This window comes from Candidatus Sphingomonas phytovorans, assembly GCA_029202385.1.
GTDB lineage: Bacteria > Pseudomonadota > Alphaproteobacteria > Sphingomonadales > Sphingomonadaceae > Sphingomonas > Sphingomonas phytovorans.
This window is the reverse complement of record CP119314.1, coordinates 117843-345874: the sequence shown is the minus strand read 5'-3', so window position 1 is coordinate 345874 and position 228032 is coordinate 117843. Positions and strand designations below refer to the sequence as shown.

General features: G+C 64.2%; 228 protein-coding genes, 3 tRNA genes, 3 pseudogenes and 2 riboswitches (2 of these 236 cut by a window edge). Of the genes and pseudogenes, 112 read left to right on the top strand and 122 right to left on the bottom strand.

The window, feature by feature from the left end; all coding sequences use genetic code 11:
* A protein-coding gene (gene glmU / locus P0Y59_01655; protein WEK00429.1) for a bifunctional UDP-N-acetylglucosamine diphosphorylase/glucosamine-1-phosphate N-acetyltransferase GlmU crosses the window boundary here: on the bottom strand, positions 1-126 show its start. 1233 nt of this gene lie to the left of the window's left edge; the window shows 126 of its 1359 coding nt (coding positions 1-126); the start codon lies at positions 124-126; its stop codon lies beyond the left edge, outside the window.
* 118 nt (positions 127-244) lie between these two features.
* On the opposite strand from glmU, the gene P0Y59_01650 reads away from it, so the two are divergent.
* Together P0Y59_01650 and P0Y59_01645 are read left to right on the top strand one after the other, a co-directional pair.
* Positions 245-919, top strand: a complete 675-nt coding sequence (locus P0Y59_01650; protein ID WEK00428.1) for an HAD-IA family hydrolase — start codon at positions 245-247, stop codon at positions 917-919.
* Positions 916-1269, top strand: a complete 354-nt coding sequence (locus P0Y59_01645) for a hypothetical protein (protein ID WEK00427.1) — start codon at positions 916-918, stop codon at positions 1267-1269. The genes P0Y59_01650 and P0Y59_01645 overlap by 4 nt, the downstream gene beginning before the upstream one ends.
* A gap of 30 nt (positions 1270-1299) precedes the next feature.
* Here the strand turns inward: P0Y59_01645 and P0Y59_01640 are convergent, their stop codons facing one another.
* From P0Y59_01640 to P0Y59_01620, 5 genes are all read right to left on the bottom strand, one after another.
* Complete coding sequence (locus P0Y59_01640; GenBank protein WEK00426.1) at positions 1300-1707, bottom strand: DUF4019 domain-containing protein; 408 nt, start codon at positions 1705-1707, stop codon at positions 1300-1302.
* Between the two features lie 97 nt (positions 1708-1804).
* Positions 1805-2815: a nucleotidyltransferase family protein gene (locus P0Y59_01635; protein WEK00425.1), complete on the bottom strand. Its 1011-nt coding sequence runs from the start codon at positions 2813-2815 to the stop codon at positions 1805-1807.
* The gene (locus P0Y59_01630; protein ID WEK00424.1) at positions 2800-3660 is read right to left on the bottom strand and encodes an HprK-related kinase A; all 861 of its coding nucleotides are present in this window, start codon (positions 3658-3660) and stop codon (positions 2800-2802) included. The genes P0Y59_01635 and P0Y59_01630 overlap by 16 nt, the downstream gene beginning before the upstream one ends.
* Complete coding sequence (locus tag P0Y59_01625) at positions 3657-3932, bottom strand: HPr-rel-A system PqqD family peptide chaperone (protein ID WEK00423.1); 276 nt, start codon at positions 3930-3932, stop codon at positions 3657-3659. Before P0Y59_01625 ends, P0Y59_01630 begins: the two co-directional genes overlap by 4 nt.
* 4 nt (positions 3933-3936) lie before the next feature.
* A complete protein-coding gene (locus tag P0Y59_01620) occupies positions 3937-4338 on the bottom strand; it encodes a hypothetical protein (protein WEK00422.1) in 402 nt (133 codons plus the stop codon).
* A gap of 94 nt (positions 4339-4432) precedes the next feature.
* On the opposite strand from P0Y59_01620, the gene P0Y59_01615 reads away from it, so the two are divergent.
* The 10 genes from P0Y59_01615 to P0Y59_01570 all read left to right on the top strand — a co-directional run bounded on the left by P0Y59_01615 (position 4433) and on the right by P0Y59_01570 (position 14104).
* The gene (locus P0Y59_01615; GenBank protein WEK00421.1) at positions 4433-5659 is read left to right on the top strand and encodes an ATP-binding protein; all 1227 of its coding nucleotides are present in this window, start codon (positions 4433-4435) and stop codon (positions 5657-5659) included.
* Between the two features lie 72 nt (positions 5660-5731).
* Positions 5732-6781, top strand: a complete 1050-nt coding sequence (locus tag P0Y59_01610) for a substrate-binding domain-containing protein (GenBank protein WEK00420.1) — start codon at positions 5732-5734, stop codon at positions 6779-6781.
* Between the two features lies 1 nt (position 6782).
* Entirely contained in the window at positions 6783-8159 is a 1377-nt protein-coding gene (gene pstC, locus P0Y59_01605) for a phosphate ABC transporter permease subunit PstC (protein ID WEK00419.1), read from the top strand.
* Positions 8156-9421, top strand: a complete 1266-nt coding sequence (gene pstA / locus P0Y59_01600; GenBank protein WEK00418.1) for a phosphate ABC transporter permease PstA — start codon at positions 8156-8158, stop codon at positions 9419-9421. Before pstC ends, pstA begins: the two co-directional genes overlap by 4 nt.
* Positions 9421-10185: a phosphate ABC transporter ATP-binding protein gene (locus tag P0Y59_01595; GenBank protein WEK00417.1), complete on the top strand. Its 765-nt coding sequence runs from the start codon at positions 9421-9423 to the stop codon at positions 10183-10185. Before pstA ends, P0Y59_01595 begins: the two co-directional genes overlap by 1 nt.
* Positions 10186-10202: 17 nt before the next feature.
* Complete coding sequence (locus tag P0Y59_01590; GenBank protein WEK00416.1) at positions 10203-10889, top strand: phosphate uptake regulator PhoU; 687 nt, start codon at positions 10203-10205, stop codon at positions 10887-10889.
* Positions 10890-10902: 13 nt separating this feature from the next.
* On the top strand, positions 10903-11595 hold the full coding sequence (phoB, locus tag P0Y59_01585) for a phosphate regulon transcriptional regulator PhoB (protein ID WEK00415.1): 693 nt from the start codon (positions 10903-10905) through the stop codon (positions 11593-11595).
* 126 nt (positions 11596-11721) lie between these two features.
* Positions 11722-12000, top strand: a complete 279-nt coding sequence (locus P0Y59_01580) for a hypothetical protein (protein ID WEK00414.1) — start codon at positions 11722-11724, stop codon at positions 11998-12000.
* Positions 12001-12106: 106 nt separating this feature from the next.
* Positions 12107-13006, top strand: coding sequence for an SDR family NAD(P)-dependent oxidoreductase (locus tag P0Y59_01575; GenBank protein ID WEK00413.1), 900 nt, complete (start codon positions 12107-12109; stop codon positions 13004-13006).
* 66 nt (positions 13007-13072) lie between these two features.
* Entirely contained in the window at positions 13073-14104 is a 1032-nt protein-coding gene (locus tag P0Y59_01570; GenBank protein WEK00412.1) for a hypothetical protein, read from the top strand.
* Positions 14105-14182: 78 nt separating this feature from the next.
* On the opposite strand, the gene P0Y59_01565 is transcribed toward P0Y59_01570, so the two are convergent.
* Both P0Y59_01565 and P0Y59_01560 read right to left on the bottom strand, forming a co-directional pair.
* A complete protein-coding gene (locus P0Y59_01565) occupies positions 14183-14527 on the bottom strand; it encodes a DUF2794 domain-containing protein (GenBank protein ID WEK00411.1) in 345 nt (114 codons plus the stop codon).
* A 21-nt stretch (positions 14528-14548) separates the two neighbouring features.
* Positions 14549-15241 (bottom strand): serine O-acetyltransferase, encoded by a 693-nt coding sequence (locus P0Y59_01560; protein ID WEK00410.1) that lies wholly within the window; start codon positions 15239-15241, stop codon positions 14549-14551.
* A 157-nt stretch (positions 15242-15398) separates the two neighbouring features.
* On the opposite strand from P0Y59_01560, the gene P0Y59_01555 reads away from it, so the two are divergent.
* Complete coding sequence (locus P0Y59_01555) at positions 15399-16169, top strand: sulfite exporter TauE/SafE family protein (protein WEK00409.1); 771 nt, start codon at positions 15399-15401, stop codon at positions 16167-16169.
* Between the two features lie 48 nt (positions 16170-16217).
* On the opposite strand, the gene P0Y59_01550 is transcribed toward P0Y59_01555, so the two are convergent.
* Positions 16218-16739 (bottom strand): carboxymuconolactone decarboxylase family protein, encoded by a 522-nt coding sequence (locus P0Y59_01550; protein WEK00408.1) that lies wholly within the window; start codon positions 16737-16739, stop codon positions 16218-16220.
* A gap of 142 nt (positions 16740-16881) precedes the next feature.
* The gene (locus tag P0Y59_01545) at positions 16882-17424 is read right to left on the bottom strand and encodes a peroxiredoxin (GenBank protein ID WEK00407.1); all 543 of its coding nucleotides are present in this window, start codon (positions 17422-17424) and stop codon (positions 16882-16884) included.
* Between the two features lie 144 nt (positions 17425-17568).
* Here P0Y59_01545 and P0Y59_01540 point away from each other — a divergent pair, with 144 nt between their 5' ends.
* Positions 17569-18468, top strand: a complete 900-nt coding sequence (locus tag P0Y59_01540) for a hydrogen peroxide-inducible genes activator (protein ID WEK00406.1) — start codon at positions 17569-17571, stop codon at positions 18466-18468.
* 100 nt (positions 18469-18568) lie between these two features.
* A complete protein-coding gene (locus tag P0Y59_01535) occupies positions 18569-19174 on the top strand; it encodes a fasciclin domain-containing protein (GenBank protein WEK00405.1) in 606 nt (201 codons plus the stop codon).
* Here P0Y59_01535 and P0Y59_01530 read toward each other — a convergent pair.
* The 3 genes from P0Y59_01530 to pgsA are packed head-to-tail and all read right to left on the bottom strand — an operon-like array spanning position 19171 to position 20428.
* Positions 19171-19614 carry a molybdenum cofactor biosynthesis protein MoaE gene (locus P0Y59_01530; protein ID WEK00404.1) on the bottom strand — a complete coding sequence of 148 codons (444 nt, stop codon included), beginning with the start codon at positions 19612-19614 and terminating at the stop codon, positions 19171-19173. The two genes, P0Y59_01535 and P0Y59_01530, sit on opposite strands and share 4 nt — an antisense overlap.
* Positions 19611-19868: a molybdopterin converting factor subunit 1 gene (gene moaD, locus P0Y59_01525; protein WEK00403.1), complete on the bottom strand. Its 258-nt coding sequence runs from the start codon at positions 19866-19868 to the stop codon at positions 19611-19613. Before moaD ends, P0Y59_01530 begins: the two co-directional genes overlap by 4 nt.
* An 8-nt stretch (positions 19869-19876) precedes the next feature.
* Positions 19877-20428 carry a CDP-diacylglycerol--glycerol-3-phosphate 3-phosphatidyltransferase gene (pgsA, locus tag P0Y59_01520; protein ID WEK02464.1) on the bottom strand — a complete coding sequence of 184 codons (552 nt, stop codon included), beginning with the start codon at positions 20426-20428 and terminating at the stop codon, positions 19877-19879.
* Between the two features lie 169 nt (positions 20429-20597).
* Here pgsA and P0Y59_01515 point away from each other — a divergent pair, with 169 nt between their 5' ends.
* A complete protein-coding gene (locus tag P0Y59_01515; GenBank protein ID WEK02463.1) occupies positions 20598-21887 on the top strand; it encodes an MFS transporter in 1290 nt (429 codons plus the stop codon).
* A gap of 32 nt (positions 21888-21919) precedes the next feature.
* Here P0Y59_01515 and P0Y59_01510 read toward each other — a convergent pair whose 3' ends face one another.
* Positions 21920-22093 (bottom strand): hypothetical protein, encoded by a 174-nt coding sequence (locus P0Y59_01510; GenBank protein ID WEK00402.1) that lies wholly within the window; start codon positions 22091-22093, stop codon positions 21920-21922.
* Positions 22094-22356: 263 nt separating this feature from the next.
* Between P0Y59_01510 and P0Y59_01505 the strand changes: the two genes are divergently transcribed.
* The gene (locus P0Y59_01505; GenBank protein WEK00401.1) at positions 22357-23229 is read left to right on the top strand and encodes an oxygenase MpaB family protein; all 873 of its coding nucleotides are present in this window, start codon (positions 22357-22359) and stop codon (positions 23227-23229) included.
* Positions 23230-23435: 206 nt separating this feature from the next.
* Positions 23436-23669, top strand: coding sequence for a hypothetical protein (locus P0Y59_01500; protein WEK00400.1), 234 nt, complete (start codon positions 23436-23438; stop codon positions 23667-23669).
* Between the two features lie 284 nt (positions 23670-23953).
* On the opposite strand, the gene P0Y59_01495 is transcribed toward P0Y59_01500, so the two are convergent.
* The 4 genes from P0Y59_01495 to P0Y59_01480 all read right to left on the bottom strand — a co-directional run bounded on the left by P0Y59_01495 (position 23954) and on the right by P0Y59_01480 (position 31044).
* Positions 23954-25747 (bottom strand): ABC transporter ATP-binding protein, encoded by a 1794-nt coding sequence (locus P0Y59_01495; GenBank protein ID WEK00399.1) that lies wholly within the window; start codon positions 25745-25747, stop codon positions 23954-23956.
* A 431-nt stretch (positions 25748-26178) separates the two neighbouring features.
* On the bottom strand, positions 26179-27600 hold the full coding sequence (locus tag P0Y59_01490) for an amidase family protein (protein ID WEK00398.1): 1422 nt from the start codon (positions 27598-27600) through the stop codon (positions 26179-26181).
* 155 nt (positions 27601-27755) lie between these two features.
* Positions 27756-28634 (bottom strand): alpha/beta hydrolase-fold protein, encoded by an 879-nt coding sequence (locus tag P0Y59_01485; protein WEK00397.1) that lies wholly within the window; start codon positions 28632-28634, stop codon positions 27756-27758.
* A gap of 103 nt (positions 28635-28737) precedes the next feature.
* A complete protein-coding gene (locus P0Y59_01480) occupies positions 28738-31044 on the bottom strand; it encodes a TonB-dependent receptor (GenBank protein WEK00396.1) in 2307 nt (768 codons plus the stop codon).
* Between the two features lie 182 nt (positions 31045-31226).
* Here P0Y59_01480 and P0Y59_01475 point away from each other — a divergent pair, with 182 nt between their 5' ends.
* Complete coding sequence (locus tag P0Y59_01475) at positions 31227-31919, top strand: TetR/AcrR family transcriptional regulator (GenBank protein WEK00395.1); 693 nt, start codon at positions 31227-31229, stop codon at positions 31917-31919.
* 362 nt (positions 31920-32281) lie between these two features.
* Here P0Y59_01475 and P0Y59_01470 read toward each other — a convergent pair whose 3' ends face one another.
* Positions 32282-32545 carry a hypothetical protein gene (locus tag P0Y59_01470; protein WEK00394.1) on the bottom strand — a complete coding sequence of 88 codons (264 nt, stop codon included), beginning with the start codon at positions 32543-32545 and terminating at the stop codon, positions 32282-32284.
* Positions 32546-32633: 88 nt separating this feature from the next.
* Between P0Y59_01470 and P0Y59_01465 the strand changes: the two genes are divergently transcribed.
* The 4 genes from P0Y59_01465 (at position 32634) to P0Y59_01450 (ending at position 37041) form a co-directional block, all read left to right on the top strand.
* Positions 32634-34457, top strand: coding sequence for an asparagine synthase-related protein (locus P0Y59_01465; GenBank protein WEK00393.1), 1824 nt, complete (start codon positions 32634-32636; stop codon positions 34455-34457).
* A gap of 23 nt (positions 34458-34480) precedes the next feature.
* Positions 34481-35368, top strand: a complete 888-nt coding sequence (locus P0Y59_01460; protein ID WEK00392.1) for a hypothetical protein — start codon at positions 34481-34483, stop codon at positions 35366-35368.
* 115 nt (positions 35369-35483) lie between these two features.
* A complete protein-coding gene (locus tag P0Y59_01455; GenBank protein WEK00391.1) occupies positions 35484-35780 on the top strand; it encodes a PqqD family protein in 297 nt (98 codons plus the stop codon).
* A gap of 25 nt (positions 35781-35805) precedes the next feature.
* Positions 35806-37041, top strand: coding sequence for a nucleotidyltransferase family protein (locus P0Y59_01450; GenBank protein WEK00390.1), 1236 nt, complete (start codon positions 35806-35808; stop codon positions 37039-37041).
* A gap of 69 nt (positions 37042-37110) precedes the next feature.
* Here P0Y59_01450 and P0Y59_01445 read toward each other — a convergent pair.
* Both P0Y59_01445 and P0Y59_01440 read right to left on the bottom strand, forming a co-directional pair.
* Positions 37111-37186, bottom strand: a tRNA-Ala gene (locus P0Y59_01445).
* 149 nt (positions 37187-37335) lie between these two features.
* Positions 37336-37656 carry an FYDLN acid domain-containing protein gene (locus tag P0Y59_01440; protein ID WEK00389.1) on the bottom strand — a complete coding sequence of 107 codons (321 nt, stop codon included), beginning with the start codon at positions 37654-37656 and terminating at the stop codon, positions 37336-37338.
* 100 nt (positions 37657-37756) lie between these two features.
* Between P0Y59_01440 and aroA the strand changes: the two genes are divergently transcribed.
* From aroA to P0Y59_01415, 5 genes are all read left to right on the top strand, one after another.
* Entirely contained in the window at positions 37757-39103 is a 1347-nt protein-coding gene (gene aroA / locus P0Y59_01435) for a 3-phosphoshikimate 1-carboxyvinyltransferase (GenBank protein ID WEK00388.1), read from the top strand.
* Positions 39100-39738, top strand: a complete 639-nt coding sequence (gene cmk, locus P0Y59_01430) for a (d)CMP kinase (protein ID WEK00387.1) — start codon at positions 39100-39102, stop codon at positions 39736-39738. The genes aroA and cmk overlap by 4 nt, the downstream gene beginning before the upstream one ends.
* A 211-nt stretch (positions 39739-39949) precedes the next feature.
* Positions 39950-41677, top strand: coding sequence for a 30S ribosomal protein S1 (gene rpsA / locus P0Y59_01425; GenBank protein WEK00386.1), 1728 nt, complete (start codon positions 39950-39952; stop codon positions 41675-41677).
* Between the two features lie 221 nt (positions 41678-41898).
* The gene (locus tag P0Y59_01420; GenBank protein ID WEK00385.1) at positions 41899-42177 is read left to right on the top strand and encodes an integration host factor subunit beta; all 279 of its coding nucleotides are present in this window, start codon (positions 41899-41901) and stop codon (positions 42175-42177) included.
* A 625-nt stretch (positions 42178-42802) separates the two neighbouring features.
* Positions 42803-44380 (top strand): EAL domain-containing protein, encoded by a 1578-nt coding sequence (locus tag P0Y59_01415; protein ID WEK00384.1) that lies wholly within the window; start codon positions 42803-42805, stop codon positions 44378-44380.
* Between the two features lie 45 nt (positions 44381-44425).
* Here the strand turns inward: P0Y59_01415 and P0Y59_01410 are convergent, their stop codons facing one another.
* Genes P0Y59_01410 through P0Y59_01395 form a run of 4 tightly spaced genes read right to left on the bottom strand, consistent with a single transcriptional unit; the run spans position 44426 to position 48305 of the window.
* Positions 44426-44743: a hypothetical protein gene (locus P0Y59_01410; GenBank protein WEK00383.1), complete on the bottom strand. Its 318-nt coding sequence runs from the start codon at positions 44741-44743 to the stop codon at positions 44426-44428.
* A gap of 9 nt (positions 44744-44752) precedes the next feature.
* Positions 44753-46165, bottom strand: a complete 1413-nt coding sequence (locus P0Y59_01405) for an MBOAT family protein (protein WEK00382.1) — start codon at positions 46163-46165, stop codon at positions 44753-44755.
* Between the two features lie 2 nt (positions 46166-46167).
* Positions 46168-47403, bottom strand: a complete 1236-nt coding sequence (locus tag P0Y59_01400) for a GDSL-type esterase/lipase family protein (GenBank protein WEK00381.1) — start codon at positions 47401-47403, stop codon at positions 46168-46170.
* Positions 47400-48305 (bottom strand): GDSL-type esterase/lipase family protein, encoded by a 906-nt coding sequence (locus tag P0Y59_01395; GenBank protein ID WEK00380.1) that lies wholly within the window; start codon positions 48303-48305, stop codon positions 47400-47402. Before P0Y59_01395 ends, P0Y59_01400 begins: the two co-directional genes overlap by 4 nt.
* A gap of 890 nt (positions 48306-49195) precedes the next feature.
* On the opposite strand from P0Y59_01395, the gene P0Y59_01390 reads away from it, so the two are divergent.
* On the top strand, positions 49196-50647 hold the full coding sequence (locus tag P0Y59_01390) for an ABC transporter substrate-binding protein (protein ID WEK00379.1): 1452 nt from the start codon (positions 49196-49198) through the stop codon (positions 50645-50647).
* Between the two features lie 27 nt (positions 50648-50674).
* Positions 50675-51085: a DUF4112 domain-containing protein gene (locus P0Y59_01385; protein ID WEK00378.1), complete on the top strand. Its 411-nt coding sequence runs from the start codon at positions 50675-50677 to the stop codon at positions 51083-51085.
* A gap of 219 nt (positions 51086-51304) precedes the next feature.
* Here the strand turns inward: P0Y59_01385 and P0Y59_01380 are convergent, their stop codons facing one another.
* The 12 genes from P0Y59_01380 to P0Y59_01325 form a co-directional block, all read right to left on the bottom strand.
* Positions 51305-52018, bottom strand: a complete 714-nt coding sequence (locus P0Y59_01380; GenBank protein WEK00377.1) for a ribonuclease T — start codon at positions 52016-52018, stop codon at positions 51305-51307.
* Positions 52015-52431: a hypothetical protein gene (locus tag P0Y59_01375; GenBank protein ID WEK00376.1), complete on the bottom strand. Its 417-nt coding sequence runs from the start codon at positions 52429-52431 to the stop codon at positions 52015-52017. Before P0Y59_01375 ends, P0Y59_01380 begins: the two co-directional genes overlap by 4 nt.
* Before the next feature lie 54 nt (positions 52432-52485).
* Positions 52486-52644, bottom strand: coding sequence for a hypothetical protein (locus tag P0Y59_01370; protein WEK00375.1), 159 nt, complete (start codon positions 52642-52644; stop codon positions 52486-52488).
* Positions 52645-52705: 61 nt separating this feature from the next.
* Positions 52706-53590, bottom strand: a complete 885-nt coding sequence (nadC, locus tag P0Y59_01365; GenBank protein ID WEK00374.1) for a carboxylating nicotinate-nucleotide diphosphorylase — start codon at positions 53588-53590, stop codon at positions 52706-52708.
* A gap of 357 nt (positions 53591-53947) precedes the next feature.
* The gene (locus tag P0Y59_01360; protein ID WEK00373.1) at positions 53948-55477 is read right to left on the bottom strand and encodes a methyl-accepting chemotaxis protein; all 1530 of its coding nucleotides are present in this window, start codon (positions 55475-55477) and stop codon (positions 53948-53950) included.
* Positions 55474-55707 carry a hypothetical protein gene (locus P0Y59_01355; GenBank protein WEK00372.1) on the bottom strand — a complete coding sequence of 78 codons (234 nt, stop codon included), beginning with the start codon at positions 55705-55707 and terminating at the stop codon, positions 55474-55476. Before P0Y59_01355 ends, P0Y59_01360 begins: the two co-directional genes overlap by 4 nt.
* Positions 55708-55875: 168 nt before the next feature.
* A complete protein-coding gene (locus P0Y59_01350) occupies positions 55876-56394 on the bottom strand; it encodes a cupin domain-containing protein (GenBank protein WEK00371.1) in 519 nt (172 codons plus the stop codon).
* 30 nt (positions 56395-56424) lie between these two features.
* Positions 56425-57435 carry a quinolinate synthase NadA gene (nadA, locus tag P0Y59_01345; GenBank protein WEK00370.1) on the bottom strand — a complete coding sequence of 337 codons (1011 nt, stop codon included), beginning with the start codon at positions 57433-57435 and terminating at the stop codon, positions 56425-56427.
* A 2-nt stretch (positions 57436-57437) separates the two neighbouring features.
* A complete protein-coding gene (locus P0Y59_01340) occupies positions 57438-58121 on the bottom strand; it encodes a DUF4230 domain-containing protein (protein WEK00369.1) in 684 nt (227 codons plus the stop codon).
* Complete coding sequence (locus P0Y59_01335) at positions 58118-58975, bottom strand: MBL fold metallo-hydrolase (GenBank protein WEK00368.1); 858 nt, start codon at positions 58973-58975, stop codon at positions 58118-58120. The genes P0Y59_01340 and P0Y59_01335 overlap by 4 nt, the downstream gene beginning before the upstream one ends.
* Positions 58976-59158: 183 nt before the next feature.
* Positions 59159-60802 carry a M56 family metallopeptidase gene (locus P0Y59_01330; protein WEK00367.1) on the bottom strand — a complete coding sequence of 548 codons (1644 nt, stop codon included), beginning with the start codon at positions 60800-60802 and terminating at the stop codon, positions 59159-59161.
* The gene (locus P0Y59_01325) at positions 60799-61167 is read right to left on the bottom strand and encodes a BlaI/MecI/CopY family transcriptional regulator (protein WEK00366.1); all 369 of its coding nucleotides are present in this window, start codon (positions 61165-61167) and stop codon (positions 60799-60801) included. The genes P0Y59_01330 and P0Y59_01325 overlap by 4 nt, the downstream gene beginning before the upstream one ends.
* A 139-nt stretch (positions 61168-61306) precedes the next feature.
* Here P0Y59_01325 and P0Y59_01320 point away from each other — a divergent pair, with 139 nt between their 5' ends.
* From P0Y59_01320 to P0Y59_01290, 7 genes are all read left to right on the top strand, one after another.
* A complete protein-coding gene (locus P0Y59_01320; GenBank protein WEK00365.1) occupies positions 61307-62221 on the top strand; it encodes an SMP-30/gluconolactonase/LRE family protein in 915 nt (304 codons plus the stop codon).
* Between the two features lie 132 nt (positions 62222-62353).
* Positions 62354-63061 carry a CoA transferase subunit A gene (locus tag P0Y59_01315; GenBank protein WEK00364.1) on the top strand — a complete coding sequence of 236 codons (708 nt, stop codon included), beginning with the start codon at positions 62354-62356 and terminating at the stop codon, positions 63059-63061.
* Positions 63062-63321: 260 nt separating this feature from the next.
* Positions 63322-64083 carry an HAD family acid phosphatase gene (locus P0Y59_01310; GenBank protein ID WEK00363.1) on the top strand — a complete coding sequence of 254 codons (762 nt, stop codon included), beginning with the start codon at positions 63322-63324 and terminating at the stop codon, positions 64081-64083.
* A 2-nt stretch (positions 64084-64085) separates the two neighbouring features.
* On the top strand, positions 64086-64721 hold the full coding sequence (locus P0Y59_01305; GenBank protein WEK00362.1) for a CoA transferase subunit B: 636 nt from the start codon (positions 64086-64088) through the stop codon (positions 64719-64721).
* Complete coding sequence (locus P0Y59_01300) at positions 64721-65404, top strand: glutathione S-transferase family protein (protein ID WEK00361.1); 684 nt, start codon at positions 64721-64723, stop codon at positions 65402-65404. The genes P0Y59_01305 and P0Y59_01300 overlap by 1 nt, the downstream gene beginning before the upstream one ends.
* A gap of 53 nt (positions 65405-65457) precedes the next feature.
* Positions 65458-66312: an alpha/beta hydrolase gene (locus P0Y59_01295; GenBank protein WEK02462.1), complete on the top strand. Its 855-nt coding sequence runs from the start codon at positions 65458-65460 to the stop codon at positions 66310-66312.
* 113 nt (positions 66313-66425) lie between these two features.
* Entirely contained in the window at positions 66426-67388 is a 963-nt protein-coding gene (locus P0Y59_01290; GenBank protein WEK00360.1) for an NAD(P)-dependent oxidoreductase, read from the top strand.
* Between the two features lie 16 nt (positions 67389-67404).
* On the opposite strand, the gene P0Y59_01285 is transcribed toward P0Y59_01290, so the two are convergent.
* From P0Y59_01285 to P0Y59_01270, 4 genes are all read right to left on the bottom strand, one after another.
* Positions 67405-68874 carry a PepSY domain-containing protein gene (locus tag P0Y59_01285; GenBank protein ID WEK00359.1) on the bottom strand — a complete coding sequence of 490 codons (1470 nt, stop codon included), beginning with the start codon at positions 68872-68874 and terminating at the stop codon, positions 67405-67407.
* A 7-nt stretch (positions 68875-68881) separates the two neighbouring features.
* Positions 68882-70870: a TonB-dependent receptor gene (locus P0Y59_01280; GenBank protein WEK00358.1), complete on the bottom strand. Its 1989-nt coding sequence runs from the start codon at positions 70868-70870 to the stop codon at positions 68882-68884.
* A gap of 176 nt (positions 70871-71046) precedes the next feature.
* Positions 71047-71282: riboswitch (cobalamin riboswitch) on the bottom strand.
* 164 nt (positions 71283-71446) lie between these two features.
* Entirely contained in the window at positions 71447-72172 is a 726-nt protein-coding gene (locus P0Y59_01275; protein ID WEK00357.1) for a CbtA family protein, read from the bottom strand.
* Between the two features lie 9 nt (positions 72173-72181).
* Positions 72182-72409 (bottom strand): CbtB-domain containing protein, encoded by a 228-nt coding sequence (locus P0Y59_01270; protein ID WEK00356.1) that lies wholly within the window; start codon positions 72407-72409, stop codon positions 72182-72184.
* Between the two features lie 31 nt (positions 72410-72440).
* A riboswitch (cobalamin riboswitch) is annotated at positions 72441-72584 on the bottom strand.
* 32 nt (positions 72585-72616) lie between these two features.
* On the opposite strand from P0Y59_01270, the gene P0Y59_01265 reads away from it, so the two are divergent.
* Positions 72617-73189, top strand: a complete 573-nt coding sequence (locus tag P0Y59_01265) for a histidine phosphatase family protein (GenBank protein ID WEK02461.1) — start codon at positions 72617-72619, stop codon at positions 73187-73189.
* 5 nt (positions 73190-73194) lie between these two features.
* On the opposite strand, the gene P0Y59_01260 is transcribed toward P0Y59_01265, so the two are convergent.
* Positions 73195-74091 (bottom strand): SDR family oxidoreductase, encoded by an 897-nt coding sequence (locus P0Y59_01260; GenBank protein ID WEK00355.1) that lies wholly within the window; start codon positions 74089-74091, stop codon positions 73195-73197.
* 76 nt (positions 74092-74167) lie between these two features.
* Here P0Y59_01260 and P0Y59_01255 point away from each other — a divergent pair, with 76 nt between their 5' ends.
* The 8 genes from P0Y59_01255 (at position 74168) to P0Y59_01220 (ending at position 81530) form a co-directional block, all read left to right on the top strand.
* Positions 74168-75115 (top strand): helix-turn-helix transcriptional regulator, encoded by a 948-nt coding sequence (locus tag P0Y59_01255; GenBank protein ID WEK00354.1) that lies wholly within the window; start codon positions 74168-74170, stop codon positions 75113-75115.
* Between the two features lie 48 nt (positions 75116-75163).
* The gene (leuC, locus tag P0Y59_01250; protein ID WEK00353.1) at positions 75164-76606 is read left to right on the top strand and encodes a 3-isopropylmalate dehydratase large subunit; all 1443 of its coding nucleotides are present in this window, start codon (positions 75164-75166) and stop codon (positions 76604-76606) included.
* A gap of 106 nt (positions 76607-76712) precedes the next feature.
* The gene (gene leuD, locus P0Y59_01245) at positions 76713-77342 is read left to right on the top strand and encodes a 3-isopropylmalate dehydratase small subunit (protein WEK00352.1); all 630 of its coding nucleotides are present in this window, start codon (positions 76713-76715) and stop codon (positions 77340-77342) included.
* Positions 77305-78306, top strand: a complete 1002-nt coding sequence (locus P0Y59_01240) for an NADPH:quinone oxidoreductase family protein (GenBank protein ID WEK00351.1) — start codon at positions 77305-77307, stop codon at positions 78304-78306. The genes leuD and P0Y59_01240 overlap by 38 nt, the downstream gene beginning before the upstream one ends.
* Positions 78307-78442: 136 nt before the next feature.
* Positions 78443-78766 carry a DUF1476 domain-containing protein gene (locus P0Y59_01235; GenBank protein WEK00350.1) on the top strand — a complete coding sequence of 108 codons (324 nt, stop codon included), beginning with the start codon at positions 78443-78445 and terminating at the stop codon, positions 78764-78766.
* A 5-nt stretch (positions 78767-78771) separates the two neighbouring features.
* Positions 78772-79005 (top strand): BolA family transcriptional regulator, encoded by a 234-nt coding sequence (locus P0Y59_01230; protein ID WEK00349.1) that lies wholly within the window; start codon positions 78772-78774, stop codon positions 79003-79005.
* A 14-nt stretch (positions 79006-79019) separates the two neighbouring features.
* Positions 79020-79352: a Grx4 family monothiol glutaredoxin gene (grxD, locus tag P0Y59_01225; GenBank protein WEK00348.1), complete on the top strand. Its 333-nt coding sequence runs from the start codon at positions 79020-79022 to the stop codon at positions 79350-79352.
* A 534-nt stretch (positions 79353-79886) separates the two neighbouring features.
* Complete coding sequence (locus P0Y59_01220) at positions 79887-81530, top strand: thiamine pyrophosphate-binding protein (protein WEK00347.1); 1644 nt, start codon at positions 79887-79889, stop codon at positions 81528-81530.
* Positions 81531-81613: 83 nt separating this feature from the next.
* Here the strand turns inward: P0Y59_01220 and P0Y59_01215 are convergent, their stop codons facing one another.
* A complete protein-coding gene (locus tag P0Y59_01215) occupies positions 81614-81784 on the bottom strand; it encodes a CsbD family protein (GenBank protein ID WEK00346.1) in 171 nt (56 codons plus the stop codon).
* A gap of 143 nt (positions 81785-81927) precedes the next feature.
* Here P0Y59_01215 and P0Y59_01210 point away from each other — a divergent pair, with 143 nt between their 5' ends.
* Positions 81928-82521 carry a class I SAM-dependent methyltransferase gene (locus tag P0Y59_01210; GenBank protein ID WEK00345.1) on the top strand — a complete coding sequence of 198 codons (594 nt, stop codon included), beginning with the start codon at positions 81928-81930 and terminating at the stop codon, positions 82519-82521.
* On the opposite strand, the gene P0Y59_01205 is transcribed toward P0Y59_01210, so the two are convergent.
* Positions 82518-83291 (bottom strand): alpha/beta hydrolase, encoded by a 774-nt coding sequence (locus P0Y59_01205; protein ID WEK00344.1) that lies wholly within the window; start codon positions 83289-83291, stop codon positions 82518-82520. The genes P0Y59_01210 and P0Y59_01205 overlap by 4 nt on opposite strands.
* Positions 83291-84289 carry a sulfur carrier protein ThiS gene (gene thiS, locus P0Y59_01200; GenBank protein ID WEK00343.1) on the bottom strand — a complete coding sequence of 333 codons (999 nt, stop codon included), beginning with the start codon at positions 84287-84289 and terminating at the stop codon, positions 83291-83293. The genes P0Y59_01205 and thiS overlap by 1 nt, the downstream gene beginning before the upstream one ends.
* 139 nt (positions 84290-84428) lie before the next feature.
* Between thiS and aroQ the strand changes: the two genes are divergently transcribed.
* The 3 genes from aroQ to accC are packed head-to-tail and all read left to right on the top strand — an operon-like array spanning position 84429 to position 86748.
* Positions 84429-84863: a type II 3-dehydroquinate dehydratase gene (aroQ, locus tag P0Y59_01195; GenBank protein WEK00342.1), complete on the top strand. Its 435-nt coding sequence runs from the start codon at positions 84429-84431 to the stop codon at positions 84861-84863.
* Positions 84864-84915: 52 nt separating this feature from the next.
* Positions 84916-85389 carry an acetyl-CoA carboxylase biotin carboxyl carrier protein gene (gene accB / locus P0Y59_01190; protein WEK00341.1) on the top strand — a complete coding sequence of 158 codons (474 nt, stop codon included), beginning with the start codon at positions 84916-84918 and terminating at the stop codon, positions 85387-85389.
* Positions 85390-85395: 6 nt separating this feature from the next.
* On the top strand, positions 85396-86748 hold the full coding sequence (gene accC, locus P0Y59_01185) for an acetyl-CoA carboxylase biotin carboxylase subunit (GenBank protein WEK00340.1): 1353 nt from the start codon (positions 85396-85398) through the stop codon (positions 86746-86748).
* Positions 86749-87015: 267 nt separating this feature from the next.
* Here the strand turns inward: accC and P0Y59_01180 are convergent, their stop codons facing one another.
* On the bottom strand, positions 87016-88329 hold the full coding sequence (locus P0Y59_01180) for a M56 family metallopeptidase (protein WEK00339.1): 1314 nt from the start codon (positions 88327-88329) through the stop codon (positions 87016-87018).
* Positions 88330-88331: 2 nt separating this feature from the next.
* Entirely contained in the window at positions 88332-88763 is a 432-nt protein-coding gene (locus P0Y59_01175; protein ID WEK00338.1) for a BlaI/MecI/CopY family transcriptional regulator, read from the bottom strand.
* Between the two features lie 175 nt (positions 88764-88938).
* Here P0Y59_01175 and P0Y59_01170 point away from each other — a divergent pair, with 175 nt between their 5' ends.
* The 4 genes from P0Y59_01170 to arsC all read left to right on the top strand — a co-directional run bounded on the left by P0Y59_01170 (position 88939) and on the right by arsC (position 91485).
* Positions 88939-89403, top strand: coding sequence for a nuclear transport factor 2 family protein (locus P0Y59_01170; protein ID WEK00337.1), 465 nt, complete (start codon positions 88939-88941; stop codon positions 89401-89403).
* 138 nt (positions 89404-89541) lie between these two features.
* Positions 89542-90318, top strand: coding sequence for a hypothetical protein (locus P0Y59_01165; protein WEK00336.1), 777 nt, complete (start codon positions 89542-89544; stop codon positions 90316-90318).
* Between the two features lie 161 nt (positions 90319-90479).
* Positions 90480-91142 carry a hypothetical protein gene (locus tag P0Y59_01160; protein WEK00335.1) on the top strand — a complete coding sequence of 221 codons (663 nt, stop codon included), beginning with the start codon at positions 90480-90482 and terminating at the stop codon, positions 91140-91142.
* A 4-nt stretch (positions 91143-91146) separates the two neighbouring features.
* A complete protein-coding gene (gene arsC, locus P0Y59_01155) occupies positions 91147-91485 on the top strand; it encodes an arsenate reductase (glutaredoxin) (protein WEK00334.1) in 339 nt (112 codons plus the stop codon).
* Between the two features lie 47 nt (positions 91486-91532).
* On the opposite strand, the gene P0Y59_01150 is transcribed toward arsC, so the two are convergent.
* Entirely contained in the window at positions 91533-92789 is a 1257-nt protein-coding gene (locus P0Y59_01150) for a bifunctional diguanylate cyclase/phosphodiesterase (GenBank protein WEK02460.1), read from the bottom strand.
* Here P0Y59_01150 and P0Y59_01145 point away from each other — a divergent pair.
* Positions 92673-93281 (top strand): hypothetical protein, encoded by a 609-nt coding sequence (locus tag P0Y59_01145; protein WEK02684.1) that lies wholly within the window; start codon positions 92673-92675, stop codon positions 93279-93281. The genes P0Y59_01150 and P0Y59_01145 overlap by 117 nt on opposite strands.
* 188 nt (positions 93282-93469) lie before the next feature.
* Here the strand turns inward: P0Y59_01145 and P0Y59_01140 are convergent, their stop codons facing one another.
* From P0Y59_01140 to P0Y59_01130, 3 genes are all read right to left on the bottom strand, one after another.
* On the bottom strand, positions 93470-93898 hold the full coding sequence (locus P0Y59_01140) for an MHYT domain-containing protein (GenBank protein ID WEK00333.1): 429 nt from the start codon (positions 93896-93898) through the stop codon (positions 93470-93472).
* A gap of 323 nt (positions 93899-94221) precedes the next feature.
* Positions 94222-94896, bottom strand: a complete 675-nt coding sequence (locus tag P0Y59_01135; GenBank protein ID WEK00332.1) for a Crp/Fnr family transcriptional regulator — start codon at positions 94894-94896, stop codon at positions 94222-94224.
* 229 nt (positions 94897-95125) lie between these two features.
* Complete coding sequence (locus P0Y59_01130; protein WEK00331.1) at positions 95126-95257, bottom strand: hypothetical protein; 132 nt, start codon at positions 95255-95257, stop codon at positions 95126-95128.
* A gap of 115 nt (positions 95258-95372) precedes the next feature.
* Here P0Y59_01130 and P0Y59_01125 point away from each other — a divergent pair, with 115 nt between their 5' ends.
* On the top strand, positions 95373-96185 hold the full coding sequence (locus P0Y59_01125; protein ID WEK00330.1) for a sterol desaturase family protein: 813 nt from the start codon (positions 95373-95375) through the stop codon (positions 96183-96185).
* A 30-nt stretch (positions 96186-96215) separates the two neighbouring features.
* Here P0Y59_01125 and P0Y59_01120 read toward each other — a convergent pair whose 3' ends face one another.
* The gene (locus tag P0Y59_01120; GenBank protein WEK00329.1) at positions 96216-98210 is read right to left on the bottom strand and encodes a GMC family oxidoreductase N-terminal domain-containing protein; all 1995 of its coding nucleotides are present in this window, start codon (positions 98208-98210) and stop codon (positions 96216-96218) included.
* Between the two features lie 863 nt (positions 98211-99073).
* Between P0Y59_01120 and P0Y59_01115 the strand changes: the two genes are divergently transcribed.
* Both P0Y59_01115 and P0Y59_01110 read left to right on the top strand, forming a co-directional pair.
* Complete coding sequence (locus P0Y59_01115) at positions 99074-99397, top strand: hypothetical protein (protein ID WEK00328.1); 324 nt, start codon at positions 99074-99076, stop codon at positions 99395-99397.
* Between the two features lie 281 nt (positions 99398-99678).
* Positions 99679-100212 carry a hypothetical protein gene (locus P0Y59_01110; GenBank protein ID WEK00327.1) on the top strand — a complete coding sequence of 178 codons (534 nt, stop codon included), beginning with the start codon at positions 99679-99681 and terminating at the stop codon, positions 100210-100212.
* A 108-nt stretch (positions 100213-100320) separates the two neighbouring features.
* On the opposite strand, the gene P0Y59_01105 is transcribed toward P0Y59_01110, so the two are convergent.
* Complete coding sequence (locus tag P0Y59_01105; GenBank protein ID WEK00326.1) at positions 100321-100890, bottom strand: hypothetical protein; 570 nt, start codon at positions 100888-100890, stop codon at positions 100321-100323.
* Positions 100891-101172: 282 nt separating this feature from the next.
* On the opposite strand from P0Y59_01105, the gene purL reads away from it, so the two are divergent.
* From purL to bfr, 6 genes are all read left to right on the top strand, one after another.
* Complete coding sequence (purL, locus tag P0Y59_01100) at positions 101173-103389, top strand: phosphoribosylformylglycinamidine synthase subunit PurL (GenBank protein ID WEK00325.1); 2217 nt, start codon at positions 101173-101175, stop codon at positions 103387-103389.
* Positions 103390-103524: 135 nt separating this feature from the next.
* Positions 103525-103680, top strand: a complete 156-nt coding sequence (locus tag P0Y59_01095) for a hypothetical protein (GenBank protein WEK00324.1) — start codon at positions 103525-103527, stop codon at positions 103678-103680.
* 129 nt (positions 103681-103809) lie between these two features.
* Positions 103810-105264, top strand: a complete 1455-nt coding sequence (locus P0Y59_01090; GenBank protein ID WEK00323.1) for a hypothetical protein — start codon at positions 103810-103812, stop codon at positions 105262-105264.
* Between the two features lie 73 nt (positions 105265-105337).
* The gene (locus tag P0Y59_01085; GenBank protein ID WEK00322.1) at positions 105338-106612 is read left to right on the top strand and encodes a DUF418 domain-containing protein; all 1275 of its coding nucleotides are present in this window, start codon (positions 105338-105340) and stop codon (positions 106610-106612) included.
* A gap of 80 nt (positions 106613-106692) precedes the next feature.
* Positions 106693-106863 carry a (2Fe-2S)-binding protein gene (locus P0Y59_01080; protein WEK00321.1) on the top strand — a complete coding sequence of 57 codons (171 nt, stop codon included), beginning with the start codon at positions 106693-106695 and terminating at the stop codon, positions 106861-106863.
* Between the two features lie 98 nt (positions 106864-106961).
* Complete coding sequence (bfr, locus tag P0Y59_01075) at positions 106962-107447, top strand: bacterioferritin (GenBank protein WEK00320.1); 486 nt, start codon at positions 106962-106964, stop codon at positions 107445-107447.
* Between the two features lie 45 nt (positions 107448-107492).
* Here bfr and P0Y59_01070 read toward each other — a convergent pair whose 3' ends face one another.
* The 24 genes from P0Y59_01070 to P0Y59_00955 form a co-directional block, all read right to left on the bottom strand.
* The gene (locus tag P0Y59_01070; GenBank protein WEK00319.1) at positions 107493-107777 is read right to left on the bottom strand and encodes a DUF1467 family protein; all 285 of its coding nucleotides are present in this window, start codon (positions 107775-107777) and stop codon (positions 107493-107495) included.
* 3 nt (positions 107778-107780) lie between these two features.
* On the bottom strand, positions 107781-109418 hold the full coding sequence (locus tag P0Y59_01065) for a ribonuclease J (protein ID WEK00318.1): 1638 nt from the start codon (positions 109416-109418) through the stop codon (positions 107781-107783).
* Between the two features lie 127 nt (positions 109419-109545).
* Complete coding sequence (locus P0Y59_01060) at positions 109546-110328, bottom strand: type III pantothenate kinase (protein ID WEK00317.1); 783 nt, start codon at positions 110326-110328, stop codon at positions 109546-109548.
* 102 nt (positions 110329-110430) lie between these two features.
* Positions 110431-111144 (bottom strand): biotin--[acetyl-CoA-carboxylase] ligase, encoded by a 714-nt coding sequence (locus tag P0Y59_01055; GenBank protein ID WEK02459.1) that lies wholly within the window; start codon positions 111142-111144, stop codon positions 110431-110433.
* Positions 111145-111191: 47 nt separating this feature from the next.
* Positions 111192-112631, bottom strand: coding sequence for an NADH-quinone oxidoreductase subunit NuoN (gene nuoN, locus P0Y59_01050; protein ID WEK00316.1), 1440 nt, complete (start codon positions 112629-112631; stop codon positions 111192-111194).
* Entirely contained in the window at positions 112631-114187 is a 1557-nt protein-coding gene (locus tag P0Y59_01045; GenBank protein ID WEK00315.1) for an NADH-quinone oxidoreductase subunit M, read from the bottom strand. Before P0Y59_01045 ends, nuoN begins: the two co-directional genes overlap by 1 nt.
* Positions 114184-116250 carry an NADH-quinone oxidoreductase subunit L gene (nuoL, locus tag P0Y59_01040; protein ID WEK00314.1) on the bottom strand — a complete coding sequence of 689 codons (2067 nt, stop codon included), beginning with the start codon at positions 116248-116250 and terminating at the stop codon, positions 114184-114186. Before nuoL ends, P0Y59_01045 begins: the two co-directional genes overlap by 4 nt.
* Positions 116251-116254: 4 nt before the next feature.
* The gene (nuoK, locus tag P0Y59_01035) at positions 116255-116560 is read right to left on the bottom strand and encodes an NADH-quinone oxidoreductase subunit NuoK (GenBank protein ID WEK00313.1); all 306 of its coding nucleotides are present in this window, start codon (positions 116558-116560) and stop codon (positions 116255-116257) included.
* Positions 116557-117168: an NADH-quinone oxidoreductase subunit J gene (locus P0Y59_01030; GenBank protein WEK00312.1), complete on the bottom strand. Its 612-nt coding sequence runs from the start codon at positions 117166-117168 to the stop codon at positions 116557-116559. Before P0Y59_01030 ends, nuoK begins: the two co-directional genes overlap by 4 nt.
* A 33-nt stretch (positions 117169-117201) precedes the next feature.
* A complete protein-coding gene (nuoI, locus tag P0Y59_01025) occupies positions 117202-117687 on the bottom strand; it encodes an NADH-quinone oxidoreductase subunit NuoI (GenBank protein ID WEK00311.1) in 486 nt (161 codons plus the stop codon).
* Positions 117684-118754 (bottom strand): NADH-quinone oxidoreductase subunit NuoH, encoded by a 1071-nt coding sequence (gene nuoH / locus P0Y59_01020; protein ID WEK00310.1) that lies wholly within the window; start codon positions 118752-118754, stop codon positions 117684-117686. The genes nuoI and nuoH overlap by 4 nt, the downstream gene beginning before the upstream one ends.
* Positions 118751-120751: an NADH-quinone oxidoreductase subunit NuoG gene (gene nuoG, locus P0Y59_01015; GenBank protein WEK00309.1), complete on the bottom strand. Its 2001-nt coding sequence runs from the start codon at positions 120749-120751 to the stop codon at positions 118751-118753. The genes nuoH and nuoG overlap by 4 nt, the downstream gene beginning before the upstream one ends.
* Positions 120752-120765: 14 nt before the next feature.
* Positions 120766-121431 carry a hypothetical protein gene (locus P0Y59_01010; protein ID WEK00308.1) on the bottom strand — a complete coding sequence of 222 codons (666 nt, stop codon included), beginning with the start codon at positions 121429-121431 and terminating at the stop codon, positions 120766-120768.
* Positions 121428-122729 carry an NADH-quinone oxidoreductase subunit NuoF gene (gene nuoF, locus P0Y59_01005; protein ID WEK00307.1) on the bottom strand — a complete coding sequence of 434 codons (1302 nt, stop codon included), beginning with the start codon at positions 122727-122729 and terminating at the stop codon, positions 121428-121430. The genes P0Y59_01010 and nuoF overlap by 4 nt, the downstream gene beginning before the upstream one ends.
* Positions 122730-122891 (bottom strand): hypothetical protein, encoded by a 162-nt coding sequence (locus P0Y59_01000; protein WEK00306.1) that lies wholly within the window; start codon positions 122889-122891, stop codon positions 122730-122732.
* Positions 122888-123556 carry an NAD(P)H-dependent oxidoreductase subunit E gene (locus P0Y59_00995; GenBank protein WEK00305.1) on the bottom strand — a complete coding sequence of 223 codons (669 nt, stop codon included), beginning with the start codon at positions 123554-123556 and terminating at the stop codon, positions 122888-122890. The genes P0Y59_01000 and P0Y59_00995 overlap by 4 nt, the downstream gene beginning before the upstream one ends.
* 30 nt (positions 123557-123586) lie before the next feature.
* Entirely contained in the window at positions 123587-124822 is a 1236-nt protein-coding gene (locus P0Y59_00990; GenBank protein WEK00304.1) for an NADH-quinone oxidoreductase subunit D, read from the bottom strand.
* 144 nt (positions 124823-124966) lie between these two features.
* A complete protein-coding gene (locus tag P0Y59_00985; protein ID WEK00303.1) occupies positions 124967-125851 on the bottom strand; it encodes an NADH-quinone oxidoreductase subunit C in 885 nt (294 codons plus the stop codon).
* The gene (locus tag P0Y59_00980; GenBank protein ID WEK00302.1) at positions 125848-126393 is read right to left on the bottom strand and encodes an NADH-quinone oxidoreductase subunit B; all 546 of its coding nucleotides are present in this window, start codon (positions 126391-126393) and stop codon (positions 125848-125850) included. Before P0Y59_00980 ends, P0Y59_00985 begins: the two co-directional genes overlap by 4 nt.
* Positions 126384-126758 (bottom strand): NADH-quinone oxidoreductase subunit A, encoded by a 375-nt coding sequence (gene ndhC / locus P0Y59_00975; protein WEK00301.1) that lies wholly within the window; start codon positions 126756-126758, stop codon positions 126384-126386. Before ndhC ends, P0Y59_00980 begins: the two co-directional genes overlap by 10 nt.
* Before the next feature lie 128 nt (positions 126759-126886).
* Positions 126887-127699 (bottom strand): inositol monophosphatase family protein, encoded by an 813-nt coding sequence (locus P0Y59_00970; GenBank protein WEK00300.1) that lies wholly within the window; start codon positions 127697-127699, stop codon positions 126887-126889.
* A gap of 130 nt (positions 127700-127829) precedes the next feature.
* Positions 127830-128393, bottom strand: coding sequence for an elongation factor P (gene efp / locus P0Y59_00965; protein ID WEK00299.1), 564 nt, complete (start codon positions 128391-128393; stop codon positions 127830-127832).
* Positions 128394-128430: 37 nt separating this feature from the next.
* Positions 128431-129051, bottom strand: coding sequence for a M23 family metallopeptidase (locus P0Y59_00960; GenBank protein WEK00298.1), 621 nt, complete (start codon positions 129049-129051; stop codon positions 128431-128433).
* A 4-nt stretch (positions 129052-129055) separates the two neighbouring features.
* On the bottom strand, positions 129056-129973 hold the full coding sequence (locus P0Y59_00955; protein WEK00297.1) for a L,D-transpeptidase: 918 nt from the start codon (positions 129971-129973) through the stop codon (positions 129056-129058).
* Between the two features lie 122 nt (positions 129974-130095).
* Between P0Y59_00955 and P0Y59_00950 the strand changes: the two genes are divergently transcribed.
* Positions 130096-130695 (top strand): DUF882 domain-containing protein, encoded by a 600-nt coding sequence (locus P0Y59_00950; GenBank protein WEK00296.1) that lies wholly within the window; start codon positions 130096-130098, stop codon positions 130693-130695.
* Between the two features lie 173 nt (positions 130696-130868).
* Positions 130869-131558 carry a hypothetical protein gene (locus tag P0Y59_00945; GenBank protein ID WEK00295.1) on the top strand — a complete coding sequence of 230 codons (690 nt, stop codon included), beginning with the start codon at positions 130869-130871 and terminating at the stop codon, positions 131556-131558.
* A 26-nt stretch (positions 131559-131584) separates the two neighbouring features.
* On the opposite strand, the gene thiE is transcribed toward P0Y59_00945, so the two are convergent.
* From thiE to P0Y59_00920, 5 genes are read right to left on the bottom strand one after another with little or no spacing between them, the layout of a single operon-like run.
* Positions 131585-132286 carry a thiamine phosphate synthase gene (gene thiE / locus P0Y59_00940; GenBank protein ID WEK00294.1) on the bottom strand — a complete coding sequence of 234 codons (702 nt, stop codon included), beginning with the start codon at positions 132284-132286 and terminating at the stop codon, positions 131585-131587.
* Positions 132279-132755, bottom strand: a complete 477-nt coding sequence (locus P0Y59_00935) for a hypothetical protein (protein ID WEK00293.1) — start codon at positions 132753-132755, stop codon at positions 132279-132281. The genes thiE and P0Y59_00935 overlap by 8 nt, the downstream gene beginning before the upstream one ends.
* Entirely contained in the window at positions 132752-133426 is a 675-nt protein-coding gene (locus tag P0Y59_00930) for an O-methyltransferase (GenBank protein ID WEK00292.1), read from the bottom strand. The genes P0Y59_00935 and P0Y59_00930 overlap by 4 nt, the downstream gene beginning before the upstream one ends.
* On the bottom strand, positions 133423-133644 hold the full coding sequence (locus P0Y59_00925) for a hypothetical protein (GenBank protein ID WEK00291.1): 222 nt from the start codon (positions 133642-133644) through the stop codon (positions 133423-133425). The genes P0Y59_00930 and P0Y59_00925 overlap by 4 nt, the downstream gene beginning before the upstream one ends.
* A complete protein-coding gene (locus tag P0Y59_00920) occupies positions 133641-134549 on the bottom strand; it encodes a class I fructose-bisphosphate aldolase (GenBank protein ID WEK00290.1) in 909 nt (302 codons plus the stop codon). The genes P0Y59_00925 and P0Y59_00920 overlap by 4 nt, the downstream gene beginning before the upstream one ends.
* A 399-nt stretch (positions 134550-134948) precedes the next feature.
* On the opposite strand from P0Y59_00920, the gene P0Y59_00915 reads away from it, so the two are divergent.
* Complete coding sequence (locus P0Y59_00915; protein ID WEK00289.1) at positions 134949-135470, top strand: redoxin domain-containing protein; 522 nt, start codon at positions 134949-134951, stop codon at positions 135468-135470.
* A gap of 49 nt (positions 135471-135519) precedes the next feature.
* Here P0Y59_00915 and P0Y59_00910 read toward each other — a convergent pair whose 3' ends face one another.
* Positions 135520-137064: an FAD-dependent monooxygenase gene (locus P0Y59_00910; protein ID WEK00288.1), complete on the bottom strand. Its 1545-nt coding sequence runs from the start codon at positions 137062-137064 to the stop codon at positions 135520-135522.
* Between the two features lie 26 nt (positions 137065-137090).
* On the opposite strand from P0Y59_00910, the gene P0Y59_00905 reads away from it, so the two are divergent.
* The gene (locus P0Y59_00905; GenBank protein ID WEK00287.1) at positions 137091-138035 is read left to right on the top strand and encodes a helix-turn-helix transcriptional regulator; all 945 of its coding nucleotides are present in this window, start codon (positions 137091-137093) and stop codon (positions 138033-138035) included.
* Positions 138036-138073: 38 nt separating this feature from the next.
* Here P0Y59_00905 and P0Y59_00900 read toward each other — a convergent pair whose 3' ends face one another.
* The 3 genes from P0Y59_00900 to gap form a co-directional block, all read right to left on the bottom strand.
* Positions 138074-138757, bottom strand: coding sequence for a DUF2490 domain-containing protein (locus P0Y59_00900; GenBank protein ID WEK00286.1), 684 nt, complete (start codon positions 138755-138757; stop codon positions 138074-138076).
* A gap of 71 nt (positions 138758-138828) precedes the next feature.
* Positions 138829-140031 (bottom strand): phosphoglycerate kinase, encoded by a 1203-nt coding sequence (locus P0Y59_00895; protein WEK00285.1) that lies wholly within the window; start codon positions 140029-140031, stop codon positions 138829-138831.
* A 167-nt stretch (positions 140032-140198) separates the two neighbouring features.
* On the bottom strand, positions 140199-141209 hold the full coding sequence (gene gap / locus P0Y59_00890; GenBank protein WEK00284.1) for a type I glyceraldehyde-3-phosphate dehydrogenase: 1011 nt from the start codon (positions 141207-141209) through the stop codon (positions 140199-140201).
* Between the two features lie 166 nt (positions 141210-141375).
* Here gap and P0Y59_00885 point away from each other — a divergent pair, with 166 nt between their 5' ends.
* The 4 genes from P0Y59_00885 (at position 141376) to P0Y59_00870 (ending at position 142958) form a co-directional block, all read left to right on the top strand.
* Positions 141376-141576 (top strand): hypothetical protein, encoded by a 201-nt coding sequence (locus P0Y59_00885; GenBank protein ID WEK00283.1) that lies wholly within the window; start codon positions 141376-141378, stop codon positions 141574-141576.
* Entirely contained in the window at positions 141576-141878 is a 303-nt protein-coding gene (locus tag P0Y59_00880; GenBank protein ID WEK00282.1) for a cell division protein ZapA, read from the top strand. Before P0Y59_00885 ends, P0Y59_00880 begins: the two co-directional genes overlap by 1 nt.
* Positions 141879-142200: 322 nt before the next feature.
* Positions 142201-142749: a 5-formyltetrahydrofolate cyclo-ligase gene (locus P0Y59_00875; GenBank protein WEK00281.1), complete on the top strand. Its 549-nt coding sequence runs from the start codon at positions 142201-142203 to the stop codon at positions 142747-142749.
* On the top strand, positions 142746-142958 hold the full coding sequence (locus P0Y59_00870) for a DUF2842 domain-containing protein (GenBank protein WEK00280.1): 213 nt from the start codon (positions 142746-142748) through the stop codon (positions 142956-142958). Before P0Y59_00875 ends, P0Y59_00870 begins: the two co-directional genes overlap by 4 nt.
* 34 nt (positions 142959-142992) lie before the next feature.
* Here P0Y59_00870 and P0Y59_00865 read toward each other — a convergent pair.
* A tRNA-Asp gene (locus P0Y59_00865) sits at positions 142993-143069 on the bottom strand.
* A 459-nt stretch (positions 143070-143528) separates the two neighbouring features.
* Between P0Y59_00865 and P0Y59_00860 the strand changes: the two genes are divergently transcribed.
* Both P0Y59_00860 and P0Y59_00855 read left to right on the top strand, forming a co-directional pair.
* Positions 143529-144371: a metal-dependent hydrolase gene (locus P0Y59_00860; protein WEK00279.1), complete on the top strand. Its 843-nt coding sequence runs from the start codon at positions 143529-143531 to the stop codon at positions 144369-144371.
* Positions 144368-144808 carry a DUF2147 domain-containing protein gene (locus P0Y59_00855; GenBank protein ID WEK00278.1) on the top strand — a complete coding sequence of 147 codons (441 nt, stop codon included), beginning with the start codon at positions 144368-144370 and terminating at the stop codon, positions 144806-144808. Before P0Y59_00860 ends, P0Y59_00855 begins: the two co-directional genes overlap by 4 nt.
* Positions 144809-144893: 85 nt before the next feature.
* On the opposite strand, the gene P0Y59_00850 is transcribed toward P0Y59_00855, so the two are convergent.
* Together P0Y59_00850 and P0Y59_00845 are read right to left on the bottom strand one after the other, a co-directional pair.
* On the bottom strand, positions 144894-145535 hold the full coding sequence (locus P0Y59_00850; protein ID WEK00277.1) for a TetR/AcrR family transcriptional regulator: 642 nt from the start codon (positions 145533-145535) through the stop codon (positions 144894-144896).
* A gap of 92 nt (positions 145536-145627) precedes the next feature.
* A complete protein-coding gene (locus P0Y59_00845; GenBank protein WEK02458.1) occupies positions 145628-146821 on the bottom strand; it encodes an AI-2E family transporter in 1194 nt (397 codons plus the stop codon).
* 157 nt (positions 146822-146978) lie between these two features.
* On the opposite strand from P0Y59_00845, the gene glpK reads away from it, so the two are divergent.
* A complete protein-coding gene (gene glpK, locus P0Y59_00840) occupies positions 146979-148445 on the top strand; it encodes a glycerol kinase GlpK (GenBank protein ID WEK00276.1) in 1467 nt (488 codons plus the stop codon).
* Positions 148446-148468: 23 nt separating this feature from the next.
* A complete protein-coding gene (locus P0Y59_00835; GenBank protein WEK00275.1) occupies positions 148469-149188 on the top strand; it encodes an SIMPL domain-containing protein in 720 nt (239 codons plus the stop codon).
* 12 nt (positions 149189-149200) lie between these two features.
* On the opposite strand, the gene P0Y59_00830 is transcribed toward P0Y59_00835, so the two are convergent.
* Positions 149201-150022 (bottom strand): methyltransferase, encoded by an 822-nt coding sequence (locus P0Y59_00830; GenBank protein ID WEK00274.1) that lies wholly within the window; start codon positions 150020-150022, stop codon positions 149201-149203.
* Between the two features lie 157 nt (positions 150023-150179).
* Between P0Y59_00830 and P0Y59_00825 the strand changes: the two genes are divergently transcribed.
* Positions 150180-150695, top strand: a complete 516-nt coding sequence (locus P0Y59_00825) for a YcxB family protein (protein WEK00273.1) — start codon at positions 150180-150182, stop codon at positions 150693-150695.
* A gap of 32 nt (positions 150696-150727) precedes the next feature.
* On the opposite strand, the gene P0Y59_00820 is transcribed toward P0Y59_00825, so the two are convergent.
* Positions 150728-152434, bottom strand: coding sequence for an AMP-binding protein (locus tag P0Y59_00820; GenBank protein WEK02457.1), 1707 nt, complete (start codon positions 152432-152434; stop codon positions 150728-150730).
* Between the two features lie 202 nt (positions 152435-152636).
* On the opposite strand from P0Y59_00820, the gene P0Y59_00815 reads away from it, so the two are divergent.
* From P0Y59_00815 to P0Y59_00790, 6 genes are all read left to right on the top strand, one after another.
* Positions 152637-153872: a serine hydrolase gene (locus P0Y59_00815; protein WEK00272.1), complete on the top strand. Its 1236-nt coding sequence runs from the start codon at positions 152637-152639 to the stop codon at positions 153870-153872.
* 60 nt (positions 153873-153932) lie between these two features.
* Complete coding sequence (locus tag P0Y59_00810) at positions 153933-155963, top strand: 3-hydroxyacyl-CoA dehydrogenase NAD-binding domain-containing protein (GenBank protein WEK00271.1); 2031 nt, start codon at positions 153933-153935, stop codon at positions 155961-155963.
* An 88-nt stretch (positions 155964-156051) separates the two neighbouring features.
* Complete coding sequence (locus tag P0Y59_00805) at positions 156052-157371, top strand: amidase family protein (protein WEK00270.1); 1320 nt, start codon at positions 156052-156054, stop codon at positions 157369-157371.
* The gene (locus P0Y59_00800) at positions 157368-158555 is read left to right on the top strand and encodes an acyl-CoA dehydrogenase family protein (GenBank protein WEK00269.1); all 1188 of its coding nucleotides are present in this window, start codon (positions 157368-157370) and stop codon (positions 158553-158555) included. Before P0Y59_00805 ends, P0Y59_00800 begins: the two co-directional genes overlap by 4 nt.
* A 129-nt stretch (positions 158556-158684) precedes the next feature.
* A complete protein-coding gene (locus P0Y59_00795) occupies positions 158685-159812 on the top strand; it encodes an acyl-CoA dehydrogenase (GenBank protein WEK00268.1) in 1128 nt (375 codons plus the stop codon).
* Positions 159812-160702 (top strand): acyl-CoA thioesterase II, encoded by an 891-nt coding sequence (locus P0Y59_00790; GenBank protein WEK00267.1) that lies wholly within the window; start codon positions 159812-159814, stop codon positions 160700-160702. The genes P0Y59_00795 and P0Y59_00790 overlap by 1 nt, the downstream gene beginning before the upstream one ends.
* 114 nt (positions 160703-160816) lie before the next feature.
* Here the strand turns inward: P0Y59_00790 and P0Y59_00785 are convergent, their stop codons facing one another.
* Positions 160817-161056 carry a hypothetical protein gene (locus tag P0Y59_00785; protein WEK00266.1) on the bottom strand — a complete coding sequence of 80 codons (240 nt, stop codon included), beginning with the start codon at positions 161054-161056 and terminating at the stop codon, positions 160817-160819.
* 62 nt (positions 161057-161118) lie between these two features.
* Positions 161119-161376: a hypothetical protein gene (locus tag P0Y59_00780; GenBank protein WEK00265.1), complete on the bottom strand. Its 258-nt coding sequence runs from the start codon at positions 161374-161376 to the stop codon at positions 161119-161121.
* Positions 161377-161445: 69 nt separating this feature from the next.
* Between P0Y59_00780 and P0Y59_00775 the strand changes: the two genes are divergently transcribed.
* Positions 161446-161862, top strand: coding sequence for a helix-turn-helix transcriptional regulator (locus P0Y59_00775; GenBank protein ID WEK00264.1), 417 nt, complete (start codon positions 161446-161448; stop codon positions 161860-161862).
* A gap of 22 nt (positions 161863-161884) precedes the next feature.
* On the opposite strand, the gene P0Y59_00770 is transcribed toward P0Y59_00775, so the two are convergent.
* The 5 genes from P0Y59_00770 to P0Y59_00750 all read right to left on the bottom strand — a co-directional run bounded on the left by P0Y59_00770 (position 161885) and on the right by P0Y59_00750 (position 167000).
* Entirely contained in the window at positions 161885-162685 is an 801-nt protein-coding gene (locus tag P0Y59_00770; protein WEK00263.1) for an SDR family NAD(P)-dependent oxidoreductase, read from the bottom strand.
* Positions 162686-162695: 10 nt separating this feature from the next.
* Positions 162696-163460 (bottom strand): SDR family oxidoreductase, encoded by a 765-nt coding sequence (locus P0Y59_00765; protein ID WEK00262.1) that lies wholly within the window; start codon positions 163458-163460, stop codon positions 162696-162698.
* A 9-nt stretch (positions 163461-163469) separates the two neighbouring features.
* Positions 163470-164450 carry a phosphotransferase family protein gene (locus P0Y59_00760; protein WEK02456.1) on the bottom strand — a complete coding sequence of 327 codons (981 nt, stop codon included), beginning with the start codon at positions 164448-164450 and terminating at the stop codon, positions 163470-163472.
* 89 nt (positions 164451-164539) lie between these two features.
* Entirely contained in the window at positions 164540-165622 is a 1083-nt protein-coding gene (locus P0Y59_00755) for a Zn-dependent alcohol dehydrogenase (protein WEK00261.1), read from the bottom strand.
* A gap of 100 nt (positions 165623-165722) precedes the next feature.
* On the bottom strand, positions 165723-167000 hold the full coding sequence (locus P0Y59_00750) for an acyl-CoA dehydrogenase family protein (GenBank protein ID WEK00260.1): 1278 nt from the start codon (positions 166998-167000) through the stop codon (positions 165723-165725).
* Positions 167001-167141: 141 nt separating this feature from the next.
* Here P0Y59_00750 and P0Y59_00745 point away from each other — a divergent pair, with 141 nt between their 5' ends.
* From P0Y59_00745 to P0Y59_00725, 5 genes are all read left to right on the top strand, one after another.
* On the top strand, positions 167142-168386 hold the full coding sequence (locus P0Y59_00745; GenBank protein WEK00259.1) for a TetR/AcrR family transcriptional regulator: 1245 nt from the start codon (positions 167142-167144) through the stop codon (positions 168384-168386).
* A 164-nt stretch (positions 168387-168550) separates the two neighbouring features.
* A complete protein-coding gene (locus P0Y59_00740; protein ID WEK00258.1) occupies positions 168551-169735 on the top strand; it encodes an acyl-CoA dehydrogenase in 1185 nt (394 codons plus the stop codon).
* Positions 169736-169799: 64 nt separating this feature from the next.
* Positions 169800-170936 (top strand): CaiB/BaiF CoA-transferase family protein, encoded by a 1137-nt coding sequence (locus P0Y59_00735; protein WEK00257.1) that lies wholly within the window; start codon positions 169800-169802, stop codon positions 170934-170936.
* Positions 170933-172072: a CaiB/BaiF CoA-transferase family protein gene (locus tag P0Y59_00730; protein ID WEK00256.1), complete on the top strand. Its 1140-nt coding sequence runs from the start codon at positions 170933-170935 to the stop codon at positions 172070-172072. The genes P0Y59_00735 and P0Y59_00730 overlap by 4 nt, the downstream gene beginning before the upstream one ends.
* Before the next feature lie 73 nt (positions 172073-172145).
* Entirely contained in the window at positions 172146-172907 is a 762-nt protein-coding gene (locus P0Y59_00725) for a class II aldolase/adducin family protein (GenBank protein ID WEK00255.1), read from the top strand.
* A 34-nt stretch (positions 172908-172941) separates the two neighbouring features.
* On the opposite strand, the gene P0Y59_00720 is transcribed toward P0Y59_00725, so the two are convergent.
* Positions 172942-173742, bottom strand: coding sequence for a class III extradiol ring-cleavage dioxygenase (locus P0Y59_00720; GenBank protein ID WEK00254.1), 801 nt, complete (start codon positions 173740-173742; stop codon positions 172942-172944).
* Positions 173743-173834: 92 nt separating this feature from the next.
* Here P0Y59_00720 and P0Y59_00715 point away from each other — a divergent pair, with 92 nt between their 5' ends.
* From P0Y59_00715 to P0Y59_00690, 6 genes are all read left to right on the top strand, one after another.
* Positions 173835-174386, top strand: a complete 552-nt coding sequence (locus tag P0Y59_00715) for a (2Fe-2S)-binding protein (GenBank protein ID WEK00253.1) — start codon at positions 173835-173837, stop codon at positions 174384-174386.
* 107 nt (positions 174387-174493) lie between these two features.
* Positions 174494-175480, top strand: a complete 987-nt coding sequence (locus P0Y59_00710; protein ID WEK00252.1) for an RcnB family protein — start codon at positions 174494-174496, stop codon at positions 175478-175480.
* Positions 175481-175576: 96 nt separating this feature from the next.
* Positions 175577-176275, top strand: coding sequence for a 2OG-Fe(II) oxygenase (locus P0Y59_00705; GenBank protein ID WEK00251.1), 699 nt, complete (start codon positions 175577-175579; stop codon positions 176273-176275).
* A gap of 31 nt (positions 176276-176306) precedes the next feature.
* On the top strand, positions 176307-177590 hold the full coding sequence (locus P0Y59_00700; protein WEK00250.1) for a glycosyltransferase: 1284 nt from the start codon (positions 176307-176309) through the stop codon (positions 177588-177590).
* An 82-nt stretch (positions 177591-177672) separates the two neighbouring features.
* The gene (recJ, locus tag P0Y59_00695; protein WEK00249.1) at positions 177673-179436 is read left to right on the top strand and encodes a single-stranded-DNA-specific exonuclease RecJ; all 1764 of its coding nucleotides are present in this window, start codon (positions 177673-177675) and stop codon (positions 179434-179436) included.
* A gap of 179 nt (positions 179437-179615) precedes the next feature.
* Positions 179616-179691: transfer RNA gene (locus tag P0Y59_00690), tRNA-Glu, on the top strand.
* 310 nt (positions 179692-180001) lie between these two features.
* Here the strand turns inward: P0Y59_00690 and P0Y59_00685 are convergent.
* Positions 180002-180127, bottom strand: a pseudogene (locus P0Y59_00685) (transposase).
* Positions 180128-180231: 104 nt separating this feature from the next.
* Complete coding sequence (locus tag P0Y59_00680) at positions 180232-181224, bottom strand: dipeptide epimerase (protein ID WEK00248.1); 993 nt, start codon at positions 181222-181224, stop codon at positions 180232-180234.
* Positions 181225-181378: 154 nt separating this feature from the next.
* Between P0Y59_00680 and P0Y59_00675 the strand changes: the two genes are divergently transcribed.
* Together P0Y59_00675 and P0Y59_00670 are read left to right on the top strand one after the other, a co-directional pair.
* Positions 181379-181993, top strand: coding sequence for an FMN-binding negative transcriptional regulator (locus tag P0Y59_00675; protein WEK00247.1), 615 nt, complete (start codon positions 181379-181381; stop codon positions 181991-181993).
* Positions 181990-183429, top strand: coding sequence for a D-aminoacylase (locus tag P0Y59_00670; GenBank protein WEK00246.1), 1440 nt, complete (start codon positions 181990-181992; stop codon positions 183427-183429). The genes P0Y59_00675 and P0Y59_00670 overlap by 4 nt, the downstream gene beginning before the upstream one ends.
* A 48-nt stretch (positions 183430-183477) precedes the next feature.
* Here the strand turns inward: P0Y59_00670 and P0Y59_00665 are convergent, their stop codons facing one another.
* From P0Y59_00665 to P0Y59_00655, 3 genes are read right to left on the bottom strand one after another with little or no spacing between them, the layout of a single operon-like run.
* Complete coding sequence (locus tag P0Y59_00665) at positions 183478-184752, bottom strand: MFS transporter (GenBank protein WEK00245.1); 1275 nt, start codon at positions 184750-184752, stop codon at positions 183478-183480.
* A complete protein-coding gene (locus P0Y59_00660; GenBank protein WEK00244.1) occupies positions 184742-185863 on the bottom strand; it encodes an AraC family transcriptional regulator in 1122 nt (373 codons plus the stop codon). The genes P0Y59_00665 and P0Y59_00660 overlap by 11 nt, the downstream gene beginning before the upstream one ends.
* 11 nt (positions 185864-185874) lie before the next feature.
* Positions 185875-187251, bottom strand: coding sequence for an amidase family protein (locus P0Y59_00655; GenBank protein WEK00243.1), 1377 nt, complete (start codon positions 187249-187251; stop codon positions 185875-185877).
* 247 nt (positions 187252-187498) lie between these two features.
* Between P0Y59_00655 and P0Y59_00650 the strand changes: the two genes are divergently transcribed.
* Positions 187499-188491: a DUF1611 domain-containing protein gene (locus tag P0Y59_00650; protein WEK00242.1), complete on the top strand. Its 993-nt coding sequence runs from the start codon at positions 187499-187501 to the stop codon at positions 188489-188491.
* Between the two features lie 31 nt (positions 188492-188522).
* Here the strand turns inward: P0Y59_00650 and P0Y59_00645 are convergent, their stop codons facing one another.
* From P0Y59_00645 to P0Y59_00610, 8 genes are all read right to left on the bottom strand, one after another.
* Positions 188523-190055 (bottom strand): hypothetical protein, encoded by a 1533-nt coding sequence (locus P0Y59_00645; protein ID WEK00241.1) that lies wholly within the window; start codon positions 190053-190055, stop codon positions 188523-188525.
* Positions 190056-190073: 18 nt separating this feature from the next.
* Positions 190074-192200, bottom strand: a complete 2127-nt coding sequence (locus P0Y59_00640; protein ID WEK00240.1) for a TonB-dependent receptor — start codon at positions 192198-192200, stop codon at positions 190074-190076.
* Positions 192201-192337: 137 nt separating this feature from the next.
* Positions 192338-193861, bottom strand: a complete 1524-nt coding sequence (locus P0Y59_00635) for an aldehyde dehydrogenase family protein (protein WEK00239.1) — start codon at positions 193859-193861, stop codon at positions 192338-192340.
* A gap of 103 nt (positions 193862-193964) precedes the next feature.
* A complete protein-coding gene (gene astD / locus P0Y59_00630; GenBank protein ID WEK00238.1) occupies positions 193965-195365 on the bottom strand; it encodes a succinylglutamate-semialdehyde dehydrogenase in 1401 nt (466 codons plus the stop codon).
* A 1-nt stretch (position 195366) separates the two neighbouring features.
* Complete coding sequence (locus P0Y59_00625; GenBank protein ID WEK00237.1) at positions 195367-196371, bottom strand: arginine N-succinyltransferase; 1005 nt, start codon at positions 196369-196371, stop codon at positions 195367-195369.
* Positions 196371-197567: an aspartate aminotransferase family protein gene (locus P0Y59_00620; protein WEK00236.1), complete on the bottom strand. Its 1197-nt coding sequence runs from the start codon at positions 197565-197567 to the stop codon at positions 196371-196373. The genes P0Y59_00625 and P0Y59_00620 overlap by 1 nt, the downstream gene beginning before the upstream one ends.
* Positions 197564-199000, bottom strand: a complete 1437-nt coding sequence (locus P0Y59_00615) for an FAD-binding oxidoreductase (GenBank protein ID WEK00235.1) — start codon at positions 198998-199000, stop codon at positions 197564-197566. Before P0Y59_00615 ends, P0Y59_00620 begins: the two co-directional genes overlap by 4 nt.
* Entirely contained in the window at positions 198997-200028 is a 1032-nt protein-coding gene (locus tag P0Y59_00610) for a DUF1338 family protein (protein WEK00234.1), read from the bottom strand. The genes P0Y59_00615 and P0Y59_00610 overlap by 4 nt, the downstream gene beginning before the upstream one ends.
* 94 nt (positions 200029-200122) lie before the next feature.
* Here P0Y59_00610 and P0Y59_00605 point away from each other — a divergent pair, with 94 nt between their 5' ends.
* Positions 200123-201034, top strand: coding sequence for a LysR substrate-binding domain-containing protein (locus P0Y59_00605; protein ID WEK00233.1), 912 nt, complete (start codon positions 200123-200125; stop codon positions 201032-201034).
* Positions 201035-201052: 18 nt separating this feature from the next.
* Here P0Y59_00605 and P0Y59_00600 read toward each other — a convergent pair.
* Positions 201053-201172, bottom strand: a pseudogene (locus tag P0Y59_00600) (IS3 family transposase).
* A gap of 269 nt (positions 201173-201441) precedes the next feature.
* Between P0Y59_00600 and P0Y59_00595 the strand changes: the two are divergent.
* The 10 genes from P0Y59_00595 to P0Y59_00550 all read left to right on the top strand — a co-directional run bounded on the left by P0Y59_00595 (position 201442) and on the right by P0Y59_00550 (position 213763).
* Complete coding sequence (locus P0Y59_00595) at positions 201442-202860, top strand: aldehyde dehydrogenase (GenBank protein ID WEK00232.1); 1419 nt, start codon at positions 201442-201444, stop codon at positions 202858-202860.
* Positions 202861-202971: 111 nt separating this feature from the next.
* The gene (locus tag P0Y59_00590) at positions 202972-204372 is read left to right on the top strand and encodes a CapA family protein (protein WEK00231.1); all 1401 of its coding nucleotides are present in this window, start codon (positions 202972-202974) and stop codon (positions 204370-204372) included.
* Between the two features lie 102 nt (positions 204373-204474).
* On the top strand, positions 204475-205074 hold the full coding sequence (locus P0Y59_00585; protein ID WEK00230.1) for an RNA polymerase sigma factor: 600 nt from the start codon (positions 204475-204477) through the stop codon (positions 205072-205074).
* Positions 205071-206096 (top strand): FecR domain-containing protein, encoded by a 1026-nt coding sequence (locus P0Y59_00580; GenBank protein ID WEK00229.1) that lies wholly within the window; start codon positions 205071-205073, stop codon positions 206094-206096. The genes P0Y59_00585 and P0Y59_00580 overlap by 4 nt, the downstream gene beginning before the upstream one ends.
* Before the next feature lie 119 nt (positions 206097-206215).
* Positions 206216-206563 (top strand): STN domain-containing protein, encoded by a 348-nt coding sequence (locus P0Y59_00575; protein ID WEK00228.1) that lies wholly within the window; start codon positions 206216-206218, stop codon positions 206561-206563.
* Between the two features lie 40 nt (positions 206564-206603).
* Positions 206604-208676 carry a TonB-dependent receptor gene (locus P0Y59_00570; protein WEK00227.1) on the top strand — a complete coding sequence of 691 codons (2073 nt, stop codon included), beginning with the start codon at positions 206604-206606 and terminating at the stop codon, positions 208674-208676.
* A gap of 28 nt (positions 208677-208704) precedes the next feature.
* Positions 208705-210294, top strand: a complete 1590-nt coding sequence (locus P0Y59_00565; protein WEK00226.1) for a hypothetical protein — start codon at positions 208705-208707, stop codon at positions 210292-210294.
* A gap of 20 nt (positions 210295-210314) precedes the next feature.
* Positions 210315-210728, top strand: coding sequence for a Rid family detoxifying hydrolase (locus P0Y59_00560; protein WEK00225.1), 414 nt, complete (start codon positions 210315-210317; stop codon positions 210726-210728).
* A gap of 48 nt (positions 210729-210776) precedes the next feature.
* Positions 210777-212684: an FAD-dependent oxidoreductase gene (locus P0Y59_00555; protein WEK00224.1), complete on the top strand. Its 1908-nt coding sequence runs from the start codon at positions 210777-210779 to the stop codon at positions 212682-212684.
* An 8-nt stretch (positions 212685-212692) separates the two neighbouring features.
* Positions 212693-213763 carry a beta-eliminating lyase-related protein gene (locus tag P0Y59_00550; protein WEK00223.1) on the top strand — a complete coding sequence of 357 codons (1071 nt, stop codon included), beginning with the start codon at positions 212693-212695 and terminating at the stop codon, positions 213761-213763.
* Between the two features lie 113 nt (positions 213764-213876).
* On the opposite strand, the gene P0Y59_00545 is transcribed toward P0Y59_00550, so the two are convergent.
* The 3 genes from P0Y59_00545 to P0Y59_00535 are packed head-to-tail and all read right to left on the bottom strand — an operon-like array spanning position 213877 to position 218511.
* A complete protein-coding gene (locus P0Y59_00545) occupies positions 213877-215439 on the bottom strand; it encodes a peptidase S10 (GenBank protein WEK00222.1) in 1563 nt (520 codons plus the stop codon).
* 54 nt (positions 215440-215493) lie between these two features.
* Complete coding sequence (locus P0Y59_00540; protein ID WEK00221.1) at positions 215494-216300, bottom strand: hypothetical protein; 807 nt, start codon at positions 216298-216300, stop codon at positions 215494-215496.
* Between the two features lie 9 nt (positions 216301-216309).
* Positions 216310-218511, bottom strand: a complete 2202-nt coding sequence (locus tag P0Y59_00535) for a TonB-dependent receptor (protein ID WEK00220.1) — start codon at positions 218509-218511, stop codon at positions 216310-216312.
* Between the two features lie 180 nt (positions 218512-218691).
* On the opposite strand from P0Y59_00535, the pseudogene P0Y59_00530 reads away from it, so the two are divergent.
* Positions 218692-218973 (top strand): annotated as a pseudogene (locus tag P0Y59_00530) (hypothetical protein).
* A 6-nt stretch (positions 218974-218979) separates the two neighbouring features.
* Here P0Y59_00530 and P0Y59_00525 read toward each other — a convergent pair.
* Entirely contained in the window at positions 218980-219621 is a 642-nt protein-coding gene (locus P0Y59_00525; GenBank protein ID WEK00219.1) for a PepSY-associated TM helix domain-containing protein, read from the bottom strand.
* Here P0Y59_00525 and P0Y59_00520 point away from each other — a divergent pair.
* Positions 219603-220151, top strand: coding sequence for a TetR/AcrR family transcriptional regulator (locus P0Y59_00520; GenBank protein ID WEK02455.1), 549 nt, complete (start codon positions 219603-219605; stop codon positions 220149-220151). The genes P0Y59_00525 and P0Y59_00520 overlap by 19 nt on opposite strands.
* A 78-nt stretch (positions 220152-220229) precedes the next feature.
* Here the strand turns inward: P0Y59_00520 and P0Y59_00515 are convergent, their stop codons facing one another.
* From P0Y59_00515 to P0Y59_00505, 3 genes are read right to left on the bottom strand one after another with little or no spacing between them, the layout of a single operon-like run.
* The gene (locus tag P0Y59_00515; GenBank protein WEK00218.1) at positions 220230-221771 is read right to left on the bottom strand and encodes a DHA2 family efflux MFS transporter permease subunit; all 1542 of its coding nucleotides are present in this window, start codon (positions 221769-221771) and stop codon (positions 220230-220232) included.
* A gap of 38 nt (positions 221772-221809) precedes the next feature.
* The gene (locus tag P0Y59_00510; GenBank protein WEK00217.1) at positions 221810-222865 is read right to left on the bottom strand and encodes an HlyD family secretion protein; all 1056 of its coding nucleotides are present in this window, start codon (positions 222863-222865) and stop codon (positions 221810-221812) included.
* 52 nt (positions 222866-222917) lie between these two features.
* Complete coding sequence (locus P0Y59_00505) at positions 222918-224420, bottom strand: TolC family protein (protein ID WEK00216.1); 1503 nt, start codon at positions 224418-224420, stop codon at positions 222918-222920.
* Between the two features lie 84 nt (positions 224421-224504).
* On the opposite strand from P0Y59_00505, the gene P0Y59_00500 reads away from it, so the two are divergent.
* A complete protein-coding gene (locus P0Y59_00500; protein WEK00215.1) occupies positions 224505-225293 on the top strand; it encodes a helix-turn-helix transcriptional regulator in 789 nt (262 codons plus the stop codon).
* A 99-nt stretch (positions 225294-225392) separates the two neighbouring features.
* On the opposite strand, the gene P0Y59_00495 is transcribed toward P0Y59_00500, so the two are convergent.
* Together P0Y59_00495 and P0Y59_00490 are read right to left on the bottom strand one after the other, a co-directional pair.
* Positions 225393-226130 (bottom strand): 2OG-Fe dioxygenase family protein, encoded by a 738-nt coding sequence (locus tag P0Y59_00495; protein WEK00214.1) that lies wholly within the window; start codon positions 226128-226130, stop codon positions 225393-225395.
* Between the two features lie 199 nt (positions 226131-226329).
* Positions 226330-228032 carry the 3' portion of an oleate hydratase gene (locus tag P0Y59_00490; GenBank protein ID WEK00213.1) on the bottom strand. 73 nt of this gene lie beyond the right edge of the window, so 1703 of the gene's 1776 nt are visible here — the last part of the coding sequence; its start codon lies off the right edge, out of view — the gene reads right to left on this strand; it ends in the stop codon at positions 226330-226332.

The window sequence follows — 228032 nt, the reverse complement described above, 5'->3', positions numbered from 1 at the left end:
ACTGTCGATCAGGTGAAGCAGCATGGGCCGCCCCGCGATCGGGTGAAGCACCTTGTGCAGGTCGGATTTCATGCGCGTGCCCTTGCCGGCGGCAAGGATGATCGCGGCGACAGGTCGATTGGTCACGGTGCCTGAAACCTACTCCGATCGCGCCGGGGACTAGCGGAAAAAACGTCCCGATACGGAAAGCCAGTGCCATGATTGTCTTGCCAATTCCATAGCCCGGCTGGCAGGCGAACATGCCATGACGACATTTTCATTCGATATTGTCGGTTTCGACCTGGACGGGACCTTTCTCGACACGATCGGGGACCTTAGCGCGGCGGTGAACCACACGCTGGCCGAGGCCGGACGAGAGCTGCTGACGATCGAGCAGGTCAAGCCGATGGTCGGCGCAGGCGCCAAGGTGATGCTGGAGCGAACCCTGGCGGCGACCGGCGGCTGCAGCGACGAGGAATTCCGGCGGCTCTACAAGCTGCTGCTCGGCTATTACGAGGCGCATATCGCAGTGGAGAGCCGCCCCTTTCCCGGCGCGGTAGCGGCGGTCGAAGGGCTCAGAGCAATGGGCGTGAAGACGGCGGTCGTGACCAACAAGTTCGAAGCGCTGGCGGAAAAGCTGCTGGGCGAGCTGGGCCTGCGCGACCGGTTCGACACGCTGATCGGCGGCGACACCATGGGCAAGGGCTTCGCCAAGCCGCATCGTGCGCCGATCGACGAGATGATCCGGCGGCTCGGCGGCGGCCGCGCTGCCTTTGTCGGCGATTCGATCTATGACGTCATGGCGGCGAAGAATGCCGGCGTGCCGAGCATCGCTGTCAGCTTCGGTTTCCTGTTGCAGCCAGTCGAGGAGCTAGGCGCGGACCGGATAATCGATCACTATGATTCGCTGATTCCTACTCTCGAAGGCATGTCCGTTTGACCTATCGCACGCTGGCGGCCAGGACCGCCTTCTGGGCCGCTCTACTGTTCGCGGTCGTCATGGCGGTCCTGCCCCATCCCCCGCACACCCCGATCGACCAGTTCGGCGACAAGTTCGAACATATGCTGGCGTTCGGCGTGCTCGCCGCGCTTGCCGCCATCGGCTACGCAAAGGTTCCGCTGCTACGCATCGCCGAGCGGCTGTCCTTCCTCGGCGCGCTGATCGAAGTGGCGCAGTCGATTCCCTCGCTGCACCGCGACTGCGACATCATGGACTGGGTAGCCGACACGGCCAGCGTCATCGTGGTGCTGTTGGTGGTCGCGCTGGTCCGTCGCATCTTCCGGCGATAGCGGTCGAGCGCCGCGACTATCGGTTCGTTGTCAGTTGATCATCATCGCGGCAGAATTGATGTTGTACCCGGCCAGCCTCGCCTGCCCATCGGCAATCTTGTAGACAAAGGTCTCGATCGCCTCACCCCGCATATAGCTCGTGGCATAGTTCAAGGTGATGAAATGGCCGCCGGTATTTACCTGGTCGTTCCAGCCCTTCCGTTCCGCCTTCTTCACCGTGCCGAGCTTGCGGTGGACGGCCTCAAGCAACGCCGTCAGCTTGGGTTCGGTAGCAGCCGCCTTCATTTCGGCGGCGGAAGCCTGATAAATCTGGGCGTTCTGGCCATTGTCTAGCATTGCGTGAAACCGACCCACTGCTTTTTCGGCAACGGGAATATCCTCGCCAGCGGAGCACCCGGCCAGACCAAGCAGCAAAGCCGCAACGGTGATTCTCTTCATGCGAGCCCCTCTTTTTCCGAACCCGATGCTGACGTATCGCCCGCGAGGAAACAATCGGTTTTTCCGTTACTTCAATCCACGAAGAATGAACTGCGGCCTAAATGCCTCCCGTCCGATGCCCCGCGCGCCATTTGGTCCACAGGTGCCGCGCCAGCATCGTGGGCGGCATGCGCAACCAGTGAGAGCGAATATAGAAGGCGAGCCGCGTGACAGGGCGCGTCGCCCTGCCCCAGCCATCGCGCGCAGTCAGGCGGCGGAGATAGAGACGGTCGGCCGGTTTGAGCCTTGCGCCGTCACCGTAAAGCGCCGCCGCTAGCCGTATAGCGCGCGACACCTCTCGAGCCAGCCCATGATGCGCGGCGCGCTCGGCCAGCCCTGCGGTACCGAGTTCCTCGACCAGGCAATGCACATCCCAGAGATTACGCATGCCGCCCGCGAGATCGCCGTCGGCGAACAGATGGGCGGCCGCATGGACCAGCATGTCGTTCGGCGAGAGAGCATGCAGCCCGGGCGCGACCTCGATGCTCTTCGCCAGCAGACCCGCGGCATCAGGCGTGATACGCGCGGTGAGCGGCAGGACGGTGTGGTGCACGTCGATCATCCGGTCGCGCTCGCGGTGGATCAGCGGGGGCAGTTCGTGCATCCAGCGGCGATAATAGGCATCGTCATAGGGGTCGGGCTTGACCCATTCCCAGCCCGCCGCGAGCAGCGCCGCCTCGACCGGGTCGATTGAGTCGCGCGGCACGAGGATGTCGAGATCGCCGATCGACCGCCCCTGCCCCGCTTTCAACTCCGCCGCGACGAAGGCGGTGCCCTTGAGCAGCACGACCGGCAGGCCGAGCCGCGCCAGCGCTCGCCGGGCTGCCTCCGCCTCCCACAATGCGGCGATGCATCCCTGCGCGGCAGAGGCGCGGGCGTCGGCAAGGAGGCGCGAGACCGCGCCCGGCACCGCCAGCCCTTCGAGCCGATGCGCCAGCGTCCCGATCATCTGCTCGGCACGCGCGGTCGCGATCAGCGCGGTCCAGCCCTCGGCATCAAGCGCTAGCGTACTGCCAGGAACACGCAACGCCCGGGCAAGCAGCCAGCCGTCGGTCACAGTGCCGCCCATAGCGCCTCGACCTGCGCGATGGCGCTGTCGGTATCGGGATAGTCGATCGCCCGCGCCGGGACGGTGGTGACGATCCGAGTCAAGGCGTCGAAGCCGCGTTCCCCCATCGCGACATAGTTGGTCGATGCCTGGGTCAGCCGGACGAACACCTCGCTCGGGGCGACGTGACGGTCAGCCGCCTCGAAGCCGAAGCGCGGAAACAGGACAAGCGCCGGGACCGCAGGACTATCCATATTCCCCAATGCAGCAGCGTTCGGGACGAGATGCCGGATGTCGCCCTTGGGCGTTCCCGCAAGCAACGTACCGAACGTGTCGGAGGGGGCCGCCTGCTCGACCACGCCAATCGCCGCGTTCTTCAGGCTGATCAGGCGCGGAAAGGCGTGGATCAGCCCGGTCCGGGGATCGACCAGCGCGAACTCGTCGCCCATCAGCCGCCAGCCGCGCAGACCGAGCAGGGCCGCCAGGGTCGATTTCCCCGCGCCGGAAATGCCGGTCATCACCAGCGCTCGTCCGTCGCGTTCGACCACCGAGGCGTGGAGCAGCAGATAGCGCCGCTGGCCGAGCGCCATCTGGAGGTTCATGCCCATCTCGGCCGCAAGCAGCCCCTGCGCCAAAGGCAGCGGCGCAGCCTCGGGCAGGACGAAATCGCCGCCGATCATCACCGCCGGACGGACGACGCGCCGCCATGGCCGTGCCGCGAACAGGCGCACATTGAAGTCCGGCACACCGTCATATGGCTTGGGATAATCCGCATAGAGCGATTCCATCTGCGCGATCGGCGCGCGCCAGTCGGAACCGATCCGGAATCCTACCGGCCCGATCCTGACGGAGAAGACATGCCTCATGCCGCCGAGACCAGTCCGGCCGCGACCAGTTCCTCAAGCCGTGCGGCCAGCGCTGCCGAATCCGTATCCCCGAGATCATAATCCTCCGCGAGCCGGTCGGCCAACGCAGCCAGGGTCATGCCCGCCTCGCCCAGGGTCGCGAGGATCTCGGGCGCGGGCGCGGTGATCAGATGCGTGATGCCGGAAGTTCGGTGATAGACGGCGACGAACGTGTCGAGATGGACGATGCGCAGGCTCTCCGCCCGCGCCATCCGGTACAATGGCTCCGACAAGTCCTCAGCCGCGAGGCATCTGCAACGAGGCGAAGCAGGTAAAGCCGCTCGTTCCCGATTGCAGGCGGCGGATGTAGTTGGTGTAGGCCCGGCTCTGCTCATAGCTCGTGCCGGGCAATTGCCCGCCGTTGAGCGCCGCCTTTACTGCCTGCCCCTTGAACGGCTTGCCTGGCGGCGCGAACGCGCCCGGCGTGCGGGCCGGCACCAGCGTTCCGTCCGCGGCGATATAGCTGCCGGCGCGGCCGGGATCTGGCACGGGAATCTCGCAGGTTATGACCGACGCCGCGGTCTGCGCCAAAGCGGGACGGATCGAGACGATCGCGCTCGCCCCGACCGCGCCGAGCATCAACGCCCGGCGCCGGTTCACGCCGTCCTGCGGAAGAATATCCTGGCTTTCATCACTCATTGTCAGGCCCTTTACCTTCTTAGCCCTTTCACATTCGCAAATGACTGGCAAGCAAGGCTGGCCCGGTTAAGGACGAATGGCTAGAGCGACGGCAATGCTTCAAGGGTTCCGCCACCGTACGTTTACCGCCATCGTCATCGCCGTCGTCGCGGCGGTCGCGGTGTTCCTGATTTCGTACGACCTGCCCTCGACCCTCATCGCCCTGGTCGGCGGGATTGCCGCGGCACTGCTCGCGGCGGGCTCAGGCGACGAACCGACCGAGGTCGCGACGAGCACTGCCGACCTGACGGCACCCAAGGCCCCGGAAATCGCGGAGGTGATCGAAGCGATTGTCGAGCCAGTACTGATCGTGACCGAAGGCCGAGTCACCCATGCCAATGCAGCCGCGCGCGCGCTGCTTGGCGGGCATATCGTCGGCGAGGACGTGCGGCTCGCAATCCGCCACCCGGCGGCGGCCGAGCGGCTGGCCAGTCCGCTTGCCGGGGTTCCGCAAGGACCGATCGACCTGGTCGGGCTGGGCACGCTCGACCAGCGCTGGGAAATGCATGTCGGCCGCGCCGCGGGCGGCCAGCGCATCGTCCACCTGATCGACCAGACCGGCAATTATGCCGCGGAGCGCATGCGGGTCGACTTCGTCGCCAATGCCAGCCACGAACTGCGCACGCCGCTTGCGTCGATCCTCGGCTATATCGAGACGCTCGAAGAGGAGGCCGGCGCCGACAAGGCGGTGCGCAGCCGCTTCCTCAAGATCATGTTCGACGAATCGCGGCGAATGCAGAGGCTCGTCGAGGATCTGATCTCGCTCAGCCGGATCGAGGCCGAAAAATACCGCCTGCCCGAAAATGCAGTCGACCTGGGTCATCTGATCGGCGAGGTGCGGACTGAATTGCTCGACGCGCGTGATGCGCGCGGCAACGAGATCGCCGCTGATATCGGCGCCGAAGTGCCGCCCGTCGCGGGCGACCGGGCGCAGCTCAGCCAGATGCTTCACAATCTGATCGGCAACGCGATCAAATATGGCAGGCCGGGCGCACCGGTCTCGGTACGGCTGTGGCGGGACCAGACCGGCATGGTGCGAATCAGCGTCGCCGACGAGGGCGACGGGATCGCGCCCGAACATATCCCGCGGCTGACCGAGCGATTCTATCGGGTCGATGCGGGACGCAGCCGTGCCGCGGGCGGCACCGGCCTCGGCCTCGCGATCGTCAAGCATATCGTCGAACGGCATCGCGGCCGCCTCGACATCGCCAGCGTGGTGGGCAAGGGCACCACGGTCACGGTGCTGCTGCCCGCTCACGGAAGCACTGTCATCAAACGGTAACGCGATTGTCACACAGGCGCGTTGATCGCGCTGCTAGCGCGACTCAGGAATTTCTCCCCGAGGAAACGCCCAGTGACACGGACCGCCCTGATTCTCGCTTTCTCTGCGCTCGCCCTGACAGCGTGCGAGGACCAGGCGAATGGCAGTGGCGCGGGATCGCGCGACCAGATCAAGGCGGTAGGGTCCTCTACGGTCTATCCCTTCACCACGCTGGTGGCCGAACAGTTCATCAACAACACCCCCAACACCCGCACGCCGGTGATCGAATCGACCGGCACCGGTGCGGGCATGAAACTGTTCTGCGCTGGCATCGGCGCCGCGCACCCCGATATCGAGGCGGCATCGCGCCGGATGAAGGCGTCCGAATATGCGACCTGCAAGGCGAACGGCGCCGGCGACATCCTGGAAATCCAGGTCGGGCTGGACGGCATCGCCTTTGCCGAGGCGAATAACGGGCCGAAGTTCCAGCTGGCCCCGGTCGACATCTTCAAGGCGATGGCGGCAAGTCCGATGGGCGCCAAGAACAGCGCCCGCACCTGGCGCGACGTGAATCCCGCGCTGCCCGCGATACCGATCCAGATCTACGGCCCGCCCGCGACCAGCGGCACGCGCGATGCACTGACAGAGCTGATCCTCAACAAGGGCTGCGAAACGGCGATGCCGCAGATGAAGCCCCTGAAGGAGACCGACAAGGACGGCTACGACAAGATCTGCAGCCGGGTGCGCGAGGACGGCGCCTATATCGACGCGGGCGAGAACGACAATCTGATCGTCCAGAAACTTCATTCAAACCCGACCGCGATCGGCATCTTCGGCTATTCCTATCTCGAGGAAAATCGCAACGAGGTGAACGGCGTGCCGCTGAACGGCGTCGAGCCGACCTATGAGACCATCGCGCAGAACAGCTATCCTGGATCGCGTCCGCTATTCCTCTACGTCAAGAAGGCCCACCTCAACGCGATCCCCGGCCTGCGCCAATTCCTGATCCAATATTCGAAGGAATGGGACCCGAGCGGGCCGCTGGTAAAGCGCGGGCTGATCGCCTCTCCACCCGAGGTTCGCGCGCAATCGGCATCGATCATCCGGAACGAGACGCTGCTCGACCCGAGCAAGCTCCACTGAGATGTCCGTTCTTTCCCTTCTTTTCCTGATTGCCGGGCTGGGCCTGATCGGCTGGTTGACCGCGCGGGTGCGTGCCGTCAGCTTCCGCCGCGACAGCAGCGCCCGGTTCAGTTCGTTGCCGTCACATCACGGCACCTATGTCGCCTTGTGGACAGTGCTGCCCGCGGCCTTGTTCCTTGCGGTCTGGTCCTCGGTGTCGCCTGCGCTGGTCACCGACTCGGTGCTCAAAGCTCCGGCCGCCGCTCACCTGCCCGCCAACCGCTTCGAACGCGCATCAGTGCTGTCCGAGGCGCGCAATCTTGCCGCGGGACGGAGCTTCGGCACCTTCAACCCGCTCTCGCAGGAGCTCGCGCCGGCCTATGCGGCGGCGCAGAAGCGCTATGACTGGATCGGCAGCGCGGTGGCGCTGTTGCTTGCCTTCGCAGCGGGTGCATGGGCGTTCACGCGAGTCCGGCCGGCATTCCGCGCGAGGACCCAGATCGAACGCGTCGTCATGCTGCTGCTGCTCGCTGCCTCGCTGATCGCGATCCTGACCACCCTGGGGATCGTCGCGTCGCTGCTATTCGAATCGGCACGTTTCTTCCGGATGGTGCCGATCGGTGATTTCCTGTTCGGCACGCACTGGAGCCCGCAGGTCATTTCCGCCAGCGACCCCGGTGCATCGCTTGGCGCGGTGCCCCTGTTCTGGGGCACCTTCTTCATCGGCGCGGTGATCGCGATGATCGTCGCGATCCCGTTCGGACTGATGAGCGCGATCTACCTGACCCAATATGCCGCCCCGCGCGTGCGCGCGTGGATGAAACCGATCCTTGAGGTCCTCGCTGGCGTGCCTACGGTGGTCTACGGCTATTTCGCCGCGCTGACGGTGGCACCGGCGGTGCGCGATCTTGCCGTGTCGCTGGGCGTGACCTGGGCCTCGTCCGAAAGCGCGCTCGCCGCCGGGCTGGTGATGGGGGTGATGATCATCCCCTTCGTCTCCTCCATGGCTGACGATTCGATCGCAGCCGTCCCGTCGTCGATGCGTGACGGTAGCCTCGCCATGGGCGCGACCTCGTCCGAGACGATCCGTCGGGTGCTGCTTCCGGCGGCGCTGCCCGGCGTGGTCGGCGGCGTGCTGCTCGCCGTCAGCCGCGCGATCGGCGAGACGATGATCGTGGTGATGGCCGCATCGGGCGTCGCGACGCTGACGCTCAACCCCTTTGCAAGCGCGACCACCGTCACCAAGCAGATCGTCGACCTGCTGACCGGCGAAGCCGAGTTCGACAGCCCGAAGACGCTCGCCGCCTTCGCCCTAGGGCTGACCCTGTTCGTCGTGACGCTGCTGCTCAACATCATCGCGCTCACCGTGGTGAAGCGGTACCGGGAAGCATATGAATGAGTAGCGCCCTGATGGAGAAGGCGCCGACCGACTGGCGTGCCGAAGCGATGCAGCGCCGCATCCGCCGTCGCTACGCCGCCGAGCGCCGGTTTCGGCTGCTCGGGCTCGGCGCAGTGCTGATGTCGGCGGGCTTCCTCGTCTTCCTGCTCGTCACGATGATGGCGAATGGGCTTGGCGGCTTCTCGCGCACCGAGATCAAGCTGCCGATCGACTTTCCCAAGGCGGGGCTGACGCTCGACACCTCCCGGCTGTCGGGGCCTGGCGCCGACTTGGCGCTGGCGGGTGCGGGCATTCAGGATGCGACCGACACCGCCGCGATCGCCGCCTTCGGCAAGGATGGCGACAAGCTCATCTCCGATGGCGCGTGGCTGAAGGTCCGGAGCGCCGTGAAGGCCGATCCCACGCTTCTGCGCGGCCGCGCGACGATCGCCGTGCCTGCCTCGGATTCGATCGACATCGCCGCCAAGGGCAAGGGATCGCCCGAAGCCGAAGCGATCGTCGCGAGGCTGAAGGCAGCCGGGGCGTTGACCACCGGTTTCAACCTGTCCTTCCTTCAGGAAGCGGATTCGACCGACCCGACAATGGTCGGCATCTGGGGAGCGCTGAAGGGATCGATCTTCACGATGATCGTCACCCTGCTGCTCGCCTTCCCGGTGGGTGTGCTCGCGGCGCTTTATCTCGAGGAATATGCGCCCCGGAACCGCTGGACCGACCTGATCGAGGTGTCGATCAACAACCTGGCGGCGGTACCCTCGATCATCTTCGGCCTGCTCGGCCTTGCGGTGTTCCTCAACACCTTCCACCTGCCGCGCTCAGCGGCGATCGTCGGCGGTCTCACCCTGGCGCTGATGACAATGCCGGTGATCGTAATCGCCGGGCGCAACGCGATCAAAAGCGTGCCACCGTCGATCCGCGACGCAGCGCTCGCGGTGGGTGCGTCGCCGGTGCAGGTGGTCTTCCATCACGTGCTCCCACTCGCTTTGCCCGGCATCCTGACCGGCACGATCATCGGCATGGCTCGTGCGCTCGGCGAGACCGCGCCGCTGCTGATGATCGGCATGCGCGCCTTCATCGCCTCCCCGCCCGAGCGGCTCACCGACCCGTCGACGGTGCTGCCGGTGCAGATCTTCCTCTGGTCGGATCAGGTCAATCGCGGCTTCGTCGAGAAGACCAGTGCTGCGATCATCGTGCTGCTCGCCTTCCTGCTCGCGATGAACGGCATCGCGATCTACCTCCGCAATAAATTCGAGACCCGCTGGTAATGACCCAACACCTCAAGATGACGGCCAACAACGTCAACGTCTTCTACGGCAAGAAGCAGGCGATCAGCGATGTGTCGATCGATATCGATCAGGATCTCGTCACCGCGTTCATCGGCCCGTCGGGCTGCGGCAAATCGACCTTCCTGCGCACGCTCAACCGAATGAACGATACCGTCGCCAGCGCGAAGGTGACCGGCGACATCAGGCTCGACGGCGAGGATATCTATGCGCCCGAGATGGACGTGGTGCAGCTCCGCGCCCGGGTCGGCATGGTGTTCCAGAAGCCCAACCCGTTCCCGAAATCGATCTTCGAGAATGTGGCTTATGGCCCGCGCATCCACGGCCTGGCGTCAAGCAAGAGCCAGCTTTCCGGCATCGTCGAGCAATCGCTGAAGCGCGCCGGCCTGTGGGAGGAAGTGAAGGACCGGCTGCAGGACAGCGGGACCGCGCTGTCGGGCGGTCAGCAGCAGCGGCTGTGCATCGCCCGGGCGATCGCGGTCGATCCCGAGGTGATCCTGATGGACGAGCCCTGCTCCGCGCTCGACCCGATCGCCACCGCGAAGATCGAGGAACTGATCCACGAACTGAAGGGCCGCTACGCCATCGTGATCGTCACGCACAACATGCAGCAGGCGGCGCGAGTTTCGCAACGCACGGCGTTTTTCCACCTCGGCACGCTGATCGAGTACGGCGCGACCTCGGACATCTTCACGAACCCGCGCGAGGAGCGCACCAGGGACTATATCACCGGCCGCTACGGCTGAGCCACGGGACAGATGCAGTGAGCGAACATACGGTAAAGGCATTCGACGACGATATCGGCGAGCTGCGCGGCCTGATCGCCGAGATGGGCGGGCTGGCCGAGCAGGCGATCGGCGCTGCGATCCAGGCGCTGCAACGGCACGACCTGGAAGCTGCCGCCCGGATCGTCGCCGACGACAAGAAGATCGACGCGCTTGAGATGCGGGTGGAACAGCTTGCCGTGCGCATCATCGCGCTTCGGGCGCCGATGGCGGTCGACCTGCGCGAGGTGGTCGCGGCACTCAAGATCGCGGGCGTGGTCGAGCGGATCGGGGATTATGCCAAGAACATCGCGAAGCGCGTGCCGCTGATCGACAGCCATGGCGATATCGAGCCCCTGTCGGTGCTGCCGGCAATGGCGACGCTGGCCGCTGCTCTGGTCCATGACGTTCTCGATGCCTTCGCCGCGCGCGATGCCGATGCAGCGGTGTCGGTGTGCGAGCGCGACAAGGCGGTGGACGATTTCTACAACAGCCTGTTCCGGGTTCTCGTCACTCATATGATGGAGAATCCCAAGACGATCGGCCAGGTCGCGCACCTGTTGTTCATCGCGAAGAACCTGGAACGAGTCGGCGACCACGCGACCAACGTCGCCGAGATGGTGTATTATGCCGCAACCGGCACGCACATGGCCGAGCGTGACCGCGCGGCGATCGAAACGATCTGAAGGAGCAAGACCGATGGCCCGGGCTAAAATGCTGCTGGTTGAAGACGATGCGGCACTTGCCGAACTGCTCGTCTATCATTTCAAACGCGAGGATTTCGAGGTCAAGCAGACCCCGGACGGCGAGGAAGCCCTGTTGCTCGCCAAGGAACAGACCCCCGATATCGTGCTGCTCGACTGGATGGTAGAGGGGCTGTCGGGGATCGAAGTGTGCCGCCGCCTGCGCCGCATGCCCGAGACGGCGAACGTGCCGATCATCATGCTCACCGCGCGCGGTGAGGAAGAAGACCGGGTGCGCGGTCTCGAAACCGGCGCTGACGATTATGTGACCAAGCCCTTCTCGCCCCGCGAACTGGTGGCACGGGTCGGCGCGGTGCTACGCCGCGTTCGGCCGGCGCTGGCCGGCGAACAGCTCACTTATGGCGATGTCGAGATGGACACGGTCGGCCACAAGGTTCGCCGCGCGGGCGAGGTCGTGCCGCTCGGCCCGACCGAGTTCCGCCTGCTCAAGCATTTCCTCGAGCATCCCGGCTGGGTGTTCTCGCGCGAGCGGTTGCTCGACGCGGTATGGGGGCATGATTCGGACATCGAATCCCGCACCGTCGACGTGCACATCCGGCGGCTGCGCAAGGCGATCAACGGGACCAACCGGCCGGACATCATCCGCACGGTGCGCTCAGCCGGTTACGCGCTGGATTCGGGAGCCTGACCGCTCCTTCTCCTCCCCACGGGGAGGAGAAAAAAGAATCGTCTGCGAAACGAGGGAGCCATGCGCCCACCCGCGCGTTTGGGGTGGGCGCGGCGAAAGCCTGCGCGTGAAAAGCAGGAGACTCCGATGAAGTTGATCCTCTTGGCCGCACTGGCGGTCGCGACGCCGGCAATGGCGCAGGATATGTCCACGTCGCAGACGACATCCACGACCGCGGCAGATCCGGTCGGCGGCTATCAACCCTCCCAACCAGCGTTGTCGGGCACGCCCCAGCCCGGCGTGAAGCCGGTCTTCGTCCAGGCGCCATCGCCGGACCAGGCATTCCCCCCGCCCCCGGCGCTGGCGCACTATCCGATCTGCAAGCGCGGCCAGTTCGACAAGTGCATGCAGCGCGGCGGACGCTAGGATGACTGGCGGGCGACCGGGAGCGCCCGCCCTTCTCCTACCCAGCGCTCTTGCCTTGACGGCGCGATAGAATAGGAAGCGCTCCATCATCTTTGGGAGCGCCCGCATGACCATCAGTTTCAAGGACCGCGTCGCAATCGTCACCGGCGCAGGCGGGGGCCTCGGCCGCGCCTATGCGCTCGAACTGGCGAAGCGCGGTGCCAAAGTCGTCGTCAACGATCTCGGCGGCTCGCGCGACGGCACCGGCCATTCCGACGCCGCGCTGAAGGTCGTGGAAGAAATCGAGGCGGCCGGCGGCGAGGCGATGTCCGATGGCGGCAGCGTCACCGAATATGAGCATATGGTCGAACTCGTCGCCAAGGCGAAGGCGAAATGGGGCGGCGTCCACGTCCTCATCAACAATGCCGGCGTGCTGCGCGACAAGAGCTTCTCCAAGATGGAGCCGGCCGATTTCAAATTCGTGGTCGATGTCCACCTGATCGGATCAGCTAACGTCACCAAGGCAGTGTGGGAGACGATGCGCGAACAGAATTACGGCCGCATCCTGATGACCGCATCCTCGACCGGCCTGTACGGCAATTTCGGCCAGACCAACTACGGCGCCGCCAAGCTGGGTCTCGCCGGCTTTGCCAAGACGCTCTATCTCGAGGGCGCGAAGAACAACATCAAGGTCAACACCATCGCCCCGACCGCGGGCACGCGCATGACCGAGGACCTGTTCCCGCCCGAAGCGTTCCAGGCCTTCGCGCCGGAGAAGGTCGTGCCCGCCGCCCTCTACCTCGTGTCCGAGGATGCGCCGACCAACATGATCGTCGGCGCCGGGGCCGGCGTATTCCAGGCGGCCTATGTTACCCTGACCCAGGGCAAGCTGCTGACGGGTGACGAACTGAGCCCTGAAGGTATCGCAGCGCACTGGAACGAGATCGTCGACCGCGCCGGCGAGATGACCCCCCAGTCAGGCGCCGAACAGGCAATGTCGATCCTGAAAAAACTGCAGGGCGGCTGACACTGTATCAGTGTATTGTCATTACAATACACTGATGGTATTCTTCCCCGACAGGAGGAGAATGCCATGTACAGCGAAAGCGATCTCGACGACGCGGTGGCGGCCGGGGCGATCTCCCGCGACGCCGCCCGCGCTCTGCGCAATCACGTCGCCAGGAGCCATGCGGCGCCAGCGGTGGACGAGGAGCATTTCAGGCTCCTGAGCGGGTTCAATGATATCTTCGTGGCCATCGCTGTCGGGCTGGTGCTGGTTGCGCTTGCGTGGATCGGCCAGTCGATCACGACACCCCTCGCAGGCGCCCTGGTGGCGATCGCCGCCTGGGGTCTCGCCGAATATTTCACCCGGCAGCGGCGCATGGCCCTGCCCAGCATCCTGTTGCTGATCGCATTCGTCGGCGGTGTCGCCGCCACGCTTGTCGGTGTGCTGGTCGAAATCGATCCCAATCTCTCGGAACGCACCAACGCCATCATCGGCGCGGGCATCGGCCTCGTTACAGCGGGCGCAGCCTGGCTTCACTGGAAGCGCTTCATGGTCCCGATCACCGTTGCAGCGGGTGCCGCCGCACTTGTCGCCGTCGCGGTTGCGCTGACCGTCGCGGCAATCCCGGCGGCGAAGGATGCCATCTATCCGATCCTGTTCGTCGGTGGCCTCGCGGTGTTCGCGCTGGCCATGTGGTGGGACGTGTCGGACCGGGAGCGCCGCACCCGCCGTTCGGACGTCGCCTTCTGGCTTCACCTTGCCGCGGCACCGCTGATCGCGCATCCGGTGTTCCACATGCTCGGCGTGTTCAACGAGACGATCACGCTCAACCTCGCGGTAATCGTGCTCGCGCTCTATCTCGTCTTCGCCTTCGTCGCGCTGGCGGTCGACCGGCGCGCGTTGCTCGTCTCAAGCCTCGCCTATGTGCTCTACGCGATGTACGTGCTGTTCTACAGGGCCGGGGCGGTCGAACTGGCCTGGGCCTTCACCGCGCTGGCGATCGGATCGACGCTCCTGACGCTCTCGGCCTTCTGGCACCCGATGCGCCGCCTCGTGGTCGGCACGCTGGGCAATCTGAGCGAGCGCCTTCCGCCGGTAGGATCGATGTCGCCCGCCTGACACGAGCCATCCCGGCGAAAACCTGCCCCCGGCCACCCATCGGGTCGCCGGGGGTTTGCTTATTGCCAGGGATTTTCCTTATTGATCGACGAGCTTCATCAGCCGGCGCTCGAGCGGCGCCAGCACGGGGGCGAGTTCATGTCCCCGTTTCAGCACCACGCCGGCCTCGTTGACCAGCGCCCACATCCCCTGGCGATGGCGCAAGGCCGGGTGCTTCTCGATGCGATATTCGGGTCGTTCCGCCGCGCGGCGAAAGGCGGCGAACACCGCCGCGTCGCGGCCAAGTTCGATCGCATAGTCGCGCCAATGCCCGGCGGAAACCATCCGGCCATAGAGATCGAGGATGCGGTTGAGTTCGAGGCGTTCGAAGCCGACCTGGCCGGCACGCCCAAGCGGCAGCGGAAAAGGGGTTACCGTCCCCATCAGGCCTCCGCCACCAGGCCGTCAGGCACGGTCGCGCACGTTCTTGCGCTTGGGTTCGGACTCGGCGAGCAGCGTGTCGAGCCGCTTCCGCATGGTCTCCAGCTCGCAGCGAAGCAGTTCGACCTTCTGCGTCTGCGGGTCGAACATGTCGCTGCACGGCGTGCCATAAGCGAGGAATTCCTGTGGCTTCTGCCCACCCTCGACCATCGTCGCACGGGCCGGAATGCCGACCATCACCGCGCCCTCGGCCACATCGCGCGTCACCACGGCATTGGCGCCGATGCGCGAACCGCGGCCGACAGTGATCGGACCGAGCACCTGGGCGCCCGACCCGATGATCGCGCCTTCGAGGATCGTCGGGTGGCGTTTGCCGGCCACGCCGTTGTCGGGGCTGGTCCCGCCAAGCGTGACGCATTGGTAGATGGTGACGTTGTCGCCGATCTCCGCCGTCTCGCCGATCACCACGAAGCCATGGTCGATGAAGAAATTGCGGCCGATCTTCGCCCCAGGATGAATGTCGATCGCGGTCCAGGCGCGGGAGAAATGGTTTACCAGCCGCGCGAGGAAATAGAAACGCGCACCGTACAGTCGGTGCGCGAGGCGATGCCAGACAAGCGCCCACACGCCGGGATAGGTCAGAACCTCCAGCCGAGACCGCGGCGCGGGATCGCGCGCCTTGATCGAATCGAGATAGGCGAACATCCGCTCCATCATCTCGCGTCCCCTTTTCTGGGGCGATATCTAGGCGCTCATTCCAGCGAATTAAAGGACCGGCTGGTCGCTAACTTTCGCCGCATAAACCCTATCTTGCTTGTAGGATTTCACCAGACAGGCGAATTCGACGCAAATCGGTCGCGGAGAGTTTTGCCAGATGTTCGACATTTCGCTCGCCACCGTTGAGGCAGTGCTGCCCTTCATCGCGGTCGGCTTTGCCGCGCAGATGATCGACGGGGCCCTTGGCATGGCGTTCGGCGTGATCAACAATACGCTGCTGGTGAGCTTTCTCGGCCTGTCTCCCGCCGTCGCCTCGGCCAGCGTGCACGCAGTGGAAACCTTCACCACCGCCGCGTCGGGAACGAGCCATATCCTTCACAAGAACGTCAACTGGAAGCTGTTCCGCAGGCTGGTGATCCCGGGCGTGATCGGCGGCGTGCTCGGCGCCTATGTACTGAGCAACCTCGACGCCTCGGTCGCGAAGCCGTTCGTGATGGCCTATCTCGCCTCGATCGGCCTGTACCTGCTGTACCGCGCCTGGCGCGGCCGGGTTGAACCACGCGAACCCAAGATCATCGAACCCCTCGGGCTGGTCGGCGGGTTCCTGGATGCGGCGGGCGGCGGCGGCTGGGGACCGGTCGTCACCTCCAACCTGCTCGTCCAGGGCGCGAGCCCGCGCAGCACGATCGGCACGGTCAACACGTCCGAATTCTTCCTTACCGCGACGATCTCCGCCACCTTCATCGCCACCATGGGATTCGCGGCGTTCACCCTGCAGACGGTGGGGCTGCTGATCGGCGGGCTGATCGCCGCGCCGTTCGGCGGGCTGCTGGCCAAAAGAGTGCCGGCAAGGTTGCTGATGGGGCTGGTCGGCGTGCTGCTGACGGTGACGAGCGCCTATACGATCTGGTCGGCGGTGATGAAGTAGAAGTCTTCCCCCTCTGCTCCCCTCCCGCAAGCGGGAGGGGCAAAGAGCTCAGTTCAGCGCCGCATGCGCCGTCGCGACTGCCTTCATCACGGCACCGATGCGCACCGCGGTCTGGATCGCCTCGGCGGTGGCGCCGGCCTTCTTCAACACATTCTCATGCGCGTCGATGCACATGCCGCAGCCGTTCATCGCCGAAACGGCGAGGCTGAACAGCTCGAAATCGACCTTGTCGATGCCCGGCGCGCCGATCACGTTCATGCGCAGCTTGGCCGGCATGGTGCGGTATTCCTGGTTTCCGGCCAGATGGGTGAACCGGTAATAGACGTTGTTCATCGCCATCACCGCCGCAGCCGCGCGCGCCGCATTGGCTGCCTCGAGCGACAGCTTCCCGGCTACTTCGGCCTCGGTCGCGTCGACCAGCGGCTTGTAGCCCGAGCCGTGCGCGCAGGTAAGCAGCAGGCCGTATTTCTGCTGATCGGGCAGGTGTGCCTCATTAAGCAGCGACCCGACGTTCAGGCGGATATCCTTGGCGAAATCGGGCAAGGTGCCCGCAAATTCCTTGAGCGACATGTCATGTCCTTCTTCACCCTCGTTTCTCCGCCCCTCCCGCTTGCGGGAAGGGTCGGTGGAGGGCCTGTCAAAAAAAAGAGGGCGCGCCGCTTGCGGACACGCCCTCCCCTAGCCCCTCCCGCAATGCGGGAGGGGAATCTTCTCAGGCAGCGACCTGGAGGACGTCATCGCCCTTGTTCCAGTTGCACGGGCAGAGCTCGTCGGTCTGCAGCGCGTCGAGCACGCGGAGCGTCTCGGCCGGGTTGCGGCCGACGTTCAGGCCATTGACCTGCACCGCCTGGATCACATTGTCCGGGTCGATGATGAAGGTCGCGCGATAGGCGACATGCTCGTTCGCATCGAGGATGCCGAGCTTCGACGCGAGCACAGCACCATTGTCCGCCAGCCACGGGAAGTCGGCGGCCGCCAGATCCGGATCCGACTTGCGCCAGGCGAGATGGACGTGCGCGGTATCGGTCGAGGCGCCGATCAGCACGGCGTCACGATCGGCAAAATCGTCCTTGAGCGCGGCATAACCGACGATCTCGGTCGGGCAGACGAAGGTGAAGTCCTTCGGCCAGTAGAACAGGACCTTCCAGCGGCCAGGAAATGCGTCGTGGCTGAGCGTCTCGCCGGCGGGCAGCGCGTCGGTGCCCTGCTGGACGGGAACGGTGAATTCGGGGAGCTTGTCTCCGACGGTAAGCATTGGTGGCCTCCTCAAGGAATGGGTCGGCCTTCGGCATCCTCGCGACGCGGCGATTGATTCGCCGTCTGTGCTGCGCTGCATATAAGGCTGGCATTTGATCGATCCAACAGGTTATTTAGGCACCGTTGATCGAGTGAGGCGATTATGGCCACCTATCTACCTACGCTGAAGCAGCTCCAATATCTGGTCGCGTTACAGGACCATGGCCATTTCGGGCGGGCGGCGGAGGCGTGCTTCGTTACCCAGTCGACTCTGTCCGCCGGCATCCGCGAACTTGAAACGCTGATCGGCGTGACCCTGGTGGAACGCACCCGTCGCGTCGTCCGCTTCACGCCGCTGGGCGACCGAATCGCCGACAAGGCGCGGCGGGTGCTGCGCGAGGCGGAGGAACTGGGCGACCTCGCCCGCGCCGCCGGACGCCCCCTGTCGGGCGAGATGCGGATGAGCGTGATCCCGACGATCGCTCCCTTCATGCTGCCGCGAATCCTGCCCCGGTTGCGACGCGATTATCCCGACCTGAAACTGTTCCTGCGCGAGGAACCGAGCGCCGCCGCCTGCGAGGGCCTGCACAATGGCCGCACCGATTGCGTGCTGCTCGCCCTGCCCTATGCCTGTGGCGAGGTCGCGTCGCAGTTCCTGTTCGAGGACCGGCTGTTCGTCGCAGGGCCCGAAGGCGAGATCGGCAGCGCGACCGGTGCGATGCATGCTGACGATATCGACGAGGACCGGCTGCTGCTGCTCGAAGACGGGCATTGCCTGAAGGATCACGCGCTGGCCGCCTGCAACCGGCCCGAGTTGCGCGCCGAGGCGACGATGCTCGGCACCTCGCTCCACACCATCGTCCAGATGGTCGACAATGGCCTGGGCGTGACGATGCTGCCGGAAATGGCGCTCAAGGCCGGCATCCTCGAGCATACCGGACTGACGGCGCGGCCACTGGACGCCGCGAATCCTGCACGCCGCATCGCGCTTGTCTGGCGTCGCGCGTCGCCCCGCGAAAAGGATTTCCACCTGCTCGCCGAGGTACTTGCCGAGGCGCAGTAGCCTGCGGCTCTGAAACCATTCGGCCGCCGGACCGTATCTTGTCGTGCGCATTCTCCTGGATCGTTCCTTGAGCGCGCATTCGATATAACTGGAGAGACTGATGAGATTTTCCACCAAGCTTCCGGTTGTGGCGATGTCCGGCCTGCTGATGGTCGCCGTTTCCGCCGCCGAGGCTCGTGCCCCGCAGGAGAGCACTGCCCCCGCTGCCGCCGCCACACCCAATCCCGCAGTGGGCGGCGCGGCGATGGACGCGGCCAAGCCGATCACCGAGAACGCAGCAGCGGCGCCGAACCTGACGACGCTGGTGAAGGCGGTGAAGGCAGCCGGCCTTGACGCGACGCTTTCCGGCCCCGGCCCCTTCACCGTGTTCGCACCGACCAACGATGCATTCGGCCGGCTGGCTGCCGGCACGGTCGATACGCTGATGAAGCCCGAGAACAAGGCGACCCTGGTCAAGGTGCTGACCTATCATGTGGTGCCGGGCATCATCACGCTCGAGCAGCTCAAGCAGAAGATGACCGCCGGCGGCGGCACCACGACGCTGACCACCGTCGAAGGCGCGACGCTGACGGTGACCGACCTCAACGGTGCGATCCAGCTGACCGACGCCAACGGCAACAAGAGCTATGTCGAAGTGCCCGACGTCCGCCAGTCGAACGGCGTCGTGCACGTCGTCAACGGTGTGCTCCTGCCGAAACTGGGCTAGGTTTCGTCCCACCGCGCGGCGGCGTCTGCGTCGCTGCCGCGCGGTTCGACCCAGCGTGCCTCACCGCCGCGCGTCTCGCGCTTCCAGAACGGCGCCTGCGTCTTCAACCGGTCGATCAGGAAAGCGCAGGAATCAAGCGTCGCCGCCCGGTGCGTTGCAGCGGTACCGACGAAGACGACCAGATCGCCCGGCTGCATCAGCCCCACCCGATGCACCACGCTCACCGCCGACAGGCCCCAGCGCGCCGCGGCTTCCTCCGCCAGTCCCCGTAGCGCCGCCTCGGTCGCGCCCGGATAATGTTCGAGCTCAAGTGTCGTGACGCCATCGTCGCCGCGCACCACGCCGACAAAGGTCGCGATCCCGCCAACGCCCGCCGCCATGATCGCGGCGAACGCCGCTGCCTGGTCGATCGGCTCCTGCTGGACGGCGATATGAATCATCCGCCCGTCACCGGCGGGAAGATCGCCACCTCGCGCGGGTGCCCGAGCGGGGCGTCGAGACCGACGAATATCTGGTCGACCGCGGCGCGCAACCTGCCACGATCGGCCAGCGCCCGGGCGTGACCGTCGCTTCGTGTCGCGAGCCAGTCGACCAGGTCGGAGACACGCGCCAGTCCTTCGGGCGGATCAAGTGTTTCGGCGCTCGTGCCGATTGCCTCGCGCACCCAGGAAAAATAGAGCAGATCGATCGCCATGACGGCCCTCAATCCATGTGCTTGAGGCCGACCCGCAGATAGTCCCAGCCGGTGATCAACGTCAGCCCCGCCGCGCCCCATAATGCCGCGAGACTGACGGTCTGGAGCCAGGGCCAGCCGGGCACGGCGCCGGCAAGGATCAGCCCGCCGAGGGAGACGAGCTGCAGCGTCGTCTTCCATTTGGCGAGCTTCGACACCGGGACCGACACCTGGAGCTGGGCCAGGAACTCGCGCAGGCCCGAAACCGCGATCTCGCGCAAGAGGATGATGATGCCGGCGATCAGCGACCAGCCGGCGATATCGCGCGTCGCCACCAGCATCAGCACCACGGAGGCGACCATGATCTTGTCGGCGATCGGATCGAGGAAGATGCCGAGCTTCGACACGGTCCCCTTGGACCGGGCCAGATAGCCGTCGAAATAATCGGTGATCCCCATCAGGCAATAGAGCGCGAAGGCGATCGCATATCCCGCCGGCCAGGCCGGCCACCACAGGAAGCCGACAAGCAGCGGCACCGCGAGAATCCGCGACAGGGTGAGGATATTGGGCAGGGTCAGCATCGCCATCAATCCTAGGGTCCGGCGCCCTCCCCCGCAATGCCGGAGTCTGGCCGGAGACACGCCCGTGTCAGCCGACGGGACGCCGGTCACCGACTATTCGGTTGCTGCGCCGTCGCCGGGTCGGCTATGCGGTGCCCTTGTTTCGCCACATGTGAGGCCGTTTCCCATCATGCTCAACGCGCTCGGCTTGCTGAAAGAGCGCCGGTTCATGCCGCTTTTCGTCACCCAGTTCCTCGGTGCCTTCAACGACAATCTCTTCAAGACCTCAATGGTGTTGTTCGCGACCTATCAGGTCTTCAACGACCCCAAGATCGAACAGAGCTTCAACGCGCTCGCCACCGGGCTGGCGATTCTTCCCTTCTTCCTGCTGTCCGCCCTGTCGGGGCAACTTGCCGACACGACCGACAAGGCGAAGATCATCAGGATCGTAAAGACTGCGGAGATCGCGATCATGCTGCTCGGCGCCGCCGGATTGATGGTGGCGAAAGCCGGATTCTGGACCCTGGGGCTTGGCCTGATGCTGAGCGCGGTACTCTGCCTCGGCGCGCACTCGACCTTTTTCGGTCCGATCAAATACGCGATCCTGCCGCAGCATCTGAAGACGGACGAAGTGCTCGGCGGTACCGGCCTGGTCGAGGCGGCGACCTATCTCGCCATCCTGCTCGGTACGATTTTCGCCGGCGTGCTGTCGGTCGAGGGAGCGGCGATCATGGGCATCTGCGTCGCCCTGATCGGCTGGCTCACCGCGAGGATGGTACCGGCGGCCCCGCGTGAAGGCGCGGTGCTGTCGATCAACTACAACCCGTTCACCGCGTCGTGGCGATTGATCAATGCGACGATGCACATCCCCCGGCTGTTCCTCGCGATCTGCGCGATCAGCTTCTTCTGGACGATCGGCGCGGTGCTGATCGTCACCTTCCCACCGCTGGTGAAGAACGTCCTCACCGCCGATCCGCGCGTTTCCAGCATCGTGATCGCGTTGTTCTCCATCGGGATCGCGATCGGATCGATCGTCATCAACACCCTGCTGAAAGGGCGGGTATCAGCGAAATACGCGCCGGCCTCGGTGATCGCGATGGGCGGCATGGTCGTCATCTTCTCACTGATGATCCGCGCCTGGCCGGCGGCACCGGCGGGCACGCTGTACGACTGGGTCGGGTTCTTCCAGATTCCGCGCGCGATCCCGCTCGTGCTGGTGCTGATGGGAATCGCGATCACCGGCGGCATGTTCGTGGTGCCTCTCTATACCTTCCTCACGACGACCGTGACCAAGGACCAGACGGCGCGCACCGTCGCGGCGAACAATGTCGTCAATTCTGGCGCGATGGTGGTCGGCACCTTATTGGTGCTGGGCGCCTCGGCGCTCGGCGTAACGCCCGACAACATGCTGTTCGTGGTCGCCGGCATGTGCCTGATCTCGGCGTGGCTGGCGCAGAAGCTGCATCTCGCCTGCGATTGAGGCGGCGCGATTGAAGCAGCGGCGCCGCGCCTTCAGAAAATGAAGGTGTAGATGCAGATGAAGAAGGCAGTGAAGCTCAGGGCGAAAAGCCTCAGATCCTGATCGTCATTGTGCGGCCGCGCCGGCTTCCGGGGCTGTGCCTGGGCAAGCTGCTGGCGGAACGGATGACGGGCGACGGGAGCCGGAAGGGCGAGATGCTGTGCCATGGGCAACAGTTAACGCCGCGTTTACGATTCGAACCAGCACCGAATTCGGTTAACGCGAGTCCGATACCGGGACAGAATCGCGCGAGCCACAGGGATCGCGTCGCAAGGTTGGACGATGGCATCCCGCAAGCGTAAGATCACGCGGTGAGCTTCTTCGAAAGCCTGACCCCGCTGTCGCTGATGCCGATCCTGCTGCCGCAGGTGACGCGATGGCCCCGGATTCCTCGTCTAGCGATGCCGGCGATGAAAACTGGACGACAGGAATGCCATCCAGGCCTGTTCCGATCCCCGCGTTGATCGGCGACTCGCTTGCGAAAGGCGTGCGGCGCGGGATCGCCCGGCAGGTGCGCGCCGTGTTCAACGATACGGCGAAGGGCGAGCGCCCGGTGATGCGCAGCGACGATGCGCTGTTCGAACCGGGATCGGTCATATGGCGCGTCCATGGCGACGTCACCACCATGATGGTGGGCGGCGTGACCGCGCTGCTGCTGCAGATGCTGCACCCGGCAGTACTGGCGGGTGTGTGGGATCATTCGAACTTCCGCACCGACATGCTCGGGCGGCTGCGGCGGACGGCCCGGTTCATCGCGACGACTACCTTTGGCGCACGAGGCGAGGCGGAAAAGGTCATCGCCCGCGTGCACGATATCCATGACCGGATCGATGGCACGCTGCCTGACGGTACGCCCTATCGCGCGAGCGACCCGCGACTGCTCGCCTGGGTGCATGTGACGGAAGCCATGAGCTTTCTCGATGCCTGGATCCGCTATGGCGAACCTGGCATGACGCCCGCGGACCAGGATCGATATTTCGCCGACTTCGCCCGGATTCCCGAAGCACTGGGTGCCAATCCGGTGCCGCGCAGCCGCGCCGAGGCGGAGGCGCTGATCGCGACGATGCGCCCCGAACTGGCCGTCGACGCAAGAACACGGGAAGTCGCCGCGCTTGTCCTGAGGCAGCAACCGCGGAACCTGACCGCCACCCCGGTACAGGCGATCACCTTCCAGGCGGCGGTCGACCTGTTGCCCGGCTGGGCGCGGCGGATGCACGGCCTTCCCGCGCCACGCCTGACACGGCCGCTGGTGCGTGCGGGGACTTTCGGCATCGCCCGAACGCTGCGCTGGGCGTTCGGCTAGCAATCCCGCCCGGGAAAGGGAATGATCCGCATCATCGAGACCCCGCCAGCATCCATATGGCGGGTTTCAGTACCGGGCCATCGCATTTTTTCCTATTAAACGCGTGGGAATTGATCCATGGAGGCTGCGGACACGAAACAGGGTGGAACGCGGCGGCGAATAGACGCCTCCTCGCCACGCCCTGAGCAACCACGGAGAAACCGTCCATGAAGAAGTTCGTTATCCTTCCGCTCGTCGCCGTCGCCACGCTCGGCCTCGCTGCCTGCGACAAGTCGGCACCTGTCGACAACACCGCGAACGTGAGCGAGATCACCCTGAACAGCGAAGACACGCTGGACGTCAACGCGGCCGACCCAGCCGCGCTGAACGTGACCGACAACGCGACCGTGGTGGACAACGCAACCGCCCTGGACAGCGCCGGGAACGTCACGGCCAAGTAAGCCTGACTTTCGACGTTACCCAAGCAGCGTCGGAAAACGGGGCCGCGCGACCGGATGGTCGCGCGGCCCTTTTCATTGAGGTTCAAGCCTTCGGAATTTCGTCGCATGGCCAAGGCGGACTATCGCACGGCAAAGCAGACCTCTATTTCCTATTCATACGATAGGAATTAAAAGGGATCAGCGTTGATGCTCCCTAGCAGAACGTAAAACTACGGCCCGGCACCAGCGTGCCGGGCCGCCCCTTTGTCAGGGGCAGGGAGGCAGCAAGATGCTTCCATCCCCAATCACGCATCGATGAATTCCGGCTCGTCGCGCACCGCGCCTGACTGGCGATCGAACAAGCGACGATACTGGCCATCGACATTGGCAAGCAACGTCGCATGGTCCCCGTCCTCGACGATACGGCCCTGATCGAACACCAGGATACGATCGAGCGTGCGAACGGTCGACAGGCGGTGCGCAATCACGATGGCCGTGCGGCCCTGCATGAGCCGGTCCATCGCCTGCTGAATCAGCGCCTCGGATTCGGAATCAAGGCTCGATGTCGCTTCGTCGAGGATCAGAATCGGGGCGTCGGCGAGGAACGCGCGTGCGAGCGCCACCCGCTGGCGTTCGCCGCCCGACAGCTTCACCCCGCGCTCACCGACCAGTGTGGCATAACCGCGCGGGAGACGCGCAATGAAGTCATGCGCATTGGCCAGGCGGGCAGCCCGTTCGATCTCGGCCTGCGATGCGCCGGGCCGGGCATAGGCGATGTTGTCGGCAAGGCTCCGGTGGAACAGGATCGGTTCCTGCTGCACGATCGCGATCTGCGCACGCAGCGATTGCTGCGTGGCGTGGGACACGTCCTGCCCGTCGATCGTCACCCGGCCGCCACTGACGTCGTAGAGCCGCTGGATCAGCTTGATGAAGCTGGTCTTTCCCGAGCCAGAATGACCGACCAGGCCGACGCGTTCACCGCCGCAGATGGTCACCGACAGGTCGTCGTAGAGCGGCGTCGCGTGCTGGCCATAATGGAACGTGACCGCGTCGAAACGCACCTCTCCTGCCGTGATCGCGATCGGGCCGGCATCGGCACGATCCTCGATCCCGAGCGGCTGACCGTGGATCTCCACCAGCTCCTCCATCTCGTTCACGGAGCGCTGCAGGTGATGAACATGGTAGCCGATATCAGCGAGGTGCCCGTGCAAGACGAAATAGCTGGTCAGTACATAGGTGATGTCACCCGGCGTCGCATGGCCACCCCACCAGAGCCACAACGCGGCCCCGACAACGACGGTGCGCAGCACCCACAGCACGGTCAGCTGCATCGTGCCGGACCATGTACTGCGCAGCCAGGTCCGGCGAGTGCGCAGGCGCCATTTGTCGACAAGGCGGGCAAAGCGCGTTTCCTCGCGCTCTTCCGCGCCGAACGCCTTGACCACCATGTTGCAGCCGATCGCGTCGGACAACAGCCCGCCCATGCGCGTGTCCCAGGCGTTGGACAAGGTCGACGCCGGCGCGACCCAGCGAGTCGCGAGGAGGATGGTCAGCGCCACATAGGCGCAGGCACCGATACCCATGATGAGGCCCACCAGCGGCCAGTGCACCCCGAGCAGAAGCATCGTACCAGCCAGCATGACGAGCGAGCCGAGGAGGTGAAGGAACAGCACGTCGTTGAGCATGTCGATCGCCCACATGCCGCGCGTGATCTTCCGGACGACCGAGCCGGAGAAACTGTTCGCGTGCCAGTCAGTGGAGAAGCGCTGGACCCGGTGGAACGCCTGTTCGGCGACGTCGCTCATCATCCGCAGCGAAAAGGGCACGATCAGCATGATCGACACATGGCGCGCCACGACCGTGCCGAGACCCAGCGCGACCATCACGGCGAAGATCATCGGCACCCCGGACCTGTCACCCGCACCAAGCGCGTCGACGAGTCGGCCGGCAACCAGCGGCACGAGCACTTCAAGCCCGATGCCGGCACATACGAAGAAAGACAGGAGGGCGATCCGGGTTTTCTGGTGCGCCCAATGCCGCACGGCAAAAGCCAGAACGATGCGCACGGAATCAGGCCGTGCCTTGGATTGTTCGGTCATGTCTTGAACCGGCGCCTATGCGCCGTCTCCACTTCGAGTCTGTCGAGAAGGATCCAGGCGAAGCGCCGGGATCAGGGTGATCTCAGAACCTGATGGCCTGGTCAGCCAAAGTCCGGATGCCCACAGAGGCAGCGCTGAATGGTCGATGATGTCATCAGTGCTCCTCCTTCCGCTCGTGTGAAGACGGTGTTTCCCTATCAGCGAAGACGTGATCAGGCAACCGGTCGCGCACGACCGCGGTTCGTCAGGCCAGGCGCCCTCGGGAAAAATCTGTGATCGAGGAAGCGCGCTCCCCGCTATACCGGCAGGGCAAACCGCGCATCAATCCATGGCGATCCATCACCGGCGATGACGACCGATCGATCAAACATGCTCTCTGCCATGTGGCAGATACGTCCGTGACGCGACATGCCGGGCGTCGTCGGCAAGTCTCAGTCGTCGCCGACCCAGATCGGGGGCTTGTGCCGCCACCATTCCACAGCGGCTTCGAGTTGGTAGGCGAGCGCGAGCAGAACGGCCTCGCCACCGGGGCGCGTGGCGAACTGGATGCCGACTGGCAGGCCATTGTCGCTGAAACCCATAGGAAGGCTGATGGAAGGCGTGCCGGCGAAATTGTCGATCCAGCAATAGCCGGCATAGTCGACAAGATGATCGCGCTGGTCGAGCCACGCGATCTCGGGACCGAAGACCCCGACACGGACAACCTCGGTACTGAAGGTCGGCGTCATCCAGATATCGAATTCGCTGAACCGGTCGCGATAGGCCGCGACCATCGCCTCCATCCGGCGCAAAGCGGCGGCGAACCGTTCGTCATCGATCTGCCTTCCCGCAGCGATCAGCGTAGCCGAGCGATATTCCAGATCTTCCGGTACGATCGGAATTCCGATCAGATTCGACAGGGCTCCCACCTGGCGAACGAAATTGCCCTCGATAAAATCATTGAGCGCCCGGGTGGCATCGCGACCATTGAAAGGCAGTTCGCCGTCGCCGACGCGGTGACCCAGCTTTCCAAGGAGATCCACGGCACCCCCGAATACACGCTGGACACCCATGTCAGGCGCCTCCCCGGTACGCATGACCGCGCTGTAAGCGCGGATACGAAGCGCGCGATCGATCGGCGCGGTCACCAGCGGAAGGGGGGCAAAGGCAGCGCCATGATCGCGCGACTGGGTTGCTTCCAGCCAGGCGGCGGTGTCGCGGACCGTCCTGCTGACACAGCCATTCACCCCCAGATCCGTGATCGCCCGCATGGCTTCGTCGCCCGAATTGCGGCCACGAGATGGCTTGAGGCCAACCAATCCGCAGGGCGCCGCGCCATGACGGATCGAGCCCAGGCCATCGCTGGCGTGCGCAACGGGCACAACGCCCGCGGCTACCGCCGCGGATCCGCCACCCGACGAGCCACCCGGTGCGTGATCGAGGCTCCACGGATTGCGGGTGATGCCGACCAGGGGTGATTCAGTGACGACATTCAGCCCAAGCTCGGGCATTGACGAACGGGCGATGGAGATCAGGCCTGCCCTGGTGATCGCACGAGTATACGCCGCATCCTCCAATGCGATATGATGGCGAAGCGCCACCGTGCCATAGCTGGAGGGAAGTCCCTTCTCGGCGATCATATCCTTGATCATCGTCGGGATGCCCGCGAGCGGGCCCGAACGCGGTTCTTGCGCCTGGCCGCGTGCTCGCTCGAATGCCGGCCATGCGATGAAGTTGAGCCTGGAATTGGCCGCTTCCGCGCGTTCGATAGCGCAATCCACTAGAGCGGCCGGCGTGGTGCGGCCCGCGTCGAGCGCCTTGCGCATATCCGTCATGTCGGATGTCCAGCCGCCTGCCATGAGAGTCGTTGTCATGATTTTTTCCGAAAGCTGAGAATGGATGCCCCGAATGGCGAGCGGCCGCGCCGAACGTCATTGGCGCCGGAGGGGGATGCCAGCCCGCCCTGCCCTTGCAGGCCGGAATCAGAGATCGAGCGCGGCTGACCAATCCCTCCGCGCGGATCTCTTGCTCAGCTTTCCCCGGACAGGGAGGTTTGCCATGACGGCACGCCCTGCGACGGCACCAGGAAGCGCAGTGCCCGCGAGACCGCCGCGCCGAGCACGGAAGTGTGAGTCTCGCCAGCAAAAACGGTCAGTTCAGTCGACACGCCATGCGCGGCAAGGGCAGCCCGCATACGATAGGCATTGCTGATGATGGAAGCGGCAGCGAGTGCTTCGCCCGGCTCCTCCTCCCTGGCGCCTGCCGACAGGAATACCGCCGTTCCGGACGGAATCGCGCCGACCGGCAATGCGCGCACCGCATCGACCATTTGTTGCTCACCTGGCACGGGCGGAAAGTCCACCAGCGCGGGGCTGATCATCGCATAGCCCCCAAACGCATCGGGGCGATGCGTCAGGGCCAAGGCCGCGAAATGGCCACCAGCCGAAACCCCGAAGAGCGTGCGCCGCTTGCCCGCAGTCTCAGGCATGCGGCGCTCCACTTCGGGTATGACCGTTTCAAGCAGGGCTTTCAGGAAAGTCTCGCCACCGCCGAGCTCAAGCGTGCCGAAACCCGGCATCTCCAACGAACGCCGGGGCCCGCCGTAGAAATCAAGGCCGCGCCGCCGACCGACGAACGCATAGTCGCCGGTTTCCTCGGCATAGCCGATGCCGACAACTATCGCCGGCGCGACTTCACCAGCATAATGGCCCATTCGCGCAGCTTCGACGACTGTTCCGAAGCAATAATCGGCGTCCGTCACATAGATTACCGACGACGCACCGGGCGGCTTTCCGGTTGCATCGGATGACGGCCGCGCGATCGAGATGCGCAAGCTGGTGCCGAGACCCTCAGGGGTAATGACGAAAGTCTCGACTCCGGGGATGGCGGGCATCGCGGCAATGGTCATACTATCATCCTCCTTTACACGTCAGGCCCGCCTGACGAACACGGATCGCTTGTATCGGCACAAGCCACACCCTGGGCGGGCACATCGTGGCGCGCATCTTCCGTCAATATTTGAAAGTCACCGCCGCGCCGATCGTGCGCGGTTGCTGGATGGTGATCTGATTGACACCGAGCTGTGTATAGGCAGCCAGTTGCGCACGCTTGTCGGTGAGGTTCCTGACAAACAGGTCGATATCGACATGCTCGCTTTCCAGTCCGGCATGAACGTCGAACAGGGAATAGGCCGGCAACGCATAATTAGGGAACGCTATGCTCGATTGCGGCGAACTGTTGCGTGACCCCACGAAGCGGGCCGAACCGCGCGCCACCACCTGCCATCTTGAATCCACTGGGGCGCGGTATTCCGCCGACACCGAACCGCTCCATCGCGGATTATAAGGCAGCGTGTCGCCGACCTGGGCAACCCCTGCCCCTCCAGGAGTGAGGCGTGTGACCTTGCTGTCCGAAAAGGCCAGCGTTCCCGCCAGGCTCAATCCGTCAACCGGCCGCAAGGTCGCGCCCGCCTCGAGACCATAGACGCGGGCGTCACCGGCATTTGCAAAACCGCTCAGTCCGCCAGCGCTGGCGAAGGCCAGGAAATTCTTCCATTTCAAATAATAGCCGGTCAGATCGAACGAACCCCGCCCATCCCAGAACTTCGTCTTGAGTCCTACCTCGTAATTGTAGGTCTGGTCGGGATCATAGACAGGGTCGAATCCCGGGACCGGGAAGTTCGGTCCGCCGGGCCGGAAGCCAGTCGCGAACCGCGCAAAGAGCATTCCGTCTTGCGAGAAGTGATAGCGCGCCGTGGCAAGATAGGTCGCGACGGTCTTCGATCCCTTTTGCTGGCCCGTATCAGCGGGGGGCGGAGAGCCGAGACCGCTGACGACGAAAAGCAGGCGATAGGCGGCAAAATTGCTGCCGCTGATAAGGGTGCGGTTTACCTGATCGATACGACCGATGCGTACGCCACCGGTGACGTCGAACGCCGGTGAAAAGGCATAAGTCACATTACCGAAGGCCGAATATTCGGTGAGCGTGGTGGGGATCTTAACGAGCAGCGTCGGGTTGATCAGAGGCACGAATGCGCCGGTGATCGTCCGGGCATTTACTGCCTGCTGCTGCTCGCTTCGCTCATGCGTGTAATATCCACCGGCAAGCCAGTTGAGCGGACCACCCCCGGTCGAGGACAACCGCACTTCCTGCGTGAATTTCCTGAAGTCGTTCAGCGTGTCGTTGCTGAGCAACCCAGGGGCGGGAATCGTGACGCCCCCAAGCTGGGGAAGGATGTTGACGAAGATCGTGTTCAGCGTGCCCGTTTCTTGCGGGAAAGCATAGTTTACGTTGAGATGCTGATAGGATGTGACGGACGTCAGATTTGCGAAGCCGAGATCATAGTCCGCTTTCCCGATGATGAATCTCGTCTTGCGATTGGTACTCGGCACCAGATAGTCGTTATTGACGAGGTCGCCATCGCGGGGCGTACGATTTGCGGTGTATACCACCTGATCCTGCGCATATTGATTTTGCTTTTGATAGATGCCCGCGATGAAAACCCGGAGCCGGTCGACCGGCTTGAAGACAAGCGAACCCTGCACGCCGTAGCTGCGCCAATGGTTCTGATCCGTGGCGCGGCGAAGATCGTTATCGATGAATCCCGCGCGGCGATCGTAGAAACCGGACAGGCGCACCGCCAACTTGTCCTCGACAATCGGCACGCTGATGGCCGCACGCTCCGAATGGCTGGTGCCGCCATTTTCCGTGCCGCTCAGGCCGCCACGCAGAACCACGGTCGGCTTTTGCAAATCGGGTTCGCGCAATGTGTACGAGACGAGGCCGGCCAATGTGTTGGCGCCATAAACCGTGCCTTGCGGCCCCTTCAGCACTTCCACCCGCTCAAGATCGACAGGATCGAGATCTAGCGAACTGGCACCGCCGGTTTGAAAGCTCGAGCTCGGCCCGACCGGAGCGCCATCGACGGTAATACCGACCGACTGGCCGAAATCGGCGCCGGTATTGATGCCGCGGATCACGGGGGAGCCAGTACCGAAACCGGCATTGAACTGAAGGCCCGGAGTCTGCCCGGCAAAGTCGGCGATGCTCGTCAGGCCGTTCTTCAGCAGATCGTCGCCGCGAAACGCGTTGATCGCCCCTGCCACATTCAGAATGCTTTCAGCGCGCTTGTTGGCAGTGACGATAATGTCCCCAGAATCGGAAGGCGCAACATCGGGCGACCCCGATTGCGTCGCCTCAGGCTCACCAGGAATAGCGACCGGATTGCCTGACGCCTGGGCGAGCGCAGATGGCGCGATCACGAATGGAGACAACGCGATCAGCGACGCCGCAACCGCACAATTCTGACGCTTTCTCACCAGCACCCTCCCTGAGGTCTCGTCGGGTCAGTCCCGCTCTAATTTTCATATTTAATACAACCTACTTTTTATGGTCAAGCGCAAACCAGTTGACCTTATTGTAATTGATGATAGCCAGGTTGGGCGTTTGATGGAGGGCGCGGACGAGCTTGTTCCGACGCGCCACCTCAGGGGGTCATCGCGTGAAGACCTTCTCGAAATATGGCCTGTCAGGCGGTTGGGCGACCTTATCGGGGGGTGAAACCAGGTTGATGGCAAGTTCCGACAAGGCCACTCGGCGCAGCCATGCCGAGCGCAGCGCATCCACGCGGGCCAAGGTGCTCACCGCAGCTCGCGACACCTTGTGCGCGCAAGGCTATTCAGGCGCCACGATGAATGTCATCCGTGACGCTACCGGCATGAGCCTTGGGGCCATCCAGCATCAGTTCCCGTCCAAGGCGAAACTCATGGCTGCCGTCGTTGAGGAATTTTCCGCCTATCGAACAAAGGTTTATGCCGAGGCCATTCGGCGCGGCAAGACGCCGCGGGAATCGATGGAAAATCTTATCGATGCCAATCTCGCCCTCATCAGCCTGCCCGAGTCAGCCGCTGCGCTGGAGATACATCTGGCGCGTCGGAACGATCCCGAACTGGATAGCGAAGTCGAACTCAGCGCCCGCCGCTTCGACCAACGTGTGCTCCGGTGGAGCCGCCGCATACTTCGCGCCGCCGGCATCAATAATGACGGCGCCGTTCAGAGCATTCAGCTTCTCAGCAACGCCGTTACGCGCGGGCTTACGGTCGAGCATATCCGGAACCCCGACAAAGCCGCGATCGAGCGCGCCACGAAGGATTGGAGAGCGCAAATGCTCACAATGCTTTTCGGCCCCGACTAAGCCCAAAGCGGTTTTTGTTCAGGCACCCGCCCTAAAATAATGATTTCGCGTTTTTTTTGGCGGAAAGCACAACAGCGTGACAGATAAGGGCCAGGGGACAGCCACATCGTTGCTGGATGCGAAGCCGACGAAGCCGACACGGGAATCGGCGGCGCTATCGTAGCGGAACAAGCGCCACGGTGATGAGCTTTCGATCAGGCAGATCAGACGCCCTGGATCGGCCGATCGGGAGAAGCAGGGCAGCCTGTCTCGTCGCAACAACGGCCGAACCTTATGAAGGCTGCTTCGCGGCGACCATATCGAGGGCCACGCAAAGCAACCATGCTCCGGCCGTCCGATGCTATATTCTGACGGCGGCGCTCTTACTCGCCATCAAACGAAGCCGGCTGGGCCGGGCCGTCGAATTGCGAGCCAAGCTTGCCGAGCGTGATCTCCTCGATCACGGAGGTGGTGAGAGTTGGGCGATGCCACTCGCACTGCGCACCCTCCGCGGTTTCATCATCAGTCCAGACGGTGGCCATGAGATTTCCCTTTTTTGCTTGTGAAACAGCATGAAGGATCACGCAGCGCCGAAACGACAGCCGTCCCTCCACGGCGTCGCCTAGCCCATTTTGATCATGAGCCATCAAGCACCTTGCCCAAAATGGGTCACCCCCCATACTCGATACCCCGGGGCCTCTCGCCAGGGCAGAATCGATCAGCTAGGCGCCGCCGATGACACGGCTTTTCGGTTTCTTCCTCCGCACCGCGACCGATCCCGCCATCTGTTCCCGCCTCGAAGCGATCGGTCGCGCGCGACTTGGCGCGCCTGTCTATATGGACGGGACAGCGATGCTCTGGGGCCCGGCACCGCCCCGCTCCCGCGCCCGCTATCCACTGACGATCCTCGGCGACGGAACCGTCCATAACCGTCGTGAACTTGGCAGCGAACTCGGTCTCGCATGCAGTCTTCCGAGCGATGCCGAGTTGCTGCGCGAAGCATTCGCGCAGTGGGGCGAGCAAGCATATAAACGGATCCACGGCGACTGGCGCATCGTCGGCTGGAATCCGGCGACCCGCACTTTGTCGCTGGCGCGCGATCCGTTCGGCAACACCGCCCTTTATCATCATGCATCGCCAGGCATTTTCGCCTTCGCGTCGTCACGGGAAGACCTGCTTGCGCTCGATCTCGCCCCGGTGGCGATGGACGAGCTCTATGTCGCCCAGACGCTCGTGTCCTGGTTCGCCTATCATGGCGAGCGTACCGCGCATGCCTCGATCTCGCGGCTGCCGCCGGCGCATTCCCTGCGCGTGACGCCGGACCGGTTCGACAAGCACTGTTATTGGCGACTGGAGGACGTGGCAGATACGCGGCTTCCGCGGCGCGAGGACTATGTCGTTCGATTTCGCGAACTGTTCGACCAGGCAGTGCGCGATCGCCTGCCGTCAGAGGGCGGCGTTGCGGCAACGCTGAGTGGCGGGCTCGATTCAGGCTCGGTCGCCGTCACCGCCGCTCCGATGCTGGCCGAAGACGGAAGGCGGCTCTCCGCCTATGTCTCGACACCGGTCCATGATCCACGCGCTTATGTCGGCCGCGGCATCGGCGACGAGTATCCGCTGGCATCGGCCACCGCGCGGGCCGGCGGAACGATCGACCTTACCCGGATCGACGCGGCGAACGTCTCGCCGATTGGCGCGATCCGCGAGATGCTGGCGATCACGCGCGAGCCTGAGCACGCCGCGCCCGGCTTTTTCTGGCTGCTGGACCTGTTCCGGACCGCAGCGCGCGACGGCAACCGCCTATTGCTGCTCGGCCAGATGGGCAATGGAGGCATCTCGTGGGACGGCGATCCGACGTCGCTGCCGCTTTGGCGCCAGATCGAGCGTGACGGGCTGGCGGAAATGGCGAAGCTCAGGCTGCGTCGCATGCTGCCCTGGCCGATGGAACGTCTCTATCGCGGCCTGCGCGCACGTCCCGACTATCCGAGCTCCGCGATACGGACCGATTTCGCGCATCGGATCCGGCTCGGCGAGCGCTGGCGCGACGATCGCGCCGAAGGGCCTTATCGGCGCTGCCGCGAGCAGCGGCTCCGGTTCATTCGCCCGGGCGCGCTAAAGGTGGGCGCTCTCTATGCCGAGGTCGGCGCCGCGACGGGAATCTCGATCACCGACCCTACAGCCGACCCGCGGCTGCTCGAATTCTGTCTGTCGATCCCCGACTCTCTCTACGTCGATCCTCAGACCGGCGTCGAACGGTGGCTGGTGCGCGAAGCGATGAAGGGAAGGCTTCCGGACGAGGTCCGTCTCAACCGATCAATCGGCCGCCAGTCCGGCGACCTCGTCCCGCGGCTGCGACAATTCTTCGGCGACGTGGAAGAGGCGTTGGCCGAGGTGGCACGCGGCCCGGGGGCCGAATATGTCGATGTGGCGCGGATGCGCCGTGTCTGGCAGCAGATTCAGGTCGAGGATAGCGGCCAGGCACTGAACCTCGCGGGCACCGTCCTGACGCGCGGCCTGATGGCGGGCCTGTTCGTCAACGGTTTCGGCACGCGTTACTGAAACGGGCGCGGGGAAGCGGAAGCATGTCTCATCTTCACCTTGCCCATGGGCTGGTTCTCTCCCTGCCCTTCGCGTGCGACGAACTCGCTGCCGCCAGCCCCGGAGCGATCCCCGACGTCATGATATGCGAGGGCCATGTGCCGCCCGCGCTCGATGATGCCCGCCTGCGCGACGCGACTCACGAAGCTTCACCGAATGCCTATCTGATGCGTGCCGGGCCTGGTGCCGGGCAATTCCTCGCAGAACGTGGCAACCGCATCCTGTTCCAGCGCGGACCGCAATGCGACGAGGCGTTGTTCCGGCACGTGCTGCTCAACCCAATGCTGGCCGCTTTGCTGCGCCAGCGCGATCTGCTGGTGCTGCACGCATCAGGCGTGGTCTCTCCGGATGGAGTGGTGCTGATCTGCGGTGATTCCGGGGCGGGGAAATCGACCACCGCCGCTGCGATGACACGTCTCGGCTGGCCGCTGCACACCGACGACGTCAGCGCCTTGAGCCTTGATCGCACGGAAATCATCGAGGTTCCCGCCGGCGCACGACACGTCCACCTGTTCGAAGAGGCCTCGGATGCCCTGGCGCTCGACAGCCGGGGACTGGCGCGCAACGCGTGGCACCGGATGAAGATGGCAGTGCCGGCGTTTGTCGAGCCGGTCCGGCCGCCGCGGCGGCTCCGTCGGATCGTTCATCTCGAGCGCGGGCTGGTGGCGGCCGTGCGGATCGAGCGGGTGACGGGCCGCGCGAAGCTGCCTCTGCTGATGCACAGCGTCTACGGCCCCTATCTGGTCGAGGCGATCGCGGCTCGCGCCATGCTCGTGTCGCGGGCGCTGCAGAGCGTCGAGATGCTGCGCATCACCCGCCCCGATACGGACTGGACGATGGACAGGGTCCTGGCGGCGATCATGGCTGATTGATAGCCCGCCGCATCGAGCGATCGGGCCGAACCTCTCCGCCTTGATAGGACACGGAAGCAACGTTACGGCCCTCTGAGTCCACAGGCTGGCACAGAGCATAAAAGGGGTCGAGAAGGTGGAACAGCAATACCGGCCGATTGGCCTGGACACGGTCGTCGTCCGCGATTCGTCCCTGCCGGCAACCGGCGTTGACGATGACCTCGTCATCCTCAACATCGCGACGGGCCGCTACATCGGACTCGACCACATCGGCCGCGAGATCTGGGAAAGGATCGCGACCCCGACGACCGTCAGCGGTCTCTGCGACACCCTCGCGCGACGGTATCGCGCCGGTGCCGATCAGATCGCGGAGGATGTCACCGCCTTCCTGCACGAGCTGGCCGACCAATCCCTGATACGTATCGCCGCCTGAATCCATCTTCGTGTCGGAGAAGGATATGGCCATGCCGGGGGCAGCGCTTCGCTGTCTGCGCTGGGATTCGGAAGGCGATCGGCGGCTTGCAGGGCTGACCGACGCAGATTGGCCCGACCTGTTCGCACTGGTCGAGCGAGGCGCCGGTCTCTCGTTGCTCGCTCGCCGGTTACGTCGCGCCCGCCTCCAGCCGCCGGCACCATTTGCCGCGCGGTTGCGTGCCCATGGCATGGCGGTGGCGGCAAGGACGTTGCAGGCGCGCAGCCTGGTGGCGGAAGCCATTGCCGCGACCGGGCGCCCGATGCTGCTGCTGAAGGGCATCGACCTTGCCGATCGCCTGTATGGCAATCTCGGGCATCGTCAGATGGGCGACGTGGACTTCCTGGTGAAGGACGAGGACGCGATGGCCTATCATGCCAGTCTCGTCACGCTCGGCTTCAACGCGGCGGCCGTACCGGATGCCGCCATGCGGTCAGCCGATTGGCAACACCACCTTATCTATACGACGCCGAACCCGAGCCAGCTTCCGCTCGAGCTCCATTGGCGACTGGCGGGCGACAGGCATGGCGCCCTGATCGACATAGCCGGAATCTGGTCGCGCAGCCTGGCTCATGATGCGCTCCCCCCGGGCGCCCGGATGATGGCGCCGGAGGATTTATTTCTATATCTCTGCCTGCACCTGCAGCACCATCTCTTCGAAGCGCCCCTGACAAGCCTGTGGGATATCGCCGAGCTGCTCGACCATCCCGCGTTGCCGCTAGACTGGAGGATCATCGACACGCGCGCCGAAGCATGGGCGCTGACCGATACGGTTCGACTCACGCTTCATCTGGTCACGCAAACACTCGGCGTGCCCACGCAGCATCTCCTCGACGGTGCCGCCGATCCAGCCACGACCGCGCTACTGCCCGAAGGACTGGCATCGCTGGGCCTCTATTCCGGATCCGCTACCATTGTCGGCGCCCGGCTAGGCCAGGCGCTGGCAGGCGAATCCGGATGGCGCGTGCGCTGCGGAACATTGCTGAGAGGACTTGTGCCGCCGAGACTCGAAGTGCGAACTCGATATGGCCGGCCCGATCAGGGGTTCTGGGGCGACCTGCGATCCTATGTAGTTCGCTTTCGTGCGATATCGCGCGGCAAGAGCGCCGTGCTTCTTTCCTGGATGATCAACAAGGATGGTATCCGCCGCTCAATGACGCGGACCAATCGCCTGCGCGTCCATCTCGACCGCCAACGGCGATTCCCGCGCGAGCCGAAGTAACGATCTTCCTGAAGATGAGTCCGCCTGACAGCGTCCGTTCGCGGGAATAATGCAATCTCTCTGGGAGATTGGTGGAGCCGAGGGGGATCGAACCCCTGACCTCTGCAATGCCATTGCAGCGCTCTCCCAGCTGAGCTACGGCCCCATCGCCGCGGGCCTGGAACCCCGCGAAGGCGTCGCCCCTACCTAGGCGACGCGACCTTGGCAAGCGGTGTGATCACCATGCCGGTCGATTTTTCAAACAAAATTCAATGGGACGCCCCGGCCGAAGCCGAAGCGCCCCGTTTCATGCGATCAATGCTCGTCTTCGTCCGTCGGCGCTTCAACGCCGAGATCGTCGTCGCCGCCGAGATCGACCTCGTCGTCGGGCGAGGGCTCCTCGTCTTCACCGGTGTCGATATCCTCATCGTCGTCGCCGACCAGGTCAGCATCCTTCTTGACGAGTTCGGGCTTCGGCGCGTCAAACGGCAGAGGCTGCTTGGATTTCAGGATCGGCTCGGGCACCCAGGTCGACCCGCATTCGATGCAGGTGACCGGATCGTCCTTGCCGAGATCGTAGAAGCGCGTTGCGCATTTCGGACACGACCGTTTCGTGCCCCATTCCGGCTTGATCATGCCGATTCGACCTTTCGAAGAAATGGGAGTTTTGCGAGATGGCCCGCAAAGTGGGGCGCGCCTTGCCATAGCGCAAGCGCACTGTCAAAAGCCCGCGCCAATGCCGCACCCCCTGCCCCGCCCGCTCGAAATCCTCCCCTCCGGCCCGCTGCACGGCACCGTTGCCGTGCCTGGCGACAAATCGATCAGCCACAGATCGCTGATGCTGTCGGCGCTCGCGGTCGGCGAAAGCCGGATCGAAGGCCTGCTTGAGGGCGAGGACGTTCTTGCCACGGCCGCCGCAATGCGGGCGATGGGCGCCGATATCCAGCGCGGTGGCGACGGCATCTGGACTGTAAACGGCGTCGGCGTCGGCGGACTGCTCCAGCCGGAAACCGCGTTCGACATGGGCAATTCGGGCACCTCGACCCGGCTGCTGATGGGGCTGGTCGCGAGCCACCCGATTACCACCACCTTCACCGGGGACGCCTCGCTATCGAAGCGGCCGATGGGCCGCGTGATCGAACCGCTGTCACGCATGGGCGCCGACTTCACGTCGAGTCCGGGCGGGCGCCTGCCGCTGATGGTGCGCGGGCTGAACCCGGCGGTGCCGATCGACTATACGCTGCCGGTCGCATCCGCGCAGGTGAAGTCGGCGATCCTGCTCGCCGGCCTCAACACGCCCGGCATCACCCGCGTGATCGAGCCGATCGCGACTCGGGACCACAGCGAACGGATGCTGCGCGGCTTCGGCGCAGAGCTGAGCGTCGAGGAAACGAATCAGGGGCGGATCATCTCCCTCGTCGGAGAAGCCGAGTTGAAGCCGCAATCGATCGTCGTGCCGGGCGATCCCTCGTCCGCGGCCTTCCTCGTGGTCGCCGCGTCGATCGTTCCGGGATCCGACGTGCTGGTAATGAACGTCGGACTCAACCCTACGCGCGCCGGCCTGTTCGAGGCGCTGCGCATGATGGGCGCCGATATCGTCGAGGAGAATCCGCGCATCGTCGGCGGGGAACCGGTCGCCGACCTGCGCGTCCGTCACGCGCAACTCCGGGCGATCGAGGTGCCAGCCCATCTCGCCCCGAGCATGATCGACGAATATCCGGTGCTGTTCGTCGCTGCCGCCTTTGCGGAGGGACGGACGATCGCCCGTGGCGCGCATGAACTGCGGGTCAAGGAATCGGACCGCATCACCGCGATGGCCGACGCGCTGGGCGCATGCGGCGTGGCGGTCGAGGAATATGAGGACGGTGCCGCGATCCAGGGCAATGGCGGCGGGCCGATCGCGGGCGGCGCAACGATCGCCTCGCAGCTCGACCATCGCATCGCGATGAGCATGGCGGTGGCTGGCCTCGCCGCTAAATCGTCGCTTACCATCGATGATGTATCGCCCATCGCAACTTCCTACCCTATGTTCCTCGAAACGCTGGACGCGTTGAAGGGTTCGCAAGCAGTGGCAGCATCATGATCATCGCCGTCGACGGACCGGCCGCATCGGGCAAGGGGACGATCGCGCGGGCGCTCGCCAGGCGCTACGGCCTGCCGCATCTCGACACCGGGCTGCTCTATCGCGCGGTTGCCGCCAATGTGCAGCGACTTGAACTCGACCCCGCGATAGAGGCCGACGCGGTAGCTGCCTGCGACTTCGACGAGCACCTGCTCGACGATCCCGAACTGCGCAGCGACGAGATAGGCAAATGCGCCTCGATCGTTTCGGCCCATCCGCTGGTGCGAGCGGCCCTGTTCCATCGCCAGCGCCGTTTCGCGCACCAGCCGGGTGGCGCGGTGCTCGACGGCCGCGACATCGGCACCGTCATCGCCCCCGAGGCCGACGCCAAGCTGTTCATCCGGGCAACCCCGATGATCCGGGCCAAGCGCCGCCACGCCGAACTGCGCGAGCGCGGATCGCAGGTCAGCCTCGACCGGGTCCTGGCGGATATCCGCGCCCGCGACCTGCGCGACAGCACGCGGGGCGTCGCACCCCTGGCACCGGCCAGCGATGCCGCCTTGCTGGACACCAGCTTTCTCTCTATAGACGCCGCCATCCAGCGGGCGATCGCGCTCGTGGAGGCTCGGACAGCGGCGCAGGTGGAAACACCCTAGCCGGGCGAGGCGCGAAGCGGAAACGGCACCCATCCCGGACGGATGGCACTTGCCGATCCTGCTTACGCGCCCTTTTCGCTTTGTCGGTGATCTTCGCGAGGGCGGTGGGCGCTGGGCGTCGCGACCGGCAATCGGCCGCCGCGGCATATAGGCCAAGACCGCCGGAAACAACCGGCTGGCCGGAAACATAATGTTTAGGAATCAATAATTTATGGCCACTTCGGCATCTCCAACGCGCGATGATTTCGCGGCACTTCTCGAAGCCACGCTCGGCGACGCAGACGGCTTTGAAGGCCGGGTCGTCAAGGGCACCGTCACCGCGATCGAAAATGATCTCGCGGTCATCGACGTGGGCCTCAAGTCGGAAGGCCGCGTGCCGCTCCGTGAATTCGCCATGCCCGGCCAGAAGGCCGATCTGAAGGTCGGCGACGAAGTCGAAGTCTATGTCGACCGAGTCGAGAACGTCCACGGCGAAGCGATGCTGTCGCGCGATCGCGCCCGCCGCGAAGCCGCCTGGGACAAGCTCGAGACCGAATTCGCCAAGACCGCACGAGTCGAGGGCGTCATCTTCGGCCGCGTGAAGGGCGGCTTCACCGTCGACCTGAACGGCGCCGTGGCGTTCCTGCCCGGCTCGCAGGTCGATATCCGCCCGGTCCGCGACGTGACCCCGCTGATGGACATCCCGCAGCCGTTCCAGATCCTGAAGATGGATCGCAAGCGCGGCAACATCGTCGTCTCGCGCCGCGCGATCCTGGAAGAGACCCGCGCCGAGCAGCGTTCGGGCCTGATCCTGTCGCTGGCCGAGGGCCAGGTAATCGACGGCGTCGTGAAGAACATCACCGATTACGGTGCGTTCGTCGACCTCGGCGGCATCGACGGCCTGCTGCACGTCACCGACCTGAGCTACAAGCGCGTCGGCCATCCGAGCGAGGTGCTGAACATCGGCGACACCGTCCGAGTCCAGATCATCCGCATCAACAAGGATACGCAGCGCATCTCGCTCGGCATGAAGCAGCTCGAGAGCGATCCGTGGGAAGGCGCAGCGGCCAAGTATCCGATCGGCGCCAAGCTGTCGGGCCGCGTGACCAACATCACCGAATATGGTGCGTTCGTCGAGCTGGAGCCGGGCATCGAGGGTCTCGTCCACGTCTCCGAAATGAGCTGGACCAAGAAGAACGTCCATCCGGGCAAGATCGTCTCGACCTCGCAGGAAGTCGATGTCGTCGTGCTCGAGGTCGATCCCGACAAGCGCCGCATCAGCCTTGGCCTCAAGCAGGCCCAGTCGAACCCGTGGGAGGCCTTCGCCGAAGCGCATCCGATCGGCTCGACCGTCGAGGGTGAAGTCAAGAACGCGACCGAGTTCGGCCTGTTCATCGGCCTCGACAACGACGTCGACGGCATGGTCCACATGTCCGACATCGCCTGGGGCGTTTCGGGCGAGGACGCGCTCAACCTGCACCGCAAGGGCGAGATGGTCCAGGCCATCGTGCTCGACATCGATGCCGAGAAGGAGCGTATCTCGCTTGGCATGAAGCAGCTTGAGCGTGGCGCCCCGGCAGCCGGCGGCGCGGTCGCGTCGAGCGGCGGCGGTTCGAGCCTCAACAAGAACGCGATCGTCACGGTCACCGTTCTCGAAGTCCGCGACGCGGGCCTCGAGGTCCAGGTCGGCGACGATGGCGCGACCGGCTTCATCAAGCGCACCGATCTCGGCCGCGACCGCGACGAGCAGCGTCCGGAGCGTTTCCAGGTCGCCCAGAAGTTCGACGCGATGGTGACCGGTTTCGACCGTTCCAAGAAGCCGACCTTCTCGATCAAGGCGATGCAGATCTCCGAAGAGAAGCAGGCAGTTGCGCAGTATGGCTCGTCCGACTCGGGCGCGTCGCTGGGCGACATCCTCGGTGAGGCGCTCAAGGCGCGCAGCAGCGAGACCAAGAAGTAAGAACCATTCCGGGCAGGCGGCATCGTCCCGCCTGCCCGGAAATGGCGCTTTTTTGCAAATTTGAGTCGATTCGATCCTATTCGGCGGTTTACGCTTGATATAGGCAAGGACCGGGCGGTCATTTGTTCCGAACCGGACAGAAGCCGGGAATGATCGTCAGTGGGGGAGATCGGGCACCGATGGTCGCCCGGTGGTTTCGGTTTTAAGGAGTCGCTGACGCCATGATCCGTTCCGAACTTGTCGAGATGCTCGCTGCCGACAATCCCGACCTGGCCATGCGCGACGTCGAGGCGATCGTGACGACCTTCTTCGACGAAATTTCGAAGCGCCTCGCAACGGGCGGCCGCGTCGAACTCCGCGGCTTCGGCGCCTTTTCCACCCGGGCTCGCGACGCCCGTATCGGCCGCAACCCGCGCACCGGCGAAGTGGTCGAGGTCGACGCCAAGCGCGTCCCTTATTTCAAGCCAGGCAAGGAAATGCGCGTTCGATTGAACGTGTGACGACCGCCGCGGGTTGACACCCGCCCTTCCCTGCGCTTCGTCGCAGGCCATGCGGGCGTGGCGAAATTGGTAGACGCACCGGACTTAAAGACTTGAGTGCTCGCGGGGAAACCCGCGATGTAGAACTGCTCAAATTCGGGGAACCCTGTAAGATGGCAATCCCGAGCCAAGCCCGAAGGGACAGGTGCCCGACGGGAAGGTGTAGAGACTAGACGGGCAGCACCTACCCCCCGCCATGCGGGGCACGGTGAAGGGATAGTCCAGACCACAAACGCCCGAGCGGGCGGCGGCGAAAGCCGTAGCTGGTAAGAAAATCCGTAGGGCCGCAAGGCCTGTGGGGGTTCGAGTCCCCCCGCCCGCACCATATACCATTGCTCAGCCCCGACTGCCTCTTCCGGGGGCGGATCGAGCCACAGGCATCACCTGGATTTGTCGTGGTGAGCAGGTGCAACATCCCCTGTATCGACCGGCGCCTCTTGATGCACGGGACCGATCCACCTCGAGGTAGAGAGGTCACGACCAGATCACCTCCCCCGCCCTGTGCGACCCCTGTTGTTCACCTGATCCTTCGACTCATCACTTTTCAACGATTTGGGTGGAGACGTGCTGCCGGTTAGGATTCCTCATGAGTATTGCCCGACTCTGGAGCTTCATCATTCGCCACAGGTTCACGATCCGGGATTTGTCGCTGATATTCGTCGGTACGCTCGTCGCGCTCTACTTGGCCTATGCGATCGACATCTTCGACAACGAGCCCGGTATCGGTGTCCGCCAGGCGGAAATCGAACTCGATGAAGCGCTGCTCATCGGCGCCCTGCTCGGCGTTACCCTGCTTCTCTACAGCATCCGCCAATATCTGGTTCAGAAGCGGGAAATGGCCAGGCGCATCGCAGCAGAGCACCACGCCCGCGAACTCGCCTATCAGGACGGGCTGACCGGCCTGCCGAACCGGCGGCAATATGACGATGCTCTTCGCGCCGCGCTTGCCGCGCCGCCGCGCGCGGGTGCCTCGCATGGCGTGTTCCTGCTTGATCTCAACGGTTTCAAGCAGGTCAACGACCTCCATGGCCATGGCATCGGCGATGAGGTGCTTGTCGTCGTCGCGCACCGGCTGAGCGCTGCAATGCGCGAAGGCGACATGGTCGCGCGCTTCGGCGGCGATGAATTCGCCATCCTTGCACCGCATCTCGCCGGGCCGGAAGCCGCCACGAATATCGCCTTGCGCGTGATCGAAGCGCTCGACCTGCCGATCGAAGCCAGCAGGGCGATCCATCGTGTCGGTGCGGGCATCGGCATCGCCCTCGTCCCGGGCGACGCCGCAACCGTCGACGAGGCGATGCGCAAGGCGGACGTGGCGCTGTACCGCGCCAAGGCCGAACGACGCTCCGCACTGCGTTTCTTCGAAGCGGAGATGGACCTGCGTGTCCAGGAGCGCGCGGCGATGGAAACCGCGCTTCGTGCCGCCATCGATGCCGGGCGAATCGAGGCGATGTACCAGCCGACCGTCAACCTCCAGACCCATGAGATCACCGGCTTCGAGGTGACTCCGCGCTGGATCGACCCCGAACAGGGCGAGATCGCCATCGAGCGTTTCATCGCGATCGCCGAAGAGGTGGGGCTGATCCATGTGCTCGCCGAGCGGATCCTGCGCCAGGCCTGCGAGGCAGCGCACCACTGGCCGCCGCATGTCACCGTTTCGGTCGATTTCTATCCGAGCCAGCTCAAGGATCGGCTTGTCGCGGCCCGCATGGTGCGCATTCTCACGGAAGCCGGCCTTTCGCCCACGCGGCTCGAGATCGAGATCACCGAAAGCGCACTGGTCGCCGACATGGAGAATGCGCAACTGGTACTCGGCGCGCTCCGCGCCGCCGGCGTACGTATCGCCCTCGACAATTTCGGCACCGGCTATTCAAGCCTTTACCACCTGCGCAATCTGAAGCTCGACAAGATCAAGATCGACCGGAGTTTCATCCATGCCATGGTCGGCGAGGTTGAAAGCAGGAGCATCGTCAAAGCCCTGGTCGGCCTCGGGCACGGCCTTGGCCTCACCATCGCAGCAGACGGGATCGATGCCGCCGACCAGGAAGCTTCCCTGATCGGCACAGGGTGCGAAGAAGGCCAGGGCCAGTTGTTCAGCACCCCCGTCACCGCGGACGAAGCACGGGCATTGTTCACAGCCTCGCAACATCATCAGGCAGGCTGACCCGGGGATACGGCGTCCGCTCAATGAGATATGCGGAATCGATCGTCACCCACGCGCCTGGGCACCGGCAGGATCGCCCGGCCAGGAGGCCTGCTCAAGGCGTTTCCATATCCGGTGCATTGTCGCGCGCGGGCTGCCCAGCCCGGCGCGATCGGTGGTCGCGCGCCAGTTGCCGGCACGGTCGAGCAATTGCGCCACCCGAGGCCCGGGCGTCAGCTCAGCGCTCCAGCTTTCAATCGACGCTGCGTTTGTCAGGGTCAGTGAGACAGTGGCCACGGCGATAACGATCGTCGTCCAGCGCAGCTCGTGCTCCTGCGAGACCGGGCCGGGCAGATCCACGGGGAATTCCTGAGCAGCAGGCATGTCTTCTTCCTAGAAGCGATAATAGATGAACGGGGCTACGCCTTCGAAACGCATGGCATCGACGACGAGGATCAGGGCCGCCAGCCCGACGCCGACCAGTGGCGCGGGGAAGCTACGGATGCGCAGGGCAATGCCGCCTATCCACCGCGTCGGCGTGGCGTGGATGGCAAGGCCGAGACCGACCAGCAGCACGATCAGCGGCGACGCGGTGAAACCGGAGGGGCCACCCAAGGGATTCAGGATGCCGCCGAGATAGGCCATGGCGTCGGCGAAGCTCGCCGCCCGGAAAAATATCCAGCCGAGCACGACCACGTGGAAGGTGACGAGCAACCTCGCCCAAATCGGCAGTGGCGGCCAATGCTTCGGTGCGTGATCCGCCCAGAAGCGTTCCACCGCCAGCGCGCCGCCGTGCAGACCGCCCCAGATGATGAAGGTCCAGCTCGCACCGTGCCACAGGCCGCCGAGCAGCATCGTCACCATCAGGTTGCGATAGGTGGCAACCTTCCCTGCCCGGCTGCCGCCAAGCGCCTCGATATAGAGATAGTCGCGGAGCCATTGCGACAGGGTGATGTGCCAGCGCCGCCAGAATTCCTGCAGCGAGGTCGCGCGGTAAGGCTGGTCGAAATTGCGCGGGAAGCGATAGCCGAGCAGCGCGGCCAGCCCGATAGCCATATCGGTATAGGCGGAGAAGTCGCAATAGATCTGCACAGCATAGCCATAGGCTGCGAAGACAAGGTCGAGGGCCGAATGCGATGCTGGATCGGCGAACACCGGGTCGACGAAGCCGACCGCCAGTTCCGAGGCGATCACCGTCTTCTTGAACAATCCCCAGACAATGAGCAGCAGCGCCATCGACACCATCGACCGGTCGAGCTTCGGGCGCGACTGGAATTGCGGCACGAGATCCGCCGCGCGAACGATCGGTCCCGCGACGAGGTGCGGGAAGAACGACATCAGCAGCAGGATGTCGAGGAGCGCTGCCGGCTGAACCCGCCGGCGATAGATATCGACGACATAGCTGATGCCCTGGAAGGTGAAGAAGGAGATGCCGATCGGCAGGATCACCCGCAGCATCGGCAGGTCGCGCTCGAACCCGATCGCGGCGAGCGTCGCGCCGACCTGTTCCGTGAAGAAGTCGAAATATTTGAAGAAGCCGAGGATGATCAGATTGGCCGCGACGCCGCAGAGCAGCAGGAGCTTGCGCCGGCCGGCGAAGCGATCGCTCGCGAGCCCGGCCGCGACTGCCCAGTTCATCAGCGCCGAGAAGATCAGCAGCGGTACAAACCGCCAGTCCCAGGCGCCATAGAACACCCAGCTCGCGACGAGCAGGAGGAGCTTGCGCCACTCGTTGGAGCGCACCGACCAGACCATGGCGAAGACGACGAGAAAGAAAACGCCGAAGGTGAGCGTGGGAAACAGCATGATTATTCCGCGGTCGCGGCTCCCCTGTCGAGGTCGGCCTGGAGCCGCCGCGCGACCTCCAGTCCGCCCGCATTGTTGAAATGGACATAGTCGCGCCGCATCAATGGGGCGGCGCGCTGGACCCAGTTGCGGGCAGCGCAGGGGCCACCCATCCGCGATTGCCAATCCCACCAGGCCACGCCCATGTCGCCCGCCACCCGGCGCTGGATCTCGCGCACCGCGGCCAGCGCTGGCGGCGCGAACAGCATGGACTGCTCATCCGCGCCCTCACAACCGGTCAGTGCACCGGGCGCGTTCGCGCGAAGCGCGGGCTGGCGGCTGAGCGAGTCCGGCGCGCCCAGCAACAGCATCGGGACGTTGCCCGAGAGCAGGCGGAGGCGCGTGATCTGCGAGCGCAGCACGGCCTCGAATGCGACGGGATCGAAATGCGGCGCGAAACCCTCGTTCGTGCCGAAAGCAAGTACGATCAGGTCGGGCCGGTAGGCCTTGAGTTCCTCAGCGACGACCGCATCGTCGGTCCGCGCAAAATGCGCGAGTTGCGACCCGACCACACCGAGATTGGACAGCGCGACGCCGCCATCATCGTGGAAAGTGGCCCAGGAAGTGATCGTCAGCGATCGGGAGGCGGCGATGATCTCGACCGACGCACGCAACGTTGTCGACCGGATCGTCCGACAGATCGGCCGGGACGACGGAGCTGCGAAATCCAGGCGCCCCTGATCCTGCCCGTCGAACCGGACGCTTACCCCGCCAGCATCCGGCCCGCCAATCGCGCACAGCACGAACCGGTCGAAGCCCATGCCCGGTGCGGCATTCAGTGCCATGCTGGCCCCGCTCCGCATCGCCGCCATGCTGAAGCCCGAAAGGCCGAGCAACGGCCGCGGCGCGACAGCGCCCTTGCCGAAAGTCGCGCCAATCGCCCAGCCGGGCGACATCGAGGCAGTCACGCCCCGGGTGACATAACCATCATAGGGCCGGCCGGGCGGCAACACACCGCGCCCGCCACCGCCGAACCGTGCTTGCAGCAGATCGCGCCACCCACCGGTCACGGCATCGCCAGCGGTATGGCTATCGCCGATCTGCAGGATGTGGACGGGCGGTGCGCCCCGCGTTTCGACGGCTGCCGTCAGCCTGACGAAGTAAGGCGCCAGCGCTTCGGGGTTGCAAAGCGCCCCGGCGCAGGTCGATGCAGCCGCCGGTGCCGACAGCGAGGCGAGGATCAGCAGCGCCGGCCTCACTTGCCGGCTTCCCTGCCCCCGCCGGTGGTCGACGTGCCGACCACGGCGCGCGCTGCATCGGCATAGCTGCGGATACGGCCAGCAAGGTCCCGCGTGATCCAGATATAGCCGGTCATCGACATATGCACGCCATCGGCCGCTCGGATCAGCGTTCGCTTTCCGGACTTCGGATCATTGAGATAGGTCGCGAAATTGCCCCGCGCGTCGGAAGCGACCGGGCGCGTATCGATGAACGGCACGCCGAGCTTCGCCATCCGCGTCGCGTAGAAATCATTGATCGCCATGACGTCGGCGTCGAGCGCTTCCTTGCCGATGCGCGGCAGCCCGACCCAATAGACCATCGCATGATGACGCCGCATCAGCGCGACATAACGATCGAGCCGTCCACCGACCTCCTGCTGCCAGAGCGGCCCCATGAACTTGGCATATTTGCCCTCGGGCGTGATGATCCCCTGCGCATCGTTCGCGCCGAACGAGATGATTGCGATGTCGAGCGGCGCATCCCCAAGTTGTTCGGTCGCGTGAGTCTCCAGGTTCAGGCTTTTGTAGCGAGTGAAGCCGGTGGCCGGCTGACTGAACTTGACCACTTCGAACCCGGCCTTGCCCGGCAATTGCTGTGCGAGCCCCCACCACACGCCATCACCGAAGCTGTCGCCGAAGACGCCGATCCTGATCCGGTTGCCCGCCGCGACCGTCTTCACAAGCTGCTGGAATGGCATCGCATATTGCCGCACCAGGGCGTCCTCCGACTGAGTCGGAGATGTTGCCGGGCGATATGGAGCCGGCCGGGCCGGGGGGGGAACCGCTGCCGCGGAGGCTTCGCTACCGGCCTGGAACGCCCAGCCTATCGCAGCCCCTACCGCGGTGCCCAGCAGGAGTACCGCCGTCCGGTCAAACAGCATGCGCAGCAAAGGGCGGATCGTCGGAGACCGCAGTTCCGGATAGTGCGCAGCAGCCTGCGGCACTTGCGCTGTACCATGCGACACGGGGATCATACTTTCTATGGGAGCATATGTTCTGTTGAACAGCGCGTTCATGCGCCCATTCACCAGCACTTGTCTACAGCGTATCGGGCATTTGCAATTTTTTACGGCACCCCGGCAACTTTGTGCGCAGATACCATAAATACGTACAGATAATATTATTTGGATTCATCAAATTTTACTTTAGTTATACTGAACACGATACCGGGCCTGGCAGATTCTGGAATAATCATTCCGACGCGCCCGGACAATTTCAATGGATAGAATAGATACGAATTTCAATGCGATCATCATCCGCAATAGCCTCGACAAAAGAAGTGGGATTCACCGTGAAGCCTCACAGTGTCGAGCACGGAATCAATGCGAATTCGCTGATCGAATCCGACCGATTCGACTATTGTCCACGCCCGTTTCGAGCTCGAATGACGGCAGGTGGAAGCTCGGCATACAAGGCAATAGGAACCGGGCTGATTTCCCCTTCGCCTCCTCGGAATCGCCCCGACCGGACGGGGTTTCGGCCGAGGCCGAGGCGCTTGTTAAACCTGCTCGCCAGCACTGCGTCGCTGTTCCTGCTGGCAGGCGGCTGCGATTCGCGCCGACGTGCCCCGCACCCGGACTCGGGCGACTATCGGACGACGAGGTGAAGAAGCTCGATCCGCGGAAAATCTCCGACCTCGCTGCGCGTCGCCCAAGACCAGTTCGAAGGCTATCACTATGATGAGTCGGTCGCTGGTGGCGCCTGACGTGCGAGGATGGCAGGATAACGAGATGAACATCCACCCAAGCCGCTTGCTGTACCGGGATACTCGATGAGAACAGGCCACCTTCTCCTCATCGCGCTTCTGCTTGCGGGGTGCGGCCGGCGATCGGATGCCGGCCCGGTCGTGGCCAGCGCGATCGGCGGCGTCCCCGCACTGGCCGATTCATCCCTGGGGTCGCTCGGCACATCGTCCCGCCTGCTGGTGGACTCAACCGCGCAGGGCCTGGTTCGTTTCGACGCCTCGGGGCAGATCGAACCGGGCATCGCCGAGCGCTGGATCGTGATCGACGAGGGCATGAGCTACATCTTCCGCCTGCGCGATGCCGAATGGAGCGATGGCCGCCCGGTCGCTGCCGAAGAAGTGGTGGCGATCCTCCGCCGCCAGATCGCGGCACAATCGCGCAATCCCCTTCTCCCGTTCCTCAGCGCGATCGACGAGATCGTCGAGATGACACCCCAGGTGATCGAAGTGCGGCTGAAGCGTCCCCGCCCCGATCTGCTCAAGCTGTTCGCTCAACCCGAGATGGCTCTGTTCCGGGCGCGGCCGCCCGGCGGAACCGGTCCGTTCCGTATTATCGCCACCTATCGGGACGGGGTGATGCTGCGCCCGGCGTTCGACCCGTTGCGCTCGCCCGACGACGATGCGGCCGAGCCGGGGCCCGAACAGAATGTCCGCCTGATCGGCGAGCGCGCCTCGCGCGCCATCGCACGTTTCGCCGCGCGGGATTCGGATCTGGTAACCGGCGGCACTTTCGCCGACTGGCCACTGCTCGCCGCCGCGGAGATCGCGCCCGCCAATCAGAAAGTCGACCCTGCGGCAGGATTGTTCGGCCTCGCGATCGTCAACCGCGAGGGCTTCCTTGCCGATGCCGACAACCGTGCGGTGGTGGCCCGATCGGTCGACCGCCAGGCGATCGTCAGCGCCTTTCTACCCTCCTGGAACTTGACGACCCAGCTCCTGCCTGACCGGCTCGACTCCGCATCGGGACCCGCCACCCCGGCCTGGGCCGATCCGCCGGCTCCCGACGACATGCCGGCCCTCGATCGAATCAGGGCCTGGCGGACGGCGCATGGCGAAACTCTGACGCTTCGCATCGCGCTGCCACACGGCCCGGGGGCGACCATCGTCTATGGCATCGTCACGGCCGGGCTGAACAGGATCGGCATCGAAACGAAACGGGTGCCAATCGATGCCGATGCGGATCTTCGGCTGATCGACGCCGTCGCCCCCTATGACAGTGCACGCTGGTATCTTGCCACGGCGTGCCAGCCGTGCGGCCAGGAGGCACAGGCAGCGATCGAGACGGCCCGCGACGCGCCCACGCTTGAACTCCGCGCCGCGCATATCGCCGAAGCTGATGCGGCGCTGGCGGCCGATATCGCCTATATTCCGATCGCGCGCCCGCTGCGCTGGTCGCTTGTCGCCCTCCGGCTGGGGCAATGGCAGGGGAACTCCCGGGCGTGGCACCCGTTGAATCACCTGCGTAACGACACCAAATGAGGTGACATGGCCAACCGCGCGACCAGAATGAGTCCCGATTCCCTAGGCAAGATCGCAGGCGACCTGACCGGTCGCGATGCCGCGTCAGTACGGAAGCGCGTCGTGGCGATGGAGCATCTGCTCGAAGGGCTGTTCGTCATTCCCGGCATCAACCGCAGGGTCGGGCTGGACGTGATCCTGGACATCATCCCGATCGGCGGCGGGGTCATCGCCGCGCTGATGGGGAGCTGGATGGCGTGGGAAGCGCGCAATCTCGGCATGTCCAAGACTCAGATCGCACGGATGGCGGGCAATATCGGCGTGGATTTCCTGCTCGGCCTGATCCCATGGGTCGGCGCGGTGCCGGATTTCTTCTTCCGGTCGAACACCCGCAACCTGCGCATCATCAAGCGCCATCTCGACAAACACCACCCGTCGTCCGCGGTGATCGATCAATAGCGATCAGTTGGATCGCTGCGCATTTATCCTCGTCCGTTCGCCCCGAATAGCCATCGAGCCTGTCGAGATGGCGTATCGACGGGCAAGCGTTTCAAGAGCTACCCGTGCTTCGATACAGGCTCTCGGTACGGCTTCGCCTGCTCGCCCCTACTCGGCACGAACGGAATAATGGGCGCCGATTGCGAGCACATTACTCGCCGGCGAAACCGAAACTGCGCCTCAGCGTGGTCCGCGCCAGATCTTGAGCGCTGCATTTGCCGGCAAGCCGCCGCTCCCCGCCTTGCACCGCTCATAGGCAAAGCTCTTGTCGAGGCAGATCCACAATTCGTCGAGCCAGCCCTGACGGTTGGCGGTCACGCGGATCGCCGCCGCCGGCAAACCGGGATTGGCGGTGGCCATCGCCTCGGCGAAGCCGCCGGCCGTCAACGCCGGGCGCCTGGAGAGCGCGTCCATGTCCGGATAGCGCAGCTTCGCATAGAGACCGGTCGAGCGCGCGAAATAGGCGGCGGGCGTCGTGCGCATGCACGTGCCATGCTTTGCCCATTCGTGCTGCAGCAATTGCACGGACGGTGTCGCGCAGAGATGCTGGCTGACCAGCTTGCGCGGCAGGAGCGCGGTCGGCGTGCAATATTGCGGCCATTCCTTGCCCACGCCATCCGGCCAGAGCCCATGCAGCGTGAAGCCGAAACGATTGCCGCTGCCGCATTCCAGCCGGGCCGAGGGGCTGCGGGCATTTTCATGGCAATATTGCGGGACCCAGGTGACGGCGAGCGTATAGCCGCCGATCGGCAACACACGCTTCGGCTCGCTCCGCGACGGCAAATCCGGACGCGGACGCGCGAGATTGGCAGGAACCTCGCATTTATAGGCCTGGGCCCCGGCGACGGCCGGCATGGCGGCGAGCAGAACCGTGACGATCGATAGGGACTTCATGCGCCAGCTCCCGTCTTTGCACCGAACCAGGGCCTGGCGTCGCCGCGAAACAACATCGCGACCGCATAAGCCTGGAGCACCGTCGAGAAAAGGCCCAGCAGGCCGCTCAGCCCAATCGAATAATGGCCGGTCGGAATCGCATAAAGCGTCCAGGCAAGGGCCAGCCCCACGAAGATGGCGAGAGCCCATTTGGCGATGGCGCTGCCCTGCCGGGCGACGAGGAACCACAGCAATAATGCGAGGCTGAATCCAGCCACCGTCGTCAACGGCAGGGTAAGGTCACCAAACATCTGGTGGTGCAACAACGCCCGTTCCTGCTGGTCGGACCAGGACAGGATCGTATTGACGGCATCGACGCCGATCGCGGCGAGATAGAAACGTTCGAACTGGATGATGGACGTCGGCCTGATCATCGATTCTTTCCCCCGGTTGATTCCATGATGTCGACCCGCCGACCGACGCTCGCTTCAGGCGCTGCCCTCCAGCTTCTCGCCGAACCAGGCCCGGGTATCCAGTCGGAAGAGGAACCAGATCGCGACCGACCGCAGCGCCGGCCACACCGGGCCTGGCGCGACCGCGCCGAGATAGCCGCGCTCAAGCATCACGATCGATTTCGCCCGTTCCACGACTCGCCCTCTCCCGACGTTATCGTCGCCAGCTTAGTCCTCTTTTGTTCTCACGCAACCGTCAGCGGGCAGCGGTGAAATCCAGGCCGATATCCGCAGCGGGCGCCGACTGGGTCAGCCGGCCGACACTGATATAGGTCACCCCGGTTTCAGCGATGGCGCGGATCGTCTCCAGGCGAACCTTACCCGATGCTTCTGCCGGCACGCGGCCGCCAATCAGCGTGACGGCGCCGCGCAACATCGGCGGGTCCATATTGTCGAGGAGCAGATGCGTGGCACCCGCGGCCAGCGCCGGCTCGATCTGGTCGACCGAATCGACCTCGACGATGATTCGCCCGATCCCCGCGACCTTCGCGCGGCGCACCGCCTCGCCGACGCCGCCGGCGACCGCGACATGGTTGTCCTTGATCATCGCGGCATCCCACAGGCCCATGCGATGATTGGTCGCGCCACCCATGCGCGTCGCATATTTCTCCAGCACGCGCAGTCCGGGAATCGTCTTGCGGGTGTCGAGCAGGATCGCGCCGGTACCGAGGATCTTGTCGACATAGCTGCGCGTCAGCGTCGCGATGCCCGAGAGATGCTGCACCGTGTTGAGCGCCGAGCGCTCGGCGGTGAGCATCGCGCGCGCACTGCCCTCAAGTCGCATCAGATCAGTGCCGGCCGCGACCCTGTCACCGTCCTGTACCAGCCGCTCGATCCGTACCTCCGGGTCGAGCGCGCGGAAAAAGGCCTCCGCAATGGGCAGGCCGGCAACGACGATCGCATCCCGACTGTCCATCACGCCGGTGAAGCGCGCATCCGCCGGAATCACGGCGATCGAGGTAATATCCCCCGCGTCGCCCAGATCCTCCGCCAGCGTCGCCGCAACAAAGGCGTCGAGATCGAAGCGATCGATGAAGAAGGTGCGGTCTTCCCGCACATCGCAAATTACATCCGAGCTCATGATTCGCCCTGCTCCCGATCAGCCCGGCGGGGTCTGGCATATTGTCGCGGCTCGGGACAGCCTGTCCGAGCCTGAATCCACGATCTCGACGAAGTCGCAAACGTTATTCCGAGGATGATTCACGGACTGCCCCGAGCAAATATCAGGGCAATTTTTTCATGCTCGCCGCGGCGGAGGGGTTCGTGCTGCCGGTGCCGAAACCGCAGCTCTTGGTGGTCGCCGGCTGATGCCCCTATCGGCCGGGCGGGCTGGCCCGAGGACTCCACCACCGATTCTGCGACAGCTAAGCCGGTATGCCATCCACGCAGGTGGCACGTCGCGTTGCCGGGCTACACGCCCGGTCAGATCTTCCACGCTTCAGGCAGCGCGGAGTTGAGCGACGAACTGCTCGGTGGCCTGTTGCAGGTCACGTGCCGTGCCGGACAGGCTCGTGGCGGCGCCCGACACACGACCGGACAATTTCTCCGTATCGCCAGCGACCGCGACAACGCCGGCGATCCGCTCGGTCATCAGACCCGCCCCCGACGCGGTATCGCGCGCAGTCGCTTCGATCAGGCTGGCAGTCACGCGCTGGCGGTCGACCGCGACCCTGATCTCCTGCGCGGCCTCGGCCAGTTCCCCGACCGTCGACTCGATTTCCTGAAGCGCATCACAGGCGATGTCGGCCCCGCCCTTTACCGAACCGGCGAGTAGCCGGATCTCACCCGTCGCGCCCGAAGTCTGGCCGGCGAGTTGCTTCACTTCAGTCGCGACGACCGCGAAGCCAAGCCCGACATCGCCGGCGCGCGCAGCCTCGATCGTGGCATTGAGCGCAAGCAGATTGGTGCGCCCGGCAATGTCGCTGATCGATTCAGCGAAGCGCGATATCGCGGTGGTGCGTTCGGCGAGCGCCCCCACCGCGTTGTGGCCGGCGGTAGAGATGGCCCGCGCGTCACCGCTCAGCTTCGCCTGCTGGTCGACCGTTGCGGCAATGGCGAGGATCGATGTCGTCAGTTCCTCGACCCCGGACGCGAGCGCGCGTGCGGTGGCGGAGGACCGGGAGGCGACCTGCGCCGTGTCGTTGGTCTCGCGACTGGCGCGGCGGGCGAGCTCGTTGAGAGCCAGGGCTGAGCCTTCCAATTCCGCCGATGCCGTGCCGACGACGCCGACTATCTCGGCGACCGAGGCATGAAAGGCCTCGGCAAGCGCGAGCATTTCCTCGCGTCGCTGGTCCGCAGCCTCAGCCTCCAATATTTCTCGCCGGTGCCGCTCGTCTGCTTCGCGGGACTCCGCAGCTCGTGTAGCGACCATCGCAGCCTCGGTCTCGCGACGTCCTTCGATCGCTTCGGCCGCGAGCCTCTCGCTCTCCTGCCGTGCCTCCGCCTGGCGGATCAGCAATCCGCGAAGCTGAATCGCGACGTAGCTGAGCACGGCGCATTGCAGGATCACCGCCACAGCATGGATCACGACGCGGCCAAAATTGCCCGAGCCAGTGAATACCCATTCGGGCGCAAGATATTGCAGGAACAGGTGATGGACGGCGATCAGGGCCGCCGCGAGCACGATCGGCCGCCAGTCGCAGAGCACGATCAGCGCGGCGAGCGCCACGAAGAAGTACATATGCCCGTCCATCTGCCACGGATGGCCGGCGAGCAGATAGAGGCCGAGCGCCGGGTACAGTCCGGCCAGGCTGCCCATGAGCAGGCGCGCATTCCGGTCGTAGCGACGGCGCAGCACCATGACGGTCGGCGCGGTATTAGCAGCGATCGCGATCAGGACGACGGCACTGGTGCTTGCGGCACCTTGCGCCAGTCCGATCGAGAGCAGCGCAACCACGCACAGCCAGGCGGATACCACCAGGATCCTCAAGCCGCGCCGACGCAGGCGATCCAGGTCGACGACGCTCACGCCGTGGCCCCACAACCCGCAGCGGGGGCCGCCAGCATCAGGATATGATGACGGTAGAGCGTATTCACAAAGTCTCCGCGATGGCCATCGATCACGACCGATCCGGCAAAAGGGCCGTGGCCGACCAGCGATGCGCCACCGCGAAGGGCGAAGGACAGAGCCTCAGCGGGATCGCCCCCGAGCGGGATCAGGATCATCCGCCCCGTTGCCGGCGGATAAAAGGCAAGCATCGCAAAAACCAGAAGGATTCCGGCTATTTGCATCAGTACGCACGAGTGGGAAAACATAGGCGTCGCAGGGAACATTCCCGCCGATTAGGTGGTAATAGTTAGAGAAATGCTAACCATTTGCGCATGCCCTTCCTCTCTCATCGAGGGGCCGAGACTGGCGCGGACGGGCTATTCCTCCCGAAGCAAATGCCCCTCGATCGCGACGGGAATCGCTTCGATCAGCACGAAGACGACACGACACGGCTCACTGCCTGGGTTGCGCCAGAGATGGCTGGTGCCCCGCTGCACGACGATATCCCCGGTCTCGAGATGCTCAACTTCGCCGCCGTCGAGTTGAAGCTCGATCTCGCCGTCGAGCACGATCGCATAATCGATCGACCAGCTCCGGTGCATCCGCGATTTACGGCCCGGCAGGAAATCGACGACGCGGATCATCGAGCCGCCCTCATCCCCCGGCCCGCGGGTCCCGTCACTATCGTCATTGAGGTTGGCCGGCACTTCCGGTGTCGACCAGACCTGCGCCAGCGCCGCCTCCCCCGTGCCAGTGGTGACCGGCCGGAGCGTATCGATGCTGCGCAGGATCGACCAGCCGGCGCGATCATGCCCGGTCACGATCCGCCTGAACGGCGTGGTCGCAACCGGCGCGTCGGCGAAGTCCCGCGTCGCTTTTTTCTTGCGGAAGAACATGGCCCTACCTCCCCTTCCGCCTCGACAGCCTCAGTCGCCGGTGACCTTCACCGGGCCCAGATCACCCATGCCGACCGTGGCGCTGGCCATCGAAAGCATCGCATCAAGGCTCTTCTTGGCGCGCAGGCGCAAGCCCTCCTCAATCTCGATGCGCGGCTCCAGGTCGCGCAGGGCGACGTAGAGCTTCTCCATCGTGTTGAGCGCCATGTACGGGCAGATGTTGCAGTTGCAGTTGCCGTCCGCGCCGGGCGCACCGATGAAGTTCTTGTCGGGCACCGCCTTCTGCATCTGGTGGATGATGTGCGGCTCGGTCGCGACGATCAGCGTGTCGCCCTCCATGGCCAGCGCATATTCGAGGATACCGCGGGTCGAGCCGACATAATCGGCATGATCGAGGATATAGGGCGGGCATTCCGGATGCGCGACGACTGGCGCGCCGGGGTGAAGCTGCTGGAGCTTGAGCAGTTCGGTCTCGCTGAAAGCCTCGTGCACGATGCATACGCCCGGCCAGAGCAGCATGTCGCGCCCGGTCTTGCGGGCGAGATAGCCGCCGAGATTCTTGTCCGGGCCGAAGATGATCTTCTGGCTGGCGGGAATCTGGGCGAGGATCTTCTCGGCGGACGAGCTGGTGACGATCACGTCGCTCAGCGCTTTCACCTCGGCCGAGGAGTTGATGTAAGTCAGCGCGATGTGATCGGGATTCGCCGCGCGGAAAGCAGCGAACTGTTCGGGCGGACAGCTGTCCTCCAGGCTGCATCCCGCATTCATGTCGGGCAGGACCACGATCTTCTGGGGCGAGAGTATCTTGGCGGTCTCGGCCATGAAGCGCACGCCGCAAAAGGCGATGACGTCAGCGTCGGTCGCTTCCGCCTTGCGGCTGAGATCGAGGCTGTCGCCCACGAAATCGGCCAGATCCTGGATCTCCGGCTTCTGGTAATAATGCGCGAGGATGACGGCATTGCGCTCCTTGCGAAGCCGATCGATCTCGGCGCGGAGATCGAGACCGGTGAGCGTGCCGCCGATGCCGTTACGTGCGTCCATGATTACTTCCTGTTTCCCAAAACCTGGTCGAGCGAGCGGGTCGTGTCCCACACCTCGTTATTGTCCTTTGCCTCGTCGGCGAAGCGCACCTTCACCGTCACGTCCATGCCCGCCGCCTTGAGCGGCATGGCGAAGCTGCGCTCGACCGCACGGCGAGTCGCATCGCGCGCCAGATTCAGCGGTATTGCTTCATGCGCCTGGCGCACCAGTTCTTGCTGCCCGGCGCGACGATTTGCGTCCTGCAGCTTCGAATCGGCATCGGTGAAGGTCGAGAGAATTCCGCCCTCGCCATATTCGCGCATCTGGGTGAGATCGATCTGCGGCGCGGAGACCTCGACCGGCGGCAGGACCACGCCGAGCGTGCGGGTCCCGGCATCCCAGGTCACATCCTTTTGCCGCAGCTTGGCGAGATCGACTTCGTAGCGGACCATACCGGGCATGATCAGCGTCTTCTTCGCGCTCAGCCCGAATTGCGACTGGGTCGACGTGGTCACCGCCACGAAGCGCGCGGCGAAGGCCGAAAGCCGGTTCTGTTCCTTCAGGCCCTGAAGCGAAGCGCTGGCGATCGTCACCGGATCGGGACCCTTCACCTTGCCGCTGACATAATAGCCGAGCGCCCAGAAGCTGCCCGCGATGAACAGGGCGATCAGCGCGAGCGCGCCGGCAAACTTGCCGAGGAACTTCATGCCGCCATCTCCCAGGCGTCTCCTCTGAGCGAGACGAGGCCCCGGTCGCGCAGATCGATCAGATGGGCAAGCACCGATCGCTCCGCTGCGGGAAAGAGCCGTGGGTCGATGCCGACATACATGCGCTCTACCATCGCCGTGATCGCCTGGGGCTGGGTACGGAGCAGGCGCAGGATCTGGCCCTCGCGCTGCTTGCGATGGCCGATCATACCGCGGACGAGGCGCCTGGGATTCTCCACCGGGTCGCCATGCGCCGGATAATAGATGCGGTCGTCGCGGTGCATCAGCTTGTCGAGGCTGGCCATGTACGCCGCCATATCCCCGTCGGGCGGCGAGACGATGGTGGTCGACCAGCCCATCACATGGTCGCCCGAGAAAAGCGCCCCGGCCTCGGGCAGCGCGAAAGCGAGATGATTCGACGTGTGCCCGGGCGTGGCGACGGCGGTGAGCGTCCAGCCATCGCCTGAAACCGACTCTCCTTCAGCCAAGATACGATCAGGCGCGTAGTCAGCGTCGAACGAAGCGTCAGCGCGAGGCCCAAGATCGTCGAGCGCGAGGGGAGCGCAGCCGACGATCGGCGCACCGGTAGCGACCTTTAGCGCCCGCGCGGCGGGGCTGTGGTCGCGATGCGTATGAGTGATGACGATAGCGACGACCGGGCGGCCCGCAATCGCACGGACCAGCGCCTCGACATGACCGGCATCGTCCGGCCCGGGATCAATTACGGCCAGATCGGTCGTGCCGACCAGATGGGTCTGCGTGCCGGTATAGGTGAAAGGCGACGGGTTCGCTGCCAGCACCCGGACGACGAGCGGCTCGAGCTGCTCGGCCACGCCTGGTAGTTGCTCGCTCATGCGGTGCAGATGGCGGGTCGCGAGCGGCGGCGCAACCCTGTCCCTGCTTGCAGGGTGAAGAGCCCGGCTTTGCGTCGATACCGGTTCATCACAATGGCGAAGGGTCTTCCCGCCGCCGCGAGAAGGCCCCTCACCCTCTGCCCAAGCAAGGAAAGGAATAGAGGAAGAAGGCTGTTTCCTGCCTCAGTTCACCCCGGCCAGATTGGCCTCCATGTCCCGGATCGCGCCGTCGAGCGCCTTGATCGCTTCCCTGCGTCCGGTCTCGTTCATCGCCTGATCGTTCCGCAAGTTTTCCTGGGCGGCGCGCAGACCATCCAGCGCGCCCCGATAAGCGTTGCGTTGGATATCCTTGCTCTGCGCTGCAATCGCGGCGCCTTCACGCGCGGCCCGCTCGATGCGGTTGGTGCAGATGATAATGACGCGCTTGTCGCCCTTCTTCTCATTGGTCACCATCTCACCGCGCCGGCCGTCGCCCGTGCAATTGCGGGACGAGACTTCGGGGATATTCGCCATATCGGGAAAATCGCCGGTCACTAGCTTGCCGTCTTTTTCGCGGCGCGTGATGCGCACGACCTTGCGCGTGGTGACCTTGCCGTCGGGCGAAACGCTGATGGTCGTGCTGTTCTCGTTGCCGTTACCGTTCCACGACGGTGCCGCGGGAGGCGCGGGAGGTGCAGAAGGCGCGGCCGGAGCAACATTCATCGCCTGGACCGGCATGGGCACAGGTGCAGCATTCATCGCAACGACCGGGGCTGGCGCCGGCATCGGCGCAGGCTCGGGAGCCGGTGCCGGCGTCGGTGCCGGGCCGTCTTCCGCCGGAGAGGCAGCGGCGGCTATCGGGCTGAGCTCGGCCAGACTGACCCCCGTCGCCTTTTCGACGCCTGATCGCACGCGTTCGGCCGCCTGCGTGCCCGACGCGGTGACCCCCAACCCGGCCAGGGTCAGCATCGCGACTGTCGCACAGCCGCTGACGAGGCGCAGGCGCGACGTCCTGTTGGTGCTCAGCATTCTCAGCCTCCCTTTCAGATCCTCTATCGTATGGAGATGGCATGCGGCCGAAACGGCGCCGCCATGGGCCGCCTTGACGATCGCGCAGGCATAGGTGTGCCGCAGCATCGGATTCTTGCCGGCGAGAACACGCGCGTCGTTGGCGATTTCCTGATCCGCCCGAAAGGCACGGAAGGCGCGCCAGGCGATCGGGTTGAACCAATGCAGCGCGAGCACGACGAGCGCGATCCAGTTGGCGACCAGATCCCCGCGATGATGATGGCCAAGCTCATGGGCCAGCGCGAGATCCCGTTCATCGAGATCATAACGCTCGGTGAAGTCGCGCGGGAAGGCGACGTAGCGACGCCAGATGCCGAAGGCGAGCGGGCCACTCGCGGCATCGGTCTCGATCAGCTGGATTCCGCCCTCGATCTCCGTCTCGCGCGATGTCTCCGCCAGCATGCGGCGGCAGAAGCGGGCGTGCGCGGTCGCATGCCAGGCGATGAACGCCACCGCACCCAGCACCCAGAGCGAGACCAATATGGGGCCAAGCGAGGGATTTTGAGCGACGGGCGCGGTGGCGTCTCCGCCGAACGGTTCGATCACATAGACAGTGATCTGCTCGCTCGCGCGGATCACTGGCGCGACTGCGATCTCGCGCCAGGATTGCGGCAGGGGCGGAAGGAAGAGCCGGAGCGCGGGCAGCGCCCACAGCGCATAGGCGATGTCAGGCCCAAAGGCGCGGCGCACCGGCCCGCGCAGCAAGAGCACCACGACCATCAGCATCGCCGAAGCGATCAGCGCTTCGATAGCCCAAGGGATGAGGCCAGCGCCGGTCACGACTTGAGGCCTTTGAGCAGCGCCTCGATCTCGGCGATGTCCTCATTGGTCAGCGCGTCACGCTCGGCGAGATGCGCGACCAGCGGCGTCAACTTGCCGCCGAACAGCCGGTCCATCAGTCGACGCGATTCGCCCTCGACATAGTCGCCGCGCGCGACGAGCGGATGATACAGATACCGTCGCCCATCCTCCCGGTGCGCGATGATGTTCTTGGCCAGCAGCCGGCCGAGCAATGTCTTCACGGTATTGGCCGACCAGTCACGCTCCGGCGGGATGCGTTCGGCCACGTCCTGCGCGGTCAGGGGTGACTCATCCCAGAGCACCTCCATCACCGCATGTTCAGCATCGCTGATCCGCTCGCTCACGATTCGCTCTCCGTAATGACCACATCTGTAATCGTACTGTTTACACCTGTAGTCAAGCGGGTGAACGATCAATGAATGAAGGCGCTCGACAGCCCGCCCCCGTACCGGCAAGCTCCCGCGAAAATCGGGAGAGAGAGGCATGAACCAGTTCACCGTCGCCGCCACCGGGCTGCGCTTTCCCGAAGGCCCCGTCGCGATGCCCGATGGCAGCGTGATCCTGGTCGAGATCGCCGCCGGATTGATCACCCGGGTAAAACCGGATGGATCGACGGAGACGATAGCCAGGCCCGGCGGCGGGCCGAACGGCCTCGCAATGGGTCCGGACGGCAAGCTCTATTGCTGCAACAATGGCGGCTTCAACTATGTCGAACGTGGCGGCCTGTTGATCCCCCATGGCCAGGCCGATGACTATTCAGGCGGGCGGATCGAGCGGATCGACCCCGAAACCGGGGTGGTCGAGACACTTTACCGGGATGGCGATTTCGGCTGCGTGCTGCGCGGCCCCAATGACATCGTATTCGACGCGCATGGCGGCTTCTGGTTCACCGACCATGGCAAAAACCGCCCCCGCGAGCGGGACATCACCGGCATCTTCTACGCCAAAGCTGACGGCAGCCATCTGGAAGAAGTCATCTTCCCCAGCGAGAATCCCAACGGCATCGGCCTCTCGCCCGACGGTGCAACGCTCTATGCGGCCGAGACCTATACCTGCCGGCTGATGGCGTTCAGCGTGACTGCACCCGGCAAGGTTGACGCGAGCATCGGGCTCGGCGGCGCAGGCATCCCGCTTTATCGCCCCGCCAGCTACAAATTCTTCGACTCGCTCGGCATCGAGGAGAGCGGCAATATCTGCGTCGCGACGATCGGCGAGAGCGGGATCAGCGTGATTTCGCCAGCAGGCGAGCTGGTCGAGTTCGTCGCGACGCCCGATCCGTTCACCACCAATATCTGCTGGGGTAGCCCCGACAGGCGCACGGCATGGATCACCTTGTCAGGCACCGGCCAGCTTGTCCGCATGGACTGGCCCCGGCCCGGCCTGAAGCTTGCCTATTGAGAGCCGGCACTATCCGGCAGCCTGATCGACACTGCGTGCGTTTCGTGCAGGTGCACTTGCAGTATCCGTGCGATTGACCGGCGGGCGCGCCGATGGCTTATGCGCGCCAAGAGGATGTTTGCGGAGACGATGATGAAGAAGCTCTATCCCGATGCAGCGGCAGTGCTGGATGGGCTCCTGTTCGACGGCATGACGATCTGCGCTGGCGGTTTCGGCCTGTGTGGCATTCCCGAGCGGCTGATCGACGCCATTCTCGCGGCGAGCACCAAGGACCTGACCATCGCCAGCAACAATGCCGGGATCGACGGCGAAGGCCTGGGCAAGCTGTTGCGCAGCCGCCAGGTGAAGAAGATGATCTCCTCCTATGTCGGCGAGAACAAGGAGTTCGAGCGGCAATATCTGGCGGGCGAGCTCGAGGTTGAATTCTGCCCTCAGGGCACGCTGGCCGAACGCTGCCGCGCGGGCGGCGCGGGCATTCCCGGCTTCTACACCAAGACCGGTGTCGGCACCCAGGTGGCCGAGGGCAAGGAAGTGAAGGTGTTCGACGGCCAGGAATATATCCTGGAACGCGGCATCCGCGCCGACCTGTCGATCATCAAGGGCTGGAAGGCCGACGAAAGCGGCAACCTGATCTTCCGCAAGACGGCCCGCAACTTCAACGCGCCGATGGCGACCGCCGGGAAGATCTGCGTCGCCGAGGTGGAGGAAGTGGTACCGGTCGGCAGCCTCGATCCCGACAGCATTCATCTGCCCGGCATCTATGTGAAGCGGATGATCGTCGGCGCGCCCTACGACAAGAAGATCGAATTCCGCACCGTCCGCGAGCGCGCGGCGGCGTGAGCGGGCCTTCTTCTTCCCCTCTCCCGCTTGCGGGAGAGGTCGGGAGAGAGCCTGTCCGACATGATGCCTCCCTCCCGACGACATGCCCTTCCCTAGCCCCGCCCGCAAGCGGGCGGGGGATAGCGTTGGCGCTCGCAATTACGCTTTCCGCATGTTCCACGGCACAAACACCACCGCCGGCGGTAGCGGCGCCTGCCCCGGTTGCTGCTGAACCGGTGGCTCCGCCTCCCACCCTGCCCGCCCCTACCGTCCCCGCTGGCATGCAATATCTCTACGGCTCGGGCGAAGGATCGGCGATCAGCGTCCAGGCATGGCGCGGCCTGACCGGCTATGTCGCGGCCCAGGTCAGCAACCGCCCGGTCGACAGCGTGGTCCTCGCTTCCGACGCGACGCTTGCCGCACCTGGCTTCGTACCGTGCGGCAAGAAGCCCTTCGCCGCGGTGTTCGATGTGGATGAGACGGTGTTGCTCAACCTGGGCTTCGAATATTCCGACGCCGCCAACCCCCGGCCCTATGACGAGGCACGCTGGCAGGCATGGGAGAAGACGGGCGTCGACAAGGTCGCCGCCGTCCCGGGTGCGATCCAGGCGCTGACCGAGCTGCGCAAGCTGGGTGTAACGGTGGTGTTCAACACCAATCGCTCGGCCGGCAATGCAACCCAGACCAGCGCCACGATCGATAGTGCGGGGCTTGGCCCGGCGGTCCATGGCGACACCCTGTTCCTCGCCGGCGACGATGCCACGGGATCGAAGAAGGACGGCCGCCGCGCGACAATCGCCGCGAAATATTGCGTGATCGCGATGGGCGGCGACCAACTCGGCGATTTCAGCGACCTGTTCAATGCCGGCCTCGCCCCGATGCCGCGGCGTGATGCCACGCTCGCCGCGCCCGTCGCGGCGAAATGGGGCGCCGGCTGGTTCGTACTCCCCAACCCCGTCTATGGCAGCAGCCTCAAGGGCGGGTTCGACGACGTGTTTCCTGCAGACAAGCGCTGGGCCGAGCCCGCGCCCACGGAGAAATAAGAATGGCCTGGACCCGTGACGACATGGCGGCGCGTGCCGCGCGCGAGCTGCAGGACGGCTTTTACGTCAACCTTGGCATCGGCATCCCGACTCTGGTGGCGAACCATATTCCCGAAGGCGTCGAGGTGACGCTCCAGTCCGAGAACGGCATGCTTGGTATCGGCCCCTTCCCGTTCGCGGGCGAGGAGGATCCCGACCTGATCAACGCCGGCAAGCAGACCATCAGCGAGCTGCCGCAATCCGCCTATTTCGGTTCGGACCAGAGCTTCGCGATGATCCGCGGCGGGCACATCGACCTGACCGTCCTCGGCGCGATGGAAGTTGCCCAGAATGGCGATATCGCCAACTGGATGATCCCGGGCAAGATGATCAAGGGCATGGGCGGCGCGATGGATCTGGTCGCCGGCGTGAAGAAGATCATCGTGGTGATGGAGCATACCAGCAAGAACGGCGACCCGAAATTCATCCCGACCTGCACCCTGCCGCTGACCGGCAAGAATGTGGTCGACATGATCATCACTGATCTCGCCGTGTTCCAGCGGCCCGATCATCAGTCCCCCTTCCGGCTGATCGAGATGGCGCCGGGCGTGACGGCGGACGAGATAGCGGCGAAGACGACGGCGCAGTATCAGGCCTGATGGCCTACACCCTCATCACCGCCAATCGGAACTATTCGAGCTGGTCGCTGCGGCCATGGCTGCTGATGAGGGCCTTGGCCATTCCGTTCGCCGAGCGCATCGAACCGTTCGCGAAACCGGACAATTATGCGGATTTCCGCGCCTTCTCGCCGAGCGGGCAGGTGCCGGTCCTGCTCGACGGCGATCGCACCTTGTGGGATTCCTTCGCGATCGTCCTGTATCTCGCCGAGCGCCATTCGGGCATCTGGCCGCAGGATGAGGCGGCACGGGCCTGGGCCATTTGCGCGGCAGCCGAGATGCATGGCGGTTTCGGGGCATTGCGCAACGACTGCACGATGAATGTGGGTGTCCGCGTCGCGCTCAAGGCGCCCTCGCCAGCACTTGAGCGCCAGGTCGCGCGGATCGGCGAGCTCTGGGCCCAGGGGCTTTCGCGCTTTGGCGGGCCGTGGCTGGCCGGCCCCGACTTCTCGGCGGTCGACGCCTTTTATGCGCCGGTCGCCTTTCGTGTCCGCACCTATGGACTGGATGTCGGGACCGCTGGCGCTGCCTGGGTTGCGCATATCCTCGATCATCCCGCGATGCGCGAATGGGAAAGCGTTGCCCTGACCGAAAGCTGGCGCGAGACGGCGCATGAAGCCGAACTCGCCGCCGCCGGCACCGTCACTGCCGACTTCCGGGTGTGATCCGGCGTGCCGCCATCGCCGCAGCCATCCTTCTGGCCCTTGTCGCAGGCCTGATGGCGGCCTTCATCTCTCCGCCCGGCCTGCTGAGCCTGCTCGACGGCGCGGCCGGCGGCGGCACAGGCTCCACCAGGCCGGGCAGCGCCCTGCCCTTCGGCACGCATGGCCAGACGCTCGACGTCTGGCGCCCCTCCGGCGAGGCCAAGGCGAAGCGCCCGGTGCTGATCTTCTGGTATGGCGGCGGCTGGGCCAAGGGCAACCGCCGCGCCTATGCCTTTGCTGCGCGCGCCTATGCCAAGGCGGGTTTCGTCGTGGTCGTGCCCGATTACCGCAAGGTACCGAGCGTACGCTTCCCTGCCTTCCTGGAAGACGGCGCCGAAGCAGTGAGATGGACCCGCGACCATATCGGTGAATATGGCGGCGACCCGGAACGGATTGCGATCGCGGGCCATTCCGCCGGTGCCTATACCGTCGCGATGCTGGCACTCGACCCGCGCTGGCTTGATGCGGCCGGCGTCGATCCGGGCATCATCAAGGCAGCGGTCGGGCTGAGTGGCCCTTATGACTTCTACCCCTGGAGTTCGCAGCGTGCGGAAGAGGCGATGAAGGGCGTGGCCGATCCGGGGATGACCCAGCCGATCAATTTCGCGCGGGCGGACGCGCCGCCGATGTTGCTCGTCACTGGCGACAAGGACACGACGGTGCGACCGCGCAACGCGCTGCGTCTCGAAGCCAGGCTCAAGACGCTGGGGGCGCCGGTCTCCCTGCTCGTCCTTCCGGGGCTCAGCCACGAGGGTGTGGTGATGGCGTTGTCCAGGCCGTTTCGCGGCAAGGCCCCGGTACTGGCGGAGAGCGTGACGTTCATCAACGCAGCGTTCGACAGGAAACAGCAGGCTGTATTGCGCCGATAACACGCGCCGAGGTAGGACGTGGGCATGACGACCGCGCTCCTGCCTCCTCTCGTTCCCGCCGCCGCGCTCGAGACCCGGGTGGCGACGCTCCCCAAACGGAAAAGCTGAAACCGATGCGCATTCTTCTTACCGGGTCGAGCGGCTGGCTCGGTCGCTTCCTCGCACCCCGCCTCCGGGCCCTGGGCCATGACGTCACCGGCCTGGACGTCGCGCCGGGCATCGACACCGACGTGATCGGCACCGTCGCCGACCGGGCGCTGATCGACCGGCTGTTCGGCGAGCGCGGGATCGACGCGGTCATCCATGGCGGTGCGCTGCACAAGCCGGACATCGTGCGCTATCCGAACCAGGCGTTCATCGACGTGAACAGCAGCGGGACGCTCAACCTGCTCGAGGCAGCGGTCGCGGCCAGGGCGAGCCGGTTCGTCTTCACGTCGACCACCTCACTGATGATCTCGACCGCGATCCGCGAGGCACGGGGCGAAACGGCGGTGTGGATCGACGAGGAGATGGCACCGCTCGAGCCGCGCAACATCTATGGCGTGACCAAGCTTGCCGCCGAACAGCTCTGCCGCCTGATCCACAGGGACCATGGCCTGCCGGTCATCGTGCTGCGCACCTCGCGCTTCTTTCCCGAGGATGACGACACCCACCAGGAACTGTCGGGCGAGAACATGAAAGCCAATGAGCTGCTGCATCGACGGCTGACGGTGGAGGACGCGGCCGAAGCGCATGTCGTCGCGCTGGAACGGGCACCGGAGATCGGCTTCGGCACCTTCATCGCCTCCGCGCCGACGCCCTTCACGCGCGATGAGGTAGCAGCGCTCAAGACCGATGCTCCCGCGGTGATCGCCCGCTATTTCCCCGACGCGGCGGCATTGTACGAACGATATGGCTGGCACCTGCCCCGATCGATCGACCGCGTGTATGATTCAGGCCTGGCGGAACGGGTGCTTGGGTTCCGGTGCGGGACCGATTTCGCGGCGGTGCTGCAGGCGATGCGCGATGGCGAGAAACTGCCTTTCGCGCATGACGCCAGTTACATCTCCCCCAAGGAAATCCTCGTCGCAGGGTGAGCGACGTAGCGGCCGGTCATCTGCGACGGCGACGCATCTTGCGCCAGTCGCGACCGAGCTTGCGAACGCCCATCCAGGTACCCGTTCCGCAGACCAGGGTTACGGCCGCCAGCAGCAGTAGAACGACGATATCCCATAGCGGCCGTGACCGGAGAATGGGGAAATCCAGGCTGTGCAGCCCATCCTGCAGCCAGCGAAAACGCCTGCCGTTGCGATCGAACGCACGGATCAGCTTGCCCGAGTCGGGATCGATATAGAGCCGCGTCGCCTCCGCGTCGGACAGGATGGCGCGCCACACCGGAAGCTTCATCGGAAATTTGTGGGTGTAATAATAGGCGTCTTCATCGCTAAGCCTGTCGAGGGAGACGACAGGCGGACCGTTCCGCAGCGCATCCTTCAGGGCTTCAGCCCGAAGCTGTTCAGGTCGTCCGCCGGCGTCGAAGCGCACCATCCGCCCGTCCTGGCCAATTGCGATGAGGAACATGCGTCCGCCGAGCGGCGCGCTTTCCAGCCGAACCGTCCCGGCGGGCATGGCACCGAGCCGCGAGATCGCTCCCCGCATATCGCCCCATGTAACGGTTCCGGCCAGTCGCTGCCGCTCCGCGAACCCGGCCATGCTGTCGAGGAACCCCCATGGGTTCATCGAGAAGAGTCCGCTGGCGACCCAGGTCAGCGTCAGCAGCCCGAAGAACAGGCCGAACATGTGGTGCCACCACCATAGCCCGCGATAGGGCGAGCCGATGCTGCCGTCGCGCCGTCGCCGCAGCCGGGCAATGCCCACCCAGATACCTGTCACGGTAAGGAAGCACCCGATCAGCGAGGTCCAGATGACCACCTGGCTCCACGCTTCCCCATTCTGCCGCAGGATCGTCGGGTAGAGCCAGTGGGGCACCGCGCCCAGCCAGCCCCAGAAACGTTCGAACCGCGTCGTCTGCTGCACCACCTCGCCGCTGTTGCCCGCGACATAGATGGTCGTGGCCGAGGGATCGTCATAGTCGACCCGGTAGAGCGGCTGGTTGCGCCTGAACTCCTGGACCGTCCACTGGTCCATTTCCGTTGGCGCAACCGATCCGGGCGGCCCCGCAATGCCGAAACGCTGCCCGAAACTCGTCGCTATGGCGCGAATATCGGCCACCGGCAGCGTCGCGATCGCCTTGCCCGAGGACAGATCATAGCCGCCAGGCGTCATGCGCATCTGGGCGATCGGGCGGGTCGGATCGATCATCGGAACCACCCGAAGCACCGGCCGCCCCGCCATCATCTCCAGCTTCGCCGACGAGAGCGGCGTCTCCGCCGGCAGATCGACACGGGCCAGCGCGTCCGCCCCCGGCAATTGCAGGGGCGCGAGCCCCCGCACCTGCTCGGCAGGCATGAGCCGTGGATAGTCGACATACATCATGACGAACCCGGACAGGCACCAGAGCGTCATGAGAGCGCCGATGATGATGCCGAGCCAGCGATGCAGGAAGAGGACGGGGCGGAGCATCACCGGCTCAGAAGCTCAGGCCGTAGCTGACCCGGAGCGTCCGGGGCACGCCGCGGGTGAAATAGAGGAAGCGCCCTCCGGCATCGGCGGGCGCCGATCCGAAGCCCCGCGTCGCATATTCCCGGCCCGTCACATTCTCGACATTGATCCCGAACCGGTTCCGGCGGGCGCTGCCATCCACATAGAGATGCGCCCCGAAGTCGACGATGGCGTAGTTGCCGTAGTTCTGGCGCGGAAAACCGGACGGCGACGAATAGGTGTCCCCCACCCAGTTGACCGAGACATTGGCGCCGAAGGGCAGGCTTTCGGGCGCATAGCTGACCGATCCCTTGGCGAATTGCTCCGGCGTGCGATCCCGCTGCCTGGTCGCGCCTTCGTTGCGGGCGCGGGTGTAGGTGTAGCTCGCCGCGACATGCCAGTCCTGCGCCACGGTCGCGTCGATCTGGAACTCGGCGCCCCGCACCTTCACCTTGTCCTTGACGTTGATGTAGGTGCCGTTGGGAAAGGCGGGATCGTCATAGGTCGCATCGATCAGGTCGGTGATGGTGCGCTGGAAATAGGTCGCCTTCCAGTTCAGCGCGCCACCGGCCAGGGTGAATGCCCCGCCAGCCGTCAGGTTGAGGTTGAGGCTCTGTTCGGGCTTCAGCTTCGGGTTGCCGATCTCGCAGCACGGATCGATGCCGTAGAGCGACGAGGCATCGGGCAGCACGAAGGACGTCCCGCCGATCCCTTCCAGATACAGGCTGTCGGTCACGTCGAAGCGCCCGCTGACGTTCCAGACGGTCTTCTTCGCACCGCCGGTTTCGTTGTAGCGCACCCCGGCCGTCAGGCGCGCGCGCTTGCTGAGTTCATCGGTCGTGCGGACCTGGAAGATGCCGGCATGAACCTGCTCGGTGATCTTGCCGATCAGCAGGACGTCGTCGCGACCGTTGAAGTTCTGGAAATCATAGCCGATCAGATATTCGAGACCCTGGTGCGGGTGCAGCTTGACGACGGCGCTGCCGCCATAGTCCTGATATCCCCAGAAAGTGCCCTCGGGATACACCGTGATCGGCGGGCCGGCGGGGATCGGGTTCAGGATCTGGACATAGGCAGTCTTCCAGTCGTGAAAATAGCCCTTCAGGAAGAACTGGACGGTGTCGCTGCCGGTATAGTCGAGCCGGACGCTGGCGATTTCCTCGTTGCGGTCGTTGCGGCTGGTGTTGACCCGCGTGGGGGAGAGATTGTCCAGCTTTGCCTGGGTATGTTGATATTGCAGGTTGAGCCGCAGGTCGGACGTGAAGTCGAACTGATATTTGCCGCCGACCGACCACAGGCGATATCCACGCTTCTGGTCGCTCGCGCTTGGCTGCATGACGCTATAGGGGCGATAACCCTCCGCGTCGTTACGCGAAGCATAGACCACGAACCGGTGGTCGCCGATGCTGCCACGGGCATACCCATCGAGATTGGTGCCGCCGCGGCTGTCGACGCTGCCATTGACCTGGCCGTTGAAATCGTCGGTGAAGCTGCGGGTGACGACGTTGATGACGCCGGCGGCTGCCTGGGTGCCGTAGAACAGGCTCTCCCCGCCCTTCAGCACCTCGATCCGCTCGATCATGCTGGCGGGCAGCGTGTCGTTGGGCGATGTGCCGCCATAGAGGCGGTTGTTGATGCGGATGCCGTCGACCGTCCACAGCACGTCCTGCGTGCGCGATCCCTGAAGTGATACGTCCACATAGCTGAACGGGCCCGAACCCGGCTTGATGTAAAGGCCGGGAACGCTGTCGAGCGCGCTCGCGACATCAACGACGCCGCGATCGCGGACCTGTTTCTCGGTGACGGTCTCGATATCGCTGCCGTAGCGGGCCAGTTCCTGCGGCAGTGTTTCCTCGAGGCTCCTGCCGGTGACGACGATGGTATTCTCGTCCTCCGGGTCTTCCGCGTAAGCAGTGGTAACCGTGCATGCAGCGACGGCAACCGACATGGCCAACCGCGATGTGATGATAAACCTCATTCCGTAACCCCCGTGGCGTCGTTCGACGGTGGGCGGGGGCGTGCCGTTCACGAACGGTCGGCGCGCGCCAACGGGCGGACGCCAAAGGCGCCCGTTGCACGAACCGATGCGGCCCCAGCCGCGTGTTCGTCGCTCAGACGGAGTTCACCGTGCCGCGGCCATCCCCTGGGCCAGGGCAAGAGCGACCAGACGCCGGCAGGTTTCCTGGCTCACGGGTCACAGCTTGATGCATGCCTTCCCAGACCTCGCATGATTTAGCGTCCGGCCCAGTGGCTGCTCCTCCGGAAGGAGCGGTATGCATCGCGCTCGCCGCTTACAGTTGCAGGGACAGCCTCGGATTCAGGTGGCGGGCCACCCTCACCGCGTTCCCATTTTAAGCCCCTTGCGGGGCACCGACGCGATCAAGCCGACCGATATGGCGAACGGATGGTCGAGGCAAGATATTTCGCAATATTTCGCAAACGAGATATTTTAGGAGTATATACTGGCAAAATATTTCGCAATATTTCGCAACAGCTAAATGGGCCAACCCGACTCTCGGTGAGGGATCGCGATACAAGAACTCGCGAACGGCCGTTAGACTCGGCCCCGAACTCCGTTGCGAAGCGCATGCTCGGCACCCGCACCAAAGCCGATGCCGATCACCGCCCACAGCACCGCCTGCATGGCGAGGGACGCAATGCGAAAGTTCCACAGCAGCACGGCGGGGAAATCGACCGGAACCTCGTTGATGACGGGCATCACGACCTGAACGGCCGCGACCAGCGCGACGTAGCATCCGCCCGCGACAAGCATCGCGTTGAACGCGCCCAGCCGCTGCGACAGACCGCGGCCGAGCTTCGCCGCGATCACCAGCGCGACCACCGACAAGGCGATCATCGCGAAATAGGTGATGGTGCGGAAGGCAACGGTTTCGTGCAGGCCGACCGCAGGCGGATTCGGCGGGTATTTGAGTGCCGGCACGAGCGCGATCGCGACGAATCCCGCCACCGCCAGCAACAATGCGAGCGAGCGCGGTCCGAGCCGCGACCAGCGACCATAAAGACCAGCGAACACCAGCGCGAAGATGCCGCCGATCGCCGCACCGTAAAGTACCACCGCGATGACGAGGCCAAGGCCCTTCTGGACCGTGCGGCTAACCAGTTCGGGTTCGTCCATCCCGCCCATGGCATGCGCCTTGGCCGCTTCGAACGCGATTGCCAGGTCGACCTGCGGCTCGGCGATCAAGCGTGCGAACAGCACCGCGAGCAGCGCGGCGACCACGCCGGCCAGCATCCCGCGAATCAGGAGCGTGCGCGCCATGTCCCGGCCTTAGTGGCAGGGAAAGCCGAGCAGATGGCGACCGTCATGGACGAGTTCATGGACGTATTTGCCGCTGAAGAGCGATACCGCGCCCTGTTCGGTGCTGACGAAATAGAGGAAGATCACCGCGAGGAGCGTGCCGAAGAGCGCCCAGGGAAGAAGCTCGCCGAACGGGATCGCGGTCTCGCCGCGAACCGGAATGAAGACGTCGTCGGCAAAAAGGGTCGTAGCCGGCATATATAGCTCCTTGACCGGGAAGCGCGCGTCCCGCGGGATGATCGTCCGAGGAAGGTCTGACTCTCGACAGCACGCAGGCGCTGGCGATAACAGTGGCGCGACCGTGCCGGAATTTCACCGGCTTCTTCCTCGGTCCCTCCTGCCCTAGGACGGAACCGAGCGTAACGTCAACGATTCAGGGAGGCCCGTCTGGCCACGCGACTGACCCTGCTCTGCCATGCCGCGACGACGACGGCGCGTGTCGGCGGATTCGCCGATCCGGCCGAACCGCTCGACGATGGCGGGCTACGAACTGCCAGGGCATACCGAATTCCCCTGCCCTCCCCGCGGCATATCGCAACCAGCCCGGCACTGGCCGCGCGCCAGACGGCGGAAGCGCTTGGGCTGGTCGCCGACATCGAAACGGCACTCCGCGACATCGATCACGGCGAATGGACCGGGCGAAGTCTGGCCGAAATCCATGCCCTCGACCCTGACGGTATCGCAGCCTGGATCGCAGATCCCGTGGCAGGGGCGCCCGGCGGAGAGACGATGGCCGCAGTCGGCATTCGGATTGCCGAATGGCTCGCCGTGCAGGCCGATCGCGAGGCGCCCATCCTCGCGATTACCCACCCCATGGTGGTGCGCACCACGATTGCCGTCGCGCTTGGAATACCGCCGGACGGGGCGCTGCGGATCGACGTCGCCCCCCTCTCGATGGCGGTGCTGTCGTTCAACCGCGTCTGGCGATTGCAAGCGCTCGGCCCCGCCATTGCCGACAGCATGATCCTTCCCGGTTGAGCGCTTCAATGATCCTGGCGGCCCCGGAAATAATCGGTGTCGTTCATGTCTTGCAGCAGCGTCGGCCCGCTGGGCTCCCAGCCCAGAAGGGCTCTCGTTCGCGCGCTTGAGGTCGGAACGTCCATGCTTGCAAACATCGTGAACCAGCCGAAATGCGCCTGCGCCTCCTCGGGTGATATGGCCCTCACCAGAACATCCAGGTGATGCCCGATCGTCTCGGCGATCTTCTTGAATGGCACCCCCTCCTCCGCCACCGCGTGATACGGACCGTCGGTCGCACCCCGTTCCAGCGCGAGACGGTAAACCCGGGCGGCATCGACTCGATGCGCGGCCGGCCAGCGGTTGCTGCCGTCGCCGACATAGGCAGACACGCCCTTTTCCCGCGCCATCTCGATCAGGATCGGTACGAAGCCATGATCGCCGGCGCCGTGGGTTGACGGCGGTAGGCGTACGCTGCTCGCCCTGACGCCGCGCGCCGCCACTGCGGCGGCTGCGATTTCCGAGACGCGCGGAAAGGCCGGGCTCGGCACGTCGCTCTCGGTCGCGAGCCGGCCTGGCGCGAGCAATGCAAGGCCGGAAGTGACCAGCAGCGGGCGCTGCGATCCTTCCAGGACAGCGCCGATCGCCTCGATCGCCCGCCGATCCTCTTCGCAATTTTCGGCGAATTTCGAAAAATCATGATTGAACGCCGTATGGATCACGCCGTCCGCATGGGTCGCGCCGCTCCTGAGGCGGTCGAGATCGCCGAGTGCGCCGCGATGCACGTCGGCGCCTGCCTGGCTGAGCGCCTCCGCGCCGGCATCCGACCGCGCAAGGCCGAGCACCTGATGGCCGGCACCAAGCAATTCCCTGACCACGGCCGATCCGACAAAGCCCGTGGCGCCAGTTACGAAGACACGCATATCACTCTCCTCAATCACCAGATCCATTGTCGGAGCGCACGCCATCCTGTTAAAGTAGTGACCTTATCGGGGTATGATGACCAACAGGATCAGCATGACCACACAGGACAAGGCCCTGGGCATTTATCTCAAGGACCGGCGCACGCGGCTCGATCCCGCGGCATTCGGCTTTTCCGGGACGCGACGGCGCACCCCCGGCCTGCGCCGTGAGGAAGTCGCCCAGCGCGCCAATATCAGCCCCACCTGGTATACCTGGCTCGAACAGGGACGAGGCGGCGCACCGTCCGCGGACGTGCTCGACCGGATCGTCCGGGCATTGATGCTGACCGAGGTTGAGCGCGAACATGTGTTCCTTCTCGGCCTGGGGCGTCCGCCCGAGGTCCATTACAAGCCGGCGGAGGGCGTCACGCCACGCCTGCAGCGACTGCTCGATGCGCTCGACGTCAGCCCCGCGCTGGTGAAGACTGCAATCTGGGACGTCGTCGCCTGGAACCGCGCCGCTGCCGCCATCCTCACCGACTATGGCGCCCTTCCGCCGGACCAGCGCAACATCCTGCGCATGATCTTCCTCGATCCGCGCGTCCGCGACGCGCAATTCGACTGGGAAAGCGTCGCACGTTTCGTCGTCAGCGCCTTCCGAGCGGACGCGGCCCGCGCGGGCGCCGGCGCGGAGGTCGAGCCGCTCGTCGCCGAACTGTGCCGGTTGAGTCCCGACTTCGACGCGATGTGGCGGGACAATGACGTCCGCACCTATGGCGACGGCGTCAAGCACCTCCGCCACCCGATCCTGGGCCCAATCGCGTTCGAATATTCCTCGTTCGCCGTCGATGGCCGGCCCGATCTGAGCATGGTCGTGTACAATCCGGCGACGAGCGAGGACGGGGAGCGGGTCAGGTCCCTCCTGCGCGAACGGCCGGCCGGGGCGACGATCATCGGGGACGGCGATGCGGACGAAACCCTCGTCAAAAACGCCTTGTCAGACGAGTTGGCACCCCGCTCGACAAGCCAGGCCATGCGTAATTAAATGCCACGCCTGCTTGATCGGACGCAAGAAAGGGCTAGAGCGCCCCGCATGGCTTCCCGTCCACTCACCCTGTATGAAAAGATCTGGGCCGCGCATGTCGTCGAGCGTCGCGACGATGGCACCTGCCTGATCTATATCGACCGCCACTTGATCCACGAGGTCACCAGCCCGCAGGCCTTTGCCGGCCTTCGCGCGGCGGGGCGCAAGGTGCGCCGTCCCGACCTGACGCTGGCGGTCCCCGATCACAACCTGCCGACGACGGCGCGGATCGATGCGGCGGGCAAGCGCCTTCCGATCGCCGATGCAGAGAGCGCGGCGCAGCTCGATGCGCTTCAGCGCAACACCGCCGAATTCGGCATCGACTATATCGATGCGGTCGCCCCCGAGCAGGGCATCGTCCATGTCGTCGGCCCGGAACAGGGCTTCACCCTCCCCGGTACCACGCTTGTCTGCGGCGACAGCCATACCTCGGCGCACGGCGCGATGGGTGCGCTTGCGTTCGGCATCGGCACGAGCGAGGTCGAGCATGTGCTCGCCACGCAGACGCTGCTGCTGAGCCAGTCGAAGACGATGGAGATTCGCGTCGACGGGTCGCTCGGCTTCGGCGTCAGCCCCAAGGATGTGATCCTGGCCATCATCGGCAGGATCGGCGCGGCGGGCGGCACCGGCTATGTCGTGGAATATACCGGCGAGGTGATCCGCGCGATGTCGGTCGAGGGACGCCTGACCGTCGCCAACATGTCGATCGAGGGCGGGGCGCGCGCCGGCCTGATCGCGCCGGACGAGACGACCTTCGCCTATCTCAAGGGTCGCCCGATGGCACCCAGGGGTGCGGACTGGGAGCAGGCAGTCGCGTGGTGGAAGACCCTGCCGAGCGATCCGGCCGCGACCTATGACCGCAGCGTGAGGCTCGACGCGACCGATATTGCGCCGTCGCTGACATGGGGCACCAGCCCGGAGGATGTCGTGTCGATCACCGGCGTGGTCCCGGATCCCGACAGCTTCGCCGATCCGGCCAAGCGGGCGGCCGCCCGAAAATCGCTCGACTATATGGGGCTGACGCCGGGCACCGCGATGCAGGATGTCCCGGTCGAGCATGTCTTCATCGGCAGTTGCACCAACAGCCGGATCGAGGACCTGCGCGCCGCCGCCTCGGTGGCGAATGGCCGGCATGTCGCGGACGGCGTTCGCGCGCTGGTCGTCCCCGGTTCCGGACTGGTCAAGCGTCAGGCCGAGGCCGAGGGGCTCGACCGGATATTCCTCCAGGCCGGCTTCGAATGGCGCGAGCCGGGCTGCTCGATGTGCCTCGCCATGAACCCGGATAAAGTGCCGCCAGGTGAACGCTGCGCTTCCACTTCGAATCGGAATTTCGTAGGGCGTCAGGGACCTGGAGCGCGGACGCACCTGGTTTCACCCGCGATGGCGGCGGCAGCAGCCGTTACCGGGCGGTTGAGCGATGTCCGCGACCTGATGGGAGGGACGTCGTCATGAAGAAGGCCCTTATACTGCTGATCCTCGGCACCGTGCTGAGCGGCATCGCCGCCTATACCGCAACGGCCAAGCCGAAGCCGGCCGATGGAACGATCGCGAGCCAGTAATGAAAGCAGTCAGTCAGGTTTCGGGCCGCGCCTATCCGTGGGGCGCGAAGAACATCGACACCGACGTCATCATCCCCGCGCATTGGCTCAAGACCATCACGCGCGAGGGGCTTGGCAAGGGGGCGTTCGAAACCGTGCGCGCGCAGCCGGACAATATCTTCGACGATCCGCGCTATGCCGGATCGCCGATCCTGATCGCCGGCGATAATTTCGGTTGCGGATCGAGCCGCGAGCATGCCGCCTGGGCGCTGGCCGACATGGGCGTGGTCGCGGTGATCGCGCCGAGCTTTTCCGATATCTTTTCCGGCAACGCCTTCAAGAACGGCATCGTACCCGTCGTTCTACCGCAGGAAGCTGTCGATCGGTTGGTCGAGGTCGCGAAGACGGATTCCGTGACAGTCGATCTCGAGACAATGACCGTCACCACGCCTTATCAGGACCGCTTTCCGTTCGACCTGGACGCCTTTCGCCGTCAGTGCCTCATGGAGGGGCTGGACGAGATCGGGTTGACGCTGGCAAGGGATACCGCGATTTCTAAATACGAGTCCGGCGTCAACGAGCACCGGCCATGGATGAGCGGAGAACGAGCATATGCGGGCATTGTTGTCGAAGGCACCGGGCGGCCCTGAAACCCTCGTCATCGACGACCTGCCCGATCCCGTGGCCGGCAAGGGCCAGGTGGTGATCGCGGTCAAGGCGTGCTCGATCAACTATCCCGACGTCCTGATCATCGAGGACAAATATCAGTTCAAGCCGCCCCGGCCCTTCGCCCCGGGCAGCGAGATTTCCGGCGTGATCGACAGCGTCGGCGAAGGCGTGACCGGATGGGCGCCCGGCGACCGGGTGATCGCGACCACCGGATCGGGCGGCCTGGTCGAAAAGGTCGCGATCAACGCAACCAGCCTGTTCCGCCTGCCCGAAGGGCGAAGCTTCGCCGAAGGCGCATCGCTGCTGCTGACTTATGGCACGACCATCCATGCCCTGCTCGACCGCGGACACCTGGCCGAGGGCAATACCCTGCTCGTGCTCGGCGCCGCCGGGGGTGTCGGCCTGGCAGCGATCGAGCTGGGCAAGGCGTTCGGCGCGCATGTCGTGGCGGCAGTCTCGTCAGAGGAGAAGGCAGCCGTGGCGAAGGATGCCGGTGCCGACGTGACGCTGGTCTATCCTCGTGCCCCATTCGACAAGGACCAGTCGAAAGCGCTCGCCGACCAGTTCAAGGCCGCACTCGGACCGGGCGGCGCCGACGTGATCTATGATCCGGTCGGCGGCGACTATGCCGAGCCGGCATTGCGCTCGATCGCATGGGAGGGCCGCTATCTCGTCGTCGGCTTCCCCGCGGGTATTCCCAAGCTGCCGCTCAACCTCACGCTCCTGAAGAGCTGCGATGTCTGCGGCGTGTTCTGGGGCGCCTTCGCCGCGCGTGACCCCAAGGCGAACCAGGCGCATATCGAGCGGCTCTTCCGGCTGTGGAAGGACGGCAAGATCGCCCCGCGCGTGACCCAGACCTTCGCGTTCGAGGATGGTGGCAAGGCGATCGCCCGCATGGCGGCACGCCAGGCGATCGGGAAGCTGGTGGTGACGGTGGCGGAATAAGCTATTCCTCCCCGGGCAAGCCCGGGGAGGAATTCGTTCCGAGCCTCTCTCGGTCATGAGCGAGCGGTTGCGTCGCTGCGTCCCCCACCCTATCTCGACCCTGATACGTAAAATCGCCCAAGGGGAACGACCGACCATGAGCACTTTCGACGATCGCGAGCGGGCGTTCGAGACCAAATATGCGCGCGACGAGGAGATGGCGTTTCGTGTCACGGCTCGGCGCAACCGGCTGCTTGGCCAATGGGCCGCAGCCCAGATGAAGCTCACCCCGGAAGAGACCGACGCCTATGCCAAGGCGGTCGTCCAGGCCGATTTCGAGGAAGCAGGCGACGAGGACGTGATCCGCAAGCTGGTCAGCGACCTGAACGCGGCCGGCGTCGAGGTCGACGAAGGTGCGGTCCGCCGCGCGATCGAAGATCAGACGATCGAAGCCCGCCGTCAGCTGATGCAGTCGGAATAACGACGATGGCGATGGCAGCCGAAGAAATCGAGGCGCTGATCACCGGGGGCATCCCCGGTGCCCGGGTCGAGATCACCGACCTCGCCGGCGATGGCGATCATTATGCGGCGCGCGTGACGGCCGAGAGTTTCCGGGGCTTGCCCCGTATCAAGCAACACCAGGCGGTCTATGCCGCACTGGGTGGGCGGATGGGCGGCGTGCTCCACGCATTGCAGCTCACCACCGCGGTTCCAGAGTGACAGGAGTAGACCCAGTGACCGATGACGCACAGGCCCGCATCGCCGAGATCGTCGCCAAGAACGACGTTGTTCTTTTCATGAAGGGCAGCCCGCTCTTTCCGCAGTGCGGCTTTTCCAGCCGCGCGGTGGCCATCCTCAATCATCTCGGCGCAGAATTCGACAGCGTCGATGTGTTGCAGGATCAAGGCGTCCGCCAGGGCATCAAGGCCTTTTCCGACTGGCCGACGATTCCCCAGCTTTATGTGAAGGGCGAATTCATCGGCGGCTCCGACATCATGATGGAGATGTACGAGAGCGGCGAGCTCGCAAAGCTTTTCGAAGACCAGGGCGTCGTGACCGCCGGATAGCGACCAGGCCGGGAACGGCATCGACCGAGACAGGGCTTCGCCCGCGGTGGGAACCGCGGCGGGGCCCTTTTCTTTTCTGTCACCCGGTCCGCACAGGGATACGAAGCGCAGCAATGCCGCGTCGATGAGGATCAAGTGGTGATCCGGGAGGCCGGGTAGGGCGGACCGATGCGAGATCGGAGGGAGCATCGGTCCGCCCTGCTGAAGCGATGAACGCTCGGCATGCTCCAGACTATGCAGTCGGCGTGCCATTCCCCTCAAGTAAGGGAAAACCGCAGGTCACGATGGTTAATGTACTCCAGCGCCCCGCCCCCGGTGTAAAGTATCCCGACGTTTCAAGCCGATCGTGACGGCGAATCCATGACTGCCTGAAGCCCAGACATCGCGGACCTTCTGCCGAGGGTTTCGCCGCAGCGGATACAGAGAGCGTTGTTGCACGGGCGAACGGTCGCCGGGCTTACCGATACCGGCCGGCTTCATTTTCGAGCGCGGCGGGCTAGCAAAATGCCGCCGGCCGGTCCAGGAATCGCCCCTATGACAAACCAACGTACCGGCGGTCGAATCCTGGTCGACCAGCTCGTCGCGCAAGGCTGCGATCGTATCTTCACCGTCCCCGGCGAAAGCTTCCTCGCCGTGCTCGACGCGCTCCACGACACGCCGGAGATCGACCTGGTGGTGTGCCGGCAGGAGGGCGGCGTCGGCTTCATGGCCTGTGCCGACGGCGCGCTGACAGGGCGGCCGGGCGTCGCCTTCGTGACGCGCGGGCCCGGTGCGACCAATGCCTCGATCGGCGTCCATGTAGCGATGCAGGATTCGCAGCCGATGGTGCTGTTCATCGGCGATGTCGATCGCGGCACGAAAGATCGCGAGGCGTTCCAGGAGATCGATTTTCCGGCGATGTTCGGGCCGGTCGTGAAATGGGCGGCAAAGATCGACGATGCAGCGCGCATCCCGGAATATGTCGCACGAGCCTGGAATGTAGCGATGTCGGGCCGGCCGGGGCCCGTGGTGCTTGCCTTGCCCGAGGACATGCTGCTCGACGAGGTCGTTGCGGTGGATCGCCCCCGGGTGGGCCGTCCGGTCCAGGCGTGCGATCCTATCGTGATGAGCCATCTGGGCGCCATGCTGGGAGAGGCGTCGCGGCCGGTCGCCATCGTCGGCGGTGCCGGCTGGGACACCGAGGCGACGCGCGATTTCCAGAATTTCGCTGAACGCAGCGGCCTGCCGGTGGTCGCCGCCTTCCGGCGCCAGGATGCCATCCCCAACAGCTCGCCCGCCTATGCCGGCAATCTCGGCTACGGCCCCAATCCGAAGCTCGTGCAGCGGGTCAAGGACGCCGACCTGCTCCTTGTCGTCGGGCCGAGGCTCGGCGAGGCCACGACCGACGGCTATACGCTGATCACGCCGGACCATCCCGGCCAGAGGATCGTCCATGTCCACCCCGATCCGAGCGAGTTGAACAGCACCTACCGCGCCGATCTCGCCATCTGCGCCGGCATGCGCGAGTTCGCCGATGCGGTGCTGGCGATCGACATCCCTCCGCTCGAAGCTGCTGCGAAGGCCCGGGCGGACTATGAGGCATGGACCACCCCTGTCGCTCGCGATCTGAGGCTCGATCTCGGCCCATGCGTCGCGACGATGCGCGAGCTGCTCCCGACTGACACGATCATCTGCAACGGCGCGGGGAATTATTCCGGCTGGTGGCATCGCTACTGGCTCTATGCCGGCCCCGGCTGCCAGCTTGCCCCGACTGCCGGCGCGATGGGCTATGGGGTCCCCGCGGCAACTGCGGCGGCGCTGCGCCACCCGGACCGGACGGTTGTCGCACTGGCAGGTGACGGATGTTTCCTGATGAACGGCCAGGAACTGGCCACGGCAGTCGGGCACGGTGCGGACATGCTCGTCCTGGTGATCGACAATGGCGGATATGGTACGATCCGCATGCACCAGGAGCGCGAATATCCTGGCCGCATTTCCGGTACTGAACTGCGCAACCCGGATTTCGCGGCGCTTGGCCGGGCCTATGGCTGCTGGGCCGAAACGGTGGAGACGACCGAGGCGTTCGCCCCTGCCCTCGCCCGCGCCGTGGCGGAGAAAGGTGTGCGGCTGCTCCATCTCAAGACCGATATCGAGGCGATCACTGCCGGCACGACGATCTCGGCGATACGGAAACGCTGACCCGAACCTCCGGAGCCCGATGAATAGAAAAGGCCGCCCCGGTTACCCGGAGCGGCCCTTCCGTCATCTTTTGATGAAATGCGTCAGATGTCGTCGCCAAGGGCTCCCTTCACCTTGCCGGCGAGTTGCTGGCCCTTGCCTTTCAGTTCCTGAACGGCACCTTCGTCACGCGTGGCAGGATTGTCGCTCTTCTGCTTGACCTTGCCGATCGCTTCGTTGACATTGCCTTTGATCTTATCGACGAGTTCACCCATGTGCGTGCTCCTTGATCGTCTTACGGCACCGACGACCGGCGCCAGTCACTCCCGGGCAATCAACGGTTGACCTCGCCCGGGGTTCCTCCGGATCGCCGCGTGCCTGCCTCGCAAGACATTGAAAAACCGTCCGAGACGCTGCGATGCCCGATCGTATAGCTGACCATTATGAGCGCCATGCCCACGCCTTCGATCGCGATCGCGGGCGCAGCTTCGTCGAGCGGCCGTGGATCGAGCGTTTCGTCATGCCATTACCGCGCGGCGGCGCGATCCTCGATCTCGGATGCGGCGGCGCGGAGCCTATCGGACGCTATCTGGTCGATCACGGCTTCGCGGTGACGGGGATCGACAGTTCGGCGGCGATGATCGGCCTTGCCCGCACACGCTTCCCGCGGCAGCGCTGGTTGCAGATCGACATGCGCAAACTGACGATCGAGGACCGGTTCGAGGGCGTGCTCGCCTGGGGCAGCCTGTTCCATCTCGAGCATGACGATCAGGAGACGATGATCGCGCGCGTCGCGACCTGGCTGAAGCCAGGCGGGCGACTGCTGTTCAACAGCGGGCCGAAACGCGGCACATCAATGGGCGAATATCGTGGCGACCCGCTCTATCACGCCAGCCTCGACCCGGCCGAGTATCGCGCGGCCTTTCTGCGGGCCGGCCTGGTCGAGATGGCGCATGTCGTCGAAGACCCCGGATGTGGGGGCGCGACGGTCTGGCTCGCGCGGAAGGTTTAGGGCGTGACCTTCCTTAGAAAGGCCATCACCGCGCTCCAGTTCGCTTCGGCACCCTTGGGATCCTTCGCAGCGATCAAGGTCGACGAGCCATGGAAGCCGATCGCCGGCACATATTGCTCGGCCCGTCCGCCGGGAACTGCAGCGACGACCGCCTTCGCCTCGGCGATCTCCTTCGGGTCGCTGGCCGAGGTGACGAACACCGGCACATGGACCTTCGCGGCAGCGGTCTTCACGAGCGTCTCGTCGGGAAAATACTCCCCGGGAGAGAAGGCCAGGATTGCCTTGATCTTCCCCGGATTTTCGACAGCGAGCGGGAATACCAGCGAGGAGGAGTAGCTGCTGCCCCAGACAATCACCGGGAGCTTCATCCGGCTCGCGAAGTCGAGCGCTGCCTGGAGATCCTGCTTCGCGTCGAGATAGTCGTTACTCTTGCCGAGGTGCGCGACGGTCTCGTTATCGCCATAGAGGCTCCCACCCGACCGCTGGTCGATCGCTATGGCGGAATAGCCGGCATCACGCAACCGCGGCGCAATCTCGGTGTATTCATCCTTGCTCGAGCCGGCCTGATGAAACAGCAGGACCACCGCCTTGGGCCTAGTCGCGGCGTAGGTGCGTCCGAAAATCTCGACACCGTCGCCAGCCTTCAACGTTATCGGTGCAGACACCATCTCCGGTACGGTCGTGGTTTTATCATAGGTCACCTTCGGCCCGTCGCACGATGCCAGTGCGGTCGCGCCAAGCATCATCAGCCCCAACCGCACCGTCTTCATCAGATCAGCCCGGCCAGCGGGCTCGACGGATCGGCATAACGGCGCTTGCCCATTCGGCCCGCGAGATAGGCGAGACGGCCCGCCTCGACCCCGGCCTTCATCGCCGCCGCCATCAGGATCGGGTCCTTCGCCTCGGCGATGGCCGTGTTCATCAGCACGCCGTCGCAGCCAAGCTCCATCGCCGCCGCCGCGTCGGATGCAGTGCCGACGCCCGCGTCGACCAATACAGGCACGCTCGCACCCTCGACGATCAGGCGAATCGTGACCTGATTCTGGATGCCGAGGCCCGAACCGATCGGCGCGCCGAGCGGCATGATCGCCACCGCCCCAGCATTCTCCAGCCGCTTCGCCGCGATCGGATCGTCAACGCAATAGACCATTGGGAGGAAACCTTCCTTGGCCAGTACTTCCGTTGCGCGCAACGTCTCGACCATATCTGGATAAAGCGTCTTCGCCTCGCCCAGCACTTCAAGCTTCACCAGATCCCAGCCGCCCGCCTCGCGCGCCAGCCGCAGGGTGCGGATCGCGGATTCGGCATCGAAACACCCGGCAGTATTGGGCAGATAGGTAACCTTCTTCGGATCGATGAAGTCGGTCAGCATCGGCGCAGTGGGATCGGATACGTTCACCCGGCGCACCGCAACCGTGACGATCTCGGCCCCGGAGGCCTCCAGTGCGGCAGCGTTCTGGGCAAAATCCTTGTATTTGCCGGTGCCGACGATGAGGCGCGAGCGGAAGGTGCGGCCCGCCACCGTCCAGGTATCGAGTGCCGGCGCCACGTCACCACCGCCAACGAAATGCACGATCTCAAGCTCATCGCCATCCTCGACCAGCACCTGGCCGAGAGTCGAGCGCGGCACCACTTCGAGATTGCGCTCCACCGCGACCTTTTCCGGCACGAGGCCGAGATCGGCGGCGAGTTGGGCAAGACTGAGGCCGGCGCTGACGCGGCGATGCTCGCCGTTGACGCGGATCGAGACGGTGTGATCGGTATGCATAGCTCTCCCTAGCCGGTCGCTTCGCGCGACGTCGAGAAACCTCCCCGCGCCCTGTCTCGACTTCACGAGGCACGAACGGCTAAAGAGGCAGCCCGCGATATAAGCCGCGGAACCCCGCCCGCAACCGAAAGGCTTATCCTTGGCCGACACGATCTTCGTCCTGAACGGTCCGAACATGAACCTGCTCGGCCTGCGCGAGCCGGAAATCTACGGCAGCGACACGCTCGACGACATCGCCGGGCTGCTGGAGGATCGCGCGCGGGAGCTCGACCTGAAGATCGACATGCGCCAGTCGAATCACGAGGGGCACCTGGTCGACTGGCTGCACGAAGCGCAGGCCAGTGGCGCGCGGGCGGTGATCCTCAATGCAGCCGCCTATACCCACACGTCGCTCGCACTCCACGACGCGATCAAATCGATCAAGACACCGGTGATCGAAGTACATTTATCCAATCCGCACAAGCGCGAGGACTTCCGGCACGAGAGCTGGGTAGGACGCGCCGCAAGGGGAACCATCGCTGGCTTCGGGGCGCTTTCCTACCTGCTTGCGCTTGAAGCCGCCGCTCGTCTCTGACAGGACGCCCCATTAAATGGGCTTTGGCCCAATAAGGGAGAACAGGGGTCGCATGGCCGAAGATAGTAATTCCGATCCGATGCGGATCGATGTCGAACTGGTTCGCCAGCTCGCACAGATGCTTGACGAAACGCAGCTGACCGAGATCGAGGTCGAGGATGGCGGGCGTCGTATCCGAATCGCGCGCAAGGCGGCCGCCGCGGCACCTGCGGTGCATTATGCACCTGCGCCCGTCGCAGTGCCGGTGGCGGCTGCCGCCACGCCGGTCGAGGCGGCAGCGCCGGTGGCCAGCGCGAACGCGGTAAAGTCGCCGATGGTCGGCACCGCCTATCTCTCGCCGGAGCCCGGCGCGGCATCGTTCATCAGCGTCGGGAAGACAGTCGCAGCGGGGGACACGCTGCTGATCGTCGAGGCGATGAAGGTGATGAACCCGATCCTCGCGCCCAGCGCCGGGACGGTGAAGGCGATCCTGGTCGAGAGCGGACAGCCGGTCGAATTCGACCAGCCCCTCGTGGTTGTCGAGTAAGCCTAAATGGCTGAAATCAAGAAACTCCTGATCGCCAATCGCGGCGAAATAGCGCTGCGCATCCATCGCGCGTGCCATGAGATGGGGATCAAGACAGTCGCGGTGCACTCAACCGCCGATGCCGACGCGATGCATGTCCGACTCGCCGATGAGGCGATCTGCATCGGCCCGCCGCCGGCTGGCGAGAGCTATCTCAACATCGCCAACATCATTTCGGCGGCCGAGATCAGCCATGCCGATGCGATCCATCCCGGTTACGGCTTCCTGTCCGAGAATGCCCGGTTCGCCGAAATCGTCGAGGCGCACGGCATCATCTTCGTCGGGCCGAAGCCAGAACATATCGTCACCATGGGCGACAAGGTGGAGGCGAAGCGCACCGCCGGCGCGCTCGGCCTGCCGCTCGTCCCCGGTTCGGACGGCGCGATCAGCGACATCACCGAAGCCAAGGCGATCGCGCGGAAGATCGGCTATCCGGTGATCATCAAGGCGGCATCGGGCGGCGGCGGACGCGGCATGAAGGTGTGCACGTCCGAGGACCAGCTCGAAACGCTGATGATGCAGGCGGGCAGCGAGGCCAAGGCGGCATTCGGCGACGCGACCGTCTATATGGAGAAATATCTCGGCAACCCGCGCCACATCGAATTCCAGGTGTTCGGCGACGGCAAGGGCAATGCGATCCATCTCGGCGAGCGCGACTGTTCGTTGCAGCGGCGCCACCAGAAGGTGCTCGAGGAGGCCCCTTCCCCCGTGCTCGGCGCCGAGGACCGCGAGCGCATGGGCGGGATCGTCGCCAAGGCGATGTCCGACATGGGCTATCGTGGCGCCGGCACGATCGAGTTCCTGTGGGAAGACGGCGAGTTCTACTTCATCGAGATGAACACCCGGCTTCAGGTCGAGCATCCGGTGACCGAAATGATCACCGGCCTGGATCTCGTCCGCGAGCAGATTCGAATCGCCGAGGGCCATCCGCTGACCCTGCGCCAGCAGGACGTGGTGTTTCGCGGCCATGCGATCGAGTGCCGCATCAATGCCGAGGACCCGCGCACCTTCGCGCCGTCGCCGGGGCTGGTGAAGCAGTATCACGCACCGGGTGGCATGAACGTGCGGGTCGATAGCGGGCTCTACGCGGGCTATCGCGTACCGCCTTATTACGACTCGATGATCGCGAAGCTGATCGTCTACGGCACCACTCGCCAGGGCGCGCTGCGCCGCCTGCGCCGGGCGCTGGAGGAATATGTGATCGAAGGGATGAAGACGACCATCCCGCTGCATCAGGCATTGCTCGACGACCCGGATTTCCAGGCGGGAAATTACACGATCAAATGGCTGGAGGAGTGGCTGGCGCGACAGGAGGGCTGATCGGACTCCGAAGCTTGCCCTTCCTCCAACCATTCCACCAACGCATTACCCCGAAGCTCACTCTGCCCTGGTGAAAGCCGGGGCAGAGTTGGGGCGTCTGAAATAACAGCACGCAACCCAAGTCACGGCCATCCCCAGCGGGGCCTTCGCCGGAGAAGCAGCGACTTGGCGCGCAGGCAAAATCACCGGGTGTCATCCCCGTTTTCGCGGGAACACCAGACTATGACTCGTCAGAAACTACGATTTTAAGCCTTAGCATCCGATCCACTAGGGATTCGCCAGTAGCGCAGCGGTCCGCTCAGCTTTGACGAGACTGTCCTCGGCCTCCCAGACGAGTTGGCCGATATCCTTTCGCGAGAAGACACCCTTGCATGTCACGCCCGCCGGCCAGCTGTCCGGCGCGCAAATCGCTTCGCCATTGGGCCGGGTAATGACGCGGTCACCGAAATCACCGCGGTTGTATCGATCCAATATCTCACGAGCACGGAGGACCCGATCATTGGCTGTCCGCAGTGCAGATTGTTTCGACTGCGCCAGATCGTTCTTCGCGGTTGGCAGGGGGATGGCTGCCCTTCCAGCGATCGGCGCCATCGGCAAAAGGAAAGTGCTCAGCCCCATTATGCCGGCATAGACAGCAAGCCGCGAGCGGGTGTGGGGATGCGAATGAAAACGGACTGCGTCGATACGATCCCTTAGCGACCGAGCCGGTCTCCCGAGCGAACTGGCAATGGCCAGCCGGGGCGAGCTATTGGCCGGCACCTGCAGGAGATTCAGCACTGATTCCCAATATAGTGTCGCCTTTATGTTCGACATATTGACGGCCTGAATGTCGCAGCAGCGTTCGCGGGCCTGGGACAGCTGGCGGGTGGCCCACCATGCCACGGGGTGGAAAAAGAACAGCAACTGTACGAGGCGTTCGATGTAGAGCCAGGCGACATCCCATGAGCGGATATGGGCAAGTTCATGCACCAGGACAGCGTCGAGTTCGTCGCGTCCGATCGTCTCCAGATGCTGCCGCGACATGAATATGGCCGGGGAAAGGAGGCCCGTCGTGAACGGCAACAGCTTAGCATCACCGACCACCATGTGGACAGGGCGGTCAATGTCGAACTTGCGCTGCCAGTGGCGCAACCGATCCCGCACCTCTTGTCCTGCCGGCGCAGCGCGGCGGAGCAGCCGGCTAGTCTTAAGCTGCTGGCGCAGGACGATGAAGAACAGCCCGAGGGCGCCCCCCGCCCAGATCAGGGTAAGGAAGATCGCCAGACTGCCGGATGCGACCGGCCCACCGCCTACGCCCAATCGTTCGACCGACGGCACCGATGCCGCGATTTCGCCCCCATCCGCGCGCTGATCGAGGACGGCCGGACCGAATTGGTCCCAGATCGACCCAATCCCCCAAGGCATGGCAAAGTCGGTCGGCAGCAGAAAGCGCAGCAGGACGATTGCCCAGAGCCCCATCAGCCATCGGGGGTCGCGGATACGCAGTGCGCCGATCAAACCGAATATGACGGCCGCCGCAACAGTGGCATAGAGGGACTGCCACAGGAGCCATTCGATCAGAGCCTTTGCGATATCGGCCATGATCAGGCGCTCTTTTCGCCCGCTGCGCCAGCCGCATCCTGCTTGTCCAACTCCGAAATCAAAGCTCGCAGTTCCTCGACATCCTTGCGGGAGAGTGCCTCCGATTCCCTGAACAGTCCCAAGACGACGCCCATATCGCGTTCCACGATACGGCTGGCGAAATAGCGTACGAAGCGTGCGATACCCGCAGCCTTGCTGATCGCGGGGGAATAGACGAACAATCCGTGGACCTTTTCCCGCTTCAGCAGATTTTTGGCGGCCATCCGGTCGAGTACCGTCTTTGTGGTCGTATAGGCCCATCCGGTCTCCGCAGAGATGGCATCATGCACCTCCCGCAGGCTAGCGCGCTTCAACTGCCATAGACCGCGCAGCACATTGTGCTCCGCCTGCGAAATTTCCGGAAGCCTGGCTTCTGTCTTTGATTCTGGCCGCATCGACGGTGGATCCAATCTCCGGCCGCCGATACTACAGCATAACAAGCGATGTAAAGGCAACACCGGGGCCATTTTCCGGCCGTAACGCGCGCTCCTCGCCACAGATTTTTCAACATTGAAATTACAGAATAGCACATATACTACATGATAGTATAAGCCGCTTTGGAGGTCCCATATGCCCCTTTCCGTCCTCATATTCGCCGCCTTGGTTGCGGATTCGGTGCCGCCCGCCGATCCGGCAGCCCTCACCCGGATCGAGGCTACGTGCCTGGACTATATCGACGGACAATTGGAGGGCGACCCGGTGCGGGTGGCGCGGTCTTTGCACCCTGACCTCGCCAAGCGGGCAATAGCTGGAGAAACACCCGACGAGCGGCTCGGCTTACACCGGATGACGCGCGAGGAACTGACCGACCTGACCCGGCGCGGCGCCTTGCGAACTCCCCGCCAACAATGGAGCCGTTCGTGCCGCATACTCGACACGACGCGCGACACGGCTTCGGTACGCCTCGAAACACCATGGTTCGTCGACTATTTCCACATGGGGCGCTTCGGCGACCGCTGGGTCATCGTGAACGCCCTTTGGCACCCCATTCCCCGCCCGACGCAAGGGGCGGAGCAGCCGTCCGGGAGACGATGAATGATGTCTCCTCGGTTTTATGTCATCGCATCGGCCGCGCTTGCCTTCGCAGTCTGTTCGACAGGCATGAGCGACGCGGCGCCCCACCAGCATCGCAAGGCAAGCGCTGCATCAACACCATGCGTACCCGGCCCTTTCATGCCCAATATCGTATCGACCGCGGCAAATGACTATAATCTCAGCGTCAGCGAAGACGGACGCCTGACGGTATTTGCCCGATCGGAAGCCAATTTCGAGCGGTCGCGCATCTTCTTCATGGAAAAGCGTAAGGGTAGCTGGACGGCTCCCGCGCAGATCGCCTTTGGAGATGCGCGCTACCGGGACACGGACCCGTGGCTGACGCCGGACGGGCGGTGGCTCTATTTCACGTCGGATCGTCCCGCACCCGGCCGATCGCCCGCCCGCAAGGATCGGGATATCTGGCGGGTCGAGCGGACAACGAATGGTGGATGGGGAGCACCCGAACATCTGGCCGCCGCCAGCAGTCCCGGTGAAGAACTGGGACCAGAGCTCCACGGCACCACGCTCTACTTCAATTCGTCGCGCCCCGGTGGTCCGGGCAAGCTCGACATCTATGGCGCCAGATTACGCGCCGATGGCGAATTCGATGCCCCCGTAGCGTTGCAAGTGCCGATCAACTCGCCGAGTTCGGAAGGGGATTTCACCCTGAGCAGCGATGGTCGTAGCGCATATTTCTGGTCCAGCCGCGGCGGAACCGGTGCGATATATGTCAGCCAGCGCGCCGGCGATGGATGGGGAGAGGCGACACCGCTCGCGCGGTCGATCAACGACGGCGACTTCACCTTCGGGCCTTCGCTCAGCCGCGATAGCCGGGTGCTGACATATGCCAGCACCCGGCCGCGCCCTGGCCAGCCCAAGGGGATGGCCGACATCTATCAGCCCTGCCTGCCATGAATACCGCGGCAATTGGAAGGCTTGCCCTATCCTCCAACAATGTTGTCAACGCAGTACGCTAAAGTTAACTCCGCGCTGGCGAACACGAGAATTATCCCTTGTCATCCTCGCTTTCGCGGGGAGAACAAGCTGGTAGGATGCGACCCCGAGGGGATCGCGTCATGTTTATCGGCCACTACAGTACGGCATTCATCGCGGCAGCCTCGCCAAGGGCACCTCGGCTCGGCACGCTGTTCGTCGCGGCCCAACTGGTCGATCTCGCCTTCTTCTCCTTCGTGCTGCTCGGCGTCGAGCATATGCGGCTCGTCCCCGGCATCACGGCGATGAACCCGATGGACCTGTACGACATGCCCTGGACTCATAGCCTGGCCGGCGCGATCGGCTGGGCTGCGGGCTTCGCGCTGCTGCTCTGGCTGTGGCGACGGAACCGCACGGCGGCGCTGATCGGCGGCGCGGTGGTTCTGTCGCACTGGCTGATCGACCTGTTGGTCCACCGGCCCGACCTGACACTGGCGGGCGGACCGCCGCCGTTCGGGCTCGGCCTGTGGAACCATCCAGCGATCGAGATGCCGCTTGAACTCATCCTGGCCTTTGGCGCCCTCGCCTGGTTCACAGCCCGCACGCGGGGCCCCTGGATCCCGGTCGCCACGCTCGCCGTCGCGATGGCGGCCTTCCAGGCGTTCAACTGGTTCGGGCCCGAGCCGGCCACGATCGTCGATCCGCCGCCGCCCTCGCTCGCAATCCTGGGCCTCGTCGCCTATGTGCTGCTCGCGCTGCTCGCCTGGTGGGTGAGCCGGACGAGAGCATTGAAGATTGGGAGTTGAAGGCTTGAAGGCGACGATCTGGCATAATCCGCGTTGTTCCAAATCGCGCGAGACGCTGGCGATCCTGAAGGAGACGCCGGGCGTCGAGGTCGAGGTGATCGAATATCTGAAGAACCCGCCGACCCGCGAGAAGCTGGCTGCCTTGTACGAACGCGCCGGCATGACGCCGCGCCAGGGCCTGCGCATGGCAGAGGATGCCGCACGGGGACTGAAATATGCCGATGGCGACGCGATCCTCGACGCGATGATGGTCGACCCGATCCTGATAGAACGCCCGCTGGTGGAGACCGAAAAGGGTGTGCGACTCGGCCGGCCACCGGAGAAGGTACGCGAGATTCTTTGAGACTCGAAGGAGCGGCGAGCCCCTCGGGGACCCCGGACGGATCGCGACTAGGCCTGCCGAGTCCCATTGCGCAGCACGACGGCTGGCGGGTGAGCGGCCCTGCTGGGTTCGACGCCAGGCATGCCGAGCAGAAAGCCCTGCAACTGCGAACAATGTTGTTCGGTGACAATCGCCCGCTGCGCCTCCGTCTCGACGCCCTCGGCGACGACGGGCAAATTCAGGCTGTGGCCAAGGCCGATGATCGCGCGGACGATCGATCGCGCCGCTTCGTCATGTTCGATGGCCGCGGTGAAACTGCCGTCGATCTTGATCTTGTCGAACGGAAAGCTCTGCAGATTGCTGAGCGACGAATAGCCGGTGCCGAAATCGTCCATCACGATGCGTATGCCAAGCGCGCGCAGGCGGTGCAGCAACACCACGACGGCTTCCCGATCCCGCATCAGGACGGCTTCCGTGATCTCGAGTTCAAGCCTGCTGCCGTCCAGCCCCGTCCGGTTCAGCACGTCCACAACCTGCTCGCAGAAATTGGGCAGCTGAAATTGCACCGGTGACACGTTGACCGCAATGGTGAGCGGTTCATCCCAGCGTGCGGCTTCGGCGCATGCCTGTTCAAGCACCCACGCGCCAAGCTCGACGATCGTGCCGCTCTCCTCCGCGATGGGAATGAAGGTAGCGGGGCCGATCACGCCGCGCTCCGGATGGATCCAGCGCAACAGCGCCTCATAGCCGACCGTCCGACCGGTCCCGGCCGCGATCAACGGCTGATACACTACGGAAAGCTGGTTGCGCAGAACCGCTCGACGAAGATCATGCCCGAGTTCACGCCTGATGCGGGCTGCCTCATCCATGCCGGCATCGAAGAAACAGGCAGTGCCACGCCCAGCGCGCTTGGCGCGATAGAGCGCCGTGTCGGCATTGGTTCGCAATTCGTCGCTGTTCGATCCATCGGCCGGACAAAGCGCGATGCCAATGCTGACGCCGACCGCCTTCGGATCGCGGGCCATGTTCATCTGTTCAGCAAAGCCAGCCTGTATCCGGTTCGCGAGCTGAGCTGCCGCCTCAGGCTGCGAGACGCCCGACTGGATGATCGCGAACTCGTCTCCGCCCAGTCTTGCAATCGTATCGGCCGGGCTCGTCGCGCCGCGCAGGATGTCGGCCACCTTGCGCAGGATGCGATCGCCTTCGCCATGCCCGAAGATATCGTTCACTGCCTTGAAGCGATCCAGATCGAGGCAAAGGATCGCCACCTGCTCCTCCCGTTGCTCGGCAAGGCGCAGCGCCAGATTCATGCGATCGTCGAACAATGCTCGATTGGGCAGATCAGTCAGCGCATCATGGTGCGCCAGATGTTCGATCTTGAGTTCCGCCTTCTTGCGCTCGGTAATGTCCCGGACGACCAGAACATGCGATTCGCGCCCGCGATATTCGATCGTGCGGCACAGGAGTTCGACCGGAATCTCACCACCGTCAGCCTGCAGAAGCGATATTTCGGATGGACCATCGGTCTCACCGCAGCAGTTCAGCCCCTCCGGTCCAAGCGCCAGGACGAATGTCGGCGAACGGCCCATCAACCCGGGCAATGTCCAGCCGGAAATTTCTGTAAGGCGTTCATTGATATCGAGGATTCGATCATCCCTAACGATCAGCAAGCCTTCAAGCGACGCATTGGCCAGCCCCCTGAGATCCGTGAGATGGCGGTCGAGAAAGGTCGCGCCGAAAGCCGTGAGGATGAGTGCGGTCGAGACCGAAATCACGATTCCGGCGAGGAGCGACCGGTCGATTCGACACCCCGCTGACGATAACGGTCGGATCGGGCAGCAGCGTCGTGCCGCTCATCGAGGTAAAATGAAGACTGCAAATCGCGAGGACGAACAATATCGTGGCAAGCGCAAAACGCCGGTTGTCACGAAAGACATGAAAGGCGAGCAGGGAGAGAGAGGAAAGGATGGTGCCGACCAGCACGGCCCATATGTTTACCGGTATATCATAGATGAGCCGTGCCGGCGCTTCGATCGCCGCCATGCCGGTGTAGTGCATGGCGGAAAGACCTAGTCCAAGGATGGCACCGCCGCCGGCGAATGACACGGCAGTGCCCCGCCCATGCGCCACGAGGTTCGCGACCCCCGGCAATAGTGATGGCGACGATGATCGACATGATCGTCGGCATCGGCGCGTAGCTAATGGGGAAGCCACCCTCATAAGCGAGCATCGCGATGAAATGGGTCGCCCATATTCCCGTGCCGCAGGTAACCGCAGCCATTGCCATCCAGCGATAACGATGGGCGCGTTCACATTCCTGCACGCGCTGAAACGACAGCATGCTCGTGAAACTGCCGATCACGCAGATCAGCGCCGCGACAACAATCAGCCGCCAATCATGGCGATCATGAATACAGGCAAGGACAGAAAGCATCATTCCCCCCACGCCGCCGTTTCTACAGAAATTTAACTAACGAAGTACAAATGACATTTGAGACATGAAAATGGTCGGAATGGAATTCCGCCAATTCGAGCATTTTTATCGGATTGTCGAAGTACATCCACTTTGGTTCAATGCATCCGCCGTATCTGACCGAATTCATCCCAAGAAAAGTCGACCGGCAGCAACGAGTTCTCGCGATGGAATTCCCGTACGCGGCTAGTCGCCGTCTGGCCTGACCATATCTACAATGCGAAGTGCTGACCGGAGAACGAGCGCTTGATGCGGGCTGCATCGCCCACTCCAAGGCGTGCGAGTCAGAATTTCGCCAACATCGTGCGGTCTTCGACCCAGGCGCGAAGCCGTTCGCGATCCGGCACCTCGATACCGCCATAGGACCGCTTCACCAGCCCTTCCCCCTCCAGCGCGGCAAGCGCCGTCCCGATCGCGACGCGGGTGACGCCGAACCTCGCCCCCAGTTCCTCATGCGTCGCGCACGCCCGCCCCTCCCGCACTATCGCCAGCAGCAATTTGGCCAGTTGGACTTTGAGCGGCAGGCGCCGGAGATCGTCGGCGAATTCAAGCATCGCATAGAGGCGCCGCGCCATCATCGTCATGATCGCCCGGGTGAGTGCCGGATCCGCCTCGGCGCAGCGCTCATAAGCGGCCGGCGAGACATGATCGATCAGCGTCGCACCCTTCGCGACTGCGTCGTGAGTGCGCGGGAGATCGCCGAACAGCGTCATCTCGCCGAAGCAATGACCCGATCCGAGAATCGAGGTGATCACGAACGACCCATCGAGTCCCGCGTTACCGATCTGCACCGCACCGTCGCGAACAATCGACAGGCCCGGCCAAGGATCGCCCCGGGTCTGGACCAACGCGCCGCTAGCATAGGACATGCGCGTGCCGGCTGCGCACAGGCGATCGAACATCTCCGGCGGTAGCATCGAGGCGAGGCTAGGTGCCTCCAGGAAAACCAGACCGACCATGCTGTACTCAAATTCAACGAACTCGGCGATTACGTAGTTTACAAATCCGAGCGCCGCTTACGCATCTCTTCGACGAAATTCAGTCCGGCAACGATCCCGAGCAGGCCACACACGATGCTACGGTACCGTATGATCCAGCCGACCGATGGATCGCTCAAATGGTGGACATTCTTGGCTGCCAGATATGCCCCAAGGACTGCGCCGGCTAGCGAATATATCGCCCTGACGCTCACTCGGGCTTCTCCACAGGTTTATGCTTCACCACCTTCGCCAGCTTCTCGAAGCGCTCCGAGTCGTCGTCCGCTTCAAGGTCGCTCGCGACTTCCTTGAAGCTATCAAGCTGCCTTTGGGTTTCGATCATCGAAAAGCCCCCCGCCAACGGGTTCGTAATTGACAAGAACTTATCATTCTTAAGCTCACGGCTCTGCTACCACAAGCTCAGGAACGCTCCACGGGAGCGTCCGGGGGAGAGCGCCATGAAGTTCGAGGTGATCGCGATCGTCGCCATCTATGCCGGGTTCGCGCTCGCGGAAGCGATCTCCACCGGCTTCTTTCGCAAATCGGGCGCGACACGGCAGGATACGGTGGTCGAACTGATCGGGACGACCGTGCTGCTGGTGGTGACACAGCCGCTCGCGCTGGCGGGCGGAATCTTCATTGCCCAACTCGCCGCCCCGGGGGCTCAGGGCGCGCTCTCGGGTTGGCCGATCCTCGCCCAGATCGCCCTGCTGCTGCTCTGCGACGACATGATGCAATATTGGTGGCACCGGCTCTCGCACACCGTGCCATGGCTCTACAATCTGCACCGCCCGCACCATAATGCCGAATATATGTCCGTCCGGATCGTCTACCGGAACAATATCTTCTATTATCTGCTGATGCCCTCGCTCTGGCTTTCGGGCGTGCTGGTCTATCTCGGACTGGGCTGGGTTTATGCCGGCTATGTCGTGGTCAAGATGACCGTGATCATCGCCGCGCATTCGGACCGCCGCTGGGATGCCCCGCTGTACCGGATGCCCTGGCTTTCGCCAATGATGTGGCTGGTCGAACGCACCATCTCAACGCCGGCAACGCATGCCGCGCATCACGGCAAGCATGCCGATGACGGGGTGACCCACTACAAGGGCAATTTCGGCAATCTGCTGTTCTTCTGGGACGTGTTGTTCGGCACGGCGAAGATCACCCGGCGCTATCCGGACAAGATCGGGGTGGAGAATCTGCCGCCGACGACGGCGGCGGCGCAGTTGTTGTGGCCGCTGGTCCCGGCGCCGAAACCCCCGCCACGCTGAACTTGTTCAGCGTGAAGGTCGCCCCCGGCGTCACATTGCAAAAGGACTGACCGCCGTTGCATAATGCGCCATCGCCATGGTGGTGAGCTGTGCATTCACCCGGATGCAGCTGGTGAAAGTGCTGGCGTCGGTGACGAGCACGTTGGCCGTGCCGTGCACGCGGCAATCGAGATCGACGACACCCTTGTCCGGATCGGCATTGCGTGCGTTCCCGCCCTGGGGATGCGAGCTCGAGAGGGTGACGTCGTCCGCCTCGCCGATGTGCCGCGCGAAAAAGGCATCCACATCCTCGCCCTTGTGCAGTGTCAGCCCGCGCGCGATCGCCGGATAGACCTCGCTGGCACCGGCGGCGAAATGCACGCGGGCGAGCGTCGCCAGCGCGCGGCGCAGCAGCGGCAGCTCGACATCGGCGCGCAGCTTGAAGTGAAGGCTGCCGCCGATCAGCCGGCCCTGCCGGTCGGCCGGGAACAGGATGCCGGCGGAAGCGAGCCGGTTATAGTTGAGCATGCGGTCGGCATGATGGCCGAACCAGCCGGGCATCAGGGTCGACATGCTCATCGGCGGCTGGAAGTGCGATTCGAGCAGGAAATCGCCGCGATCGACATAGGTGGCCATCTGGTCTTCGTCCCAGGCGCGCACTTGTCCCGGCATCAGCGCGACCACCGGGCAGGCGATGTTGAGCGAGATGCCCTCCCCCGTGCCGCGGATACCGCTCTTGTCGAGGATTCGGCTCGACGCCATCGTGCCCGCGGCAACGACCACGCCCCTGGTTGCCCCGATCGTCCGGCGGCTGCCGTCGGGCAGGAGAACTTCCACGCCGGTGGCGACGCGTTTCCCGTCGAGATCGGGCTCGCCCCAGACGATCCGCTCGACCCTCGTCTCGGCGAGGATGCGCGCACCCGAACGGCGTGCGTCGATCAGGAAGGACTGGGCCATGCCCTGCTTGCGGCCATAGGGGCAGCCGGTATTACAATAGCCGCAATAGGCGCAGTCGGCCTTGATCGAGCGCGGTCCGTAATTCTTGCTGAACCAGAGTGCTGGCGCCTCCGCGTCCATCGGGTCTCCCGAGGCGGCGGCGTGCGCGGCCCAGCCGTTCAGCAGGTGCGTGCCGTTGTTGCGGGCGCTCTTCGGGTCGATCGGCTCGATGCCGAGTCGAGTCTCGACGGCGCGATAGGCGGCGTCGAACCGAGTCCCATCCACCGGCGCGCCGAGCGCGGCCCAGGTGGCGAACACATCGTTCGCGAGCGGGTGGGTCAGGCCGGGTTGCTGAACGCGCAGCGCGATACCGTTGTTGATGACCGTCGAGCCGCCGACGCAATGCCCCTGAAAGATGACGATGTCATGGTCGCGGCTGGTCTGCACGCCGCCATCGACGAACAGCCGCGCGGTCATGCGGCGCTCCTCATGCGTGAGCGCCCCCGACGGGAAATGCGGCCCCGCCTCGATCACCAGCACGTCGTGATGGCGCGCAAGGTTGGCTGCCGCGACGGCGCCGCCTGCGCCCGAGCCGATGACGATGATGTCGGCCGAGGCCGGCGCCTCGCCTGGATCGAGCACATCGTCATGAGCAAGGTCGCGACCTGGAAAGGGCTCGATCTTCACTTCGCCAGGGCCGCGCACGCGCTGATGCGGTAGCTCGAAGCCGATCGCCCGGAGCACCGGGTTGTCGTCGTTGCCGGCCTCCGCCGCGCCCTCCCAGTGGCCGTAATAGCCGGCATAGACGATGCCCCGGATACGGGCGAGGTCCTGCATCAGGTTGTTCTTGCTGCGCTCAAGCCGTTTCGCCACGCGCCGCGCCCGCCACGCCGGCCCCATCAGGAGGAAGAAGGGGCCGCCCATGAAGAAGCAGATCAGATAGAGGGTAAGGCCGATCTCCTTCGGCTTGCCGCCTTCGACCATGCCGAACTGGTGCTGCAGGTTGGCGACGACCTGGCTGGAGGTGATCTTCATGTCGACGCCGTGAAACAGCGCCTCGGCCAGCGCCTTCAGGATCGCCGCCTGCAGCGGGTTGAATGGCACGCGCATCTGGATTGCCCCCTATATCCCCGCAGAACCGTAGCGAAGGGAGGTTGCAGTCGCGAGTAGGGATGGATCGGGAATCGTTGGATGAAGGTTTGGCCAAATTACGCCATGCGGAGCCGATGCTTCGGATTGCCACGTTCTCCAAGCCGCTGGCTGCTCCAGCCAGCGCGAAAGCACCCTAATGCCCCCTTTCAATATCCGCGCCGAAATTGGCGCCTAGCATTTTCGCAACACAGTCGATCGGCAGCGGCGCGTTCGGATCACGGAGGAAAGCAAGCGTCAATTGCCCACCGATGGGACATCGCACCATGACTCCGGCCGGCATAACCACGAAGCGCGCATTGGGCATTGTCCTCAGAAGTTGGTCGCCCCAGGCGAGCGACGTACTGGGATCGACCTCTCCCGCAAGAACGAGCGCAGGCACATTACTCTCGACCGACTGGTTCTCGGATCGATCAGCGGCAGCGACGTTTCAGAGCTGACACATGGCTGGCGTCGCAGCTCGACCATCTACGCTCCCCAGACCGCGCTTGGCGAAATCTGTGCCATCATCCGCGCCGGATTCTCGAACAGCATTTCCTCGCTGCACCGTATCGACAACCGCATGCGCCGGGCGAAACCCGGTAACGACTGCGCAGAGGCCATCAATTGCAGAAGGCGAGCATGCCACCAACGGCAGCCTCGACGATGCTCCCAGGCAGCTTCGAAAGACCCGTAGCCGTTGAGATCGATGCCGGAAGCGATCAGAGCCTTCCAGCATTCCACAACAACTCGCATCATTGCCGGGGCACCATGGCCGCCCCTTCTTCCCAGCATGTCCTGCTCCCTGACGCGCTTGATGCCCGGGCATTCGAGCGCGCGTGCGCATGCTGCGTACCGCGCGTTTCGAGCAAAATGAAGTCTCGCTCCTCCAGGAACGGATGCCCTTTCCTGTCGTCCGTCCATCGATATTGCTCACGCCCGGCCCACCGAGGACAAACAAAATCGGATCAGGTGCCGGTGAGCGGCGCCGCTGCGGAATCATGAAGGGCAACCTGATTATCCGGCTGCCATCGCTAGCCACCTTATATCGGCATAAAAATCAACGAAAATTCCAGAAATTTTACCTCCACCAAATACATCCAAACCAAATTGACATTACCTTTCAGCAATATTTTCACAACCACGAAGAACCGGAAATCTGCAAATAATGCAATTTTCTCGTAGTATTATTGAAATAAATTTCGTTGATGATATAAATAATTTAATATCCATTGCAGGATACTACGACCTCATTGTCGATGGAAGTCTTACGTGGACAGCAGGGCCTCGCGCTCTAAAAATACCGCTGCGAGCAGCACAATCCGTACCATTCAATATGAATCAACCTTCCAAATACAGCCAAATTTGTTGCAATAAAATTTGATATTATTATTTCACATGATACCACAATGCGCTGCCTGTTGCAGTTGCAAATAATCTGGAGAATTTCATGATGAAAAAAAATTTTATAACTTCACTGTCAATAATTTCTCTATCTCTAGCAGTATTTGGATCAGAATCTGAAGCTCAAGTCATTGGATCTCCAATACCAGAGCAAACAGCTGGCTGCTCCGCCGTTCTCGGAACCAGCCCTCGCCTGCAATGCGAAACGACTGCACAAGCCCTGATTGAAGTAAATTCTGCTCCAGGTGGATTTTTATCTCCAGATCATAGATTCCACCTTTATGTTCAAGATGATGAGAATGTCATCTTGCGCTATTATCCTGGGGGACTCGAAAATGGCGGCTCATCCAGCATTCTCTGGACTTCTAGAACCAATAAAAACTATCTTTATGCGATGCGCCTGGCCTTTCAAACTGATGGAAATCTGGTCGCGTACGAGAACAACACAAATTCTGCAATCTGGTCATCTAAGACATACGGAAACCCAGGAGCAAAACTAACCGTTCAAAACGATGGCAATGTTGTAATTAGAAACTCAGCAGGAGCTGTCATTTGGACAACCAATACCTGCTGCCACTAAAATAACACACCGTTAATATAAAAGCTGCAATCGGAATATAGTTCTGATTGCAGCCCATAATCACAAATCGCACCAACCTTGCAAATTAATTATAAATTTTTAATATTTTCATTTACTGATTCTCGATAATTCCACCCAAAAGGCCCCCTCCAATCCAGCATTAGCAACAGATCGCTTTGGAATAAAATTGATATCAGGCTTTGGCGTGTAGAAATCTTCATTAATAATAGCGAGATTGGCGATCTGTCGATTGCTATCAGAAACCCTAGCTTGGATGCTGCCTGTCGCCCGGCAGACCGTCGCGCCACACAAGACCGTGATTGTTGTCGTGTCGACATAGGGAATGCGCGCCATCATATCTCGGACAGCGATTTCCGTAGGCACTGCCCATATAATATCGCGTCGCTCATGCTTGACATCTGGTTCATTTATGACCTCACCCCGAGACATTTCCAAAGCCGAGGATATCATATTGCGCGCCACTTGCGGAGATACACTCGAAAGAAGATAACTCTGCGATGGCGCGTAGCCTAAGGTCGGAAGCGCCCGTGGCTGCACAGCGCGCCCTTGTACTACCTGTATGGTATCCGACTTTGGTTGCGGCGGCGCGCTTTCCATCAGATAGACGCTCGCACTCGCAACGGCGATAAAGATCACTCCCCATCCAATGTACTTCACGAATCCCCCTATACCAAACAGAAATTGTAGCGATATTGCAATTCATTGTCGACGCGCTATATTATTTCCAGCATGACTAATTATGCAAGGATTTGGCGCATTTTCATTAAGGCTTCTATTCTTTTTTCCCAGCAGCGATGCAAGTGGAAGATTGTGCCAGCCACCTGAACTTTGCCCGATGTAACGATTCTGCCGTTCGCTCGATCGGGTTCAGCATGGCAGTTCGTTTAGATCGACGCCGCCACTAGCCCCTGCGCGCCTCCCTCGCTAAAGCCCGCGGGCATGAGCCAGATCACCCCCGAGATCGTCGCCCAGCACGGGCTTTCCCCAGAAGAATATGAGCGCGTGCTGCACGCCATGGGGCGAGAGCCAAACCTGACCGAACTTGGGATCTTTTCAGTGATGTGGTCCGAGCATTGCTCGTACAAATCCAGTCGTATCCATCTGAAAAAGCTTCCGACTAGCGGCCCACAGGTGATCTGCGGCCCGGGCGAGAATGCCGGCGTGATCGACATCGGCGATGGCCAGGCGGCGATCTTCAAGATGGAAAGCCACAACCACCCGTCCTACATCGAGCCCTATCAGGGTGCGGCGACCGGAGTCGGCGGCATCCTGCGCGACGTGTTCACCATGGGCGCGCGGCCGGTGGCGAATCTCAACGCGTTGCGCTTCGGGCGGCCCGACCATCCCAAGATGCGCCACCTGATCGCGGGCGTCGTCCATGGCATCGGCGGCTATGGCAATTGCGTGGGCGTGCCGACAGTCGGCGGCGAGGTGAATTTCCATCGCGCCTATGACGGCAACATCCTGGTCAACGCGATGACGGTGGGCGTCGCGGAGACGAACAAGATCTTCTATTCGGCCGCGTCGGGCGTGGGCAATCCCATCGTCTATGTCGGGTCGAAGACCGGGCGCGACGGCATTCACGGCGCGACCATGGCCTCGGCCGATTTCTCCGAGGATTCGGAGGAGAAGCGCCCGACCGTTCAGGTGGGCGATCCCTTCACCGAGAAGCTGCTGATCGAGGCTTGCCTCGAATTGATGGCGTCGGACGCGATCGTCGCGATCCAGGACATGGGCGCTGCAGGCCTCACCTCCTCCTCGGTCGAGATGGCATCAAAGGGCGGCGTCGGCATCGAACTGGTGATGGACGCGGTGCCGCAGCGCGAGGCCGGCATGACGCCATACGAGATGATGCTCAGCGAGAGCCAGGAGCGCATGCTGATGGTGCTCAAGCCCGGCCGCGAGGCTTTCGCCGAGGCGATCTTCCACAAATGGGAACTGGATTTCGCCGTTATCGGCCATGTCACCGACAACGGGCGCATGGTGCTGAAATGGCAGGGCGAGACGGTGGCGGACATTCCACTCGGCCCACTGGCAGACGAGGCGCCGGCCTATGACCGTCCCTGGGTGAAGACGCCGCCGCCGGCACCGCTGACCAACGTTCCCGATACGACCAACATCGCGGCTGACCTGCTGACGCTGATGGCATCGCCCGATATCGCCAGCCGCCGCTGGATCTGGGAGCAATATGACCACATGGTCGGCGCGGACACGGTGCAGCGGCCGGGCGGCGACGCCGCGGTGGTTCGCGTCCACGGTACCAGCAAGGGCCTGGCGATCACCACCGATTGTACCCCGCGCTATTGCTATGCCGATCCCTATGAGGGCGGCAAGCAGGCGATCGCCGAGGCCTATCGCAACCTTTCCGCGGTCGGCGCGAAGCCGCTGGCCACGACCGACTGCATGAATTTCGGCAACCCGCAACGGCCCGAGATCATGGGCCAGTTCGTCGGCTGCATCGAGGGCATGGCCGAGGCGTGCGCGGCGCTCGACTTCCCGATCGTGAGCGGCAACGTGTCGCTCTACAACGAGACCAAGAATGACGACGGGACCGGGTCAGCCATCCTGCCGACCCCGGCGATCGGCGGCGTCGGGTTGCTGGACGACTGGTCGAAATCAGCGACGATCGCCTTCAAGGGCACTGGCGACGTCATCCTGCTGATCGGAACCCGTTCGGGCCATCTCGGCCAGTCCCTGTGGCTGCGCGAAGTTCATGGCCGCGAGGAAGGACCGCCCCCGCCGGTGGACCTCGCCGCCGAGCGCAAGACCGGCGAATTCGTGCGCGCGCACATCGCCTCGGGCGCCTTCACCGCTGTGCACGACGTCTCCGACGGCGGCGTCGCGGTGACGATCGCGGAGATGGCACTGGCGAGCGGCATCGGCGCGATGCTGCATGCCCCCCTGCCCTGCGGCGTCGCCTGCTCGCTGTTCGGCGAGGACCAGGGGCTCTATGTCGTGACGGTCGCCGACCATGCCCTGCTCGACACCTTGGCGGGCGCCGGCGCGGCCGGGATCGAGGTGGAACGGATCGGACGGACCATTGCCGGACGCCTGATCTTCGAACTGCCCGACGACGATCATGTCGTGACGCTGGCGGATCTCCGCGCCGCGCACGAGGGCTTCTTCCCGACATTGATGGGCGAGACCCTGGTATAAGCGGGTACAGCCTTTGGCGAGCGTTAGCCGGAAGGCGGGATCTGCCGTGACCTGGCTACCCCAAAATGGACCCAGATCGCATTGCGGACGACATGACCCGGCCGTAGCATTCGGCACCCTTCAAGGAGAGAAGCCATGAAGTCTGTCGATTCGAAAGCCTTACGGATGCAATTTGACATGCTCGGCAAGGCGATCGTCCGGGAAACGGCGCGCGAGAACACAACGGTCGCCCGCAAGACTCCTTATGAACCCTATGACGCGATTTTCACAGGACGCGGCAGCGGCGGCTGATCCCGAAAGAACGGCCGTTCGACCATGTTCGCGGCCGACATCGCGTTTTCAGACCTGAAGGCTCCCGTCGACATCATCGGTGGGAGCCTTTTGTTAGGCAGTTCCCGCATCACCCCGTTCGCGCACAGGATGTTGCGCAGTCTCGTGATCGAGACCGATATGACGATCTCCGTTGCCTGCATGGAGCGGTTTCGCGACGATCCTCAGGGTCTCGACCATATCCGCCCCAATGACGGGCGCGCGATTGCCGAGCGGCTGGACGATGTCCGGTCCCACCTGCTGGACTGGGCGCTCCTGACCCTCGACAGGGTCGACGGCACCATATCCTATGAAACGTCGCAGATACATTCCGCGCCAGTCTATCTCCGCGCCGCTTCGGGGCGTCTCGCGATCGACTGGGATTGCACGCGGCTCCTGCGCGATACCCAAGCCCCGATCGATTGGCCCGGGTTGATGGCCCATGTCGCCGGGCTGGCACCCTATACTCCGGAAACGCTCGTCACGGGACTGTATCGCTCCCTCGCGGGCGCGCGTCTCGTTGCACGGGGCCAGAGCATCGAAGCTCACCTGCCCGCCCCGGCGGAAATGCCGGGCGCGCAGGCCCTGTCCCAAGGAGCATCGGCCGAAAACCTCCTGTTCGATACGGTCAAGGCACTGCTGGCGGCGCGCGACGTCGACCCGCGACAGCTGGCGGTGGAACTCAGCGGCGGCATGGATTCGGCGCTGGTCGGGCTGGCCGCGGCCGACATATGGGGGACAGGGTTGCTCAGCTACGGTGCGCAATTCGACGGCGCGATGGGCGACGCACAACGCGAGCGGCGACAGTTGCTGTGCGATCATTGCGGGTTCGAGGATATCGCCTTGCCGGCGAGCCGTTTCCTCCCGTTCAGCCCGCGCGGCGCGCGGCGCGGCCAGTTCGGCGTCTGGCCGCAGGATGAAAGCTATCCGGAGATTTTCGAAACCATCTTCGACCTGCTCTACCGCGCCGGCATCGATACACTCGTCAGCGGGTTTGGCGGAGACGAACTTTATGCGGTGTATCTGGGAGAAGAATCGGACGACGAGGGCGAGTCACCGCCGGGAGGACATGCCTACCTCACCGAACATGGGCGCGAGGTCGCGCGAGAAGGAGCGGGTGCGGGGCTGCGGGGTCTGGTGGCCGATACGAGCTGGCTATCGGCCGCGGGTCGATCGCAGCGCCTGCTGCGACGGGGGATCTGGCCGATCTACCCCTATATCAACCCGGTGCTGGCGCGCTTCGCCGCAAGCCTGCCGTGGGAATATCGCCGCGACCGAACGGTACTGCGGCGCCTGCTGAGCCAACGCCTTGGCAACCCGGTCTTCGAGAACCGCTATGTGAAGGAAAGCTTTCGCGATGTCGCACTGCGGGGCATCATCGAGCACCGCGACTACCTGCAGGCGATGCTCCTGCGATCACCCATCTTCGACCCGGAGATGATCCACCGCGACCGCCTGCTGGCCGCGCTTGCCGGCGATATCGAGGCCCTCCCGAGTGCCGATTTCGGTTTCCTGTTCCTGATACTGACGACAGGCTGTTTCTTCGACGGTCGCGAAGCCGAATGATCCCCTTGCCGTCGGAACGGCGATCCGACAGGCCCATAGGCACAGCGTAAATATGATGCGGCAAGGGAATTGCGTGACGACGAATCAGGGAATGCCGGCGCCTGCCATCGGGCCGCGCAGGATCGCGACGCTCGACGTGATCCGCGGGGTCGCGGTGATGGGTATCCTGATCATGAATATCGTCGCCTTCGCGATGCCGGAGGTGGCCTATATCAACCCCGCTGCCTTTGGCGGACACAAGGGCATCGACCTGACGGTGTGGGCATTCAACTTCATCCTGGTCGACGGCAAGATGCGGGGGCTGTTCTCCTTCCTGTTCGGCGCGTCGACGCTGCTGGTCATCGACCGGGCGATCGCCAAGGAGGAAAGTCCGGCCAGGGTGCATTTTGCCCGGATGTTCTGGCTGTTCCTGTTCGGCGAAGCCCATATGATCCTGCTGTGGTGGGGCGACATCCTCCACCATTATGCGCTGATCGGCTGTATCGCCTACCTGTTCCGCAAGACGGAGCCGCACAAGCTGGTCGCGATGGCGATCATCCTGTTGCTGACTGAATTCCTGATGGTCTCTTCAGTGACGATGAGCGTGCAGGCGAGCGAGATCGCGATGCAAACACCGAAGCCGAGCGCGGACACCATTCGCCAGTTTCAGGAATTCCGTAGCGGATTCGGCGTACCGACCGCAGGTCAACTGGCGAAGGATCTGGCGCTCCATCGCGGGCCTTATCCAGCGCTGGCCGCGCACCGGCTGGATGAGGCGATCTCGACGACGCTTCGCACGCTGATCTTCGTCGGAGCCGAAACGCTGGGCTATATGCTGCTCGGCATGGCATGCCTCAAATCGGGGATGCTCACCGGCGAATGGGATCGAAGGCGATATCTGCGCTGGATTCTCATCGGCTTCGGGATCGGAATCCCCATCTCCGCCGCGCTTGCCTGGTATGTCGCGTCGCAGGGTTTCGCTATGTTCCCGCTGGTGCTCGGCACGCTGATGCTGCCAACGGTGTTCCGGCTATTGATGATCGTCGGCTGGGCGTGCCTGATCGTCCTGCTGTCACGCTCAGGCGGCGCGATCGCCGCGCGACTGGCAGCGACGGGACGCATGGCCTTTTCCAACTATCTCGGCACCAGCATCCTCTGCTCCACTATCTTCTACGGCTACGGCCTCGGCCTGTACGGTCATCTGTCACGGGCCCAACTCTATCCGATCGTCTTCGCGGTCTGGGCGCTGATGCTGCTCTGGTCGAAGCCATGGCTTGAACGCTTCCGATTCGGCCCGCTCGAATGGCTATGGCGATCGCTCGCGCGAATGCGGCTCCAGCCGATGCGCGGGCCCGCCATGACCGATTGAGCTTCTTGCGATCAATCCGCAAAAGACCTTGCGACTGGTTCGCATTAGCCCTAGATCAGGGGTCAGGCGAGGGAGCACCCATGGTCGTTTGTATCTGTAATGCGATTCGTGAGCAGGATGTCCGCGAGGCTGCGCGCAGCGGCGCGAAAAGCGCGTGCCAGGCCTATCGGACGCTCGGCCGGCAGCCGAAATGTGGCCAATGCGTGCCGTTCGCGCGAGCCATTATCGATGAGGAATGTGCGGCTGCGTAGCGTTCGCAGGGCCAAAAAACCGCAGATTTCCGCCATTTTTTGCCTGTTCGGAGTCCGTGTTCTGCGCTAGATTGCGCGGGCATTACGGAGACACGACAATGAAGGGCGACCCCAAGGTCATCGACTATCTGAACGAGGCGCTCAAGAACGAGCTGACCGCGATCAACCAGTATTGGCTTCACTATCGGCTGTTCGATCACTGGGGCGTGCGCAAGCTGGCCGAGTTCGAGAAGCACGAATCGATCGACGAGATGAAGCATGCCGACATGCTGTCGGAGCGAATCCTGTTCCTCGACGGCCTGCCCAATTTCCAGCTCCTCGGGCGCCTGCGCATCGGCGAGACGGTCGAGGAAGTGCTGAAGGCCGATCTCGCGCTTGAGATGGAGGCACTGCCCCTGCTCCGCGACGCGATCGAGCATTGCGAAAAGGTCCGCGACTATATCAGCCGCGACCTGTTCCGCCGGATCCTCGACAGCGAGGAAGAGCATGTCGACACGCTTGAGCGCCAGTTCGAGATGATCGAGCGCATGGGCATTGCCAACTACGTCCAGTTGCAGAGCAAATCGGCCGACGACGAAGGCTGAGCGATTTCTAAGCCCCTTCCTTTCGGGAAGGGGCTTTTTTTTCGCTCAGTCCTGAGCCGCCTCGTTCGACAGACCGTAGAAGTCCAGCGTCTGCGGCGTGACCCAGCCATAGTGATAATTGGCCACGAAGATGCCGAAGAGGATCGTCGCGACGATCGTTACGCGAAGCGCCGTCCGGCCCACGCGGAACTCGTGCGGGGCGCTTTCGGCCTGGCCGGGCACCCGTTCAGTCCCCGCCTCCTCCGCCGTCCTGACCCCGAAGGGCAGGACGAGGAAGACCGAAAAGGCCCAGAACAGGAAGTAGATCGCGAGCATCGACGGCCAGCGCATGGATCAGGCCTCGATCAGCAATACATCGACGATCGGCTTCTTACCCGTCCAGCGCGTCGCCACGCGACGGGCGGAGAGGCGGATATCCTCGCGCAGCTTGTCGCGGTCGCGGCCGCCCTTGCGGGTCGCCTCGATAACGGCGCCGACCGCCTCTTCGAGGAAGGGATCGCGATCCTCCTCGACCGGGATGCCTTGCAGCCTGATCTGCGGCGTGCCGATCATCTTGCCGCCGCGATCGATCGCCACCGCCACCGACATCTGGCCGAACAGGCCGAGCTTGCGACGCTCGTTGATCGTCGCGCCGTCGCCCGGCAGGATCACGTCGCCATCGAGCACCAGCCGGCCGACATGGGCATGGCCGAGCTTCTCGGGTGCGCCGGGGGCAAGCCGAACGATCTCGCCATTGGTCTGCAACAGCGCCCGCGGAATGCCTTCGGACAGGCCGAAACGTGCCTGCTCCATCAGATGGCGCATCTCGCCATGCACCGGCATCAGTATCTCGGGCCGGATCCAGCGGTACATCGCCGCGAGTTCCGGGCGGCCCGGATGGCCGGAGACATGGACATGCGCCTGGCGCTCGGTGATCATTTCGACGCCCCTGGCCGCGAGCTGATTCTGGATCCGTCCGATCGCGACCTCGTTGCCCGGGATCTGCTTCGACGAGAAGACGACCGTGTCGCCGGCATCGAGGCTGATCGGGTGCGAGCCCGCCGCGACACGCCCGAGCGCGGCGCGTTCCTCGCCCTGCCCGCCGGTCGCGACGATCAGGACCTTGTTGCGCGGCAGGCGCATGGCTGCATCGGGTTCGACGGTTTCCGGGAAATCCTTGAGATACCCGGTCGCGCGCGCGACCTTCATGATGCGATCGAGCGAACGGCCCTGTACGCAGAGCTTTCGCCCTGTCTCACGGGCGACTTGGCCGAGTGTGTGCAGCCGCGCCGCATTGGAGGCGAAAGTAGTGACCAGCACCCGGCCCTTGGCCTTGGCGATCACCTCGGCCAGGCCGACACGCACTTCCGCTTCCGAACCCGAAGGCTCGGGGTTGAACACGTTCGTCGAATCGCAGACCAGCGCGAGCACGCCGGAGTCGCCGATCGCTTCGAGCTGTTCCGGCGTCGCAGGCTTGCCGAGCACCGGCGCGGTATCGAGCTTCCAGTCGCCGGTGTGGAACACGCGGCCATAGGGCGTGTCGATCAGCAGCGCGTTCGCTTCCGGGATCGAGTGCGACAGTGGCACGAAATTCACGCCGAACGGGCCGATATCGACCCGCTGGCCCGGCTTCACGACGTTGAGGCGCACGCGGTCGGCATTGCCCTCTTCCTCGAGCTTGCCGCTGATGAGGCCGGCGGTGAAGGGCGTCGCGTAAAGCGGCACGCCAAGATCCTCAGCGAGGTAGGGCAGCGCGCCGATATGGTCCTCATGACCATGAGTCAGCACGATGCCGACGAGATTGTCGATCTGCTCCTCGATGAAGGCGAGATCGGGCAGGATCACATCGATCCCCGGATATTGGGGATCAGCGAAGGTGATGCCGCAATCGACCATCAGCCACTTGCCATGGCAGCCATAGAGATTGACGTTCATGCCGATCTCGCCCGAGCCGCCAAGCGCAAGGAAAAGGAGTTCTTTGTTGGGAGTCACGTAGGTTTCTGTTCTTTCTTGGTTCGTCATCCCCGGAAATGGGGGCTCCCGGCTCATGCGTCATCGGCGTATCGACACCGTGGTGAGGGGGGAGGAATGATGTTCCCGCGCTGGCGAGAATGATTGTTCAGGTCCTTATATGGGCGCGATCCCACAACATCGCCAGCCCCTGAATGGTCAGGTCGGGTTCGATCACGTCAAAAACATCGGTCTGCTTCTCGAAAAGCGTGGCGAGCCCGCCGGTCGCGATCACCTTCACGGGACGACCGACCTCGGCCTTGATGCGGGCGACCAGCCCCTCGATCATCGCGATATAGCCCCAATAGATGCCGATATGCATCTGGCTGACCGTATCGCGGCCGATGACGCTGGTATTGGCGGGCGCCTCGATCGCGATGCGCGGCAGCTTGGCCGCGGCGGTGACGAGAGCATCGAGCGACAGGTTGATGCCCGGTGCGATGATGCCGCCCTTATAGGCACCGTTGAAGTCGGAGAAATCGAAGGTGGTGGCGGTGCCGAAATCGATCGTGATCAGGTCGCCGGCGTGGAGGGCGTGCGCGGCGATCATGTTGACCGCGCGATCCGCACCCACCGCATGCGGCTCTTCCACGTCGAGCTGCATGCCCCATTCGACCGGCGGCTGCCCGGCGATCAGCGGCTCGCCGCCGAAATATTTGCGCGCGAGCGTCTGGAGATTGTGGAGCGCGCGCGGAACGACCGTTGCAATGATCACGCCGGTGACCGCGCCGCGATCATAGCCTTCGAGCGTCAGGAGCTGGCTGAGCCAGACGGCATATTCGTCGGCTGTCCGGCGCGGATCGGTCGCGATGCGCCACCGCGCCTTGATCGTGCCGTTCTCGACGAGCGCGAAGACCACGTTGGTATTGCCGGCATCGATTGCGAGCAGCATGCGAACCCCTATCCCTTCCGTTCGTGTCGGGCGACGTCGAGACACATTCGCATCGCCGCCGGCCCCTGTTTCTCCGCATCGCTCGAAACGAACGGAGCCATATCAGATCAGGAAGATGTCGGCGGCGTGAATGACACGGCTCGATCCATCCGCCAAGCGCAGGATGAGCGCACCTTCGCTATCCAGCCCCTGGAACAGACCGTCCATGCTGCTGCCGTCAGGCAAACGGGCGGTGAGTGCGGTCCCGAGTGGATGCGCCCGTTCGAGCCACCGGGCGCGGACCGGAGCAAGACCTTCAACACGCCAGATGCCGAGCCAACGCTCGAAGGCGTCGGCGAGGGTTTCGAGAAAGTCGGCTGGATCGGGGGCGGCGCCATGGGCTGCGAGGCTGGTGGCGGGACGTTCGAGATCAGTGGGATGATAGGCGAGGTTGACGCCCATACCGATCACCACGGCGTCGTCAGTACGCTCAAGCAGGATGCCGGAAAGCTTGGCCCCGTCCAGCAACAGATCGTTCGGCCACTTTATAAGCCCTCCCCGGTGAAGGCCGGCGCCCGGTATCGCGCCGCTCGTTGCTGGACCCCGGCCCTCGCCGGGGAAGAGATAGGCAGAGACGACTTCTTCCAGCGCCACCGCCGCCACGAGTGCGAGCGTCGCCGCCTGGGGGTCGACCGGCCGCAGCCGCACCAGCGTACTCGCATAGAGATTGCCCTCGGGCGACGACCAGGGCCTGCCCTGCCGCCCGCGCCCGCCGGTCTGCCGCTCCGCGCGGAGCCATAGCCCCTCGCCTGCGCCGCGGCCGGCAAGCATCAGCATGTCGGCGTTGGTCGACCCCGTCTCCGCGACCGTACGGATCGTGTGCGTCAGAACAGCGCCTTGGCGGCAGCCATGCTCCACGCGCCGAGGCACGGAATGGCGAGATAGCCGAGCGGCGAAATGAACGCCGCGGTGACGAAGATCAGGCCGCCCTCGACCCGGCTGCCGGCCGGCGCGAAGGCAGGCGCAGGATCGTCGAAGTACATCGTCTTCACCACGCGCAGATAATAATAGGCACCGATCACCGAGGCGGCGATACCGACCACGGCGAGCGGGAAGAGCCCCGCCGCGACGGCCGCCTGGAACACAGCGAACTTGGCGTAGAAGCCGAACAGGGGCGGAATGCCGGCCAGGCTGAACATGAAGAGCCCCAGGGCCAGGGCCAGGGCCGGACGGGTCTTGGACATACCCGACAGGCTGGCGATGCTCTCAACCGGCTGGCCGTCCTCGCCGCGCATCTGGAGCACGACCAGGAAGCTGCCCAGCGTCATCGCAACATAGATGGTCAGATAGACCAGCACTGACGACACGCCCTCAGCCGAGCCGGCCGCCAGACCGACCAGCGCGAAGCCGACATTGTTGATCGAGCTGTACGCGAGCAGACGCTTGATGTTGCTCTGGCCGATCGCGGCGACCGCACCGAAGATGATCGACGCAAGCGATGCGAAGATGACGATCTGGCGCCACTGGTCGGTTGCCGGGCCCATCGCCTCGACCGCGACGCGGACGGCAAGGGCCATCGCCGCGACCTTCGGCGCCGAGGCGAAGAAGGTCGTCACCGGGGTCGGCGCGCCTTCATACACGTCGGGCGTCCACATGTGGAACGGCACCGCGCTGATCTTGAAAGCGAGACCGGCGAAGACGAACACCAGGCCGAAAGTCAGGCCATACGAATGCCCCGCCTCATAGGCATCGGAGATAAGCGAGAAGAGCGTCGTGCCGCTGAAGCCATAGACCAGGCTGATACCATAGAGCAGGATGCCGCTCGCCAGCGCGCCAAGCACGAAATATTTGAGACCGGCTTCGGCCGAGCGCGTGTCACGGCGCATGAAGCTCGCCAACACGTAAGCGGCAAGGCTCTGCAACTCGAGGCCGACATAAAGGGTCAGGAGATCGCCCGCCGACACCATCATGCCCATGCCGATCGCCGAAAGCAGGATCAGGACGGGATATTCGGGGCGCAGATCGTCGCCCGAACTCTGCTGGAAGAAGTGCGGCGCGATGATGATCGCCACGGCAGCGGCGATATAGATCAGTACCTTGGCGAAGGCGGCGAAGGCATCGGCGCGATAGAGACCGTCAAAGGCGTCCCCGCCCGACGAGGCCGGGCCGCAAAGCGCGATGCCGGCCCCGAGCAGAACGGCAACGGAAGTCCAGGAAATGGCCCTGGTCGAAGCCTGCCCGCCCCAGGCAGCGGCGAGCATCAGGACCAGCGCGCCGGCGGTCAGCACCAGTTCCGGCAGCACCATGAGCAGCGAGGAGTTCATCAGTGTGCCTCCCCGTGATGCGCTTCCGGTGCAACGGCGCCGTGGTGAGCCGCAGGCGCGACGGGCTTGCCTGCGGTCGGCAGAGAATCGCTGGCCGGCGCGGCGCGTGCGATGCGAGCCTCCAGCGTGGCGACATCACCACGCATCGGGGCAAGGAAGCTTTCAGGGTAGACGCCCATCCACAGCACCACCGCCGCGATCGGGGCGAGCAGCGCGATTTCGCGGAGGGAGAGATCGGGCATCGCGCGGACGTCATCCTTGGTCAGATCGCCGAACACGACGCGGCGGTAGAGATAGAGCATGTAAGCGGCACCGAGGATGATACCGGTCGTGCACAGCAGGGTGATCGTCGTCGACACCTTGTAGGTGCCGGCCAGCGACAGGAATTCGCCGACGAAACCGCTGGTACCCGGCAGGCCGACCGATGCCATGGTGAAGAGCATGAAGAACAGCGCGTATTTCGGCATGTTGATCGCAAGGCCGCCGTAGCGGTCGATCTCACGGGTGTGCAGGCGATCGTAGATGACCCCGACGCACAGGAAGAGCGCACCCGAGACCAGGCCATGGCTGAGCATGACGATCATCGCGCCTTCGATGCCCTGGCGGTTGAAGGCGAACAGGCCGATCGTCACGATCGCCATATGGGCGACCGAGGAATAAGCGATCAGTTTCTTCATGTCGGACTGCACCAGCGCGACGAGCGAGGTATAGATCACCGCGATCGCCGAGAGGCCGAAGATCAGCCAGACGAACTCGGCCGAAGCCTCCGGGAACATCGGCAGCGAGAAGCGCAGGAAGCCGTAACCGCCAAGTTTCAACAGCACGCCGGCCAGGATGACCGAACCTGCGGTCGGCGCCTGAACGTGAGCGTCAGGCAACCAGGTATGGACCGGCCACATCGGCATCTTCACCGCGAAAGATGCGAAGAAGGCGAGCCACAGCCACGTCTGAGCGTGAAGCGGGAAATCGGTGTTGAGCAGGGTCGGGATGTCGGCGGTGCCGGCAAACTGCACCATCCACAACATCGCGATGAACATCAGCACCGAGCCGAGCAGCGTGTAGAGGAAGAATTTGTACGACGCGTAGATCCGGTTCGCACCACCCCAGATGCCGATGATCAGGTACATCGGGATCAGGCCGGCTTCGAAGAAGATGTAGAACAGGAACAGGTCCTGCGCCGCGAAGGTGCCGATCATCAGCAGTTCGGTGACGAGGAACGCACACATATATTCCTGGACGCGCTTCTCGATCGCGACCCAGCTCGCCCCGATGCAGATCGGCATGAGGAAGACGCTGAGCATGATCAGCATCAGCGCGAAGCCATCGATGCCGAGCTTCCAGCCGATCGGGCCGAACAGATTCTCATGCGCCTCGACGAACTGCCATTGCGGCCCGCCGATATCGAACTGCGCCCAGAGGCCGATGCCGAGCACCAGATCGACCAGGGTCGCGATCAGCGCGACCCAGCGCGCGGTGTTCGCGCTGACGAACAGGCACGCGACGGCGGCGATCGCCGGGATCGCGAGCATCACGGACAGGATGGGGAAACCGCTCATCGTGTGATCGCCCAGGTAACGGCGGCAGTCAGGCCGATCAGCATGACGAAGGCATAGGTGTACACATATCCGGTCTGGACCCTGCCGGCGACCCGCGAGCCGAGCGCGACGACCCAGGCCGAGCCGTTTGGCCCGAAGCGGTCGATCGTCTTCTCGTCGCCGCGGTGCCAGAAGAGGCGACCAAGGGCGAAGGCGGGGCGGACGAACAGGATGTTATAGAGCTCGTCGAAATACCATTTGTTGAGCAGGAAATCGTAGAGCAGGCTGAACTGCCCCGCGAGCTTCGCCGGGAAACCCGGGTTGCGGATATAGGCCATCCAGGCGCCCCATAGCCCGAGCAGCATAGCGATGGTCGCGGATAGCTTCACGCCCAGTGGCACGTTGTGCATTTCGTGCATCAGATGTTCGCTAAACGCGACGCTGCCCTTCCAATAACGCTCGCCCGCGTCCGGCTCGATGAAATAGCCGTGGAAGACGAAGCCGGCGACAACCGCGCCGATCGACAACAAGATCAGCGGGATCAGGATCGGGAGCGGACTCTCATGCGGATGATAGCCGCCGGTGCCGTCGCCATGATCGTGCGCGTGGCCGTGGTCGTGATGATGGGCATCATGGGCGTGCGCGTGATCATGGCCTTGATCATCATGGCCGTGCGCGTCATGCACCGCATGCTGGATATGTTCCGACTGGATCCAGCGCGGCTTGCCCCAGAAGGTCAGGAACATCAGGCGCCACGAATAGAAGCTGGTCAGCAACGCCACGATCATGCCGACGATCGACGCGCCGCCCTGCCCGGCCGCCCAGGCTGCCTCGATGATCGCGTCCTTCGAATGGAAGCCTGCGAAACCGATCGCGAGCGGATTGCCGAACACGGCGGGGATACCGACGCCGGTGATCGCGAGCGTGCCCGCCATCATGCCCCAAAAGGTGATCGGGATGTGTTTCCGCAAGCCGCCATAATAGCGCATGTCCTGCTCATGGTGCATCGCATGGATCACCGAGCCGGCGCCAAGGAACAGCAGCGCCTTGAAGAAGGCGTGCGTGAACAGGTGGAACATCGCCACATTGTATGCGCCGACGCCGGCGGCGAAGAACATGTAGCCGAGCTGCGAGCAGGTCGAATAGGCGATGACTCGCTTGATGTCGGTCTGCACGAGACCAACGGTCGCGGCGAAGAAGCAGGTCGCGGCGCCAATGGTCATCACTACGTGGAGCGCGAACGGGCTCGTCTCGAACATCGGTGACAGGCGGCAGACCATGAACACGCCGGCGGTGACCATCGTCGCGGCGTGGATCAGCGCCGACACCGGGGTCGGGCCTTCCATCGCGTCCGGCAACCAGGTGTGCAGGCCAAGCTGTGCCGACTTGCCCATCGCGCCGACGAAGAGCAGCAGACAGAGCACCGTCATCGTGTCGAAGCGCTGGCCGAGGAAGCCGATGGTCGATCCGGCCATGCCGGGCGCGGCGGCGAGGATGTCGGGGATCGAGACGGTACCGAACACCAGGAAGGTGCCGAAGATGCCGAGCATGAAGCCGAGGTCGCCGACGCGGTTGACGACGAATGCCTTGATCGCGGCGGCATTGGCGCTTGGTTTCTTGAACCAGAAACCGATCAGCAGGTAGGAAGCGAGGCCAACGCCTTCCCAGCCGAAGAACATCTGGACCAGATTGTTCGCGGTCACCAGCATCAGCATCGCGAAGGTGAACAGCGACAGATAGGCGAAGAAGCGCGGCTGATCCGGATCTTCCGCCATATAGCCCCAGCTATACAGGTGGACGAGTGCCGACACCGAGGTGATCACCACCAACATGACCGCCGTCAACGCATCGACGCGGAGCGCCCAGGCAACGTCGAGGTCACCCGAGTGGATAAAGTTCAGCACATGCGTGATGCTGGGTCCGGCACCGCCAAGATAAGGGATGAAGACCAGCCAGCTGAGCACGCACGACACAAACAGCGCGCCGGTGGTGAGCACCTTGGCGACGGTGTTGCCGAGAGCCCGGTTGCCAAGGCCTGCGACGATGGCCGCGAGGAGCGGCAGGAAGACGATGAGGAGGATCAACGAATTACCCCTTCATCCGGTTGACGTCGTCGACCGAAATCGTGCCGCGTCCGCGGAAATAGATAACGAGAATGGCGAGCCCGATCGCGGCCTCGCCGGCGGCGACGGTCAGCACGAACATCGCGAACACCTGCCCGACCAGATCGTGGAGATAGGCGGAGAAGGCGACGAGGTTCAGGTTCACCGCGAGCAGGATCAGTTCGATCGCCATGAGCATGACGATCAAGTTCTTGCGGTTGATGACGATGCCGAGCACGCCGAGGGCGAACAGGATCGCCGCGACGACGAGATAGTGCGTCAGGCCGATCACAGCTCGATCCCCTTGCCGACGCCGGGCTGGGTATTGCGCGTTGCGTCCTTCGGGCGCCGCGAGACCTGGCGGTTGATGTTCTGCGGACGGGTACCGCCACGCTCGCGGTGAGTCAGCACGATCGCACCGATCATGGCGACGAGCAGGACGAGGCCGGCCCCTTCGAACACGAACAGGTAGCGCGTGTAGAGCAGGTTGCCGATCGCCTGGATGTTGGGAACGTCCGCGGCAATCGGTGCGGCGCGACGGCTCAGTTCGATCGCGCCGGCGCCATAGGCCCCGATGCCGACGACGATCTCAGCCGCCAGCCCGACCGCGAGCACCAGCCCGATCGGCAGGTAACGGGCGAAGCCGCTACGCAGTTCAGCGAAATCGATGTTGAGCATCATCACGACGAACAGGAACAGTACCGCGACGGCGCCGACATAGACGATCACCAGCAGCATCGCGATGAACTCGGCGCCGACCAGCACCATCAGCCCCGCCGCGTTGAAAAAGGCGAGGATCAGCCACAGCACGGCATGGACCGGATTGCGCGCGGAGATGGTCAGCGCTGCCGACAGCAGCACCATCGCGGCGAACAGGTAAAAGGCGAGTGTCTGGATCACGGAATCAGGAGGCCCCTCGGATTCGGCTGGCGCTTAACGGTACGGTGCATCGGCGGCAAGGTTCGCGGCAATCGCACGTTCCCAGCGATCGCCATTGTCGAGCAGCTTTGCCTTGTCGTAGATAAGCTCCTCGCGGGTTTCGGTGGCGAATTCGAAATTCGGCCCCTCGACCACGGCATCGACCGGGCAGGCTTCCTGGCACAGGCCGCAATAGATGCACTTGGTCATGTCGATGTCGTAGCGCGTGGTGCGGCGGCTGCCGTCCTCGCGCGGCTCGGCCTCGATCGTGATCGCCTGGGCCGGGCACACTGCCTCGCACAGCTTGCACGCGATGCAGCGTTCCTCGCCGTTGGGATAGCGGCGCAACGCATGCTCGCCGCGAAAGCGCGGGGAGATCGGGTTCTTCTCGAACGGATAGTTGATCGTCGCCTTCGCCTTGAAGAAATAGCGAAGCGTCAGCGCGTGCGCCTTCACGAATTCCCACAGGGTGTAGGATTTGATGATCTGGCCGACGTTCATGACGAAACTCCAAAACGCGTCAGCATCAGGAAGCCCGACACCAGGAACACCCAGAACAGCGACAGCGGGAGGAAAATCTTCCAGCCCAGCCGCATCAGCTGGTCGTAGCGGTAGCGCGGGACGGTCGCCTTCACCCAGCTGAACACGAAGAAGAAGAACAGCATCTTGGCGAACAGCCAGATGATGCCCGGGACAACGATATTCGGGAAAAAGAAAAGGAACGGAATGTTGAGCGGCGCAAGCCAGCCGCCCCAGAAGAGCGTGGCGTTGAGCGCGCACATCAGGATAACGTTGGCATATTCGCCGAGCCAGAAGAGCGCGAAGCTCATCGAACTATATTCGGTCTGGTACCCGGCGACGAGTTCGCTTTCCGCCTCGGTCAGGTCGAACGGCGCGCGCTGGGTCTCGGCCAGCGACGAGATGAAGAACACGATCGCCATCGGGAACAGCAGCGGGTTGATGAAGTTGCCATTGACCCAGCCCCAAGCGTTGCCCTGCTGCGCCATCACGATATCCGACAGGTTGAAGCTGCCGGCCCACAGCACGACCGAGATGAGCACGAAGCCGATCGCGACTTCGTAGGAGACCATCTGCGCCGCGGCGCGGATCGCCGAATAGAAGGGGTATTTCGAGTTGGACGACCAGCCTGCCAGGATGATGCCGTAGACACCGAGCGATGAGGCCGCGAGCACGTAGAGCAGGCCGACATTGATGTCCGCGAGGACCACGCCCGCCTGGAACGGGATGACCGCCCAGACGATCAGCGCCACCGTGAAGGTGATGATCGGCGCGAGCAGGAACAGGGTCTTGTTCGCGCTGGTCGGAATGATGGTTTCCTGGAGGAAAACCTTCAAACCATCGGCGAAGCTCTGCAACAGGCCGAACGGGCCGACCACGTTGGGACCACGGCGGAGCGCCATGGCAGCCCAGATCTTGCGATCGGCATAAATGATCATGGCCACCGCCAGCATCAGCGGCAGCGCGATGACGAGGATGCCGACGATCGTGGCGACGAACCAGGCCCATTCAAAAGGCAGGCCGACAACGGATTGGAAGAAGTTGGTCACTCCGCGGCCTCCGCAAACTCTTCGCCGTGGATCAGCTCGGCCGAGCAGCGCTGCATCGTCGGGGACGCGCGGCAGATGGCGTTGGTGAGATAGAAATCCTTGATCGGATAGCCGACCGGACCCTCTCCCTTCGCGTCGAGTGCCGGCGCATTCCAGGCGAAGCGGCGCAGGCCAAGCGTGGCGAGATCGGGCGTGTCGACGCCCATGGCCGCGCGCAGTTCCTCGAGCGTGTCGAACGGCAGAGTCTTTCCCAGCACCGCGGACAGCGCGCGCAGGATAGTCCAGTCCTCGCGGGCGTCGCCCGGCGGGAACACTGCGCGCTCGCCGCGCTGGACCCGGCCTTCGAGATTAACCCAGGTGCCCGATTTCTCGGCATAGCTCGCGCCAGGCAGCACGACGTCGGCCGCGGCGGCGCCCTTGTCGCCGTGATGGCCGATATAGACCTTGAAGCTGTCGGCGAAGGCCGAGAAATCGACTTCGTCCGCGCCGAGGAAGAAAGCGAGCTTCGGCCTGGCGGCGGCGATATCGGCGATGCCGCCCTTCTGCGCAAGCCCGAGCATCAGGCCGCCCATGCGCGAGGCAGCCATGTGAAGCACGTTGAAGCCGTTCCACCCGTCACGCACCAGATCGAGCGACTTGGCGAGCGCGAGCGCGGCACCATGACCGCCCTTCAGTGCCGCACCGCCGACGATGACCATCGGGCGCTGGGCGTTCTTGAACGCCTCGGCCGCAGGCTTGGGCAGCTTGCCAAGCAGCGACAGGTCGTTGCCGAGCCATTCGACCTTGTAGGTCAGGTCGGTCTCTTCGCCGATCGCGAAGACCTTCGCCCCCTTCTTGATCGCCTTGCGGATACGGGTGTTCACCAGCGGCGCTTCCCAGCGCAAATTGGTGCCGACTAGCAGGATCGCATCGGCGGTTTCGGCTCCGGCGATCGTGCTATTGAAATTGACCGCGGCGAGCGACGTCGCGTCATAATCCATGCCCGTCTGCCGCCCTTCGAGCAGCGTCGAGCCCATCGCACCGAGCAGCGCCTTGGCGGCGTAGAGCGTCTCGCAATCGAGCAGATCGCCATGGATCGCCGCGACGCTGGAGCCGGCGTTCACCGCGGCAATGGCAGCGAACGCCTCGTCCCAACTTGCCTCGGTCAGCTTGCCGTCCTTGCGGATGAACGGGCGGTCGAGCCGGCGGCGGACCAGACCATCAACGGCGTGGCGGGTCTTGTCGCTGGCCCATTCCTCGTTGACGTCCTCGTTGATCACGGGGAGCGCGCGGAGGACCTGGCGGCCACGGCTGTCGAGGCGAATGTTGGTGCCGACCGCGTCCATCACGTCGATGGTCAGCGTCTTCTTGAGCTCCCATGGCCGCGCTTCGAACGCGTACGGCTTGGAGGTCAGCGCGCCGACCGGGCAGAGATCTACGACATTGCCCGACAATTCGCTGGTCACCGCGCCTTCGAGATAGGAGGTGATCTGCATGTCCTCGCCGCGATAGATCGCGCCGATCTCTTCGACGCCGGCGACTTCCTCGGCGAAGCGGATGCAACGGGTGCACTGAATGCACCGAGTCATCACCGTCTTCACGATGGGACCCATGTACTTCTCGGTCACCGCCCGCTTGTTCTCGTCATAGCGGGAATGGCCGCGACCATAGGCCAGGCTTTGGTCCTGCAGGTCGCATTCGCCGCCCTGATCGCAGATCGGGCAATCGAGCGGATGGTTGATCAGCAGGAATTCCATCACGCCTTCGCGCGCATTCTTCACCATGGGAGTGTTGGTGAAGACCTCCTGGTTCTCCGCGGCGGGCAGCGCGCAGGAGGCCTGGGGCTTGGGCGGCCCGGGCTTCACCTCGACCAGGCACATCCGGCAATTGCCGGCGATCGACAGGCGTTCGTGATAGCAGAAGCGCGGAATCTCCTTGCCGGCGATTTCACACGCCTGAAGCACCGTGGCGCCAGCGGGCACCTCGATCTCAATTCCGTCGACTTTGAGCTTTGGCATGCGGTTCGTACTTGCTAGCTGCGCCGGCCGGCCGAAGGGCCGTCGACAATGGCGTGATAGAGCGGCTCAGCGATCATCAGACGCAGATGATTGCGGTTCATGCTGATCGGTTTGCCCTGGAAAACACAGCCCGAAAGTACCGGCGTGATGGCGGCGAGTGCCTGCTCCTCCTCAGCGCTGCCTGTCCTGGAGCGGACGAGCTGGACTGCGCCTTCCGGAGCGGCCCTGACCACACAGGTTCCGAATTCCTGCGTATTGATAGCCACCGCGTCATAACCCCTGCCCGCGGTCTTCCCGGCGATCGCATGGGCATACCAGGCCTGCGCGCCCTGGACGCGGGACGTATTGACGCCCCGTCCGTCCATCCCGGCCGAAACGACGGCCGCCGCCGCCAGCCCGGACCTGCCGTTGAACAGACCCTGCGACGATTTGCTGATCGCAAGCGCAAACTTGTCGCCACTGCACGTAGCATAGATCGTCTTGAGACGTGCTGCCGCCCGGTTCTCTTCGTCCGATCCAGGGAGAGTGCCAAGCAGGTCCGCGACCAGGTTTGCCTTCTGCTCCACGACGCATTCGGCCGTGGCTCGTACTTCGCGCAATGCGGCTGCTTCGTCGGCCCCCGCCGCAGCGCTTGCGGCCAGCGGCACCAGACATGCCGCCGCGATAGCAAGAATCTTCATTCCGCCGCCTCCATCATCGGCGCGAGGTCACCCCCGCGCTCCTTGATCCGCCGTTCCAGCTCAGGCCGGAAATGCTTGATCAACCCCTGGATCGGCCAAGCTGCCGCGTCGCCGAGCGCGCAGATGGTGTGGCCTTCGATCTGCTTGGTCACCTGCTGCAACGTGTCGATCTCGCTGATATCGGCATCGCCGGTGCGCAGCCGCTCCATCACGCGCCACATCCAGCCGGTGCCCTCGCGGCACGGCGTGCACTGGCCGCAGCTCTCATGCTTGTAGAAATAGGAGATGCGCGAAATCGCACGGACGATGTCGGTGGACTTGTCCATGACGATGATCGCCGCAGTGCCGAGGCCGGAACCGACCGCCTTCAGCCCGTCGAAATCCATCGCGCAGTCCATGATCTGCGCCGCCGGAACGAGCGGAACCGAGGAGCCGCCCGGAATCACCGCGAGTAGATTGTCCCACCCGCCACGAATGCCGCCGCAATGTTCCTCGATCAGCTGGCGGAAAGGGATGCTCATCGCCTCCTCGACCACGCAGGGCTTGTTCACATGGCCCGAGATCTGAAACAGCTTGGTGCCGCGGTTGTTCTCGGCGCCGATGCCGGCGAACCATTCCGGGCTGCGTCGCAGGATCGTCGGCACGACCGCGATCGATTCGACATTGTTGACCGTGGTCGGGCAGCCATACAGACCGGCACCAGCCGGGAATGGCGGCTTGAGGCGGGGCTGGCCCTTCTTGCCCTCGAGGCTCTCGAGCATCGCGGTCTCTTCGCCGCAAATGTACGCGCCGGCGCCGCGATGAACGAAGACGTCGAAATCATAACCCGAGCCGCTGGCATTCTTGCCGATCAGGCCATTGTCGTACGCCTCGGCAACGGCTGCGAAGAGCACCTCCGCCTCGCGGATATATTCGCCGCGGATGTAGATATACGCGGCTCGCGCGCGCATCGCGAAACCGGCGATCAGCGCCCCCTCGATCAGCTTGTGCGGATCATGGCGCATGATCTCGCGGTCCTTGCAGGACCCGGGTTCGGATTCGTCGGCGTTGATGACGAGGAAGTTCGGCCGCTCGGGCTTCGGCTCCTTGGGCATGAACGACCATTTGGTGCCGGTCGGGAAACCCGCGCCGCCACGGCCGCGCAGGCCCGATGCCTTGACCGCGTCGATCAGGGCGTCCTGGCCACGCGCCATCAGGCCCTTGGTGTCATCCCAATCGCCACGCTTGATCGCGGCATCGAGATTCCACGGCTGGAACCCATAGACGTTGGTGAAGATACGATCCTTGTCGGCGAGCATCTAGCGGCCCTTCCCCGTCGCGCTCTGTACCGCGAAGTAAATGACGAGGCCGACGCCGATGAGGATCAGCAGGCCGAGCAGCTTGAAGGTGACCTTCAGCACGAAGCCGAGCACGACCAGGCCGCCGATAATGGCGAGGATGGTGACGAGCGTGTTCTTCATGCCCATTCCCCCCGGTAATCGTGGTTCTCGTCGACCATTTCCTTCAGCGACGTCGGACCGCCCGCGGGGCAGCTGTCCCGCCGGCCGGTCTGCGACCCGGCGGTCGGCGTCCTGCCTTCGGCGAGCGCATCGAGGATCGCTGCGGTACGATCGTAATCCAGATCCTCATAATTGTCGTCGTTGATCTGCACCATCGGCGCGTTGGCGCAGGCGCCGAGACACTCGACCTCGGTCAGCGTGAACAGGCCATCAGGCGTGGTCGCGCCCTTGACCAGGCCGCGGTTCTTGCAGGCGGCCAGCACATCGTCCGACCCGCCGAGCATGCACGGCGTCGTGCCGCAAACCTGGACGTGATAGCGGCCGACCGGCGCCATGTTGAACATGGTGTAGAAGGTCGCGACCTCATAGACGCGCATGTACGGCACGCCGATCTCGCGGGAAACGAATTCGATCACCGGAACCGGGAGCCAGCCCTGAGTCTGAGTCTCCGCGCCGACCTGGCGTTGGGCGAGATCGAGCAACGGGAGCGAAGCGGACTGTTCACGGCCCTTGGGATAGCGGCCGAGTATCTCGGTCGCCTTCTTGCGGTTCTCGGGGGTCCACACAAACGCACCCCAGCGTGCGCGTGTCTCGGTCTCGTCAGGGATCTTGGGTGCTTCAGCCATTCTGCTTACCGCTCAATATGTCGATCGCCCTCACCGGTCGCACTCCCCGAACACGATATCCATCGCGCCAAGGATCGCGGTCGTATCGGCGAGCATGTGGCCCTTGGCCATGAAGTCCATCGCCTGGAGATGCGAGAAAGCCGTCGGGCGGATCTTGCAGCGATACGGCTTGTTGCTGCCGTCAGCGACGAGATAGACGCCAAACTCGCCCTTGGGGCTCTCGGTCGCGACATAGACGTCGCCCGCAGGAACGTGGAAACCCTCGGTGTAGAGCTTGAAGTGGTGGATCAGCGCCTCCATCGAGCGCTTCATCTCGCCACGCTTGGGCGGCACGACCTTGCGGTCGAGGCTCGCGATCGGCCCTTCCGGCATCTCGTTCAGGCACTGCTTCATGATCCGCACCGACTGGCGGACCTCCTCCACACGCACCATGAACCGGTCATAGCAATCGCCGCGCGTGCCGACCGGCACGTCGAAGTCCATCTTCGCATAGACGTCATAGGGCTGCGACCGGCGGATATCCCAGGGGATGCCCGAGCCGCGGATCATAGGGCCGGAAAAGCCCCAGCGGATCGCGTCGTCGCGGCTGACCGTGGCGATGTCCACGTTACGCTGCTTGAAGATGCGGTTGTCCGCGACCAGGCTGATCGCATCCTCGAACAGGCGCGGCAGGCGCCCGTCCAGCCAGTCGGCAATGTCGGCCAGCAGCTTGAGCGGGGTATCCTGGTGCACGCCGCCCGGCCGAAAATAAGCCGAGTGCATGCGCGCGCCCGAGACGCGCTCGAAGAAGTTGAGACAATCCTCGCGGATCTCGAACAGCCACAGGTTCGGCGTCATCGCGCCGACGTCCATCACATGGCTGCCGAGGTTGAGCATGTGGTTGGAGATTCGGGTCAGCTCGGCGAAGAACACGCGGAGATATTGGGCGCGGACCGGCACTTCGAGATCGAGGAGCTTCTCGATCGCCAGCACGAAGCTGTGCTCCATGCAGAGCGGCGAGCAATAATCGAGACGATCGAAATAGGGCAGTGCCTGGATATAGGTCTTGTGCTCGATCAGCTTTTCGGTGCCGCGATGGAGCAGGCCGACATGCGGATCAACGCGCTCGACGATCTCGCCGTCGAGTTCCATGACGAGGCGAAGCACCCCGTGCGCGGCCGGATGCTGCGGGCCGAAATTGATCGTGTAGTTCTGGATCGCGATATCGCCGACTTCCGGGTCGGCGGCGTCGAGCCTGCCTTCGATCGCTTCGAGATGATCAGCCATCAGAGCGCTCCTTACCCTGCGCTTCCCCGGCGAAGGCCGGGGCCCAGTTGGGAAGGTTGAAGTAACGAAGCGCAACGCGAGCCAATGGGAGTCCCCCAACTGGGCCCCGGCCTTCGTCGGGGAAGGGATAGGAAGAAGTCATCGTCACGACGCCTTCGGCTTGCGCGGCGCGCGCGGCTTGGGTGTGGTCGGCGCATCGCCCGAGGCGGCGGGCTTGGCACGCGGCTTCTTCACCACATCCGGCTCGGCAGGCTTGGGCGCCGCGTCGGGCGATGCCTTGCCGGCACCGGTCTGCGCCGTACTGTCGGTGGTCTTGGGTGTCGCCGCAGGCGCGGCGGCGGCGGTCTTGGCCGCATCCGCTTTCACGATCTCATCAGCCTTGAGCGGAGTCGGCGCACCCTTGGCCTCAGGGAGCCTCGCCTTCTCGTCGCCGGGCAGGATGTACTCGGCGCCTTCCCACGGGCTCATGAAATCGAAGGTGCGGAAATCCTGGGCCAGCTCGACGGGCTCATAGACCACCCGCTTCGCTTCCTCGGAATAGCGCAGCTCGACAAAGCCGGTCAGCGGGAAGTCCTTGCGCTGCGGATGTCCACGGAACCCATAATCGGTCAGGATGCGGCGCAGATCGGCGTTGCCGGAGAAGAGCACGCCGTACATGTCGTACACTTCGCGCTCCAGCCAGCCGGCGACCGGCCAGATGCCCGTGACCGACGGCACCGGCTTTTCCTCGTCCGTCTGCACATGCACGCGGATGCGGTGATTGCGGGTCAGCGAGAGCAGGCAATAGACCACCTCGAAACGGTCAGGCCGCTCGGGATAGTCGACGCCGGCGACTTCCATCAGCTGCTGATATTCGAGGCCGGGCGTATCGCGCAGGGCGATCATGCTCTCGACCAGCGAGGCGCGGTCAACCGTCAGCGCGATCTCGCCGACCGCATCGAGCGACGACAGGAGGTTCGCGCCGAGCACTTCGCCCGCGCGATCAATCACCCCGTCATTGGCCGTGTAGGCCGGCGCCGGCGCCCTCACCGTTCAATGGTTCCGATACGGCGGATCTTCCGCTGCAACTGCATGATGCCATACAGCAGCGCTTCCGCGGTGGGCGGGCAACCCGGGACATAGATGTCGACCGGGACAATCCGGTCGCAGCCGCGCACGACGCTGTAGCTATAGTGATAATAGCCGCCGCCATTGGCGCAGGACCCCATCGAGATCACATATTTCGGCTCGGACATCTGGTCGTAAACGCGGCGCAATGCCGGGGCCATCTTGTTACAGAGTGTGCCCGCGACGATCATCACGTCCGACTGGCGCGGCGAAGCCCGAGGCGCGGCGCCGAAGCGTTCCAGATCGTAGCGTGGCATGTTCACATGGATCATCTCGACCGCGCAGCAGGCGAGACCGAAGGTCATCCACCACAGCGAGCCGGTGCGGGCCCATTGGAACAGGTCCTCGGTCGAGGTGACCAGGAAACCCTTGTCGGTCAGTTCGCCGTTCAGATCGTTGAAGAACGTCTGGTCCGGCTGGATGATTGCGCCACCGGAGGCGGCGGGGGTAAGTTCTACTCCCACTCGAGCGCTCCCTTCTTCCATGCATAGACGAGGCCGAGCGCGAGTTCGGCGATGAAGCCCATCATCGCGAACCATGCCGTCCAGCCGAGCGAGAAAACGCTGACCGCCCAGGGATAGAGGAACGCTGCTTCGAGATCGAAGATGATGAACAGGATCGCGACCAGATAGAAGCGCACGTCGAACTGGCTGCGCGAATCTTCGAACGCGGGAAAGCCGCATTCATATTCGGTCAGCTTCTCGGGCGTCGGCTTGTGCGCGCCGGTGAAGCGCGCGGCGATGATAGGCAAGAACACGAAGGCGCTGGACAGCACGATCGCGATGCCCAGAAACAGCAGGATCGGCAGATATTGCGACAGGTCGACCAATGAGCTTCTCGCAGGTGCGAATGGATGGCGCGGCTTTAGGACGATGCCCCCTGTTGGGCAAGGCCGCGAGGAGTGAGAATCACTCGCAAAAACAATCCCTCCCGAGCTCGACCCGGGGAAGAATCAGATCAGCGGAGTGCGTTCGCCAGCAGCTTGTGCAGCTTCGATTGCAGCGCGTCGTTCGCGGCCAGGAATTCGCCACGCTCGATCATGCGGTCGCCGCCGCGGAAATCGGTCACGAAGCCGCCGGCCTCGCGCACCAGCAGGATGCCGGCAGCGACGTCCCACGGCTTGAGGCCCGATTCCCAGAAGCCGTCGAACCGGCCTGCCGCGACCCAGGCCAGATCCAGCGCCGCGGCGCCGAACCGGCGGATGCCCGCAACTTCCGGCGCGATCGCCCCGAAAATGCGGCTCCACTCGGCGAAATTGCCATGACCCAGAAACGGAATGCCGGTCGCGATGAGAGCATCGGGCAGCTCGCGACGGGCAGACACCCGAAGCCGCTGTTCCTGCATCCAGGCGCCCCGGCCCTTTTCGGCCCAGAAGCTGTCATCCGTGATCGGGTTGTAGATCAGACCTGTGGTGATCTCACGCTTGCCATTGGCCAGCGGCTCCTCGACCGCGATCGAGACAGCGAAGTGGGGAATGCCGTGGAGGAAATTGGTGGTCCCGTCGATGGGGTCGACGACCCAGCGCGGCTTGTTGGGATCGCCGGCAACCTCGCCGCGCTCCTCCATCAGGAACCCCCAGTCCGGGCGCGCCTTGGACAGTTCCTCGAAGATCGTCTGTTCGGCGCGCTGGTCAGCCATGGAGACGAAGTCGGCGGGCCCCTTGCGGCTTACCTGCAGGTGCTGGACCTCGTTGAAGTCACGACGCAGGCGCGGCGCGGCCTTGCGCGCGGCGCGATCCATGACGGTGATGAGGCCTGAGTGGGAAACCAATTCAAATCTCCTCCCCTCCCGCGAGCGGGAGGGGTTGGGGGTGGGCTCGCGCTATCCGCGAGCGGCTCGTTCGAGGGGCGCGCGTGCCCACCCCTCAATCCCCTCCCGCTCGCGGGAGGGGAGGAAAATATCAGTCCGCGCGGCGGACGTAAGTCTGCTCATACACATCGACCACGATGCGCGTGCCGGCGCCGATATGCGGCGGCACCATCACGCGGACGCCATTCTCAAGGATCGCAGGCTTGTAGCTTGACGAAGCGGTCTGGCCCTTCACCACGGCATCGGCCTCGACGATCAGCGCCTCGATCGTGTCGGGGAGCTGCACCGAGATCGGGCGTTCCTCCCAGAGCTCCATCACTACGTCCATGCCGTCCTGCAGGAAGGCCGCGGCATCGCCGAGGATTCCCGCGTCGAGCGTGATCTGTTCGTAATTGATCTTGTCCATGAAGGTCAGCTGGTCGCCCTCACGGAACAGGAACTGGAAATCGGTCGTCTCCAGCCGCACCTTCTCGAGCGATTCGGCCGAACGGAAACGGACATTGTTCTTCCGGCCGTCGATCAGGTTCTTCATCTCGACCTGCATATAGGCACCGCCCTTACCGGGCTGCGTGTGCTGGATTTTCACCGCGCGCCAGATGCCGCCTTCATATTCGAGGATGTTACCGGGACGAATCTCGACCGCGTTGATCTTCATGGGGATGCCTGTGATGGAAAGAGCGAAGGCGCGGCCTTTAGCGAGAGGACGGCTTTCCGGCAAGGTAGGGGTAGGGATTGACGTCCTGCGCCTGATACCAATGCTGTTCCGGCGTGGCGCGGCCCAGACCGAAATGGAGATGGAAATTGCCGGCTCCGGCATTGCCGGTATCGCCAACATAGCCCAGCGAATCTCCGACCTTCACCACCTGCCCTTCGTGCACGCCTGGTGCGTAACCGGAGAGATGGGCGTAATAATAGACCCAGAGGCGATCAGGCGAACGAACATAGAGCGTCGTCCCACCCGCTGTGCTCTTGAACAGCTTCTCGATCGTGCCGGGGGCAGCCGCGGTCACCGGCGTTCCGCCGGCCGCCAGGATGTCGGTGCCATGATGCTCACGTGCACCGCCATCGCGGGGATCTTCCCAGCTATCGGCGATGGCGCCTCGCGCCACGCCCGCTACCGGTATTGCGAGCAGCCCATGCGGATCGCTGGCGGCCTGAACCCGCACCGACGATACGGAAAACTTGGCCGCGTCCATCGTCACTCGTCGCTCCTGTTTCGCATCGGGCAGCGTTTGCCCAAACAGTACCAGCGCGATGAACACCCCGATGATGCCGCAGATCAGCATCAGGAAACCGCGGCCCAGCTTCCTCACGACATCATTCCTGGAACACGGCCGGCGTGCCCGGCCTCACCATGAGCGACAGGCGCGCCGCGTCCCAGTTGCTCAGGCGGATGCAGCCATGGCTCTCCGCGCGGCCGATCGTGCTGGGCTCGGGCGTACCGTGGATACCGTAATGCGGCTTCGAGAGGTCGAGCCAGATCACCCCTACCGGGCCATTCGGACCCGGCGGCAACGTCGCGGCCTTTGCATTGGCCTTCGCGTCCCAGAACAGGTCCGGATTATAATGGAAGGGCGGATTGTATGACGCTCCCTTGATCTTCCAGGTGCCGATCGGCAGCGGATCGTGCCTGCTGCCCATCGTCGCCTGGAACTGGGCGACCAGCCTGCCCTGTTTGTCGAGCACACGCAGCACCTCGTCAGACTTGTCCACCACCACCTTCGCCCCCTGCGGCTGATCGGCGGAGACGTTCAGGTCGTTCAAGGTCTTGCGCCAGTCAGCCGGCAGCTTCGCGTCATACGCGCGCGATACCGGGAGCGCGTTGGGGAAGGTGACCTTCGATCCGGGCTCTAGCCTGGTCCGGGGGCTGTTCATCGCGAGCAACACCTGCGGCGTGGTATGGAACATTTCAGCCAGCTTCTCCATCGGAGAACGGTAGCCGAGCGCAGGGAGCTTCGCCTGTTCCTGCGGGTCCTTGGGAAGCGGATTGGTATAGGGCCCGGCCAGCATGTCCGGGGTGAGCGAAAGGATGCGGGTCGGTCGCCATGCGCGATAGGGATGAAGTGCCTGCAAGGTCGCGCGATCGATTTCGCCAGTGATCTTCAGTCCGCGCGATTCCTGGAAACCCTTCAGCGCGGCCGTCAGCGACTTGCCGGGACGTCCATCGAGGACACCTGGGGAGAAACCGAGGTGATCGAGAATCACCTGCACGTGAAGGATCGAACGATCGATCATTTGCGCCTCCGTGGTATTTGTTCCCGGATCAGCAGCAACAACGGGGCCAAGAGAGGCAAAAGCGAGACAGACTGCAGCGATCGTTATTTTTCTCATAGTTTCAATCTCCTAGATTGCCCGTCATGCAATCAACGATGGACAGCCGGCTTGTTTCCGGCCCGGAACAAGTCGATGGCCCCATCCTTTCGCGACGCGCGCTGATCGGTCGTGCGGTGGCGGCAGGTGCAGCGCTTGCGCTTCCCCTGCCCGCGATGGCGGCCGGCGCCGAGTGGCGGCTCGCGATCCGCAACGTGCACAATAACGAGAGTGTCGATGCCGTCTTCGCACGTAGCGGCGAGTTCGTAGCCGATGGCCTTGCCGAGCTGAATCATGGTCTTCGCGACTGGCGCACCGGGCAGATATTCCCGATGGACCGCAAGCTTCTCGCCCTGCTGGTGCAGCTTCGCGAGAAGCTGGACATCAGCGGCAGCCGCAAGATCGACCTCATCTCGGGCTATCGCTCACCCCGGACCAACGCGTCGTTGCGCGCCCGCGGCGGCGAACACACCGGCGTCGCGAGCCAGAGTCAGCACATGGTCGGCAAGGCGACGGACATCATGATCCCCGGCGTCTCGCTTGAACGGCTTCGCGGCGCGGCGCTTGCACTGGGTGGTGGCGGTGTCGGCTATTACCCCCGGGATGGCTTCGTTCACGTCGATACCGGCCCCGTGCGCCGCTGGTAGCGGGTACAACATAAGAAAACGCTCTATAGTCGGGCGGACGCGATCACGACTGCGATCACAGGAGTCCGCTTATGCTACGACTCGTCAAAACGCTCGTCCGGAAACTCGCTCCCGACTTTGTCAGGCCTCACCGATATTTTGTCGCGCTGGCTCGCAATCGCACCGGTCAGCGGGTGACGGACGGCCCGTTCAAGGGCATGCGGTATGTCGATCACTCAGTCGGCAGTGCTTATGTACCGAAACTGCTCGGCATCTACGAACGCGAACTCGCCACCGTTATCGAGCAGATCATTGCATCGAAACCCTCGCTCATCGTCGATGTTGGCGCGGCCGAGGGTTATTATGCCATCGGCCTGGCCTCACGCCTGCCGGATGCCCGAGTGATCGCGTTCGAGATGGAGGCCGATGGGCGGGCTGCGATCGCCGAGATGGCGGCTTCCAACAACGTCGCTGACCGTGTGACCATCCTGGCAACCTGCGAAGCCGATGGCCTGAAGGCAGCGCTCGACGGAGCAAGTGGCGCGGTCGTAATCATGGATGTCGAGGGTTATGAAGAAACGCTGCTTGACCCAGTGCAGATCCCGGCGCTCGCCACGGTGCCCTTCCTGCTGGAACTGCACGAATTCGTCGTGCCGGGTATCAGCGAGACCATCGCGCGCCGGTTCGAGAAGACGCATGACCTGCGACTGATCTGGGCTGAAAACCGCAGCCGGGACGATTTCCCCTGGCGTACCATGCTGACGAGCCTGCTGCCGGGCAGTTATATCGACGACGCGGTCAGCGAAATGCGACCGGAACGCATGTCCTGGTATTTTGCCAGCCCCATAATGGCCCCAGGCGAAACCACGGGTCACACGGGATGATTATCCCGCTCGACCGAGAAGCGATATCAAGTCGCCCCGGAGGTGCTCCGGGCAAGCAACCCAGCGAAAGCCTTGATCGCCGCGACCTCGTCCCCACCCCATACCGCATTTGACACGGCGATGAAGTCCGCACCGGCCTTGACCAGCGGCGGAGCATTGACCGGCGTGATCCCGCCGATCGCCACACAGGGGATTTCGAACACCGTTGACCACCAGCTCAGGATCGAAGGATCCGGGTGGTGGCTGACCTGCTTGGTCGTGGTTGGGTAGAAGCTGCCGAACGCGACATAATCGGCCCCGGCCTCCCCGGCCTCCATCGCGAGATGGCGGCTGTCATGGCAGGTGACGCCGATCTGTGCCGTCGGACCGAGCACGGAGCGCGCCTCGCGCGGATCGCCGTCTTCCTGCCCGAGATGCACGCCGTCGGCATCCAGCCTCTTCGCAAGCGAGATGCTGTCGTTGACGATGAACGCCACATCTCGCTCGGCGCAGATCGCGCGGATGGGTTCACCCAGCCGAGCCGCCTCGTGCTGGTCGATGTCCTTCACGCGGAACTGGAATGCCGCGACCGGCCCGGCATCGAGCGCTCGCGCCAGCCGGTCGGGAAAGGCGCCACCGACATCGAGCGGCGACACGAGGTAGAGCTGGCACGGAGGCCGCCGGACGTCTCGCGTGAACTGCGCGGCAAAATCGGGATCGAGCGGGCCCAACGGATCTTCTTCAGTCATCGCCCTGCCGTAGCGCCGCTATGGCGGCATGGAAAGTCGCCGGCTCATCGAGCTTGTGGGCAATCGCGGAGATGCGACGGCGGCCTAGCAGGATTGGCTGTGTCAGATCGAGCACCACATTGGGCCAGGCCAGCAGCGCGAGATTGAGAAGATCGCGCTGCTTGATCGCCGCTGCATCCCATTGCGGGCGAAAACTGGCAATCTGGTCGATCTCGATCGTGACCATTTTCAACCAGCCTGCGCGCATCGTCAGCCTGCCATCCCGGATCAGAACGGGTAGCCGGCGGAAGGAACGGATCAATCCCACCAGTGCAACGACCAGCGACAGATCGATGATCCCGAAGACGAACGCTGCGAGCCAGCCCCAGGCCGCGACGACGACGAGATGGACGACGAGCATCTCCATCACCGCAAGTCCGAGCAGGACCGCCAGCATTGGCGACAAGCTGCGGTGATAGGCGAAGGTCACGCTGGGCCGTTCACCATCGCGAGCAGGAACCCGTCCCATTTCTTCGCGCCGACGGTCTGGACTGCCGTCGCGCTGAGCCTCGGTTCGGCAGCGACCGCCTCGAACAGCGCGCGCGTGCCCCGGATGCGGTCGTCGTCGCTTGCCGCATCGAGCACCCCACCCTCGCGGATGACATTATCGACGATGATCGTCGTCCCCGGTCGCCCGAGGGCGAGTGCCGCGCGCAGATAGGCAACGTTGCTCGGCTTATCGGCATCGATGAAGATGAAATCGAACGGCCCCTCGCTCGCAGCGATCATCGCGTCCAGCGACTCGATCGCGGGTCCAACCCGGATATCCACCTTGCCGGCCAACCCAGCCACCGCGACGTTGCCACGCGCGACATCGGCATGGTGCGATTCAAGTTCGAGCGTCACCAGCCGGCCGTCCTCGGGAAGTGCCCGCGCCAGCCAGATCGTCGAATAGCCACCGAGCGTCCCGACCTCGAGGATGCGTCGCGCGCCGGCACTTCGCGCAAGCAGGTGAAGCATCTTGCCCTGCGCTGCCGAGACATCGATCGGGGGCAGGCCGCCCGCCTCGTTCGCAACCAGTGCGGCGTCGAGCGCCGCATCGGCCCCAATCAGATGGCCGACGATATAGTCGTCCACCGCGGTCCAGGCGGCGTCGCTCATATTTCCGCTCCGCGCACGTCGCCGATCGGCCAAATCTCAGCCCTGTTCTCGAACCTGGCGATCAACGCGGCGTGCCAACCCCGTCCGACCTTCGACTTTCCGATCAATCCGAACATCGCGCCCTCCTGTGCCCATTGGGGAGCGGCGGCACCGATCATCGAGATCGCAACGCCGCCGCCGGAAAATCCACGCCGTCCGATGACCGGCGCTTCGGTCACTCCTCGTTCTTGTAGATACGCACCAGCTTGTCGAGCATCGCCAGCGCCTCGTCGCGCGGGCGCTGGAAGGTGTTGCGGCCGATGATCGAACCGTTGCCGCCGCCGTCGCGAATGTCGCGCGCGTCCTGATAGACCGCATCGGCCCCCTTGGCCGCACCGCCCGAGAACACCACGATACGGCGCCCGGCAAAGCTCGACTGCACGACGTGGCGAACGCGGTCCGACTGCTTCGACCAGTCGGTGCCCTCGTACATCGGCTTGGCTTCCTTCTGCTCGATATGGTCGCTCGGCAGCTTCACCTTGATGATGTGCGCACCGAGCAAAGCCGCCATGTGTGCGGCATAGGCGCCGACATCGAGCGCGAGTTCGCCCGACTTGGGTAGCGCACCGCCACGCGGATAAGACCAGATGACCGTGGCGATGCCGACCGACTTGGCCTCGGCGGACAGCTCGCGGATCTGACCGATCATCGAGAAGAGGTCGTCCGACCCGGGATAGATGGTGAAGCCGATCGCCGAGCAGCCGAGCCGCACCGCGTCCTCGACGCTGGCGGTAACCGCCTGGTTCGCACCGGTCGCCCAGCTGTTCGAACTGTTGACCTTGAGGATCGTCGGGATCTGGCCGGCAAAGGTCTCAGCGCCCGCCTCGATCATGCCAAGCGGCGCGGCATAGGCCGACAGGCCAGCGTCGATCGCGATCTGATAATGGTAGTGGGGATCATAAGCGGGAGGGTTGATGGCGAAGCTGCGCGCCGGGCCATGTTCAAAGCCCTGGTCGACCGGCAGAATGATCAGCTTGCCGGTCCCGCCGAGCTTGCCCTGCATCAGGATGCGAGCGAGGTTCGCCTTCACGCCGGCATTGTCGGACTCGTACTTGTCGAGAATTGCCTTCACGGTCGGCGTCATCGCGATCCCTTTGCTGCTGCTGATGTTGCGCGGCTGTTAGCTCGCGATTGCGCCAGGGGCAACGGGCGTGCGGCCCGATGGAACGGGCTCATTGCTGCCCGCGTGTGACGTCCGGCGAGTTGAATCGCAACGGAATGGCTGCGCGATAATGCTACATTATGCCCGCCCCCTTTCAGGCGAAAACAGATTTCGCCGCGCGACGGCGAAAGGATCAAGGTGAGCAGTCGCTACGCAAAACAAGAATCGAATACGATTTTCGCGCTTCATAGACAGTAAGCCAGACCTGCGTACATAATGACAGAACCCTTCCGCGCACGCCGCATCTATGGATGCGAGCAGTCTCGGTTATTGACGCACGCCCGCTCCTGCATCAGGTTCAGGACAAAGGGGAAAGCTGTCATGGGATCGCTATTGTCGCGCGGGTTGAAGCTTCTCGGGGTCGGAGCATTCGCTTTCTTCCTGACCGCCGCCAAGGTCCCGAGAGTCGGCGAGCCCGCACCCGATTTCGAACTGACGCTGGTCGACGGATCGAAAGTGTCGCTCGACCAGCTTCGCGGTCAGGTGGTGGTGCTCAACTTCTGGGCGACCTGGTGCGTACCCTGCCGCGAAGAGCTTCCGTTGCTGGACCGATATTATGAACTCCAGCAGAAAGCGGGCCTGAGAGTCTTCGCGATCGCGACCGAGGATTCGATACCACTATACAAAATGAAGAAGCTCTTCGAGGTGATGCACATGCCCTCGGCGAAAAAGATCAAGGGACCATATTCCATCCTCGAGGGCGTCCCGACCAACTATATCATCGACCGGTCGGGGCGTATCCGTTACGCCAAAGCGGCGGCGTTCGATCTCGAAGCGCTCAATCGGACGATCATACCGCTGCTCAAGGAACCGACCCCCGCGCCAGCGACCGCCGCGAATTGATTGTTCCCGGATTGCGGCAACGAGGCATAAATCGCTGCCAGAGGGCGGCTCAAGAAACCCCAGGGATATCTCCCGGTTCGCCGAACCAACGCAGCGCAGCCTCGGCAGCTTCCTCATAGTCATCCGCGGCCTCGCCAGCCCAGGCGACAATGCCATCAGGGCGTACCAGCACCGCGCTCAAGCCGAGCCGATCCTCGGCATTTCTTGCCATATAAGTGATCCTATCGCTCCAGCGACTTGCAAGCGCTTGAAGCGGCGCCCGGGAGTCGAAGTCCAGCAACAGGCCCCTCCCCTTCCCAAGGTGATCGCCAAGCCTCGTCCCGTCGACCAGCGCGAAGTCAGGAGCGCTGCGACCGACCAATGGTTGGTTGCTGCCAAGATCGTAGCGGAGAGAAACGGCCCAGATCCGCTCGGCGAAATATGTCGCGCCATCGCGCGTATCGATAAGATCTCGGATGATGGCTTCGAGCGCGCGTGAACTCCGACTCGGCCGCATGAGCGCGACCTGCGCGCGCGACCAGTCGAGAACCTGTGCTCCCACCGGATGCCGTTCACTCACGTAACTGTCGAGCAGAGCGGTCGGCGCATCACCCCGGATGGTCGCGGCAAGCTTCCATCCAAGATTCATTGCATCGCCGAACCCAAGGTTGAGCCCTTGGCCACCCAGGGGGGAATGGATGTGCGCCGCGTCACCGGCGAGCAGCGCCCGCCCGTTGCGATATGCCGTCGCCTGGTAAGCGCGATCAGTCCATGTGGTAGCAAGGCGGAGCGCGGTCACGGTGACGTCGGTATCGGTGACGCGGCGCAACACCGCCTGCACATGGTCGAGCGTGATCTGCCGGGTCCGGTGGAATGCCCCTCCGTCGAACTCGACCATCGCGATCGTCCCGGGCTGCGCGTAGGTATACATGCCGGTCGTCGTGTAGTGTCGGCCTGGGCTGAGCTTGTCCGGATCGGCCATCTCGACGTCAACGGAATAGCCGGTGAACTCCGGATCGGTGCCGATGAAGGCGAAGCCGCCCGCCTTGCGAACCGTGCTACGACCGCCATCGCATCCGACGAGCCAGCCCCCGCGAAAAATTTCACCACCGGCGCGAATGGTCACGCCTTCATCCGACTGGTCGAAGTCTTCGACGCCGAAACCACGCCTGATCTCGACGCCCATCGCGCTTGCGCGTGCAGCGAGGACGGATTCGAGATTCTCCATCTCGACCGCCATGCTTGTGCCGGCCGGCCCTGGCAGGCGATATTGCCACTTGGTCGTGTCGATATTGTCGAGATGAAACTGGATGCCGGCGAAATGGCCACCCGGGCGCCGCGGCTGTTGCATCCAGTGCGCGGCACTCGACACGCGGCCACCCGGCTCCTCTTTCGCGCGCTGCGGCGCCGTGATGTCGTCCAGGATGCCGCGCCGGTAAAAGGCTTCGATGGTCGGCGCCGAAAGGCCGCGCATCCCGAACGGAAGCCGCTTCAGGGCGGAACGGGGATCCTCTGCCTGCTCCAGCACCAGCACCGAGACGTCCGCGAGACGCAACTCACAGGCGAGAAACAATCCAACGGGGCCGGCACCGGCAATGACGACATCATAGATCACGACAGACTCCTCGCGCCCGGTGGCCATTGGATACCGAATCCAAACTGCCTCGACTGGCTCGCGCAACAGGGATAATGGCAGCCCATCCTGGCGTCATTCCGAAGGCAAGACAGAATGTTATTCATTTCTGCCAGGGCAGAGTTGCAAGGCTTGACCGAGCCATGCCGATTTTGAGCGATCCACCCACCGAGTCCGAACGCCTCGATCCGGATGAAGTATGTCGGCCGATCGTAACGGTCGGCATCGCGATCGCGGAAGTCGGCAAGATCGAAATCGACTTTCACCGCCACAGAAAGGGCCAGTTCCTGCTGGTGCAGCGGGGAGCGCTCAGTTGCGAAGTCGAAGGAGGATTGTGGATCGTGCCGCCACGCAGCGCTGTCTGGATCCCCGGGGGCGCGCTCCACGCCGTCAAGGCGACCGGCGGGCTGGAAGGCTATAACGCCTTCGTCGAGCCGGATCTCGACACGCGCTTGCCCGCGGCCTGTTGCGCTGTCTCCGTGACACCGCTGCTGCGCGAGCTCCTGATCCGCTCGGCGAGCCTGCCCGCGCTTTATGCGGAAGGCGGCGCGGAGTCGCGCCTGGTAGCGGTGCTTCTCGATGAGATCGCGTCGGCACGGGTCGAGGATCTCCACCTCCCGATGCCTTCCGACAAGCGCCTCCGCAGGATCGTCGAACTGATGATCGATTCTCCGGCAGATCGGAGAACGATGGCCGTCTGGGCGCGGCGTGCGGGGCTGAGCGAACGTACCTTGGCACGACTCATCGCTCGCGAAACGGGCATGAATTTCAGCCGTTGGCGCCAGCAGCTCGGCGTCATGTTCGCCGTAAAATGGTTGGCCGGGGGCGCTTCGATCCAGAAAGTAGCGAACGATCTCGGCTATGAAAGCATTCCCAGCTTCGCGACGATGTTTCGCAAGACGACCGGTGTCTCGCCAGGGCGCTATATGGCTGAACGGTACTCGCGCCGATGATTACCCTGACGAAGTCCGCGCAATACGAGACGTCGCCTTCAGTCGGGGACTTCCGACGCAGCGAAAGCGCGTAGATTGATCGTGAGCTGGAGGTGCAGCGCGTGGTCCATCTGCGCCTGAGCGCCATCGCGGCCCGGACGATATTGATTGAGATAGCCAACGTCCGTCGCAACTTCACGCCCTAGCGGAAGCGTGACGCCGACGATGTTGCGCATCCGTTCGTATCCGCTGCGCTGCCCCCAGCTCGTGCTGTTGGGCAGGAAGAAGCTTTCGTGGCTGGCGAAGAGCGCGACCCCCTTGGTCCCGAGCCGGTGATTGTAGCGGATGAGCGGACGGATGCGGAAACCCACCTCGCTGCCGCGAGGGTTGAAGCGCTCGTCGACCCGGAAACGGGTGGTGACCGGTCCGAATGTCGCCACCACCTGCTGGCGCAAGCGATCCTCGTCAGCGCCCGTATTGCCGTTATGCGCCCCGACCCAGCGATACCCGAAACCCAGCTCGATATTCTTGGTGGCGCGAAAGCCGAGCAAGCCCCCGAATTCGGTCTGGTACAATCCATTCTGCCGGTCGCTGAAGCGCGCAATCTGCTCAAGCGTAATACGCACGCGATCCGCGAGGGGGACATTGGTGTTGATCTGCAACCATAGCTGCCCGTCCTGTCGCTGCGCGCTCGCCGGTGTCGCAACCAGAGCAAGCGGCAAGGCCAGGAGCAAGTGGCGCAAAGCGGTGCGTTGGGATCGGGCGGGCATTCAGAACCGTAGGCGTGAAGCGTATGGACGGGAAGCCCCGTGCCCTACGCCAAAAGCGCCGCGACGCCGGGCAATTCCTTGCCCTCCATCCATTCCAGAAACGCCCCGCCGGCGGTGGAGACGAAGGTGAAATCGTCCCCTGCCCCGGCCTGGTTGAGCGCGGCGACGGTATCGCCACCGCCCGCGACGGAAACCAGCGAACCGTCGCGCGTCAGCGCCGCCGCCGTGCGCGCCAGCGCCACCGTCGCCGTGTCGAAGGGCGGCGTCTCGAAGGCGCCGAGCGGCCCGTTCCATACCAGGGTGCGACAGTTCTTGAGCACATCGGCCAGCGCCTCGACCGCGGCGGGGCCAACGTCGAGAATCATCTCGTCGGCCGCGACCTCGTGGACGTTGACAGTGCGCACCGGCGGGTTGGCACGGAATTCCTTCGCCACCACGACATCATAAGGCAGATGGATAGTGCAACTGGCCCGCTCCGCCGCCTCGAATATCTCCTCGGCGGTGCCGGTCAGGTCATGCTCGCACAGGGATTTGCCGACATCGACACCGCGCGCGGCGAGGAAGGTGTTGGCCATGCCGCCACCGATGATCAGGTGATCGACCTTCGCGACGAGATGCTTGAGCACGTCGAGCTTGGTCGACACCTTGGCACCGCCGACCACCGCCGCGACGGGATGTTCAGGATTGCCCAACGCCTTGTCGAGCGCATCGAGCTCGGCCTCCATCGCACGCCCGGCAAAAGCGGGAAGGATGTGTGCCAGTCCCTCGGTCGAGGCGTGCGCGCGATGCGCGGCGGAGAAGGCATCGTTGACGTAAAGGTCGCCAAGCCTGGCCATCTCGGCAGCGAGTTCGGGATCGTTCTTTTCCTCACCGGCGTGGAAACGTGCATTCTCCAGCACCGCGATGTCACCCGCTTGAAGCGTGGCGATCGCTTCGGCGGCACCCTCACCCACGCAATCCTCGATGAAGCGCACCGAGCGACCAAGCACCTGGCTATAGGGCCCGGTCACCAGCGCGAGCGACATCTCCGGATCGCGCTTGCCCTTCGGGCGGCCGTAGTGAGCGAGGATCAGGACGATCGCACCGCGATCCGCCAGTTCGGTCACGGTTGGCAGGGTGGCGCGGAAGCGGGTGGCATCAGTGACGGCGCCATCGGCCATGGGCACATTCAGATCCTCACGGACCAGCACGCGCTTGCCGGAGACATCGCCCATGTCGTCGAGCGTCTTGAAGCTTTTCGCGGTCATTCTTCCACCCTGAAAATATCGCCGATGCCGCCCCCGACAGGTCCACCGCGACGAGCGATGCAAGCACGGAGACCAATCACGCTCCTTCCCCGTCTGCATCGGGCGCCGTCGAGAAGCAGTATCCCGACCTCGCCCGACACGAACGAAAAAGATATCGTCATACGTCGTTAGAGGAACGCCGCCATCGCGCCGGCGGTGTCGACCATGCGGTTCGAGAAACCCCATTCATTGTCGTACCAGCTGACGACGCGGACGAGCTTGCCGTCGAGCACCGCGGTTTCGAGGCTGTCGACCGTCGAGCTGGCGGGCGTGTGCATCAGGTCGATCGAGACGAGCGGTTCGTCAGTGTAGTCGAGGATGCCCTTGAGCGGGCCGCTTTCCGACGCCGCCTTGAGGATGGCGTTGACCTCCTCCCGGGTGGTGTCGCGCTTCGGCGTGAAGGTCAGGTCGATCAGCGAGACATCCGGGGTCGGCACGCGGATCGCCGAGCCGTCGAGCCGGCCCTTCAGTTCCGGCAGCACCTCGCCGACGGCGCGCGCTGCGCCGGTGGTGGTCGGGATCATCGACATGGCGGCGGCGCGGGCGCGGCGCAGATCCGGATGTATCTGGTCGAGGATCTTCTGGTCGTTGGTATAGGCGTGGATCGTCGTCATAAGGCCGCGCTCGATGCCGATCGAATCGTTCAGCACCTTGGCGACCGGCGCCAGGCAGTTGGTGGTGCACGACGCGTTCGACACGATATTGTGGCCTGCCTCGAGCTTGTCGTTGTTCACGCCGAACACGACGGTCAGGTCGACGCCCTTGCCGGGGGCCGAGATCAGGACCTTCTTCGCGCCGGCATCGATATGCTTCTGCACGCTCTCGCGATCAGTGAAGAAGCCGGTGCATTCGAGCACGATGTCGACGCCCAGTTCGGCATGCGGCAGGTTGGCAGGATCGCGTTCCGCGGTGACGCGGATACGCTTGCCGTCGATGACCAGTTCATTGCCCTCGGCCGAGACCTCGCCCGGGTATTTGCCATGCACCGAATCGCGCGAGAACAGCCAGGCGTTCGACTTGGCGTCGGCGAGGTCGTTGATCGCGACGAGCTCAAGTCCAGTATCGCCGCGCTCCAGTACCGCGCGTGCAACGAGACGGCCGATCCGTCCAAAACCATTGATCGCAACCTTCACCGTCATCGCAATTTCCTCCGTCGCGAATACCGGGCGCAGCGCTGACATGCGCGAAAAGGGCGACCGGCGAGTCTGATAAGCCGCGCGGTCTTTGCGGTGGGCGGACGCGCCCGTCAACCGCAGGAGACCAAATCGATCTTGCCCGCCCGTAAAGCCATGCTATCCCGGGATGATGGCAGACGAGACGCCTCCGCCCGCGCTCGACCGGATCGATCGCGCGATCGCGAGAATCGAAGCAGCGATAGCTGAGCGGGACCGTGCGGCCGACGCGGCGGTGCGACGCCACGCGGTGCTCCGCGCCCGGATCGAGCAGGCGGTGTCGACGCTGGACGACGTGATCGCTCGTAGCGAAGGCGAGGATGGGGCCGGCTGATGGCCGATGTCACCCTCACCATCGGCGACCGCCGCCACACCGTTGCCTGCCGTGACGGCGAGGAACCGCAATTGCGCAAGCTCGGCGACATGCTCGACCGGCACTGGTCGACGGCATCGCGCGCCTCGGGCGGCCTCAACGGCGAGCGGACCATGTTGTTCGTCGCATTGATGCTCGCCGACGAACTGGACGAGGCGCAGCGGCGCCCACCGGAGGGCGCTGGCGCGGCATTGCTCGACGAGGTTGCCGAGCGACTGGAAAAGCTGGCGGCGACCCTTGAGAAAACGGCCCCGAAAGCCTAAATAGGGCGTGGCGGGCACTGCCCGGTACGAGCCTTACCGATTATCCCTGAGGCGATTATTCTTCCTAGGGGGTTGTCCCTGCGCTGGCCCTGGCCTGTCGTACACGATCCCCACCTGATGCTAACGGCGTCAGAGGATATTCAGGCAAACGGCCATGGCGGTCCCGCCACCGCTTTTCGACGCAGGCAAAGGGTTGTTTACCCCGACTTGCTCCGGATTCGGCCCTGCCGCACAGACCGGCAGGCACACTTGCGGAACAGTGGATGCCGGAACAAGTCCGGCATGACGATGAGAGAAGGGGCAGACCCTTGATTCCCTTCCGATGAATTCCGAGAAATCCGCTCTTCGCGCCAGTATCCGCGCCGACCGTGACCGCTTCTTCGCCGGCGGGCCATCTCCGATAGAGCTGACCCCTGCCCTTCTGGCGCGGCTCGAACATGGCCTGACTGTCGCGTCCTATGTACCGATGGGCAGCGAGGCGGACCCATCGCCGCTCGCCCACGCCGCCGTCGAGCGTGGCTGCGCCATCGTGCTGCCGCACGTCACCCTTCGCTCCGAGCCAATGCGCTTCCTCGCCTGGGACAGCGAAGCCGCGCTGATCCCGGGCCCGTTCGGCCTGTCGCAGCCACACCACGAAGCAGCCGCGATGGCGCCGGACATCATCCTGACTCCGCTGCTCGCCTTCGATTCGACCCTCAACCGACTCGGCCAGGGCGCCGGCTATTACGATCGGGCCTTCACGCAATTCCCGGACGCGTGGCGGGTCGGGGTTGCCTGGTCGGTGCAACAGGTCGAAAGCCTGCCGCACGACCCGTGGGACGTACCGCTCCACGCCATTATCACCGAACGAGACTGGATTACCCCCAAATGACCCCTTCCTGGCGCAAACCCGTCGGCGTGCTCGCGATCCTCGGGATGATCGTCGTCTGGGTGATTCTGGTCGCCAGCCTGTCCGGTATGATCGGCCGGTGGCACGCGCTGCTGCAACTCGCCTTCTATCTCGTGACCGGAATCGTCTGGCTCTGGCTGCTGCCAATGCGCCGCATGCTGCTCTGGATGGAGACCGGACGCTGGCGCTGATTTTGCTGCGCCTTCCCCTCTCGAAACAGGGGAATGGCGCGAGTGACGGGGCTCGAACCCGCGACCTCCGGCGTGACAGGCCGGCGCTCTAACCAACTGAGCTACACCCGCTTGGAAAGCGTGAGGCGGCGCAACTAGGCGAGGTGCCCAACCCTGTCAACAGCCCTTTCACGCAATAATCGAACGACGCCCAAAAGCCGCGTCATCTGAACCCTCGAGACCTCAATTCAACCGCCGCCGGCCACGCCATATTCGCAGGATTCGCGGACATGACGGCGCAGCTCGTTCGGCAACGCGTGCGACAGATTGATATCAACATGGACATTAATGTCATTATATATTGACAGCCGCCCTGCGATCCGAACAGAAAGTGCTGTTCAACCCGCTTTCGAAGGCCCTGCGGGAAGGACGATGCAGGCGCCCGAGATCGCCGAAGAATTCCCCCAACCTCGCCCGAACGGGCAGGCCACCTGCCGCCCGCGCCGCCCTCCCCGGGTCGCGGGCGGCTTTTTATATTGACATTGATGTCCAAATTGATATGAACAACAATGTCAATATAGCGAGGCAGATGTGACAACCACCCCACCCGACATCGCCATTCCCCTGCGCGACCTGCGCTTCCATCGCGACGGCGCGGACCATCCGCGCTGGTGGCATGGTGGGGATCCAGTCCCCACCGCCTTCTTCAACGCGCTGTCCTGCACTTTCCCAGCGGGCGAGAAGTTCTTCATGGACAGCGTCCGGCATTATCGCCGCTCGGTCGATCCGGCGCTCCAGGCACAGATCGGCGGCTTCATTGCTCAGGAAGCGGTGCACAGCCGGGAACATGCCACTTTCAACAAGCTGGCGGCCGACAGCGGCTATAATATCGCAAAGCTTGAATCGCGGACGAAGCGCGTGCTCGATTTCGCCCGCACCCGGGCAAGGGAGCATCAGCTCGCGGCAACCTGCGCGCTTGAGCATTTCACCGCCATTCTCGCTCAGGAGCTGCTGGCGACCGACGGCCGCGATTTCGACGCCGCGCCGGCGGAAGCTGCCCGACTCTGGAGCTGGCACGCGATCGAGGAGGTCGAGCACAAGGCAGTGGCATTCGACACCTTTCTCGCGGTCACTGCCCATTGGTCCGCGCCGCGGCGCTACGCGCTGCGCGTGCGGGCGATGATCCTGGCGACGATCATCCTGATGACGACGATGGGCGCGAACATGCGCGACCTGTTCCGCGAGGATGGCCTGCGCGGGCCACGGGTCTGGCTGCGGACGATGGGCTTCCTGTTCGGACGTCCCGGCATCCTGCGCCGGGTCACGCTGCCCTGGCTGAGCTATTTCCGGCCAGGTTTCCACCCCTGGCAGCATGACGACCGCACGGCCCTGGTTCGCGCGCAGAAGCGGCTCGGCATCGAGGCAGTCGCATGAGCGGACGACACCTGATCTGGGCTCCGCTGGCCGCAGTAGTACTGGCGACCAGCGCGAGCGCAGCGGGAGCTTCCGACGACGCGCTGATCGGCCGCTGGCGGACACAGGAGCGCGGCGGCGTGGTGGAAATCCACCGCTGCGGCCCGGCATTGTGCGGGCGCGTGGTCGACGGCACGCCGCTGCGTGCCAATCCCGACCAGCGCGACATCCGCAACGGCGACGAGGCCCTGCGATCGCGCCGGCTGATGGGCCTGCGCATTCTCGACGGTTTCACAGGCGGGCCGCGCGAATGGAAGGGCGGCCCGCTCTATGATCCCAATAGCGGCGACGGCGCGAAATCGGGCTATCTGACGCTGGCCGACCGGGACACGCTGAAGGTGAAGGGATGCATCGCGGTATTCCTCTGCCGCACCCAGACCTGGACACGGCTGCGCTAGAGATAGGGCATGTACCCGGCGTTTGGATTGCGCACGGTGCTGATGACATGTCGCCAGCACGCGTGGCGTATGGTTACGAGCTCGGTCAGTGACCCGGCAGGATCAGGATGGGCAGGAGTTGCGCCATCGCCTTGCGAGCGGCGGCGTCCTCCAGTCCGAGCATCTCGCGCAAATTCGGGCCGATCACGGCATCGCCGAATGCCGTGATGGCGATCAGCAGGACGATCGAGCGAATCCGTCCGTCAGTCCCCGGATCGTCCGCGAGCTTCTCGGCCACCGCGCCGACCAGGTCGAGCACCGCCTGGCGGATCGGCTCGAGATGATCGAACGCGCGCGTGAGTACCAGCCAGGCTGCAAGTTGCCCCGCCCCACCCTTGCCGAACGCGTCGAACACCTTCTCGATCAGGATGGACGGTGCCGCGGCGTCGGTCTGCAAATGCGTGACCGCGTCGTCCAGCGCGGCGGCGAGATCGCGGATCATCGATCCCATCAGGGCAGTCTGCATCTCAGCCGCTGACCCGAAATGATGGATCAGGTTGGTGTGCGACATGCCGATGCGGTTGCCGACATTGGCCAGAGTGACCGCGCCCGGCCCGCCTTCAAGCAACAGCTCCCGCGCGGCGGCGAGCCCCTCCTCACGCGCCTCGGCGGCGTTGCGCTTCCGCCGTTTCTTGCGGGCAGGCGCCACTAAATCCTTCAATATGATGCCCCCATCATGGCCGCGCATCGATGCGGCTCCCCACTATGGCGCAGCGGGAGTCTAAGGATCAACACATTTACATCAATGTCCAGGTGCCTCGCTCCCGCTTGCCCACCCCGTCAGTCCTCCACATCGCGCGATCTCGCACGGGCACGCCGCTGCTGAGTCAGCGTGCCATGCTCGAACAGGAAACCGGCGATATCTGGCTTGCCGGCCGCGCCGATGATCGTCTGGATGATGATCAGCAGCGGCACCGCGAGCAACGCGCCCGGCGTACCCCACACCCATCCCCAGAAGCTCAACGAGATAAGGATCATGATCGGGTTGATCGTCAGCCGGTGGCCGACGATGAACGGCGTCACCGCGTTCGCCTCGAGCAGATGCGCGCCGATCATGATCACCGCAGGCAGCAACGCCACCCAGATGTCGGGAAAGGTCATCAGCCCGCCGAGCGCCAGCAGGATCGCCGCGACGATCGGCCCGAAATAGGGGATGTAGTTGAACAGGGCGACGATGCCGCCCCACATCAACGGATAGGGCATGCCGAGCAACCACAGCGCAAAGGCGATGACCAGGCCGAGCGAGAGGTTGATGATCGTGATCGTACCCAGATAGGCCGAGGTGTCGTCGACCACGTCCTGGATGACCCGCGCCGTCGCCATCGCGCCGCCGAAGCTCGAACGGCTGGTGATCGTCCGGCGCCTGAGCCGGGTCCAGCCCGAGAGGAAGAAATAGACGACCAGGATACCGAAAAACACCTGCACGATCGCCGTCGGCGCGGAGGTTGCCGCCAGTTCGAGGATCGAGCTCGGCGGCGCGACGGCGGCCGTCTGCGCTGGATTCACCGGGCCCGATGCGGCCAGATGGCGTACCGTGCGGTTGACGTATTTTTCCAGGCTCGAATAAAGATCGAGCAGCGGGGCGATGTTCATCTGGATCCGGTCGATCCGGTCAGGCAGCTTGCGGAAGAACTCGGTCGCCGGGATGACGATCGCCGCCAGGGCGATATTGGCCGCGACAAGGAACAGCAGCACGCAGGTGAGCGAGGCGAGCGCGGAGGGCACGCGGTGCCGCTCAAGCCATTCGAGGACCGGCACGAGAGCGATCGCGATGACGAGCGCCGCGGTGGTCGGCAGGAAGAATTCGGCGCCCGCCTTGAGCGCGAAGGGTGTGCCCAGCGCCAGCCCGATTCCTGCAATCAGCGTGAGCGCGGCAAGCAATCGGTCGCGCCGCTGCCCCACCCGCGCCTCATCGACGGTGTCGTCACCGTCGATCGGCAAGCCGAACGCACCTTCGCCCGGGGCCTGTTTCATGCCCTGCCCGGAACCGTCCGCCACTCGTTCCCCCTCTACGCAACAATTACCACGGCAACCTAGCCGCATTCCCCTCGCTTGTAATCCCGATAAGGGGGCGAACCCGGCGGCCGCAACGCCTGTTGCGGCCGCCGGGTTCGGCCCCTAACCTCGCCCGATGCGCGATCTCATCCTGGTCATCGACGAAGGCACCACCTCGACACGGGCGATGCTGTTCGCACCCGACGGCAAGTGCCTTACGAGCGAATCCGCCGAATTGATCCAACATTATCCGGAAAGTGGGCGGGTCGAACATGACGCGACCGAGATCTGGGACAAGACGCTCGCCCTATCGCGCAAGGTGATCGAACGATGCGGGGGCGCCGAGCGGATTGCGGCGATCGGCATCACCAACCAGCGCGAGACGGTGGTGTTCTGGGATCGCCAGACCGGCGAGCCGCTCGCTCCCGCGATCGTCTGGCAGGATCGCCGCACCGCCGCGGTCTGTCGCGATTTGCGGGATGCCGGACACGAGCCCGTGGTTCAGGCCAAGACCGGTCTGCTACTCGATCCCTATTTCTCGGGCTCGAAGATCGGCTGGGCGATGGCCCATTGGCCGCAGCTCAAGGAAGCCGGGGATCGGCTTGCCATCGGCACGATCGAAAGCTGGCTGATCTGGAAGCTGACCGGCGGGCTGCACATCACCGACGCGACCAACGCGAGCCGTACCGCGCTGATGGCGATCGGCAGCGGCCAGTGGGACGACGGGCTGATCGACCTGTTCGGCGCGCCACGCGCTGCGCTGCCGGAGATCGTCGATTGCGCCGGGCGGTTCGGCGAGACCACCCTGTTCGGTCCCGCCATCCCGATCTGCGGCATCGCCGGGGACCAGCAGGCAGCGACGATCGGCCAGTCATGCCTTGAACTCGGCGAGACCAAGGCGACCTTCGGCACCGGCGCCTTCGTGCTGACCCAGGCCGGGCCGACCCCGCCGACCTCGCGAAACCGGCTGCTCTCCACGATCGCATGGCAGCTGGATGGCAGGCGTGCTTATGCGCTGGAGGGGTCGGTGTTCGTGGCGGGCAGCCTGGTGAAATGGCTGCGCGATACACTCAATCTGATCGGCAACGCCGCGGAAACCGAGAAGCTGGCGCGCAGCGTGTCGGACAATGGCGGCGTTTATTTCGTGCCGGCGCTGTCCGGGTTGGGTGCGCCATGGTGGGAACCCGATGCGCGCGGAACGATCTCCGGCCTCAGCTTCTCCAGCGAGCGCGCGCATATCGTCCGTGCCGCGCTCGAATCGATGGCGCACCAGGCGCATGACCTGAAAACCGCCTTTGCGGCTGACGGCGTCGACTGGAAGACCTTGCGCATCGACGGCGGCATGGTGGCCAATGACTGGATGGCGCAGGATCTGGCCGACATCCTGGGCGTGAGTGTCGAGCGGCCGAAGTTCGCGGAGACCACCGCGCTTGGCGCCGCGATGCTGGCCGGGGTTGGGTCAGGGCTGTTCAGGGACCTCGAAGAGGCAAGCGTGATGCGCGGCGACGTCGAGATGTTCGAGCCCGGGATGGCCGTCGACATGCGGAAGCAACGTCTGACGGGTTGGAACAAGGCGGTACGCGGCGTCATTGCCCGGGAGTGACGCGGGAACGACAGGAGACTGATATGCGCGGATCGACGATCGGATGGATAGCCACGGGTGGCGCGCTCGCGCTGGGCGCCTGCTCTCCCGGCACCCGCGATCCGCGCGGCGTCGGGCACGACGAAGTGCTGCTCCAGGTCACCGCGAGCGGGGAAGCGGAAACGGCGCCGAACGAAGCGAGATTCTCCGCCGGCGTCTCCTCGATTGCCGCGACGGCAGACGCGGCGACGACCGCCAACAACGATATCATGAACAAGGTCGTGTCGGCACTGCAGGGTTTCGGCGTCGCCAAGGCTGACATGCAGACCCAGAGGCTGACCGTCTCCCGGCTCGACTGGGGCCCGAACAAGAACAAGTTCGAAGCGAGCAACGTCGTCTCGGTGCGCATGCGCGCCGTGGACAAGGCTGGCGCGGCGATCTCCGCGGTGACCCAGGCCGGCGCCAATGTCCTGTCCGGACCGGATTTGCGCGTCGGCGATCCCGAAGCCGCGAGCCGGTCGGCCTATGCCAATGCCTACAAGGCCGCGCGGGCACGGGCGGAAACCTACGCCCAGGCGGCCAATCTCAAGGTCGTGCGGATTCTCACCATCCGGGACGGCGGCGCCTCAAGCGCACCGATCGCCTATGAGGTGATGGCGATGGACAAGGTTGCGCCACAAGCCGTCGCGGCGCCGCCAGTGATGGCCGGCACCAATACCAGCCAGGTGACCGTCAGCGTCGATTTCGCCCTGGCCCCCAAATAGGAGCCGTGCGCTCTACTTCGCCGGCTTGACGAACTTGAGCGTCATCCTGTCGCTCTCGCCGATCGAGACATATTTCTCGCGATCCTTGTCGCCCAGTTGCAGGCTCGGCGGCAGTGTCCAGACGCCCTCGGGCCAGTTGTGCGTGTCCTTTGGATTGGCGTTAACCTCGCTCGCCCCCGCGAACTGGAAACCGGCATCCTCGGCGAGCTTCCGGATGGTCGAGACCTTGATGTAGCCGCTGGTCCGCTCCCGCTCATTGTCGGCGTTCTCGGGCAGGCGGTGATCCTCGATGCCGAGCACGCCGCCCGGCTTCAGCATCGCATAGATCTCGCGGAAGGCAGCCGCGCTATAATCCATCTTGTCGGGACGCAGATACCCCATCCGCCAGTTATGGACGTTGCGGAAGGTCAACACCTTGTCAGCAGTACCGGGAGCAACGCCGGTCCCGCCAAGCGCGCTCGGGAAGTTCGCACGGGCGACCTTGCCATAGGTCGCGACATCCTTGTCGAGCTTCGCGCCGATCCCCACCGAAGGACGCCCCGGCGGGGATACGATGGTCAACTTGCCGCCCGCCGCGAGATACGGCGCAAGAATCTCGGTGTACCATCCACCACCCGGCCAGATCTCCACCACCGAATCGGTCGGCTTCACGTCGAAGAACGCCAGCGTCTCGGCCGGATGGCGATACTGGTCACGTGCGATATTGGCAGGCGTGCGTGTCGAGGATTTCACGGCCGCGGCCAATATCGGTTCGGTCGGCGCGAGCGGCATGGAGACGGCAATGCCCGCTACCGAAAGGCAGGCGAACGAAAGGACGATGAACGGCAGGCGCATGATGACTCTCCCTAGGCGAGATCATCGTCTCGCGATTGACATCTGGCGTGTCGGCACGAACCATAGCGTGCAGCCAGAGGGTCCGGCAAACGCTAGAGTATTGCCCGAGTGTTGCTACCGCGCCTTTTTCGCCTGACCGGTCAACGCGCTTGAGACATTGCGCGCGAAATGCCTAAAGCCCGCCGTCCCGCACGAGAAAGATACGCCCGTGACGATTGAATATGCCTCCCGCCGTGGAGAAATCTGGACCTGGTATTGGCGTGCCTGGCGTCAGCGGCTGTGGAGGTCCCATCTGGGGATCTTCGCGATCTTTGCGGTTCCGGCCTATCTGCTAATGTCCTACCCAGCGCCGCCGTCCCTTTCGACGCTGGCCGCCCCCCTGGCGATTGGTGCGATCCCGATCCTGCTGCTCGTGCTATATCCGCAATTCCGCTTCAAGCCGCAGGCACGGACCATCACCCTCGGTACATCGGGCATCACCACGATCGTCGGACGCAAAAGCGGCCGGATTTCGTGGAAGAATATTCGATCGGTCACGACTGAACGAGGCTATGTCGTCGTCGAGGGGAGTAGCGGGAATGCCTTCATCATCCCGCCCAGGGCATTCGACACGCCGGCCGCACAAGCAAGCTTCGTCGCGTCAATGAAAGAGCGCGTCACGGCCACGCGTTAAAGCCCCCTCCGAAGGGAAGCATAGGCTTCGGGTCAGGCCGCCTGGCCGATCCGGTCCTCGAACAGGACCTTCAGGTCCTTCTTCAGGATCTTGCCGTTCGCGTTCCGCGGCAAGGTCTCCTTCACGAAGCGGATCGCGACTGGCGTCTTGAAGATCGCCAGCCGCTCGCGCACCCAGGCTTGGAGTTCGACCTCGCTTACCTCCATGCCCGGCGCGAGATGCACTACCGCCGCAGGCTCCTCGCCCAAAGTCCGATGCGGGATGCCGATCAGCGCGCAATCGGTGACGGCGGGATGAGCGTAGAGAACATTCTCTACCTCGCTCGAATAGATGTTCTCGCCGCCACGGATGATCATGTCCTTCGCCCGGTCGACGATATAGACGAAGCCTTCCTCGTCGAGGCGCGCCAGATCGCCGGTGCGCACCCATCCGTCGATGAAGGTCGCCGCCGTCGCTTCAGGCTTGTTCCAATATCCCTTCACGATCATCGGCCCGCGCGCCCAGAGCTCCCCGACTTCGCCGACCGCCAGTTCTTTGGCGCCGTCCTCGTCCATGATCTTCAGGTCGGCGACCGGCACAGGCGGACCAGCGCTGGTCGGGCGGTTGAGATAGTCCTCGCTGGAATGACCGGTGACCGTCGCCATCGTCTCGGTCATGCCCCAGCCATTGCCGGGCAGCGCGCCGAACTCGGTGTGGATGCGCCTGACCAGTTCGGGCGCCGACGGGGCGCCACCATAGGCGATCGCCTCAAGCGAGGAGAGGTCGTATCTGGCGCGATCCGGATGCTCGAGCAATTGCCACGCGATCGTCGGCACGCCGCCGGTGATGTTGACCTTCTCGCGCTCGATGATCTCCATCGCGCGGACCGTGTCCCATTTGCGCATGAAGATCAGCGAGCTTCCCGCGGCGATCGAACCCATCATGCCCGCACTGCATGCGGTGACGTGGAAAAGCGGGATCACGGTAAGCGTCACGCGAGGGGTCGGCGCCGGAATCTCCTCGCCACGTCGAAGCAGGGAACGCGCTCCATTATAACCGCCCGACATGATGTTGCTCATCATGTTCCGATGGGTGCCCAGCGCTCCCTTCGGGTTTCCGGTGGTCCCGCTGGTGTAGAAGATCGTGGCGTCGTCGTCAGGCGCGATCTCGCTCGGCGGCAGTGCCGTGCCAGGCAGAGTCGCATAATCGTTCGGCGTTCCGATCAGATCCTCAAGCCGCGAAGCCCGTGCATCGAGCGCGCTGGAGGCCCGCGAAACGATCATGCGCTCGAGCGCTGGCAGCGGCGCATCATGCGCGCGCAGGCGCTGGTATCGCTCGTCATCGACGAACAGCAGCCTGGCACCCGAATCGTCGATGCCATATTCGAGTTCGCCCGCCGTCCACCAGGCGTTGAGCGGCACGACGATCGCCCCGATGCTCGCCGCGGCGAAGAAGATCACCGGCCATTCGGGCAGGTTGCGCATCGCCAGACCGACACGATCCCCCTTGGCGATACCCATTTCCCGCAGCTTGCCGGCCAGAGTCGCCACCGCGCGAAAATTCGCGTCATAGGTGACGCGCTCGTCCTCATAGATGGTGAAGAGCCGGGCACCGTGCAGGCGCGACGCCTGGATCAGCCAGCCGAGCGAGGGTGGCGCGTTCTTCCATACGCGGGTGGGAATGCCGTTTACGGTGATCGTCTCCATCTCGAAGCGCTCGCCCGGCGCGGTGAGCACGGCCTCGACCTCCGGCAGGGTCATTTTCGGCCAGGCCGGATCGAGCGCAACGAGCGGTTCGGTATCCAAGACGCATCTCTCCATGACTTTGTCCGCCGGCGACAGCCGAACTGACTTGAATGTCGGGTTTGGCTTATCAGCCATTTTTTCCAAGGTTAGTGTTGATTCATGCGCCGCTCAAGGCAATAGGAAAGATACCATTTCGAATGAGGGGTATGGGCCACACATGAAGATCGCCAAGCCCGAGTCGCACGGTTTCGATGCATCTCGGCTCGCCCGGATCGATAGCTTCCTGCAGGATCGCTATGTCGATTCCGGCAAGCTTCCCAACGCCCAATTGCTCGTCGGCCGTAACGGCGAGATCGTGCATTTCGCGAATCTGGGCGCCGCGCGCGAAGGCGGCGCCACGACCGGAAAAGGGGCAATCGACGAATCGTCCCTGTTCCGCATCGCCTCGATGACCAAGCCGATCACCTCGATCGCCTTCATGATGCTGGTCGAGGAGGGCAAGGTCGCCGTCGATACGCCGGTCCATCACGTCCTGCCCGAGTTGAAGGGCCTCGGAGTCTATAACGGCGGCGGGGCCGGCGTTCCGTTCCAGACGAAGCCGACCGCCGAGCCGATGCGCATGGTCGACCTGCTGCGCCATACCTCGGGGCTGACCTACGGCTTCCAGAACCGATCCAACATCGATGCGGCGTATCGCGAGGGGAAGATCGAGAACTGGCACGGCAATCTCGACCTCGACACCTTCGTCGCCGCGCTTGGCCAGATCCCGCTTGAATTCTCGCCGGGCGAGGCCTGGAATTATTCTGTATCGACCGACGTACTCGGCGCGGTCGTCCAGCGCGTCGCGGGCATGCCGCTGGCCGACTTCTTCAGCGCAAGGATCTTCGCGCCGCTGAAGATGGACGACACCTTCTTCGCGGTGCCGGCGGACAAGATCGATCGCCTGACCGATTGCTACACCTTCGTGCCCGGCAAGGGCCGCGTGATGTACGATCGCGGCGCTGAAAGCGCGTGGAGCCGGATGCCCAAGCTCGTATCGGGCGGCGGCGGACTGGTGTCGACCGCGCTCGACTATCACCGCTTCTGCCGCATGTGCCTCAATGGCGGCGAGCTCGACGGCGCCCGCATCGTCGGACGCAAGACGATCGACCTGATGACCCGGAACCATCTCCCGGGCAGCTCGGACCTGTCGAGCATGTCCAGATCGCTGTTCAGCGAGGCGGCCAACGCCGGGACGGGATTCGGGCTTGGCTTCGCGGTCAATATCGACGTGGCGCGATCCATGATCCCGGGATCGGTGGGAGAATATTATTGGGGCGGCATGTTTTCGACCGCCTTCTTCATCGATCCCGTCGAGCGCCTGACCATGATATTCATGACTCAGATGAGCCCGTCCAACGTATATCCGATCCGCCGCGAGCTGAAGACGCTGATCTATTCGGCCCTGACCTGATCAACCCAGACCTACTCGTCCGGGCGAGCCCCGGAATTCCGAAGATTGCAGGAGAGTGAAATGACGTCCCCCATTCGCACCGAACGCCATGACGACGTACTGGTCATCATCTCGGACAACCCACCGGTCAACGCGCTGGGCGCCGCCGTCCGCCAGGGCCTCGAGGCAGGCGTGAAGGAAGGCCTCGCCGATGCCAGCATCAAGGCGATGGTGATCCGCTGCGACGGCCGCACCTTCTTTGCCGGCGCCGACATCACCGAATTCGGCAAGCCGATGCAGGAGCCGGGCCTGCCGACCCTGGTCGACATGATCGAGGCATCGGACAAGCCGGTGGTCGCCGCGATCCACGGCACGGCGCTGGGCGGCGGCTGCGAGGTGACCCTGGCCTGCCATTACCGCATCGCGGTTCCCTCCGCGAAGATCGGCACGCCCGAGGTGAAGCTGGGCCTGCTCCCGGGTGCCGGCGGCACGCAGCGCATCCCGCGCATCGCCGGCGTTGCACTCGCGCTGGAGATGACCGCCAAGGGCGATCCGATCTCGGCCAAGCGCGCGCTCGACGCGGGGCTGATCGACAAGCTGGCCAGCGAGGACAGCCTCGAAGCCGACGCGATCACCTTTGCACGCGACATAGCCGACAAGACTCCCCTGCCCCGCGCCAGCCAGAAGACCGCGACGCCGGACCCTGACGCGGTCGCTGCGTTCAAGAAGGAGAACGCCAAGCGCTTCCGCGGCTTCGACGCGCCCGCCGCCAACATCGCCTGTGTCGAGAAGGCGTCGGACGGATCGACGTATGAAGAAGGCGTCGCGTTCGAGCGGCAGGAGTTCATGAAGCTGATCATGGGCGTCCAGTCGGCAGCGCAGCGCCATATCTTCTTCGCCGAGCGCCAGGCAGCGAAGATCGACGGCGTGCCGGCCGATATCGCGCTCCGCCCGATCAAGCGTGTCGGCGTGATCGGCGCCGGCACGATGGGCGGCGGCATCTCGATGAACTTCCTGAGCGCCGGCATTCCCGTGACGATCGTCGAAATGGCCCAGGAGGCGCTCGATCGCGGCACGGGCGTGATCCGCAAGAATTATGAAGCCAGCGCAGCCAAGGGCCGGATGAAGCCGGAACAGGTCGAGGCTGCGATGGGCGCCCTGAACCCGACGCTCGATTTCGATGCGCTCAAGGACTGCGACCTGATCATCGAGGCGGTCTATGAGAATATGGACGTGAAGAAGGAGATTTTCGGCCGGCTCGACACCATCGCCAAGCCGGGCGCGATCCTTGCTTCCAACACCAGCTACCTCAATGTCGACGAGATCGCGGCCAGCACCAGCCGGCCCGCGGACGTACTCGGCATGCACTTCTTCTCGCCCGCGAACGTGATGAAGCTGCTGGAAGTGGTGCGCGGCGCGAAGACCGCGCCCGATGTCCTCGCCACGGTGATGGCGCTGTCCAAGACGATCAGGAAGGTCGCCGTAGTCGCGGGCGTCTGCCACGGCTTCATCGGCAACCGCATGCTGATGCCGCGCCAGGTCGAAGCCAACAAGCTGCTGATGGAAGGCGCGACGCCCGAACAGATCGACCGCGTCCATGTCGAATTCGGCATGCCGATGGGCCCGTTCCAGATGAGCGATCTCGCCGGGGTCGATATCGGCTGGCACCGCGACCCGACTCGGATCGAGAATATCCGCGACGCGCTCGCCGCGGAGGGCCGCTGGGGCCAGAAGACCGGCAAGGGCTTCTACGATTATGACGAGAAGCGGAACCCGACGCCGAGCCCACGGGTAGCCGAGATCATCGAGGAGTTCCGGTCAAAGTCGAACCTGGCGAAGCGCGAGATCAGCGACGAGGAGATCATCGAGAAGACGCTCTACACCATGGTCAATGAAGGCGCGCTGATCCTGGAGGAGAAGATGGCACAGCGCGCGTCGGACATCGATGTGGTGTGGATCTATGGCTATGGCTGGCCGGTCTATCGCGGCGGCCCGATGTTCTGGGCCGATACCGAAGGCCTGAAGAAGATCGTCGCGGGCCTGGAGAAGCATGGCTTCAAGGTTGCGCCGCTGCTGAAGGAGAAGGCGGAGAGCGGCGGGCGGTTCAATTGATGCCGCAGGAAGCTGCCTCGTCGTTCGTGTCGAGCATAGTCGAGATATATGGCTTCTCGACCACGCTCGAAGCGAACGGAGTAGGTGAATGACCGAGAAATCGGCCCTCGAAACCGCCGCGGCGATCCGCGCCGGCGAAACCAGCGCGCTCCTCGAATGCGAAGCGGCGATCGCTCGCATCGAGGCGCGCGACGGGCTGATCAACGCGGTTGTCGTGCGCGATTTCGATCGCGCACGACAGCACGCGGCCGAGATGGATCGCCGCCTCGCCGCGGGCGACACGGCACCGCTGCTCGGCGTTCCGATGACGATCAAGGAAAGCTACGATATCGCCGGCCTGCCGACGACCTGGGGCTTCGAGGCGCATCGCAACCATATCGCGCAGAAGGATGCTGTCGCGGTCACCCGATTGAAGGCGGCAGGCGCGGTGTTCCTCGGCAAGACCAACGTGCCAGTCGGCCTTGCCGACCTTCAGTCGGTCAACCCGATCTACGGCCGTACTAACAATCCGCATGACCTTGCCCGCGTATCGGGTGGCTCCTCCGGCGGATCGGCGGCGGCGCTGGCGAGTGGGATGGTGCCGCTCGAATATGGCTCCGATATCGGCGGCTCGATCCGCGTGCCCGCGCATTTCTGCGGCGTATGGGGCCACAAGCCGACCTTCGGCGTGCTGCCGACCGAGGGGCATTTCTTTCCCGGCACCGACGGCGCCCGCGTCGTCCTCTCGGTGATCGGGCCGATGGCGCGCGACGCGGCCGACCTGGCGCTAGCGTTCGATCTCGTCGCCGATATCCCGCAGCCCCATGCGACGATCGAAGGGCCGCGCGGCCTGCGCGTCCTGTTATTGACCGAGCATCCGCTCGCCAGGGCCGATCCGGCGATCGTCGCCGCGATCGAGCATGCCGCAATAAAGCTGGAGACCGCCGGGGCCCGAATATCGCGCTCCACCGATCTCCTGCCCGATCTCGCCAGGCAGCAGGGCGATTACATGCGCATGCTCGCCATCGCGATGGCGCGTGGCGCCGCACCCGAGGGTGGTACCGCAGCGACGCTGCCGCAATGGTTCTCGATGCTCGACGACCAGGCACGCAACACCCGCGCCTGGACACGGCTGTTCGAGGATTTCGACGTGGTCTTCGCCCCGGCACTGGGCAGCGCTGCCTTTGCGCATGACGACACCGATCTGCGCCAGCGCTTGCTGCCCATCGATGGCGAACAGACCTTCTTCGCCCTGCAATTCGCCTGGCCCGGCCTCGCCACCTATCCCGGCCTCCCCGCCACATCCGTGCCGATCGGACGCACGGCGGAAGGTCTGCCGATCGGCATGCAAGTCATTGCCGGGCTCAACCGCGACCATAATGCCATCGCCGCGGCCCGGCTGGCTCATGAATTAGTCTGGAGCAAATGATGACCGACCTCGAAAACTTCCGCGCCGAGACGCGTGCCTGGCTGGAAGAGAATTGCCCCGCCGAGATGCGCGAGCCGATCCGGTCGGAGAAGGACGCCGTGTGGGGCGGCCGCGACCAGAGCATGCTGTCGCCGGCCCAAAAGGCCTGGATGGACCGGATGGGTGCCCGTGGCTGGACCGTGCCCGACTGGCCCAAGGCCTATGGCGGCGGCGGGCTGAGCCCGGCGGAGACCAAAACCCTGCGTGAGGAAATGGCGAAGATCCGGGCACGCAATCCGCTCAACAGCTTCGGCATTTCGATGTTGGGCCCGGCGCTTCTCAAATACGGCACCGAGGAGCAGAAGCTCGACTATCTCCCCAAGATCGCGCGCGGCGAGATCCGCTGGTGCCAGGGCTATTCGGAGCCGAATGCCGGCTCCGACCTGGCTTCGCTCGCTACTTCGGCTGAGGACAAGGGCGACCATTATCTCGTCAATGGGCAGAAAGTATGGACCAGCTATGCCGACAAGGCCGACTGGATCTTCTGCCTGGTCCGCACCGACAAGACGACCAAGCAGGGCGGCATCAGCTTCGTGCTGTTCGACATGGCAAGCGAGGGCGTTTCGACCAAGCCGATCCTGCTGATCTCCGGCAATTCGCCGTTCTGCGAGACGTTTTTCGACAATGTGAAGGTGCCGAAGTCGCAGCGCGTGCATGACGAGAACAAGGGGTGGGACGTCGCCAAATATCTGCTCGGGCATGAGCGCGAGATGATCTCCGGCATGGGGCTCGGCGCGGCGGGCGGCAATCCGCTGGTCGATGGGGCGATCGCGACGATCGGACTGGATCATGACGGCCGGCTTGCCGATCCGTTGCTGCGAGCGAGCATTGCGCTGTTCGAGGTACGGTCCAGGGCGTTCGGGATGATGTCCGAGCGGTTCATCGACGAACTGAAGGCGGGTCGCGCGCATCCTGCCCAGCCGAGCATGATGAAATATTACGGCACCGAACTGAACAAGAACCGGCACGAGTTGATGATGGCGGCGGGCGGATCGGACGCGCTCGAATGGGAAAGCGAGCGCTCCTCCGGCGGCGCGGGGCCGCGGGCGTGGCTTCGGACCAAGGCGAACTCGATCGAAGGCGGCACCAGCGAGGTGCAGCTCAACATCATCGCCAAGCGAATCCTCGATCTGCCGAGCAATTGATCGATAGCCCTTTCCCTTGTGGGAAGAGGGTCGGGAAAGGGGCAGTCTAGACAGTTTACCAATCGGGCCGGACGCGAGAGACTGCCCCTCTCCCCGGTCCTCTCCCCACAGGGGAGAGGGAGATTTTGAATGCCTCTCTATCTGAACGACGAACAGACGATGCTCCGCGATACCGCTCGCGATTTCGTTGCCGAGCATGCGCCCGTCTCACACATGCGCAGGCTGCGCGACGACAAGGATGCGGCGGGTTTTTCGCGCGACCTGTGGAAGAGCTTTGCCGAGATGGGCTTCACCGGCATCCTGATCGGCGAGGACGCGGGCGGGCTTGGGCTCGGCCATGTCGATGCCGGAATCGTGCTTGAGGAGATCGGTCGCAACCTTTCTCCCTCCCCTTTTCTGACCACCGCCGTCGCGGCGGTCGAAGCGTTGAAGGGCAGCGCCCAGGCGAACCGCTGGTATCCCGGCATCCTGGCCGGCGAGACCGTGGCCGCGCTGGCGCTCGACGAGAGCGCGAAGCATCGCGACAGCGTCGCACTAAAAGCCGAGCGATCGGGCAATGGCTTCCGCCTGTCCGGCAAGAAGCAGTTCGTCACTCATGGTCACGTGGCCGACCTGATCATCGTCGCCGCGCGTACTGCCGGTTCGGCCGACGATTCAAACGGCATCACCCTGTTCGCGGTCGAGAAGGGCGCGGCCGGACTGACCGCCGAGGCCGAACGGCTCGCCGATTCGAGCATCGCTGCGCGTCTCGAGTTCGACAATGTCGAACTGACCGCTGATGCGGTGATCGGCGAGGTCGATGCCGGCCGCGATCCGCTCGGGCGGCTGCTTGCCGCCGGGCGCACCGGTGCCTCGGCCGAACTACTCGGCGTCGGCGGCGGGGCGATGGACATGACCGTGTCCTATCTCAAGGAGCGCAAGCAGTTCGGCGTGACGATCGGCAGCTTCCAGGCACTGCAGCATCGCGCCGCCCATCTCTATTCGGAGATGGAGGTTGCCCGCGCCGCGGTGCTCAAGGCTCAACAGTTGCTCGATGCATCGGACGAAAAGGCGGATCCAGCCGTGTCGGTCGCGAAGGCGATGACCGCGCTCGCCACGACGCTCAGCGTGCAGGAGGGCGTGCAGATGCATGGAGGCATCGGCATGACCGACGAATATGATATCGGCTTCTACATGAAGCGGGCGCGCGTCCTGGCCGAGATGTTCGGCGATGCAAATTTCCATGCCGACAAGCTCGCACGAGCGGCGGGTTACTGATGGACCTCAACACGCCACCCGATATGCCGCCCGAAGCGCTCGCCCAGGGCCTGGTCGATCTCCTCGAAATCGAGGAGATCGATACCGATCTCTATCGCGGCAAGCGTCAGCCGGGCGGCGTAGGCCGCGTGTTCGGGGGACAGGTGATCGCCCAGGCGCTGCAGGCAGCGCAGCGATCGACCGACGCGCCCAAGATCGCGCACTCGCTCCACGCCTATTTCATGCGGCCGGGGAACGAAGATTTCCCGATCATCTTCCGCGTGGTGCGCGATTTCGAAGGCCGCAGCTTCGCGACTCGGCGCGTAATCGCGATGCAGCAGGGCCAGCCGATCCTCAATATGGCGGCGAGCTTCCAGATTCCCGAGGAAGGGCTGCACCATCAGCACAAAATGCCCGATGTGCCGGGGCCGGACGAACTGAAATCCGATATCGAGCTCCGCCGCGAGATGATCGACGATATCCCGGAGAAGTTCCGGCGGCACATGCTTCGGTCGCGGCCGATCGAGATCCGCCCGGTTCATCCGCGAAGCTGGTTCAGGCCGGTCAAACAGGAGCCGAAGCAGGACAGCTGGTTCCGTCTGGTCGCCCCGATCGGCGACGATGCCGCCATGCACCGCGCGATCCTGGCCTATGCGTCGGACATGTCGCTGCTCGGCACGTCGATGCTGGCGCACGGCATCAACTGGATGACGCACAATGTGCAGACCGCCAGCCTCGACCATGCGCTGTGGCTGCACGAGGAATTCCGTGCCGACGACTGGTTGCTCTATTCCTGCGACAGCCCCTGGGCCGGCCATGCCCGCGGCTTCAACCGCGGCAGGATCTACAGTCGCGACGGCAGGCTGGTGGCCAGCGTGGCGCAGGAAGGACTGATGCGGCTGCGCGAGTAATCGGCCTTTAGAGGAACACTTCAGTCAGGTTCGCCCAGCGCATTCGACGGGCCGATAGAACCCGCGTACTTCAACGCCGTAGCCCGCGCCGAAGCTGTCGATCGTTCGGGCCTATCAGGCCAACCCGCCTTGGATGACGGCAAATCCACGCGGGAAGCGACGACGCTCACCCATCTCTTCCGCGACCAGCCGCGCGGCGATCCTTGCGCCATGCTCGGTCAGAAAGGGCATATCGTGAAACACGATCATACCAAGCGACCAGTCGCCCAGGGTGACCAGCCCGCGACGGACGAGTGCGCGTTCGCCGTGCGTATCGACGCTGAATCGCCAGCCGCGATGCAGTGCGCGCAACATCCCTTTTTCATCGGCGCTGAGCGGGCCGTCATTCGGGTCGTTTTCGTGAAGTATCACCATGCCTAGCGGTTCTCGACATTTAGACGATGAAATGCCGGCGGTGCGCCGGTATCAACCGAAGTTATGGATTCGGCCACCCCCACTTCCTCGCGCAGCACCCGCTCGACGGCATCGCTCGTGCGCTTGCTCGGCCTTCCCCGAAAGATTTCGGACACTGACTGGGCGGCAAGCGAATGCGCCCGCTCGAATGCGGCGACGGACCCGAACCTCTTTCGCAGCACGGCCTTGACGTCTTCCTTGTGCATTCCTGCAAACAACATCACACCATGCCGCCAATTATGGGACGATATTTCGAACTTATACCGAAATTTCGTGCCTAGCAAGACATCATGAAGGGCGACGAACAACTTCGCCGGTTTGGCGAACGGCTGCGCGAAGCGCGGATTCTTACTGGTTCCAACCAGCAGGAGTTTGCGGTTCTGGGAGGCGTGAAGAAGAATAGTCAGGTTTCCTACGAGACCGGCAAGACAGCACCGACCGTCGAATATCTGTATCGACTGGCCGGCCATAGCGTCGACATAGGATATGTCCTTACGGGCCGGCGCGGGGATGGCAGCCGGGAGGGCGAGGAACGCCAGCTGGTCGACATGTTCGATAAGCTCGACACGCGGGAGCGGGATGCCATCGTCATGATGCTGGCGATCCTCACGGGAGCGGTTCAGGACGCGGACCCGGCGCAGGTAGAACGCCCGTCGCGCACGCTCCACGATTCGCGCCGGGATTTCAGAGGCGAAGGCGACGGCTGAACCACCGGAGCGATGTCTCCGTCTAGACTGCCGTCTTGCCATATTCCTGGCGAATCACCGGATGGCTCGACGACAGCCCGCCATCCACCGCGATCGCCTGACCGTTGACATAGCTTGCGTCATCAGAGGCGAGGAAGGCAGCGACCTTGGCCAGTTCTTCAGGCTGCGCGCCACGGCGAAGCGGGTTCAGGCGCCCCACGCGGTCGAGCTTGCCGGCCTCACGGGCATAATCGAACGTGGGCTTGGTCATGCCGGTCTCGGTAAGGCCGGGGCAGATGGCGTTGACCCGGACGTTCGATCCGGAAAGCTGTTGCGCGGAGACCATCGCGAGGTTGATCACCCCGGCCTTCGACGCCGAATAGGCGGGACTGCCCGCCCCCGAGCGGATGCCGGCGACGCTTGCGGTCAGCACGATCGCCCCGCCGCCACGCTCGGCGATCCTGGGCGCTGCGTGCTTGATCGCGACATAGGGCCCGATCAGGTTCACGCGCAGAACTTCGGTGATCAGCGCCACGTCGGTATCGAAGATATTGGCCATGCCGCCCGAGATGCCGGCATTGGCGAACATCACGTCCAGCCCGCCATAATATTCGCACGCGACCGCGACCGCGCGGATCACATCCTCTTCGCTACCCGCATCGATCTGGATGGCGTGGCCGGTGCCGCCCGCCTTGTCGATCATGTCGGCGGTCTCGAACACCGCGTCGGACTTGTCAGCCGCGATCACCTGCCCGCCTTCGCTGGCAAAGAGGAGCGAGGCGGCCCGGCCGATGCCCGACCCCGCGCCCGTGACGATGATCGATTTGCCGGTGAACCTTGCCATTTCTCTTCTCCTAGATCGTCACGCCACCATCGATCACGATCGTCTGGCCGGTCATGAAGCTGCTCGCGGCCGAGGCGAGGAACACGACCCCGCCGGCGATCTCCTCGGGATTGCCGATGCGACGTAGCGGGGTGGCGGCGTTGCGGCGCTCGGCCAGCTTCTCGTCTTCCCACAACGCGCGCGCGAAGTCGGTCTTGATCAGGCCGGGGGCGATGCAATTCACCCGGACATTGTCCGGCCCGAACTCGACCGCGAGGTTGCGGGCAAGCTGCATGTCGGCCGCCTTCGAGATGCAATAGGCACCGATCACCGGCGACCCGCGCAACCCGCCGATCGAGGAGATGATGACGATCGATCCTGACTTCCGCGCGCGCATCTCGGGCGCGACCATGGAGACCAGCCAGTGGTTGGAGATGATGTTGTTGTCGAGGATCTTGCGGAACTGATCGTCGGCGATACCCCCCTGCGGGCCGTAATAGGGGTTGGACGCGGCGTTGCAGACCAGCACGTCGACCTGGCCGAAGGCGCGTCGCGTTTCGTCGACCAGGTTCTGCAATCCCGCCTTGTCGGAGATATTCGCGGCGACCGCGATCGCCGAGCCGTCGCCATATTTCGCGTTGATTTCAGCCGCCACCTCGTCGCAGGCATCCTGCTTGCGGCTTGAGATGACCACCTTTGCGCCATGTTCGGCCAGCTCGAAGGCGCTTGCCTTGCCGATCCCTTTTGAGGAGCCGGTGATGATGGCGACCTTTCCGGTCAGGTCGAACTGCGACATCGCTCTCTCCTAGGCGCCCGCTTTTTGCGCAAAGCCCCATGCCGCCGCCGCAAGTCCGGGCACGCGCTCAGCCGTTTTCGCCGCCTGGGCGCTTGAGGCGGTGCCGTCGACGATACGCTTCTTGATGCCCTGGACGATGCCGGTCAGGCGGAAGAGGTTGTAGGCGAAATACCAGTCGAGCTGCGGCACCCCGTCGCGCTTCGTCGCCCTGCAATAGCGTGCGACGATGTCTTCGATCGTAGGGATGCCGGTTTCCGGCCCGGCCAGCCCCATCACGCCGGAGCGCCCCTCAGGCTGGGTGACCCAGTTCATGAGGAAATAGGAGAAGTCGGCGAGAGGATCGCCAAGCGTCGACAATTCCCAGTCGAGCACCGCGATCACCCGGGCCTCGCCGCCGGCGAAGATCATGTTGTCGATGCGATAGTCGCCGTGCACGATCGAGGTACGCGTCTGCTCGGGAAGCGTGCGTGGCAGCCACTCGATCAGCGCCTCGACATCGGGCATGTGCTCGGTCTCGGACGCGCGATACTGCTTGGTCCAGCGCGCGACCTGACGTTCGAAATAATTGCCCGGCTTGCCATAGTCGCCGAGGCCGGCCGCGACATAGTCCGTGTTGTGGAGCGCCGCGAGCGTATCGACCATCGCATTGTAGATGTCGCGCCGATCCTCCGGTGCCATGCCCGGCAGCGAGCCGTCCCACAGGTTGCGCCCCTCGACCAGTTCCATGATGTAGAACATCGAGCCGATCACGTCCGGATCCTGACACAGGCCGAACGGCGCGGGCACCGGAAAGCCGGTCGGGTGGAGCCCGGCGATCAACCGGTATTCGCGGTCGACCGCATGAGCCGAGGGCAGCAATTTGCCGAAAGGCTGGCGTCGCAGGACATAGGATTTTCCGGGCGTATCGACACGGTAGGTCGGGTTGGACTGGCCGCCCTTGAACTTGGACAGGGTAACCGGGCCGGCAAAGCCCGGCGTGTTGCGCCCCATCCAGCGTTCGACCGCCCGTGGATCGATCGTGTCGTCCTGGGGGACAGGGATGGTCCCCACCATCGTCACGTTCGCGTCTTCCCGCGCGGTCATGCGAAGGTGATCACCGACCGGGTCGAATCGCCTTTCCGCAAGTCGTCGAACGCATCGTTGATCCTCTCCAGCGGCAGGCGATCGGCAATGATCGTGTCCAGGTCGAGTTGCCCGCGCATGTAGAAATCGACCAGGCGCGGGATATCGACCGGAAAGCGGTTCGACCCCATCAATCCGCCCTGAAGCTTCTTGCCCGCGAGCAGGTCCATCGCGGAGAGCCCGACCTTCTCGGCCAGCGGCATCATGCCGAGGATCGTCGCGGTGCCGCCGCGGCGCAGGACCTTCACCGCCGTCGCCGCCGATTGCGGCCGGCCCACTGCCTCGATGGCGTGATGCACGCCGCCCTTGCTGATCTCGACGACCTGATCCGCCGCCGTATCGGCCAGCGCATCGATCGAATGAGTCGCGCCGAGCTTCTCGGCCAGCGCGCGCTTCTCCGGCACCGGATCGAGCGCGATGATCTTGCCGGCGCCGGCGATCTTCGCGGCATTGACGGCGGCAAGGCCGATGCCGCCGCAGCCGACGATGCACACTGTCTCGCCCGGGGTCACGTCGGAAGTGTTGAACACCGCGCCGGCGCCCGTCGTCACCGCGCAGCCGATCAGCGCGGCACGGTCAAGCGGCATGTCACGATCGATCGCGACACAGGCATGCTCATGGACCAGCATCTGCTCGGCATAGGCCGATAGGTTGAGCATCTGGGCGATCGGCTGGTCGCCCATCATCAGACGCGGCGGCGCGCCCTTGGGGCGGCGTACGCTGGGATCGACGCACAATGACATGTGTCCGGTGACGCAGAACTCGCAATGCCCGCAGAACACCGACAGGCAGGTCACGACATGGTCGCCGACCTTGACCGTCGAAACGTCACTGCCGACCGCCTCGACGATACCGGCGGCCTCATGGCCTGGGATGGTCGGCAGCGGGTGCGGATAGGCGCCGTCGACGAAATGCAGGTCCGACCGGCACACCCCGACCGCGACGGTACGGATCAGCACTTCGCGCGGACCGGGGTTAGCGACGGTGATCTCCTCGATACGGAGTGGCGTCTTCGGTTCGAAAAGGACTGCGGCTTTCACATTCTTCCTTTCGTCACCCCGGGGACTGGTCCGGGGTCCACCGCGCCGCAAGCGCGAGTGGATGAGTGGCTCCCGGACCGGGTCCGGGGAGACGGTAAGATTACCGGCGCACCGCTTCCTTGGCGGCCACCGCCTCCGGCAGGTCGGCATATTTCCCGAATTCGTTGCGGGCGATCGCGCGATTATGGACCTCGTCCGGGCCGTCGGCGAAGCGCAGGGTACGCATCGCCGCCCAGGCATGGGCGAGCCCGAAATGCTGGCTGACACCACCGCCGCCATGCGCCTGGATCGCATCGTCGAGAATCTGCAGCGCCATGGTCGGTGCCGCCACCTTGATCATCGCGATCTCGAGCTGGGCGGACTTGTTGCCGGCCTTGTCCATCATATCGGCGGCCTTAAGGCAGAGGAGGCGCGTCATCTCGATATCGATGCGCGCCTTGGCGATGCGCTGTTCCCAGATCGAATGATCAGCGATGCGCTTGCCGAAAGCGACTCGGGTAAGCAGCCGCTTGGCCATCGCCTCGATCGCGACCTCGGCCACGCCGATAGTGCGCATGCAGTGATGGATACGGCCCGGCCCAAGGCGCCCCTGCGCGATCTCGAACCCCCGCCCTTCGCCAAGCAGGAGATTCTCGACCGGCACGCGCACATTCTCGAGCAACACCTGGCCATGGCCATGCGGCGCATGATCATAGCCATAGACAGTCAGCATATGTTCGATCTTCACGCCGGGCGCGTCCATCGGCACCAGGATCTGGCTCTGCTGGCTGTGGCGCGACCCTTCCGGGTTGGTCTTGCCCATTACGATCGCGACCTTGCAGCGCGGGTCTCCGACGCCCGAGGACCACCATTTCCGGCCGTTGATCACATAATGATCGCCGTCGCGCTCCATGCGCGTTTCGATGTTGGTCGCGTCGGACGATGCGACCGCCGGCTCCGTCATCAGGAAGGCCGAACGGATCTCGCCGTTCATCAGCGGGCGAAGCCATTGCTCCTTCTGCTCCAGCGTACCGTAGCGATGAAGAACCTCCATATTGCCCGTGTCGGGCGCCGAGCAGTTGAAGCATTCCGACGCCCAGCCGACCTTGCCCATCTCCTCGGCGCAAAGCGCATATTCGAGGTTGGTGAGCTGCGTGCCCTCGAACTCGAAACTGTCGTCGACGTGGCGCTGGCCGGAGTGCGGCGGCATGAAGAAATTCCAGAGGCCCGCCTCCTTGGTCTTGACCTTCATCTCCTCGATCACCGGGATGACCTTCCAGCGCTCGCCTTCATGTTCCTGCCGATGGTACTCGTCCTGGCGGGGGCGGATATTCTGGTCGATGAAGGTCTTCACGCGGTCCCGAAAATAGGTCTCGCGCTCGCTCAGCGTGAAATCCATGATGCATCCTCCATCGCTCTTTCCATCGGCGTTAGACCGTACCGCGTTTTCGGTAAAGCGCCTTTGCGGCTGAAATTGCCGTCATACAGGCGCATAGAAAAAACACTGTCTCTTCGAAAAGAAGATGTTACAGTTTGGCTCATGCAAGCTGCCGAAGACGTCCAGGGGGAGGAGGAGGCAGGCACGAAGCGGTTCCGCGCCAAGCGGGACGCGATTCTCGCCGCCGCCGCCGAAGCAATCAACGAACAGAGCGCGAAAGGCATGACCTTCGCGGACGTGGCCCGGCGCGTGGGGCTGAACACCACCAGCGTCACTTACTATTTCAAGCGCAAGGAGGATCTGGCGGCCGCCTGTTTCGAGCATACGCTCGAAAGGCTGCAGGCGATGCTCGACGAATCGCTGACCAAGGCGACGCCGCAAGCGCGAGTCGCCCATTATCTCGCGCTCAACATGGAACGCTTCGCGCGAATCGAACAGGGCGAGGAACAGGCCTTCGCAGTCCTGTCCGATCTTCGCGCGATGGAGGAACCGGTGCGCGGCCGCCTGCTGGCTGGCTGGCAGCGCGTGTTCCGCACGACCCGCAGCCTGTGGGGGCCCGCCGCCAGCCGCGCCCAGACCGACCTGCATGGCGCGCGCGCGCACGTGCTGCTCGAGAACACCTTCTGGCTGCCGATGTGGCTGGTCCGGTACGAGCTCGACCAGTTCGGCCGGATCGAAGACCGGCTGATGGATGTGTTCGAACACGGCATCGCCGGGCCGAAGCAGAATTGGGCGCCCGACCTGATCGACCTGGAGCATGACGAGCCCGAGCCCGGGCGCGAAGCCTTCCTCCTCGCCGCGACCCGCCTGATCAACGAACTGGGCTATCGCGGGGCATCGGTGCAGAAGATCGCATCCGAGCTGAACGTCACCAAGGGTAGCTTCTACCATCACCTGGACGCAAAGGATGATCTGGTCATCGCCTGCTACAGGCGCAGCTTCGACACGATCGCCGACGCGCAGCAACTTGCTGACGAACGCAGGGGCAGCCACTGGCACCGGCTGACCGGCACCATCGCCACCCTGCTCGACATTCAATTCTCCGAACGCGGGCCGTTGCTGCGGACCACCGCACTGTCGGGCCTGCCGCGCACGGTACGCCGGGCGATGGTCGAACGCTCCAACCGGATCGCGCGACGCTATGCCGGCACGATGATGGACGGGATCGCCGAAGGATCGATCCGGCCAGTCGATGCGCTGGTCGCGTCGCAGGCGTTGATGGCATTGCAGAATGCGGCCTTCGACATGCGCAAATGGGCAAGCACCATGCCACGCGAGAAGGCTATCGCCTTCTACGCCTCGACCCTGGCGTTCGGGCTGTTCGACGATCGGGTGCTCGATTTATGAGCCGCCCCACCACCCCCGTTCGTCCCGAGTAGCCATCGAGCCTGTCGAGATGGCATATCGAGGGAACATATGTGTCTCGATTCGAGCCCTCGACAAGCTCGGTCTCTACTCGACACGAACGGTAAAAATGAAATCGCGCCAAGGATGCGCAGCAGGAGTTATCAATGGCCGGCATGGGCGCATTCGACTGGGCAGACCCCTTTTTCCTCGACGACCAGCTCGAAGATGACGAGCGGATGATCCGCGACACGGCGCGGGCCTATGCACAGGACAGGCTTGCGCCGCGCATCATCGATGCCTTTGCCAACGAGACGACCGACGAGTCGATCTTCCGCGAGATGGGCGCGCTTGGCCTGCTCGGCCCGACCGTGCCCGAGGAATATGGCGGTGTCGGCGCATCCTATGTGGCCTATGGCCTGGTCGCGCGCGAAGTGGAGCGGGTCGATTCGGGCTATCGCTCGATGATGAGCGTCCAGTCGAGCCTCGTGATGTATCCGATCCATGCCTATGGCTCGGAGGAGCAGAAGCGGAAATATCTGCCCAAGCTCGCGACCGGCGAATGGATCGGCTGTTTCGGCCTGACTGAACCTGATGCCGGATCCGACCCGGGCGGCATGAAGACGCGCGCGGTCAAGACGGCGAACGGCTATCGTCTCTCGGGTTCCAAGACCTGGATCTCCAATGCGCCGATCGCCGATGTCTTCGTGATCTGGGCCAAGTCCGACGAGCATGGCGGCGGCATTCGCGGCTTCGTGCTTGAAAAGGGCATGAAGGGTCTGAGCACGCCGAAGATCGAGGGCAAGCTGTCCTTGCGCGCCTCGATCACCGGCATGGTGATGATGGACGATGTCGAGGTCGGCGAGGACGCGCTGCTGCCCGATGTGCAGGGCCTGAAGGGACCGTTCGGCTGCCTCAACCGCGCGCGCTACGGGATCAGCTGGGGGTCGATGGGGGCCGCTGAATTCTGTTTCCATGCGGCGCGGCAGTACGGGCTTGACCGGGCGCAGTTCGGCAAGCCGCTCGCGGCGAACCAGCTCTATCAGAAGAAGCTTGCCGACATGCAGACCGAGATCGCGCTCGCGCTTCAGGCGTCGCTTCGCGTCGGGCGGCTGATGGACGCGGGCAGGTTCGCCCCCGAAATGATCTCGATCGTGAAGCGCAACAATGTCGGCAAGGCGCTCGATATCGCACGGATGAGCCGCGACATGCATGGCGGCAACGGCATTTCAGGCGAATATCAGGTCATGCGCCACCTGATGAACCTGGAGACGGTCAATACCTATGAAGGCGCGCATGACGTCCACGCGCTGATCCTGGGCCGGGCGATCACCGGGATCGCTGCGTTTTGAGCCTGAGCGCACTTTCCCGCTCTTCCCGGACGAAGGCCAGGGAAGAAGAGCGGGTGGGAGCCCGGTGAGCCAGCCTCCGCTCACCGGTCTGAAGGTGATCGAGCTCGCCCGAATCCTCGCCGGGCCATGGGCGGGACAGACGCTGGCCGACCTCGGCGCGGAAGTGATCAAGGTCGAAAGCCCCGAGGGCGACGACACAAGGACCTGGGGCCCGCCGTTCGTCGAGAATCCGGACGGCAGCCGCGACGCGGGTTATTTCCACGCGACCAATCGCGGCAAGAAATCGGTCATCCTCGATTTCCGCACGCCCGAGGGGCAAGCCGAAGTGCGGCGCATGGTCGCTGATGCGGACGTGCTGATCGAGAATTTCAAGGTCGGCGGTCTCGCCAAATACGGGCTCGACTATGCCAGCCTCAGCGCGATCAACCCGCGCCTCGTCTATTGCTCGATCACCGGCTTCGGCCAGGACGGGCCCTATGCCAGCCGCGCTGGATATGACTTCATCATCCAGGGCATGAGCGGCATCATGGACCTGACCGGCGAACCGGACGGCGCGCCGCAAAAGGTCGGCGTCGCCTTTGCCGACATCATGACCGGGCTCTATTCGGTGATCGCGATCCAGGCCGCCCTCGCCCATCGCGAGAAGACCGGGCGCGGGCAGCAGATCGACATGGCCCTGCTCGACACGATGGTCGGCGTGCTCGCCAACCAGGCGATGAATTTCTTCGTCAGCGGCCAGACGCCGCCCCGGCTCGGCAACGCACATCTGAACGTCTCGCCCTATGCCGTGTTTCCGACCAGCGATGGCTGGTTCATCCTCGCGGTGGGCAATGACGGGCAGTTCGTCCGGTTCTGCGATGCGCTCGGTCTCGCCAGCCTCAAGGCCGATCCCCGCTTCGCCACCAATGCCGGGCGGCTCGAGCATCGCGAACCGCTGTTCGCGGCGATCCGCGACACGACCTCGCAGTACCAGCGCGACACACTGCTCGCCACGCTCGAGGCGGTCGGCGTGCCGGCCGGTCCGATCAACACCGTCGCCCAGGCATTTGCCGATCCGCAGGTGATCCACCGCGGCATGGCGCTCACGCTCGACCGGGACGGCATGTCCCTGCCCGGCCTGCGCACGCCCATCAGATTCTCGGAATCTCCGCTCGCGCTCGACCGCGCGGCACCCATGCTAGGACAGGACGATCCCGGATGACCCCACCGCTGGCCGGCTTGCGCATCCTGGAGATTGCGGGGATCGGACCCGGCCCCTTCTGCGCGATGATGCTGGCCGACCATGGTGCCGAGGTGATCCGTATAGAACGTCCCGGCGAGGGCAGCGCATTGCAGGTCGCGGCGAAGGACCCGCTGCTGCGGTCGCGCCGGACGATCGCGCTCGACCTGAAGAAGCGCGAAGCCGTTCTCGCCGCGCGTCGCCTCGCACGGGATTGCGACGGGTTGATCGAAGGCTTCCGTCCCGGTGTGATGGAACGACTGGGTCTCGGGCCGGAGCCGCTGCTCGCCGACAATCCGAAACTCGTTTATGGCCGCATGACCGGCTGGGGCCAGACCGGGCCGATGGCGGCGGATGTCGGGCACGATATCAACTATATCGCGATCTCGGGCGCGCTCCACGCCTTCGGGGAGGCCGGCGGGAAGCCGATGCCGCCGATCAACCTGGTCGGCGATTTCGGCGGCGGTGGCATGATGCTCGCCTTCGGCATGCTCGCCGCGATCCTGCAGGCCCAGGCGACCGGGCGCGGCCAGGTGGTCGACTGCGCGATGACCGACGGATCAGCGTTGCTGATGAGCATGATGTGGGGCTTCCGCGCGACGGGTCGCTGGGGGAATGATCGCGGCACCAACCTGCTCGACGGCGGTGCGCATTTCTACGGTACCTATCAGACCGCCGACGGGAAATGGGTGGCGGTCGGCGCGATCGAACCACAATTCTACGCGACGTTGCGGGCAGTGGCGGGACTCGACGGCCCTGAATGGGACGCGCAGTTCGCGCCTGCGACATGGCCGAAACTCAAGGACGAACTGGCACTGCGGTTCAAGACCCGTTCCCAGGCTGAATGGGTTGAGGCCTTTGCCGGGCATGAGGCCTGCTTCGCCCCGGTGCTGGGCTTCGACGAAGCGGCGGCGCATCCGCACAATGTGGCGCGGGCCACCTTTGTGGAGGCGGGGGGCGTTGTCCAGCCGGCTCCTGCCCCGCGCTATTCGGTGAGTGGCACCGTGCCGCCGGCCATGGCGCGCCCGGCTGAAACCGACGCGATCCTTGCCGAGTACGGCTTTGGCGGAGACGAGATCGCCGCGCTCCATGAAGCGGGCGCAATGGGCGACGGATGACAGCGCGCGCATTGCCTGCCCGGCGCGGTCATGCGATATGGGTTGCAAAGAAGAACCCATAGGAGAAAACGCCATGGCCACCGCCGTCCTTCGCAATTCGCAGATGAGCGAAGCCGAATGGGAGGCGCGCCAGCAGCTCGCCGCCTGCTATCGGGTGTTCGCGATGCTCGGCTGGTCCGAGATGATCTACAACCACATCACGCTGAAAATCCCGGGGGAAGAAGGCGCGTTCCTGATCAACCCTTTCGGGCTGCATTTCAGCGAGGTCACCGCTTCGAGCCTGGTCAAGATCGACATCGACGGCAATAAGCTCGACGACAGCCCCTATCCGGTAAATCGCGCCGGCTTCGTCCAGCACGCGCTGTTCCATCGCCATCTGCCCGACGCGCACTGCATCATGCACACCCACACCACGGCGGGCATGGCGGTCAGCTCGGTCGAAGGCGGACTGCGCGCGACCAATTTCTATGCGTGCAACTTCATCGGCCAGATCGCCTATCATGATTTCGAGGGCGTCACGGTGCGCGACGAGGAGGGCGAGCGTCTGCTCGAGCATCTCGGCGACAAGCGGGTGATGCTGCTGAAGAACCACGGCATCCTGGTCATGGGCCGGACCCTGCCCGAGGCGTTCATCAAGCACTGGTCGCTGCAGCGCGCCTGCGAGATCCAGGTCGCCACCGCCGGCATGGGCACCCCGATCGAAGTCTCGCCCGAAGTGGTCGCGGTACATCAGCGCGACTTGCATCAGGTCCAGATTCCCGGCGGCGCAGGAAAAGCGGATTTCGACGCGATGGTGCGCCTGGTCGACAAGACCGACACGAGCTGGCGGAATTGATCTTTCCTACTTCCCCGAGCTCGCCCGCGGAGGATCAGCCGAAGCGGTAGCCCGAGACGGCCCAGCCGAGCACATGGTCCGAATAGTCCAGCACCGCCGGACCATCCCCACCTGCGCCGAGCGCGACCATCAGCGGCAGCAGATGTTCCGCCTCGGGATGCGCGAACCGGGCATGGGGCAATTCCTCCCAGCGCGCGACGCGATCGGCGCGGGCGGCAGGGTCGGGATCGGTCACCGCCCGCGTCAGCGCCTTATCCCACTCGTCGGCCACCGGAGTGACCTGTGGTCCGCGGGCGCGGAGGTTGTGGAAACTCATACCCGACCCCACGATCAGCACGCCCTCGTCACGCAGCGGCGCCAGGGCCCGACCGATCGCGATATGTGCCGCGGGATCAAGATCCTTGCGCAACGACATCTGAACAAGCGGGATATCCGCCCCGGGCACCATGACCATCATGGGGATGAACACGCCGTGGTCCCAGCCCCGCGCCGACTCCTCCCGCACGGGGAATCCAGCGCCTCGCAGCAGCGTCCCGGCACGGCGGGCAACGTCCGGCGCGCCGGACGCGTCCCAGCGCAAGCGGTAAGTGTGCTCCGGAAAGCCATAATAATCGTACAACAGCGGCTGGCCATCCCCCATGTGCAGGGTCACCTCGGGTTCCTCCCAGTGGCCGGACACCATCAGGATTGCCTTTGGACGTTCGGGAAGGGAGGCGAGCAGCCCGGCAAGGTAAGCCTGCATCGGCTGCCACATCGGATCGGACGGACCGCCTGCCGGGTCCATGAAGAAACAGGGACCACCGCCATGCGGGACGAAGAGAGTGGGAAGCGTCATGCCACGGATATCGGCCTGGCCTCGCCTGGTCGCAATCGCGTGGTCGGAAACACGCCGTTTCCCATCACCGACCTTTCCCGTAAGCTTCGTCCATGACCCGCTTCACCGTCAACAATCAGCCCGTCCAGTACAAGATGGACCCGAAGACACCCTTGCTCTGGGCACTGCGTGACGCATCGAACCTGACGGGCGCCAAATATGGCTGCGGGAATGGCGAATGCGGCGCCTGCACCGTCGATATCGATGGCGAGGCAGTGCGCTCCTGCCAGGCAACGATCGGCGCGATCGAAGGCAGTTTCGTCACCACGATCGAAGGCCTGTCACGTGAGCGGGCCCATCCGGTCCAGCTCGCCTGGATTGCGAACAACGTGCCGCAATGCGGCTTCTGCATCCCCGGCATGGTCATGGCCGCGGCGGTACTGCTCAAGAAGAACCGCAACCCCTCCGAGGATGACATCAAGGAGGCGATCACCAATCTGTGCCGTTGCGGGGTCTATCCGCGCATCGTCGAGGCGGTGATGCGAGCCGCGCGAGTCCAGCGCGGGGATGAGACGATCGACGCGGGCGCATCACCCGGCATCGATCCGGCCAGTGCCGCCAGACTGGTGCCGGCACTGACCCCGGGCGGCGGACAGGGTCGGTGAATCCTTTCGCAAGGCTGTCACCCCAATTCAGAAACCGGTCATCGCCAAAAGCGCAAACCGCTGCATCGATCGGGCCGATCATGCGCCCGCGTACCGGAAGGACTGAGATGCGTACCTCTTTCATCATCGCGCTTCTGGCAGCGACGGCGATTGTGCCGGCGGCCGTATCAGCGCAGGATTCGCGACGCGACGATCGGCGTGTGGAGCGCGCCGAGCAACGCCAGGCGAATCCCCAGCCGCGACCTGCCGAGCAACCGCAGCAACCGCCCCGCGCCGAACGCCCCGCCAATGGCGGCGGTGGCTGGGGCGGCGACCGCGGCGGTCGCGGCAACTGGCAGGGCGGGCGCAACCAGCCGCCCCAGGTCGAGGGACAGCCGCAACCACAGCGCCCGCCGTTCAACCCGCAGACATTCCCGCGCGACGGCAATCGCGAAGGCCGCCCCGATGTTCGTGGCGGTGGGGGCGACGGCCGCCCGGATTTCCGCGGCGGCAACCGGGGAGACGGCCGGGGCGGCGGTGCAGTCGTGCCCGGCGGCCAGCAGCCGCAACCGCCCCAGACGAATGGCGGCCGCCCCGGCGGCCGGGGCGACTGGCAGCCGGGCCACGGCGACGGCAACCGCGACTGGCGCAACAACGACAATGGCGGCCGCGGCAACGGCAGTTGGCGTGGCAATGACGGTCGCGGCAATGACGGCAACTGGCGCGGAAACAATGGCCGGAACGACGGCAACTGGCGGAGCAATAACGGTCGCGATGGCAATTGGCGCGGCAATGACGGCCGCAACTGGAACCGTGGCTGGCGCAACGACAATCGTTACGACTGGCGTTCGCGTCGCGATCGCTATCGCAACAATTACCACCTGCCGCGCTACTACGCGCCCTATGGCTGGAGCTACGGCTATCGCCGGTTTGGGATAGGCATCACACTGAACACGATCCTGTTCGAGCAGAATTACTGGATCGACAGTCCGGACTATTACGGCCTGCCACCGGCTTATGGCCCCTATCGCTGGGTGCGCTATTATAACGATGCGCTGCTCGTCGACATCTACAGCGGCCAGGTGGTCGATACGGTGTACGACATCTTCTGGTAGGACGGCCGCGAAGTGAGGGGCCCGGCTGTCATGGCGCCGGGCCCCTTGTCTTTTGCGGATTGTCTTTTGCGGGCGCGACGGCAGACTGAAAAGGTGATGTCCCTGTTTTCGAAGAAACCAGTCCTCCCGAAAAAACCGGGCGGCCCCTCCCCGATCCGCAAGCTGGCCGGCGAAACGGTATCGCGCCGGCTCGATACGAACCCCGCCGCGAAACGCGCCAATGTGGAAAAGGCCCAGGTCTATTACCATCAGGATTTCCTGACACCGGCCCAGTGCACGGCGCTCATGCGGCTGATCGATTCGAATCGGCGCCCGTCGACCTTGCTGTCCGAATCGGGCGACACGAGCTTCCGCACCAGCGAGAGCTGCGACATGGACCGTTGGTCACCCTCCGTCCGTCCGATCGACGAATCGATCGCGGCGTTGCTCGGACTCGATCCAGCCAATGGCGAAACGATGCAGGGACAGCGCTATGCCCCGGGCCAGCAGTTCCGCGCACATCATGATTTCTTCCACGAGGGCCAGCATTATTGGGAAGCGATGAAGGCCAGTGGCGGGCAGCGCACCTGGACAGCGATGATCTATCTCAACAATGTCGAGGAGGGCGGCGCGACCTGGTTTCCCCAGGCCGGTATCCGGGTCGCACCGAAGCGCGGGCTGCTGCTTGCCTGGAACAACATGAACCTGGATGGCAGCCCCAACGAATTCACCTTGCATGAAGGCATGCCGGTAGTGAAGGGCACGAAATATATCGTCACCAAGTGGTTCCGCGAACGGAGCTGGCTAAAGCAGTAAGGCGGCGCGAGCCGAGTGTCGACAAGTTACCATGCGCAAAATCCTGCTTACGACCGTTGGTACACTGGGCGACCTTCATCCGTTCATCGCCATCGGCCTCGCGCTCCAGCGGCGCGGACACCACCCCGTTCTGGCGGTGCCGGAAGACCATGTCGCAAAGACTCGCGCCGCCGGGCTGGATGCCGTCGCGGTGCTGCCGAGCTTCGATGAGATCCGCAAACGAATGGGCCTTGGCGAGGACGACGCCGTCAAGCGCGTCATGGCCGACCAGACCTATCTGCTCGAGCAGGTCCTGCTGCCCTGGCTCGAATCGAGCACCGCCGCCCTGGATGACGTGGTCGGCGGCGTTGACGTGATGGTCGGCTCACTGTTCGTGTTCGGCGCGCCGATCATCGCCGAGAAGCGGCGCGTGCCGCTCGTATCGGTGATTCTTCAGCCGATGGCGATCCTCTCGGTTCACACGCCGCCAAAGACATCGGATTTCTGGATGCTGATCCAGGCACCGGGCGGCCCGATCGGCGTCAGGTGGAACCGGCTCGCCTATGGCTTCATGCGCAAGGTCCTCCGGTTCCGTTATGGTCGGAAGATCGACGAAGTCCGCGCGCACCACGGCCTGGGCCCGGCATGCGACCCGTCGATGTTCGACGTCAGCAAAAAAACCGCGCTGACCCTTTGCTGCTATTCGCCCGTATTCGGCCCGCCCCAGAAAGATGCGCCCGCCAATACCGAGATCGTCGGCTTTCCGGTCTATGACAGCCAGGGCGGCGATACCGAAGCGCCGGACCCCGAGCTCGAGGCATTTCTGGCCGATGGGCCACCACCGCTGGTGTTCACGCTTGGCTCGTTCGCCGTTTACGCACCGGGCGACTTTTACGAAGAGGCAGCAGCGGCCGCCAAATTGCTCGGCGCGCGCGCGGTGCTGCTGACCGGCGAGAAGACCAGCCTGCGTTCCAGCGGCGACATCCTGGTCCGGCCCTATGCGCCACATTCAACACTGTTCCCGCGGGCGGCCGTCATCATTCACCACGGGGGCATCGGCACGACCGGCCAGGCGCTGCGGGCAGGCAAGCCGCAACTCGTGGTACCGCATATGGGAGACCAGGCGGACAACGCACACCGCATCCGCAAGATGGGCCTCGGGCTTGTCCTCAAGGCACGCCGCTTCAACGCTCGCAGGGCAGCTCCAATGATAGCCTCCCTGCTCGACACGCCAGAGTATCGGACTGAAGCCGAGCGGATAGGAACACGCGTCAGGCCGGAAGACGGTGCAGAGGCGGCAGCGATCGCGATAGAGCGGCTCTTCACCGCTTCCTGAGAAAGCCGTTTTCAGTGGCGGCGGAATCGTAATCGGCTTCGGCCCCTGTTCCAGCCATGGCAAAATGTGCCAGAGCGAGGTGGTGAACACTGTACTGAACATCACCCGATCGATCCTTGGCCAGCCCTGGCGCTGGCGCATGCTTGAAGCGGACGCGCGCGATCCCGGCTTTGCACCCGACGATCTGGTGACTCAGCTCCTGCTTGCCCGTGGCTGCCCGCGCGAGGCATTGGACGCACACAAGGCGCCGAGCATCCGCGGCTTCATGCCGGATCCTTCGATCTTCCGCGACATGGACCGCGCCGCCGAGCGGCTGGCCGACGCCGTCCAGACTGGCGAGAAGGTCACCATCTTCGGCGACTATGACGTTGACGGGGCGACCTCAGCGGCGCTGATGATCCTGTTGCTGCGCGATCTGGGACTGGAAGCGCGGGCTTATATCCCCGACCGTCTCATGGAAGGCTATGGCCCCTCGGGCGAAGCGCTGGTTCGGCTGAAGGAAGAGGGTGCGAGCCTGATCGTCACCGTCGATTGCGGCGCGCAGGCTTTCGAGGCGCTGGAGATGGCCCGCGTCGCCGGCGTGGACGTGGTCGTGGTGGACCACCATAAATGTGCCGCCGCCCTGCCCCATGCCCATGCGCTGGTGAACCCCAACCGGCTCGACGAGACCGAAGGCGCTGAGTTCGGCCATCTCGCCGCGGTCGGCGTCGCCTTCCTGCTGGGCGCGGCACTGATCCGGCTGTTGCGGGCGCGTGGTTTTTTCGACGGCCGGACCGAGCCGCGCCTGCTCGACCTGCTCGATATCGTCGCGCTCGGCACGGTTGCCGATGTCGCGCAGCTCAAGGGGCTCAACCGCGCCTTCGTCGCGCAGGGCCTGAAGGTGATGGCCCAGCGTCGCAACATCGGCCTCAACGCACTGATCTCCGCCTCGCGATTGACCCGTGCGCCGACCGCGACCGATCTCGGCTTTGCGCTTGGACCGCGAATCAACGCGGGCGGGCGAGTCGGCAAGTCCGATCTCGGCGTCCGCCTGCTCACCACGCGCGATCCGGCCGAGGCGGCCAGCATCGCGGCTGAACTGGATCGCCTGAACGAGGAACGCCGCGCGATTGAAGCCCTGGTACAGGAAGCCGCGGAGGCCCTTGCAGGCGCCAAGGGCAACCGCGCGGTGATGGTCGTTGCCGGGCGCGGCTGGCATCCTGGCGTGATCGGCATCGTCGCCGGGCGGCTCAAGGAGAAATTCGGGCGCCCCTCGCTGGTGATCGCACTTGATGAACATGGGGTCGGCAAGGGATCGGGCCGGTCGATCCCGGGCGTGGATCTGGGCGCGGCGGTTCTGGCCGCCAAGGATAGCGGCCTGCTCCTCGCGGGCGGCGGGCACGCGATGGCGGCTGGCCTGACCATCGCGGAAGACCAGCTCGATCTTTTCGCCGATTTCCTGGAGGACCGCCTCGACGCCGCCGTCACCCGATCGATCGGCGATCGCGCGTTGCTGCTCGACGCGTTGCTGACGGCGGGTGGCATCACCCCGGCGCTGGTGCAGGCGATGGATGCAGGCGGCCCCTATGGCATGGGCTGGCCCCAGCCCCGTGTCGTCGCGGGGCCAGTTCGGATCGTGAAGGCGGATATCGTCGGCAACGGCCATGTCCGCGCGATCGTCAGCGGCGATGACGGGCGTGTGCTCAAGACGGTCGCCTTTCGGCAGGCCGAAACCGCGCTGGGCGCGGCGCTGCTCGGCGCGCCGCCGCATCGTCGCCTGTGGCTCGCCGGGCGTGCGCGAATCGACGATTGGGGTGCGAAACCCGCGGCAGAGCTCCATCTCGATGATGCGGCATGGGCGGACTAGGTGTTCAGTCTGGGGCTTTAATGCCGCATTATCAGGCCAATTCTTGCCCTACCGATGCCCGCCATCCAGACCCAGATGGGGTGCGCACGACGTGTCATCGTCATTTCGATCACACAATGGGTTGACCAGCGGCCGGCATTTCCCTAACCGGCACGCCCACGCCCGGTTCGTCCGGACATGGCCCCTTCGTCTAGCGGTCTAGGACGCGGCCCTTTCACGGCTGAAACACGGGTTCGATTCCCGTAGGGGTCACCAATCAAGCGCTTTATCGCATTGATTTTGCGTGATAAAATGCAAAAGCACCTGGACTGACACCACAAATGTTCCCACATTTTGCGTGGGCCGGGGTGGGCCGATTCGGGTGCCCGTGGGACACGTCCTCGGCTCTTTTGCCCCTGTTTAGCCTCCCGCGAAAATAAAAACGCCGTGACATGAAGCCTCGGAGGCGGGCGATCTCCACGCGCGAGAGCCGGACCCGTGCGTCATGCCCTCCCCTCCTGCTGTTCATCCTCGCGAGCATCAGAAGGACCAGAACGAAGAGGATGGTTTTGAGGGCGTCGCAGATGGCGTCGAAGGACCGGGGGTTCATTTGGCGTATGAGGCCTTTGATCTTGGAGAAGACCTCCTCGATCGGATTGAAGTCGGGGCTGTAAGGCGGCAGATAGAGTAGGTGCGTGCCGGCGTTTTCGAGGTATCGGAACGCTGACGGGCCAGCTTTCAGCAAACAGCCCAGGTGTTCGCAGGAAGGCGTGCGGCTTCCCGAAATTTTCATGCACCACGATCTCTCGTGCCTGCTCAGGATCGCTTGCCGCCACCCCATATTTCGTCGGGGCAGTAGATCAGCCCGTTATCGTAACGGACTCCCGGTTCACGATCACGGGCTAGAAAAGTAGGTCCATCGAGATCGCACAGGTCACAACGCTGGCCGAGAACGAACGCAGGCGCCTGAGACCAGCTCGTCCCGGTCATGTTGCCGACCATCACACCAAATCCCATGGCGCGCGCTGCCCGCTCCATTTCCAGCGCATGAGTCAGGCCGCCACATTTATCGAGTTTGATGTTGATGAAGTCGGCCAGGCCGATCAGCCCCTCCAGATCACCGATATCCTGAACGCTTTCGTCTGCGGCGATCGATATCGTGCGATCGACGTGACGAAGGTCGGCATCGCGCCCGATCTCGAATGGCTGTTCGATCAGCCCGATACCGGCTTGCCGGAAGATCGGCATGATCGCGTCGAGCCGGTCCGGATCGAAACCGCGATTGCCGTCGACAAAAATATCCGCATCGGGCCGCGCCGCGCGCACGGCCCTCACCCGATCACCATCCTCGCCGCCGCCTTCGAGCTTCAGCTTGATCGACCGAGCGTGGGACATGCCCGCCGCCTTGCGCGCCATCTCGGCCGGCGTGCCGATGCCGATCGTGAACACCGTCGGAATCGGGCGCGCCATCGCCAGCCCCGCAAGCTGCCACACAGGCCTACCGGCATGGCCTGCCTCAACCTCCCACAGCGCAGCGTCGAGCGCGTTACGCGCACCGCCAGCCGGCAACAGGCGCTGAAGCTCGGCGCGATCCACGCCGCCCGCCAACGCGGGGGCAAGCATCGCCACCTGCTCGACGATGCGCGCCGACGTGTCGCCTCGATAATAAACGCCGCAGGCCTCACCGCGGCCGATGACGCCGCGATCCTCAATCGTCACCACCGCGATCTCGGCATGAGTGAACGTCTCGCCCGAGATGCGGAACGGCTCCGCCATCTCCCATCGCTCGGTTTGCGCATGCACTTTCATCCCGTGTCCTCCTGAGCACCCGAATAGCCGCGCGGTGCGGCGGGACTTTGCAGTCCGGCGCGCGGTTTCGCGAATTCGCCAGTCGGATTGCAAAGCAGCGCCCCACGCGATGTGGCTGCGTGCAGACCGACCCGTACGTTTGGAGACACATCGAGTGAATTCGCCCTTCGCACCGCGCTCTGCGGACGATATCGCCGCGCTGGTGAACGCCTACCCGCTGGCGTGGCTGGTGAGTATCGATCCGGCCGGCGAGGTGGTGAGCAGCCAGCTCCCGTTGCTTCCCCTTCCGCAGGAAGACGGCGCGATGCTCCTCCTCGGCCATATGGCGCGTAGCAACCCGCTGGTGCCCCGCCTCCGCGATCGGCCCCGCGCCGCGATTCTGTTCCAGGGGCCGAACGCCTATATCTCGCCAAGCTGGTACGCGGACCGCGATTCCGCGCCGACCTGGGCTTACATCAACGCGACGCTCACCGCCGATATCGCGATCCGCGAGGACATGACCGACCGCGCGATCAACCTGCTGGTCCATCGCATGGAGCAGGGGCGGCCGAGGCGGTGGCGTGTGGCGGAGATCGCGCGCCGTTATGCCGCACTGCGCGACCGGGTCATCGGGTTCACCGCGACGATCGCCAAGATCGATGCACGATTCAAGCTGGCACAGGACGAGTCCCCGCCAGTGGTGCGCGAGACTCTCGAGCATCTGGAAGATGATGCCCTGATCCACTGGATGAAAGCGGCAAACGCCGAGCGGCTGGGAGAGGACAGATGATCGACCTCGCTATCCGCGATGCCCTGGTGATCGACGGCACCGGCGCGCCGGGCATCGTCGCCGATGTCGCGATCGAAGCGGACAGGATCGTATCGGTCGGCGGACGCATCGGCTCGGCGCGGCAAGAGATCGACGCGGCAGGGCTGACCCTCACGCCGGGCTTCATCGATGCCCACACCCATGACGATCGCCTGATCCTCGGCGGCGCTGAAACGATGCTGTGCAAGCTATCCCAGGGCGTCACGACGGTGGTGATCGGCAATTGCGGGATCAGCCTGTCGCCGGTCGCCTTCGATCACCGCCCCCCTGCCCCGCTCGATCTGCTGGGCGACGAGAGATGGTGGCGTTTCCCGAGCTTCGCCGCTTACGCAGCGCAGCTCGCGGCAGCCCCGCCGGCGGTGAATGCGCTGGCGCTGATTGGGCACATGCCTTTGCGGATCGAGGCGATGGGCGGCGATACCGGGCGCGCAGCGACCGCCGGCGAGATCGTCCGGATGGAGGCCCGGCTTGCCGAGGCGCTGGACCAAGGCGGCGCGGGTCTGTCGACAGGCCTGTGGTATGCTCCCGGCGGCGGCGCTGAAATGGCCGAACTGCTTGCGCTGGCCAGATGCGCGGCGGCGCGCGGCGGTCTCTACGTCACTCATTTGCGCGACGAGGGCGATGCGGTGGAGGCAGCGGTCGCCGAAGCGATCGACATTGGCGTGGGAGGCGGCCTGCCCATCGTCATCAGTCACCACAAATGCACCGCTCCGGAGAATTTCGGCAAGTCGCATGCGACGCTTGCGATGATCGACGCCTGCACCGAGCATCATCCGATCGCCCTGGACGTCTACCCCTATTCCGCATCCAGCACCGTGCTGCGGCCCGAATGGGTCCGCCCCGATATCGAGACGGTGGTGAGCTGGTCTGTGCCGCATCCGGACCGCGCCGGGCAGTCGCTCGCCGCGATCGCCACCGAATGGCGGGTTCCGCTCAAGGAGGCGGCGGCGCGACTGGTGCCGGCGGGTGCGGTTTATTTCTCGATGGACGAAAGCGAGGTGCGACGCATCATGGCGCACCGGCTGACGATGATCGGCAGCGATGGCCTGCCGCACGATGAACGGCCGCACCCGCGCTTATGGGGCACCTTCCCGCGCGTGCTCGGCCACTATGCCCGCGATATCGGGCTGTTTCCAATCGAGACCGCCGTCCACAAGATGACCGGGCTGACCGCCCGCACCTTCGGAATCGCTAATCGCGGTACGCTGACGGAGGGAGCCTATGCCGATCTCACGCTGTTCGACGCCGGGCGCATCGTCGATCGGGCGGACTTTGCGGCGCCGACCCGTTTGTCGGAGGGCGTCGTCGCCACATGGGTCAACGGGCGGCTCGCCTATCGCGAGGCGGACGGGGCAACCGGCGCGTGCGCGGGACGGCTGCTCAGGCGCGAGGGTTAGGCCCTCCCCTCGCCCCGCACGAGAAGCAGGTGACGACAGATGCCCGGATCAGCCCATCCGGTTCAGTCGGGCCAGATCCTCCGGCACATGGCGTGCTGCGATCAGGTAGAAGGGGATCGAGGCGAACGCCGCCGCCACCCCGGCGAACATCGCGTAGCGCAGCGAATCAGCACCCAGCAGCGGCCGCATCAGATCGCTCAGCATCCCGATCACCAGGGGTCCGAGGCCGAGCCCGATCAGATTGCCCACGAACAACTGGATTGCTGCGGCCCGCGCGCGCATCGCGGGGGGCGTGATCGTCTGGATCGTCGCGATGCACGGACCAATGAACGAGGCGCTCAGCGAGATCGGGATCACTGCCGCCGCGACCGCGACCACGACATTGCCGGACAGGAAGAACGGCACCCAGAACGGCGTGGAAAAAACGGCGGCGATAGCCGGCACCAGCAGGTTGCGCTGGATGCCGCCGCGCTTCGCGGCAAGATCAGCGAAGCGGCCGGTGACATAGGTACCGAGCCCGCCGCCGAGCCCGACGATCAGCGCGAAAATCAGCCCCACCTCGGTCGCCCCCATGCCATGCGAGCGGATGAGAAAGGCGGGAACGAAAGCAGTGATGCCATAGCCGGAAAAGGCGCTCATCGCGGTACCGAGCACGATGTAGCGATAGGATCGCTGCCGCCACAGGAAGCTGAGCCGCACGGCCGAAGGTGCGGACGCACTCGCCGGCGCGACGGCAGGGCGCGGCGGATCGCGCAGGATCGCCATCGACAGCAAGGTCAGCAACAGGCCCGGCAGCCCCGCTGCGACGAATGCCGCGCGCCAACCGTAATTGTCCGCAATCCAGCCGCCCGCGAAAAAGGCGATCATCAAGCCGATATTGACGCCGGTGGCGTAGATCGCCTGCGCGGTCGCCCGCTCGGACGGGGGATAGAGATCGGAGATGATCGATTGCGATGCCGGGCCAGTACCCGCCTCGCCCACGCCCGTCAGCATCCGTGCAATGGCGAGTTGCCAGAACCGTGCGACCAGTCCGCACGCCAGCGTCATCACGCTGAAGCAGGCGAGCGAGGCGATGATGATCCGCGATCGGCTCATCCGGTCGGCAGCGAGCGCGATCGGCATCCCGAGCGTCGCGTAGAACAGGGCGAACGCCGGCCCGACCAGGAGACCCAGCATGGTGTCGGAAACCCCGAACTCATGCTTGATATGCTCAAGGATGATGGCGAGAATCTGCCGGTCGATATAATTGACCGCATAGATTGCGCTCAGCAGCAGCACGATCACGCCGCGTGGCGTCGTCCCACCGCGCGCCTTACGCGTCATCGTCGCCCTCGCCGCTCACCGATTTGCTGCTGCGCTTGAGACTGGACGCAAGGTGTCGGACGCGCAGTTCGTCGTTCGCGACCTTGCGCATCTGGATCGGCGACACCCCGAACGCCGCCTTGAAGGCACGGGTGAAGCTTGCGGCATGTTCGTATCCGGTTTCCAGGGCGATCTCCATCATGGACATCTTGGAATCGCGGATCAGGTCCAGTGCCAGTTCCATGCGCAGCTTGTCGCGGATGCGCCCCACCGTCTCGCCATAGATCATGCGAAAGCCGATCTGCAGGCGATGGCGCGTCATCCCGACAGCCTCGGCGATTTCATGGACGCTGATCTGCTGATCGATATTGCCGCGGATCATCTGCATCGCGCGTTTGAGCCGCCGATGGTCCTCCGCCTCGAACCGGCCGCCGAACTGCTCACTGTCCGGCTGGGCCAGCCCGAACAGGATGTGACAGGCAAGCTCGAGCGCCTTGGCTGACATGAACGCGCCCCGAAAGGCCCGCGCGAACGGCGGCGAGATGAGCTGATGCGCGGTCAGCGAAGCCAGTTCCGACAAGGGCACGTTGCGAACCGGGTAATCGCCGCCCTCACGGATATAGTGGCCGAGGTCCGCCGGGATGTCGCTTTCCGCAAGCCCGGTCAGATCGAAGAAGCGCCGCCGCTCGAAATACAGGGTCACCCAGCGCAGGTGATCGCCAGCCTCGTAGAGCGTATCGAAGCTGCGCTCCCCGCCGGTGCCGTAGACGGTGCAATAACCATCGGCGAGTTCGCCGTCAGTGCCTGCGGCATCGGCCAGCCGGACATTGCCGTTAAGCACCGCCGAGAGAGCAAGATAGTCGTCGCAGCGATGGCTGCGCGCGAGTTGACGGCGCGCCACCATGTTTACCAACGCGATGCAGATGCCATTGTGAAGCTCGTAAAACTCCCACCCGCCCTTGGCGACATTACCGTCATATTCGTAGCGGAAGCCCAGGCCGCCTGGCACAGGGTGGCTCCAGCCGTCCACCTTGCGCGTCGAAAGACCCTCCGCCGATGCCGGATCATGGAGCTGTGTCAGCATGTCCTGCAGGCTTCGGGAAAGAATCTCGGGCGGGCACATATCGGTCATGAGCTGCTCCGTCAGCCTTTGCCGGGGCCGGGCCAGCGGTCTTTCCACGGCGCCGCCCGCTCGAGCTGATAGGCAAGATCAATGAGCAGCGGTTCACCGCCGCGCCGCGCCGCGAACATGGTGCCTATCGGCACGCCATCCGGCCCCGGCCGGATCGGCAGCGACATCGCCGGATGGCCCGTCAGATTGTGTAGCGGGGTGTATGAGACATAGTCGAACATCAGCTTCATGATGTGATCGAAATCCGCATCGGGGGCCAGTTCCCCGATATGTAGCGCCGGAAGCCCGAGCACCGGCGACAGGATCACATCGGCGTCGCCGAATGCCGTGTCCAGCGCCCGGCGTGCATCCTCCGTCGCGCTGAAAAGCCGATCGACGTCATCGATCGCTGCGCCGGCTGCCCACTCGCCCAGCCCCAGCGTCCAGGGCTCGACGGAAGTATCGGCAGCGGAGCCGAAACGGCCCCGCACCGATTGCAGGACATCGCGGGCGAGATACGCCCAGATCGCCTTGAATGCCGCCATGACCGCCGGGCCGTCATAAGGCGGCCGCGCCTCGAACACATGGTGGCCAAGCTCCTCGCACAGCCTTGCGCTGCGCATCGTGCTGGCGAGCACGTCAGGATGCGGCTGGTGGCCATTCAGATTCTCCGTAACCAGGGCTACGCGCAGCCCCTTCTCGCGGCGGGGCGCGACCGGGAGCGTGCTCGCGGCGACGATGCCCATCGCCCATTCCACGTCGCGCACGCTGCGCGCCAACAGCATGTCGCAGGCTAGCAGATCCTCCATCAGGTGCGGCGCGCGGGCGCGGCGGGTCGCGCCGCGACCGGGCTTCAACCCGACAAGCCCACAGCATGAGGCGGGGATGCGGATCGAACCGCCACCATCGGCCGCATGGGCCAGCGGAACCATGCCCGTCGCCACCGCGATCGCCGCCCCCCCGCTCGATCCGCCGGGCGAGCGGTCGAACGACCATGGGTTGCGCGCCGCGCCGTAGAGCAACGGCTCAGTCGTAGGCAGCAAACCGAATTCCGGGGCGTTGGTCTTGCCGAGCGCGACCAGCCCCTGATCGTCGAACGCGCGGGTGAAGGGGAAATCGACGTCCCCCGGTCCGGCATCGCGATACAGGCGGCTGCCGCTGCGGTTCGGCATGCCGCGATAGTCGAGCCCGTCCTTGAGCAGCCACGGCACCCCCGCCATCGGCCCTGCGGCGCGCTCGGCCCGGGCCAGCCCGGCAGTATAGTCGCGATGGGTCATGACATTGAGTGCCCCGTTCAACGCCTCGATGCGTTCGATCGCACTCTCGCTCAATTCACGCGCCGTAAGTTCGCCCCGGCGGACGAGCGCGGCCTGGTCGTGCGCGTCAAGGCGGCCGATCTCCCACGCCATGGTCGCACGTGGCTGCGAAGGCGTCTGTTGCGCGATATCTGGCATCGATTCCGTCATCCGTCTCGCTCTGGCTGTTGGACGGTGATTTGAGACCATTCCGCGCGGCCCGGTTTAGCCATCGGGGCGCGCCAGTTCGCGTATTTTTCGCCGAACCGTCACGGCTAATGGCAACCCCGGAATGGCAAAGCGACCCGGGGCGGCCTGGGTCATCAATGCTCGCGAACCTAACGACGAAACGAGGGTAGTGATGCAGGCACCATATCTGCTTTTCCTGGGCGACGTGGAAGAATTCAGCGCGGCGAAGACGGCTGCCGGCGTTCAGCAGTGGCGAGGCGAGCGAGTCCTCGCTCAGCACCGACTTCCGGGCTGCACGGTCGATCTCGGCATCGCCGAAATGACCCCGACCGAAGCCGCGCGCGCTGGTGCACGGACGATGATCGTCGGCGTGGTGAATGTCGGCGGATTCATTCCCCAGCACTGGATCGCGACCATGATCGACGCGCTGGAACAGGGACTTGACCTCGCCGCCGGGATGCACCAGCGGCTCAACGACATTCCCGCGATCGCCGAGGCGCGGGATCGAACCGGCCGCGCGGTGCTAGATCTGCGCCAGCCCGACCAGCGCTTCACGCCCGGCTCGGGCCGCAAACGATCGGGCAAGCGGCTGCTGACCGTCGGCACCGATTGTTCCGTCGGGAAGAAATATACAGCCCTCGCGTTGGAGGCAGGGTTGCGGGCCCGCAGCGTCGATGCCGATTTCCGCGCGACCGGACAGACTGGCATCATGATTTCCGGCCGAGGCGTCGCGATCGATGCAGTGGTCGCCGATTTCATCTCGGGCGCCGCCGAATGGCTGTCGCCCGATGCCGCACCGGATCACTGGGACGTGATCGAGGGGCAAGGTTCCCTGTTCCATCCGGCTTATGCCGGGGTCACGCTTGGTCTGATCCATGGCAGCCAGCCGGATGCGCTGGTCGTCTGTCACGAGCCAGTCCGCACTCATCTGCTCGGTTTCGATCACAAGGTGCCGGACCTGCGTCGCTGCATAGATATGAACGTGGCCGCGGCGCAGTTGACCAATCCTGAAGCGCGGGTCGTCGGCATCAGCGTCAACACCTCACGCATGGAACCGGCCGCGATCGACGCGGCGATTCGCGATATCGAGGCGCAGACTGGACTGCCGTGCAGCGATCCGATCCGCCACGGTGTCGACCAGATCCTCGACGTTCTCCTCAACTGAACGACAGCCAGAGTGGCGCGCGCTCCCGAGTTCAGCGGGCGCGCGCCTCTTGCAGCGAAAGTGCCGTAATGTCCGGCATATGCCGGACCACCAGAGGATGGTGCGCCTGCGGCACCTGCGGAAAACCCGTGCCCTTGCCGTTCACGAACCGGTCGAGGAAACCAAGCGAGAAGTCGCCAATCACGCCATCCATCTCAGCCGCGGAGACAGTTCCGTAGAGCGCTGGCGGCGTCCGTTGGCGGAACATGCGGATCAGGTCGGTAAAGGCAAGGTGCCCTGCTCCCGTCACGCGGAAGCGGAAGTCGTCGGTCGCGGCACTCCCGCTCCATGGCCGGAAGGCAAAGTCCATCGGATGCCGCCGCGGGTCACGCGGCTGGTCAGGATAGAGGGGAAAGCGCGGCCAGTCTGAATGCAACCACAACATCGGCCGGCCGGCGGCGCGATCGAACATCGCCGGATCATAGGTCACGCCATCGAGGCTGATCGCACCGCGACACTTGGCTTCCTGAACGCAGGCCTCCATCGCGATCCCGCCACCGAACGACATGCCGCCGAAGGCAAGACGCGAGAAGTCGATCGCATGGGCGATCCTGCCCGCCAACGCCGGCGCCCGACCGCCGTCGAGCGTCGCAAGGGTGAAGCGCGTATCGGCCAGCCACGCCTCGGTGCTGTGCATCAGCCGGTCCTTCATCGCCGCCGCCGCATAGGCCGGGAAGCGCCGCCGCCAGCCATCGACGCTCTGGTCCTTCACCAGGGCACCCAGCGTTTCGATCATCGCCGGGGATACCACCAGGGGCGTGGTATCGCGGCTCCATCCGTCGGTGAATTGCTGCCGCGCGGAATCATAGGGGTGACTGATGCTCGCGACGACATAGCCATGGCTCGCCAACCGCTCGAACAACGGCGTGTTTTGCGCGGGATACATCGTGTAGCCGTGGTTGAAGACGAACAACGGGTAGCCGCGCCCTGCCCCAGCCGCGGGCTCAGCGTCGAGCCGCGCATGAGTCCGGATCGCGGCCAGATGAAGCAACTCGAACGGGCGGTGGAAAGCGTTGCGAGCGATCGACCCCGCGTCCGCCACAACGGTATCGCGCGGCAGATAGGCCGCGAACGGACCCTGATCCTTTGACGACGCCGGATACCAGAGCTGCACCATCATCCGGCGGGGCTGAGCCGGGCCGTCTTCCAGGACGCCATGACGGCGAGGATCGGTCAGTTCGATCCGGGTCGTCCCGACGCCATAGGGACCGTCAGGGACGGGCAATACAAATAGCGGAAACAGATAATAGGGGAGCGCTGTCGCTACGATGGCAGGCGCGAAGATGGTTCCGGCAGCGATGCGCACCCACCGGCGCCCGGCGCCGGGCCGCCACCACAGGCCAATCACCGCGATGATCGCGAGCACCGCCATCGGCGTCGCCTGCCAATGATACATTGCCAGGGCGGCGAGCGAGGCGGCGATGGCCAACGCCGCCGCCAGCACGGCAAATCGTCTTCGGCCCGCGATGGCGAGCACGCCGGTGGCGATCAGCAGGAGAAAGGCGGCGACGTCTATCGAATACATCCACAACCCTTTCAGCCGCTAGAAGGATTTCCCGACCTGGATTCCGATCTGCCTGGGCCTGGGTACCGCGCCGATCCCACCCAGCGTCGGATAATAGGGCGAGTGCTCGTTCAGCAGGTTGCGCGCGAAGATCGCGATATCCAGCCCTTCCACCGTCGCCCCCAGGCTCGCGCCCAGAAAGGATTGCGGCCCGGTGACGATACGCGTCACCCCCTGTCCGCCGACCAGCTTGTCCTTGTGGTTGAAGTCGATGTCGAAATAGCCGGGGACGGACGAGGCCCAGTTAAAGGCGTAGTTGGCGCTGAACTGGATCGAATATTTGGGTAGCGCGAGCGGGCTGGTGCCGGGCGGGAAATCCACCTCGGCCTCGGGCGTGGAAGCGACGAACACCGAACCCATGACCGTGCCGCTGGCCGACAACCTTAGCGCCCGCACGGGGTTGGCGGTGAGCTGCCATTCCACGCCCCTGATCCGCGTATTGCCGCCATTGGCGGTATATTGCAGGAACACCGGCGTCAGCACCACGCGATCATAGACCTGCCCGCGATAATATTGCTGGAACGCGGCAAGGTTCACCCCCAGTTTCCCGTTGAATATGCTCGCCTTGAAGCCAGCCTCATAGGCCATCGAACGTTCCGGCGCATAGGTCAGCGGGGGCGGAAAAGCTGGGTTGACCACGGCGTTGAACCCGCCGCTGCGAAAGCCGTTGCCGACGTTGAAATAAAGGTTCGCATCGCGAGCGATATCGTACTTCACGAACGCGCGGTACGTCACACGCGCGAAAGTCCCGGACGCGGTCGGCAAGTCGCCGTCGGTAAAGGTGCGACTGTCGTGAGAATAGCGCAGACCGCCACCGATCTCCAGGCGACGGATCGGCGAATAGGAAGCGTCGCCATAAACCGCCCAGGACTTCGACGTCGTCCGGATCGGCTCCTGGAGGATGGTGACAGTCGTGCTCGGGGGATAGAGCAGTTCGGCACCGTCGAGGAAGTGGCGCAGCAGGTCATCGTCCTTGTAGATGCCACCCACAACCCATTTGAACGGACCGTCGCCCTTGGAGGTCAGGCGCAGTTCCTGGCTGGTGATCGACTGCTTGTTCAGATAGCGCGTATTGGCGATCTCCAGCGTGATCGGGGCAGCCGGATCGTCGGTTGCGTAATAGATCTGGTCGAGGTTGCTGTTGCTGTAGCGCCTGCTGTGAGCGGTGTTGCTCATCAGCTCGGCAAAACCCAGGTCATATTCCGCCCGCAGACTGTAGAGGTTCAGTTCCGACACCCCACTCGTCCGCCCGTTGGGATCGATCGCGTGACGGTAGAGCCCTTTTTCATAGGGGAGCACATTGGCGTAGGAGGGAGAATCCTCGTCATTGTGGCGGACGTCGACCATGCCGACGATGCGCAGCCGCGGGTCGGGCTGCCACAGCAGCTTGACGCGGCCGTCGTAGATCCGGTTGGAATTGACGTTCCTCGCCCCGGTGCCGACATTGTCCAGCCAGCCGCCATTGTTCTGATATTCCCCCGCAAACCGCACCGCCAGCGTGCTGGAGAGCGGGACGTTAAGTGCGGCTTTGACCTGGCCGGAGGCGCTGCCGCCATCGGTCGCAAAGATCGAGGATTCGATATTGCCGCCAATCCGGTCGAGCCTTGGGTCGTTGGTGACGTAACGGATGACACCGCTCATTGCCCCCTCGCCGAACAGAGTGCCCTGAGGCCCCTTCAGCACCTCGACGCGGGCGAGATCCAGTGCGCCGGCGTCGGCATAGACCGGGTAGAAACCGTCCTGCGAGCCGGTGAGCGGCGTTTCGTCAAGGTAGATGCCGACCAGTGAGGAGGTGCCCCTCAGGCTGTTGATGCCGCGGATCTGGATCAGTTGCTTGCCGCCTCCCTGCGAGAACACGTCCAGGCCGGGAACATTCTGGGCAATGTCCTGCAACGACGTGACGCCGCGTTTGGTCAGGTCCGCTGCCGACAGGACATTGACGGTCAGCGGCACGTCGATGACGCTCTGTTCGCGACGCTGCGCGGTGACGATGATATCGGACTCGTGGGGTGAGTCTCCGGCGTCCTGCGCACTCGCCATCCCCGGCGCGAGCACTACCGCCAGCGCCGCGGTACAAAAAAGGAGCCGGTCTTTCTTCCCCACCATAATATATATCCTCCTTATATCTGCGGCAGTCGAATGCGCCGCAATTATGGAGCGATCTTCGGTGTTCGCGCGCGGTTCTGCTTAGCGGAGAAGGCAGGCGCCTTTACACCTGAGCGTAAAGGCGCCTGCCCGAAACGTCACAGGTCGAGGTCGAAGCGGACACCCTGCGCCAGGGGCAGTGACCGGCCGTAGTTGATGGCATTCGTCTGCCGCCGCATATAGGCCTTCCAGCTGTCGCTGCCGCTTTCGCGGCCGCCGCCGGTCTCCTTCTCTCCACCGAACGCCCCGCCAATCTCTGCGCCAGATGGACCCATGTTCGCATTGGCGATTCCGCAATCCGACCCGGCGGCCGACATGAATATCTCGACCTCCCGCATGTCGGTGGAGAAGATCGAGGAGGACAGGCCCTGCGGCACGTCGTTCTGAAATGCGATAGCCTCGTCCAGCGTCGAATACCGCACTACGTAAAGGATCGGGGCGAAGGTTTCGTGCAGCATCGGCCCTTCCTGCCGATCCGCCTCGACCAGTGCCGGACGGGCGTAGAAGGCCTCGTTCTCGCCCATGGGCAGGCGCTCACCGAAATGAACCCGCGCACCGGCAGCTCGCGCCGCATCAAGCGCTGCCTGCATCGCCTCGAATGCGGCACGGTCGATCAACGGACCGACCAGCGTGTCGCCGGCCAGCGGATCGCCAACCGCCACCGCGCCATAGACCCTGAGCAGCCGGGCGACGAAATCGTCCGCGATCTCATGATGGACGATCAAGCGACGCAATGTGGTGCAGCGTTGGCCAGCGGTCCCCATCGCGCTGAAAGCGACCGCCCGAAGGGCAAGGTCGAGATCAGCGGAGGGCGTAACGATCGAAGCGTTGTTGCCGCCTAGTTCGAGGATCGCACGGCCGAAGCGGGCAGCGACGGTGCGCCCGACTTCGCCGCCCATCCGGGTCGAGCCTGTAGCCGACAGTACCGGCATGCCGGGATCTCCGGCAAGCCGCTCGCCCAACTCTCGCCCGCCGATCAGCAATTGCAACAGGTCCTCTGCCGCGTCCTCGCCAAACCCGGTGGCCACCCGTTCGAAAAGCACCTGCACCGCAAGCGCGGTCAACGGAGTCTTCTCCGATGGTTTCCATACCACTGAATTGCCGCAGACCAGCGCCAGCGCGGCGTTCCAGCTCCACACCGCAACCGGGAAGTTGAACGCTGAAATGACGCCGACCGGGCCGATCGGGTGCCATTGCTCGGCCAACCGGTGATCGGCGCGTTCCGACGGCATCGTCAGGCCGTAAAGCTGACGCGACAGGCCCACCGCGAAGTCGCAGATGTCGATCATCTCCTGGACCTCGCCCAGTCCTTCGGACAGGACCTTGCCGGCTTCGACCGTCACCAGCCAGCCAAGCGACTCCTTGTGGGTACGCAACGCCTCGCCCAACTGCCGTACGAACTCGCCGCGGCGGGGAGCGGGTACGAGCCGCCATCGCCGAAACGCCACCACCGCACGCGCGACCGCCGCGTCGCAATCGTCGACTGCATTGACCGTCAGTTCGGCCAGCGCCTCGCCGGTGATGGGCGAGGTGACGATGAGTGATCCGCCCTCCAGCAAGGCAGCCTTCACACCCAGGTCGCCCAGAATTTCCCTGGTCCGGTCCCTCAAATACCCTGTCATTGCGCCTCACTCCCATCGCGGTTTCGTCGACCGGGGCTTATCAAGATGCCGACTGCCCATTTCGCATTTTGGCCGGGGACTTGATGGAGCGGGGACGTCGCGGCTAGAGGCCGGATATCGGCTGCGCCTCGATCACCCCTGCCTCGAAGCTGGCCATCGGATACGCACAATAATCGGCTGCGTAGAAAGCGCTGGGGCGGTGGTTGCCGGATTCGCCAAGGCCACCGAACGGTCGCGTGGAAGCGGCTCCGGTGGTCGGCCGGTTCCAATTGACCACACCGGCGCGGATTTCGGTCGAGAAACGATCCCATAGCGCGGGATCGGCCGAGATCAGTCCCGCCGACAGGCCGAAACTTGTCGCGTTGGCACGGGCGATCGCCTCGGAGAAATCGACGACGCGGGTAGCCTGAAGCACTGGCGCGAATATCTCGGCGTCGGGAAGCTCGACCCCTGTCGCATCGAACAGCCCCGCGGCGATGAAGGCAGAGTTACGCCCCTCGACCGTGCCTGCGGGCAGCAACATCTTCGCGCCTCGCGCCGAGAGACCGTCACAGGCAGTACGGGCGGCGGCGGCAGCGCGGGCGGAAATCAACGGCCCCATGAAAGCGTCAACGCCGTCGTTCCACGCGCTCACCGGCAGCCGCGCCGCCAGCGCCTGTACCGCATCGACAATCGCCTCGCCCTGCCGGCCCTGCGGCACCATGAGGCGGCGCACACATGAACAGCGCTGCCCGGTGGTGATGAAGGCGGATTGGATCACCAAATTCGCCACCGTCTCTGCATCGCCATCCCAGGCAATCAGCGGATTGTTGCCACCCAGTTCCAGTGCGAGGATCACTGATGGCCGGTCGACCAATGCACGGCGAAAATAGCGCCCGGTCTCGGCCGAGCCGGTGAACAGCAACCCGTCGATATCAGCGTCGATCAATGCGCCGCCGCTCTCTCGGTCGCCCTGAACGACCTGCAGCACATCGCGGGGCAACCCGGCACGCTGCCACAAGCCGGCCATCCGTTCGCCGGTGGCAGGTGTTTCCTCGGACGGCTTGAACACCACGCAATTGCCCGCCAGCAGAGCGGGCACGATATGTCCGTTGGGCAGGTGGCCGGGGAAATTATAGGGACCGAGCACCACCATCACGCCATGCGGGCGATGCCGCAGCACCGAGCGGCCGAACGGCATTACCGTCTCGCACGAGCCGGCGCGCTCCGCCTGGGCGGCAATCGAGATTTCGACCTTGCCGATCATCGCGGCGACTTCGCCCCGGCTATCCCACAACAGCTTGCCGGTCTCGCGCGAGATCAATGTGGCGAGATCCTCGGCTTCCTCGCGCAGGAGGTCGGCGAACCGACGGGCGATGACGATGCGTTCTTCCAGCGGCGTGCAGGCCCAGCCCGGGAAAGCGGCGCGGGCGCGGGCGACTGCGGCACGACATTCGACCGGCCTAGTCGCAGCACCTTCCCAGACGATCTCACCACAGGAGGGGTCGATGGATCGCATCGTCATGTCACTTGCTCGCATAAAGGGGATCGCCGTCCCGTAAGCCCAGCAGGCGGGCGTCCTCCTCGGACAGCAGCAGTTCGTCGCATCGCTGCTCGGCAAGGGTGCGGATCGCACGGAAGCCGGCAAGATCCGGCGATGCCACCAGCATCTGCGTACCGCTCGCCACAGCACCGATGCGCCCGGTCAGCCGGGCACCGTCGCGGATGGTCACGATGTCGTCACGCGCGCAGGTGACGGTCGGTCCGCCGTCGAAGATGTCGACCAGTCCCGAACGGGAGAAGCCCTCGCGCTCCAACATCCGCAGCGCTGCTTCGCCTTGACGATGCACCGCACCGATAGCCTCGCGTGCCGACGCATCGACCAGTTCGAGGTAGATCGGATGGCGCGGCGCGAGATCGAGGATGAACTGGCCATCGGTCAGGGTGATCATCCGGTCCGCCTCCTCGAACGGCAGGCGGAAGAACTTGCGGGCAATGCCTTCCCAGAACGGGCTGGCGTCATTCTCGTCGAACCAGCCGCGCAGTTCGGCCATGATCGTGTCTGCAAAACGATTCCGCGCGGTCGCGATCAGCATGTAGCGCGACCGTGCGAGCAGCGATCCGGCGCCGCTCTGCCGTTTGCCGGGACGCAGGAACAGCGACCCAACCTCGGAGCAGCCGCCACTCTCGTTGACCAGCACGAGCGCCTGATGATCGAAGCGAGTCTGGGTCGCCGACGAATATTGGGCAAGCGTCATCACCCGAAACGAGAAATGCGGACGCTGGATGCCGACCCCGCCTCTGACCCCGGCGACGCCCTCGATGCGACCGGTGTCGCTGTCCTCGAGCATCAACACGTACCAGGCCTCTTCCGGCAGCACCGCGCCAGCGAAACTGCGCTCGGACAGGGCGAGCCGCTGCGCCAGCGTGGGCCGATGCTCGGGCAGGCTGGTAAAACCGCGTCCCGAGAGGAATGCGAGTTCCATCAGCGCGTCGATATCCGCCGGCCCGGCGGGTCGGACGAACAACATCAGGCAGCGGCGGCGAAGCGGGAGCGCGCGGCCGCGAAGGTCGCTTCGATCCGGTGCAGCACCTCGTTGGCCTCTTCTGTGGTGATGATGAGCGGCGGGAGCAGCCGGATGCAATTGTCACCGCCACCGGCCACCAGCAGACCATGATCACGGGCTAGCGCCATCATGTCGCGGTTGTTCGGCAGCATCTTGACCCCGATCAGCAGCCCCTTGCCGCGCACGTCGACGGCCACGTCGGGAAAACGAGCCACGAGATCGCGCAATCCATTCAGCAGCCGGTCCGACACGTCCCGAGCATTGGCAAGGGTCTCCTCGCGGGCAATCTCGTCGAAGGCGGCAATGCCGACCGCCATCGCCAGCGGATTGCCACCGAAGGTCGATCCGTGCGTACCTGCGGTCATTCCCTTGGCTGCCTCCGCCGTGGCGAGACAGGCGCCGATCGGGAACCCGCCGCCGAGCGCCTTGGCAACGGCCATGATGTCGGGCGCTGCGCCGTCGAACCATTGGTGAGCGAACAGCCGGCCGGTACGACCCATGCCGCTTTGCACCTCGTCGAAGATCAACAGGACGCCGTTGGCGCTGCACAGCCGGCGTAGCCACAACAACCACTCGCCGTCGAGCGCCCGCGCACCGCCTTCGCCCTGTACCGGCTCGACGATCACCGCCGCAGCAGTCGGCCGTCGGACCGCTTCCTCGATCGCCTTGCGGTCGTCGATCGTGAGTTGGACATAGCCGGGAAGACGCGGCCCGAAGCCGTCGAGATACGCGGCGTTGCCCGACGCATTCACCGCTGCATAGGTCCGGCCATGGAACGAGCCGGCGAAGCCGATGACGTCGATCCGTTCAGGCGCACCATTGACCGCGTGATAGCGGCGTGCGGTCTTGAGCGAACACTCGATCGCCTCCGACCCCGAATTGCCGAAGAAGACCTGGTCGGCAAAGGTCGCGTCGACCAGCCGGGCCGCCAGTTCCTCCTGCTCGGGAATGCGGAAGATGTTCGAGACATGCCACAGCTTGCGCGCCTGCTTCTCCAGTGCAGCGACCAGACGGGGATGGGCGTGGCCCAGACTGTTGGTGGCGATGCCTGCCACGCAATCGAGAAAGGTCCGTCCGTCGCGGGCGTGCAGCCACACGCCCTCGCCCCGCTCCACCTCGAGTTGCGCCCGATTGTACACGCCCATCAATGCGTCGCTCATTTCGCGTCCTCTCCTGTCGTTCCAAAATCGACCCGGCCGATCGAGACCGGGGCCATGATGCGCTGGACGTCTCCGGCGAGGCGGCGCACCGCCCCGGGGACGTAGCGGGGGTAATAGGCGATGTTGCGCGGGCCGATGCCGTGCTCGGCACTGAAGCTGCCGCCGAACGCCTCGACGGCGGTATCGAAGATCAGTGTACGCGCTTTCTCGAACATGGCTGGATCGGGCGTGCCGCTCTCGCGGGGCCAGACGAGATTGTAGTGGAGCCCACCATCGCCGACATGACCAAAATCATGCGGCAACAAGCCCGGCGCGTGGCGCGCGAGAAGACCCGCCATGCGATCGCGAAAGGCCATGACGTCGCCCCGGCGCAGCGCGATATCACAAGCCACCACTATACCCCTGGCACGCAGTCCTTCCGGTATCGCATGGCGCACCGCCCATAGCCGGCCACGGCGATCGATCGCGGCGTCCCATACGGAAGCCCCCTCCCCAGTCATGAACGGTTCGAGCGCCGAGGCGAGACGCTCCTCCAGCATATCCTCGTCGAAGGCTGCGCCTGCCGAGAGCTCGACCAGCACGGCATAGGGCGGGACGCGCCCGAACGGCAGGTGAAGGCCGGGGACATGAGCGGCGGCGGCACGGAGCGCCGCTTCGCTCATTCCCTCGAACGCCGACAGCAAGGCGCCGAAGTCGCGCTCGAGCGCGATCAGCAGCGGCAGCGTGGCATGAGGATCTTCGAGCGCCAGCAGCGCAGTCAGCCGGGTGACGGGGACGGGATGCAAGGCGACGGTGGCACGCGTCACGACCCCGGTCGAACCACCGCCACCGACCAGCAATTGCTTGAGATCGAGCCCGGTGTTGTTCTTCCTCAACGGAGCACCCAGCGCGATACGCGTCCCGCCGGAATCGGCACGGACAACCTCCACCGACAGGAGGTTCGCGCGTACATCACCATAGCGTAGCAGGCGGGCGCCACCCGTATTGTTGGCAATCATGCCACCGATCACCGGGTCAGCGCCAAGATCGATCGGGAAGTTCAGTCCGTGCTCGGCAGCGGCGGCATTGAGCACCGAGAGACGGACGCCGGCGTCGATCGTTGCCGTGCGGTTCATGGGATCGATCTCGATATGGCGCGCGAGCCGCTCCAGGCTGACTACTAGGCAGCGCCCCTGTTCGGGGGGCAGGGCGGCACCGGTCAGGCCGGTGCGGCCACCAGCAACGACGAGACGGATGCCGGCGCTGGCTGCCAGCCGGACAAGCGCCGATACCTGATCGGCATCGTCCGGCCGGACGACCGCGATCGGCTCGCCGCCGCCTCCGCCGCGACCGTCAATACGGTACGCGACCAGATCGGACGGCTCGGTCAGCACCTGCGCCTCACCGACGATCCCGGCGAGCGCGCTCAGCAAGAGTGCATCCGCGTCGGTCATGCCGCCCTAGTCATGCCGAAGATGCCGGTGGCGTTGCTGCTGTCGAACGACAAATCGAGCGCGCCGGTCGCAGGGTCCACGTCGCGCGTGATGAATTCGTAGAATGATCCGGGCACGGACAGGATATGATCCGGGCCGGAGGGCATCCCGAACGAGCGCTCGACCGGATCGGCGCGGAATGCCGTCTGGCGCACCCGACCCGTAGCTGAGAACTCGACGCCGTCCTTGATCGGCCGGCCCAGCGCTCGCTGAGTCTCGGCCAACGCGACCACATCCGCGACCCGGTCGGTCGCGTGGTTGAAGGCATTGCCTTCCGTTGCAATCCACGCCGCCTCCGCCGACGAACGCCTGAGGATCTCATAATCCGTCAGCATCGGCCGGTCATGCTGACGGGCAAACGCGCCGAGCACCCGGCGCAGCGCCCGTAGGGCGACATGCCGCTCCAGCACCTCTCCATGACCGAGCCGCGCCAGCGCCGCCGCCGTATCGCTGTCGATCGGATCACGCGAACTGCCGAAGACGCGCCGGGCCGCGGCAATGAACCCGGCGTCGAATTGATCAACATCGAGTTCGCTGACAAAGAACTGGGGAATCGTCTCGGGGTGCGCGCGATGACGATAGGCACGGCCGGTCATGCGCAGCTTCGGCAACGGATAGATTGCGGCTTCCTCATAGCCGAGCGGTTCGAGGATGCGACGGAACGCCAGCTCGCCGGGCGGCAGGGCACCGGTGTCGCCATGCGGCAGGCGGATCGTGCGCAGCGCGCCATGGTCAAAACATACGCGCCGGCCTGTCCGGCTTACTTCCTCGACATAGGCTGCACCGGTAGGCGCGCGGGCAAGGAGATCGGCGAACAGCAGCGTGTTAAGCGCTATCGCGAAATCGGTCGCGTCAACCCAGCTCCCGGCCGTGCTGCCGGGAGTGGCGGCGGCCATCGGTTCGAGTATATCTTGTGCCGATCGAGCCCGGTCCTCGGACAGCATGGCTCCAACCAGTTCGCTCACGACATCTTCATACCGATTCATCATTACCTCGACTTCATAGCCAACGGCGTGCAGTCATCTGAGGTAGGATAAGCACGATTCAAAACGGATTTGCGTCATCAGCAAATGAGCTATTGGAATGAATGAAAGTCGACGATCTCTCCCACCGATGGCGGCGCTCAACAGTTTCGTGGCGGCCGCGCGCTATGGCAGCTTTTCGCGCGCGGCTGAGCATATCGGCCTCACGCAAAGCGCCGTCAGCCGGCAAATCGCGCTGCTGGAGGAGTGGCTGCAGACGAGCCTGTTCGATCGTCATGGGCGCCGGATCACCCTCAACGCGGCCGGCCGTGCCTATGCCGATGAAGTCAGGCCTGCGCTGGATCGTATTCGGCTGGCGACCGACCAGTTCGCGAACGGCGCCGGGCGGACGCTGCTCATCGCGACACTGCCGAGCTTCGGCATGCGCTGGCTCGCGCCGCGTCTGCCGGGCTTGTCAGCCCGCCACCCGGAGATGACGGTCAATTTCGCGGCGCGCTCCTTTCCGTTCGACCTGAAGGAAGAGGGGTTCGATGGGGCGATCCATTTCGGCCAGCCCGACTGGCCGGATGCGTCGCATCTGCACCTGTTCGGCGAGCGCGCGGTGGTCGTCTGCGGCGCCGACTGGTTGGCCCGCAACCCGATCGAGTCTCCGCGCGACCTGATCGACAAACCTTTATTGTTCCAGGCTTCCCGCCTCAATGCGTGGAACCGCTGGTTCACCGCTCGTGGTATTGCCGACCCGCCCAAGCTGGAGGGGCAGCGGTTCGAGCATTTTCTGATGCTGGCGCAGGCCGTCGCCGCTGGCGCGGGCGTAGCGCTGATTCCGGAATTCCTGATCTCACCGGAACTCGCGAACGGCAGCTTGGTCATGCCGTTCGAACAGCCGCTACTCACCGACGACGCTTATTATCTGGTGCGACGCCTCAACTGGCGGGACAATGGCGCGATGGTCGATTTCAGCGCATGGATGGACGAGCAGGTCGATGCGGTTGTGAAGTCCGACATCCTGTAATCCGGCCCGGCGCGGGGCCTGATCTGCCCCCACCAACCGGCGGCACTCTTCGGCAGTAGACGCCCCTTGCGCCAGCACGATCTCAACCTCACGCAGCTTGCCGATAATCTCTTCCGGCTTGTGCTTCTTGAATGGCATTCCGCGTCCCTTTGGTAGTCCAGACTATCATAGTCTCCGGGCCACTCAGCAAGGGCAGATCAAACTGGATGACGCCCAGCTGGGCGGTCCCAGAACGGGTAGCACCTCAGCCGTTCAGATTCTCGTGCTCGAAACGGTCCAGGAAACGGGCAGCAGGTCAATGACGGGTAATCCCGGCTGGCGGAAAGCTCGGGGTCACGTTTCTGACGATCGGAGCGACTGCCGCGTCATGGAAATAGTGGATCAGAGCGGGTGAACGGGGAAACATGATGGACGAGACGCACGAGGCACGGAGCCCCACCCGCCGAGCGTTGCAGGCGACAGAGGACGGCGTCACGGTGCCGCTGGCGAGCGTCGAGGATGCGCTGGCCGCCGCCGATCGTGCGGCGGCCGCCTTCCCTGCCTGGTCAGCGCTTGGCCCCAATGCGCGGCGCGCGATGCTCAGCAAGGCGGCTGATGCACTGGCGAAAGGTGCCGACGCCCTAGTCGATGCGATGATGAGCGAAACAGGCGCGACCGAGCGCTGGGCGCGCTTCAACCACAAGCTCGCGGTCGACATGATCCGCGAGGCGGCGGCACTGACCACCCGGATCGGCGGCGATGTGATTCCATCCGACAAGCCCGGTTGCATCGCTATGGCCCTGCGCGAGCCGGTCGGTGTCATCCTTGGTATCGCCCCCTGGAATGCGCCGATCATTCTTGGCGTGCGGGCGATCGTCGTGCCGCTGGCTTGCGGTAATACCGTGATACTCAAAGCCAGCGAGCAATGCCCACGCACGCACCAGCTGATTGTCGAGGCGTTCGCATCCGCCGGTTTCCCCGAGGGCGCTGTTAATTGCATCGCAAATGCCCCCGAGGATGCCGCCGAGGTTGTCGGCGCGTTGATCGATCATCCGGCGGTCAGGCGGATCAACTTCACTGGATCAACCAAGGTCGGCCGGATCATCGCCAAGCGCGCCGCCGAACAGCTGAAGCCGGTGTTGCTTGAACTTGGCGGGAAAGCGCCGCTCCTAGTGCTGGAAGATGCCGATCTCGACGAGGCGGTGAGGGCCGCGGCGTTCGGTGCCTTCATGAATTCCGGCCAGATTTGCATGTCGACCGAACGGATCATCGTCGTTGAGAGTGTGGCGGACGCCTTTGCCGAGAAATTCAAAGCCAAGGTCGAGAGCATGCCTGTCGGCGATCCGCGCGAGGGCGACGCACCCTTAGGTGCGGTGATCGATCTGAAGACGGTCGATCACGTGCAGGGACTGATCACCGATGCGCTGGCCGCGGGCGCCACCCAGCTCGTGGGCGGCACGGCAAACGGGGTGCTGATGCCGGCCCATGTCATCGACCACGTCACGTCGACGATGAGATTGTTTCGCGACGAGAGCTTCGGCCCGGTCGTCGGCATCACCCGCGCCCGCGACGAGGCCGACGCGATCACGCTCGCCAACGATACCGACTATGGCCTCTCGGCGGCGGTGTTCACCCGCGATACCGCACGCGGGCTTCGCGTCGCGCGCCAGGTCAAGTCGGGCATCTGTCACGTCAACGGGCCCACCGTGCACGATGAGCCGCAGATGCCGTTCGGCGGGGTCAATGGCTCGGGCTATGGCCGTTTCGGCGGCACGGCCGGTATCGACAGCTTCACGGAACTCCGCTGGATCACCATCGCGACGGAGGCTGGACACTATCCGATCTAGGCGGGCGCGCCGTCCGTTCATTTTCTCCGACGATCAGCCGGCGTCGCGCGTCTTCAATCCTAGGCGACGAAAAGATCGACCGATTCCGCGCGACGGCAGGAGAGTGACAGGATGCCCGGTTTCGACCAGATATCGATCGCAAGAGGATGCAGGCTCGCGATCGCTGGCCTTGGTGGATTGCTCGTCGCGGCGGCACCGGCTTTGGCGCGCTCGGTTCCCGCGGAAGGATCGGCGACGATCCGCGTCGCATTGGGCGGCGATCTCATCGGGCCGCTCCATCCGATGAACCGGCTCACTGACCGGGCTTTTGCCGAAGTCGCCGAACTGTTTCGCACCGCCGACATCGGCTTCGCCAATCAGGAAAATTCGGTCTTCGATCTCAAGGGTTTCATGGGGTATCCGGCGGCGGAAAATGGCGGAGGCCAGCCGTTGCGATACGCCTCGCATGCGCGCGACATGAAGGACATGGGTCTCTCGCTCGTCTCGGTGGCGAACAACCATGCGACCGACTTCGGACCGGAAGGGCTGACCGCGACACTCCGCAATCTTTCCGCCGCCGGGATTGTCGCGGGCGGTGCCGGACTGAGCGATGTCGCGGCGCGAGGGCCGGTATATGTCGACAGCCCGAAAGGGGCTGTCGCGCTGGTCGCGACCGCTTCGACCTTTCCGCCGTTGGCCGTCGCCGGTTCCGCGATCGAACGACACGGCATATCCTCTCAGACTCGCCCCGGTATCAGTTCGCTGCATGTGCGAAAGGTACGTCTGCTGCCACGCCGTCAGTTCGAGGCGGTACGGCAGGCAGTGGGTCCACTCGCGCTCCCCGAGGGCGACGGATTTCGAATCGACGACCAGTTGTTCCGGCCCGGCCCGGCGGCCGCGATGCATTGGGAGATGAAGCCAGACGATCGTGATGCGTTGCTGGCCGCGGTCGGAGAAGCGCGCCAGCGCGCCGATCTCGTGATGTTCTCGATCCATGCACATGAGACCGCAGGTGATGCCGAGGCGCCCACGGTACCGTTCAATCCGATGGTCCTTCAGCGCGCCAACGAGGCCGCCAGTCCCAACGATCCCCGGCCGGCGAACTTCCAGGTCGAGCTTTTCCATTCAGTGGTTGATCGGGGCGCCGATATCGTCGCACGGCACGGGCCGCACATCATCGCCGGCATCGAAATCTTCAAGGGTAAGCCGATCTTTTACGGGCTCGGCAGCCTTTTCCTCGATTTCGGCGGAGATCGAATACTGGATGCTCCGAGCGGAGAGAAGATCTACGTTCCCGACTCCTGGTTCGACGGCTTCGTGCCAATCTGCACTTTTGTCGCTGGCCGCCTTGAGCGGATCGATCTGTATCCGATTACATTGGAATCCCATGCCGGCGAGCGCAGCGGTTCTCCGAGCCTCGCCCATGGCGACCATGCCCACGCGATCCTCCAGACGCTCAAGAAACTTTCGGCACCATTTGGGACCGAAATCGAGATTGTCGGCGACATCGGTGTGATCACCGTTCGCGCCTGATCAAGACACCGCATGCCAAAGAAGCTCGGACACGTCGCCAGACCGAAGACGCAGACAGCGTGCGCGACAGTCGCGCGAGGCGCTTCGGTTCCTGTCACTTGCATGCCGCTGGAGGCTGTGATCTCATCAAGCGCGGAAGGACGCTGGCCGCTGTCACGCTATGAATCGACATCGCCGAAGCTATCCGCGGGCCAGGACCGATCGTCGGCGCTCGATGCACTCTATCGTGATCATCGCGATATGGTTCTTCGCTACATCCAGCGCAGTTTCGGTGCGGGGCCTCCCGATCCTTCGGATGTCGTTCAGGCCGCTTTCGAGAAGTTCATCGCCCTGGAAAATCATGGGGACATCGCCAATCCGCGCTCGTTCCTCATCGCCAGCGCGCGCAACTGCGCGCTCGACCAACGTCGTCGCCTGAGAGTCAGGAAAGATTATGCCGACGAGAAGCGGGCGATCGACACGGATACCGACGATTTCGATCCCGAACGCGTCTTATTGGCAAAGCAGCAATGGGCATTGCTGGAGAAAGCGATCCAGCGACTGGATGCCCGTCGCAGGGAAGTCTTGATTATGAACCGCATCGATGGCCTCAGTAGCGCCGAGATCGCCCGACGCATGGGATGTTCGGCAACCCTGGTGAAGACCTTGCTCGCCCAGGCTCTGGTCTCCTGTCAGCGGGCCCTTCGGGAGGACCTGCGGTGATCGATCCGGAGGCCCCAGGCGACGAGCAGGATCAGATCGATCTGCGGGCAAGCGAATGGGTTGTCCTGCTGAGCGACCGCACGTTGACCGATGACGAGGAGGCTGAGTTCTCACACTGGCTCGCCGCCGACCCGCGCCATCGGATCGCTTGGCAGATGTTCGAGAATCTTTGGGCGACGATCCCGGCGCTGCCCGGCCTCGCCGATGCGCCACCTGCTGACCATGATAGCCTGGGTGCAAGTGAACCGTCTCGATTTCGGGTTCCGGTGTCGCGACGCGCTGTCACGGCATTGGCCGCGGTCGCCGCGGTTTTCGCCGGAATTCTCGTCGTGCCGACCTTGCTTGATCGCGAACAGAGCTACAGGACGGGTGTTTCGCAAACGCAGCTTATCACACTGGAGGATGGCAGCCAGATAACGCTCGGCCCACGATCCAGTCTCGCGGTCCAGTTTCATGGCGCCAACCGGCGCGTGGCGCTCGCTGACGGCGAGGCATTTTTCGAGGTCGTCCACAATCCCAGTCGCCCATTCTACGTCGAGGCCGGCGGCGCGCGGACCAAGGTGCTGGGAACGAAGTTCAACGTCAATCACACTGAAGGATCTGTTCGTGTCGGCGTGGTCGAAGGGCTCGTTCAGGTCAGTAGAGCGGCCGCCGGAGCTCAACGCCAGCCCGCGGTCGCCTATTTGCGTTCCGGGCAAGGGGCTGAGATCGCTCTTGGCGGTGGCGAGAGCCCGATTGTTGTCCATGCCGTCCAGGCACCGGGAGCCTGGCGCGACGGCCGCCTGATGTACGACAATAGCCGCTTGGCCGACCTGGTCGCTGACGCCAATCGCTATTATGCGCCTGGTGTGATCATCGTCGATCGCGGGGCCGGCGACCTGCGGATTACGGCTTCGTTCAAGCCGAGCGAGATTGCGACATTCATGGGCGCTGTCGGCGACGTCGTTCCAGTCAAGGTGACCCAGGCCGCCAACGGATCGTTCCGGATCACGGCGACCACGCCACGATCCGGCAAGCCCTGACTGATTCTTAGGACTGACGAAAAGACCAACCAAAGCGTCATAAGATTGGGAGTGATCGCGACACGCGATGAGCGACCGTGGTTTTAGGGGGTGAAGTGGACAGAGCAGCGGTCTGGCTGATGCGCTTGGTGCTGGTGGCCGCCGTCGCGTCGCCCGCCCTTGGAGAAAGCCCGGCGCGGCGGTTCGACATCCCCGCCCAACCGCTTGCCACGGCGCTGCTGGAGTTTTCCCGTCAGTCCGACGTGCTGATTCTGGTGTCGCCTGCCCTCACCAATGGCAAGACATCCGCTGCCCTCAATGCCGTCTTGCCGATTGATGAAGCGATCGGCAGGTTGCTTCGCGGCACCCATCTCCAAGCAATTTCCAACCCGAAAGGCGGCTATCGTGTCGAGCGTATCGGCATGGGGCGATTCCGTGCGGCCGCACGGCCGCACGGCACCATCAACGCCACCGGCGGTTCGGCCTAGACTGCCCCCGCCGACGCCGACCGCGAATGTCGACATCGTCGTGACCGCTCAAAAACGTGCCGAATGGCTGCGCGACACGCCGGTGGCGGTCACGGCGCTTCGCCCAATGACGCTGATCGAGCGCAACCAGGTGCGTCTTCAGGATTATTTCGCGGAAGTGCCGGGACTAAGCCTGATCTCGCAAGGCGAAGGCAGCGACATCATCGTCATCCGTGGCATCGCGACCGGCACGTTCAGCAACCCGACCACGGCCGTGTCGATCGACGACGTGCCCGTCGGCAGCAGCACCGCGCTGGTCGGCGGGCAGCTTCATCGCCCGGATCTCGACCCGTTCGATCTTGAGCGCATCGAGGTGCTGCGTGGCCCGCAGGGCACGCTTTACGGCGCAAGCAGTCTTGGCGGTCTCGTCAAATATATCACAACAGATCCGTCGGTCGCCCGTCTTGCCGGAAGGCTCCAGGTCGATACCGGAATCGTCGAGCACGGCGGCATTAGCCATGGCTTCCGCGGCGCGATCAACGTGCCGCTGGCGAGCGACCTTGCGCTTCGCGCGAGTGGCTTTTCGCGGAGAACGGCGGGGTTTGTCGACAATCTCACCTCGGATCGGAGTGACGTGAATGCGATCACGGCCGCGGGTGGACGACTGTCGTTACTTTGGGCACCGTCCGATCAATTCTCCGTGAAGCTTGGCGCGCTTCACCAAAGGACTCGCGGATATGGCGGAACCTTCGTCACAACCGACGATCGCCAGGTTCCGATCCGTGGCGATCTCGACCAATTGGAGCTTCCCGGCAGTGGCGCCTTTCGAAACTCCACCACCCTGCTGACGGCGAACGTCGGACTGAGACTAGGCTGGGCCGATCTCAGCTCCGTCACGGGCTATTGGCGCAATACCTATTCAAGCGATGTCGATCAGTCGGCGCTGCTGAGCAATTATGCGCCGAACACAATGCTCGGCAATCGCATGAAAACGGCCAAGATGTCGCAGGAACTGCGGCTCTCGTCGCCGGTAGGCGAAACCTTCGGTTGGCTGGTCGGCGGGTTCTACACCCATGAGCGCAGTCTGACCGTGCAGTCCATCGATGCGGTCCAGGCCGTCACGGCCAAGCCTATCAAGACGTTCATAATCGCCGATTTTCCGACGACCTATGAGGAGGTCGCGGTGTTCGGAGACGCGACCGTCCATTTCTCGCCGCGGTTCAGCGTCCAGGCCGGTTTGCGCTACAGCCGCAATCATCAAGATTACGCGGAAACCGATACCGGCCCCTTGGGCGAGACCTCGCCCGGCGTACCCTATTTCACCTCGTCCAGGTCCGCCGATCGGTCCGTAACCTTTCTGATCACGCCGCAATATCGCCTTGGCGAGCATAGCCAGATCTATGCACGCTTCGCTTCAGGCTACCGGCCCGGCGGGCCGAATGGCGTTTCCAACCTGTCGCAGCTACCGAAGAGTTTCGGCGCGGACAGGACCTCGAATTACGAGCTGGGACTCAAGGGTGAATCCGCCGACGGCGCTTTCGGATACGAAGCGTCAGCCTATTCTATCGATTGGCGTTCGATCCAGCTTCGCGTCGTCGACACCACCTCCCAATTCTCCTATTTTGTCAACGTTGGCAACGCGTTCAGCCGCGGGGCCGAGATCGCGCTCAGCTACAGGACCCGGCGTCGACTACAGCTGTCGATGACCGGGAGCTACAATGTCGCCGAATTCTCCGACGATCCGCCGGATACCGTGTTCGCCCGTAAGGGCGACAGCCTGCCGTTCAGCCCGCGATGGAGCGGTAGCGTGTCGATTGATCGTGACATCCCACTCGATAGCAACTGGACAGGTTTCATCGGCGGATCGCTGTCCTATGTTGGGCAGCGGCTCAGCGGACTTCCCACCAATCCGCAAAATCCGCGCGCAACCTTGCGCCCTTATGCAACGGCGGACCTGCGTCTTGGCGCGCGATCGCGCGGTTGGGCGATCAATCTGTTCGCGCGCAACCTGACCGATCGGCGCGGCGCACTCAGCATCACGCCGAAGTCGGCGCTCACATCGGCGAGTAGCGTCTACAAAACCGTCGTCATTCCTCCGCGCACGATCGGTTTGTCCGCGGTGCGGTCCTTCTGATGACAGCAACCCCATGATGAGAGAAGCCATGCGAACTTTCCTGCGCGATATTCTGCTGACGGTCGGAGCGATCGCCGCGACCGGCGCGGGGCCCTTGCTTTCCCGCGCGCTGGCGGCGCCTGTCGCCGCCAGCGACATTTCGCCGTCGAGCTGGCCGATAGTGACGCGGATGGCCGATCTTGGGTCACATCAGTTCTCGGCGATGCGACGCGGAACGTTCGCCAGCCGCGACGTACCCTACGCAGCCGAGCTGTCGGAGATGCTGGTCCATGACGGGGCCGGCAAGCCGGCGGCCAGCATGTTCCTCACCTCCTTCGTGGCGAAACCGGACGACAGCGCCCGGCCAGTGGTATTCCTGTTCAATGGCGGCCCGGGTGGGGCGTCGAACACGCTGATGTTCGGCGCATTCGGTCCGCAAAGGCTGGCGAAGTTCAGCATGGCCGCGATCGCTGATCCGGCAACCCCGATCGTCGCCAACGACGATACGCTTCTCGATATCGCCGATCTCGTATTCATCGATCCGCCAGAAACCGGTTACGGTCGGCCGCTGGCGGGCGCCAATCCCAAGACCTTTCGCGGCAATGACGGCGATTCATACGCTGTCGTTCAGGCGATGCTGCGCTGGCTGCACGACCATCATCGCGAGACGTCTCCAATCTATGTCGTGGGCGAGAGCTATGGCTCGATCCGGGCGGTGTTGCTGGCGCGCGACCTGCGCGCGGCGGCACCGCGTGTCGAGCTGGCGGGGATGATCCTGATCTCACAAGCGCTGTGGTACAATGGGCCCGACAGCAACGGGATCGCCCGCCTTCCCGATCCGGTGACGGCGGTCAACAGTCTACCCGACATCGCCGCGCTTGCCTGGTATCATGGCCTGATCGACAATACAGGACAGACGCTGGAGCAGGCGGTCCGCGCGGCGCGAGCCTATGCGCTTGGCGACTATGCCTCGGCGATGGTGGCCGGGAACCGCCTCGGCGAGGTCGAGCGTTCGCGGGTGGCCCGGCGTCTCGAGGGCCTGACCGGCATCCCGACACTGACCTGGCTCGCTGGCGACCTGCGACTGACCAACATCCGGCGGCAATTGCTCGCGGGCCGCAATCTGGCGCTGGGCCAGTTCGACGGCCGCGAAACCGAGCCGCTACAGGGAGTCCCCGACGACGGTGATCGCGACGGGTTCGCCATGATGCTGGGACTGACTCATGCGGCCGAAGAGACCGGACGAACGATCTTCCACACCGAGGGCTTGCCAGACTATCGCTCCATGGCCTCGCGTCATCCTCTCGAGTTCGAGGCGAGCTGGGCGTTCATCGCGCCTCCCGCCCACGGCCCCGAACTGATCCTGCGCGAGCAGATGTCCGCCAATCCGCGGCTGCGGCTGATGGTCGCCCAGGGGGTCTTCGACACGACCGCGACGATGGGCGAAACCGACTATCAGTTCAGCCAGATCGGCGCGCCGCGCGATCGCACCTGGATCGCTTACTACGCTGGTGGCCACATGCTTTATTCAGACGTCGGCCGCCTCGCGTTTTTAAAGGACGTGCGCGATTTCGTCGGCGGCAAGATGTCCCCGACGCACGCCTTTCCGCAGTCGCCCGTTGGCACGCCGCATCCCTGATCGCCTGGCAAAGGCTCATCATGACCACTTCCGATTTGTCCCGACACAATGACTGCCACAATGCCATCGTCACGGCCCCGGGCTGCGTCAGTGTCGGCCCCTATTCGCTGGCCATGACCGCGGGTGATCTGCTCATCACCTCTGGCCAGATCGGCCTCTGCGCGGCGGCCGGTACGCTGGTGCGGGGCGGTTTCGAGGCGGAGTTGCGGCAGATCTTCAGTAACTTCGAAGGATTGCTGGCCGCCGCGGGACTCAGCTTCGCCGATGCCATCAAATGTACAGTCTATCTGACCGACGCTGCCGATTTCGCGCGGCTCAACCCGATCTACGCCGAACATTTCCCTCACCCCTTTCCCGCGCGAACGACGATCGTCGTTGCCGATCTGCCGCTTGGCGCGCGGGTGGAGATCGAGATGATCCTGCGACGGCGCTGACGATCCGGGCTTCGCGTGCGTCATTGAGACAGACAGGAAGGATGGCTGATGGATCGGCGCGATGAACTACTAGGGATGGGGTGCCCGATCTCGCGACGCGATTTCGTCAACGGAACGTTGAGGGCGGCTGGTGCGGCGGCGCTGATCGGTGGGACGGCCGGCTGTGCAACGCAGGGCGTAAACGACCCATCGGGCTCCTCCTGGACCGGCTTTGGCGGGGTTGGCGAATATCGCTGGTCCAACGGCAATACTGAATCCGTGCGCGATGCCGCGCACCTGATCCGCGACGGCAAATTCGATGACGCATCTCCCATCGCCACATCGGAAACCGTCGATGTCGTCGTCGTTGGAGGTGGCTTCACCGGGCTGACGGCCGCTTACGAATTCGTCAAACATGCCACGCCGGGGCAGCGTTTGCTGCTGATCGAGAATCATCCGCTCCCTGGCGGGGAGGCCAAGCAGAACGAGATCGACGTCGACGGCATTCGCGTCGTCGGCCCGCAGGGATCGAACGGCGCCGCCCAGATCGTTCCCGAACTCGCCGGCACAAGATACGAACTCTACGCCGATTACGTGCGGGAGCTGGGCATTCCGACGCACTATGACCTGCAGCCGCTGGCTGGCGGGGCCGAAATGCTTGAGCTGCCCAACGAGCATTTCGACGCGATGTTTCCGATGTCCTCGGCGCCGCAGAATTTCTACTTCGGTGGTGGTCACTTCGCTTCGACGCCAGCACGCGTCGATTTCAGCAATACCCCCTGGCCAGCGAACGAACAGCGTGACCTGGCTGATTTCTTCCACAATCGCCGCGACCTCGTATCGCACCAGGCCACCCCCGATCGCTGGCTCGACAGCCTCACCTACGCCGAACTCCTCCGCAAACTCGGTTATGGCGATCGGGTAATAGACTATGTCGATCCGTACCTGGCGGTCGGCCTGTTCGGCGTGAGCAGCGAGGTGATTTCGGCGCGCGCCGCCTCACTGGTCGGGCTTTCCGGGACCAAGCCGGCAGGAGCGGCCGCTCATCCCGGGGTCAATGCGATGTCCTTTCCTGGCGGCAACGCCGCTATCTATCGCGCGATGCTGCACAAGATCGTGCCGCAGGCGTTCGGCAAACCGACGCTCGATCGCTTGCTGGTCACGGGACCCATCGATCCCGCCATTCTCGACCAGCCGGGAAACATGGTGCGGATTCGCTGCGGCAGCACGGCGGTACGCATCGAACATGATGGTACTCCCGCAACGGCCGGATCGGTGATCGTTACCTATATCAAGGACGGTCAGCTCCAGAAGGTTCGCGCAAAATCGGTGCTTACGGCGACCGGAGGCTGGGTCACACGGCGGATCGTTCGTGATCTCACGCCCGAATTCACCCAGGCTTTTGGGGACCTGCGCTACGGGCCGGTAATGGTGGTCAACGTCGCGGTGCGCAACTGGCGCTGGCTCGCCAAGCTCGGTCTGCCCGCCGTGCGCAGTTTCTCCGGCCTGTTCTGGCACGTCACCGCGCGGCGCAACTTCGCGCTCGGCAGCGATGCCCGCACGCTCACCCCCGATAGTCCGCTGATGCTGACCTTCTACATTCCTGTCCTGGCCCGCGGGCAGGATCCAGATGTGCAGGGCGCGATCGCCCGGGCGAAGATTCTGGGCTGGTCCTATGCGGATATCGAGCAGCAGATTCGCCAGGAGATGACCGAGATCTTTGGGCCGACCGGTTTCGATGCTCGCCGCGATATCGCCGGTATCGTTGTCAATCGTTGGGGCCATGCCTATTCATCACCACGCCCAGGCTTCTTCAGCGGCCGGGACGGCGGTCAAGCGCCGATCGATCAACTCCAGAAGCCGCACGGACGGATAGTGTTCGCACATTCGGAACTTGAAGGACGGCAGAGTATGGCTAATGCGATGCTTCAGGGGCGCCGCGGCGGGCTCGAAGCTCTCCGTATCGCCAGCAGCTGAGCAACACCATGAGTGCTGACGACCTCCAGCTCAAGCTCGGTTGCATCCATCTTGTCTCGGGGCACCGGCCGCTGTCGCCGCCGGTGTTGCTGACGAGTCTGGCGACCCGGTCCGATGCCGCGACGGCGCAGGACTTCTACGGATCGGGCGGTGCGATCGCGGTACTCGAAAATCGGGTTGCTGATCTGCTGGGCAAGGAGCGTGCGCTATTCTTTGTCAACGGCGTCACCGCGCAGCTCGCCACATTGAAGCAGCATGCCGAGCGCGCGGCCACGTCAGCGATTGCGCTGCATCCATTGAGCCATATCGATACCGACGAATGCGGTGCGCTGGAGCGGGGCGCCAAGCTTGCGATTGTCCGCATCGGCCATGTCGCACCGTTCGGACCGGACGATCTGGACGCGGTGAACGAACCGCTCGCCGCTGTCGTCGTTGAACTTCCACTGCGTCGCGCGGGCTACCGTTTGCCGGAACTCAGTCATCTGCGGGCGATCTCCGATGTGTGCCGTGCCCGCGGCACCACGCTCCATTTCGATGGCGCGAGATTGTGGGAGGCGGCCGCTGGCTACGGCATCCCGGTCGCCGATCTCGCCGCGCTCGCGGACAGCGTATATGTCTCTTTCTACAAGGGGCTTGGCGGCCTGGGCGGCGCGATCGTCGCCGGCACCGCGGAATTCGTCAATGCGCTTGGTCCCTGGAAAAGCCGGTTCGGCGGCAACCAGTTCACCGCCTTCCCCCAAGCGCTGGCGGCACTGTCGGGCCTCGACACGCACCTGCCCGCGATGCCGCGCTATATCGACCGCGCGCGCGCACTTGCGGCCCGGCTCGCCGGGCACCCCATCGTCAATCCCGCGACACCCGACGTCAATGCCTTCCAGCTCTTGCTGCCAGGCGACCCCGGCACGCTCATGGCGCAGATGCGAGACTTCGCCCGACACAGGGGCATCTGGCTGTTCAACGTGGTCCGTGAGGCACCGCTCGCCGGCCACGCAATGGCCGAGGTCGTGATCGGTGACGGCCATGCGACCCACAGCGTCGAGGACGCGGCGAACTGGATCGAGGCGTTTCTGGAAGCCTAGAGCATCGTGCTGAAAAGTGGGTACCAGTTTTCAGCTTTTCACGATGCGATAACAAAAGCTTAGAGCAAGCAGGCCGATTCCGATTTCGGGCTGCTTGCTCTAGAGGCCCCGGTTCAGCGAGCGGTGCGATGGCCGGCATCGACAAATTGGTCGAGATCGCTCTTGAGCTGCCGCAGCGACGGCTCGTGGACATAGATCATGTGGCCGGACCGGTAATATTTAATCGAGACCCGCGCCTGTATCGGTTTCGCGATCGCGAGATGGTTGACCATATATTCGGCAGCGGTGAACGGCGAACCGAGATCGAAATAGCCGGCGAGCACCAATATGCGCAGGTTCGGGTCCTGGGTCATTACCGTCGCGAGATCGACGCCGGCATTGGCGATCGGCTGCCGATCGCCGGGGGCGCCGATCGGCTTATGGTCCATGGTGAAACGATTGCCAGCATCGCTATTCAGCATTTGATAAACGCGGTCAGTGGAGACGTTTAGCCCGCGCCGGTAATAGTCGTTGAACGCCGCGTTCAGGGCCGACCCCAGATAGGCCAGCAGTGGGTCGTAATCGGCCGATTTCTGCAGCGGATCCTGGGCATCGCCGACAAAGCGCGAATCCAGCCGGCTGACGACCTTTCGTTGGTCGCGCAGAATCTCCTGGCCGTAAGCGAATTCCGAAACGCGCAGATTGGCGGCTTTCACATAGTCGGTGGAAAGGCCGGTGAAGCGATGGACCTGCTCCGCGATGGCGTCGCGCTCGGCGTCGGGCAAGGCATTGCCCTGGAGCAAGGCACTGGCATAAGGGCCCAGCGCGAAGCGTCGCGCTTCCGCGAGGAACGGTTCGAGCGGTCCAGACGATTCCGGCACCAGCTTATGATACCATGCCGTTGCGGCGAAGCCGGCAACGAACAACGGATAGGGGCGATCGTTGCCAGGGAGTTCGGTATAGATCGTCTCGATATCGGTGGCGATGCCGAGCAGGATCGCGCCGTCGAAGCTTACCCGACGGGTGCGCAGATAGTTGAGAACGACCGCGGCACGGATGGTGCCGTAGCTTTCACCCAGAATATATTTTGGAGCTGCCCAAAGGCCGTTCTCGCCGAGATATTGCATGATGAAGCGGCTGACCGAATCGGCGTCGGCATCGGTATTCCAGAAATCCTGATCTTTCTTGCCGCAAACCGCGCGAGCGATGCCCGTGCCAACCGGATCGATCAAAACGACGTCGGCTTTGTCGATCATGCCGAACACATTGTCGACCACCTTCATCTCCGAAGGCGAGGTCGGCGCGGCGTCGTTGGCGATGAGGCGCTTGGGGCCGAGCAGACCGACATGCAGCCAGGCGGAGGAGGAGCCCGGGCCGCCGTTGAAGGCGAAGATCACCGGACGCGGCGCGGCGCCTTTCGCGGTCGACCGCGAATAGGCCGTGTAGCCGATCTCTGCGACGGGGTGCCCGTCATCGTCGTGGATCAGCATCGTGCCGGCCTTGGCGGCATAGTCGAAGCGTTTGCCACCCGCCGCGAATTGATGCCGGGTGTCCGTGGTCCTCGGATCAGGTTGGATGACGCTGCCGGCACCGGCCGCTGTAGCGATCCCACAGCTCTCGACCGGCGCGGCGTGCAAAGGGGCGACGGCGAGGACGGCGGCGATCGTGATGCCCAGGCTCGTCAGGATCGGTTTCATGCTGCTTAGGCTCCATGCTGGAATGCGCCACGGCCAGTTCGGCGATCGCGACGATCAGAGTTTCGTGGCACGGGCGGAACTGTTCCGGCCGGTCTTGGGGTTTTCCGCCCGCATCAGAAGCGCCTTTCCGTCGGCCGAAAGGCGCATCGTCAGGGTGGATGTCACGACGCCCCGATAGATATGCTGTTCTATAATCGCGCGCGGCCCCGCACTTTTCAGACGAACCTCGTCGATCGCGGGATCGCCGATATAGGGGGTTGGATCTCCGTCGATCCGCGCGCGATAGGATTCGCCTGTCGCGCGGCTCATGGCGAGGATGCCGGCCCTGACATCCAGCGTCTCGGTTCGCGCCGCCCCTGTTGCGCGGAGAAGCGCGACGGACCGCCACGATCCCGACGCACCATGCGCACCACGAGCGCCGGCGGCCACCCGGATCTGCAGGGTTCTTCCGGAAATCTCCACCGTGCCGGGTCCGTAAAAATCCGCCCACGAGACCGTCCGGCGCCGGCCGTCGCGCGATACCTTGATTTCCACGCGATGCGTGATGCGACCGGCCTTGCGATCGAAAATCCGGACGGTTCGGCTGTCGATGATCTTAACACGCCGTTCGTCGAGCGAAGGATATCCAGCGACGGTGTGGAAATCGCCGTCGGCCTTCAGCGAATAAGGTGGATCGCATGACCGGCAATCGTAGATACCATCCTTCAGGGACACCGTTTCGGGGACGGTGGAAAATTTCAGCGAGGAAAGATCGGTTCGCCACCGACCGTTGAAGGCGTCGAAGGGCGCCGCCGCGACAGCACCCTCCACGCACAATGCCAAGCCGATGACGCCGAGCGAATGGATTTTCCTGACAGGCATGATGCCGGCTTAGAATTTCCGGGCGACGGACACGCCAATCGTTCGCGGCTGGATGAAATTTGTATAGAATATATCGGACAAAGTCGCGCGCGAAGCACGCCGCGCGGTCGATGAGATGACGCCCCGCTTGTCGGTGACGTTCTGCACAAACAGGCCGATCGTCCAATGTTTGTCGTGGATGCCGGCCCGCAGGTCCAGCGACGTGTACTGCGGCAGGACCACGCGAACGCCTGTCGCGTTCGAGGCGAAGATGCCATAGCGCTTGCCAATATAGGTGACCGTGCCGCCAAAGCTGGCGGTCCAGCTATCATTGATCGCGAGGTCCTGATCGGCCGAGGCGCTCCCGCTGTAGCGCGGGGCAAAGGGCAGCCAGGCACCATTCGCGGCGTAGAGGTTCGGCGGCGGCGTGCGCGAGAATTCGGCGATATTGTAGCTGGCGTTCGCGGTCAGGCGGAACCCCTGCCGCGTCCGGAATTCGAGCGAGCCTTCGAAACCATCGCTCCGGGCCTGGCCACCGTTGGAGAAGTAGGAGAATTGCGTCGCCGGATCGACCACCGTCACCTGAATATTGTTCCAGTCGATATGATATCCGGAGATGTCAAAGGTCAGCTGGCGATCGAAAGCGCTGCCCTTGATGCCGGCCTCGTAATTCTTCGTCTTGTCGGCGCCGAACGTACCCGGGAGGTTGAAGACGTTCGCGCTCGCGTTGGGGCCACCCGGCCGATAGCCGGTCGCGAAGCGGGCGTAGAGCATAAGATCGTCGCTGATCTTATATTGCGGAACGACCAGCAGCGTGACCGCATTGTCGCTCGAATCCTGAGCGAGGTAGGTGGGCACCCCGGGCGATGCATCGCCCAACGGACCTGTATCGGTCTCACGATAGGTCTGTTTGTTGTGACTGTAGCGCATGCCGACCTGCAGGCTGAGCTGCCGGGTGAAGTGATAGGTCGCGTCACCGAAGAAGGAATATTCCTTGTAAGTCGTCGGGAAGTCGAAGACCGCAAGGTTCGATACAAAGGCGGCGGTCGTCGGGTTGATCGTATTGATCGTCTGGACGGTCGGTGTACGTTCGTCGTCGTAGAAGGCGCCGATCAGCCACTCGAGCTTGGCGCCGGGCTTCGAGCTGAGGCGCAATTCCTCCGTCACCTTGCGCAGCCCGAAATCGTTATACAATCGCCCCGCCGCGATCGCGGGATAATCCGAACCCGAGAAATAGTTGTTGCGGCCGTAGCCGGTGACCGAACTCAGGGTCGCGGGGCCGAGATCATAATCGACGTTCGCGGTAAGCAGCAACGTCCGCGCCCGGTACGAGCCGCTGTCCGGCATGAGCGATTGCGTCAGATCGCCGTTCAGCGCGCGATGATAATAATCGGTGAAGACATAGGCCGAGCCGTCGCCTTTCGTATGCTGGTAGAGTGCGCTGAGCTTCACCGAAAGTTCCGAAACCGGCGTCCACAAGAGAGAGAGTCGGCCGCCGTAGACGTCGATCGAATTCACATCGTCCTTGCCGGTCATGACATTGTCGACGTAGCCAGCGCTCCGCCGCGAAAAGCCACTGGCGAAAATGGCAAGTGTAGGCGTGACCGGCACGTTGATCGAACCGCGAAGGCCATAGCCGATACCGCCCTTGTGAGTATCGCTGATATCGGCCTCGACCCGGCCGGAGAGCTCGTTGGTCGAGGGGTTGATCGTGACATATTTGATCAGGCCACCAAGGCTCGCCGCACCGTAAAGCGTGCCCTGTGGCCCGCGCAGCACCTCAATCTGGGACAGGATGGCCGGATCGAGGTCAGGCTGCAGCAATTGTCCGCCGCCAAGCGCCGTTGACGCCCCGAACGGCACATCGTCGATCGTCACCGCAACCGTCGGATTGCCGAAGTTGCCGGTCGAAATGCCGCGAAGCATGATGTTGCTGGTGCCATCGCCAGCGGGATTGATGCTGAGACCAGGGACTTGCGCGAAATAGTCCTGCAGCCGCGTCTGATTGCGCGCGACCAGCGTCGAGGAGTTGAGCACGGTAACCGGAACCGGCGTATCCTGTAGACGCTCCGAGCGCTTCCGTGCGGTGACGACGATATCGCCCTCCACCTCGGGATTCGCCCCAGCTGGTGTTGTCTGCGCCTCTGCCGTCGCGGCCAACAGGCTCGTCCCGGCGAGTGCGGACATTAGCATCGATGTTCCGACCAGATTGAGCTTGAATGCGCGTGCCATGATGATCCCCTTCCAAGATGCGGCGCGCCCAGGACTTAAGTCCCTCTGTCATGCGCCTCAGCCCTTTGACGCGCGATGTCAGGCAATCGTCATGCGCGTGGGTCATCCCGGCCGTCGAAACAGTATTCGGTTGCAATGCTGAGCGGGTATCGGGTCGCAGGCGCTGGACGGTAGAGCTGCGAGGTCGGCTATCCGGCCTTGCTCCGGGCCGACCAGCGCAGCGAGTTCGTCTCCCGAAACCTCGATCTGCGGGCGTATCTAAAGAACGTCACGCTGGATTTCTCGCGGCCTGGCAGGGCAACCGACGATGTGGTCGGAAAATGCGAGGCTTGGCGCAGAGACTGTAGCGAGGTGCGGCCACATAACGCGATCGGCAACAAGCCGCCGGTATCGCTGGTAAACCGGTCAGCGGCACATGGCCCGCGCTGGCCGGCAGGAACTGGCATTCTCGGACAAACGTAATCGTCATCATTTGCGATGTTCGGGACGACGCTTCTGTGCGGCGCCCACGATCATGACGCCGATTGCGATGGACAGCGCTGCCGACGCCGTGGCCACCCAAAGGCCAGCCCAGATCAACGACACGGCAAGCCCGATAATCGTCAGCAGGGCCAGCGAGAGAGGCAGCTTCCACTGTTTCCATCGTGAGAGCCTTGCCCGGCGGACAGGCGGCCTGTCGCCGGCGTCCTTTGGCGGACCATAGCCCCGCATCCGGCGCTGGCGCACGACCCAGAGGTAGATGCCGCTCCCCAAAATAACGATCGCTATCACATCCATCACCGCCCACGCGACCTTGAGCGCCAGACCGCCATAGTCGCCGAAATGAAGCGACTGCGACATGAACAACGCGGTCGCGTACCAGGGCATGTCCCGAACCGCGACGATCTCGCCCGTCCGCGCATCGGCCAGCGCCGGCTTGAGGATACGGCTGGTGAGCGGACTGTTCCCCGTGAGAAAGATGGCGATGTGATTTCCGCTGGAAAACGGCGTGCCGGGAAAGGCAATCGTCGTCACCGTCATGCTGGGTTCGGTCTTTCTGACCGCCGCGGCGATGGTGTCGAGCGAAGCGCGATCGGCCCCGGCCGGGCTCGATTGCCCCTGCTGCGCCATCCCAGGGCTATGGTGCGACGTCGATGGAACAGGTCGTCACCGCATGCGGCGTAGGTCGGGATACGGTGTATCGGCGCTTTCCGTCCAAGCTTGCCTTGTTCGGCAGCGCGATCCGACAGATACGGGAAGATACGGACAAGCGCTTCGCGGACTTCTCGATCAGCCGCCGGGGGAACGGCCTGGAACGTCTGCGCGCAGCGATGCGGCTCTACGACGTCAATCTTGAACCCCGGCTGATCGCCTACAGGAGGATCGCCTTCAGTGAAGCAGCCGTCGTTGGCAAAGGCCTCGCGCAGGAGCCGAGCCCGATCTCCGACAGTCTGATCGAGCTCATTTCCGAAGCGCAAGCCGATGGCCTGCTGCTCCCGGCCGATCCCGCCGAGATTCTGCGACTGCTGTTCGACGCCGTCATCAGCGGCCCGGTCATGCGCGCGATGTCAGTGATCGGTGACGAGGCGAATGTTGCGCTGCAAGAACAGGAATTCCAAAGCAACTGGGCCATGCTGATAGCGGGACTCGAGCCGCGCTGAAACTGACATTCGTCCCGTTGATGACGGGCTGAAGGCAGGCCCGGTTTCACACGCCGCGACGGCCAGGTGTCCACCTTCCTAGCCTCGTCTTCGTTTGAGGAAGGCGCCGCCACAAGCACACGCCAGCATGGCCGAACCGGCAATCAGGAAAGCGTCGCTATAGGCGAGCAGCAGCGCATCGTGATGGACGATCCGGTTCATCAGCGCCAATGACTGTTGCCGCAATCCAGCCGCCTGGAGCCCGTGAAACGCTGATACGCGGTCAATCTGCTGGTGCGCGAAGGCGCGCACCATGCCGATCATGCGCTCGTGGAACTCGGGCGAATAAGGGCTGACCGCTTCGCCGATCCGCGCTGCGTGGAGCTTCTCGCGCTCGACCACGAACTGGCCGGCCGCCGCGATGCCGATCGCGCCGCCGATATTGCGAACGGTGGAAAACAACCCCGAGGCCGAGCCGATCTCCGACTTCTCCAGCCCGTCGACCGCCATCACACCCAGCGCGACGACGATGAACGACTGGCCGATGCCGCGCACCACCAGCGACGGCACGATCACGTTCGCCGCGGCATCCCCGTCGAGATGGATGTTCATCAGGCACCCCGCCGCCATGACGACGAAGCCGAGGATGATGATCGTCTGCACGCTCGTCCATTTCATCAGCCGGGGTGTGGCGAAGGACATGACGAGCTGGATCAGGCCATAGGGGATCATCGTCAGGCCGATCTGTGCCGCATTATAGCCATGTGCCTCCGCGAAATAATTGGGCACCAGAAAGACCACCCCGAACACGATCGCGCCGAAGGTGAATTGCATCAGGCTGGCCAGCCCGAAATTGTAGCGGCCGAGGAGACGCAGGTTGATCAGCGGGTTCCGCCGGCGCAGTTGAATGATGACGAAGGCGACAAGGAACAGCGTGGCGATCGCCGTCATGCCGACGATGTAGGAGGAGGCGAACCAGTCCTTGCGCCCGCCCTCCTCCAGCACGATCTGCAAGGCGGAGAGACCAACCGCCATGGCGACGATCCCGCTCCAGTCGCCACTACGCAGCTTCCCGAGCGACAGTGCGCTGCGCGGCGTGGCCCAGCCGATCGCCGCGAGCAACAGCAGGCCGGGCGGGACCTGAAGATAGAATATCCAGCGCCAGCTATAGGCATCGGTCAGCCAGCCGCCGAGCGAGGGGCCGGCCGCCTGCGCGACATTGTTGGCGACCGCGAACAAGGCCATCCCGAACGGATGCCTGGACGGCGGCAATTCGGTGACGATGATCTGGAACGACAAGGGAATCAGCACGCCTCCGAACGCCCCTTGCAGCGCGCGGGCGACGATCATCGTGTTGATATCGGGGGCAAGCGAACAGGCGATCGAGAACAGGACGAAGCCACCGGTCCCAACCATCAGCACGCGCCGCGTCGAAAAGACCGACACCAGCCAGCCGGTCATCGGGATGATGATGATCTCCGCGACCAGATAGGCGGTTGTGATCCATGATCCCTCCTCGAACGACGCGCCGAGCGATCCGCGGACATCAGGCAGCGAGGCATTGGTGACGTGGACGTTCATGCCCGCCATGAAGCACCCGACGACGCCCCCCAGCACCGCGACCCAAGCGCGGAGCGACACATGATCGGGGTTCGCGGCCGCTTGCGCCTGCGTCGCCATTAGCGGTTGCCGCGCGTGTCGACGATGGTCTCCACCGACATGCCGGGGCGCAACCCGCCAGCTTGCGACTGGCCCGCATCGATGCGGATGCGCAAAGGCATGCGCTGAACGATCTTGGTGAAATTGCCGGTGGCGTTGTCAGGCGGCAACAGCGCGAATTGCGCACCGGAGGCGGGCGCGAAACTGTCGACATGACCGTTGAGCGCAGCGCCGCCGAACGCATCGATCATGATCCGTACCGGCTGGCCGGGGCGGACTCGCGCGACCTGGGTTTCCTTGTAGTTGGCGACGACAAAGGCCGTCCCCGGCACCAGGGCCATCAACGGCGTTCCCACCTCGGCATATTGGCCGGCGCGCACGACGCGTTGCCCGACCAGCCCGGCGACCGGCGCGCGGATCACAGTGCGATCGAGATCGAGCCGAGCGGCATCGAGCACTGCTTCCGACCGGCGCAGCGCGGCTTTCGCCTTGTCCAGATCAGCGGCGGCGGCGTGCCGTTCGGTTGCCAGCACCGGCAGGGCATCGCGCGACGTGGCGAGCTTTGCGCGTGCTTCGGCCAGGCCAGCGCCCGTACGGCCGGCATCGGCCTCGGCGGTTTCGAGCATCCGGGTGCTCGTGATCTGTTGGCGGGCGAGATCGGACTGGCGGCGATAGGCGAGCGTGGCGAGGTGAGCGTCAGCCGCCCGCGCGGAGACCGCCGCGACATCCTGTGCAATCGCGCTGCGCTGCTGTGTCGATCGCGCGTCGAGATTGGCGATCCGCGCCGCCGCGGCGGATATATCCGCCCGCGCTGCCGCCGCGGCGCCTTCCGCTTCAGCAACCCTGATGCGGTAATCGCGATCATCGATCCGCGCGAGAATGTCACCCGCGCGCACCCGCTGATTGTCGGCGACCGCAACCGAGACGATATTGCCCGCGACGCGCGGCGCGATCGCGACGACGTCAGCGCGCACATAGGCATTGTCGGTCTCGATCAGGAAGCGGCCGACGCTCCACCAATGAAGCGCGAACCCGGTGACGGCAAGCAGCGCCAGCGCGCCGGCCGCGACCAGCATGGGACGTCGCGATGGTCGAGCAGTGCCTGGGGCCTGAGTGTCGGAAGCAAGGTCAGCGGTCATGACGGGAATACTCGGAAAAAGGCACCGCCGTGGCGGCGCTGGATCTTTGGGGACGCGGCAGCGTGACGGCGGGGGCCTGTTCCCAGCCGCCGCCCAGCGTCTTGAACAACACGACCTGCGCGGCCGCGACTCGGGTATCGGCATCGGCGAGCGCGGACTGCGCGGCCGTTTCCGATCGATCGGCATCGAGCACCTCGAATGCCGTGGCATCTCCCGCCTTCCGTCGGGCGCGGACAAGCGCGGCGGCGCGCGACATGCGATCGGCGGCGACGCGTAGCTGCTCGCTGCGGCTGAGAAGGCTCCCATAGCCTGCCGCAGCCTGGTTCACCTCCTTGAGCGCCCCCAGGATCGCCGAGTCGAAAGCGGCCAGCGCCGCCGCTTCGCCCGCCCGCGCCCGATGGATCCGCGCGCGGGCTGCGCTGAGGTTCGGAAAGCTCCACGATAGCAGCGGTCCGGCTCGCCATACGAAATTCTGCCGCGCACCGAGACCGTCGATCGATGGGGAAGATGAGGCCGCCGTGCCGCCCAGCGACAGGCGCGGATAAAGATCGCCGACCGCGATGCCGATCCGCGCGGTGCTGGCGGCCACTGCCTGTTCGGCGGCACGCAGATCGGGGCGACGACGCAGGAGCGCGGCACCGTCGCCGACCGGGATGGCGATCGCGAGCTTGGGTGGCGCGCGGCATTCGGCCGCTGCGACGGGCATCTCGGTCGGGATATGGCCGGTAAGAACCGCGAGGTCGGTCAGCGCACGGTGACGCGCTTCCTCCAGGGGAGGAAGCGCGGCCTCTGCCTGGGCGACCAGCGCCTCCGCCTGCAGCACGTCGGCGGGCGTGCCGATGCCCGCCGCGCGCATCCGCTCGGCAAGCTCGCGGTCCTCCCGCGCCACGGCGAGCGATCGGCGAGCGATATCGGCCTGATGGGCGAAGCCGCATGCCGTCACCCAGCCCTCGGTCACGCCCGCCGCGATCGCGACCCGAACACCGTCCTGCATCGCGCTCGCCGCCCGCGCCTCGGCTTTGGCCGCGCTGATCGCGGCGCGGAGCCGCCCGAACAAGTCGACCTCCCATGCGACGCCGATGCCCAGCCCAAAGCGCGAACCCGACCGGATCTGGTCGTCGCCCGCAGCCACGGCGGCAATCTGATCCTCCAGCGTGCTGCCCGCGCCGGCGTCGGCCGATACGCCGGTCGTCGGCATCCGCGCCCCGCGTGTTTCGCTCAGGCTTGCGCGAGCTTGCAGCAGGCGCGCCGCGGCGACCCGCAAATCGCGATTATTGGCCAGCGCCTCCTCGACCAGTGCGTCGAGCGATGGCTCGTCGAACAGTTTCCACCATTGCGAGGCCGGCGCGTCGGGGTTCGTCGCGCCATCGTCTGCCAGCACCGCTGGTGCGGTTATCGTAGGGCGCGGCGGCCGGGATGGCCCCGTCGCGCATCCGGCGAGCCCGGACGCGGCGAGAAGGGATGCACAGACATTGCGAAACGGATGACTCACGGCGCTTCCTGGCTGACGGAGCGGCGAGCATTACGATGCGATCGCTTGTCCTTCTCTCTCAGGAATGACAATCATCGTCGCGATATGGACAGATTACGCACCTATGAAGATTGCGAAGGCGCGCCGCGCCCGGTTTCGGCGCTGGCGAGCGACCATCCCGACGGCGATCATGTCGCGCCGCATCGTCATCCGCGCGCGCAGCTCATCCACACGCTGTCTGGGGTGATGACCGTGACCAGCCGTGCGGGAAGCTGGGTGGTGCCCGCCGGCCGCGCTGTGTGGATGCCACCTCATGAGGAGCATGCGATCCGGATCGCTGGCCACGTCAGCATGCGGACGGTGTTCGTGCGCGACGACGCCCGCGCCTGCCTGCCGCAATGTTGCGAGGTGTTGGAGGTGTCGCCGTTCCTGCGCGAGGCAATCGTCGCGGCAACGTCTATCCCGCTCGATTATGCGACGGGCGGGCGCGACGCCCGGATCATGGAGTTGATCCTCGACGAGATCGAGGCGGCTCCACGCTTGTACCTGCATGTTCCGATGCCACGCGACCCGCGCCTTGCGCGCCTCTGTGCTGGGCTCATCGCCAATCCGGCCGCGCCCGCGACATTGGAGCGTCTCGGCGCGGACATCCATGTCAGCGGGCGGACGCTGGCACGGATGTTCCATCGCGAACTCGGCATGAGCTTCGGCGAATGGTTGCGGCGGATGCGGCTGCTGCTGAGCCTGCCCCGGCTCGCCGCCGGGGTGTCGGTGCTGGAGGTCGCGATGGAGCATGGGTATGACAGCCCAAGCGCCTTCGCCGCGATGTTCCGCAGGACACTGGGCGTGTCCCCAACCGCATATTTCGATCGGGATCAGCGGCCGCCCGATTGAGGACGCACGGTCGGCCCCGTTCGGATTCGTCCAGGGGCGTGGCCGAACCGCCCCCTTCAACCACCCGGTCCTGCGACTTGCTCATTAGCAAAAATGAGCTCAGCCGGAGCCTTCCACCTTCCATGTCGCGACGAAGACATCGCGATACGCCGGCATGTCCTTATCGATCGGCCGGATCGGAGTGACGCCATGCAACACGCGGTGGTCGTCCAGAAGCACGGCGTCACCCGGTGCTGCCAGGGTGAAGCGGTCGATCTCCGGCCGACCGGCAATCTGGATCTCGGTCACCCCTTCACCGGCGTTCACTCGATCGATCAGCATCACCAGCACCCAATCGACCCCGTCGCGATGCATTCCCTCAGGGGTCGGACGACCCGGCTTCTGCGCCGTGGCCTCGATCCGGAACTGATGCAGCTCGACATGCCATTGAGTGGCCAGGGAGCTTTCACCAGTTCCCTCGAAGCAAAGGGTGGCGCCACGGAGCAAGCGCCGCATCATCTGACTGTCGGCGATGGCGTCCTCCATCGGCTCGAACCAGCGCTGAACATCTCCATTCAGCTGATTATAGTCACGGCTTTGGAAATGGGGCTGGTGCGGCTTTCGCCTGATCGCGTCCGGAGTGATCGCCAATGCAGCGTGACGGCGTCGGCGATAGCGGCCACCATCGGCCATGTATCGATCGAGCCCGAGCCGATCCCACGATTCCGCGAAGCTCTTCCAGCTCGAATCCAGGGCAGGCGCCGGTAACCAGTCGATCGTGCCGGGCGCCGGACGAAGGAAGCCCTGAGCAGCAAGCTCCTCGGCCAGGCGAGGGTTGACCTCGCTTCCAATGTTCACCGACCGTAGGGGCACAGCGCAATCACCACGTCAACAACTGCCCCGGTAGCGAAGCAATATGCCCACCATATAAGGGTTCATGCGGCCAGATCATGGCCAGCGGCATCGCAAGTTCCCGCCTCCGCGCTCGAAAGTTGCGGCCCCGGGGCCAGCCGGAGAATCTCGTTCTGGCTTCTGCTCTCCAGTCGCCCTCAGCCTTTCAGATCAGTTTCGCATTCTCGAGGAGCTCCTCGACATAACTACCCTTGACCTTCGCAAGCGCGACCTTCTCGATCATGCGCGCGACGAACGGCAGCTTCAGCTCATCGAGAGGCTTGCGATCGTTCAGGTAATAAAGAGCTTCGAGCAGCACGCGAACATCGAATGACGAGGCGAACACTTCCGGCACACCGCGATCGACGCCCACCAGCGTGTAGACCGCCTCCATCGCCGTGCGCACCGAATATTCGGTGGTGAACACGGTGTCGCGCTCGGTCTCGGCGAAGTTCCCGATGAAGGCCAGGTTTCTCGACGTCTCCGGCACCACCAGCGGTCGGTCGCCGACGGCGCGCGGCATGAAATAGGACGTGATATAGGGCATGTTGCAGGGGATCGTTCGCGCCGCGTTGCGCGAGAGATCATCGATCTGCTCCTCAGGTACGCCGAGATGGTATAGCCATTCAGCGCACAGTTCCGCGCCGGTGCATTGGCGGATCGGCTTTTTGACGTAGTCGCCGGGCTTGTCGGAAAACAGGCCGTACAGCCACACGACGAGATCCTTTTTCGGGTCCTGCGCCGCGAAATGCGGCTGCCTGCTCATCGAGAACCCGTAGAGCCAGCTCGAATCCTTGATGTTGCACGGGCCGCCGGTCACGATCCGCCCCGAGCGTGGATCACGCCCGGTAATCCGTTCGATATAGGGGACGATGCGATCGTCGGTCAGCGTGACCGTCGCTGAGATCGTCCAGTTCGCCTCGGGAATGTTTTCGCAGAACTTCTCCGGACGGCCAAATGCAGGATCCCGCGCGGCCAGTTTCTTCCACAGCGACCAGGCGCCCCCGCGATCGGTGACGACGGGCGCGGGCGTATCATTGTCGCCATAGGTCGAGCTTTCGGTGATCGAACCGTTGGTGACGAACACCAGGTCGACCGGCGCCAGCTTGATCTTTCCGGCCTCGCCATCGACCGTCAGGTTGATCGCCGTCGCGACCTTTTCGCCACCCGCGCTGGTGACCAGGATATCGTCGACCTGGGTGCCATACTGGAAGGTCACGCCATGGTCCTTCAAATACGCGACCAGCGGCAGGATCAGCGATTCATACTGGTTGTAATGGGTGAAGCGTAGCGAACTGAGATCGGCAAGTGTCGACACGTGATGGACGAAGCGCAGGATGTAGCGCCGCATCTCGAGCGCGCTCGCCCAGGGCTCGAACGCGAACATCGTTGCCCAATAGAGCCAGAAGTTGGAGGCGAAGAATTCGCCGGTGAAGACCTCGTCGATGCGCTTGTCGTCGAGGTCCTGCTCCCGCATCATGGCAAGCCCGATCAGTTCCTCCACCGCCTTGGGCGTGAGAGTCAGGTCAGGCAGCTGGTCGATCGGTTCACCGCGCTTCTGGATCGCGCGGCACGGGTTGGTGGACGGGTCGCTCTTGTGCAGCCAGTACATCTCATCAAGCACCGAGGCGTCAGGTGTCTGAAGCGACGGGATCGAGCGGAACAGATCCCACAGGGTTTCGAAATGCGCCTCCATCTCGCGTCCGCCGCGGATGATGAACCCTTTATGCTCGTCGAGGATACCGTCCATGCTGCCGCCCGGCAGGGGAAGTTCCTCGAAGATCGTGATCGCGCTGCCCGGCATCTGCGCGTCCCGGACCAGGAAGGCCGCGCCCGCAAGCGATGCGAGACCGGACCCTACGAAAAAGG

Bases quoted from the DNA above. Each gene is read 5' to 3' on its own strand.
- P0Y59_01650 (WEK00428.1), top strand. From the start codon at position 245: ATGACGACATTTTCATTCGATATTGTCGGTTTCGACCTGGACGGGACC.
- P0Y59_01640 (WEK00426.1), bottom strand. From the start codon at position 1,707: ATGAAGAGAATCACCGTTGCGGCTTTGCTGCTTGGTCTGGCCGGGTGC.
- P0Y59_01635 (WEK00425.1), bottom strand. From the start codon at position 2,815: ATGGGCGGCACTGTGACCGACGGCTGGCTGCTTGCCCGGGCGTTGCGT.
- P0Y59_01630 (WEK00424.1), bottom strand. From the start codon at position 3,660: ATGAGGCATGTCTTCTCCGTCAGGATCGGGCCGGTAGGATTCCGGATC.
- P0Y59_01620 (WEK00422.1), bottom strand. From the start codon at position 4,338: ATGAGTGATGAAAGCCAGGATATTCTTCCGCAGGACGGCGTGAACCGG.
- P0Y59_01615 (WEK00421.1), top strand. From the start codon at position 4,433: ATGCTTCAAGGGTTCCGCCACCGTACGTTTACCGCCATCGTCATCGCC.
- pstC (WEK00419.1), top strand. From the start codon at position 6,783: ATGTCCGTTCTTTCCCTTCTTTTCCTGATTGCCGGGCTGGGCCTGATC.
- pstA (WEK00418.1), top strand. From the start codon at position 8,156: ATGAGTAGCGCCCTGATGGAGAAGGCGCCGACCGACTGGCGTGCCGAA.
- P0Y59_01595 (WEK00417.1), top strand. From the start codon at position 9,421: ATGACCCAACACCTCAAGATGACGGCCAACAACGTCAACGTCTTCTAC.
- phoB (WEK00415.1), top strand. From the start codon at position 10,903: ATGGCCCGGGCTAAAATGCTGCTGGTTGAAGACGATGCGGCACTTGCC.
- P0Y59_01580 (WEK00414.1), top strand. From the start codon at position 11,722: ATGAAGTTGATCCTCTTGGCCGCACTGGCGGTCGCGACGCCGGCAATG.
- P0Y59_01575 (WEK00413.1), top strand. From the start codon at position 12,107: ATGACCATCAGTTTCAAGGACCGCGTCGCAATCGTCACCGGCGCAGGC.
- P0Y59_01570 (WEK00412.1), top strand. From the start codon at position 13,073: ATGTACAGCGAAAGCGATCTCGACGACGCGGTGGCGGCCGGGGCGATC.
- P0Y59_01565 (WEK00411.1), bottom strand. From the start codon at position 14,527: ATGGGGACGGTAACCCCTTTTCCGCTGCCGCTTGGGCGTGCCGGCCAG.
- P0Y59_01560 (WEK00410.1), bottom strand. From the start codon at position 15,241: ATGATGGAGCGGATGTTCGCCTATCTCGATTCGATCAAGGCGCGCGAT.
- P0Y59_01555 (WEK00409.1), top strand. From the start codon at position 15,399: ATGTTCGACATTTCGCTCGCCACCGTTGAGGCAGTGCTGCCCTTCATC.
- P0Y59_01550 (WEK00408.1), bottom strand. From the start codon at position 16,739: ATGTCGCTCAAGGAATTTGCGGGCACCTTGCCCGATTTCGCCAAGGAT.
- P0Y59_01545 (WEK00407.1), bottom strand. From the start codon at position 17,424: ATGCTTACCGTCGGAGACAAGCTCCCCGAATTCACCGTTCCCGTCCAG.
- P0Y59_01540 (WEK00406.1), top strand. From the start codon at position 17,569: ATGGCCACCTATCTACCTACGCTGAAGCAGCTCCAATATCTGGTCGCG.
- P0Y59_01535 (WEK00405.1), top strand. From the start codon at position 18,569: ATGAGATTTTCCACCAAGCTTCCGGTTGTGGCGATGTCCGGCCTGCTG.
- P0Y59_01530 (WEK00404.1), bottom strand. From the start codon at position 19,614: ATGATTCATATCGCCGTCCAGCAGGAGCCGATCGACCAGGCAGCGGCG.
- moaD (WEK00403.1), bottom strand. From the start codon at position 19,868: ATGGCGATCGATCTGCTCTATTTTTCCTGGGTGCGCGAGGCAATCGGC.
- pgsA (WEK02464.1), bottom strand. From the start codon at position 20,428: ATGCTGACCCTGCCCAATATCCTCACCCTGTCGCGGATTCTCGCGGTG.
- P0Y59_01515 (WEK02463.1), top strand. From the start codon at position 20,598: ATGCTCAACGCGCTCGGCTTGCTGAAAGAGCGCCGGTTCATGCCGCTT.
- P0Y59_01510 (WEK00402.1), bottom strand. From the start codon at position 22,093: ATGGCACAGCATCTCGCCCTTCCGGCTCCCGTCGCCCGTCATCCGTTC.
- P0Y59_01505 (WEK00401.1), top strand. From the start codon at position 22,357: ATGCCATCCAGGCCTGTTCCGATCCCCGCGTTGATCGGCGACTCGCTT.
- P0Y59_01500 (WEK00400.1), top strand. From the start codon at position 23,436: ATGAAGAAGTTCGTTATCCTTCCGCTCGTCGCCGTCGCCACGCTCGGC.
- P0Y59_01495 (WEK00399.1), bottom strand. From the start codon at position 25,747: ATGACCGAACAATCCAAGGCACGGCCTGATTCCGTGCGCATCGTTCTG.
- P0Y59_01490 (WEK00398.1), bottom strand. From the start codon at position 27,600: ATGACAACGACTCTCATGGCAGGCGGCTGGACATCCGACATGACGGAT.
- P0Y59_01485 (WEK00397.1), bottom strand. From the start codon at position 28,634: ATGACCATTGCCGCGATGCCCGCCATCCCCGGAGTCGAGACTTTCGTC.
- P0Y59_01470 (WEK00394.1), bottom strand. From the start codon at position 32,545: ATGGCTCATGATCAAAATGGGCTAGGCGACGCCGTGGAGGGACGGCTG.
- P0Y59_01465 (WEK00393.1), top strand. From the start codon at position 32,634: ATGACACGGCTTTTCGGTTTCTTCCTCCGCACCGCGACCGATCCCGCC.
- P0Y59_01460 (WEK00392.1), top strand. From the start codon at position 34,481: ATGTCTCATCTTCACCTTGCCCATGGGCTGGTTCTCTCCCTGCCCTTC.
- P0Y59_01450 (WEK00390.1), top strand. From the start codon at position 35,806: ATGGCCATGCCGGGGGCAGCGCTTCGCTGTCTGCGCTGGGATTCGGAA.
- P0Y59_01440 (WEK00389.1), bottom strand. From the start codon at position 37,656: ATGATCAAGCCGGAATGGGGCACGAAACGGTCGTGTCCGAAATGCGCA.
- aroA (WEK00388.1), top strand. From the start codon at position 37,757: ATGCCGCACCCCCTGCCCCGCCCGCTCGAAATCCTCCCCTCCGGCCCG.
- cmk (WEK00387.1), top strand. From the start codon at position 39,100: ATGATCATCGCCGTCGACGGACCGGCCGCATCGGGCAAGGGGACGATC.
- rpsA (WEK00386.1), top strand. From the start codon at position 39,950: ATGGCCACTTCGGCATCTCCAACGCGCGATGATTTCGCGGCACTTCTC.
- P0Y59_01420 (WEK00385.1), top strand. From the start codon at position 41,899: ATGATCCGTTCCGAACTTGTCGAGATGCTCGCTGCCGACAATCCCGAC.
- P0Y59_01415 (WEK00384.1), top strand. From the start codon at position 42,803: ATGAGTATTGCCCGACTCTGGAGCTTCATCATTCGCCACAGGTTCACG.
- P0Y59_01410 (WEK00383.1), bottom strand. From the start codon at position 44,743: ATGCCTGCTGCTCAGGAATTCCCCGTGGATCTGCCCGGCCCGGTCTCG.
- P0Y59_01405 (WEK00382.1), bottom strand. From the start codon at position 46,165: ATGCTGTTTCCCACGCTCACCTTCGGCGTTTTCTTTCTCGTCGTCTTC.
- P0Y59_01395 (WEK00380.1), bottom strand. From the start codon at position 48,305: ATGCTGTTTGACCGGACGGCGGTACTCCTGCTGGGCACCGCGGTAGGG.
- P0Y59_01390 (WEK00379.1), top strand. From the start codon at position 49,196: ATGAGAACAGGCCACCTTCTCCTCATCGCGCTTCTGCTTGCGGGGTGC.
- P0Y59_01385 (WEK00378.1), top strand. From the start codon at position 50,675: ATGAGTCCCGATTCCCTAGGCAAGATCGCAGGCGACCTGACCGGTCGC.
- P0Y59_01380 (WEK00377.1), bottom strand. From the start codon at position 52,018: ATGAAGTCCCTATCGATCGTCACGGTTCTGCTCGCCGCCATGCCGGCC.
- P0Y59_01375 (WEK00376.1), bottom strand. From the start codon at position 52,431: ATGATCAGGCCGACGTCCATCATCCAGTTCGAACGTTTCTATCTCGCC.
- nadC (WEK00374.1), bottom strand. From the start codon at position 53,590: ATGAGCTCGGATGTAATTTGCGATGTGCGGGAAGACCGCACCTTCTTC.
- P0Y59_01355 (WEK00372.1), bottom strand. From the start codon at position 55,707: ATGCTTGCCTTTTATCCGCCGGCAACGGGGCGGATGATCCTGATCCCG.
- P0Y59_01350 (WEK00371.1), bottom strand. From the start codon at position 56,394: ATGTTCTTCCGCAAGAAAAAAGCGACGCGGGACTTCGCCGACGCGCCG.
- nadA (WEK00370.1), bottom strand. From the start codon at position 57,435: ATGGACGCACGTAACGGCATCGGCGGCACGCTCACCGGTCTCGATCTC.
- P0Y59_01340 (WEK00369.1), bottom strand. From the start codon at position 58,121: ATGAAGTTCCTCGGCAAGTTTGCCGGCGCGCTCGCGCTGATCGCCCTG.
- P0Y59_01335 (WEK00368.1), bottom strand. From the start codon at position 58,975: ATGAGCGAGCAACTACCAGGCGTGGCCGAGCAGCTCGAGCCGCTCGTC.
- P0Y59_01320 (WEK00365.1), top strand. From the start codon at position 61,307: ATGAACCAGTTCACCGTCGCCGCCACCGGGCTGCGCTTTCCCGAAGGC.
- P0Y59_01315 (WEK00364.1), top strand. From the start codon at position 62,354: ATGAAGAAGCTCTATCCCGATGCAGCGGCAGTGCTGGATGGGCTCCTG.
- P0Y59_01310 (WEK00363.1), top strand. From the start codon at position 63,322: ATGCAATATCTCTACGGCTCGGGCGAAGGATCGGCGATCAGCGTCCAG.
- P0Y59_01305 (WEK00362.1), top strand. From the start codon at position 64,086: ATGGCCTGGACCCGTGACGACATGGCGGCGCGTGCCGCGCGCGAGCTG.
- P0Y59_01300 (WEK00361.1), top strand. From the start codon at position 64,721: ATGGCCTACACCCTCATCACCGCCAATCGGAACTATTCGAGCTGGTCG.
- P0Y59_01295 (WEK02462.1), top strand. From the start codon at position 65,458: ATGGCGGCCTTCATCTCTCCGCCCGGCCTGCTGAGCCTGCTCGACGGC.
- P0Y59_01290 (WEK00360.1), top strand. From the start codon at position 66,426: ATGCGCATTCTTCTTACCGGGTCGAGCGGCTGGCTCGGTCGCTTCCTC.
- P0Y59_01285 (WEK00359.1), bottom strand. From the start codon at position 68,874: ATGCTCCGCCCCGTCCTCTTCCTGCATCGCTGGCTCGGCATCATCATC.
- P0Y59_01280 (WEK00358.1), bottom strand. From the start codon at position 70,870: ATGAGGTTTATCATCACATCGCGGTTGGCCATGTCGGTTGCCGTCGCT.
- P0Y59_01275 (WEK00357.1), bottom strand. From the start codon at position 72,172: ATGGCGCGCACGCTCCTGATTCGCGGGATGCTGGCCGGCGTGGTCGCC.
- P0Y59_01270 (WEK00356.1), bottom strand. From the start codon at position 72,409: ATGCCGGCTACGACCCTTTTTGCCGACGACGTCTTCATTCCGGTTCGC.
- P0Y59_01260 (WEK00355.1), bottom strand. From the start codon at position 74,091: ATGCGTGTCTTCGTAACTGGCGCCACGGGCTTTGTCGGATCGGCCGTG.
- P0Y59_01255 (WEK00354.1), top strand. From the start codon at position 74,168: ATGACCAACAGGATCAGCATGACCACACAGGACAAGGCCCTGGGCATT.
- leuC (WEK00353.1), top strand. From the start codon at position 75,164: ATGGCTTCCCGTCCACTCACCCTGTATGAAAAGATCTGGGCCGCGCAT.
- leuD (WEK00352.1), top strand. From the start codon at position 76,713: ATGAAAGCAGTCAGTCAGGTTTCGGGCCGCGCCTATCCGTGGGGCGCG.
- P0Y59_01240 (WEK00351.1), top strand. From the start codon at position 77,305: ATGCGGGCATTGTTGTCGAAGGCACCGGGCGGCCCTGAAACCCTCGTC.
- P0Y59_01235 (WEK00350.1), top strand. From the start codon at position 78,443: ATGAGCACTTTCGACGATCGCGAGCGGGCGTTCGAGACCAAATATGCG.
- P0Y59_01230 (WEK00349.1), top strand. From the start codon at position 78,772: ATGGCGATGGCAGCCGAAGAAATCGAGGCGCTGATCACCGGGGGCATC.
- P0Y59_01220 (WEK00347.1), top strand. From the start codon at position 79,887: ATGACAAACCAACGTACCGGCGGTCGAATCCTGGTCGACCAGCTCGTC.
- P0Y59_01215 (WEK00346.1), bottom strand. From the start codon at position 81,784: ATGGGTGAACTCGTCGATAAGATCAAAGGCAATGTCAACGAAGCGATC.
- P0Y59_01210 (WEK00345.1), top strand. From the start codon at position 81,928: ATGCCCGATCGTATAGCTGACCATTATGAGCGCCATGCCCACGCCTTC.
- P0Y59_01205 (WEK00344.1), bottom strand. From the start codon at position 83,291: ATGAAGACGGTGCGGTTGGGGCTGATGATGCTTGGCGCGACCGCACTG.
- thiS (WEK00343.1), bottom strand. From the start codon at position 84,289: ATGCATACCGATCACACCGTCTCGATCCGCGTCAACGGCGAGCATCGC.
- accB (WEK00341.1), top strand. From the start codon at position 84,916: ATGGCCGAAGATAGTAATTCCGATCCGATGCGGATCGATGTCGAACTG.
- accC (WEK00340.1), top strand. From the start codon at position 85,396: ATGGCTGAAATCAAGAAACTCCTGATCGCCAATCGCGGCGAAATAGCG.
- P0Y59_01180 (WEK00339.1), bottom strand. From the start codon at position 88,329: ATGGCCGATATCGCAAAGGCTCTGATCGAATGGCTCCTGTGGCAGTCC.
- P0Y59_01175 (WEK00338.1), bottom strand. From the start codon at position 88,763: ATGCGGCCAGAATCAAAGACAGAAGCCAGGCTTCCGGAAATTTCGCAG.
- P0Y59_01170 (WEK00337.1), top strand. From the start codon at position 88,939: ATGCCCCTTTCCGTCCTCATATTCGCCGCCTTGGTTGCGGATTCGGTG.
- P0Y59_01165 (WEK00336.1), top strand. From the start codon at position 89,542: ATGCCCAATATCGTATCGACCGCGGCAAATGACTATAATCTCAGCGTC.
- P0Y59_01160 (WEK00335.1), top strand. From the start codon at position 90,480: ATGTTTATCGGCCACTACAGTACGGCATTCATCGCGGCAGCCTCGCCA.
- P0Y59_01145 (WEK02684.1), top strand. From the start codon at position 92,673: ATGCCCGAAGATATCGTTCACTGCCTTGAAGCGATCCAGATCGAGGCA.
- P0Y59_01140 (WEK00333.1), bottom strand. From the start codon at position 93,898: ATGCTTTCTGTCCTTGCCTGTATTCATGATCGCCATGATTGGCGGCTG.
- P0Y59_01135 (WEK00332.1), bottom strand. From the start codon at position 94,896: ATGGTCGGTCTGGTTTTCCTGGAGGCACCTAGCCTCGCCTCGATGCTA.
- P0Y59_01130 (WEK00331.1), bottom strand. From the start codon at position 95,257: ATGATCGAAACCCAAAGGCAGCTTGATAGCTTCAAGGAAGTCGCGAGC.
- P0Y59_01125 (WEK00330.1), top strand. From the start codon at position 95,373: ATGAAGTTCGAGGTGATCGCGATCGTCGCCATCTATGCCGGGTTCGCG.
- P0Y59_01120 (WEK00329.1), bottom strand. From the start codon at position 98,210: ATGCGCGTGCCATTCAACCCGCTGCAGGCGGCGATCCTGAAGGCGCTG.
- P0Y59_01115 (WEK00328.1), top strand. From the start codon at position 99,074: ATGCTGCGTACCGCGCGTTTCGAGCAAAATGAAGTCTCGCTCCTCCAG.
- P0Y59_01110 (WEK00327.1), top strand. From the start codon at position 99,679: ATGATGAAAAAAAATTTTATAACTTCACTGTCAATAATTTCTCTATCT.
- purL (WEK00325.1), top strand. From the start codon at position 101,173: ATGAGCCAGATCACCCCCGAGATCGTCGCCCAGCACGGGCTTTCCCCA.
- P0Y59_01095 (WEK00324.1), top strand. From the start codon at position 103,525: ATGAAGTCTGTCGATTCGAAAGCCTTACGGATGCAATTTGACATGCTC.
- P0Y59_01090 (WEK00323.1), top strand. From the start codon at position 103,810: ATGTTGCGCAGTCTCGTGATCGAGACCGATATGACGATCTCCGTTGCC.
- P0Y59_01080 (WEK00321.1), top strand. From the start codon at position 106,693: ATGGTCGTTTGTATCTGTAATGCGATTCGTGAGCAGGATGTCCGCGAG.
- bfr (WEK00320.1), top strand. From the start codon at position 106,962: ATGAAGGGCGACCCCAAGGTCATCGACTATCTGAACGAGGCGCTCAAG.
- P0Y59_01070 (WEK00319.1), bottom strand. From the start codon at position 107,777: ATGCGCTGGCCGTCGATGCTCGCGATCTACTTCCTGTTCTGGGCCTTT.
- P0Y59_01060 (WEK00317.1), bottom strand. From the start codon at position 110,328: ATGCTGCTCGCAATCGATGCCGGCAATACCAACGTGGTCTTCGCGCTC.
- P0Y59_01055 (WEK02459.1), bottom strand. From the start codon at position 111,144: ATGCTGATGCTTGCCGGCCGCGGCGCAGGCGAGGGGCTATGGCTCCGC.
- nuoN (WEK00316.1), bottom strand. From the start codon at position 112,631: ATGAACTCCTCGCTGCTCATGGTGCTGCCGGAACTGGTGCTGACCGCC.
- P0Y59_01045 (WEK00315.1), bottom strand. From the start codon at position 114,187: ATGAGCGGTTTCCCCATCCTGTCCGTGATGCTCGCGATCCCGGCGATC.
- nuoI (WEK00311.1), bottom strand. From the start codon at position 117,687: ATGAACGTCGGCCAGATCATCAAATCCTACACCCTGTGGGAATTCGTG.
- nuoG (WEK00309.1), bottom strand. From the start codon at position 120,751: ATGCCAAAGCTCAAAGTCGACGGAATTGAGATCGAGGTGCCCGCTGGC.
- P0Y59_01010 (WEK00308.1), bottom strand. From the start codon at position 121,431: ATGAAGATTCTTGCTATCGCGGCGGCATGTCTGGTGCCGCTGGCCGCA.
- nuoF (WEK00307.1), bottom strand. From the start codon at position 122,729: ATGCTCGCCGACAAGGATCGTATCTTCACCAACGTCTATGGGTTCCAG.
- P0Y59_01000 (WEK00306.1), bottom strand. From the start codon at position 122,891: ATGAAGAACACGCTCGTCACCATCCTCGCCATTATCGGCGGCCTGGTC.
- P0Y59_00995 (WEK00305.1), bottom strand. From the start codon at position 123,556: ATGGCTGAAGCACCCAAGATCCCTGACGAGACCGAGACACGCGCACGC.
- P0Y59_00990 (WEK00304.1), bottom strand. From the start codon at position 124,822: ATGGCTGATCATCTCGAAGCGATCGAAGGCAGGCTCGACGCCGCCGAC.
- efp (WEK00299.1), bottom strand. From the start codon at position 128,393: ATGAAGATCAACGCGGTCGAGATTCGTCCCGGTAACATCCTCGAATAT.
- P0Y59_00955 (WEK00297.1), bottom strand. From the start codon at position 129,973: ATGATCGATCGTTCGATCCTTCACGTGCAGGTGATTCTCGATCACCTC.
- P0Y59_00950 (WEK00296.1), top strand. From the start codon at position 130,096: ATGCAATCAACGATGGACAGCCGGCTTGTTTCCGGCCCGGAACAAGTC.
- thiE (WEK00294.1), bottom strand. From the start codon at position 132,286: ATGACTGAAGAAGATCCGTTGGGCCCGCTCGATCCCGATTTTGCCGCG.
- P0Y59_00930 (WEK00292.1), bottom strand. From the start codon at position 133,426: ATGAGCGACGCCGCCTGGACCGCGGTGGACGACTATATCGTCGGCCAT.
- P0Y59_00920 (WEK00290.1), bottom strand. From the start codon at position 134,549: ATGACGCCGACCGTGAAGGCAATTCTCGACAAGTACGAGTCCGACAAT.
- P0Y59_00915 (WEK00289.1), top strand. From the start codon at position 134,949: ATGGGATCGCTATTGTCGCGCGGGTTGAAGCTTCTCGGGGTCGGAGCA.
- P0Y59_00895 (WEK00285.1), bottom strand. From the start codon at position 140,031: ATGACCGCGAAAAGCTTCAAGACGCTCGACGACATGGGCGATGTCTCC.
- gap (WEK00284.1), bottom strand. From the start codon at position 141,209: ATGACGGTGAAGGTTGCGATCAATGGTTTTGGACGGATCGGCCGTCTC.
- P0Y59_00885 (WEK00283.1), top strand. From the start codon at position 141,376: ATGGCAGACGAGACGCCTCCGCCCGCGCTCGACCGGATCGATCGCGCG.
- P0Y59_00880 (WEK00282.1), top strand. From the start codon at position 141,576: ATGGCCGATGTCACCCTCACCATCGGCGACCGCCGCCACACCGTTGCC.
- P0Y59_00875 (WEK00281.1), top strand. From the start codon at position 142,201: ATGAATTCCGAGAAATCCGCTCTTCGCGCCAGTATCCGCGCCGACCGT.
- P0Y59_00870 (WEK00280.1), top strand. From the start codon at position 142,746: ATGACCCCTTCCTGGCGCAAACCCGTCGGCGTGCTCGCGATCCTCGGG.
- P0Y59_00855 (WEK00278.1), top strand. From the start codon at position 144,368: ATGAGCGGACGACACCTGATCTGGGCTCCGCTGGCCGCAGTAGTACTG.
- P0Y59_00850 (WEK00277.1), bottom strand. From the start codon at position 145,535: ATGCGCGGCCATGATGGGGGCATCATATTGAAGGATTTAGTGGCGCCT.
- P0Y59_00845 (WEK02458.1), bottom strand. From the start codon at position 146,821: ATGAAACAGGCCCCGGGCGAAGGTGCGTTCGGCTTGCCGATCGACGGT.
- glpK (WEK00276.1), top strand. From the start codon at position 146,979: ATGCGCGATCTCATCCTGGTCATCGACGAAGGCACCACCTCGACACGG.
- P0Y59_00835 (WEK00275.1), top strand. From the start codon at position 148,469: ATGCGCGGATCGACGATCGGATGGATAGCCACGGGTGGCGCGCTCGCG.
- P0Y59_00830 (WEK00274.1), bottom strand. From the start codon at position 150,022: ATGCGCCTGCCGTTCATCGTCCTTTCGTTCGCCTGCCTTTCGGTAGCG.
- P0Y59_00820 (WEK02457.1), bottom strand. From the start codon at position 152,434: ATGACCCTGCCGGAGGTCGAGGCCGTGCTCACCGCGCCGGGCGAGCGC.
- P0Y59_00815 (WEK00272.1), top strand. From the start codon at position 152,637: ATGAAGATCGCCAAGCCCGAGTCGCACGGTTTCGATGCATCTCGGCTC.
- P0Y59_00810 (WEK00271.1), top strand. From the start codon at position 153,933: ATGACGTCCCCCATTCGCACCGAACGCCATGACGACGTACTGGTCATC.
- P0Y59_00805 (WEK00270.1), top strand. From the start codon at position 156,052: ATGACCGAGAAATCGGCCCTCGAAACCGCCGCGGCGATCCGCGCCGGC.
- P0Y59_00800 (WEK00269.1), top strand. From the start codon at position 157,368: ATGATGACCGACCTCGAAAACTTCCGCGCCGAGACGCGTGCCTGGCTG.
- P0Y59_00795 (WEK00268.1), top strand. From the start codon at position 158,685: ATGCCTCTCTATCTGAACGACGAACAGACGATGCTCCGCGATACCGCT.
- P0Y59_00790 (WEK00267.1), top strand. From the start codon at position 159,812: ATGGACCTCAACACGCCACCCGATATGCCGCCCGAAGCGCTCGCCCAG.
- P0Y59_00785 (WEK00266.1), bottom strand. From the start codon at position 161,056: ATGTTGCGCGCACTGCATCGCGGCTGGCGATTCAGCGTCGATACGCAC.
- P0Y59_00780 (WEK00265.1), bottom strand. From the start codon at position 161,376: ATGTTGTTTGCAGGAATGCACAAGGAAGACGTCAAGGCCGTGCTGCGA.
- P0Y59_00775 (WEK00264.1), top strand. From the start codon at position 161,446: ATGAAGGGCGACGAACAACTTCGCCGGTTTGGCGAACGGCTGCGCGAA.
- P0Y59_00770 (WEK00263.1), bottom strand. From the start codon at position 162,685: ATGGCAAGGTTCACCGGCAAATCGATCATCGTCACGGGCGCGGGGTCG.
- P0Y59_00765 (WEK00262.1), bottom strand. From the start codon at position 163,460: ATGTCGCAGTTCGACCTGACCGGAAAGGTCGCCATCATCACCGGCTCC.
- P0Y59_00760 (WEK02456.1), bottom strand. From the start codon at position 164,450: ATGGGGCGCAACACGCCGGGCTTTGCCGGCCCGGTTACCCTGTCCAAG.
- P0Y59_00750 (WEK00260.1), bottom strand. From the start codon at position 167,000: ATGGATTTCACGCTGAGCGAGCGCGAGACCTATTTTCGGGACCGCGTG.
- P0Y59_00745 (WEK00259.1), top strand. From the start codon at position 167,142: ATGCAAGCTGCCGAAGACGTCCAGGGGGAGGAGGAGGCAGGCACGAAG.
- P0Y59_00740 (WEK00258.1), top strand. From the start codon at position 168,551: ATGGCCGGCATGGGCGCATTCGACTGGGCAGACCCCTTTTTCCTCGAC.
- P0Y59_00730 (WEK00256.1), top strand. From the start codon at position 170,933: ATGACCCCACCGCTGGCCGGCTTGCGCATCCTGGAGATTGCGGGGATC.
- P0Y59_00725 (WEK00255.1), top strand. From the start codon at position 172,146: ATGGCCACCGCCGTCCTTCGCAATTCGCAGATGAGCGAAGCCGAATGG.
- P0Y59_00720 (WEK00254.1), bottom strand. From the start codon at position 173,742: ATGACGCTTCCCACTCTCTTCGTCCCGCATGGCGGTGGTCCCTGTTTC.
- P0Y59_00715 (WEK00253.1), top strand. From the start codon at position 173,835: ATGACCCGCTTCACCGTCAACAATCAGCCCGTCCAGTACAAGATGGAC.
- P0Y59_00710 (WEK00252.1), top strand. From the start codon at position 174,494: ATGCGTACCTCTTTCATCATCGCGCTTCTGGCAGCGACGGCGATTGTG.
- P0Y59_00705 (WEK00251.1), top strand. From the start codon at position 175,577: ATGTCCCTGTTTTCGAAGAAACCAGTCCTCCCGAAAAAACCGGGCGGC.
- P0Y59_00700 (WEK00250.1), top strand. From the start codon at position 176,307: ATGCGCAAAATCCTGCTTACGACCGTTGGTACACTGGGCGACCTTCAT.
- P0Y59_00680 (WEK00248.1), bottom strand. From the start codon at position 181,224: ATGAAAGTGCATGCGCAAACCGAGCGATGGGAGATGGCGGAGCCGTTC.
- P0Y59_00670 (WEK00246.1), top strand. From the start codon at position 181,990: ATGATCGACCTCGCTATCCGCGATGCCCTGGTGATCGACGGCACCGGC.
- P0Y59_00665 (WEK00245.1), bottom strand. From the start codon at position 184,752: ATGACGCGTAAGGCGCGCGGTGGGACGACGCCACGCGGCGTGATCGTG.
- P0Y59_00660 (WEK00244.1), bottom strand. From the start codon at position 185,863: ATGACCGATATGTGCCCGCCCGAGATTCTTTCCCGAAGCCTGCAGGAC.
- P0Y59_00655 (WEK00243.1), bottom strand. From the start codon at position 187,251: ATGGCGTGGGAGATCGGCCGCCTTGACGCGCACGACCAGGCCGCGCTC.
- P0Y59_00650 (WEK00242.1), top strand. From the start codon at position 187,499: ATGCAGGCACCATATCTGCTTTTCCTGGGCGACGTGGAAGAATTCAGC.
- P0Y59_00645 (WEK00241.1), bottom strand. From the start codon at position 190,055: ATGTATTCGATAGACGTCGCCGCCTTTCTCCTGCTGATCGCCACCGGC.
- P0Y59_00640 (WEK00240.1), bottom strand. From the start codon at position 192,200: ATGGTGGGGAAGAAAGACCGGCTCCTTTTTTGTACCGCGGCGCTGGCG.
- P0Y59_00635 (WEK00239.1), bottom strand. From the start codon at position 193,861: ATGACAGGGTATTTGAGGGACCGGACCAGGGAAATTCTGGGCGACCTG.
- astD (WEK00238.1), bottom strand. From the start codon at position 195,365: ATGACGATGCGATCCATCGACCCCTCCTGTGGTGAGATCGTCTGGGAA.
- P0Y59_00625 (WEK00237.1), bottom strand. From the start codon at position 196,371: ATGTTGTTCGTCCGACCCGCCGGGCCGGCGGATATCGACGCGCTGATG.
- P0Y59_00620 (WEK00236.1), bottom strand. From the start codon at position 197,567: ATGAGCGACGCATTGATGGGCGTGTACAATCGGGCGCAACTCGAGGTG.
- P0Y59_00615 (WEK00235.1), bottom strand. From the start codon at position 199,000: ATGACCGACGCGGATGCACTCTTGCTGAGCGCGCTCGCCGGGATCGTC.
- P0Y59_00610 (WEK00234.1), bottom strand. From the start codon at position 200,028: ATGATGAATCGGTATGAAGATGTCGTGAGCGAACTGGTTGGAGCCATG.
- P0Y59_00605 (WEK00233.1), top strand. From the start codon at position 200,123: ATGAATGAAAGTCGACGATCTCTCCCACCGATGGCGGCGCTCAACAGT.
- P0Y59_00595 (WEK00232.1), top strand. From the start codon at position 201,442: ATGGACGAGACGCACGAGGCACGGAGCCCCACCCGCCGAGCGTTGCAG.
- P0Y59_00590 (WEK00231.1), top strand. From the start codon at position 202,972: ATGCCCGGTTTCGACCAGATATCGATCGCAAGAGGATGCAGGCTCGCG.
- P0Y59_00585 (WEK00230.1), top strand. From the start codon at position 204,475: ATGCCGCTGGAGGCTGTGATCTCATCAAGCGCGGAAGGACGCTGGCCG.
- P0Y59_00575 (WEK00228.1), top strand. From the start codon at position 206,216: ATGCGCTTGGTGCTGGTGGCCGCCGTCGCGTCGCCCGCCCTTGGAGAA.
- P0Y59_00565 (WEK00226.1), top strand. From the start codon at position 208,705: ATGCGAACTTTCCTGCGCGATATTCTGCTGACGGTCGGAGCGATCGCC.
- P0Y59_00560 (WEK00225.1), top strand. From the start codon at position 210,315: ATGACCACTTCCGATTTGTCCCGACACAATGACTGCCACAATGCCATC.
- P0Y59_00555 (WEK00224.1), top strand. From the start codon at position 210,777: ATGGATCGGCGCGATGAACTACTAGGGATGGGGTGCCCGATCTCGCGA.
- P0Y59_00550 (WEK00223.1), top strand. From the start codon at position 212,693: ATGAGTGCTGACGACCTCCAGCTCAAGCTCGGTTGCATCCATCTTGTC.
- P0Y59_00545 (WEK00222.1), bottom strand. From the start codon at position 215,439: ATGAAACCGATCCTGACGAGCCTGGGCATCACGATCGCCGCCGTCCTC.
- P0Y59_00540 (WEK00221.1), bottom strand. From the start codon at position 216,300: ATGCCTGTCAGGAAAATCCATTCGCTCGGCGTCATCGGCTTGGCATTG.
- P0Y59_00535 (WEK00220.1), bottom strand. From the start codon at position 218,511: ATGGCACGCGCATTCAAGCTCAATCTGGTCGGAACATCGATGCTAATG.
- P0Y59_00525 (WEK00219.1), bottom strand. From the start codon at position 219,621: ATGGCGCAGCAGGGGCAATCGAGCCCGGCCGGGGCCGATCGCGCTTCG.
- P0Y59_00510 (WEK00217.1), bottom strand. From the start codon at position 222,865: ATGCTGGTCGCGGCCGGCGCGCTGGCGCTGCTTGCCGTCACCGGGTTC.
- P0Y59_00500 (WEK00215.1), top strand. From the start codon at position 224,505: ATGGACAGATTACGCACCTATGAAGATTGCGAAGGCGCGCCGCGCCCG.